This is a genomic window from Jannaschia sp. M317 (assembly GCF_025141175.1).
Taxonomy (GTDB): Bacteria; Pseudomonadota; Alphaproteobacteria; order Rhodobacterales; family Rhodobacteraceae; genus Jannaschia.
Window position 1 is genome coordinate 2281609 of the sequence record NZ_CP081155.1, and the last position, 227198, is coordinate 2508806.

The 227198-nt window shown below is 64.1% G+C and carries 215 protein-coding genes, 2 tRNA genes and 2 pseudogenes (2 of these 219 only partly in view); 126 read left to right on the forward strand and 93 right to left on the reverse strand.

Features of this window, described 5'->3' with window-relative positions; translation table 11 throughout:
* Positions 1-803, reverse strand: the 5' portion of a protein-coding gene (locus K3551_RS11660) for an aminotransferase class III-fold pyridoxal phosphate-dependent enzyme (protein WP_311199729.1). It extends 592 nt beyond the left edge of the window; the window shows 803 of its 1395 coding nt (coding positions 1-803); the start codon lies at positions 801-803; its stop codon lies off the left edge, out of view.
* A 257-nt stretch (positions 804-1060) separates the two neighbouring features.
* Between K3551_RS11660 and K3551_RS11665 the strand changes: the two genes are divergently transcribed.
* From K3551_RS11665 to K3551_RS11675, 3 genes are all read left to right on the forward strand, one after another.
* Positions 1061-2068, forward strand: a complete 1008-nt coding sequence (locus tag K3551_RS11665; protein ID WP_259913363.1) for an ABC transporter substrate-binding protein — start codon at positions 1061-1063, stop codon at positions 2066-2068.
* Between the two features lie 64 nt (positions 2069-2132).
* Complete coding sequence (locus K3551_RS11670) at positions 2133-2936, forward strand: taurine ABC transporter ATP-binding protein (protein ID WP_259913364.1); 804 nt, start codon at positions 2133-2135, stop codon at positions 2934-2936.
* Position 2937: 1 nt separating this feature from the next.
* Positions 2938-4209: an ABC transporter permease gene (locus K3551_RS11675; RefSeq protein ID WP_259913365.1), complete on the forward strand. Its 1272-nt coding sequence runs from the start codon at positions 2938-2940 to the stop codon at positions 4207-4209.
* A 63-nt stretch (positions 4210-4272) separates the two neighbouring features.
* Here the strand turns inward: K3551_RS11675 and K3551_RS11680 are convergent, their stop codons facing one another.
* Together K3551_RS11680 and K3551_RS11685 are read right to left on the reverse strand one after the other, a co-directional pair.
* Positions 4273-5454: a porin family protein gene (locus tag K3551_RS11680; protein WP_259913366.1), complete on the reverse strand. Its 1182-nt coding sequence runs from the start codon at positions 5452-5454 to the stop codon at positions 4273-4275.
* A gap of 29 nt (positions 5455-5483) precedes the next feature.
* Positions 5484-6182: a hypothetical protein gene (locus K3551_RS11685; RefSeq protein WP_259913367.1), complete on the reverse strand. Its 699-nt coding sequence runs from the start codon at positions 6180-6182 to the stop codon at positions 5484-5486.
* 233 nt (positions 6183-6415) lie between these two features.
* On the opposite strand from K3551_RS11685, the gene K3551_RS11690 reads away from it, so the two are divergent.
* Positions 6416-8581 carry an ATP-binding protein gene (locus K3551_RS11690; protein ID WP_259913368.1) on the forward strand — a complete coding sequence of 722 codons (2166 nt, stop codon included), beginning with the start codon at positions 6416-6418 and terminating at the stop codon, positions 8579-8581.
* Positions 8582-8584: 3 nt separating this feature from the next.
* A complete protein-coding gene (locus K3551_RS11695; protein WP_259913369.1) occupies positions 8585-9220 on the forward strand; it encodes a response regulator transcription factor in 636 nt (211 codons plus the stop codon).
* Here K3551_RS11695 and K3551_RS11700 read toward each other — a convergent pair.
* The 3 genes from K3551_RS11700 to cobA are packed head-to-tail and all read right to left on the reverse strand — an operon-like array spanning position 9217 to position 12646.
* On the reverse strand, positions 9217-10443 hold the full coding sequence (locus tag K3551_RS11700) for an MFS transporter (protein WP_259913371.1): 1227 nt from the start codon (positions 10441-10443) through the stop codon (positions 9217-9219). The two genes, K3551_RS11695 and K3551_RS11700, sit on opposite strands and share 4 nt — an antisense overlap.
* A 51-nt stretch (positions 10444-10494) precedes the next feature.
* On the reverse strand, positions 10495-11745 hold the full coding sequence (locus K3551_RS11705) for a cobyrinate a,c-diamide synthase (RefSeq protein ID WP_259913372.1): 1251 nt from the start codon (positions 11743-11745) through the stop codon (positions 10495-10497).
* Positions 11746-11788: 43 nt separating this feature from the next.
* Positions 11789-12646, reverse strand: a complete 858-nt coding sequence (gene cobA / locus K3551_RS11710) for a uroporphyrinogen-III C-methyltransferase (RefSeq protein ID WP_259913373.1) — start codon at positions 12644-12646, stop codon at positions 11789-11791.
* Between the two features lie 96 nt (positions 12647-12742).
* Between cobA and K3551_RS11715 the strand changes: the two genes are divergently transcribed.
* From K3551_RS11715 to K3551_RS11735, 5 genes are all read left to right on the forward strand, one after another.
* Positions 12743-13768 (forward strand): cobalt-precorrin-5B (C(1))-methyltransferase, encoded by a 1026-nt coding sequence (locus tag K3551_RS11715; RefSeq protein ID WP_259913374.1) that lies wholly within the window; start codon positions 12743-12745, stop codon positions 13766-13768.
* On the forward strand, positions 13758-14486 hold the full coding sequence (locus K3551_RS11720) for a precorrin-6A/cobalt-precorrin-6A reductase (RefSeq protein WP_259913375.1): 729 nt from the start codon (positions 13758-13760) through the stop codon (positions 14484-14486). The genes K3551_RS11715 and K3551_RS11720 overlap by 11 nt, the downstream gene beginning before the upstream one ends.
* Positions 14416-15087 (forward strand): DNA-3-methyladenine glycosylase, encoded by a 672-nt coding sequence (locus K3551_RS11725; protein ID WP_259913376.1) that lies wholly within the window; start codon positions 14416-14418, stop codon positions 15085-15087. Before K3551_RS11720 ends, K3551_RS11725 begins: the two co-directional genes overlap by 71 nt.
* 2 nt (positions 15088-15089) lie before the next feature.
* Positions 15090-15740, forward strand: a complete 651-nt coding sequence (locus K3551_RS11730) for an alpha/beta hydrolase (protein ID WP_409197428.1) — start codon at positions 15090-15092, stop codon at positions 15738-15740.
* A 166-nt stretch (positions 15741-15906) separates the two neighbouring features.
* Entirely contained in the window at positions 15907-16512 is a 606-nt protein-coding gene (locus K3551_RS11735) for an HNH endonuclease (RefSeq protein WP_259913378.1), read from the forward strand.
* A gap of 36 nt (positions 16513-16548) precedes the next feature.
* On the opposite strand, the gene K3551_RS11740 is transcribed toward K3551_RS11735, so the two are convergent.
* The 10 genes from K3551_RS11740 to mazG form a co-directional block, all read right to left on the reverse strand.
* A complete protein-coding gene (locus tag K3551_RS11740) occupies positions 16549-16977 on the reverse strand; it encodes a cupin domain-containing protein (protein WP_259913380.1) in 429 nt (142 codons plus the stop codon).
* Positions 16974-17891 carry a DMT family transporter gene (locus tag K3551_RS11745; protein ID WP_259913381.1) on the reverse strand — a complete coding sequence of 306 codons (918 nt, stop codon included), beginning with the start codon at positions 17889-17891 and terminating at the stop codon, positions 16974-16976. The genes K3551_RS11740 and K3551_RS11745 overlap by 4 nt, the downstream gene beginning before the upstream one ends.
* A 76-nt stretch (positions 17892-17967) precedes the next feature.
* Positions 17968-19245 (reverse strand): phosphopyruvate hydratase, encoded by a 1278-nt coding sequence (eno, locus tag K3551_RS11750; RefSeq protein WP_259913382.1) that lies wholly within the window; start codon positions 19243-19245, stop codon positions 17968-17970.
* Between the two features lie 48 nt (positions 19246-19293).
* Positions 19294-20175: a DMT family transporter gene (locus tag K3551_RS11755; protein ID WP_259913383.1), complete on the reverse strand. Its 882-nt coding sequence runs from the start codon at positions 20173-20175 to the stop codon at positions 19294-19296.
* A 240-nt stretch (positions 20176-20415) separates the two neighbouring features.
* Positions 20416-20673 carry a PilZ domain-containing protein gene (locus tag K3551_RS11760; RefSeq protein WP_259913386.1) on the reverse strand — a complete coding sequence of 86 codons (258 nt, stop codon included), beginning with the start codon at positions 20671-20673 and terminating at the stop codon, positions 20416-20418.
* Positions 20674-20774: 101 nt separating this feature from the next.
* Positions 20775-21185, reverse strand: coding sequence for a Fur family transcriptional regulator (locus K3551_RS11765; RefSeq protein ID WP_259913387.1), 411 nt, complete (start codon positions 21183-21185; stop codon positions 20775-20777).
* A 36-nt stretch (positions 21186-21221) separates the two neighbouring features.
* Positions 21222-22610: a YdiU family protein gene (locus tag K3551_RS11770; RefSeq protein ID WP_259913388.1), complete on the reverse strand. Its 1389-nt coding sequence runs from the start codon at positions 22608-22610 to the stop codon at positions 21222-21224.
* An 85-nt stretch (positions 22611-22695) separates the two neighbouring features.
* A complete protein-coding gene (locus tag K3551_RS11775; RefSeq protein ID WP_259913390.1) occupies positions 22696-23628 on the reverse strand; it encodes a nucleoside hydrolase in 933 nt (310 codons plus the stop codon).
* A 309-nt stretch (positions 23629-23937) separates the two neighbouring features.
* Complete coding sequence (locus tag K3551_RS11780) at positions 23938-24945, reverse strand: Fe(3+) ABC transporter substrate-binding protein (protein WP_259913391.1); 1008 nt, start codon at positions 24943-24945, stop codon at positions 23938-23940.
* A 52-nt stretch (positions 24946-24997) separates the two neighbouring features.
* Positions 24998-25816 (reverse strand): nucleoside triphosphate pyrophosphohydrolase, encoded by an 819-nt coding sequence (gene mazG / locus K3551_RS11785; protein WP_259913392.1) that lies wholly within the window; start codon positions 25814-25816, stop codon positions 24998-25000.
* A gap of 57 nt (positions 25817-25873) precedes the next feature.
* Between mazG and K3551_RS11790 the strand changes: the two genes are divergently transcribed.
* Positions 25874-27040 carry a M20 aminoacylase family protein gene (locus tag K3551_RS11790; protein ID WP_259913393.1) on the forward strand — a complete coding sequence of 389 codons (1167 nt, stop codon included), beginning with the start codon at positions 25874-25876 and terminating at the stop codon, positions 27038-27040.
* On the opposite strand, the gene gluQRS is transcribed toward K3551_RS11790, so the two are convergent.
* From gluQRS to gyrA, 4 genes are all read right to left on the reverse strand, one after another.
* On the reverse strand, positions 27037-27876 hold the full coding sequence (gene gluQRS / locus K3551_RS11795; RefSeq protein WP_259913394.1) for a tRNA glutamyl-Q(34) synthetase GluQRS: 840 nt from the start codon (positions 27874-27876) through the stop codon (positions 27037-27039). The two genes, K3551_RS11790 and gluQRS, sit on opposite strands and share 4 nt — an antisense overlap.
* Positions 27873-29222, reverse strand: coding sequence for a methylenetetrahydrofolate--tRNA-(uracil(54)-C(5))-methyltransferase (FADH(2)-oxidizing) TrmFO (gene trmFO, locus K3551_RS11800; RefSeq protein ID WP_259913395.1), 1350 nt, complete (start codon positions 29220-29222; stop codon positions 27873-27875). Before trmFO ends, gluQRS begins: the two co-directional genes overlap by 4 nt.
* A 42-nt stretch (positions 29223-29264) precedes the next feature.
* On the reverse strand, positions 29265-30110 hold the full coding sequence (locus K3551_RS11805; RefSeq protein ID WP_259913396.1) for a LysR family transcriptional regulator: 846 nt from the start codon (positions 30108-30110) through the stop codon (positions 29265-29267).
* 137 nt (positions 30111-30247) lie between these two features.
* Positions 30248-33007 (reverse strand): DNA gyrase subunit A, encoded by a 2760-nt coding sequence (gene gyrA, locus K3551_RS11810; RefSeq protein ID WP_259913397.1) that lies wholly within the window; start codon positions 33005-33007, stop codon positions 30248-30250.
* 201 nt (positions 33008-33208) lie between these two features.
* Here gyrA and K3551_RS11815 point away from each other — a divergent pair, with 201 nt between their 5' ends.
* On the forward strand, positions 33209-33481 hold the full coding sequence (locus K3551_RS11815; RefSeq protein WP_259913399.1) for an usg protein: 273 nt from the start codon (positions 33209-33211) through the stop codon (positions 33479-33481).
* A 56-nt stretch (positions 33482-33537) separates the two neighbouring features.
* On the opposite strand, the gene K3551_RS11820 is transcribed toward K3551_RS11815, so the two are convergent.
* Positions 33538-33999 (reverse strand): disulfide bond formation protein B, encoded by a 462-nt coding sequence (locus K3551_RS11820; protein ID WP_259913400.1) that lies wholly within the window; start codon positions 33997-33999, stop codon positions 33538-33540.
* A complete protein-coding gene (locus K3551_RS11825; RefSeq protein ID WP_259913402.1) occupies positions 33996-34574 on the reverse strand; it encodes a YqaA family protein in 579 nt (192 codons plus the stop codon). Before K3551_RS11825 ends, K3551_RS11820 begins: the two co-directional genes overlap by 4 nt.
* Positions 34575-34646: 72 nt before the next feature.
* Between K3551_RS11825 and K3551_RS11830 the strand changes: the two genes are divergently transcribed.
* Together K3551_RS11830 and K3551_RS11835 are read left to right on the forward strand one after the other, a co-directional pair.
* Positions 34647-35510 (forward strand): neutral zinc metallopeptidase, encoded by an 864-nt coding sequence (locus K3551_RS11830; RefSeq protein WP_259913404.1) that lies wholly within the window; start codon positions 34647-34649, stop codon positions 35508-35510.
* A gap of 61 nt (positions 35511-35571) precedes the next feature.
* Positions 35572-35653: transfer RNA gene (locus K3551_RS11835), tRNA-Leu, on the forward strand.
* An 85-nt stretch (positions 35654-35738) separates the two neighbouring features.
* Here K3551_RS11835 and K3551_RS11840 read toward each other — a convergent pair.
* Positions 35739-36452, reverse strand: coding sequence for a DUF6270 domain-containing protein (locus tag K3551_RS11840; protein WP_259913406.1), 714 nt, complete (start codon positions 36450-36452; stop codon positions 35739-35741).
* 841 nt (positions 36453-37293) lie between these two features.
* On the opposite strand from K3551_RS11840, the gene K3551_RS11845 reads away from it, so the two are divergent.
* The 4 genes from K3551_RS11845 to K3551_RS11860 all read left to right on the forward strand — a co-directional run bounded on the left by K3551_RS11845 (position 37294) and on the right by K3551_RS11860 (position 42329).
* Positions 37294-37434, forward strand: a complete 141-nt coding sequence (locus K3551_RS11845; RefSeq protein ID WP_259913408.1) for a hypothetical protein — start codon at positions 37294-37296, stop codon at positions 37432-37434.
* 3 nt (positions 37435-37437) lie between these two features.
* Positions 37438-40641 (forward strand): Hint domain-containing protein, encoded by a 3204-nt coding sequence (locus K3551_RS11850; protein WP_259913410.1) that lies wholly within the window; start codon positions 37438-37440, stop codon positions 40639-40641.
* Positions 40642-40758: 117 nt separating this feature from the next.
* On the forward strand, positions 40759-41190 hold the full coding sequence (locus K3551_RS11855) for a hypothetical protein (protein ID WP_259913412.1): 432 nt from the start codon (positions 40759-40761) through the stop codon (positions 41188-41190).
* Between the two features lie 65 nt (positions 41191-41255).
* Positions 41256-42329, forward strand: a complete 1074-nt coding sequence (locus K3551_RS11860; protein ID WP_259913413.1) for an ABC transporter ATP-binding protein — start codon at positions 41256-41258, stop codon at positions 42327-42329.
* Positions 42330-42380: 51 nt separating this feature from the next.
* Here the strand turns inward: K3551_RS11860 and K3551_RS11865 are convergent, their stop codons facing one another.
* On the reverse strand, positions 42381-42977 hold the full coding sequence (locus K3551_RS11865) for a DUF882 domain-containing protein (protein ID WP_259913414.1): 597 nt from the start codon (positions 42975-42977) through the stop codon (positions 42381-42383).
* 256 nt (positions 42978-43233) lie between these two features.
* Here K3551_RS11865 and K3551_RS11870 point away from each other — a divergent pair, with 256 nt between their 5' ends.
* The 4 genes from K3551_RS11870 to K3551_RS11885 are packed head-to-tail and all read left to right on the forward strand — an operon-like array spanning position 43234 to position 47431.
* Positions 43234-44829 carry a murein L,D-transpeptidase gene (locus K3551_RS11870; RefSeq protein WP_259913415.1) on the forward strand — a complete coding sequence of 532 codons (1596 nt, stop codon included), beginning with the start codon at positions 43234-43236 and terminating at the stop codon, positions 44827-44829.
* A 34-nt stretch (positions 44830-44863) separates the two neighbouring features.
* Positions 44864-45964, forward strand: a complete 1101-nt coding sequence (gene lpxD / locus K3551_RS11875; protein WP_259913418.1) for a UDP-3-O-(3-hydroxymyristoyl)glucosamine N-acyltransferase — start codon at positions 44864-44866, stop codon at positions 45962-45964.
* Positions 45954-46223, forward strand: coding sequence for an acyl carrier protein (locus tag K3551_RS11880; RefSeq protein ID WP_259913419.1), 270 nt, complete (start codon positions 45954-45956; stop codon positions 46221-46223). The genes lpxD and K3551_RS11880 overlap by 11 nt, the downstream gene beginning before the upstream one ends.
* Positions 46223-47431, forward strand: coding sequence for a beta-ketoacyl synthase (locus K3551_RS11885; RefSeq protein WP_259913420.1), 1209 nt, complete (start codon positions 46223-46225; stop codon positions 47429-47431). Before K3551_RS11880 ends, K3551_RS11885 begins: the two co-directional genes overlap by 1 nt.
* Before the next feature lie 33 nt (positions 47432-47464).
* Here the strand turns inward: K3551_RS11885 and K3551_RS11890 are convergent, their stop codons facing one another.
* On the reverse strand, positions 47465-48136 hold the full coding sequence (locus K3551_RS11890) for an invasion associated locus B family protein (protein ID WP_259913421.1): 672 nt from the start codon (positions 48134-48136) through the stop codon (positions 47465-47467).
* A gap of 431 nt (positions 48137-48567) precedes the next feature.
* Between K3551_RS11890 and K3551_RS11895 the strand changes: the two genes are divergently transcribed.
* Positions 48568-50106 carry a DUF853 domain-containing protein gene (locus K3551_RS11895; RefSeq protein WP_259919591.1) on the forward strand — a complete coding sequence of 513 codons (1539 nt, stop codon included), beginning with the start codon at positions 48568-48570 and terminating at the stop codon, positions 50104-50106.
* Positions 50107-50201: 95 nt separating this feature from the next.
* Positions 50202-50612: a GNAT family N-acetyltransferase gene (locus tag K3551_RS11900; protein ID WP_259913422.1), complete on the forward strand. Its 411-nt coding sequence runs from the start codon at positions 50202-50204 to the stop codon at positions 50610-50612.
* A gap of 109 nt (positions 50613-50721) precedes the next feature.
* Here K3551_RS11900 and guaA read toward each other — a convergent pair whose 3' ends face one another.
* Entirely contained in the window at positions 50722-52296 is a 1575-nt protein-coding gene (guaA, locus tag K3551_RS11905) for a glutamine-hydrolyzing GMP synthase (protein WP_259913424.1), read from the reverse strand.
* A 135-nt stretch (positions 52297-52431) separates the two neighbouring features.
* On the opposite strand from guaA, the gene K3551_RS11910 reads away from it, so the two are divergent.
* Complete coding sequence (locus K3551_RS11910) at positions 52432-53961, forward strand: trimethylamine methyltransferase family protein (RefSeq protein ID WP_259913425.1); 1530 nt, start codon at positions 52432-52434, stop codon at positions 53959-53961.
* 3 nt (positions 53962-53964) lie between these two features.
* Here the strand turns inward: K3551_RS11910 and K3551_RS11915 are convergent, their stop codons facing one another.
* The gene (locus tag K3551_RS11915) at positions 53965-54237 is read right to left on the reverse strand and encodes a DUF6477 family protein (RefSeq protein WP_259913426.1); all 273 of its coding nucleotides are present in this window, start codon (positions 54235-54237) and stop codon (positions 53965-53967) included.
* Between the two features lie 217 nt (positions 54238-54454).
* On the opposite strand from K3551_RS11915, the gene K3551_RS11920 reads away from it, so the two are divergent.
* A complete protein-coding gene (locus tag K3551_RS11920; protein WP_259913427.1) occupies positions 54455-55564 on the forward strand; it encodes a DUF6456 domain-containing protein in 1110 nt (369 codons plus the stop codon).
* Here K3551_RS11920 and K3551_RS11925 read toward each other — a convergent pair.
* The 3 genes from K3551_RS11925 to gltX form a co-directional block, all read right to left on the reverse strand.
* Positions 55561-58191, reverse strand: coding sequence for a peroxidase family protein (locus K3551_RS11925; RefSeq protein ID WP_259913428.1), 2631 nt, complete (start codon positions 58189-58191; stop codon positions 55561-55563). The two genes, K3551_RS11920 and K3551_RS11925, sit on opposite strands and share 4 nt — an antisense overlap.
* Before the next feature lie 329 nt (positions 58192-58520).
* Positions 58521-59816, reverse strand: coding sequence for a citrate synthase (gene gltA / locus K3551_RS11930; protein WP_259913430.1), 1296 nt, complete (start codon positions 59814-59816; stop codon positions 58521-58523).
* An 84-nt stretch (positions 59817-59900) separates the two neighbouring features.
* On the reverse strand, positions 59901-61313 hold the full coding sequence (gene gltX / locus K3551_RS11935; protein ID WP_259913431.1) for a glutamate--tRNA ligase: 1413 nt from the start codon (positions 61311-61313) through the stop codon (positions 59901-59903).
* 114 nt (positions 61314-61427) lie between these two features.
* Between gltX and K3551_RS11940 the strand changes: the two genes are divergently transcribed.
* Positions 61428-63521, forward strand: coding sequence for a ComEC/Rec2 family competence protein (locus K3551_RS11940; protein WP_259913433.1), 2094 nt, complete (start codon positions 61428-61430; stop codon positions 63519-63521).
* Here K3551_RS11940 and lexA read toward each other — a convergent pair.
* The 6 genes from lexA to K3551_RS11970 form a co-directional block, all read right to left on the reverse strand.
* The gene (lexA, locus tag K3551_RS11945; protein ID WP_259913434.1) at positions 63515-64210 is read right to left on the reverse strand and encodes a transcriptional repressor LexA; all 696 of its coding nucleotides are present in this window, start codon (positions 64208-64210) and stop codon (positions 63515-63517) included. The genes K3551_RS11940 and lexA overlap by 7 nt on opposite strands.
* A 128-nt stretch (positions 64211-64338) precedes the next feature.
* On the reverse strand, positions 64339-65514 hold the full coding sequence (locus tag K3551_RS11950) for a molybdopterin molybdotransferase MoeA (RefSeq protein WP_259913435.1): 1176 nt from the start codon (positions 65512-65514) through the stop codon (positions 64339-64341).
* The gene (moaC, locus tag K3551_RS11955) at positions 65511-65990 is read right to left on the reverse strand and encodes a cyclic pyranopterin monophosphate synthase MoaC (RefSeq protein ID WP_259913436.1); all 480 of its coding nucleotides are present in this window, start codon (positions 65988-65990) and stop codon (positions 65511-65513) included. The genes K3551_RS11950 and moaC overlap by 4 nt, the downstream gene beginning before the upstream one ends.
* On the reverse strand, positions 65987-66799 hold the full coding sequence (gene trpC / locus K3551_RS11960) for an indole-3-glycerol phosphate synthase TrpC (protein ID WP_259913437.1): 813 nt from the start codon (positions 66797-66799) through the stop codon (positions 65987-65989). The genes moaC and trpC overlap by 4 nt, the downstream gene beginning before the upstream one ends.
* Positions 66796-67815, reverse strand: a complete 1020-nt coding sequence (gene trpD, locus K3551_RS11965; protein WP_259913438.1) for an anthranilate phosphoribosyltransferase — start codon at positions 67813-67815, stop codon at positions 66796-66798. The genes trpC and trpD overlap by 4 nt, the downstream gene beginning before the upstream one ends.
* Positions 67812-68393 (reverse strand): aminodeoxychorismate/anthranilate synthase component II, encoded by a 582-nt coding sequence (locus tag K3551_RS11970; protein WP_259913440.1) that lies wholly within the window; start codon positions 68391-68393, stop codon positions 67812-67814. The genes trpD and K3551_RS11970 overlap by 4 nt, the downstream gene beginning before the upstream one ends.
* 141 nt (positions 68394-68534) lie before the next feature.
* Between K3551_RS11970 and K3551_RS11975 the strand changes: the two genes are divergently transcribed.
* Positions 68535-70067 carry a divergent polysaccharide deacetylase family protein gene (locus K3551_RS11975; protein ID WP_259913441.1) on the forward strand — a complete coding sequence of 511 codons (1533 nt, stop codon included), beginning with the start codon at positions 68535-68537 and terminating at the stop codon, positions 70065-70067.
* Between the two features lie 90 nt (positions 70068-70157).
* Here the strand turns inward: K3551_RS11975 and K3551_RS11980 are convergent, their stop codons facing one another.
* The 4 genes from K3551_RS11980 to K3551_RS11995 form a co-directional block, all read right to left on the reverse strand.
* Complete coding sequence (locus K3551_RS11980) at positions 70158-70988, reverse strand: arginyltransferase (RefSeq protein WP_259913443.1); 831 nt, start codon at positions 70986-70988, stop codon at positions 70158-70160.
* Between the two features lie 179 nt (positions 70989-71167).
* Positions 71168-71617: an RDD family protein gene (locus K3551_RS11985; RefSeq protein WP_259913445.1), complete on the reverse strand. Its 450-nt coding sequence runs from the start codon at positions 71615-71617 to the stop codon at positions 71168-71170.
* Positions 71618-71716: 99 nt separating this feature from the next.
* A complete protein-coding gene (locus tag K3551_RS11990) occupies positions 71717-72148 on the reverse strand; it encodes a DUF2852 domain-containing protein (protein ID WP_259913448.1) in 432 nt (143 codons plus the stop codon).
* 241 nt (positions 72149-72389) lie between these two features.
* Positions 72390-72830: a hypothetical protein gene (locus K3551_RS11995; RefSeq protein WP_259913450.1), complete on the reverse strand. Its 441-nt coding sequence runs from the start codon at positions 72828-72830 to the stop codon at positions 72390-72392.
* 105 nt (positions 72831-72935) lie between these two features.
* Here K3551_RS11995 and K3551_RS12000 point away from each other — a divergent pair, with 105 nt between their 5' ends.
* The gene (locus tag K3551_RS12000; protein WP_259913452.1) at positions 72936-73682 is read left to right on the forward strand and encodes a helix-turn-helix transcriptional regulator; all 747 of its coding nucleotides are present in this window, start codon (positions 72936-72938) and stop codon (positions 73680-73682) included.
* On the opposite strand, the gene mnmA is transcribed toward K3551_RS12000, so the two are convergent.
* Complete coding sequence (gene mnmA, locus K3551_RS12005) at positions 73679-74818, reverse strand: tRNA 2-thiouridine(34) synthase MnmA (protein WP_259913454.1); 1140 nt, start codon at positions 74816-74818, stop codon at positions 73679-73681. The two genes, K3551_RS12000 and mnmA, sit on opposite strands and share 4 nt — an antisense overlap.
* Positions 74819-74943: 125 nt before the next feature.
* Here mnmA and K3551_RS12010 point away from each other — a divergent pair, with 125 nt between their 5' ends.
* The 5 genes from K3551_RS12010 (at position 74944) to K3551_RS12030 (ending at position 80669) form a co-directional block, all read left to right on the forward strand.
* Positions 74944-75222, forward strand: a complete 279-nt coding sequence (locus tag K3551_RS12010; RefSeq protein ID WP_259913456.1) for a DUF1153 domain-containing protein — start codon at positions 74944-74946, stop codon at positions 75220-75222.
* A 94-nt stretch (positions 75223-75316) separates the two neighbouring features.
* On the forward strand, positions 75317-76030 hold the full coding sequence (gene ctrA, locus K3551_RS12015; RefSeq protein ID WP_259913458.1) for a response regulator transcription factor CtrA: 714 nt from the start codon (positions 75317-75319) through the stop codon (positions 76028-76030).
* An 81-nt stretch (positions 76031-76111) separates the two neighbouring features.
* A complete protein-coding gene (gene ligA, locus K3551_RS12020; protein WP_259913460.1) occupies positions 76112-78355 on the forward strand; it encodes an NAD-dependent DNA ligase LigA in 2244 nt (747 codons plus the stop codon).
* A complete protein-coding gene (gene recG, locus K3551_RS12025) occupies positions 78352-80436 on the forward strand; it encodes an ATP-dependent DNA helicase RecG (RefSeq protein ID WP_259913461.1) in 2085 nt (694 codons plus the stop codon). The genes ligA and recG overlap by 4 nt, the downstream gene beginning before the upstream one ends.
* 107 nt (positions 80437-80543) lie before the next feature.
* A complete protein-coding gene (locus tag K3551_RS12030) occupies positions 80544-80669 on the forward strand; it encodes a hypothetical protein (protein WP_259913462.1) in 126 nt (41 codons plus the stop codon).
* Between the two features lie 364 nt (positions 80670-81033).
* Here the strand turns inward: K3551_RS12030 and K3551_RS12035 are convergent, their stop codons facing one another.
* Positions 81034-81486: an iron-sulfur cluster assembly scaffold protein gene (locus tag K3551_RS12035; RefSeq protein ID WP_259913463.1), complete on the reverse strand. Its 453-nt coding sequence runs from the start codon at positions 81484-81486 to the stop codon at positions 81034-81036.
* Positions 81487-81553: 67 nt separating this feature from the next.
* Here K3551_RS12035 and hisI point away from each other — a divergent pair, with 67 nt between their 5' ends.
* From hisI to eda, 3 genes are all read left to right on the forward strand, one after another.
* Entirely contained in the window at positions 81554-81925 is a 372-nt protein-coding gene (gene hisI / locus K3551_RS12040) for a phosphoribosyl-AMP cyclohydrolase (protein WP_259913464.1), read from the forward strand.
* A gap of 72 nt (positions 81926-81997) precedes the next feature.
* Positions 81998-83800 (forward strand): phosphogluconate dehydratase, encoded by a 1803-nt coding sequence (gene edd, locus K3551_RS12045; RefSeq protein WP_259913466.1) that lies wholly within the window; start codon positions 81998-82000, stop codon positions 83798-83800.
* A 69-nt stretch (positions 83801-83869) separates the two neighbouring features.
* Positions 83870-84502 carry a bifunctional 4-hydroxy-2-oxoglutarate aldolase/2-dehydro-3-deoxy-phosphogluconate aldolase gene (gene eda, locus K3551_RS12050; RefSeq protein WP_259913467.1) on the forward strand — a complete coding sequence of 211 codons (633 nt, stop codon included), beginning with the start codon at positions 83870-83872 and terminating at the stop codon, positions 84500-84502.
* 4 nt (positions 84503-84506) lie between these two features.
* Here eda and K3551_RS12055 read toward each other — a convergent pair whose 3' ends face one another.
* Positions 84507-85310 carry an isocitrate lyase/phosphoenolpyruvate mutase family protein gene (locus K3551_RS12055; protein WP_259913468.1) on the reverse strand — a complete coding sequence of 268 codons (804 nt, stop codon included), beginning with the start codon at positions 85308-85310 and terminating at the stop codon, positions 84507-84509.
* 270 nt (positions 85311-85580) lie between these two features.
* Here K3551_RS12055 and cysS point away from each other — a divergent pair, with 270 nt between their 5' ends.
* The 3 genes from cysS to K3551_RS12070 all read left to right on the forward strand — a co-directional run bounded on the left by cysS (position 85581) and on the right by K3551_RS12070 (position 89371).
* On the forward strand, positions 85581-86936 hold the full coding sequence (gene cysS, locus K3551_RS12060) for a cysteine--tRNA ligase (RefSeq protein WP_259913469.1): 1356 nt from the start codon (positions 85581-85583) through the stop codon (positions 86934-86936).
* Positions 86937-87003: 67 nt separating this feature from the next.
* Complete coding sequence (cimA, locus tag K3551_RS12065) at positions 87004-88599, forward strand: citramalate synthase (RefSeq protein WP_259913471.1); 1596 nt, start codon at positions 87004-87006, stop codon at positions 88597-88599.
* A gap of 4 nt (positions 88600-88603) precedes the next feature.
* Positions 88604-89371, forward strand: a complete 768-nt coding sequence (locus tag K3551_RS12070; protein WP_259913473.1) for a squalene/phytoene synthase family protein — start codon at positions 88604-88606, stop codon at positions 89369-89371.
* Between the two features lie 3 nt (positions 89372-89374).
* On the opposite strand, the gene K3551_RS12075 is transcribed toward K3551_RS12070, so the two are convergent.
* Positions 89375-89869 (reverse strand): flavin reductase family protein, encoded by a 495-nt coding sequence (locus tag K3551_RS12075; RefSeq protein WP_259913474.1) that lies wholly within the window; start codon positions 89867-89869, stop codon positions 89375-89377.
* A gap of 107 nt (positions 89870-89976) precedes the next feature.
* On the opposite strand from K3551_RS12075, the gene speB reads away from it, so the two are divergent.
* Positions 89977-90942, forward strand: coding sequence for an agmatinase (gene speB, locus K3551_RS12080; RefSeq protein ID WP_259913475.1), 966 nt, complete (start codon positions 89977-89979; stop codon positions 90940-90942).
* Between the two features lie 18 nt (positions 90943-90960).
* Here speB and K3551_RS12085 read toward each other — a convergent pair whose 3' ends face one another.
* Positions 90961-91377 (reverse strand): excinuclease ABC subunit B, encoded by a 417-nt coding sequence (locus tag K3551_RS12085; RefSeq protein WP_259913476.1) that lies wholly within the window; start codon positions 91375-91377, stop codon positions 90961-90963.
* 130 nt (positions 91378-91507) lie between these two features.
* Between K3551_RS12085 and lipA the strand changes: the two genes are divergently transcribed.
* Positions 91508-92461: a lipoyl synthase gene (gene lipA, locus K3551_RS12090; RefSeq protein WP_259913477.1), complete on the forward strand. Its 954-nt coding sequence runs from the start codon at positions 91508-91510 to the stop codon at positions 92459-92461.
* Positions 92462-92540: 79 nt separating this feature from the next.
* On the opposite strand, the gene K3551_RS12095 is transcribed toward lipA, so the two are convergent.
* The 7 genes from K3551_RS12095 to miaA all read right to left on the reverse strand — a co-directional run bounded on the left by K3551_RS12095 (position 92541) and on the right by miaA (position 98778).
* Complete coding sequence (locus K3551_RS12095; protein WP_259913478.1) at positions 92541-93746, reverse strand: EAL domain-containing protein; 1206 nt, start codon at positions 93744-93746, stop codon at positions 92541-92543.
* A 111-nt stretch (positions 93747-93857) separates the two neighbouring features.
* A complete protein-coding gene (locus tag K3551_RS12100; protein ID WP_409197429.1) occupies positions 93858-94739 on the reverse strand; it encodes a c-type cytochrome in 882 nt (293 codons plus the stop codon).
* A gap of 11 nt (positions 94740-94750) precedes the next feature.
* A complete protein-coding gene (locus K3551_RS12105; protein ID WP_259913479.1) occupies positions 94751-95221 on the reverse strand; it encodes a cytochrome c in 471 nt (156 codons plus the stop codon).
* A 63-nt stretch (positions 95222-95284) separates the two neighbouring features.
* Positions 95285-95869 (reverse strand): NTP transferase domain-containing protein, encoded by a 585-nt coding sequence (locus K3551_RS12110; protein WP_259913480.1) that lies wholly within the window; start codon positions 95867-95869, stop codon positions 95285-95287.
* Positions 95870-96104: 235 nt separating this feature from the next.
* Positions 96105-96929 (reverse strand): DUF1206 domain-containing protein, encoded by an 825-nt coding sequence (locus tag K3551_RS12115; RefSeq protein ID WP_259913481.1) that lies wholly within the window; start codon positions 96927-96929, stop codon positions 96105-96107.
* A 79-nt stretch (positions 96930-97008) separates the two neighbouring features.
* Positions 97009-97881, reverse strand: coding sequence for an AraC family transcriptional regulator (locus K3551_RS12120; protein WP_259913482.1), 873 nt, complete (start codon positions 97879-97881; stop codon positions 97009-97011).
* 15 nt (positions 97882-97896) lie between these two features.
* Positions 97897-98778: a tRNA (adenosine(37)-N6)-dimethylallyltransferase MiaA gene (gene miaA / locus K3551_RS12125; protein WP_259913483.1), complete on the reverse strand. Its 882-nt coding sequence runs from the start codon at positions 98776-98778 to the stop codon at positions 97897-97899.
* A gap of 102 nt (positions 98779-98880) precedes the next feature.
* Here miaA and pyrH point away from each other — a divergent pair, with 102 nt between their 5' ends.
* From pyrH to K3551_RS12200, 15 genes are all read left to right on the forward strand, one after another.
* Entirely contained in the window at positions 98881-99618 is a 738-nt protein-coding gene (gene pyrH, locus K3551_RS12130) for a UMP kinase (RefSeq protein ID WP_259913485.1), read from the forward strand.
* Positions 99619-99908: 290 nt separating this feature from the next.
* The gene (frr, locus tag K3551_RS12135; protein ID WP_259913486.1) at positions 99909-100463 is read left to right on the forward strand and encodes a ribosome recycling factor; all 555 of its coding nucleotides are present in this window, start codon (positions 99909-99911) and stop codon (positions 100461-100463) included.
* A gap of 69 nt (positions 100464-100532) precedes the next feature.
* Positions 100533-101255, forward strand: coding sequence for a polyprenyl diphosphate synthase (uppS, locus tag K3551_RS12140; protein WP_259913487.1), 723 nt, complete (start codon positions 100533-100535; stop codon positions 101253-101255).
* Positions 101252-102139, forward strand: coding sequence for a phosphatidate cytidylyltransferase (locus K3551_RS12145; RefSeq protein WP_259913488.1), 888 nt, complete (start codon positions 101252-101254; stop codon positions 102137-102139). The genes uppS and K3551_RS12145 overlap by 4 nt, the downstream gene beginning before the upstream one ends.
* Positions 102136-103299, forward strand: a complete 1164-nt coding sequence (gene dxr, locus K3551_RS12150) for a 1-deoxy-D-xylulose-5-phosphate reductoisomerase (protein ID WP_259913489.1) — start codon at positions 102136-102138, stop codon at positions 103297-103299. Before K3551_RS12145 ends, dxr begins: the two co-directional genes overlap by 4 nt.
* Before the next feature lie 18 nt (positions 103300-103317).
* Positions 103318-104652 carry an RIP metalloprotease RseP gene (gene rseP, locus K3551_RS12155; RefSeq protein ID WP_259913490.1) on the forward strand — a complete coding sequence of 445 codons (1335 nt, stop codon included), beginning with the start codon at positions 103318-103320 and terminating at the stop codon, positions 104650-104652.
* Positions 104653-104751: 99 nt separating this feature from the next.
* Positions 104752-104877 (forward strand): hypothetical protein, encoded by a 126-nt coding sequence (locus K3551_RS12160; protein WP_259913491.1) that lies wholly within the window; start codon positions 104752-104754, stop codon positions 104875-104877.
* Between the two features lie 178 nt (positions 104878-105055).
* A complete protein-coding gene (gene bamA / locus K3551_RS12165; protein ID WP_259913492.1) occupies positions 105056-107353 on the forward strand; it encodes an outer membrane protein assembly factor BamA in 2298 nt (765 codons plus the stop codon).
* The gene (locus tag K3551_RS12170) at positions 107353-107958 is read left to right on the forward strand and encodes an OmpH family outer membrane protein (protein ID WP_259913496.1); all 606 of its coding nucleotides are present in this window, start codon (positions 107353-107355) and stop codon (positions 107956-107958) included. Before bamA ends, K3551_RS12170 begins: the two co-directional genes overlap by 1 nt.
* Positions 107959-108053: 95 nt before the next feature.
* Positions 108054-108521 (forward strand): 3-hydroxyacyl-ACP dehydratase FabZ, encoded by a 468-nt coding sequence (fabZ, locus tag K3551_RS12175; protein WP_259913497.1) that lies wholly within the window; start codon positions 108054-108056, stop codon positions 108519-108521.
* Entirely contained in the window at positions 108518-109315 is a 798-nt protein-coding gene (gene lpxA, locus K3551_RS12180; protein WP_259913500.1) for an acyl-ACP--UDP-N-acetylglucosamine O-acyltransferase, read from the forward strand. Before fabZ ends, lpxA begins: the two co-directional genes overlap by 4 nt.
* A complete protein-coding gene (locus K3551_RS12185; RefSeq protein ID WP_259913501.1) occupies positions 109312-110109 on the forward strand; it encodes an LpxI family protein in 798 nt (265 codons plus the stop codon). The genes lpxA and K3551_RS12185 overlap by 4 nt, the downstream gene beginning before the upstream one ends.
* Positions 110109-111254 (forward strand): lipid-A-disaccharide synthase, encoded by a 1146-nt coding sequence (gene lpxB, locus K3551_RS12190; protein ID WP_259913503.1) that lies wholly within the window; start codon positions 110109-110111, stop codon positions 111252-111254. The genes K3551_RS12185 and lpxB overlap by 1 nt, the downstream gene beginning before the upstream one ends.
* Positions 111255-111459: 205 nt before the next feature.
* Positions 111460-111536: transfer RNA gene (locus tag K3551_RS12195), tRNA-Arg, on the forward strand.
* A gap of 150 nt (positions 111537-111686) precedes the next feature.
* On the forward strand, positions 111687-112880 hold the full coding sequence (locus tag K3551_RS12200; RefSeq protein WP_259913504.1) for a DUF932 domain-containing protein: 1194 nt from the start codon (positions 111687-111689) through the stop codon (positions 112878-112880).
* A gap of 171 nt (positions 112881-113051) precedes the next feature.
* On the opposite strand, the gene K3551_RS12205 is transcribed toward K3551_RS12200, so the two are convergent.
* The gene (locus K3551_RS12205) at positions 113052-113798 is read right to left on the reverse strand and encodes a hypothetical protein (protein WP_259913505.1); all 747 of its coding nucleotides are present in this window, start codon (positions 113796-113798) and stop codon (positions 113052-113054) included.
* Between the two features lie 221 nt (positions 113799-114019).
* Here K3551_RS12205 and K3551_RS12210 point away from each other — a divergent pair, with 221 nt between their 5' ends.
* The 3 genes from K3551_RS12210 to K3551_RS12220 all read left to right on the forward strand — a co-directional run bounded on the left by K3551_RS12210 (position 114020) and on the right by K3551_RS12220 (position 118540).
* On the forward strand, positions 114020-116140 hold the full coding sequence (locus K3551_RS12210) for a ParB/RepB/Spo0J family partition protein (RefSeq protein ID WP_259913506.1): 2121 nt from the start codon (positions 114020-114022) through the stop codon (positions 116138-116140).
* A 98-nt stretch (positions 116141-116238) separates the two neighbouring features.
* Complete coding sequence (locus tag K3551_RS12215; RefSeq protein ID WP_259913507.1) at positions 116239-117276, forward strand: toprim domain-containing protein; 1038 nt, start codon at positions 116239-116241, stop codon at positions 117274-117276.
* 328 nt (positions 117277-117604) lie between these two features.
* Positions 117605-118540 (forward strand): DUF2493 domain-containing protein, encoded by a 936-nt coding sequence (locus K3551_RS12220; RefSeq protein ID WP_259913508.1) that lies wholly within the window; start codon positions 117605-117607, stop codon positions 118538-118540.
* Positions 118541-118640: 100 nt separating this feature from the next.
* Here K3551_RS12220 and K3551_RS12225 read toward each other — a convergent pair whose 3' ends face one another.
* A complete protein-coding gene (locus K3551_RS12225) occupies positions 118641-119831 on the reverse strand; it encodes a DUF3800 domain-containing protein (protein ID WP_259913509.1) in 1191 nt (396 codons plus the stop codon).
* 341 nt (positions 119832-120172) lie between these two features.
* Here K3551_RS12225 and K3551_RS12230 point away from each other — a divergent pair, with 341 nt between their 5' ends.
* The 6 genes from K3551_RS12230 (at position 120173) to K3551_RS12250 (ending at position 123302) form a co-directional block, all read left to right on the forward strand.
* Positions 120173-120589, forward strand: coding sequence for a hypothetical protein (locus K3551_RS12230; RefSeq protein WP_259913510.1), 417 nt, complete (start codon positions 120173-120175; stop codon positions 120587-120589).
* A 558-nt stretch (positions 120590-121147) separates the two neighbouring features.
* The gene (locus K3551_RS12235) at positions 121148-121549 is read left to right on the forward strand and encodes a single-stranded DNA-binding protein (RefSeq protein WP_259913511.1); all 402 of its coding nucleotides are present in this window, start codon (positions 121148-121150) and stop codon (positions 121547-121549) included.
* A gap of 261 nt (positions 121550-121810) precedes the next feature.
* Positions 121811-122059, forward strand: a complete 249-nt coding sequence (locus K3551_RS12240) for a helix-turn-helix domain-containing protein (protein ID WP_054540357.1) — start codon at positions 121811-121813, stop codon at positions 122057-122059.
* An 88-nt stretch (positions 122060-122147) separates the two neighbouring features.
* Positions 122148-122429, forward strand: a complete 282-nt coding sequence (locus K3551_RS12245) for a DUF2285 domain-containing protein (RefSeq protein ID WP_259913513.1) — start codon at positions 122148-122150, stop codon at positions 122427-122429.
* Positions 122430-122533: 104 nt separating this feature from the next.
* A complete protein-coding gene (locus K3551_RS20030) occupies positions 122534-122905 on the forward strand; it encodes a transcriptional regulator domain-containing protein (RefSeq protein ID WP_409197375.1) in 372 nt (123 codons plus the stop codon).
* Positions 122796-123302 (forward strand): DUF2285 domain-containing protein, encoded by a 507-nt coding sequence (locus K3551_RS12250; protein ID WP_259913515.1) that lies wholly within the window; start codon positions 122796-122798, stop codon positions 123300-123302. Before K3551_RS20030 ends, K3551_RS12250 begins: the two co-directional genes overlap by 110 nt.
* A gap of 184 nt (positions 123303-123486) precedes the next feature.
* Here K3551_RS12250 and K3551_RS12255 read toward each other — a convergent pair whose 3' ends face one another.
* Genes K3551_RS12255 through K3551_RS12265 form a run of 3 tightly spaced genes read right to left on the reverse strand, consistent with a single transcriptional unit; the run spans position 123487 to position 127175 of the window.
* The gene (locus K3551_RS12255) at positions 123487-123774 is read right to left on the reverse strand and encodes a DCL family protein (protein WP_259913517.1); all 288 of its coding nucleotides are present in this window, start codon (positions 123772-123774) and stop codon (positions 123487-123489) included.
* A gap of 18 nt (positions 123775-123792) precedes the next feature.
* The gene (locus K3551_RS12260; protein WP_259913519.1) at positions 123793-126414 is read right to left on the reverse strand and encodes a DEAD/DEAH box helicase; all 2622 of its coding nucleotides are present in this window, start codon (positions 126412-126414) and stop codon (positions 123793-123795) included.
* The gene (locus K3551_RS12265) at positions 126411-127175 is read right to left on the reverse strand and encodes a DUF1837 domain-containing protein (protein WP_259913521.1); all 765 of its coding nucleotides are present in this window, start codon (positions 127173-127175) and stop codon (positions 126411-126413) included. The genes K3551_RS12260 and K3551_RS12265 overlap by 4 nt, the downstream gene beginning before the upstream one ends.
* Positions 127176-127868: 693 nt before the next feature.
* Between K3551_RS12265 and K3551_RS12270 the strand changes: the two genes are divergently transcribed.
* The 24 genes from K3551_RS12270 (at position 127869) to K3551_RS12385 (ending at position 151887) form a co-directional block, all read left to right on the forward strand.
* Positions 127869-128153: an AlpA family transcriptional regulator gene (locus K3551_RS12270; RefSeq protein WP_259913522.1), complete on the forward strand. Its 285-nt coding sequence runs from the start codon at positions 127869-127871 to the stop codon at positions 128151-128153.
* A 19-nt stretch (positions 128154-128172) separates the two neighbouring features.
* Positions 128173-129261 (forward strand): replication initiator protein A, encoded by a 1089-nt coding sequence (locus K3551_RS12275; protein WP_259913529.1) that lies wholly within the window; start codon positions 128173-128175, stop codon positions 129259-129261.
* Positions 129258-129776 (forward strand): DUF2840 domain-containing protein, encoded by a 519-nt coding sequence (locus tag K3551_RS12280; protein ID WP_259913532.1) that lies wholly within the window; start codon positions 129258-129260, stop codon positions 129774-129776. The genes K3551_RS12275 and K3551_RS12280 overlap by 4 nt, the downstream gene beginning before the upstream one ends.
* On the forward strand, positions 129773-130363 hold the full coding sequence (locus K3551_RS12285; protein ID WP_259913535.1) for a S26 family signal peptidase: 591 nt from the start codon (positions 129773-129775) through the stop codon (positions 130361-130363). Before K3551_RS12280 ends, K3551_RS12285 begins: the two co-directional genes overlap by 4 nt.
* Entirely contained in the window at positions 130347-130682 is a 336-nt protein-coding gene (locus K3551_RS12290; protein ID WP_259913537.1) for a DUF736 domain-containing protein, read from the forward strand. The genes K3551_RS12285 and K3551_RS12290 overlap by 17 nt, the downstream gene beginning before the upstream one ends.
* A 3-nt stretch (positions 130683-130685) precedes the next feature.
* Positions 130686-131429 carry a lytic transglycosylase domain-containing protein gene (locus K3551_RS12295; protein ID WP_259913540.1) on the forward strand — a complete coding sequence of 248 codons (744 nt, stop codon included), beginning with the start codon at positions 130686-130688 and terminating at the stop codon, positions 131427-131429.
* A 691-nt stretch (positions 131430-132120) separates the two neighbouring features.
* Entirely contained in the window at positions 132121-133443 is a 1323-nt protein-coding gene (locus tag K3551_RS12300; protein WP_311199730.1) for a DUF3363 domain-containing protein, read from the forward strand.
* A gap of 16 nt (positions 133444-133459) precedes the next feature.
* Positions 133460-135448, forward strand: a complete 1989-nt coding sequence (locus tag K3551_RS12305; RefSeq protein ID WP_259913544.1) for a conjugal transfer protein TraG — start codon at positions 133460-133462, stop codon at positions 135446-135448.
* A 10-nt stretch (positions 135449-135458) separates the two neighbouring features.
* On the forward strand, positions 135459-135869 hold the full coding sequence (locus K3551_RS12310) for a CopG family transcriptional regulator (protein WP_259913545.1): 411 nt from the start codon (positions 135459-135461) through the stop codon (positions 135867-135869).
* A 160-nt stretch (positions 135870-136029) separates the two neighbouring features.
* The gene (locus K3551_RS12315; protein ID WP_259913547.1) at positions 136030-137331 is read left to right on the forward strand and encodes a DNA cytosine methyltransferase; all 1302 of its coding nucleotides are present in this window, start codon (positions 136030-136032) and stop codon (positions 137329-137331) included.
* A 1-nt stretch (position 137332) separates the two neighbouring features.
* Entirely contained in the window at positions 137333-138925 is a 1593-nt protein-coding gene (locus K3551_RS12320; RefSeq protein WP_259913550.1) for an ATP-binding protein, read from the forward strand.
* Positions 138918-141128 (forward strand): Z1 domain-containing protein, encoded by a 2211-nt coding sequence (locus tag K3551_RS12325; RefSeq protein ID WP_259913552.1) that lies wholly within the window; start codon positions 138918-138920, stop codon positions 141126-141128. The genes K3551_RS12320 and K3551_RS12325 overlap by 8 nt, the downstream gene beginning before the upstream one ends.
* A complete protein-coding gene (locus K3551_RS12330; RefSeq protein WP_259913555.1) occupies positions 141118-142083 on the forward strand; it encodes a PD-(D/E)XK motif protein in 966 nt (321 codons plus the stop codon). Before K3551_RS12325 ends, K3551_RS12330 begins: the two co-directional genes overlap by 11 nt.
* Before the next feature lie 150 nt (positions 142084-142233).
* Positions 142234-143232, forward strand: a complete 999-nt coding sequence (gene trbB, locus K3551_RS12335) for a P-type conjugative transfer ATPase TrbB (protein WP_259913557.1) — start codon at positions 142234-142236, stop codon at positions 143230-143232.
* On the forward strand, positions 143229-143561 hold the full coding sequence (locus K3551_RS12340; RefSeq protein ID WP_259913558.1) for a TrbC/VirB2 family protein: 333 nt from the start codon (positions 143229-143231) through the stop codon (positions 143559-143561). Before trbB ends, K3551_RS12340 begins: the two co-directional genes overlap by 4 nt.
* 66 nt (positions 143562-143627) lie before the next feature.
* Positions 143628-143921: a VirB3 family type IV secretion system protein gene (locus K3551_RS12345; protein WP_259913560.1), complete on the forward strand. Its 294-nt coding sequence runs from the start codon at positions 143628-143630 to the stop codon at positions 143919-143921.
* Between the two features lie 9 nt (positions 143922-143930).
* Positions 143931-146426: a conjugal transfer protein TrbE gene (gene trbE, locus K3551_RS12350; RefSeq protein WP_259913562.1), complete on the forward strand. Its 2496-nt coding sequence runs from the start codon at positions 143931-143933 to the stop codon at positions 146424-146426.
* Positions 146423-147211 (forward strand): P-type conjugative transfer protein TrbJ, encoded by a 789-nt coding sequence (gene trbJ, locus K3551_RS12355; RefSeq protein ID WP_259913564.1) that lies wholly within the window; start codon positions 146423-146425, stop codon positions 147209-147211. Before trbE ends, trbJ begins: the two co-directional genes overlap by 4 nt.
* Before the next feature lie 13 nt (positions 147212-147224).
* The gene (trbK-alt, locus tag K3551_RS12360) at positions 147225-147497 is read left to right on the forward strand and encodes a putative entry exclusion protein TrbK-alt (protein WP_259913565.1); all 273 of its coding nucleotides are present in this window, start codon (positions 147225-147227) and stop codon (positions 147495-147497) included.
* 3 nt (positions 147498-147500) lie between these two features.
* Positions 147501-148850, forward strand: coding sequence for a P-type conjugative transfer protein TrbL (trbL, locus tag K3551_RS12365; protein ID WP_259913567.1), 1350 nt, complete (start codon positions 147501-147503; stop codon positions 148848-148850).
* The gene (trbF, locus tag K3551_RS12370; protein ID WP_259913569.1) at positions 148847-149536 is read left to right on the forward strand and encodes a conjugal transfer protein TrbF; all 690 of its coding nucleotides are present in this window, start codon (positions 148847-148849) and stop codon (positions 149534-149536) included. Before trbL ends, trbF begins: the two co-directional genes overlap by 4 nt.
* Positions 149533-150507: a P-type conjugative transfer protein TrbG gene (trbG, locus tag K3551_RS12375; protein ID WP_259913572.1), complete on the forward strand. Its 975-nt coding sequence runs from the start codon at positions 149533-149535 to the stop codon at positions 150505-150507. Before trbF ends, trbG begins: the two co-directional genes overlap by 4 nt.
* Positions 150504-151640 (forward strand): TrbI/VirB10 family protein, encoded by a 1137-nt coding sequence (locus K3551_RS12380; protein WP_259913575.1) that lies wholly within the window; start codon positions 150504-150506, stop codon positions 151638-151640. The genes trbG and K3551_RS12380 overlap by 4 nt, the downstream gene beginning before the upstream one ends.
* Position 151641: 1 nt before the next feature.
* Positions 151642-151887 carry a DUF2274 domain-containing protein gene (locus K3551_RS12385; RefSeq protein WP_259913578.1) on the forward strand — a complete coding sequence of 82 codons (246 nt, stop codon included), beginning with the start codon at positions 151642-151644 and terminating at the stop codon, positions 151885-151887.
* Positions 151888-152237: 350 nt separating this feature from the next.
* Here K3551_RS12385 and K3551_RS12390 read toward each other — a convergent pair whose 3' ends face one another.
* From K3551_RS12390 to K3551_RS12400, 3 genes are read right to left on the reverse strand one after another with little or no spacing between them, the layout of a single operon-like run.
* A complete protein-coding gene (locus tag K3551_RS12390; RefSeq protein WP_259913580.1) occupies positions 152238-155336 on the reverse strand; it encodes an efflux RND transporter permease subunit in 3099 nt (1032 codons plus the stop codon).
* Positions 155333-156631: an efflux RND transporter periplasmic adaptor subunit gene (locus K3551_RS12395; RefSeq protein WP_259913583.1), complete on the reverse strand. Its 1299-nt coding sequence runs from the start codon at positions 156629-156631 to the stop codon at positions 155333-155335. The genes K3551_RS12390 and K3551_RS12395 overlap by 4 nt, the downstream gene beginning before the upstream one ends.
* 4 nt (positions 156632-156635) lie before the next feature.
* Entirely contained in the window at positions 156636-157133 is a 498-nt protein-coding gene (locus K3551_RS12400) for a cytochrome b (RefSeq protein ID WP_164744785.1), read from the reverse strand.
* Positions 157134-157230: 97 nt separating this feature from the next.
* Between K3551_RS12400 and K3551_RS12405 the strand changes: the two genes are divergently transcribed.
* Together K3551_RS12405 and K3551_RS12410 are read left to right on the forward strand one after the other, a co-directional pair.
* Complete coding sequence (locus K3551_RS12405; RefSeq protein ID WP_259913587.1) at positions 157231-157854, forward strand: TetR/AcrR family transcriptional regulator; 624 nt, start codon at positions 157231-157233, stop codon at positions 157852-157854.
* The gene (locus tag K3551_RS12410; RefSeq protein WP_127562673.1) at positions 157838-158215 is read left to right on the forward strand and encodes a hypothetical protein; all 378 of its coding nucleotides are present in this window, start codon (positions 157838-157840) and stop codon (positions 158213-158215) included. Before K3551_RS12405 ends, K3551_RS12410 begins: the two co-directional genes overlap by 17 nt.
* Here the strand turns inward: K3551_RS12410 and K3551_RS12415 are convergent.
* Positions 158194-158607 (reverse strand): Rrf2 family transcriptional regulator, encoded by a 414-nt coding sequence (locus K3551_RS12415; protein WP_127562672.1) that lies wholly within the window; start codon positions 158605-158607, stop codon positions 158194-158196. The genes K3551_RS12410 and K3551_RS12415 overlap by 22 nt on opposite strands.
* Before the next feature lie 107 nt (positions 158608-158714).
* Between K3551_RS12415 and K3551_RS12420 the strand changes: the two genes are divergently transcribed.
* The 5 genes from K3551_RS12420 to K3551_RS12440 all read left to right on the forward strand — a co-directional run bounded on the left by K3551_RS12420 (position 158715) and on the right by K3551_RS12440 (position 162152).
* Positions 158715-159200, forward strand: coding sequence for a hemerythrin domain-containing protein (locus K3551_RS12420; protein ID WP_259913592.1), 486 nt, complete (start codon positions 158715-158717; stop codon positions 159198-159200).
* Positions 159197-159892, forward strand: a complete 696-nt coding sequence (locus K3551_RS12425; RefSeq protein WP_259913595.1) for a 5-formyltetrahydrofolate cyclo-ligase — start codon at positions 159197-159199, stop codon at positions 159890-159892. The genes K3551_RS12420 and K3551_RS12425 overlap by 4 nt, the downstream gene beginning before the upstream one ends.
* On the forward strand, positions 159889-161094 hold the full coding sequence (locus tag K3551_RS12430) for an NnrS family protein (RefSeq protein WP_259913596.1): 1206 nt from the start codon (positions 159889-159891) through the stop codon (positions 161092-161094). The genes K3551_RS12425 and K3551_RS12430 overlap by 4 nt, the downstream gene beginning before the upstream one ends.
* 11 nt (positions 161095-161105) lie before the next feature.
* A complete protein-coding gene (locus K3551_RS12435) occupies positions 161106-161774 on the forward strand; it encodes an NnrU family protein (protein ID WP_259913598.1) in 669 nt (222 codons plus the stop codon).
* Between the two features lie 81 nt (positions 161775-161855).
* Entirely contained in the window at positions 161856-162152 is a 297-nt protein-coding gene (locus tag K3551_RS12440) for a DUF6455 family protein (protein WP_259913601.1), read from the forward strand.
* 24 nt (positions 162153-162176) lie between these two features.
* Here K3551_RS12440 and K3551_RS12445 read toward each other — a convergent pair whose 3' ends face one another.
* Together K3551_RS12445 and K3551_RS12450 are read right to left on the reverse strand one after the other, a co-directional pair.
* Complete coding sequence (locus tag K3551_RS12445) at positions 162177-162488, reverse strand: carboxymuconolactone decarboxylase family protein (protein WP_259913605.1); 312 nt, start codon at positions 162486-162488, stop codon at positions 162177-162179.
* A gap of 11 nt (positions 162489-162499) precedes the next feature.
* Positions 162500-163198 (reverse strand): cyclic nucleotide-binding domain-containing protein, encoded by a 699-nt coding sequence (locus K3551_RS12450; protein WP_259913615.1) that lies wholly within the window; start codon positions 163196-163198, stop codon positions 162500-162502.
* 255 nt (positions 163199-163453) lie between these two features.
* Here K3551_RS12450 and K3551_RS12455 point away from each other — a divergent pair, with 255 nt between their 5' ends.
* The 11 genes and pseudogenes from K3551_RS12455 to K3551_RS20035 all read left to right on the forward strand — a co-directional run.
* Positions 163454-166177 carry an MFS transporter gene (locus K3551_RS12455; protein ID WP_259913619.1) on the forward strand — a complete coding sequence of 908 codons (2724 nt, stop codon included), beginning with the start codon at positions 163454-163456 and terminating at the stop codon, positions 166175-166177.
* 64 nt (positions 166178-166241) lie between these two features.
* Positions 166242-170000, forward strand: a complete 3759-nt coding sequence (locus tag K3551_RS12460; protein ID WP_259913622.1) for a nitrate reductase subunit alpha — start codon at positions 166242-166244, stop codon at positions 169998-170000.
* The gene (narH, locus tag K3551_RS12465; protein WP_127562662.1) at positions 169997-171523 is read left to right on the forward strand and encodes a nitrate reductase subunit beta; all 1527 of its coding nucleotides are present in this window, start codon (positions 169997-169999) and stop codon (positions 171521-171523) included. The genes K3551_RS12460 and narH overlap by 4 nt, the downstream gene beginning before the upstream one ends.
* Positions 171524-171525: 2 nt before the next feature.
* Positions 171526-172227, forward strand: coding sequence for a nitrate reductase molybdenum cofactor assembly chaperone (gene narJ / locus K3551_RS12470; RefSeq protein WP_127562696.1), 702 nt, complete (start codon positions 171526-171528; stop codon positions 172225-172227).
* A gap of 1 nt (position 172228) precedes the next feature.
* Positions 172229-173014, forward strand: a complete 786-nt coding sequence (gene narI / locus K3551_RS12475) for a respiratory nitrate reductase subunit gamma (protein ID WP_127562661.1) — start codon at positions 172229-172231, stop codon at positions 173012-173014.
* 5 nt (positions 173015-173019) lie between these two features.
* A complete protein-coding gene (locus K3551_RS12480) occupies positions 173020-173814 on the forward strand; it encodes a peptidylprolyl isomerase (RefSeq protein WP_127562695.1) in 795 nt (264 codons plus the stop codon).
* Between the two features lie 20 nt (positions 173815-173834).
* Positions 173835-174404: a hemerythrin domain-containing protein gene (locus K3551_RS12485; RefSeq protein ID WP_127562660.1), complete on the forward strand. Its 570-nt coding sequence runs from the start codon at positions 173835-173837 to the stop codon at positions 174402-174404.
* The gene (locus K3551_RS12490) at positions 174394-175026 is read left to right on the forward strand and encodes a carbonic anhydrase (protein ID WP_259913629.1); all 633 of its coding nucleotides are present in this window, start codon (positions 174394-174396) and stop codon (positions 175024-175026) included. The genes K3551_RS12485 and K3551_RS12490 overlap by 11 nt, the downstream gene beginning before the upstream one ends.
* Positions 175023-176300 (forward strand): gephyrin-like molybdotransferase Glp, encoded by a 1278-nt coding sequence (glp, locus tag K3551_RS12495; protein ID WP_259913636.1) that lies wholly within the window; start codon positions 175023-175025, stop codon positions 176298-176300. Before K3551_RS12490 ends, glp begins: the two co-directional genes overlap by 4 nt.
* A gap of 11 nt (positions 176301-176311) precedes the next feature.
* Positions 176312-176833, forward strand: a complete 522-nt coding sequence (locus K3551_RS12500) for a DUF2478 domain-containing protein (protein WP_127562657.1) — start codon at positions 176312-176314, stop codon at positions 176831-176833.
* A gap of 97 nt (positions 176834-176930) precedes the next feature.
* Positions 176931-177062, forward strand: a pseudogene (locus K3551_RS20035) (IS3 family transposase); the annotation flags it as partial.
* Between the two features lie 230 nt (positions 177063-177292).
* Here the strand turns inward: K3551_RS20035 and K3551_RS12505 are convergent.
* Complete coding sequence (locus K3551_RS12505) at positions 177293-178651, reverse strand: site-specific integrase (RefSeq protein WP_259913639.1); 1359 nt, start codon at positions 178649-178651, stop codon at positions 177293-177295.
* Between the two features lie 235 nt (positions 178652-178886).
* Positions 178887-180011, reverse strand: a complete 1125-nt coding sequence (locus K3551_RS12510) for an aminotransferase class I/II-fold pyridoxal phosphate-dependent enzyme (RefSeq protein WP_259913640.1) — start codon at positions 180009-180011, stop codon at positions 178887-178889.
* 116 nt (positions 180012-180127) lie between these two features.
* Here K3551_RS12510 and xylB point away from each other — a divergent pair, with 116 nt between their 5' ends.
* Positions 180128-181582 carry a xylulokinase gene (gene xylB, locus K3551_RS12515; RefSeq protein WP_259913642.1) on the forward strand — a complete coding sequence of 485 codons (1455 nt, stop codon included), beginning with the start codon at positions 180128-180130 and terminating at the stop codon, positions 181580-181582.
* A 164-nt stretch (positions 181583-181746) separates the two neighbouring features.
* Positions 181747-182508, forward strand: a complete 762-nt coding sequence (locus K3551_RS12520; protein ID WP_259913645.1) for a LuxR family transcriptional regulator — start codon at positions 181747-181749, stop codon at positions 182506-182508.
* A 314-nt stretch (positions 182509-182822) separates the two neighbouring features.
* Here K3551_RS12520 and tsf read toward each other — a convergent pair whose 3' ends face one another.
* The 7 genes from tsf to trkA all read right to left on the reverse strand — a co-directional run bounded on the left by tsf (position 182823) and on the right by trkA (position 190138).
* Positions 182823-183698 carry a translation elongation factor Ts gene (gene tsf / locus K3551_RS12525; RefSeq protein ID WP_259913648.1) on the reverse strand — a complete coding sequence of 292 codons (876 nt, stop codon included), beginning with the start codon at positions 183696-183698 and terminating at the stop codon, positions 182823-182825.
* A 75-nt stretch (positions 183699-183773) separates the two neighbouring features.
* Complete coding sequence (rpsB, locus tag K3551_RS12530) at positions 183774-184571, reverse strand: 30S ribosomal protein S2 (protein ID WP_259913650.1); 798 nt, start codon at positions 184569-184571, stop codon at positions 183774-183776.
* Positions 184572-184802: 231 nt separating this feature from the next.
* A complete protein-coding gene (locus tag K3551_RS12535; RefSeq protein WP_259913652.1) occupies positions 184803-185360 on the reverse strand; it encodes a YSC84-related protein in 558 nt (185 codons plus the stop codon).
* 151 nt (positions 185361-185511) lie between these two features.
* A complete protein-coding gene (gene hflX, locus K3551_RS12540) occupies positions 185512-186810 on the reverse strand; it encodes a GTPase HflX (RefSeq protein WP_259919597.1) in 1299 nt (432 codons plus the stop codon).
* A gap of 19 nt (positions 186811-186829) precedes the next feature.
* A complete protein-coding gene (gene hfq / locus K3551_RS12545) occupies positions 186830-187081 on the reverse strand; it encodes an RNA chaperone Hfq (RefSeq protein ID WP_259913654.1) in 252 nt (83 codons plus the stop codon).
* Between the two features lie 142 nt (positions 187082-187223).
* On the reverse strand, positions 187224-188753 hold the full coding sequence (locus K3551_RS12550; RefSeq protein WP_259913658.1) for a potassium transporter TrkG: 1530 nt from the start codon (positions 188751-188753) through the stop codon (positions 187224-187226).
* A complete protein-coding gene (gene trkA, locus K3551_RS12555) occupies positions 188753-190138 on the reverse strand; it encodes a Trk system potassium transporter TrkA (protein ID WP_259913661.1) in 1386 nt (461 codons plus the stop codon). The genes K3551_RS12550 and trkA overlap by 1 nt, the downstream gene beginning before the upstream one ends.
* Before the next feature lie 166 nt (positions 190139-190304).
* On the opposite strand from trkA, the gene K3551_RS12560 reads away from it, so the two are divergent.
* A complete protein-coding gene (locus K3551_RS12560) occupies positions 190305-190724 on the forward strand; it encodes a hypothetical protein (RefSeq protein ID WP_259913663.1) in 420 nt (139 codons plus the stop codon).
* On the opposite strand, the gene K3551_RS12565 is transcribed toward K3551_RS12560, so the two are convergent.
* The 5 genes from K3551_RS12565 to dusB form a co-directional block, all read right to left on the reverse strand.
* Positions 190721-192121, reverse strand: a complete 1401-nt coding sequence (locus K3551_RS12565; protein WP_259913665.1) for a sigma-54 dependent transcriptional regulator — start codon at positions 192119-192121, stop codon at positions 190721-190723. The genes K3551_RS12560 and K3551_RS12565 overlap by 4 nt on opposite strands.
* Positions 192122-192123: 2 nt before the next feature.
* A complete protein-coding gene (locus K3551_RS12570; protein WP_409197376.1) occupies positions 192124-194346 on the reverse strand; it encodes an ATP-binding protein in 2223 nt (740 codons plus the stop codon).
* A gap of 74 nt (positions 194347-194420) precedes the next feature.
* Positions 194421-195785, reverse strand: coding sequence for a sigma-54 dependent transcriptional regulator (locus tag K3551_RS12575; RefSeq protein WP_259913667.1), 1365 nt, complete (start codon positions 195783-195785; stop codon positions 194421-194423).
* Between the two features lies 1 nt (position 195786).
* Positions 195787-196878, reverse strand: a complete 1092-nt coding sequence (locus tag K3551_RS12580; RefSeq protein ID WP_259913668.1) for a nitrogen regulation protein NR(II) — start codon at positions 196876-196878, stop codon at positions 195787-195789.
* Positions 196875-197798, reverse strand: coding sequence for a tRNA dihydrouridine synthase DusB (gene dusB / locus K3551_RS12585; protein WP_259913670.1), 924 nt, complete (start codon positions 197796-197798; stop codon positions 196875-196877). Before dusB ends, K3551_RS12580 begins: the two co-directional genes overlap by 4 nt.
* Before the next feature lie 305 nt (positions 197799-198103).
* Between dusB and ispF the strand changes: the two are divergent.
* The 3 genes and pseudogenes from ispF to K3551_RS12600 form a co-directional block, all read left to right on the forward strand.
* Positions 198104-198586 (forward strand): annotated as a pseudogene (gene ispF, locus K3551_RS12590) (2-C-methyl-D-erythritol 2,4-cyclodiphosphate synthase); the annotation flags it as partial.
* Positions 198583-199068, forward strand: a complete 486-nt coding sequence (locus K3551_RS12595) for a phosphatidylglycerophosphatase A (RefSeq protein WP_259913674.1) — start codon at positions 198583-198585, stop codon at positions 199066-199068. The pseudogene ispF and the gene K3551_RS12595, both read left to right, overlap by 4 nt.
* Positions 199065-199538 carry a CinA family protein gene (locus K3551_RS12600; RefSeq protein ID WP_259913676.1) on the forward strand — a complete coding sequence of 158 codons (474 nt, stop codon included), beginning with the start codon at positions 199065-199067 and terminating at the stop codon, positions 199536-199538. The genes K3551_RS12595 and K3551_RS12600 overlap by 4 nt, the downstream gene beginning before the upstream one ends.
* Here K3551_RS12600 and K3551_RS12605 read toward each other — a convergent pair.
* Entirely contained in the window at positions 199523-199975 is a 453-nt protein-coding gene (locus K3551_RS12605; protein ID WP_259913678.1) for a type II toxin-antitoxin system RatA family toxin, read from the reverse strand. The genes K3551_RS12600 and K3551_RS12605 overlap by 16 nt on opposite strands.
* Positions 199976-200045: 70 nt before the next feature.
* Here K3551_RS12605 and hpt point away from each other — a divergent pair, with 70 nt between their 5' ends.
* Positions 200046-200582, forward strand: coding sequence for a hypoxanthine phosphoribosyltransferase (gene hpt, locus K3551_RS12610; protein ID WP_259913687.1), 537 nt, complete (start codon positions 200046-200048; stop codon positions 200580-200582).
* Here hpt and K3551_RS12615 read toward each other — a convergent pair.
* From K3551_RS12615 to K3551_RS12640, 6 genes are all read right to left on the reverse strand, one after another.
* Positions 200579-202225: a hypothetical protein gene (locus tag K3551_RS12615; RefSeq protein ID WP_259913689.1), complete on the reverse strand. Its 1647-nt coding sequence runs from the start codon at positions 202223-202225 to the stop codon at positions 200579-200581. The genes hpt and K3551_RS12615 overlap by 4 nt on opposite strands.
* 63 nt (positions 202226-202288) lie before the next feature.
* The gene (locus tag K3551_RS12620) at positions 202289-203407 is read right to left on the reverse strand and encodes an ABC transporter ATP-binding protein (RefSeq protein WP_259913691.1); all 1119 of its coding nucleotides are present in this window, start codon (positions 203405-203407) and stop codon (positions 202289-202291) included.
* Between the two features lie 57 nt (positions 203408-203464).
* The gene (locus tag K3551_RS12625; RefSeq protein ID WP_259913693.1) at positions 203465-205114 is read right to left on the reverse strand and encodes an alpha-glucosidase; all 1650 of its coding nucleotides are present in this window, start codon (positions 205112-205114) and stop codon (positions 203465-203467) included.
* Positions 205115-205123: 9 nt separating this feature from the next.
* A complete protein-coding gene (locus K3551_RS12630) occupies positions 205124-206266 on the reverse strand; it encodes a carbohydrate ABC transporter permease (RefSeq protein ID WP_259913695.1) in 1143 nt (380 codons plus the stop codon).
* The gene (locus K3551_RS12635) at positions 206266-207243 is read right to left on the reverse strand and encodes a carbohydrate ABC transporter permease (RefSeq protein WP_259913697.1); all 978 of its coding nucleotides are present in this window, start codon (positions 207241-207243) and stop codon (positions 206266-206268) included. The genes K3551_RS12630 and K3551_RS12635 overlap by 1 nt, the downstream gene beginning before the upstream one ends.
* 120 nt (positions 207244-207363) lie before the next feature.
* Complete coding sequence (locus K3551_RS12640) at positions 207364-208719, reverse strand: ABC transporter substrate-binding protein (RefSeq protein WP_259913699.1); 1356 nt, start codon at positions 208717-208719, stop codon at positions 207364-207366.
* Positions 208720-209007: 288 nt separating this feature from the next.
* Here K3551_RS12640 and K3551_RS12645 point away from each other — a divergent pair, with 288 nt between their 5' ends.
* From K3551_RS12645 to K3551_RS12690, 10 genes are all read left to right on the forward strand, one after another.
* Positions 209008-210036 (forward strand): substrate-binding domain-containing protein, encoded by a 1029-nt coding sequence (locus K3551_RS12645; RefSeq protein WP_259913700.1) that lies wholly within the window; start codon positions 209008-209010, stop codon positions 210034-210036.
* A gap of 14 nt (positions 210037-210050) precedes the next feature.
* A complete protein-coding gene (locus tag K3551_RS12650) occupies positions 210051-211382 on the forward strand; it encodes a GH1 family beta-glucosidase (RefSeq protein ID WP_259913701.1) in 1332 nt (443 codons plus the stop codon).
* Positions 211383-211385: 3 nt separating this feature from the next.
* Positions 211386-212348: a glucokinase gene (locus K3551_RS12655; protein WP_259913702.1), complete on the forward strand. Its 963-nt coding sequence runs from the start codon at positions 211386-211388 to the stop codon at positions 212346-212348.
* Positions 212349-212409: 61 nt separating this feature from the next.
* On the forward strand, positions 212410-212712 hold the full coding sequence (locus K3551_RS12660) for an STAS domain-containing protein (RefSeq protein WP_259913704.1): 303 nt from the start codon (positions 212410-212412) through the stop codon (positions 212710-212712).
* Positions 212712-213083: a response regulator gene (locus K3551_RS12665; protein WP_259913706.1), complete on the forward strand. Its 372-nt coding sequence runs from the start codon at positions 212712-212714 to the stop codon at positions 213081-213083. The genes K3551_RS12660 and K3551_RS12665 overlap by 1 nt, the downstream gene beginning before the upstream one ends.
* Positions 213083-215236, forward strand: coding sequence for a chemotaxis protein CheA (locus tag K3551_RS12670; protein ID WP_259913708.1), 2154 nt, complete (start codon positions 213083-213085; stop codon positions 215234-215236). Before K3551_RS12665 ends, K3551_RS12670 begins: the two co-directional genes overlap by 1 nt.
* A complete protein-coding gene (locus tag K3551_RS12675) occupies positions 215233-215760 on the forward strand; it encodes a chemotaxis protein CheW (RefSeq protein ID WP_259913710.1) in 528 nt (175 codons plus the stop codon). The genes K3551_RS12670 and K3551_RS12675 overlap by 4 nt, the downstream gene beginning before the upstream one ends.
* Positions 215757-216596 carry a protein-glutamate O-methyltransferase CheR gene (locus K3551_RS12680; protein WP_259913711.1) on the forward strand — a complete coding sequence of 280 codons (840 nt, stop codon included), beginning with the start codon at positions 215757-215759 and terminating at the stop codon, positions 216594-216596. Before K3551_RS12675 ends, K3551_RS12680 begins: the two co-directional genes overlap by 4 nt.
* Entirely contained in the window at positions 216596-216982 is a 387-nt protein-coding gene (locus tag K3551_RS12685) for a response regulator (RefSeq protein ID WP_259913712.1), read from the forward strand. The genes K3551_RS12680 and K3551_RS12685 overlap by 1 nt, the downstream gene beginning before the upstream one ends.
* The gene (locus tag K3551_RS12690) at positions 216979-217326 is read left to right on the forward strand and encodes a hypothetical protein (protein WP_259913715.1); all 348 of its coding nucleotides are present in this window, start codon (positions 216979-216981) and stop codon (positions 217324-217326) included. Before K3551_RS12685 ends, K3551_RS12690 begins: the two co-directional genes overlap by 4 nt.
* A gap of 9 nt (positions 217327-217335) precedes the next feature.
* Here the strand turns inward: K3551_RS12690 and K3551_RS12695 are convergent, their stop codons facing one another.
* The gene (locus K3551_RS12695) at positions 217336-219150 is read right to left on the reverse strand and encodes an ABC transporter ATP-binding protein/permease (protein ID WP_259913717.1); all 1815 of its coding nucleotides are present in this window, start codon (positions 219148-219150) and stop codon (positions 217336-217338) included.
* A 76-nt stretch (positions 219151-219226) separates the two neighbouring features.
* Complete coding sequence (locus K3551_RS12700; RefSeq protein WP_259913726.1) at positions 219227-220927, reverse strand: LysM peptidoglycan-binding domain-containing protein; 1701 nt, start codon at positions 220925-220927, stop codon at positions 219227-219229.
* A 116-nt stretch (positions 220928-221043) separates the two neighbouring features.
* On the opposite strand from K3551_RS12700, the gene K3551_RS12705 reads away from it, so the two are divergent.
* Positions 221044-221580, forward strand: a complete 537-nt coding sequence (locus tag K3551_RS12705; protein WP_259913728.1) for a TIGR00730 family Rossman fold protein — start codon at positions 221044-221046, stop codon at positions 221578-221580.
* On the opposite strand, the gene K3551_RS12710 is transcribed toward K3551_RS12705, so the two are convergent.
* From K3551_RS12710 to K3551_RS12740, 7 genes are all read right to left on the reverse strand, one after another.
* Positions 221577-222035, reverse strand: a complete 459-nt coding sequence (locus K3551_RS12710) for a host attachment family protein (protein ID WP_259913729.1) — start codon at positions 222033-222035, stop codon at positions 221577-221579. The genes K3551_RS12705 and K3551_RS12710 overlap by 4 nt on opposite strands.
* Complete coding sequence (locus tag K3551_RS12715) at positions 222032-222253, reverse strand: hypothetical protein (RefSeq protein WP_259913731.1); 222 nt, start codon at positions 222251-222253, stop codon at positions 222032-222034. Before K3551_RS12715 ends, K3551_RS12710 begins: the two co-directional genes overlap by 4 nt.
* A gap of 123 nt (positions 222254-222376) precedes the next feature.
* Positions 222377-222976 carry a superoxide dismutase gene (locus K3551_RS12720; protein WP_259913733.1) on the reverse strand — a complete coding sequence of 200 codons (600 nt, stop codon included), beginning with the start codon at positions 222974-222976 and terminating at the stop codon, positions 222377-222379.
* A gap of 59 nt (positions 222977-223035) precedes the next feature.
* Positions 223036-223524: a sarcosine oxidase subunit gamma gene (locus K3551_RS12725; protein ID WP_259913735.1), complete on the reverse strand. Its 489-nt coding sequence runs from the start codon at positions 223522-223524 to the stop codon at positions 223036-223038.
* Positions 223517-226480, reverse strand: coding sequence for a sarcosine oxidase subunit alpha family protein (locus K3551_RS12730; protein ID WP_259913737.1), 2964 nt, complete (start codon positions 226478-226480; stop codon positions 223517-223519). The genes K3551_RS12725 and K3551_RS12730 overlap by 8 nt, the downstream gene beginning before the upstream one ends.
* Positions 226477-226785 (reverse strand): sarcosine oxidase subunit delta, encoded by a 309-nt coding sequence (locus K3551_RS12735; RefSeq protein WP_259913741.1) that lies wholly within the window; start codon positions 226783-226785, stop codon positions 226477-226479. The genes K3551_RS12730 and K3551_RS12735 overlap by 4 nt, the downstream gene beginning before the upstream one ends.
* A gap of 379 nt (positions 226786-227164) precedes the next feature.
* Positions 227165-227198, reverse strand: the 3' portion of a protein-coding gene (locus tag K3551_RS12740; protein WP_259913743.1) for a sarcosine oxidase subunit beta family protein. Its footprint extends 1211 nt past the window's final position; the window shows 34 of its 1245 coding nt (coding positions 1212-1245); its start codon lies off the right edge, out of view — the gene reads right to left on this strand; it ends in the stop codon at positions 227165-227167.

A 227198-nucleotide genomic window follows, 5' to 3' on the forward strand; every position in this document is an offset into this window, starting at 1 on the left:
CCGCAGACGACCTCGTCGATGTGCAAGAGCAGGTCGTATTTCTCGACGATCTCGGCCACGCGTTCCCAGTACCCGGCGGGGGGCACGATCACGCCGCCGCCCGCTGTCACCGGCTCCAGGCAGAGGGCGCCGACGGTGTCGGGGCCTTCGCGCAGGATCACCTCCTCGATGGCATCGGCGGCGCGGCGGCCGTATTCTTCACCGGACAGATCGCCCCAGCCCTGATCGCCCTTGCGGTATTCCAGGCAATGGGGGACCGACACGAACCCAGGCGTGAAGGGACCGTATTGCGCGTTCCGCTCCTCCTGGCCGCCTGCTGACAGACAGGCGATGGTGGTGCCGTGATAGTCCCGCTCGCGGTAGAGAATCTTGTATTTCTTGCCGCCGTGGTGACGGGCGGAAATCTGGCGGATCATCTTGAAGGCCTTCTCGTTGGCCTCCGATCCGGAGTTGGCATAGAACACGCGGCTCAGGCCCGGCATCTTGCTGATCAGTTTTTCCGCAAACTGAGAACCGGGGATCGAGCCCGCCGTCTGGGCGAAATAGTTCATCTTGACCAGCTGATCGCGGACGGCGTTGGCGATTTCTTCGCGGCCGTAGCCGACATTCACGGTCCAGACACCACCGGACACGGCGTCCAGGTGTTCCTTGCCGTGCTGATCCCAGACGCGCATGCCGCGGCCTTCGACGATAATGCGAGGATCGTTTGTTTCAAGAGGTTTATGCGGCAGAAGGTGATGCCAGACGTGGGCGCGGTCGGCTTCGACGATGGCGGTCATGTCGTTCGGGGTCAGGGTATCCATGGGCATTCTCCGGGACGGGACGGACACCGCAAGATACGGGCCGTGGCGTCGAAATCATCATGCAATTTTCCAACTCTTTCGAGAGGCCGGATAGGGCCAGAAATACCCTGCGCTTAGGTCCAGCTTGCCGTCACTGTTGTCAGGTGACGCAGGGGGCACCTAGGCTTTGCACGTGCTGACGGACCTGCGAGGGTCCGCTGCTTCCCAGGGGCCAAAGATGCGCCGGGACCTCGATGATACAACCGGGAGAAATCAATATGACACTTAAATCCAAGCTTATGGGCGCTGTCGCCGCCGCCACCATGCTGTCGGGCGCACAGGTTGCCATGGCCGACGGTCACCTGTCTGAAATCACCGTCGCCTATTTCCTTGAGTGGCCGATGCCGATGCTGGCCGCTAAGGCCGCGGGCACCTATGACGAGACGCTGGGCGTCACCGTCAACTGGGTCAGCTTCGAGACCGGCACCGCGATGTCCGCCGCAATGGCATCCGGCGACGTGCAACTGGCTGTGTCCCAAGGCGTTCCGCCCTTCGTGGTGGCCGCCTCTGCCGGGCAGGACCTGCAGGTGATCGACGTGGCCGTGTCCTATTCCGAGAACGACAACTGCGTCGTCAGCTCGGCCCTGGACATCACCAAGGACAATGCGTCCGAACTGGCCGGCAAGAAGGTCGCCGTGCCGCTGGGCACTGCGGCGCACTACGGCTTCCTGCGTCAGATGGGTCACTTCGGCGTCGATCTGGCCTCGCTGGATGTGGTCGACATGGATCCGCCGACCGGCGCGACCGCGCTGGCCCAAGGCGACGTCGATTTTGCCTGCGGCTACGGCGGCGGTCTGAACACCATGAAGGAATCGGGCAACGTCCTGCTGACCGGTGCCGAAAAGGAAGCCCTGGGCATCCTGGTCTTCGACGTCACGTCCGCGCCTGCGCAGTTCGTGGCCGAGAACCCCGACCTGGTGGCCAAGTTCGTCAAGGTCACGGCTGACGCCAATGCCGAATGGGCCGCGAACCCGACCGAAGAGATGCTGCAGGTGATCGCCGACGAATCCGGTCAGGAGCTGGAGGCCGCGCGCGGCAACCTGGCGACCTTCGCCTTCCCGACGATCGAAGAGCAGCTGTCCGAGACCTGGCTGGGCGGCAACGCGGCGACCTTCATGAAGGGCGTGGCCGATGTCTTCGTCGAGGCGGGGTCCATCCCCTCGGCGCTGGACAGCTATTCCGACCTGGTGAACACGCAGCCGCTCGAAGACGCGCAGGGCATGTAATCCACGTTCCTAACAGACACCGCCACGCCCCAGACCCGGGGCGTGGCATCAGGAAGGACCACAAATGACCGGACTATCCATCGAAAGCATCTCGATGCGATTCGATTTGCCCAATGGAAGCCACGTGCAGGCGTTGAAGGACGTGTCGCTGGATCTGGCCAAGGGCGAATTGATGAGCGTGCTTGGCCCCTCGGGCTGCGGCAAGACCACGCTGTTGAATATCGTGGCAGGTTTTCTTGCCCCGACCGAAGGACGGATCGTCCTGAACGGTCACGACGTCAAAGGCCCCGACGCCGAACGTGGCATGGTGTTTCAGCAAGGCGCCCTGTTCGAGTGGATGTCCGTGCGCGAGAACGTCGAATTTGGCCCCCGCATGAAGGGCACCCCGCTGGCCGAACGCCGACAGGATGCCGACCGCCTGCTGGAAATCACCGGCCTGAAGGATTTCAAGGACAAGGCGATCTATGAATTGTCTGGCGGCATGCAACAGCGTGTGGCCCTGGCCCGCTGTCTTGCCAACGACCCCGACGTCATCTTGATGGATGAACCGCTGGGCGCGCTGGACGCGCTGACACGTGAAAAGATGCAGGGCCTCGTGCTCAAGCTCTGGAAAGAGACCGGCAAGACCATCATCCTGATCACCCACTCAGTCGAAGAGGCGCTGCTGCTGGGCGAACGGTTGCTGGTCATGGCCCCGCGCCCCGGTCGCATTCACCGCGAATATCGCCTGCCGTTTGCGGAAATGGGCGTCGAGACGGACCTGCGAGAGGTCAAGAAACACCCCGACTTCGGCACCCGCCGAGAGGAGATCCTGTCAATGATCTGGGAGATGGAAGAAGAAATCATGGGCCGGACGGAGGACGCTTGATATGACCGGACTTCTTATCATCGTCGCCTACGTGGCCATGTTCGTGATCTCCATGGTGGTGGTCAACACGTTGACCGCGAAATCGAAACCCAAGGATTTCACCTCGCTCAAGACCGTCACCTTTGGCGACGAAAGCGCGGTGCGCCCGAACCGTTGGGCGTCAGTTATTTCCGTCGTGGTGCTGTTTTTGATCTGGGGCGCGTTCACCGGCTCGAAACTGTCGCCCATCCATGTGCCGGGTCCGTTCGAGGGGGACACCTCGTTCACCTATACGGCCCAGAATGCCGCCGGCGACACCGATGACGCAACGGTTGCCGTGCGCGTCCACGAAGTTGGCGCCGAGGTCGAGGACCCGGTGCTGGAGCCGGGCGACGGATTTGCCAAGAACGACGTCGACAGGGTCGGGCTTTACCGGTCCAAGATCCTGCGGCTGGACCGCAACGACGAAGGCTCGGGCGAGGACGGGTATCAGATCATCGCGATCAATGGTCAGCCCATTGGCCCCAACGGGTCGGTCGATACCGATGACGGCACGATGACCATGAACGAGCGGGGCGGGTTGAACTTTGTGCCCAACAAGGGCTTCCAGATGCAACCGCTCTACCTGCCGTCGCCCGAACGGGTCGTGCAGGCCCTGGTCGAGGTGGCGCAGGACGGCTATCGCAACTTTACCCTGTGGGAACACCTGGGCTGGTCGCTGTTCCGCGTGCTTGCAGGTTTCGCGGTCGGTGCGCTGATCGGCATTCCGCTTGGCTATGCCATGGGGCTGAGCAACTGGTTCCGGGGCTGGTTCGATCCCATCGTGGAGTTCATGCGCCCGGTGCCGCCGCTGGCCCTGATCCCGCTGGTCATCATCTGGTTCGGCATCAACGAGACCGGCAAGATCGTCCTGCTGTTCCTCGCCGCGCTGTGGATCATGGCGATCGGGGCCCGGGCGGGCGTGTCCGGGGTGAATATCACCAAGGTTCACGCCGCCTATTCGCTGGGCGCGTCCAAGTCGCAAATCCTGCGGCACGTGATCATCCCGAATTCCCTGCCCGAGATTTTCACCGCCGCTCGTGTGGCGATGGGGGTGTGCTGGGGCACCGTGGTTGCCGCCGAACTTGTGGCGGCGAACGTCGGCGCGGGCATGATGATCACCACCGCGTCCAAGTTCCAGCAGACCTATATCGTGGTCATGGGCATCATCCTGATCGGGGTGATCGGCTTTGGCATCGATATCCTGATGCGCAAGGCAGAAAGCTGGCTGGTGCCCTGGAAGGGTCGCAGCTGATCCTTGCCGGGATCTGACCGAAGGGGGCCGCCGTCAGGGCGGCCCCTTTTCATTTGCTCTGCCCTAGAACCTGCGGGTGAAGGTCAGCGCCGCGCGGGTGTTGTCGTAGCGTTGAAGGGGAATGTTGCTGTCCTGGCGTTCGCGCGCCAGTTCCAGCACGGGGGCAAAACCATACAGGTTGATCCGGGCATGGCTGACGCGCAGCGCAAGTGCGTCCCGCCGATCGGATTGGGTGACGGTGAAGAACCCGGTCGGGGCATCGCGGCGAAACCGGCTGCGGGTCACGGTCGCGCCCAGGGACAGGCCGCCCCGAAACGCATGGTCGATCCCCACCGACTGCGTCACGGTCCGGGTAGAGGAGCCGACGCGCACCGCGTTCCGCGCCCCAAGGCCCAGCGCGAATGACAGCCGCGTCGCCGGGCTGAGCGCGTGGACATAGCCCAGCGTCACCCCGCTATCAGTCCCGTCCAACCCCGGAATGTCGCGATACTGCAAGCGGTCCAGATGTACGGAGGCCGCCACCGTGCCTCGCCGTCCCAGCGGGCGCGTCAGGTTGAAGGTCAGACCGGGACCATGGGCCAGCGGCTCCTCGGCTACGAAATGTTGCGAAAACCGCAGCGCGCCTTCGATCCGGGTGGCTCCGCGAATTGTGCGAAAGCCGACCTGGGCGCGCAGGGTTCCGGTATCCTCCAGCGGTCCGCTGCGCGCGGTATAATCGAGGGTGGCCCCACCGAAGACCCCGGTGCGCACCGATAGTGCATGCAGATACAACGCCCCCGTCGACAGACTGGCAGAGCGGCCGGATTCACCGGCCCCTGCGGTTCCCACCTCGACGGGGACACCGTTGATCAGGATGAACCCGGACGAGCCGCGCGCCGGGTTGCTTTCGGGGGCGATCGAAAAGGACAGCGACCGTTCCCAGCCGCTGCGCAAGGGCAGACCGGCCAGCAGTCCCTCGACCGTGCGGCGGGCCTCCGGAGGCAAGGTGCCGCCGCGGGCCTGGGCAAAATGGAAACGGGCGCGTTGACCTTGGCCCAGCCGCAGCAGGACAGAGGCCAGCTCCAACCGGTAGACGCCGGCGTCGGGCGCGTCCGCGACAAGCGCCTCCAACAAGGGGAGCGCGTCGGCAAAGCGGCCCGACTGGGTCAATGCGTTGGCCTGAATCCAGCGCGAATCCTCGGCCTGCGCCTGTGCGGTGGGCGGCTGTAAAAGACAAAGGGCGAGGCCCAGGGCTGCAAGCAGCACCCGGACCCCGCGATGTCGGTCAGATTGGGTCACTTCGTGGCGTGGAACGTGCTTTCGGTGCCCGCGACGGTCGCGGTGGACCCGTCAGGCAGGATGAACGTCCCCGCAGTCGCGCCCGTGATGCTCTGGTTGTCGTTGGTCACGAAACCGTTGAGCACGAGGTTCGAGTCGTTCCCCGCCGTGCCGCCATCAGCCGTCAGCGCGCCAGTCATCGCAATCGTGACGGAGCTGGTCTGAGCGTTGGGGTCAACCGGGCAGGGGACGCCCGCAGGGGCCGCCGCACAGATCGCCGCGCCATCGAAACGCTGGATGCGGTTCAACGCACCCGAAGACGAGGCGTTCAGCGTTCCGTTCCAGGTCGTCGCAGCCCCCTGGACTTCGCCGGCAAAGTTTGTCGCCGTCCCGGTGAACGCCGGGCCCGCCTGGCCATCGGTCCAGTTCGCGGTCAGCGCCAGGTCACCCGTGGCGTGACCCAGCGGCGTGTTGGCCCCATTCATGCTGCCCAGTTGCGCCTGGACGCTGCCGGTGAACGCACCGGTAAAGGTGGCGGGCATGGTGGTCGTGGCCCCCTGGGCCGAAACGGCGTTGAACGCGGCGTTGTGGGCCGCGTTGCTTGAATTCGCACCACCACCTGCGGCACCGCCGCCGCCTTTGTTACTGCTGTTGCATCCGGCCAGGGCGACCGCGCTGGCGAGCAGAACCGTGCTCAGGGCAAATTTGGAAATCATGGAACCATCCCTCTGGTTTTCGGGCAGACGCTGTCTGTCGAACCCTCGCGACGAACGAATAATCACTTCGGTCCGATATCCTTATCCCCGGTTCCGGGGGGGTGACTGGAATGAGACGAATGTTTTCCGATGGATGCACAGGATAGATTGTCTTGACCGCAGGGGCCGCGACGGGTTGATTTGTACAACGGTCGCGGGCGCAGTCTGGTGCGGTTAGGCCCGGAGGAGTGGTTATGGACAGAATGCAGGCGATGCACGCCCGGCGTGCACCGGCCTTGTGGACGATTTGTGCGGCGTTGATCGCACTTTTCGCAACGGCTTTCGTATGTTGGCTGGCCCTGTCCCAACCGTGGCTTGGCCTGGACAAGGCCCATGGGGCCGACGGTCCCGGCATTATGCTGTTGGGAACGGACCCGGCGGGTCGCGCGTCCGAGGTGCCACCCACGCGTCTTCTGGCCGTCGAAGGCGCGGGCAGGCGAATCGCGCTGACGCCGTTCGATGCCATTGATGAGCCGGATGTCCTGCCGTCGCTGGCGGCCATGGACGCCCTTTATGCCAACCAGCAAGCCATCTGGGAGGCGCTGCGCGCGGGTCCTGTGACCCTGGTGACCGAAGACGGTGACTTTGTCGTAGAGGCGGCGCCGACGCGCCCCTTCGGCTCGCTCCCCGCGATTTTCTGGTTGCAGATCCTGGTGGGGGCCGCGCCCCTCGTGCTGGGCGGTTGGGTGCTGAGCCTGCGGCGGAGGGACCTGTCGGCCTGGATGTTCTCGCTGGCCGGATTGGGGCTGGCGTTTTCGGCGATGACGGCGGCCTGGTATTCGACGCGGGATCTGGCCGTTCCCGGAACCGGGTTTTATGTGGCTTCGACCCTGAACCTGTTCGGCTCGCTTCTGTTCGGGGCCTGCATGTCGGCGATGGTGATGATCTATCCCGTTCGCCTGGTGCCGCGTTGGGTTGTCTGGTCGCCGCTGGTCATCTTCGGGCTGTGGTTCCTGGGCTCGCCGCTCTACCTCTGGCCAAGTCGGGCGGAGGGGGCGCACCTGCCGACCGCGCTGGAAATGTTGTGGATCACGGTGGGGTTGCTGGCGCAATTCTGGGCCACCCGCCGCCGTCCCAAGGAACGCGCGATCGTCAAGTGGTTCGGGTCTTCGGTCCTGTTTGGCTGTGGCGGGTTCATTGCATTGATGGCGATCCCCTCGGCGCTCGGCTATCAGCCGACCATCCGGCAGGGACATGCGTTCCTGTTGTTTCTGTTCGTCTATCTGGGTCTGGCCATCGGGGTCGCCCGCTACCGAATGTTCGATTTGGGCGACTGGTCGTTCCGGTTGCTGTTCTATGCGATCGGCGTGGCGGTTCTGTTTGCGGTCGATGCGGCCCTGATCTCTGTCCTCTCTCTCGAGGCGGTGCCGGCGTTCAGCGCAGCTTTGGTTCTGGTGGTCCTGATCTACCTGCCGCTGCGCGATTTTCTGGGCAGGGTCGTTCGGCGCAAGCCAGAGGCCGCAGACCTGAGCGACGCTGTCGGTGGCGTGGCCCTGGCCCCCACGCCCGACATGCGAGAGGCGCGGTTTCGCGCCCTGTTGGAGCGGGCGTTCAACCCGCTCAGCATTGCGCCCGCGCCGTCCGACCCGACCGTGCCGCAATTGGTTGGCGAAGGCGAGGCGCTGGACATGCCAGCGATGCCCGGCATCCCGGCCTTGCGGATGGAATGGACCGGTGGCGGCCGCAAGCTGTTCGCGCCGCGCGACCGGGACCGCGCCGCCCGCATCGTCGAGACGATTGCCAGGCTCGATGATCTGGCACAGGCCCGCGACCGCGCGGTCGAGGAGGAACGCGCGCGCATCGACCGCGACGTGCACGACAACATCGGCGTGCAGCTGTTGGGTGCTCTGCATTCCGTGCAGCCGGACCGAAAGGACGCGATGATCCGTCAGACTCTGGCGGACCTGCGCAACATCGTCGCGAATACCCGCATCGAAGAGGCGTCGCTCCGCGACACCGTGGCCGATCTGCGTGGCGAGATTGGAAATCTCTATGATGCGGCGGGGGTCACGTTGGAATGGTTGGATACCGGCCTGCCGGATGCGGTGATCCCGGCGGCTCTGGTGGCCGCCTTGCGTGCCATCCTGCGCGAAGCAACCGGCAATGCGCTGCGCCATTCGGGGGCGGACCGCGTCTCGGTCAGGATCAGGCACGGGTTGGCGGGCCTGGAGGTTTCGGTGACCGACACGGGCCATGGCATTGCCGATGATGCCGTGCGCGGCAACGGGCTCGACAACCTGGAACAGCGGGCATCGACGCTTGGCGGGGACGTGACTGTCGACAGCGGCACAGGCGGCACACGGGTCCTTGTGCGCCTGCCCTGGAGTCTGGATGAACGGCTTGCCGAGGCAGGAGAATAGAAGATGAAGACCGCCCTCATCATCGAGGACATCACCGAGACGCGCACCTGGCTTTTGGGCCTGGTCGAGGCGGCCTGGCCGGGCTGCGCCGTCCGCAGCGCCGAAACGTTGGCACGGGCACGCGCGCAACTGGCCGAACAGACCTTCGAGTTGGCCTTGATCGATCTGAACCTGCCGGATGGCAACGGCCTTGACCTGCTGCGCGAGGTCAAGCGTGACCGGCCCGAAATGCTCTGCGTCGTGACGACGATCATGGCGGATGATGCCACGGTCGTCTCGGCCCTGTCGGCGGGGGCCGACGGCTATCTTCTCAAGGAAAATCCGGCCGGTGTCCTGACCCGGCAGCTGCGCCAGATCAGCCACGGGGTGCCCGCCCTGTCGCCCGCTATCGCGCGGCGGATCATGGAGCATTTTCGCCGCACTGGACCCGTCGAGGTCGACGCCCGCCTGACCGAGCGCGAGCGGGAGGTCCTGGCCCTGATTGGCCGGGGCCTGCGCACCAGCGAAGTCGCGGCAGAGCTGGGTCTGGCCGAAACGACAGTCGCCGGATACATCAAGGCGATCTACCGCAAGCTGGGCATTTCCAGCCGGGCCGAAGCGGCCTGGCACGCGACCCGCATGGGCCTGCGGGAGGGTTAGGCCCGCCCCGCGCGGCCGCGCAATGCCAGCCAGACCAGCGCCCCGGCGGCCAGCGTCAGAAAGGGCACCATCGCCAGGTTCACCGCCGTCCAGCCGCTGACCGCATCCGCCGCCGACCCCATCAGCCCGCCCGAGCTGAGCGAGGCAATCGTGACCATGCCGAACACCAGAGAGTCGTTGAGACCCTGCACCGTTCCGCGTTCCTGGGCATCATGGTGGGCCGTCAGCATCGTGGTGGCCCCGATGAACCCAAAGTTCCAGCCAAGCCCCAGCAGGATCAGCGCGATATAGAAGTGCGGCAGCGTCACACCGGCCAGCGCCACGATCCCCGCGGCGGCCAGCAGGGCCAGGCCGGTCGCCACGATCCGGGACATCCCGAAGCGGACGATCAGATGGCCGGTGAAGAAGCTGGGCGCATACATGGCGATGACGTGAAAGGTGACGATGTTCGAGGCATCTGGCACCCCAAAGCCGCAGCCGACCACGGCCAGCGGCGTCGAGGTCATCACCAGGTTCATCAAGGCATAGCTGACCATGGCACAGATGATCGCGACCAGAATCGCGGGCGTGCGCAGCAGTTGGGCCCGGCTGCGGCCTGCGGGGGCATCCTTGGCCGGGGCCGCGGGCGTCGGGATATCCAGCAAGAAGAACAGCCACAGGCCGATCAGGTTCAGCAACATCACCGCGCCGTAGGTCCCCAGAAAGGGAATGATCGTCGCGGTCTCGGTTCCGGTCACGACAAAGCGTGCCACAAAGGCGGAGACGAGGCCCCCCGCCATGACGTAGCTGATCGCCTTGGGGCGGTAGGCCTCGCTTGCGGTATCGGTCGCGGCGAAGCGGTAAAAGCCCAGCGTCGACATGAAGATACCGGTCAGATAGGCCCCGGCCAGGAATAGCGCGAAGCTGCCCCAGATCAGCGCCACCATGGACACGCCCGCGCCCAGCGCCCCCGCCAGCGCGCCCAGCACGAAACCGAACCGGCGGCCCCGACGCTGCATCAAGGGGGAAATCCACGGCGCGGTGGTCATCGACCCGAAGACGATCAGGGAAATCGGCAACGTCGCCAGCAAAGGCGAGGGAGCCAGCGTCAGGCCGATCAGACCGGCGACGGTGAAATTGATCGGCAGCTGCGCGCCCAGGATTGCCTGCGCCAGCACAAGCACGAGGACATTGCGCTTGGCGCGGCGGTGGCCGGTGTCGGCATCGGTGCTCACTGTGGTCATGCGGATGGCTTACGCGCGGGGTCGCAATGGGTCCAGTGCGCGATTGTGCCGCTACACTTGTGCGCCTGGGCAGATCAAATGCGCGAAGGATCCCGACGCTGCGCCTTGGCGCAGGCCCATGGGCGGCAGGGCGGTGCCTTGGGCATCGGTCGCCTCGAACAGGGGGACACCATTGGCGTGCAGGGTGCTGGCATAATGGAATTCGTGTCCCTTCCACGTGCCTGCAAAGGGACCACCGTCTGCGGTCAGGTTGCGATACCCGAGGTGCAGCCTGCGCGCGGCAAATGAGGTTTCCAGCTGCAGCAACCCCGCCATCGCATGTCGCGTGCCCTGCGCATCGGTCAAGCCGTCCCCCATCACCATGTAGCCGCCGCATTCGCCGTACACGGCCCGGTTGCGCAGCGAGGTCAGAAAGCGCGCGTTTGCCGCCAGGCGACCGGCGTGAAGTTCCGGGTAGCCGCCCGGCAGGATAACAAGATCCGCATCCGGGGCCGCCTGATCCGCCAAGGGCGAGAAGGTCGTGATTTCGGCCCCCGCCTCCGACCAGCCGCGCACCAGGTGCGGATAGGCAAAGGCAAAGGCCGCGTCGCGCGCAACTGCCAACCGCTGTGCGGGCGGGGCGAAGCGGGGGGCTGCGGCACGGGGCAGGGGCCGGGCCAGCGCCGTCACCGCGTCGAGGTCGATCTGCCGAGCCATGGTGCGTCCGGCGTGGGCCAGGAACGCCTCCAGGTCGGCGCGTTCCTCGGCCTGGACCAGACCGAGATGCCGGGAAGGTGTGGCGAGGGCGCCGTCGCGGGGGATGGCCCCCAGAACAGGCGTCGGACAGACGGCGCGCAGCATCGCTTCGTGCCGGGGCGACCCTGTGCGGTTCAAGATCACTCCGGCCACCTGCACAGCGGGGTCGTGATTGGCAAAACCGGCCACCAGCGGGGCCAGGGATTGCGCCATGCGGGCGGCGTCGACGATCAACACCACAGGCAGGCCCAACTGTCGCGCCAGATCCGCCGTGGCCCCCCGCCCGTCAGGCGGTGCCCCGTCGAAGAGACCCATCGCCCCCTCGATCAACAGCAGGCCCGATCCACAGGCGAGACCCGCGACGGCCTCGGGCGGCATCGCCCAGGCATCCAGGTTCGGGCAGGGCGCGCCGCTGGCGGCCTCGTGAAAGCGGGGATCGATGTAGTCGGGACCGGATTTCGCCCCGCGCACGGCAATCCCCCGGTCGCGCAGCGCGCGCAGCAGGCCCAGCGTCACGGTCGTCTTGCCGCTGCCTGACGACGGAGCGGCGAGGATCAGGCCCGGCATCGGGGACGGGATGCATTTTTGGGAAACAAGGAAGCCAAGGCTGTCAGCCGGCCTCGGCCGGGCGGTCCCGATGCAGGGGGTCGGTGTTGCGCGGGGGAATGCCGCGCGCCATGGCCTGCCAGTCGAGCGCCTGTCGCAGGGTCACGGCCTGCCCGATGCAGATGACGGCGGGCGGCTCCAACCCGGCTGCGGCGATGTCGGCGGCACAGGTGGCCAGCGTCGTCTCGATGGTGCGTTGCTGGACCAGGGTGGCGGTCGTGGTGACGGCCACGGGCTCGGACGGGGACCGGCCAGCGTCGATCAGGCGGGCGGCGATGTCTGCGATATGTTTCATCGCCATGTAGAGGACGATGACCTGGCTGCCACGTGCGATGCCGCCCCAGTCGATGGCGGTCGGGGTCTGGCCGCTGGCATCATGGCCGGTCACGAAGGTGACGGATTGGTTGACGTCGCGGTGGGTGACCGGGATGCCCGCATAGGCCAGGCCGGCAATGCCCGCCGTGATGCCCGGCACGATGCGGATCGGGATGCCGTGCTGCACGAGGGTCTGGGCCTCTTCTCCGCCGCGCCCGAACACAAAGGGGTCGCCCCCCTTGAGCCGTAGGACCCGCTTGCCCGCACGGGCCAGGTCCACCAGATGCAAGGAGATGTCGCGTTGCTTGGCGGAGGGCTTGCCGCCGCGTTTCCCGGCATAGATCTTTTCCGCCTGGGGGGCCCAGTCAAGCAGGCCCTCGCCGACAAGCGCGTCATAGACAATCACGTCCGCCTGGCGCAGCGCGTTCAAACCATGCAGCGTCAGCAGCCCCGGATCACCGGGGCCAGCGCCGCAAAGCCAGACCCAGCCGCGCTGCAGCTCTGGCCAGTCGTGGGGGGGCAGGTCGGGGGCAGTGGTCGTGTCCATACGCCGTCGATACTGCGCCCGGGTGCCGGTGGAAAGGTGGTGCGCGACATGCCGCAGGCCATTGGCGGCATGGAATGTGCATGGCATGGAAGAGGGATGGAGACTGGACGCACGCTTCGCCGGGGCTGGACCACGGGTGCCTGTGCCACCGCCGCGACGCGGGCGGCGGTGACGGGGTTATGGACCGGGGCCGTGCCCGAGGCGGTGACGATTACCTTACCGCGCGGCGAAACACCGACCTTTGCGATTGTCGACGCGCAGCTGGGCGACGGCTGGGCAGAGGCGACCGTGATCAAGGACGCGGGCGACGACCCGGATGTGACCCACGGGGCGTCGATCCGGGTGCGGGTGACGCCATCGTCGGGCGGCGTGGTGTTTCGCGCGGGCGACGGGGTCGGCACCGTAACCAGGCCGGGCCTGCCCATTGCCGTCGGTGAGCCCGCCATCAACCCGGTGCCCCGCGCGATGATGGATGAGGTCGTGGCCGATCTGGCCGCCGATCTGGCGCGGGCACCGGACATAGAAATCACCGTTTCGGTCCCCCATGGGGCAGAGATCGCGGAAAAGACCTGGAACCCCCGGCTGGGGATCACGGGCGGGCTGTCGATCCTGGGCACGACCGGAATCGTGCGTCCGTTCAGTTGTGCCGCCTGGATCGCCTCGATCCATCGGGGGGTGGACGTGGCGCGGGCGGATGGGCTGAGCCATGTGGCGGGTTGCACCGGTGCCACCAGCGAGCGGGTGGTCCAGACGCTGCATCGGATGCCGGATCACGCGATGCTGGACATGGGCGATTTCGCGGGCGGGTTGCTGAAATATCTGGCGCGCCACCCGGTGCCCCGTGTGACCATTGGCGGTGGCGTGGGCAAACTGGCCAAGCTGGCGCAGGGGGCGGTGGACCTGCATTCGGGCCGGTCGCAGACTGATTTCGCAGGTCTGTCGGATTGGGCCGGGCGGGACCTGACCGATTGCAACACCGTGCTGGAGGCGGTGACCCGTGTTCCGGACCTGGCCCAGCGTATCGCCCGCGAGGCGCGGGCCCGCGTGCTGGGCTATATCTCGGCAGAGGTCGACGTGGTGGTGATCGACCGGGCAGGGACCGTGCTGGCCCATGCCCGGTAAGGGTCTGATCCTTGCGGGCACGGCAGAGGCACGGCGGGTGTGCGCGGGCGTCTCGGGATACGATGTGCTGGCTTCGCTGGCGGGCCGGACGGAGCGGCCCCTGCCATTGGCCGTGCCGGTGCGGACCGGGGGGTTTGGTGGCGATGCCGGGTTTCAGGCGGCCCTGCGTCAGATGGCGGCCGTGCTGGACGCGACCCATCCCTTTGCGACCGTCATGTCCGGGCGGGCCGCGCGCATCTGCGCCGAGACGGGCGTGCCCTATCTGCGCCTGACGCGCCCACCTTGGCCGACCGAGGCGGACTGGACCCACCACGCAACCGCGCAGGCCTGCGCCGCCGCCTTGCCACGCGGGGCGCGGGTGTTCCTGTCCATCGGACCGGGTGGGCTTGCGCCGTTTCTGGGGCGCGACCTTCTGATTTGGTGTCGGCGGATCGACCCGGCACCAGATCGCCCCGGCGTGACCTGGGTCGTGGGGCCGCCTGGCCTGGAGATGTCGCAGGAGGCGGCGTCCTTTCGCACCCTGGGCATCACGCATCTGGTCACAAAGAACGCGGGCGGGGCGCGGGCCAAGCTGGACGCGGCGCGCGCGCTCGGGCTAGCGGTGCACGTGATCGACCGACCGCCGCCCCCACCCGGAGACGCGACCCATGACATCGACCGAGCCATTGCCTTTGTCCGGGCGCACGCATCCCCATTGCCGGATCATCGAGACGGATGACGACGTGGCCGAGGGGGCGGCCTGGCTGGCCAGGCTGGACCCGCGATTCGCCCGGGCACTGGATCTGACGGGGCCGCTGCCGCTGCGTCGCCGGGGCGATGGACATGGTGCCTTGCTGGCCGCAATCGTCGGACAGCAGGTGTCTGTCGCGTCTGCGCGGGCGATCCTCGCGCGGTGCGAGGCGGCGGGGCTGGACGATCCGGGCATAGCGGCCCGCGCCACCGAGGAGGAGATGCGCGCCTGTGGCCTGTCCCGACAGAAGGTGCGGTACACGCGGGCCTTGGCCGAGGCGGGGATCGACTATGACGGGTTGCGCCGCGCGTCGACCGACGACGTGGTCGCCTGCCTGACCGCCGTGCCGGGCATCGGGGCCTGGACCGCTGAAATCTATGCCATGTTCAGCCTTGGCCACGCCGACGTCTTTGCCCCCGGCGATCTGGCCCTGCAGGAGGCGGCGCGCATCCTGTTTGACCTGCCGGAACGTCCGAAGGAACGTGCCTTGCGCGACATGGCCGCGGCGTGGTCCCCCTGGCGGGCGGTTGCGGCGCGGCTGCTCTGGGCCTACTACCACCACGCCAAACAGCGGGAGGGCATCGCGTGACCCTGAACTTCGAACGGCGTGGCCCCAAGGGGGCGAAACGGCTGGTGATCTTTCTGCATGGCTACGGGGCCAATGCCGCCGACCTGATCGGTCTGGCCGACCCCTTGATGCCGCATATGCCCGACACTGTTTTCGTCGCGCCTGACGCGCCAGAGGCCAGCGCGGGTGTGCCCGGTGGGTTTCAATGGTTCCCGATCCCCTGGATCGACGGCTCCTCCGAGGAGGAATCGATGGCCGGGATGGATCGCGCCGTCAGCGATCTGACCGCGTTCCTGGACGAGATAATGACCGCCGAAGGCGTCGACGCCGCGCAGACCGTTCTGTTCGGCTTTAGCCAGGGCACGATGATGTCGCTGCATGTTGCCCCGCGCCGGGCCGACGCGTTTGCCGGCGTGGTCGCCTTTTCCGGGCGGATGCTGAAACCCGAAAGCCTTGGCGAAGAGGTGGTGAGCCGTCCTCCAGTCCTGTTGGTGCATGGCGATCAGGATGAGGTCGTGCCGGTCCAGAGCCTGCCCGAAGCTGCCGAGGCCCTGGAAGGGGCCGGTTTCGAGCGTGTCTACGCACATATCCAGAAAGGGACGGGCCACGGCATCGCGCCGGACGGATTGCAGGTCGCGCTGGCCTTCTTGCGGGACGTCTACGGGATCGAATGACCGCGCCCGCAGGTCGGGCATCCTGTCAGAAAACGGTCATCCTGCTGCGCTATCTGCCCCCCAGAAATGGACACTTGTCAGGGAAGGACACCCATATATAGTCCTTCCCGAGAGGGCCGCGCGCCCGAGGGCCGGGCGGGCCGCTCTCCGATCAGGGAAGCGACGTATGACCGCCTTGGCCGATCACAAACACACCGACTTTCGCACCGATTTCACACGGGATTCCGCCGGGTTACGGCATTTTCCGGCGCTGGTTCTGAACGCGGATTACCGCCCGCTCAGCTATTATCCTCTCTCGCTTTGGCCGTGGCAGGATGCGGTCAAGGCCGCCTTTCTGGACCGCGTCGATATCGTCAGCGAATACGAAGAAGTCGTCCGCTCGCCCACCACGACGATCCGTATTCCGTCGGTCGTGGTGCTCAAGGACTATGTGACCCCGCAAAAGAAGGTCGCCTTTACCCGGTTCAACCTGTTCCTGCGGGACGAGTTTTCCTGCCAGTATTGTGGATCAAAGGGCGATCTGACCTTCGACCACGTCGTGCCGCGCGCACGGGGCGGGATAACCAGTTGGGAAAATGTGGTCGCGGCTTGCGGCCGCTGCAACCTGCGCAAAGGATCCAGATCGTTGCGTCAGGTCGGCTTCCATTTGCGCCGCGCACCTCGCCCGCCGTCAGCCAGCGAGTTGATGAACGTCGGCCGGAAATTCCCGCCCAACCACCTGCACGACAGCTGGATGGATTACCTGTATTGGGACGCGGAGCTGGAAGCCTGAGATCGGGCAGGGGGATGCGTTCGGACGCCGGTGCCGTCACCTTGGAATATCGAAGCCGGGCACGGCCAACTCGAACCCCTCGAACTGAAATCCCGGCGAAACGGTGCAACTGACCAGCGACCAGTCACCCGTGGTGCGCGCGGCCTGCCAATGGTGTGGTTCGACGACTGCCTGAAAGGTCAGGCCAGTGCCCAGGGTCACGTCGGTGGCCGGGCCCGCGTCGGTTGCCGCGCGGGACAGGACCAGGGGCGCGCCCGCGTGCCACAGCCAGATTTCGGCGGCGTCGACCCGGTGCCAATGGCTGCCTTGCCCGGCTTCCAGCAGAAAATAGATCGCCGTGCCCGCTGGTCGTTCGCCCGGCGTCGCGCTTGCGGCCCAGGTTTCGCGATACCAGCCGCCTTCGGGATGCGGGGCAAGGTTCAGCGCGGCGATGACCTGCGCGGCGGTCTGAGGCAGGTCGTTCATTGAGGGCGCCTATCCGAAGGTTGGTTGTTCTCGCGCCAAAGGATGTAAAGCCCGGTGGCAATCGTCACCGCGATTCCGGCCATGGCCAAGGGGTTGGGCCAGTCGCCAAAGATCAGAAAACCGATAGTCGCGGCGACCGGAATCTCCAGATACTGCATCGGGGCCAGGGTCGAGGCGGCGGCGTAGCGCAGGCTCCAGGTCATGAGAAGGTGTGCGGTCGTGCCCATGGCGCCAAGGGCCAGCAACATCGGCCACGCGCCGCCCGGATCGCCAAGCGTCAGGACGCCCTCGTTCGGCAGCAGGGCATAGGCCAACAGCATCGCCAGCGTTCCCATCGTCCCGGAGGTTGCCTGCATCGCCAGCGGGTCCGCCTCGTGCGCGATCCGCCGGGTGACCAGCATGAAGATCGCGAAAACCACAGCCACACCAAGCGGATAGAGAACCGGCCACCCAACGGCGGCAAAGCTGGGTTGCATGACCATCAGCGTGCCGATGAACCCCACGCCACAGGCGATCAGTCGCCGCCGTCCGACCTCTTCTCCCAGGATGTAATGGCCCAGAAGCAGCAGGATGAACGGCATGACAAAGGCGATGGCCACGGCATCCGCCAGCGGCAGATAGGTCAAGCCGGTGAACATCAGGTAGATCCCTGCGATCTGCAAGACAGTGCGCAGCCCCGTCAGCTTCCAGCCCAAGGGCGACATGCGAAACGACCGACCCGACAGCACGACCAAGGGCGTCAGAATGACCGCCTGCACGGCAAACCGGATCCAGACCAATTGCAGGACAGGAAAATCATCGCTGAGGATCTTGCCGATCGAGTCGCTGAGCGGGGCCAGCAGACAGAATCCCAGCATCAGCGAAAGACCCAGCGCGGGGCGGTCGATCGGCTGGGCGAGCGGTCGTGCAGTCATGGACGCTTGCCGGGCCTGCGCCCGTCCCTCGTGGACATGGGGGTGGCCAGGCCCTGAAAGGCCCGGCCCCGTCGGATCAGCCGCGCAGGATCGAGCGGCCCGCGTAGATCGCAGTCTCGCCCAGCGCTTCTTCGATGCGGATCAGTTGGTTGTACTTGGCCAGCCGGTCCGACCGCGCCAACGAGCCGGTCTTGATCTGACCGCAGTTGGTCGCCACGGCCAGGTCGGCGATGGTCGCATCCTCGGTCTCGCCCGAGCGGTGGGACATCACGCAGGTCATGCGGTTGCGATGCGCCAGGGACACGGCCTCCAGCGTCTCAGAGAGTGTGCCAATCTGGTTGACCTTGACCAGCAAGGAGTTCGCCGCGCCCTTTTCGATACCCTCGGCCAGACGGACCGGGTTGGTCACGAACAGGTCGTCGCCGACCAGCTGAACCTTGCCGCCCAGCGCTTCGGTCAGGGCGACCCAACCGTCCCAGTCATCCTCGGACATGCCGTCCTCGATCGACAGGATCGGATAGTCACGGACCAATGCGGCGAGGTAGTCGACGTTCTCGTCCGACGACAGGGTTTTGCCTTCTCCGGCAAAGTGATACGCGCCGTCCTTGTAGTATTCCGTCGCCGCGCAATCCAGCGCCAGCATGATATCGTCGCCCGGCGTGTAGCCGGCCTTTTCGATGGACTTCAGCACGAAATCCAGCGCCTCGCGGGTGGACGGCAGTTCGGGTGCAAAGCCGCCTTCATCGCCCAGACCGGTGGACAGGCCCGCCGCCGACAGCTCCCCCTTGAGGGTGTGGAACACCTCGGAGCCCATGCGCACGGCCTCTGCCACGTTCTCGGCCGAGACGGGCATGATCATGAATTCCTGAATGTCGATCGGGTTGTCGGCATGTTCGCCGCCGTTGATGATGTTCATCATCGGAACCGGCAGAACGCGGGCCGAGGTGCCGCCGACATAGCGATAAAGCGGCAGCGCGCTGGCGTCCGCCGCAGCCTTGGCGACGGCCATGGACACGCCCAGGATGGCGTTGGCGCCCAGGCGGCCCTTGTTGTCGGTGCCGTCCAACTCGATCATCGCGCCGTCGATGGCTTCCTGCTCGGTTGCGTCGAAGCCGGCGATGGCGTCCGCGATCTCGCCGTTTACGGCGGCTACGGCTTCCAGAACGCCCTTGCCCTTGTAGCGGGACTTGTCGCCGTCGCGTTTTTCCACCGCCTCATAGGCCCCGGTCGAGGCGCCCGAGGGCACGGCGGCGCGGCCCATGGTGCCGTCTTCAAGGAACACGTCCACTTCGACGGTCGGATTGCCTCGGCTGTCGAGGATCTCGCGGGCGTGGATATCGGTGATGGTGAACATGGAGGTCTCCGGTCCGGAATGCAGTCGCCGTCCGTCTAACCCGGTCACTTACGTTTGGGAACCCGCGTTTCGGGCACGTGCCTCACGCCACAGCGTAAACACGCCTGAGGCGATCACAATGACGACCCCGACCAGGGTCCAACCATCGGGCCGTTCTCCAAAAAACGTGACCGCCATGATCAAAGCGAACAGCATCCGCGTATACCGAAATGAGGAAACGATAGCGATGTCGCCCAACCGCGTCCCTGCCACAATGCACAGGTATCCCGCCATGCCGATGGCAACGCAGGCGGCAAGGATGCCAACCTGTGCCAGATCCGGGGGAATAAAGGGCGTTTTCTGGATCACCTGCACCAGAAAACCCGCCGGCACCAGCGATGCAAAGGCGACGAGTGACAGGGAAACGCCCGAGGTCAGCACAGGGATGCGCCGTGTCGCCAGATCGCGGATTGCCAGCGCGACCATGCCGCCCACGGCCAGAAAGGCGGCGGGTTCGAAACCCGTGCTCCAGGGGCGGAGCATGATCAGAACGCCACCGAACCCGACCAGGATGGCAACCCACCGTCGCCAGCCGACCTGAACCCCGAGAAAAAGCGTCGCGCCCAAAGCCACCATCAGCGGCGTCGCCTGCAACACCGCGGCGGCCAGCGCCAGCGGCACCATGGCGAGCGCCGAGATGAACAGAACCGACCCGACAGCCTCGGCCCCGGTGCGGATCAGGACCTGGGGTTCCAGGAAGCTTGACCGCCAGAGCGGCTGACCCCGCAGGCGCAGCCAGATGGCGAAGGCGAGGGCCCCGCCGAGGCCCAGCATCCAGACGATCTGTGCGGGCGCGAAGGCGCCAGACAACGTCTTGATCAGTGAATCCTCGATGGCGAACAACGCCATCGCCACCGTCATCAGGCCCGCGCCGCGGATCGTTTCGGTCATGTAGACGGCCAATCGCGGGTGGCGTGGCCCGGGCCTGCGGATTTGCGAATTGCGAAGTGGGCCCCGACCGTTCGGGGGGCGACCGGACAGGCGCCCGAACTGGTTGACCAGACCTCGACCCGCTGTGACGTGCCTTTGACCGATTGGTCTGTCATGCGGGGGCGCCGACGCGCCAGGTGTCGAGGCGCGGGTTGCAGAAAAATGTTCGCGTCGGGCGCGCTGTCCGACCGAGTCCGTGGGCTAGAAGCCCCAGCCCAAGCCCGCCAATTCGCTCTGCTCGGATTTGCTCAGCGGTCTGTCGAAGGACAGGCCCAGCCGACCGCCATCGACCCAGCGAACATGCCCGTCGAACGCCCGACGTGCGGTTTGCAACGTGATCCGTGCATCCACTGCCGGTTCGTCTTCTACCGCGACCTTGACCCCGGTGGGCGAAACATCCAGCACGCGCGCCGTTTGCCGTCCCCCGTCGCTGTGGAGCGTGACCGTCAGGTCGGCCATCCTTCGATGTGGGCGATAGAACATGACAATCCTCAATCAGATCCTTCGACCAGTCTAGCGATCCATCCCTTAACATTCGGTTGACGGCGCGACCGAGATCTTCATTTGTGCCTGCGCACGGCAAACAGCTCCAGCCGGTGCCCCTTCAACTCATACCCCAGGCGTTCGGCGATCCTTTCCTGCAGGGCCTCGATTTCGGGGTCGACGAATTCGATGACTTCGCCGGTCTGCACATCGATCAGGTGGTCGTGATGCTCGCGCTCCGCATCCTCCCAACGGGCGCGGCCATCGCCGAATTCGCGCCGTTCCAGAATGCCGGATTCCTCGAACAGGTTCACCGTACGATAAACAGTCGCCAGCGAAATCGAGGCGTCGATTGCCGCGGCGCGCGCGTGGATCGTCTCCACGTCCGGATGGTCGGTCGCGGTTTCGATCACCTGCGCGATGATGCGGCGTGGGGCGGTCAGGCGCAGCCCCTGGGCTTCGCAACGGTCAACAATGGTCTTGGTCATGCCCGCCCCTCTAGCCGCCCGCGCCGCGCAGGTCCATCACGTGCCACAAAAGGTGCGCAACACACGTTCCTGCGCCGTCGCGGGGCTGCGGTAGGGGGCGTTGGCCTCGGTTTCCTGCCAGGGGTCGTCAAGCACCGCGTTCAGCGCATGGAACGGGGCAAAATCGCCCGTGTAAGCCGCGTCGATGGCCTCTTCCACGCGGTGATTGCGGGGGATGATGGCGGGGTTCGCGCGGGTCATGGCGGCGTGATCCGGGTTGGCGGCTTTCCAGCGGAGGAGCCAGTCGTCGAACCGGTCGCGGTTCAACACTTGATCGCGCGCCGTCTCGGGCGCGATGGTCAGTGCGCGGAACGTGTTGGTGAAATCGCCCTGACCCTCTGCCATGATCGCCAACAGCTCCATCGCAAGCTGCATGTCCGGGACGCCGATCTTGGCGGTCATCACCTCGGTCCAGGCGGTCGCATAAAGGTCGCGAAAGCCTTCCAGCACCTCTGTCGCTTCGGCCACAGCCTCGGTCCGTTCCCCCATCAGCGGCAGAAGCGCCGTGGCAAGCTGCGCCAGGTTCCACAGTCCGATGTCGGGCTGGTTCTTCCACGCATAGCGCCCGTGTTGATCGATGGACGAAAAGACCGTGTCGGGGTGATAGGCCTCCAGAAAGGCGCAGGGACCGTAGTCGATGGTTTCGCCGGAAATCGTCATGTTGTCGGTGTTCATCACGCCATGAACGAAACCAAAGCCCATCCACTGCGCGATCAGCCGCGCCTGCGCCTGCATGACGTGCCGCAGCAACCCCATCGGCCCCTCGGCGTCGGGCGCGTGCCGCGCGATGGCGTGGTCGAGAAGGTGCTGCAACGCATCCGCGTCATCGCGGGCGGCAAAGACCTGAAAGGTGCCGACGCGGATATGGCTGGCGGCGATGCGGGTCAGGACGCCGCCGGGCAGGGGGCCTGTTTCGCGCAGGACGGTTTCGCCCGTGCTGGCCACGGCCAGCGCGCGGGTGGTGGGCACGCCCAGCGCGTGCATCGCCTCGCTGACGATATATTCGCGGATCACCGGGCCCAGCGCGGCGCGCCCGTCGCCCCGGCGGGAATAGGGCGTGGGGCCGGATCCCTTTAGCTGCACATCCACCCGCCGATCGCCTGCGACATGTTCCCCCAGAAGGATCGCGCGCCCATCGCCCAATTGCGGTGACCAGCCGCCGAACTGGTGCCCGGCATAAAGCTGCGCCAAGGGCTCGGCCCCGTCCGGCACCTGGTTTCCGGCAAAGACGTCGGCTGCGGCCCTCAGGGCGTCGACGTTCAGCCCCAGCTCTGTCGCGAGGGGCGCGTTGAGGGCGATCAGCTCGGGCGCGGCAACCTTGGTAGGGGCCATCCTGGTGTAGAACCGCGCAGGCAGACGGGCGTAGGAGTTATCAAAGGCGAACATCACGGAACCTCGGGCCAAAGAGGGCGGCGTGAACCCCGCCCTACTGGGTCGTCAGCGTAGGGCGGGGTTCACGCCGCCGCCACGGTCAGAACCGGGCGATCCGGTCGGTCAGTAGGGCAAAGAACCCGTCCGCGTCGACATCGCCGATGAAGAGCGCATTGGCAGGACGGTCCGTGACCCGCCACCAATCGGCAACGGTCATGCCACGGGTCAACGGACTGTCGACCTCGATTTCCACGTTGATCTCGCGCCCGTGGAACAGATCGGGGCGCAACAGCCAGGCGATCACGCAGGGATCGTGCAGCGGGGCCCCGGCGGAGCCGTATTTTTCCATGTCGAAGCGCTCGAAAAAGCCGGTCCAGCCCGCGACGACCTGGCCCACGGGCCCGGCTGCGCGAAACGCGTCGTTGCGCGCCCGGGTGGTCAGGGCCTTGTGCGTCACGTCCAGCGGCAGAACGGTCAACGGCACGCCGCTGGCAAAGACCGTGCGCGCCGCCTCCGGGTCGACGTAGATATTGAATTCGGCGGCGGGCGTGATGTTGCCCACTTGGAAATAGGCCCCACCCATCAGAACGATGCGTTGAATGCGCTCGGCGATGTCGGGGGCGCGGTTCAGCGCCGTGGCAATATTCGTCAGCGGACCCAAAGGGCAGAGCGTGACCGTCCCCGGTGCTTCGCGGCGCAGGGTGTCGATCAGGAAATCGACCGCATGGCCATCTGCCAGCGACATCTGAGGGTCGGGCAGGTCGGCCCCGTCCAACCCGGTCTTGCCGTGCACATGTTCGGCGGTCACCAGATCGCGCGCCACGGGTCGGTCGCAGCCGGCATGGACCGGCAGGTCGGGCCGTCCGGCCAATTCGCAAACCTTGCGTGCATTCAGACTGGTCAGGTCCAGCGGAACGTTGCCCGCAACCGTGGTGAGGCCCAGGACCTCCAGCTCTGGCGAGGCGAGCGCCAGCAGGATGGCCACGGCGTCGTCCTGGCCGGGATCGGTGTCGATGATGATCTTTTGTGTCATGGCTCAGGGAAAGCCCCGCGCGCGCCGAATGTCCAGAGTGTTAGCTACGTCAATCATCGGATGGCTGGTTGCGGGCCAGCGGGTTGATGGGCCGACGGAACCGCTCCGCCATGCTCGGCACCCTCTGACAGGTCACCGTTCGGGGTGCGCGGGGCACCAGTGCGGCGTTGTCATTCCTTGCGGAGCGGTTGGCCGTCAGGGCCCGATCATCTGCACCCCGTGCAGCCCCCAACGACGATTTGCATCGCAGGCGGGGGCGGTCCGTCAGGACAATGACGACCGACCGGCCCCAGGGGCGGGGCCAATGCCTCAGCCGTCGAAATCGACCTCTTCGACCAGCTTCAGCGCCTCTGCCCGGTTCCCGGAAATCGCGGTCAACGGGGTGTCGTCGGGCGTGAAACTCCCCCAGGAGGCGACCAGTTCGGAAGGCTCGGCACCCGGTGCGACGGGGTATTCGTTGACCTGATTGGCATAGATCTTTTGCGCCTCGGGCGAGGAGAGGTATTCCATGAACGCCAGCGCCTCCGCCTCGTTCCTGGCCCCCGCCGTCATCGCCACGCCAGAGACGTTGACATGGGTGCCGGACCCATCCGCAAAAGTCGGAAATTCGATGCGGACCGAATTTGCCCATTCCGCTTGTTCCGGGTCCTGCAACATCGCGCCCATGTAGTAGGTGTTGCCCAACGAAATGTCGCATTCCCCGGCCCAGATCGATTTGACCTGCGCGCGGTCGTTGCCCTCGGGGCTCTTGGCGAGGTTGGACTTGACGCCTTCCAGCCAGGTTTTCGTGTCCTCAGTCCCGTTGTGTTCGATCACAGCCGACACGAGGCCAATGGTATAGTCGTGGGTGCCGGACCGGGTGCAGATACGGCCCGCCCATTTGGGGTCGGCCAGACCTTCGTAGGTCGTCACCTCGCCTTCGGGCACGCGGTCGCGGCTGGCATAGACGATGCGGGCGCGGGTGGTGACGCCGAACCACTGGTTGTCGGCATCGCGCATCGCGGCGGGGATGTTTCCCTGCAAGACGGCGCTGTCGACCGGTTGCAGAACGCCCGCGTCCTTGGCCTCGGTCAGGCGCGAGATGTCGACGGTAAAGATCAGGTCGGCAGGGCTGCGGCGGCCTTCTGCGACCAGCCGCTCGGTGATGCCCTTGTCGATATAGACGACGTTTGCGGTATGGCCCGTGGCCTCTTGAAAGCCGTCGATCAGCGGCTGCATCAGCTCTGGCTGGCGGTAGGAATAGACGTTGACCTCTCCGGCGACCGCAGGCGCGGCGAGGGTCAGGGCCGTGGTGGCAAGAATGGTGGTGCGAAGCATCGAAGCCTCCTTGGTGATGATGGAGACTGTATTTCTGACTCTTTTAGTCGGGTCAATCCCGACTCTTTTTGTCAGGTGATTTTTCCGCCCGTTTGGCCGCATCCCAAAGTGCGTCCATTTCAGTCAGATCAGACTCCGCCGGGCTGCGCCCTTCGGCGGCCAGCGCATCCTCGATTGATCGAAACCGTCGGGTGAACTTTGCATTCGCCGCCCGCAGCGCGCCCTCCGGATCGACCCCCAGGTGGCGGGCCAGGTTGGCCATGACGAACAGCATATCGCCCATCTCCTCCGCTACCTCGGCCTGGGTCAGACGGTCGCGCGCCTCGACCAGCTCGGCTGCTTCTTCGCGCAGCTTGTCCAGAACCATCCCAGTCTCGGGCCAGTCGAACCCGACCCGTGCGGCGCGATTCTGCAACTTTATCGCCCGCAACAACGCGGGCAGGCCCAGCGCCACGCCGTCCAATGTCCGGCCCTGGCGTTCGCGGGCCTTCGCGGCCTCCCAATCGGCAACCTGCTGTTCGGCGCTCTTGTCGCGGCTGTCGTCGCCCCAGATGTGCGGGTGGCGGTCGACCATCTTCTGCGCCACCCTTTCCGCGATCGAATGGAAGTCAAAGCGCCCGTCCTCGGCCCCCATGCGCGCGTGATAGACGACCTGCAGCAGCAGATCGCCCAACTCCCCCTCCAACTCGTCCCAGGCATCCCGTTCGATGGCATCGGCGACTTCATAGGCCTCTTCGATTGTGTAGGGCGCGATGGATGCGAAATCCTGCTCGATGTCCCAGGGACAGCCCGTGTCGGGGTCGCGCAGCCGATCCATGATGGCCAGCAGGCGCGGCAACCCGCCGCCGGGCGTGGTGCAGATGTCGTCCATTGCGCGTCCCTCCGATCTGTCGTCATCTGTCGCCAAGTCAGTGCCAAAGGACAACCCATGCCCGTCATCAATTCCATCGCCGCCCTGGAACCCGAGATGCGCAAATGGCGTCGTTGGCTGCACCGCAACCCGGAGCTGGAATTCGACCTGCCCAAGACCGCTGGATTTGTGGCGGATAAACTGCGGTCCTTTGGTGTGGACGAGATCCACGAGGGGATCGCCCAGACCGGGCTCGTCGCCATCATCGAGGGGCGTGGCAACGGGCCGACCATCGGTCTGCGCGCCGATATGGATGCCCTCCCGATCCAGGAGGAGACGGGGGCGGCCCATGCCTCCGAGACGCCGGGCAAGATGCATGCCTGTGGCCACGACGGGCACACGACGATGTTGCTGGGCGCGGCAAAATACCTGTCGGAGACGCGCAACTTTTCGGGCCGCGTGGCCCTGATCTTCCAACCGGCCGAAGAATTCGGCGGCGGCGGACAGGTCATGGTGCAGGAAGGCATCATGGACCGGTTCGACATCGCCCAAGTCTACGGCATCCACAACGCGCCCAACAGCGAGGCGGGCACAATCCACCTGACCGATGGCGCGTTGCTGGCGGCGGTGGATGAGTTCAATTTTACCATCAAGGGCGTCGGCGGGCACGGGGCGATGCCCCACGATACCAAGGATCCGATCGTCGCGGCCCTTGGGTTGGGACAAGCCCTGCAGACCGTGGTCAGCCGCAATCACCGGGCGACCGACGATCTGGTGCTGTCGGTAACGCAGATCCATTCCGGCAGCGCCAACAACGTCATTCCCGCTGAGGCCAAGCTTAGTGGAACGGTCCGAACCTTTGACCCGGACGTGCGGGCCATGGCCGAACGCCGCATCCGCGCCATCGGCGACGGCATCGCCGCCACCTTCGACGTAGAGGTCGCGCTGTTCTACGACCGTGGGTATCCGCCGACGATCAACGACGCCGAAAAGGCCCGCTTTGCCGCGCAGGTGGCGCGCGACATGTTGGGTGCGGACAAGGTCAATGCAGAGGCCACGCGCGAGATGGGGGCCGAAGATTTCAGCTACATGCTGGAGGCGCGGCCGGGGGCCTATGTGTTCCTGGGAACCGGGCCGGGCGCGGCCTTGCACCACCCGGAGTTCGATTTCAACGATGCCATCGCGCCCATCGGGGCCAGTTTCTTTGCCCGTCTGGTCGAAACCGCGCAGCCCCCCACAGGTTAACCAGGACCGGGCGCACCCGGCTGCGGGGCCGTGCGGCTGATCGCCAGATGCGCGATCAAGGCATCGGCCGTCCAGTCTGCCGCCCGGTAAGAGGCGAGGCTGCGCGCGTCGTCCCGCTTGGCCAGTCGTTTGCCGCCTGCGTCGCGGACCAGATCGTGATGCAGGTAGTCTGGCGTAGGCAACCCCAACATCTGCTGCAACGCCACGTGGATCGGCGTCGCCTCGGCCAGGTCTTCGCCACGGGTCACCAGGTCGATGCCCTGCGCGGCATCGTCCACCACGACGGCCAGATGGTAGGAAGTGCCCATATCGCGCCGCGCGACCACCGGATCGCCTATCTTTGCGCGAAACGCCTGTGCGGTCATCGACTGCGGCCCCCCGTCGGTCCAGACCAGATCCGCCACCGCCGCCCCATCCAGCCGCAAGGCCACGCCTCCCGGTCGGGACCCGTGGCGCGCGGCCCCGCGACATGTCCCCGGATAGACGACCCCGTCCGGTCCCAGCAGCGGCGCGCCTTCCTGCGGGGCGCTGGCCGCTGCCTGGATATCGCGACGATTGCAGGTGCAGGGAAACAGGACGCCCAACGACCACAGCCGGTCCAGTGCAGCCGTATAGGCCCCCATCCGCTCGGATTGGCGCATCACGGGGGCGGGCCAGGTCAGGCCCAGCCAGCGCAGATCCTCATTGATCGCCGCCTCCCATTCAGGGCGCGACCGCTGTTGGTCGATGTCTTCGATTCGCAGCAACATGTCCCCATGCTCCGCCGCCACCAGGGCTGCCCAGGCGTGACCCAGATGCAGCGGCCCGGTGGGCGAGGGCGCGAAGCGGGTGATCATTCGGCGGCGGCGCGTTGCCCCAGCCAGTCCTGCCAATCGGCCTTGGCGCGGTCTGTATACATCTTGTAGCGCACCTGCCGGCCCTTGCGTCCGCCACGCGCATCCACAGGCGGGAACAGCCCGAAGTTCACGTTCATCGGCTGGAAGGTCTTTGCATCCGCCCCGCCGGTGATGTGGGTGACCAAGGCACCCATGGCCGTCGTCTCAGGGACCGGCGGCAGGGCCCGGCCCTGGATCTCGGCGGCGGCCAGACGCCCGGCCAGCAGGCCCATCGCGGCGCTTTCGACGTAACCTTCGACCCCGGTGATCTGCCCGGCAAAGCGGACGTGAGGTCGGGACCGCAGCCGCATCTGATCGTCCAGTAGCGTGGGCGAGTTGATGAAGGTGTTTCGGTGAATGCCGCCCAGCCGCGCAAAACTGGCGTCCTGCAATCCAGGAATCATTGCAAAAACAGACTTCTGCGCGCCGTACTTCATCTTGGTCTGGAAGCCGACGATATTGTACAGCGTCCCCAGCTTATTGTCGCGGCGCAGTTGCACGACGGCATAGGCCTTGGTCTGCGGGTCGTGCGGATTGGTCAGGCCCACCGGCTTCATCGGGCCGAAGCGCAGCGTTTCGCGCCCGCGTTCCGCCATGACCTCGATGGGCAGGCAACCGTCGAAATAGCCAGCCGTCTCGCCCGGCTTGAACTCGGTCTTTTCGGCGGCCAGCAGGGCGTCGATGAAGGCCTCGTACTGGTCCTTTGTCATCGGACAGTTGATATAGGCGGTCCGTTCCTCCTCCGTCTCGCCCTTGTCGTAGCGCGACTGCATCCAGGCCGTGTCCATGTCGATCGTGTCGAAATGGACGATGGGCGCGATGGCGTCGAAAAACGCCAGGCTTTCCTGACCGGCCTCGGCGGCAATGGCCTGCGCCAGACCCGACCCCGTCAAAGGCCCGGTGGCGATGATCCAGGTGCCGTTGTCGGGCAGGGCGGTGACCTCTTCGTCGACCACCTCGACCAGGGGGTGCGCGCGCAAGCGGGCTGTCACCGCCTCGGCAAAGGGGTCGCGGTCCACGGCCAGCGCGCCACCTGCAGGCAGGCGGTGGGCGTCGGCCATTTCCATGATCAACCCGCCGGCGGCACGCATTTCCCAATGCAGCAAGCCCACTGCGTTCTGTTCGCTGTCATCCGACCGGAACGAGTTGGAGCAGACCATTTCCGCCAGCGACCCGGTGCGATGGGCAAAGGTGCCGACCCTGGGGCGCATTTCGTGAATGGTCACGGGCACGCCCAGTTGCGCGGCCTGCCAGGCGGCTTCGGACCCGGCCATGCCGCCGCCCACGATGTGCAATCTGTCTGTCATGCCCCCCACATACGCCGCCCGGCGCGCGGCGAAAAGGGGGCGTCAGGCGACGTTTCGCGCCTCGTGCACGGGCTTGCACAGCCAATCCACCACGGCCCGCAGGTTGGCGTCGCTGTGCCGAGTCTCGTGATAGGTGATCCACAATTCGCCATCGACGCAGTTCTCCGGCAAGTCGGCCAGCACCAGCCCATCGCCGTCCTTCACCATGAAGTCAGGCAAGACGCCCGGCAGGCCGGTCTGGCGGACCAATTGATGCACCAGCGGCATCTCTTCGACCCGATAGCGTGGTTTGGGCAAGGCGTCCGGGTAGATGTCGCGCAAGAGATCGGCATCGGGGTAACGATGCGACAGGCCGACCCAATTGCCATCCAGCACGTGACCCGCGCCGTGATAGACTCGCAGGGCATAGTCCCGGAACTTGCGCGCCTTCAGCCGCCCTCCCTCGGGGCGACCGATCCGGATCTGTATATCCGCTTCGCCAAGGCCCTGGGCAAAGACCTTGTCCGTCAGCGTCAGCAGGATGTTGGGCAAAACCTCCGACAGCTCCATCATGCGCGGAAACATGTAGTGGGAATGAACGGCGGGGGGGGCCGCGATCTCTATCGGGATGTTGCCGGTGACGTCATTGGACTGCAAATTCCCCAACAGCCCACGCAGTTCATGGTCGATCCCCTCTGCCACTTCGGCCAGGCGTTTTGCCGCGTCGGTCGGGACGAACCCCTGACCGCGCTTTTCGAACAGGGGCAGATCCAGTTCCTGACTGATCCGTTCAATCCTGCGAGAGACGGTCGCGACGTTTGTATCAAGGAAACGGGCCGCGGCGGACATGGTGCCATGGCGCTGCATGGCGAGCACGAATTTCAGATCGTCCCAATTGTCCAGATTCATGCCGTCCTCCCAAACGCATTGCCCCGCGATCTTTCAACCTGCGGTAGCAATACACTTCATCTGAGGAATAGCGCATTTGCAAGAATTTCCACCAAGAACCCGATAATTACGGTTAATTATCGGGCGCCTTGGAAAAATCAGCTCTCTTCGGTGGGGGGCTGACCTTCGGGTTCGGGGTCGCCGCTGTCCGCGACGCGGGCCACCGAGACGACCTTTTCGCCCTTGCGGGTGTCGAACACACGAACACCACCCGCCGACCGTGACCGGAACGAGATCCCGTCCACCGGACAACGGATCGACTGACCGGTCGAGGTGGCCAGCATGATCTGGTCGTCCATTTCGACAGGGAAAGCGGCTGCGATCGGGCCGCCACGGGCCGCCTTGTCCTGCGCACCAACGCCCATGCCGCCACGTCCCCGCACGGGGTAATCATGGGACGACGACAATTTGCCGGCGCCGCCTTCGGTGATCGTCAGGATCAGGTCCTCGGCAGCTGACATTTCCGCATACCGCTCGGTCGAGAAGTTGGGATCCGCCGGCGCTTCGTCTTCTTCGCCCTCGGCTTCATCGGTCAGACCGGCCATGGCGCGGCGCATCTTCAGATAGGCGGTGCGTTCCTCCGAGGTGGCGTCGAAATGCCGGATCACGGCCATCGACACGACGGCGTCGTCTTCGCCCAACCGAATACCACGCACACCCGTGGACGAGCGGGAGTTGAACACCCGCACATCCGTCGCAGGGAAGCGGATGGCCCGACCCGAGGCGGTGACCAGCATCACGTCGTCGTCGTTCGACGCGATCCGGGCGTTGATCAGGCGCCAGCCCTCGGTCTCGCCCTCGAACTTCATGGCGATCTTGCCGTTGCGCATGACGTTGGCGAAATCCGACAGGCGGTTGCGCCGCACGGTGCCGTGGTCGGTGGCAAAGACCACCTGCAATTCGTCCCAGTGATCCTCGTCCCGGTCGATGGGCAGGATGGCCGCGATGCCGGTTCCGGTCTGGATGGGCAGCAAGTTGACCAACGCCTTGCCCTTGGCCGTGCGCCCCCCCTGCGGCAGCCGCCAGGTCTTGAGCTTGTAGACCATGCCGTCGGTCGTGAAAAACAGCAGGGGCGTGTGGGTATTGGCCACGAACAGCGTCGTGACGACGTCCTCTTCCTTGGTGGCCATGCCAGCCGTGCCCTTGCCGCCGCGCTTCTGGGCGCGGAATTCAGCCAGAGGCGTGCGCTTGGCGTAGCCGGACGAGGTGATGGTGACGACCATGTCTTCCCGCTCGATCAGGTCCTCGTCTTCCAGATCGCCGGACCAATCGGTGATCTCGGTGCGACGGTCGACCGCGAACAGGCTGCGCACCTCGCGCAGTTCGTCCGAGATGATGGTCAGGATCCGCGCACGTGACCCCAGGATTTCCAGGTAGTCCTTGATCTTGCGTGCCAATTCTTCCAGCTCGTCGGTGACTTCCTTGACGCCCAACTGGGTCAGGCGCTGCAACCGCAGATCCAGGATCGCGCGGGCCTGGGTTTCGGACAGGTTGTAGGTGCCGTCCTCGTTGGGTTTGTGGGTCGGGTCGTCGATCAGTTTGATGTAGGGCAGGATATCGCCCGCGGGCCAGCGCCGCTCCATCAGCTTTGCGCGCGCTTCGGCGGCATCAGCCGAGGCGCGGATGGTGCGCACCACCTCGTCCACATTGCTGACGGCGACGGCCAGACCACACAGGACATGCGACCGTTCCCGCGCCTTGTTCAGCTCATAGGCGGTGCGCCGTGCAATGACATCTTCGCGGAATGCCAGGAAGGCAGTGAGGAAGGCGCGCAGCGTCAGCTGCTCGGGTTTGCCGCCGTTCAATGCCAGCATGTTACAGGCAAAGGACGTCTGCATCGGAGTAAAGCGGAACAGCTGGTTCAGCACGACTTCGGCTGTTGCATCGCGTTTCAGCTCGACGACGACGCGCACGCCGACGCGGTCGGATTCGTCCTGCACGTGCGCAATGCCCTCGATCCGCTTTTCCTTGGCCGCTTCGGCGATCTTTTCGATCATCGAGGCCTTGTTCACCTGATACGGGATCTCGTCGATGACGATGGCGTAGCGGTCCTTGCGGATCTCCTCCACGCGGGTTTTCGCCCGCATGATGACCGAGCCGCGCCCCTCCAGATAGGCTTTGCGGATACCGGTGCGGCCAAGGATGATGCCGCCGGTCGGAAAGTCAGGTCCGGGAATGAATTCAATGAGTTCCTCGGACGACAGGTCCGGATTGTCGATCAACGCAAGGCAGGCGTCGATGACCTCGCCCAGATTGTGCGGCGGAATGTTGGTGGCCATGCCGACCGCGATGCCGCCCGCGCCGTTGACCAGCATGTTCGGAAAGCGCGCGGGCAGGACCGACGGCTCCATATCCTTGCCGTCGTAGTTCGGAACGAAATCGACCGTGTCCTTGTCGATGTCGGCCAGGATATAGGCCGCCGGCTTGTCCATCCGGACCTCGGTATAGCGCATGGCGGCCGCGTTATCGCCATCCATCGAGCCGAAGTTGCCTTGCCCGTCAAGCAACGGAAGAGACATGGAAAAATCCTGCGCCATACGGACCAGCGCCTCGTAGATCGCGCTGTCACCATGGGGGTGGTACTTGCCCATGACGTCGCCCACGGGGCGGGCCGATTTGCGGTAGGATTTGTCGTGCGTGTTGCCCGTCTCGCTCATCGCATAGAGGATGCGACGGTGCACCGGTTTCAACCCGTCGCGCAGGTCGGGGATGGCCCGCGAGATGATCACCGACATGGCGTAGTCGAGGAAGGAGGTCCGCATCTCTTGGATGATGGAGACCTGCGGGCCGTCGTGGTGCATCACCACGCGCGCGGGTTCTTCGTCATCGTTTTCAGGGGTTTGCGGCTCGTCGCTCATCCGAATCTCCGCCCGGGGTGTCCGGGTCTATATCTCGTTGGGGTTTCTTCTATCACCCACTTCATATGGGCTCAACGGCTAGGGCGTCCGGTGGCTGGCAGCCAGGATGAGAGAGTGACAACATACTGTTTTCATTGACTGTTAACCCGGATGTGCCAAGCTGAGCCCCAGGGAGGCGTAGATCTTTGGGAAAGGGGCTTCATGTCACCGCAATCCGAGACCGAGCTGATGCTCAAGGGGTATGGCCTGACCACGGCCGAGATGTTCTATCACATGCCCGACCATCCCCATGTTCTGAATACATTTATCTGGCAGGACTATGACCTGGCACCCGACCACCCGCGGTTGTTCCGGTTCATCGAATACTGGGGCAAGGAAATCGACGGCCCGCTGCATTCAGTCCGGTTCGCCCATCGCAAGATGATCGCGCCGGGGGAATGGCGCAATGTGACCGGGGAATTCACGATCCACTGAAAGTCACGTTCTGGGGGAAGTTCCCGGCCCGAAATTCACGTTTTGGGGGAAAACGATCAGACAGTCCGACGGGCGGCCAGACCCCAGATCACCGCCAGCCCAAAGGACAGGACCGCGTTCCAACCGGCCATCGTCAGGCCCAGTTGCCACACGATGTCATCACACATGATGACCGTGTCGGCGATGTCCGTGGACAATAGATCCGCGCCGGTGAACGCGCCGAGGTCGGCGCCGCCGGTACAACTGGATGGGCCGTCCCACCACGCCTGTTCTACGCCTGCGTGGAACACGCCGATGCCCCCTGTGATCACCGCGGCCAGCGCGGCCAGCGTGGCGGTCACGCGCGGGGCGACACCCGCCAGCGCCAAGGCACCCAGGACGATCGCGGCGGCGTGGGGCCAGCGTTGCCACAGGCACATGGCGCAGGGTGCGTAGCCGATCGCCTGAAACACGAACGCCCCGCCCAGCACGGCGACGTGCCCAAGGGTTGCGGCGATCAGAAGGTGGAACCGGGTCATAGGTAGCGCACTCCCCAAAGGCCGCCGACCAGCAGAACGACGAAGACGGTAAAGACGAGGCCCAGGCGTTTCTCGATGAAGTCGCGGATCGGCGCGCCGAACTTCCACAAGAGCGCGGCCACAATGAAGAATCGAATCCCCCGCGCGATGATCGACGAAACGATGAAGACAGGCAGCGACAGGCCGGTGGTGCCCGACAGGATCGTGATGACCTTGAACGGGAACGGCGTGATCCCTGCGATCAACACGGCCCATGCCCCGTAGTCGTTGTAGCGCTGTGTAAAACCTTCGAAGCTGTCGGCCTTGCCCAGCGCGGTCAGGACCGGCTCGCCCAATGTCTCGAACGCGAGCGCCCCGATGGCATAGCCACCCAGCGCGCCGAGGACCGACGCGACGGTGCAGACGCCCGCGATCAGCCAGGCCCGATGGGGGGCGGCCAGAATCATCGGGATCAGCATGATGTCGGGCGGGATCGGAAAGACCGAGCTTTCGATGAAGCTGACGAAGGCCAGCGCCCAGAGGGCGCGGGGGTGACTCGCCAGATTGAGCGTCCAGTCGTAAAGGGATCGGATCATGTGGTTGCGGTCCCACGGAACCCGGGCCGGGTCAAGGCGGTTTGGCCCCTGCACAACCAAAGGAATATCGTCATGCGTTGGAGAGGTCGCCGCGGCAGCAGCAACATCGAGGATCGTCGCGGACGCGGCGGCGGACGGGCCGGGGCGGGCATGGCCGGCGGTCTGGGGGGCTTTGGCCTGATCGCGGTCCTTCTCATCGGTTGGTTTTTCGGCATCGATGTCTCGCCTTTTCTGGGCGGGCAGGGGCAGGGCCCCACCGTCACCCAGAGCGCGCCGCCCAGCGCCGCCGAGCAGCAGGAGGCGCAGTTCGTATCGGTCGTTCTGGCCGACACCGAAGAGGTCTGGGCCGAGATCTTTCAACGTCAGGTGGACGGGCCCTATCGCCCCGCCACGATGGTGCTGTTTTCCGGCGTGACGCAGTCGCCCTGCGGCGGGGCCTCGGGGGCGACGGGGCCGTTCTACTGCCCGGCGGATCGCAAGGCCTATCTCGATACGGCCTTCTTTACCACCTTGGAGCAACGACTGGGCGCCAAGGGTGATTTCGCCGCCGCCTACGTCGTCGCCCATGAGATCGCACATCATGTCCAGAACGAACTGGGCATCCTAGGGCAGGCCAATCGGTTGCGGGCGCAGGCCAGCCAGGCCGAAAGCAATGCGATTTCGGTTCGTATCGAGCTGCAGGCCGATTGCTATTCGGGGATCTGGGCGCGGTTCGCCGAGGCGCAGTTCGGGTCGATCGAACCCGGCGACCTGCAGGAGGCGGTGAACGCCGCGCGTGAAATCGGCGACGACACGCTGGCGCGCGAGGCGGGGCGCGTGCCGCAGCCCCATACCTTTACCCACGGCACGTCCGAGCAGCGCGCGCGCTGGTTCGTCACGGGGTACGAGAGCGGGGACCTGCGGGCCTGTGACACGTTTTCCGCGACCCGTCTTTGACGGCGTGCCGATTGTCTGATTGACGCTGCGCTGCGCGGGGGATATGCCCCGGCGCAGCGTTGCCCGTGTGGCGGAATTGGTAGACGCAGCGGATTCAAAATCCGCCGCCGCGAGGCTTGCCGGTTCGAGTCCGGCCACGGGTACGCATAAGGTTTCAACGAAATCGGCCGATCGTTCAGGGTGCTTTCTGGCCGGTCGAACGCCTTTTTCGCGGGGCGATCCGCACGGTTATGCAAAGCGGGCCGTCAATTCCGAGATGAAATATTCGTAGGCAGATTCGGTGTAGTGGAACGGAGCCTTGCCCCATTTGTGGTCCGAATCCGATTGCAGTAGCCCCTTGGGATAGCGGATCAGGCACTCGTCTCCGAATTTGTTGGCAAAGCTTTTGTAGGCGTAGTCGAGGAACCGGTTCATCGTTTCCAGTTCGTTGTCCGCATTGACCCGTTCGTTGTCCGTCCGTGCGAAGAATACGCAGTTCACGAGTAATATCGGTTTCGGTCCCTCTTTTTCCAAAGCCTCGTGAAGCAACCGCAGACCACGCCCCCAGAGCTTGTTGTAGCCAGGTGCGCCTCGTAGGAGCGTTTTCACCGACGGCACCTCATGGGCGCGCCGCGCCTTTTGGTACTCCGTAGATCCGGTATGAGCGCTGCCGTCCGCGAACTGCAGTAGGCGAAAACGGTCATCCACGAGATCGACGATGAACGCGCCGGTTGTGTATCCCGCCAGGTTCTTCCAGAAGGCCTTTGTCATGTCCCTGTGAACCATCCGGCGCTGGAAATTCGACCCGATCGCCTCGAGGATGTCCGGCTCCATCCGGGGTGGGCAGGCGAGAGAGGCAAGGCTGGTGCGCGCGGTGTAGTCCTGAACGTCGAAATCGCGGGCGAAGGGATATTCGAATGCATCGCGCGTGGCGCAGCTTCCGAGGATTTGAATAGGGGTCATCGACTGCTCCGGACCTATTTCACCGCAATGAACCGGAGACCAATACCGCGCGCGCGCCCAGGTTGAAAGCGGTTGAAGCGGACAGGATGGCAGGAACCACGTTCGGCAAGGTCCGGCTTCTGATCGTACAGTGCTGGTGCATTCGTCCCGTCATCGTGGTCCACGTCTCAGAATGAAAGTGGTCAGGGACGACTCGGCAGCGCGGAGTTTCCAACACGCCAATGATTCGCGAAATACCGCTTGTCGGTTTCCCAATCGAAGACAATCGCGGTCCGGTTACGTTCCCGCAGGCGAAACACTCAATTTTTAGTCTGGCCGTTTCTTGCCACAATTCACCCTTGCGAGTGGAAACAATCGGCGGCCTCGAAATTTGCCAAGTCATCGGTTTAGATCAGGCAGGGTTGGGAAAACGGGCAGGCTGCGACCAGTTGGATCTGCGACGGGCGCGGCGACTGTTTCCGGGGGTGAGACAAAGGTGGCGTAAACTGCTGCCGGAAAGTGGTAAATGCCCGGGCGCGTTGCCTCATTGCCGCCCTGTTTGGCCTGGGACCCCGGCCAGAAGTCTTTCCCGAATAGGGCCAATGCGCTACAACTTGTCCACGCCCAACTGGGGGCGATGTCTGCTGACCACGGGGGCGGTCGCACAGTTAGGTATCCGTTAGGGTGCTGACGTTATCGTGCGGGCGCACGGCCGTGAAAGGTGCGCGCGTTGGGTCCAGAAGGGCCGTCTCCACGATATCGTCACATTACCGACGATATTTCTGCGCGTCCGTCCATAGATCAGCCGTCATCGTCTTTCATGCGGGAACGATACGTTGGTTCAGGATTCGGAGATGCGCGCATGAAAGTGACGCTGATATTCCATAACACGACCCCGCCCGGTAGCCGCCGGTATGGGGACCTGACCTGCGACTATTCGTTAACAATTTCTGCCGGTTTGCCGCGCGGCGCGCGCGCCACGGCGCGGCATAAGGAGACCTGAGACATGCCTGATAAGACCATAATCGATTTCAACGATCTCGGTGCTGGCACCATTGTCGGCGATCAATACGCCGCGCAGGGTGTGCGCATCTTCTCGGTGACCTCTGCCGGTGGGGACGATCCCGATCAGCCCCCCATGATCTTTGACGCGACACAGGACCCCAACGGGCCGGTCAGCGGCGCGGACTATGATCTGCTCAACAGCGCGGCGGGCGGCATCCTGATCGCATCCGAGGATGGCGATCCCAATGACCCGGACGCCACCGATTGCCCGTCGAAGTTCCTGATCGATTTCATCGACAACAACACGACGGTTCACGCAATCACCGTGATCGACGCCGAGGAAGGCGCCCAGATCAAGGTGTTCGACGTAGACGGCAACGTGGTCGAGACCATCGACGTCGTCACCGGCAATGGCGAGTACAAGACCGTCGAGATCGAGGCCGGTGGCGCCGCGAACATGACGGTGACGTTCAACGGCTCCGGCGCGCTGGACAATCTGTCGTTTACAGTGCCCGACGGCGGCCCGGTCGCCGCGACCGGCGACGGCGTGGTCAACGGCACTGACGGCAATGACGTCATCGATCTGGCCTACACTGATCCGCAGGGCGACAAGATCGACAACGACGATGCCACGGGTGTCGAAGGCACGACCGGCGACGAGGATCTGGTGCTGGCCGGGGACGGCAACGACACCGTCTATGGCGGCAAAGCTGACGACATCATCCGCGGCGAGGGCGGCAACGACCGGCTCTACGGCCAGGAGGGCAACGACGTCATCGAGGGCGGTGCGGGCAACGACACCATCGACGACGCGCCCGGCAGCCTGGGCGAGGGCAACGACACCTTCTCCGGTGGTGACGGCGACGACGACATCTATGGCGGAGCGGGTGACGACGTTCTGAACGGCGACGACGGCAACGACCTGCTGGTGGGTGAGACGGACGACGACTCGCTGACTGGCGGCGACGGCTGCGACGACCTGCGCGGCGGGTCGGGCAACGACACGCTGAACGCGGGCGTCATCGGGCGCCCCGACCTGGGCTATCCGGGTCTGTTCGCGGGCGACGACGATGTCGACAACGACCGCGACGTGGTCGACGGCGGTCAGGGCGATGACCTGATCACCACGGGCGACGATGACGACACCATCTTTGGCGGGTCGGGCAACGACACCATCGACGGCGGCTTTGACCGGGACGAGATCGAGGGTGGATCCGGCAACGACTATGTCGTCGGCGGCGAGGGCTCGGACACGATCGAGGGCAATGATGGCGACGACACCATCTATGGCGGTCTGGATCCGAGTTTCCCCGATGAGCTGAACATCCCCGATAACATCGATCAGGTTCAGGACAACGGCCGCGATGTGATCGACGGCGGCGACGGCAACGACCTGATCTTTGGTCAGGACGATGACGACAGCATCATTGGCGGTGCCGGGAACGACACCATCGACGGCGGCATCGACGAAGACACCATCGATGGCGGCGAGGGTGCCGATTCGATCATTGGCAACGATGGCGATGACAGCCTTATGGGCGGCGCGGGCGACGACACCGTCCGTGGCGGCACCGGCGACGATTTCGTCAGCGGCGGCGACGGCAATGACATGGTCTTTGGCGGCCCCGGCGACGACACGCTGGAAGGTGGCGCGGGTCAGGACAAGCTGGAAGGTTCCGGCGGAGATGACCTGCTGACCGGTGGTAGCGGCGATGACGAGAACTGGGGCGGTGGCGGCAACGACACCATCGTCGACGGCGAAGGCTGTGACGTGTCGGTCGGTGGCGCGGATCGCGACCTGTTCATCTCCATCAGTCCGGGCGATTGTGTCGATGGCAGCGAGACGGGCGACGATTTTGACACGCTGGACCTGACCGGTCTGAATGTGCGCGTCGAATACGACCCCGACAACGCCGAGAACGGGACGATCTTCTTCCTCGATGACGCGGGGGCCGATCACGGCAACGCCAAGTTCATCAATATCGAGAACGTCATCACCGACGGCGGGCCGCGCGACGGCATCGTGTCGGGCACCGACGGCGGTGACCTGATCGATGTGACCTACGACGGCGACCCGGACGGTGATTTTGTCGACAACGACGATGCCATTCTGGACGGCGAAGTCGGTGACGACGACATCATCCAGGCGGGTGACGGCAACGACACGGTTCTTGCCGGCGATGGCAACGACGAGGTCTACGGCGGTGAAGGCGACGATCGGATCCACGGCGAGGCCGGCGACGACCGCATCTTTGGCGAGTTTGGCGACGACACCCTGTCTGGCGACGCGGGCGACGACACGCTTGACGGCAGCAAGGGCAACGATGTCATCGACGGCGGCACCGGGTCCGACATCCTGAACGGCGGCAAGGGCAATGACACCCTGACCGGCGGCGACGGGCCGGACATGATCGACGGCGGCAACGACCGGGATGTTATCGACGGCGCCGACAGCGGCGACATGATCGACGGCGGTTCGGGCGGGGACGATTTCGACATCCTCGACCTGCGCGGTGTGGATTTCGACAAGATCGACTACACCTCGGACGATCAGGAAGACGGCATCATCACCTTCAAGGACGGCACCACCGCCAAGTTCAAGGAGATCGAGCGCGTCATTCCCTGCTTCACCCCCGGCACGTTGATTGCCACGCCGAAAGGTGAGGTCGTCGTCGAAGCGCTGGAGGTTGGCGACCGGGTCATCACCCGCGACAACGGCATCCAGGTGATCCGCTGGGTCGGCCGCCGCGACATGTCCGCGACCGAGCTGACCGTGACCGAGGCCTATTGCCCGGTGATGATCCGCAAAGGGGCCCTGGGCCATGGTCTGCCAGAGCGGGACATGATGGTGTCGCCCCAGCACCGCGTGCTGATCGCCAACGACGAGACCATGCTCTACTTTGACGAGCGGGAGGTTCTGGTCGCGGCCAAGCATCTGGTCGGCCGTCCGGGGATCGAACGGATGGAGGCGCAGGACGTGGCCTATATCCACGTCATGTTCGACAACCACGAGGTCATCCTGTCGGATGGTGCCTGGACCGAAAGCTTCCAGCCGGGTGACAATTCACTGAAAGGTCTGGACCGTGCCCAGCGCGAGGAGATCTTTGCGATCTTCCCGGAACTGCAGGACGAGGCCGGCCTGTCGGGCTATACCGCCGCGCGCCGGATGCTCAAACGCCAGGAGGCGGAGCTGCTGATGCGCTAAGGCGTTCGGCAAGGATGAAAAAACCGGGGGTGCAGGCGACTGCGCCCCCGTTCTCGTTTGAGGCCGCCGGGATATGTGCTAATTGCCGCAAGTGGCATTCACACGCGCGGAGGTCTTATGCGGCGCTGGCATTTCTATGTGATGGGTCTGATCGCCCTGGTCTTTGGCGTGTTGTCCCTGGCCGAATACGTCCTCGTGTCCTACGGACCGCGGCTGGGTTGGTTGCAAGGCTATGGCGAGGCAGAGGTCGCGTGGCTGGCAAACCTGCCCGGTTGGGTGCACGGCGTATGGGGCACGCAGGCCCTGTTGGCCCTGATCGGTGCCCTGTGTCTGTTGGCGCATTTGCGCCCGGCGGTCTGGATGCTGGCATTCTCGTTTCTGGCACTGGTCGTTCTGCACGTCTGGGCGATCTTCCTGGCGGACCCTTCGCTGATGTCGCTGGCGGGTGGCGGATGGGAAGGCTGGGCAACGCTGGGTCTGGTCCTGGCGCTGAGCTTTCTGATCTACCTCTATGCGCGGCAGGAAAAGCGCGTGGGTGAGGTTCTCTGATCGGGTTGTTCGTTGCGGGCACCGCTGTTAGGTCATCCTGACTGTAACACTCGGGTATTCGGCACATGGACGCACGCCTGCGCACCGTAGGGTTGATCCGCGAATTCGGCGGCCGTCGGGTTGTGGACGGCGTCGATCTGTCGGTGGCGGCGGGGCAGGTGACGTGTCTGCTGGGCCCATCCGGGTGCGGCAAATCGACGACATTGCGCATCATCGCGGGCGTGGATCGCCAGGACAGCGGCGAGGTCTGGCTTAACGGAGAGCTGGTGTCCGGCGGCGAGGTGCACGTGCCACCCGAGGCACGGGGTGTGGGCCTCATGTTCCAGGACTTTGCGCTGTTCCCGCATCTGACGGTCGCGCAGAATATCGGCTTTGGCCTGCGCCGGGACGCGGTGTCCGCCGCGCGGGTGGAGGAGCTATTGAAGCGGGTCGATCTGGCCGGCTACGACGAAAAGCATCCGCATCAATTGTCCGGAGGAGAGCAGCAGCGCGTCGCCCTGGCCCGCGCCTTGGCCCCCCGTCCCAAAGTCATGCTGATGGATGAACCCTTTTCTGGCCTCGACAACAGGCTGCGCGACGGCATTCGCGATGCAACCTTGTCGGTTCTCAAAGAGGCGGGAACGGCGGTCTTGCTGGTGACCCACGAGCCGGACGAGGCGATGCGCATGGCCGATGAAATCGCGCTGATGCGGGCGGGGCGGATCGTCCAGAAGGCCGCGCCCTACAACATCTACAACACTCCCGCCGATCCTGCGGCCGCCGCGTTCTTTAGCGATACCAATGTTTTGCAAGGTGTCGTTCACGGGGCCCTGACGGAGACACCCTTCGGTCAGTTCCTGGCCCCCGGATTGCCGGAAGGGACGACCGTCGACATCGTCTTTCGTCCGCAGCATGTGCGCATTGATTTCGACCGCGATGGCCGTGGCCCACGTCCCACCGCCGCAGAGGGTGCGCCCGCGCGGGGCACGGTGCAACGGTCCCGGTTCATGGGCAAGGAAAGCCTGGTAGAATTCCTGATGGCCGATGGGGAAACGAAGGTGACGGCGACGGTGCCTGCCGTTTTCCTGCCCAAGCCCGAAACGGTCATGTGGCTATCGATCCGGCGCGATCGTTGTTTCGTGTTTCCACAACGTCAATAACGGCGAAAGCCGCCCATGGGCGGCCGTTTCCGATAAGCAAAGTTTGGGAGTTTAGCGACCCCAGGTCCGGACAACGCCACAATCAACGTGGGTGAAGTTCGAGCCGGAATAACGTCCGACACCACCCGCCCCGCAAGACGCGGCGGCGCGTGCCACCTGACCAACCGACCGTGACCCAAGCCGCAAATCGGCGGCCTGACCCTTTAGGTGCAGGGAGTTGCGCGCAACGCCGCTGGAGCGGCTGCGCAGCAACGCGTTCGTGGCAGGAGAGCGGTAGCCGGAGAGCAGGAGGAAAGGTTCGTTCGCGTCGACAAGGTTATGGGTGGCGGCAATGATATCGACGGTGCGGTTGTCGATTTGTTTGACCTCATTGCGGCGCCAGTCACGGAAGAAGAAATTGATCTCCCGCAGGGCATCGGGGACATAGTTCCCTTCGACCCAATAGATGGTGTCCATGGATTCGCCGGTCCGGGCGTTGTGCATCTTGATGCGACGGATATCGCCACCCCCGCGCAAGAACCCAGCGGCGTTTGCGTAAGTCGGTGCCGCCACGACGGCGGTGGCTGCGAAAGCGCTCAGAAGTCGACGACGCGTCAACGACACGGTCGCACCTGTCTGTGTCAGATCAGTCACGTTTGCCCCATTCATCCAGTCGGGCCGTCTTCGCGGCCTCAGTGTCTCATCCCCATGTGACATCCGTTCTTTGGCATGACTTTCGCGATTCCGGAAAGCGGGTTCCCGGGTATCTTGGATATGAGCAGAAATCCGCCAAAAAAGGTGCTGTGCCGCGGTGGTCGCAGGCCTGTTGCCAAGATGTCTACAGCCAAGGATTTACGATTTCGTGAATAGACAGCCGGGACCGGTCCGATACCCTGCGTAAAGTTATTATAAATGGACGGGATAGATGATTTTTCCGCGTACACTTTCCGCCCTTGCACTTGGCCTGGCCCTGACGACCGCGCCCATGGCGCTTGCCGCACCGCTGGTGACGCCGTTTCAGCAGGCCGTCGCACAGTCCGCCAGTGAAGATGCCGCCATCGCAGCCTTTTACCGTGCCCGCGATTTCGCTCCGATTTGGATGGGCGAGGCAGAGGGGGCCTTTGGCCCTGAACACCGCCGCGCCGCCTTTCTCTGGGCGTTGGATGCGGCCCCGGATCACGGATTGCCGATGGGGCGCTACGACGCCGCCACGATCCGCGCCGATTTTGCCGCCGCCCGCACCGCCTCTGAGCGGGGTGCGTTGGAAGTGGAGATGACGAAACGGTTCTTGCGTTACGCGCAGGACGTCAGCTCCGGCATTCTTGACCCGAAACGGGTGGATTCCACCATCAAGGTCGACGTGCCGAAACGCGACTGGCTGGACCAGATCACCACCTTCACCGAGGGCGACCCCTATGCCTTTGTCCAGGGGCTTTGGCCGACGTCGCCGGCCTACACCCGGCTGCTGCGGGAAAAGCTGCGGTTGGAGGGAGTGCTTGCGGCCGGTGGCTGGGGCCCCCGCGTCGACAGCGGAAGCCTGAAGCCCGGTGCCGAGGGGCGATCGGTCGTGTCCCTACGCAACCGTTTGATCCGTATGGGGTATCTGCGCCGCTCGGCGGTGTCTGCCTATGATGCGGACATGGAAACGGCGGTTCGTAATTTTCAGATCGACCACGGCTTGACGCCCGACGGCGAGGCCGGGCAATCGACGATCGCGGCCATCAACGTGCCGCTAGAGGACCGTATCGGCCAGATCGTCGTCGGTCTGGAGCGGCAACGCTGGATGAACAAGCCGCTGGAATCGCGCCATATCCTGGTGAACCTGGCCGAACAGCACGCCTATGTGGTCGACGATGGGAAAGTGACGTTTGACACGGTCGTTGTGGTCGGGGCCGACACGCCCGACCGGCGCACGCCGGAGTTCAGCCACACGATGACGCATATGGTCATCAACCCCTATTGGCATGTGCCGCGGTCGATCACCGTGAACGAATACCTGCCCGCGCTGCGGCGGGGTGGTGCGCAGCACCTGGAGGTGTATTCGAGTTCAGGCCGCGTGAACCGCGCCAACGTGAACTTTGGCCGCTATACCGCTGCAAACTTTCCCTTTTCTCTGAAACAGCCGCCGGGGCCGCGCAATGCGCTTGGCCGGGTCAAGTTCATGTTTCCGAACCAATGGAACATCTACCTGCACGACACGCCATCGCGGAACCTGTTCGCGCGCGACCTGAGGACCTTCAGCCATGGCTGCGTTCGCGTCGGGCGCCCGCTGGAGCTGGCCTATCATCTGCTGACACCGCAATCCGCCACGCCGAAGCAGGATTTCGATTCGATCCTGGCCCGTGGCGCGGAGCGGCGCGTGGATCTGGATCAACCTGTCGGCGTTCACCTGGTCTATTGGTCGGCTTGGGTCACACCGCTTGGCCGGGCCAACTATCGCGGGGATCCCTATGGGCGTGACGCGAAGTTGCTGCGCGCCCTGAGCGATGCCGGGGTGGAACTGACGGACCGGCGCAGTTAGATCCCTCGGAGGCATCGACCTCCGAGGGGCTGACATGTTCACGTTGACGGAAATCGCCACTGCGCTTGGTCGCCCGGTTGAAGGCGACGGGTCGCTGACCTTTGTGCGCGCCTCGGAACCTGCGGCGGCCGGTCCAGACGATCTGGCCCTGGCAATGTCGCCTGCCTACGGTCCGGCCTTGACTGAGGGGCAGGCGCGGGGCGCGATCCTTTGGGACGGTGCCGATTGGCGCGCCATGGGATTGCAGGGTGCCGTCATGGTGCCGCGCGCGCGGCTGGCGATGGCCGGAATCACCGCAGCCTTGGACGCGGGGCCGGTGATGACCCCTGGCATCCACCCCACGGCGTTGATCGACCCGTCTGCCGAGGTGGGGCCTGAGGTTTCGGTCGGGCCCTATGCGGTCATCGGCCCGCGCAGCCAGATCGGCGCGCGCGCCCGGATCGGGGCGCAGGTCACGATCGGTGCGGATGTGTCCTTGGGCTGCGATGCCCTGATCCTGCCGCGGGTGGTGATCGGGGACCGGGTCGTGATCGGTGCACGGTTCATCTGCCAGCCCGGCGCAGTGATTGGCGGGGACGGGTTCAGCTTTGTCACGCCCGAGGAATCCGGCGTAGAAAAGGCGCGCAAGACGCTGGGCGACCAGGGCGAGATCACAGAGCAGAGCTGGACGCGGATTCATTCCCTTGGCGCGGTGCGGATCGGCGATGACGTCGAAGTCGGCTCGAACGCGACCATCGACCGGGGCACGGTCGCGGATACCACGGTCGGCCGGGGCACCAAGATCGATAACCTGGTGATGATCGGCCACAACAATCGCATCGGCGAGGATTGCCTGCTCTGTGGGCAGGTGGGCATGGCCGGTGGGACGACGGTGGGCAACCGGGTCGTTCTGGCCGGGCAGGTAGGGGTCAGTGATAACATTTCCATCGGGGATGACGTGGTTGCAGGCGGTGGCACCAAGATCCTGTCAAAGGTGGCGGCGGGCGAAGTCATCCTTGGTTATCCGGCGGTGAAGATGGAGACCAACATGGCGATGTATCGCGCGTTGCGGCGGCTGCCCCGCATGGCAGAACAAGTGGCCGAGCTTCGTAAAACCGTCACGGCTTTGGTGCAGGGCAAGCCCCATGACACATGAAGACATTCGCACCCGCGTGCACGCCATCCTCGCCGAACAGGCCATGATTGACCCTTCGGACGTGACCGATGACGCCAGCCCTGCCGATCTTGGCATCGACAGCATGGGCGTGGTCGAAGCAATCTTTGCCATCGAGGAAGGATTCGACGTGACCGTGCCCTTCAACGCCAATGAGCCGGACAAATCGGATTTCGACATCTCGACCGTCGGGGCCATCGTCACGGCGGTCGCGGGGCTGATCGCCAGTCAGACGCCCTGATGCGGCGCGTGGTCATCACCGGGGCGGGCACGGTCAACGCGCTTGGCACGGATGTTCCCGCGACCCTGGCGGCGATGCGCGAAGGCCGCTGCGCCATCGGAGAGCTGGACATCCGCGACGTTGACCGGCTGGCCATCCGCATCGGCGCGCAGGTGCGTGGGTTTGATCAATCGGCACATTTCAACCGCCAGCAGGTCGCATTGTATGACCGGTATACGCAATTCGCGATTCTGGCCGCGCGCGAGGCGATCGGCCAGGCAGGATTGACCTTTGCGGGCGAATTGGCGGCACGGGCGGGCGTGATCCTGGGCACTTCGGGGGGCGGGTTGAACACCCAGGACGAGAATTATCGCGTCGTCTACGAAGAGGGGAAAAACCGCGTTCATCCCTTTGTGGTGCCCAAGCTCATGAACAATGCGGCGGCGGCGCATCTGTCCATGGAATGGAACCTCAAGGGGCCCAGTTTCACCGTCGCCACCGCCTGCGCCAGCAGCAACCATGCCATCGGGCAGGCGTTCCAGTTCGTGCGATCGGGCATCTCGGACGTGATGGTGACCGGCGGGGCAGAGGCGATGCTGTGTTTCGGCGGGGTCAAGGCGTGGGAAGGGTTGCGCGTGATGTCGCGCGACACCTGCCGTCCGTTCTGCGCCACCCGGTCGGGGATGGTTCAGGGCGAAGGTGCCGGAATTTTCGTGCTGGAAGACTATGAGCACGCGCGCGCCCGCGGGGCCGAGATCCTGGCAGAGGTCGCGGGCGTCGCGATGACATCGGACGCGTCGGACATCGTGATGCCGTCCCGCCAGGGCGCGGAACGCGCGATGATCGGCGCGATGAAGGACGCAGGGCTGAACCCCGAAGACGTGAGCTATATCAACGCCCACGGCACCGGCACGGCCGCCAACGACAAGACGGAATGCGCGGCGGTGGCCCATGTGTTCGACCGGCACGCGGATCGGCTGGCGATTTCTTCGACCAAGTCGATGCATGGCCACTGCATCGGTGCGACCGGCGCGATCGAGCTGTTGGCCTGTATCATGGCGCTGCGCGACGGCGTGATTGCGCCGACAGCGAACTGGCAGGAACTGGACCCGGAATGCGCGCTGGACGTGGTGCCGAACGAGGCCCGCGACGCCAAGGTCGCGGCCTGCCTGTCCAACGCCTTTGCCTTTGGTGGCATGAACGCGGTGCTGGCGCTGCGCGCAGTCTAAGTGTCGCGGCGGGCGCGGGCCCGCCGCGTAAAATCAGTTCTGGTTTGGCACTTCGACGGCGGAGAAGCCGGCGGTGAAGCCGGTCAGCGACATGGTCAGCAGCGCCTCTTGGTCCGGGGCCTGGGCGGGCACGACCGTCAAGGTGGCCTTGGCCCCACGCTTGAGCCGGTTCACATCCTCGGCGCGCAGACCAAGACGCGCATAGCACCCGCCGACATCGCAGAAGGCAAAGGGATAGCGACGGGGCTGACCGCTGTCGATCTGCATGGTCACCTGCGCCGTCAACAGCGTCTGAAGCGGGGTGAGGATGGTGGCACCGGCCACGATCTCTCCGCCATCGGGCAGATCAAAGATGTTGACGTCGGCGGTGGGGTTGCCGTTCTGATCGCTTAGCCGCTGGAACATCTGGCAGGGGTCTTCCTGACCTTCGGGGGCCTCCAGGCAACGGATTTCCCAATCGCCATGTTCTTCCTTGATATAGATACCGGGGGCGGCGTTCGGGGCCGCGACCTCTTCGCCAGTGGACAGGACCTGTGCGGCCAGATCGTCGGTTCCGGTCTCGGCCGGGGTTTCGGCGGCAGGGACCTGATCCGCGGTGTCCGCAGTTTCGGTCGATTGTGCCCATCCGGCAGACGTGGCCAACACGAACGCCAGCGATGCGGCGGTGGCGGTCCGAAGGATCGAGTTGGTCGGCAGGTCGGTCATCGCGTCAGCACTCCGGTCAATGGTTTTGCCTGCTTTAGCACGGTTGAAGGCGGCGTGCAGGGGCGAATTGACGGCGGATACCCGCGTTCGGAGGGGTGGCAAACATCTGCCCAAAAAGCAGAAAAGGGCCCGTGAGAAGGCCCTTTTCAATTGCTTTTTTTCTCTCCCCGTCGGACTGGCCGACTTGATATGTGCGGACCTTATCAACACCCCTCGCGGCGTCAACAGGCTAATTTCGTTCCAATCCCCGTTGATTGCGCAGGAAACGGTTCCGACCGGACCCCGATCCAACGAAAAAGAGCCGCACGGTCCGAAAACCGCGCGGCCAGTCGACAGGGAGGATAACCGCGACGCAGGCTGTGCGCCGCTGGTAGCCAATGATATGACAGCGAAAGGTTAAATTCGCGCTAATGGGGCAGGGCATGGTTGAGATGGACGGGATGATCTTTGTGGGGGGCGGCGGCGCGGATTACGGCACGCCGCAGCACCTGCGCCTGGACTATGCCAACCGGCACGGGCTGATCGCGGGGGCCACGGGGACGGGCAAGACCGTCACCTTGCAGATCCTGGCGCAGGGATTTTCCGACGCGGGCGTCCCTGTGTTTCTGTCCGACGTAAAGGGGGATCTGTCCGGCCTGGCGCGGCCAGGGTCAGCGGATCACAAGTTGCACGGTGCCTTTGCCAGCCGGGCGGACACCATCGGGCTGGACCTGGAATACCGCGCGACACCCGTGACGTTCTGGGACCTGTGGGGAGAGGCGGGGCATCCGGTGCGCACGACGGTCTCTGAGATGGGGCCCCTGCTGCTGGCGCGGCTGATGGATCTGAGCGAGGCGCAGGAAGGTGTTCTGAACATCGCCTTCCGCGTGGCGGATGAGCAGGGCCTGGCGTTGTTGGACCTGAAGGACCTGCAGGCGTTGCTGGTCTGGACCGGTGAGAACCGCAAGGATCTGGGTCTGCGTTACGGCAACATCTCGACTTCATCCGTGGGCGCGATCCAACGGCGGCTGTTGATGTTGGAGGAACAGGGCGGCGAACATCTGTTCGGGGAACCGGCGCTGGCGTTGTCGGATATCATCCGCACGGACCCGGATGGGCGCGGCCGCGTCAACATCCTGGCCGCTGACCGGCTGATGGGCGCGCCCCGGCTTTATGCGACGTTCCTGCTGTGGCTGCTAAGCGAGCTGTTCGAAGAGCTGCCCGAGGTAGGTGATCCGGACAAACCGAAGCTGGTGTTCTTTTTCGACGAGGCGCATTTGCTGTTCGACGGGGCCCCACGGGCCTTGGTCGACAAGGTGGAACAGGTGGCGCGGCTGATCCGGTCCAAGGGGGTCGGTGTCTATTTCGTGACCCAGAACCCCGACGACATCCCCGAGGATGTGCTGGGTCAGCTGGGCAACCGGGTGCAACACGCCTTACGGGCGTTTACGGCCAAGGATCGACGCGCACTGCGACAGGCCGCTGAAAACTATCGCGAGAATCCCCGGTTTGAGATCGAGGACGCCATCCGAGAGGTCGGCGTGGGCGAGGCCGTCACCTCGTTGTTGGAGCGCAAGGGCATTCCCGGCGTGGCCGAACGTACGCTGATCCGGCCCCCCGCGTCGCAGCTGGGGCCGATCACGGACGCCGAGCGGCGGGAGGTCATGGCCGCCTCGCCCGTGGCCGGGCGCTATGAGGCAGAAGTGGACCGCGAGTCGGCGTTCGAAGTCCTGCAGAAACGTGCCGAGGATGCGGCGAAAGCGGCCGAAGCGGCGGAACGCGAAGAAGAGGAGGCCGAAGCCTCCGAGCGGGAATACAAGGCCGGGCGGCGGTACACCGGGGGCCGGGTCAGCCGGTCGACCTCGACCCGGTCGCGTCGGTCCGACAGCGTCGGCACGACGTTCGCCAAATCCATGGCCCGGTCGCTGGGCAACCGCGCGGGCAAGGCGCTGGTACGCGGTGTTCTGGGCGGCTTGTTTCGCGGGCGATGAAGGTCCGGCGGCTTCAGCCCGGGGACGCGGCCCGTGTCTCCCTGATCCATCAGGCGGGGCTGGCCACCGGGCATGCCTCGTTCCGAGAGGTTGCGATGACCACGGCGGAGGTTGCGGGGTCGTTTTCTCTCTGCCTCGTGGCCGAATCCGAGGGTGTTCTGGGCTATGCAGGCGTCGGCGCGACTTCGGCGCGTCCTGTCTATTCCGGGGTGGGCGAAGTCAGCGTCTATGTCGCCCCGGAGGCCGCAGGGCGCGGGGTCGGGCGCGCGCTGTTGACCCGTTTGGTGAGCGAGAGCGAGGAGGCAGGCTGGTGGACCTTGGTGGCGCAGATCTTTCCGGAGAACGCGGGAAGCCTCGCGTTGCACCGAGCCTGCGGTTTTGAGGTGTTGGGGGTGCGCCGCGGCCTGGGCCGGATGGGGCACGGGCCGATGGCTGGGCGCTGGCGCGATGTCGTGATGATGGAGCGGCGCAGCGCCGTGGCCGGGGTCGCAGAGCCGCGCGTTTAGGTCGGGCGGCCAACCCGACCAGTCGTCGGCGCGGAACATGATTGTGGCGCTGTGACGGTCGCCGTTGCGACCATCACCTTGCCGCTGGAATGATTTCGCTTTCGCGAGATCATTCCCACTCGATCGTGCCCGGAGGTTTTGACGTGATGTCGTAGGTCACCCGGTTGATGCCCGGCACCTCGTTGATGATCCGCGTCGCGGTTTCGCCGAGGAATTCATGGCTGAACGGGTAATAATCCGCCGTCATGCCGTCCACCGAGGTCACGGCGCGCAAGGCGCAGGCGTAATCATAGGTGCGTCCGTCGCCCATGACGCCGACGGTGCGAACCGGCAGGATCGCCACGAACGCCTGCCAGATGTCATCGTACAGGCCATGGCGGCGGATCTGGTCGATGTAGACCGCGTCGGCCTTGCGCAGGATGTCGAGCTTGGCGCGCGTGATCTCTCCGGGGCAGCGGATGGCGAGGCCCGGACCAGGAAACGGGTGGCGGCCGATGAAGCTGGGCGGCAGGCCGAGTTCGCGGCCCAGTGCGCGGACTTCGTCCTTGAACAGCTCGCGCAGCGGCTCCACCAGGGTCAGGCCCATCTTTTCGGGCAGGCCGCCCACGTTGTGGTGCGATTTGATCGTGACCGAGGGGCCGCCGGAAAAGCTGACCGATTCGATGACATCGGGGTAAAGCGTCCCCTGCGCCAGGAAACGCGCGCCCTCGATCTGGTCGGCATATTTCTGGAACACGTCGATGAACAGCCGACCGATGATCTTGCGCTTGGTCTCGGGGTCCGACACGCCGTCCAGCTCGCCCAGGAACAGATCCTGTTCTTCGGCATGGATGACGTGCAGGTTCATGTGGTCGCGGAACATGGCCACCACCTCGGAGGCCTCATTCTGGCGCAACAACCCGTGGTCGACGAAAACACAGGTCAGCTGGTCGCCGATCGCTTCGTGAATGAGGGCGGCGGCGACCGACGAATCGACCCCGCCGGACAGCGCGCAGATCACCTTTGCATCGCCCACCTGTTCGCGAATCGCTGCAATCGCCTGTTCGCGGTAGCCGGCCATCGTCCAGTCGCCGTCAAAACCGGCCAACCGTACGAAATTCTCATAAAGCTGCGCCCCCTTGGGGGTGTGGTGCACCTCGGGATGGAACTGCACGGCATAGAAATTGCGCGCCACATCGGCGGTGATCGCAAACGGCGCACCGGGGGAGGTGCCGTAGACCTCGAACCCAGGGGCCAGTTTGGCCACGTGATCGCCATGCGACATCCAGACCTGTTCGCGCCCGGTCGATTCGAGCCCGTCGAACCAGCCATCCAGCAGTGACAGCTTGCTTTCCGGGGTGACATAGGCGCGGCCGAATTCCGCGGTGCCTTCGCCCCGCGTGACCTGCCCGCCCAGCATCTGCTGCATGACCTGCTGGCCGTAGCAGATGCCCAGAACCGGCACGCCCATCTCGAACACCTCGGCGGGGGGGCGGGGGGAGCCGGCGTCGGGCACCGATGCCGGGCCGCCCGACAGGATCACCGCGCGGGGCGCGAAGTCCGTCAGAAAGGCCGGGGTGACCGACTGAAAGGGGTGGATTTCGCAGTAGACATTCAGCTCGCGCAGGCGACGCGCGATGAGCTGGGTGACTTGGCTGCCGAAGTCGATGATCAGCAGGCGCTGATGGTCTGTCGTGTTGTCCATGGGTCAGGCGATTACGCGCAGCGGACCGGGCGCGCAAGCGCCGGAATGTCGTCTTTCGCCCCGCGCCGCCGCATCCGGGCCGGGTTGGCGCGCAGCCGCGCTATACTTGGGGCCAGACAGACAGGGGATAGGGCCATGGCGGAAACGGCACGCAGAAAACGCGGCGGCGGCGGGGCGGCGCGCCGCGCAGAGCGGACATCGACCAAGGTCGAAACCGCGGGCACCATCCTGCGCAACATCCCGAACTTCGAGATCCTCAACGAAGAAGCGCTCGAAATCATCGAGAGCAACGCGGAAACCGTTCTGGCTGAAATTGGCGTGGCCTTCGTCGAGAACCCCAAGGCGCTGAACCTCTGGCGCGAAGCAGGGGCAGAGATCGACGGCGAAACCGTGCGTATCCCGCGCGGTCTGGCGCGCAAGCTCTGTGCCACGGCCCCGTCGACGTTCACCCAGATCGCCCGCAACCCGGATCGCGCGGTCGAAATCGGCGGCAAGAACCTTGTGTTGGCTCCGGTCTATGGCCCGCCTTTCGTGCGGGACGCAGGCGGCCGACGCTATGCCACGATGGCGGATTTCGAGACCTTCGTGAAGCTGGGGCAGATGTCCCCCTGGTTGCACCATTCCGGCGGCACCGTCTGCGAGCCGACGGATATCCCGGTGAACAAGCGGCACCTCGACATGCTGATGGCGCATATGACGTTGTCGGACAAACCGTTCATGGGCTCGGTCACGGAACCCAGCCGCGCCCGCGATTCGATCGAGATGTGCGATATCCTGTTCGGCGGGCTGCAGGATCGCACCGCGATGGTGTCGCTGATCAACATCAACTCTCCGCTGACGTTCGATTCGATCATGATGGGCGCGTTGGAGGAATATGCCGCCGCAAACCAGGCCTGCATCATATCCCCGTTCATCGTGGGGGGCGCCATGGCACCGGTATCGGTCGCGGGCACCTTGACGCAGGTCCTGGCCGAAGTGATGGCGGGCGTAGCCTACAGCCAATTGATCCGGCCCGGTGCGCCGGTGATTTTCGGGGCCTTTGTGACCTCTATCGACATGAACTCCGGCGCGCCCACCTTCGGCACGCCAGAGGCCGCGCAGATCACCTACGGTGCCGGACAGTTGGCGCGGCGCATGGGGCTGCCCTACCGGTCTGCCGGGTCGTTCTGCGGGTCGAAGTTGCCGGACGCCCAGGCCGCCTATGAGACGGCGAATTCGTTGAACGTGGGGTTGCTGGCGGGTGTGAATTTCATGCTGCACGCCTGTGGCTGGCTCGAAGGCGGGCTGGTCGCCGACTTCGAGAAATTCGTGATGGACGCCGATCAGCTGGGCGCGCTGCACAAGCTGGCGCAGGGCGTCGCCTATGACGAAAACGCGCAAGCAATGGACGCCATCCGAGAGGTCGGGCCCGGCGGCCACTACCTGGGCTGTGCCCATACTCAGGCCAATTTCAAGACCGCGTTCTGGCGGTCCAACCTTTTGGACTACAAGCCATTCGAGACCTGGTCCGAAGAAGGGGCCCGCGACACGCGCGCCCTGGCGCGGGTCAAGATGGATGCGATGTTGGCGGCCTACGAAGAACCGCCGATGGACCCCGCCGTGCGCGAGGCCCTCAAGGACTATGTGGATCGGCGCAAGTCAGAGATGCCCGACGCCAACATCTAGGGGTCAGGCCCCGCGAAAGCTGCGCGCTTCGGCCAGCAGTGCGGCCAGAATGTCCACGTGCCGCGCAAAGCTGTAGGTCGTGGCCCGTTCGCGGCGCCGCTTTTCAAGCTCGGCCTCGATTGGCAGCAGCTTTTCAAGCGCCGCGCGGGCCGTTCCGGGAATCGCCACCCGCAGCATGCGCCGCAGGTCACGGCGGCGCTCGTATTGGCCTGTGCCATGGGCTGCCGCCTGAACCAGCAGGCCAGGACGGTTCAGATCATTCAGGGTCTTGGTCATTTCGCACATCAGCGTCGCCTTTCTGGAAACCGTTCGTCACGGGCTTTGATCATGGCGGATGAACCGGGGGCGTTGCGTGAAAGCAGGATGCAGAGAACGGGCGTGTCGCAGTGTTTACGGTTTGGAAACATTTGTGTCGGTTGTGGATAAGATTAACCTCTTGGTAACCAATCAGGGGTGATCTGACGGTGTTTTCCACAGCTCGTCGGAGCCTCTGATGACATCGCCTACCGCCTCGGACCCACCGGTCGCCATGTTCCCCGATTGGGTGCCGGAAGCCGCGCGCACCTATCTGGAACATGCCTGCGGCGGTCGCCCATTGCGGCAGGTGGCGTTGGACCGGGGCTGCGCGGCGTCGACCGTCCTGCGTCAGGTGCGGCGGGTCGAGCAAAGCCGTGACGATCCGCTGGTAGACGATGTCCTGGACCGGCTCGCAGAGGCCGCAGGACTGGGCCAGACTCAAATACACGCGAAGGGACCCCCCGCAATGTCAGCCATGCCTCAGAGCGCCGCCCTCATCGACGATGATACCCTCAATCGCGAAGCGCGCCGCGTGCTGCGCCGCCTTTGCGAGGCCGACAGCTTTCTGGCTGTCGGTCCGGGAATGCCGCAGGCCGTTGTTCTGCGCGACGCGGGCGACACGCCCACGCGCACCGCCACGCTGCCGCGCAATGTCGCGCAGGCCATGGTCCTGAAGGATTGGGTCAGCTGCTACAAGGCGGGCCGCGTCACCCGATACCGGATCACCGACGCCGGGCGCGCCGCGCTGAAGCGGCTGCTGGGAGAGACGCTGCAAAAAAGGGTAGAGGCGCGCGGCATGGCCGAATCGCCCAGCCCCTTCCTGACCCAGCACATGGAGATGGGCGAAAGGGTCATCCCTGGCGATCGGGGGGCCGAGACGCTGCGCGTCAACCTGTCGGAATCGCCATTGGGCATGCTGGCCCGCAAAAAGGACCGGGGCGGCAAACCCTTTCTGTCGATGGAGCTGGTCGTGGCCGGCGAACGACTGCGCGAGGACTTCGAAAAGGCCCAGATGGGGCCGCGCGTGGGCCAGAACTGGGATCGGTTCCTGACGGCGGGGGACCGGGGTCAGATGGGGGCGAGCGATCCGGTCGGCGGCCCGGATGCGGCGCGCAAGCGGGTGTCGGACGCGCTGCGCGCGCTTGGCCCTGGCCTGGGGGATGTCGTTTTGCGCGTCTGCTGCTTCCTCGAAGGGCTGGAGGCCGCGGAAAAGCGCATGGGCTGGTCGGCACGGTCCGGCAAGATCGTCCTGCGCATCGCCTTGCAACGCCTGCAGGCTTACTACGACGGCTTGAACGGCCGCTAGGTCATCAATCGCGCAAGCAGCCGCGCTTCGCGTCCGCGAAGGGCAGGGCGCGCGTCCGGGCCATAGCCTTGGGCGTGCAGCTCCGGGAAGAGGGTCAGGACCTCTGAGCGCGATTCTGCGGCGATTGCCGACATCGCCTGGGGGCCGGGGTGAAAGCTTTCTGACGGGATGCCGCCTGCCAGCACGATCTGGTGGGTATCGAACAGGATGTGGATGTAATCCACGGCGCCGCCTTCGACCTGGGCGATGCCGTCGCGACCCGTCAGCGCGATCGCCGGCACCAGAACATCGGCATCCCCGAACATCACCTCGGCCAAGGCGGATGTCAGGACGATCCGATGCTGGGGCGACACGATCAGGGGCGCGCGGTTGTCCAACGCGCCCGCCTCGATCCTAACCGGCGCAAACCGCCCACGCGCGGGCACCGTCGTGCGGCCGATCCATCGGATCGGTTGCAGGCCGTGGTCCACCGTCAGAACGCGGGCACCGGGGCGCAGCGTCTCGATTGGTCGTTTGCCCAGCGCGGTCACGACCAAGGTACCGGGCGTAAAGCAGGGTGCGACCTCGAAGCATTCGAATCGCGTAACCTGACCGTCGGCCCAGGTGATCACGCCGTCGGTGTCGGATCCGTCGTCAAAGGCGACCTTGGCCCCCTTGCCAAGGGTCAGCCGGTCCAGCCCATTTCCGCCATCCACGCGCAACACACCGCCGCCGTCCAGATGCAAGGCGTCGTCGCTGTTGCCCAGCTCGATCAAGTCGACCTGCGCATCCGGCCCGACCCAGACGATGTCATCCTCGTTGCCGGTCCGCACCGCACCGACCCGTGCCTGACCAGACAGGGTGACCCGGTCGTCGCCGTTGCCGGTGGTCACCGACCCGGCTTCGGCGCGGTCGGTCAGGGTGACACAGTCGTCGTCGCCCCCGGCGTCGAGATCTGCGACCTGCGCGGTTCCGCCAAGGGTCAGATCGTCATCCCCCGCGCCGCCCATCACCATGCCCGACGCACTGCCGGACGTCATGGAAAAGCTGTCGTCGCCGCTGCCCAGATCGACCATGCCGTCGACGTGGCTGCCGCCGATGACCGTGACGTCGTCGTCACCGTGGCCGGCCACGACATCGCCCCGAACATCCTTCGCGGTCAGGTCGAGCGTGTCGTTGCTGTCGGTGCCCTTGATCCCCAGAACCTCGGTCAGGGTGCGGGTTTCCATCAGAAAGGGATCGTCCTGAATGTGGTCCACCATGGAGTTGCGCAGGATCACGTCCTTCATCCCCGAGGCGCGGACCTCGGCCAGGATCGCATCCCCCAGGTCCTCGTTCAGCGTGCCAAAGGTTTCGTCGCCCTGGGCCGTCCGCGTGAATTGGTCAGAGATGATATGCGTGAAAAGCGGCCCCATCATCGTGGCCGCGACCTTGTCCTCGGCCAGGCCACCCACCCACAGATCGACCTGAAAGACGTCGTCATAGACGGCCGCCAGTTCGGCCTGCAGGGCGCTGTCGTTGGTGACGATCGAGAAATCTTGTGGGTCCAGGGTCGCCGGATCGATATCGCCCAACAGCTGCGCGCGGACCGAGACGTAGCTGTCCATTCCGTGGTCCGCACCCCGCATCAGGTTCAACGCCGGAAGAGAGAAACCTGAAACACCGTCAGGGGTTTGCAGGAAGAAGTTCAAGTCGTCTACGACCTTGGTGTCCAGCTCCTCCGCGGCCTGCCCGGCCATGCCGCGCAGATAGGCATCAATGCCCTGCTCGCGGACGAGTTCGGGGTTGAAGAACGCCTCCATCAGGGCCTGATGCCCGCCCTCGGCCTCGCTGCCGTCGTCGTTTACGCGGTCCAACCGAGAGGCGACAATCGTATGACCGAACCGGAACGCGGCGGTCGAGAACTCCAACGCGACCTGACCATCGACGTCGGGGTCGTGGGCCGTGTCCTCGGGCACGGCATTGCCGATCAGGAGGGGCAGCCATTCGCCGTAAGTGATTGCCTGCAGCTCATATTCCACGATCTCGCGGGCCCCTTCGAACAGCTGCTCGTCGTCCCAATCGGGGTGCTCCTCGGCCAGGCGATCGGCCCAGTAATTGTGTTCGCGTGCGAACAAAGTATGCAGCGAAAGAAGGTTTGGGTTCTCGTTCGCACGCACGTCGCCGGCCAGATAGACGGCTTCCTCGCCCTCCATCTCGCCGGCCATGATCATCTGTGGGTTGGTCTGCGGCAGCAGGCCATAAGGCGAGGTCGCATCTTGCGACATGTCCAGGCGCCCCCCCTCGAAGGCGCGCACATCGTCCGTCCGGCCCGTGTTGGATCCGTAGATCATCGAACCGTCGATCTGCCAGGTAATCGCGTTGCCATAGGCGCGCGGTTCATCGTCCCCGGTGCCCTCCATCACGGCAGAGCGGCCCACACCATGGGCAAAGGCGGGGTTGTCCATGACCTCTTGGTCACCTTCGGGTGTGAGGCTCAGATCATGGTCGAGAAACTGGCCCCAAGTGGTGAACAGCGCGCTGACCCCGGACTCCGCCGGGTCGGAGGCGTCCTGATCGAACAGCCGGGACGCAACCTCCATCGGGTCGGCCCCTTGGTAGAGCGCGCCCAAAGCGTCGTCGTACCGCGCCTCGGTCAGGCGGGGCATTTCCTCCAACTTGGCCAAAAACGGGCAACGCCCCCCCCCGGAGGCCACCCCATCTGATGCAGACATCGCAGGCACTCTTTCACCGACACGCCCCCACGCGCAGGGACATCCTATCACATTACGAAAAAGTTAAGGAGAGGTGGCCCGGCGACAGTCTGTTTCCAGTCGCGGCAGAACGTCCGGCCCAGGCCGGTCTTTGGCACGCGCACCGCGTAAATCAGCCATCAATCGGTCACTGCAGTGCCCCGAAGGGAAACCGCCGCACGATACCTGTAACTAAAAAGACCCGGCCAGATGGCCGGGTCTTTGCAATTCATCGCGGTCGCGGATCAGCGGCTTTCGACGTCGACATAGTCGCGCTGCGTCGGCCCGGTATAAAGCTGACGCGGGCGACCGATCTTGAGCGCCGGATCGGACAGCTGTTCCTTCCACTGCGAAATCCAGCCCACGGTCCGCGACAGGGCGAAGATCGGGGTGAACATCGACGTCGGGAAACCCATCGCCTCCAGAATGATGCCAGAGTAGAAATCGACGTTCGGGAACAGCTTCTTGTCGGCGAAATACGGATCGGCAAGCGCCTGCTTTTCCAGCTCTTTCGCAACCTGAAGCGTCGGGTTGTTCTCAACGCCCAGCAGTTCCAGAACTTCGTCTGCGGACTGTTTCATCACGGTCGCACGCGGGTCGAAGTTCTTATAGACCCGGTGCCCGAAGCCCATCAGGCGGAACGGATCGTTCTTGTCCTTGGCGCGGGCGATGTATTCCGGGATGCGATCGACGGTCCCGATTTCCTGCAGCATCTCCAGGCAGGCCTGGTTTGCCCCCCCGTGAGCGGGCCCCCAGAGGCAGGCGATGCCAGCGGCGATACAGGCAAACGGGTTCGCCCCCGAGGACGAGGCCAGACGCACGGTCGAGGTCGAGGCGTTCTGCTCGTGATCGGCGTGCAGGGTAAAGATACGGTCCATGGCACGGGCCAGGATCGGATCGACGTGGTATTCCTGCGCAGGGACAGAAAAGCACATGTTCAGGAAGTTGGACGCGTAATCCAGGTCGTTCTTGGGATAAACGAACGGCTGTCCGACCGAATACTTGTAGGCCATAGCGGCAATCGTCGGCATCTTGGCAATCAGCCGGATGGAGGCGACTTCGCGCTGCCACGGGTCGTTGATATCCGTGGAGTCGTGGTAGAAGGCAGACATCGCCCCGACAACACCGACCATCGTGGCCATCGGGTGCGCATCCCGCCGGAACCCACGGAAGAAGTTATGCATCTGCTCGTGGATCATCGTGTGATTGGTCACACGGCTTTCGAAATCCTCCAGCTCGGCAGCCGACGGCAGATCCCCGTAGAGCAGCAGATAGCAGACCTCCAGATAGTGGGACTTTTCGGCCAGCTGGCCGATCGGATAGCCGCGGTGCAGCAAGACACCCTCGGCGCCGTCGATATAGGTGATCGCTGACTCGCAGGCAGCCGTCGAGGTGAAGCCGGGGTCGTATGTGAACACGCCAGCCTGACCATAAAGCTTACCGATATCGACGACGTCGGGCCCCACGGTCGGCGAATGGATCGGCATGTCGTAGCTTTGTCCGGCGATGTTCAGGGTCGCTGTCTTATCGGTGTCGGCCATGGTCGTCCTTTCGTCGGGTGGCGGCAGGGGAATACCCCGCAGCCCTTTGATATCCTGCGCGTTCTTGCTGCTGTCTTTTTGGATCTAGCTGTCCTGCGCCTCGGGTTCGGTGGCCGCATCTTGGACACGGGCCAGGGTCTCTGCCTGTCCGAGGACGAGCATCATATCGAAAACGCTGGGGGTTGCCGTGCGGCCCGCCAAGGCCGCGCGAAGCGGTGCGGCCAGCTTGCCCAGACCAAGGCCCTTTGCCTCGGCCATGGCACCGACGATGCCCTCCAACGTGTCTCGCGACCAGCTAGCAGTTTGCAGGTGCGGCGTCAATTCTTTCAGTATACCACGGGATACAGTGTCCAGCGCCTTGGCTGCCTTTTCATCCGGTACGATCGGGCGATCAGCCAGCGCAAAACCCGCACGATCAAGCAGTTGCGGCAGGGTTTTGGAGGCCTCCTTGACCAGGGGAACGGCGGCGGCAAGTCGCACCGCATCGGGGGCCGGACGGTCATCGCGCTGCGCAAAGTCCAAGGCGGCGGCGGTCACATCGGCATCCGGCATGGCGCTCAGGTGCTGACCGGAGAGGTTCTCCAACTTCTTGAGGTCCAGGCGGGCAGGGGCCTTGCCGATCCCGTCCAGGTCGAACCATTCCCGCGCCTGCGCATCGTCAAAGAACTCATCGTCCCCATGGCTCCAGCCCAGGCGCGTCAGATAGTTGCGCAGCGCTTCGGCCGGGTAACCCATGCCGGCGTATTCCTCGACGCCCAGTGCGCCATGTCTTTTCGACAACTTTTTGCCGTCCGACCCATGAATCAGGGGGATATGCGCCCAGACCGGTTCGTCCCAACCCATCGCGGCATAGATCTGCGCCTGACGTGCCGCGTTGTTCAGGTGATCGTCGCCGCGGATCACGTGGGTCACGCCCATATCGTGATCATCCACCACGACGGCCAACATATAGGTCGGCGTCCCGTCCGAGCGCAGCAGAACCATGTCGTCCAGCTGGTCGTTGCGGACCGTGACATCGCCCTGAACCCGGTCTCGCACCACCGTCTGGCCGTCGCGCGGCGCCTTCAGCCGGACCACGAAGGGGGCATCGGGGTGGTCGGTTTCAGGCACGTCGCGCCAGGGGCTGAGAAACAGTGTCGAGCGGCCCTCGGCCCGCGCCGCTTCGCGGAAGGCCTCGATCTCTTCCTGAGAGGAGAAACACTTGTAGGCGTGCCCCTTGGCCAGCATCTGATGCGCGACCTCGGCGTGGCGCGGTGCATTCTCGGCCTGGCTGACGGCATCGCCGTCCCAATCCAGCCCCAACCAGGTCAGACCTTCGAAAATGGCCTGCGTTGCCGCTTCGGTCGATCGCGCCCGGTCCGTGTCCTCGATCCGAAGCAGGAATTTCCCGCCCCGACCCCGTGCATAAAGCCAATTGAACAGCGCGGTGCGCGCGCCCCCGATGTGCAGATAGCCGGTGGGCGAAGGGGCGAAACGAGTGACGACAGGGGCGTTCATGCGGGTCTCCGAAGGGATGGGCAGGGTTTGGCAGCACTTGGTTAACCATTTGTAAACCACACGTCGGCCAAGCTTCGGGGCGTTCTATTGGGCAGGAGGTCGAAGAACAAGGTGATGGACCCACCCGTCGCGTCTCCGACGTCGTGGTCGCGCCTGCGCGGGGCCATCGTGCTGGCCTGTCACGGTCTGCGCGGGCGCAGGCTGCTTTGGGGGGCGACCTGTTTCGGCACGGGCGTTGGTGGGTATTTCGCCTTGCCCGTGGAACCAAGCGCACCGCAGATCGGCGCGGTCGGGGTTTGCGTGGTCTTGCTGGTCCTGCTCGGATGGTGGCTCCGGCAGGGGGTGGGCCTCCTTGCCCTGTTTGCCGCCGCGCTGATGGCGGGGCTGTTGGTTGCCGCGCTGCGAACGCAGGTCGTGGCGGGGCCGGTTCTCGAATTCCGATACTATGGCGCGGTCGAGGGGCGGGTGGTTAAACTTGACCGTTCTGCATCTGGCGCGCCGCGCATCACCCTGGATCAGGTTCGCCTGGATGGCTTTGCCCCTGACCGCACCCCGCGACGGGTTCGCCTTTCAATGCACGGCCCGGGTCCGGTCGCGCCAAAACCGGGCGCACGCATGATGACGACCGCGCATCTGTCAGGTCCAAACGGACCGGCAGAACCGGGGGGCTTCGATTTTCAGCGCCACGCCTGGTTCCAGAAACTGGGGGCCATCGGATACAGCCGCCTGCCGTTGTTGCAATCGGGTCCGGCTGACGGCGGTTTGGCTCTGATCATAGACCGCATGCGCGCAGGCATCGGCGCCGGTCTGCGCGAAAGCCTGCCCGGCCAGCGCGGAGAGATCGCAGCCGCCATCACGACAGGCGACCGATCCGGCCTGTCGGCCGAAGTGGTAGAGGCCCTTCGCGTGTCGAATCTGGCGCACTTGCTGGCGATTTCCGGGCTGCATATGGGGCTGTTGGTCGGCTTCGTCTTTTGGGCCACGCGCGGCGGACTGGCGCTTTGGCCCGCCGTTGCCCTGCGTCACCCGACACGGGCCTGGGCGGCGGCGGTGGCCTTGCCCTTTGCGCTGTTCTACCTGTTCCTGTCGGGCGGCAGCGTCGCGACGCAGCGCGCCTTTGTGATGGCTGTGGTCATGCTGGGCGCGATCCTGTTGGGGCGCAAGGCACTGTCGCTCCGCTCCGTCGCCATCGCGGCGTTGATCGTGCTGCTTTGGCGCCCCGAAAGCATCACGGGCCCCGGATTTCAGATGTCATTCGCCGCAACCGGGGCTCTGGTGATTGCCTTCCGCGCGCTGACCCGCCTGCGTCAGAACGATGCCTGGGCCCCGTGGTTCAAGGGATGGCGCGGGGCGATCCTGTCGTTGCTGGTGTCGTCTATCGTGGCGGGCGCGGCGACGGCGCCTTTTGCGGCGTTGCATTTCAATCGGGTGGGACAGTTGGGTGTTCTGGCGAACCTCCTGGCGGTGCCAGCGATGGGCACTCTTGTCATGCCGCTCCTGTTGATCGGACTGATACTTTGGCCCTTGGGCTTGGAAGCGGGACCGTTTTGGTTGGCCGGTCAGGGCATCGCCTGGATCGTCTGGGTGGCAGAATGGATCGCAAGTTTGCCGGGGGCGGTCAGCCATGTTCCCGCGCCACAGGTTGTGGTCTTGCCGCTGCTTGGGCTTTCGATGGCTCTGTTCGGGGCGGCCCGGACCGTTGGGCGGGGGATTGGCCTTGCGCTGTTCGGGCTGGCGCTCGGCCTGTGGGCAACCTCGCCCAGACCCGCGCTGCTTATCTCTTCGGACGGACGGCTCGTCGGGACCATGACCCTGCAGGGCCGTCACCTCAGCCGCGACACCGGCGCGGGTTTCGTTGCCTCTGTCTGGCTCGAGAACGATGGAGATGGGGAGACCCAGGCAGAGGCCGCCACGCGCGCGCCACCCCTGAAAGGCTTGCCCGACATCTGGGCGCTCCGCGGGAAAACAGGTCTCCAGACGGCCTTGGAGGAATGCGCGGAACGCGGCGGCTGGTTGGTCACACCCGTACGCGTCGACGCTGCCGTGCCGGGGTGCCGCATCTTCGAAGAACGCACCCTGCGGAATACAGGAGCCATCGCGCTATACGGGTCAGAAAACGACGGGTATGCCCCGCCGTGGCGTATGGTTACCGCGCGCGAGACCCAAGGGCGACGCCCCTGGGTCCCAGGCCAACCGTCACCTCAATAGCTGCGGATCAACCCGACGAGCCGTCCCTGCACGCGGACCCGGTCTTCGGGGAGCATGCGGGTTTCGTAGGCCGGATTGGCCGCCTCCAGCGCAATCATCCCCTTGGATCTGCGGAAGCGTTTCAACGTGGCCTCGTTGTCATCTACCAGAGCCACGACAATATCGCCGCTGTCCGCCGTATCCTGTTCGCGGATCACGACCACATCGCCGTCATTGATCCCGGCATCGATCATCGAATCGCCCCGGACCTCCAACGCGTAATGGTCACCGCCCCGATCAAGCATCTGGCCGGGAACCGCCACATGGCTGGCCACTTCGCTAATCGCCTCGATCGGAACACCTGCGGCGATCCGGCCCATGACAGCCAGCTCGACCGCGTCGATCTTGACTGCGCGCGCGCCTCCCGGCGCTTTCGGCGTGTCGTCCCGCGACCCGTCCACGACACGCGGCACAAAGCTGGCCCCCTGCATCATGTCCTCTGGCAAGCGGGTAATTTCGATCGCGCGGGCCCGATGGGCCAGCCGTCGAATAAATCCTCGTTCCTCAAGTGCGGTGATCAGGCGGTGGATTCCGGATTTGGACCGCAGGTCCAGCGCATCCTTCATCTCGTCAAAACTCGGCGGCACCCCATCGCGCTGCACGCGCTTGTGGATAAAGGCCAATAGGTCGCGTTGCTTGCGCGTCAGCATGTCCAGGGTCCCCGTGCTCTCGCTAATCTGTTTTTGTTCTAGTTAGGTTCCGGTTTTGTGTCAACAAATGTCACCCGCAAGACCAGAATGCGATCAAATGCTTGCCAGAGGGTTAACGCAGTGCCGGACTAGTCGAGATCAATGGTTTCGACTGGCGCGCCAGCCTCTTTCGGACCGTCATGCGCCGGGCGGATCACCAGCACGTCGCTTTCTGCCAGAACCGTCAGCAGGCTGCTGTCCTGGCGGTCGGACACGTGAACTGCGCCGGTCTCGGTCCGTCGCGCACGCATGTAGTGTTGCCGTGGGCCGTTGGGCCCGATCGGTGCGGCAAGCGGCCTTTGGTGGCGAGGGGGCTGCGTGGGCAGACCTTGCATTGCGGCGATCATCGGCAAGATGAAGACTGTCCCGCAAACCATTGCTGACACGGGATTACCAGGCAGCCCAATGACCGCCATTGTCCCCCGTCGTCCGGCCATGAGAGGCTTTCCCGGACGCATGGCGATCCGGTGAAACGCCATGTCTACCCCCCATTCGCGTAGCGCCGGCGCGACCAGATCGTGATCTCCGACCGAAGCACCGCCAATGGTCACCAGCAAATCCACCTTGGCGACCAGGTCGAGCGTTGCGGCAAGGCTGTCCGCCGTATCGCGTGCGATCGGCAGCAGGCGCACCTGGGCCCCCGCGCGTTCCAGCATTGCAGCCAAGCCGTACCCGTTTGATGCGACGATCTGACCGGGTGCCAAGGACGCTCCGGGCAGGCGCAATTCGTCCCCCGTCATGACAATCGCGACGGTTGGTTTGCGACGGACAGGCACCCGGTCGACGCCCATGGCCGCCAGAAGGGCGATTTGCCGCGCCGATGCCATACCCAGCGGCACCGGCGTATCCCCGATACGAAAATCGCCCCCGGCGGGGCGGATGTTGCGACCGGTGCCGACAGTGGGCAGAACAGAGATTGTATCGCCGTCGCGGTCGCAATCTTCCTGGATCAGAACATGTGTCGCGCCGTTCGGGATGGCCGCACCGGTGAAAATCCGCACCGCCTCACCCGGCTTGACTGGTCGCGCGATGGGACGACCGGCCGCAGCCTCGCCTATGACGACAAAACTGTCTCCGGGCTCCGGCCCGTGCGAGGTGACGGCATAGCCATCCATGGCAGAGGCGGCAAAGGGCGGTTGATCGTGGCGGGCGGGCACAATGTCGGCCAGGACTCGCCCGGCGGCATGCCGCAGGGGGACAGTTTCGGTCGGAAGAAGGGGCGCAAGTTCAAGGAGATGAGCCTGCGCCTCTGCGACGGAGATCATGAGGGGGCATGCCAATCGCCCGACTTGCCACCCGTCTTTTTTAACAGACGGATCGGGCCGATGACCATGTCCTTTTGCGCCGCTTTCAGCATGTCATAGACGGTCAGACAGGCCACGGACACAGCGGTCAGGGCCTCCATCTCCACGCCGGTTTGACCGCTGGTGCCGACCGTCGCCGTCAGGCGCAATCCGGGTAGATCTGGGTCAGGCGTGACCTCGATCGAGACCTTCGACAGGGGCAACGGATGGCACAACGGGATCAGGTCGGATGTGCGTTTGGCGGCCATGATGCCGGCCAGCCGCGCGACGCCAGCGACGTCTCCCTTTTTTGCTGTCCCACCCGTGACAAGCGCCAAGGTCTGAGCGGTCATCGTGACGGAGCCCTCGGCCACGGCCTGACGGTCCGTATGTGCCTTGGCGGAAACATCGACCATATGCGCCGCGCCTGTGGCGTCGAAGTGGGTCAGGTCGGTCATCTGGTCGGCACCAGAGGATTGGCGAGCAGGGCCCGCGTCGCGGTAGCGACGTCATCCTGCCGCATCAGGCTTTCGCCGATCAGGAAGCAGCGTGCGCCGTGCCGGGCCATATCCGACAGATCGTCGGGGGCGAACAGCCCGCTTTCAGAGATCAGCAGCCGGTCTTCGGGGGCGCGGCGTGACAGGTCGCGCGTAACCTGAAGATCGGTGACGAAGGTATTGAGATCACGGTTGTTTATTCCCAATAGTGGGGACTTCAACCTGGCCGCGCGTTCCAACTCGTCCTGGTTGTGGACCTCGATCAGGGCATCCATTCCCCAATCGAAGGCTGCGGCCTCCAACTCGGCCGCCTGTTCGTCCGACACGCTGGCCATGATGATCAGGATACAGTCCGCCCCGAGGCTGCGGCTTTCGGCCACCTGCCACGGATCATACAGGAAATCCTTGCGCAGAACCGGCAGATCCACAGCGGCGCGGGCCGCGATCAGAAAAGCATCGTCGCCTTGAAAAGAGGGGCCATCGGTCAAGACAGACAGGCAGGTCGCGCCACCGTCCTGATAGGCGGTTGCAATGGCAGGCGGGTCAAAGTCTGCGCGGATCAAACCCTTGGATGGGCTGGCTTTCTTTACCTCAGCAATCAGACCGTAACCGGTCGCCGTTGCGCCGCGCAGGGCGTCGGCAAAGGGCCGCACGGGGTCGGCGGCGCGCGCGGCTGCTTCGATTGCGTCCTGCCCACGCTCCGCCTTGCGCACGGCGACGTCCTCCAACTTGTAGGACTTGATCTTCTCCAGGATGGTGGGCGCGTTCATTCCGCTGCCTCCGAGGTGAGTTGCGCGAGGGCCGTCACTTTGCCAAGCGCGGCCCCGGTGTCGATGGAAATAGCCGCTTTTTCAACGCCTTCCGGCAGTGTCTTCACATGCCCCGCAACCACAAGTGCTGCGGCCGAATTCAACAGGACCGCGTCACGGTAGGCCCCGGTCTTGCCATCCAGCAACGCCCGGAAGGCGCGGCCGTTTTCCTCCGGCTCGCCGCCCAGAATCGCCTCGAACGGGTGCGTGGGCAAGCCCGCGTCGTCCGGCGTGATTTTACGCTCGCTCACGTGGCCATCTTCCAAAACGGCCACGGCGGTCGGTCCGGCGATCGAGATCTCGTCGGTACCATCGCTGCCATGAACCAGCCAGGCGGTCTCTGACCCCAAACGTCCCAGCACCTCGGCCATTGGCCGGATCAGGGCGGGCGAAAAAGCCCCGGTCAGCTGACGCTTGACACCTGCAGGGTTGGTAAGGGGGCCCAGAATGTTGAACACCGTCCGCGTGCCCAGTTCCGAGCGCACGGGCATCACATGGCGAGTGGCAGGGTGGTGCATCGGGGCCATCATGAAACAGATGCCAACCTCTTTCAGAGCCTTTTCAGCAACATCCGCACCGACGTTCACGTTGATACCCATCTGGGTCAACACATCAGCAGCCCCAGATAGGGACGACAGGTTCCTGTTGCCGTGCTTGGCCACCGGTACGCCCGCGCCTGCGACCACAAAGGCCGTCGCGGTTGAAATGTTGAGCGTGCCCTTGCCGTCGCCGCCCGTGCCGACGATGTCCATCGCCCCCTCTGGTGCCGTCACGGCGTTGCAGCGTGCGCGCATGGCGGCGGCGGCGGCGGCGATTTCCTCGGTCGTCTCGCCGCGCGTGCGCAGTGCCATCAGCAGGCCCGCGATCTGCACCGGCGTGGCGGCCCCGTCGAAGAAAGCGGCAAAGGCCGCTTCGGCCTCCTGCGGGGTCAAGGGGCGGTCGGGGGCGGCGTTCAGCAGCGCCTTGAGATCGGTCATGCGGCCACCGGCATCAGGTCGAGGAAATTCTTCAACAGCGCATGCCCGTGTTCTGACGCGATGCTTTCGGGGTGGAATTGAACCCCATGAATGGGCAGCTCCTTGTGACGCAGGCCCATGATGGTGCCATCCTCCAGTTCCGCGTTGACGGCCAGGGTGTCCGGCAGGCTTTCCCGTTCCACGATCAGTGAATGATAGCGCGTGGCGTTGAATGCCTCTGGCAGGCCCGAAAAGACCCCGGTGCCGTCGTTAAGCATCCGGCCCATCTTGCCGTGCACGATTTCACCGGCGCGCACGACCTTGCCGCCCAATGCCTGACCAATCGACTGATGCCCCAGGCAAACGCCCAGCAGCGGCGTCCCCGTTTCCAGGCAGGCATGGACCAAAGGCAGGCAGATGCCCGCCTGATCGGGGTCGCAGGGGCCGGGCGACAGCAGGATGCCGTCGGGCCGCAACCCCATCGCGTCCTGCGTGGTCAGCGCGTCGTTTCGCACCACCTTCACCTCGGCACCCAATTCGGCGACGTAGTGAACGAGATTCCAGGTGAAACTGTCGTAATTGTCTATCAGCAGAAGCAAGCCGGTCCCTCCTTGGGGCGCGCCATCGGGGGTGCCAAGCCGGGCACGTCGGGGCTATACATGCCCAAGGGCCGGGGGCAGGGTCAAGATACGGAAGTGCGCATGTTTTCAACATGCGGAGGCGCGGGGGCGTAAGCGGCGATGAACGGACTGGTCAGAGGGCTCTTGTTGGGGGGCGGCAGCGCGCTGGCGTTGTCGGCGGTTCTGCTGGGCACCGTGTCCTTGCTGACGCCATCGCCCGACGTCGGCGGGGGCGTGGCACCTCCGCCCAGCGCTCCGCCTGCACAACCTGTGATAGAGGGGGCCGAGGACAGCGTGCCTCAGCGTCCCGACCCCTTGCCGGACCGGGTTTCCGCGCCCGAAACGGCAGCGGTCGCGCCCACGCCCGAACCTGATGCGCCCGCAGGCAAGGCCGTCGATGCGACCGCCCCGACCGCGGGTGTGCCATTGCCCGCAGGTAGCCAGTTCAATCGCCCGCGCGAAGATCTTGACCCGATCGTACCCGGCACCGACGCGGACATCGCGGTCGTTCAGTCGGGCGTCGTGCCGCCGGGCACCGACGCGCCAGCCACCGCGCCCACGCCCGATACCGCGACCGCAGGCTTGCCGCAGGCCAGCCAGGCAATCGCTAGCGTCGTCGCACCCGAAGCTGGCGAAGCCCCGCTGCGCCCGTCCGAAGTCATCGAATCAGCGCCGCAGACATTCCGCGAGATCGTCCTGACGGACGAGGCACCGGACAACCCGAACGCGCCTGATCCCGTCACCGAAGCCATTCCCGCCCAGACCGAAGAGCCCCCGGAGCCGATTGTCGAGCCCGCCGCGCCGGATGTCACGCTGGTGAAAGACCCCTTGGAGGTCGACCGCGAGGAAGAGGCCCCGGAGGAGCAGGTCGCCCCCACCTTGCCGCGCCGCATCATTCTCGACAGCGCGCGGGAGGTGGACGCCGAAAGCGTGGATGCATCCGCGCCAGAAGAGGCAGCGACACCCACCGACACGCGCGCTCTGCTCGCCCATGCCGCGCCTTTCGAAAACCCGGAGGGCCTGCCGCTGTTCTCGATCATCCTGATCGACGACCCCGACGGCACCATGCCACGCGAGACGCTGCTTGGATTTGATTTCCCCGTCACTTTTGCCGTCGACCCGTCGACCCCCGGCGCCAATGAGGCGGCGGCAACCTACCGCGCGGCAGGCTACGAGGTGCTGATGCTGGCCGATGCGCTGGCGCTGCGCGGGGGCGCGCAGGACGTGGAGATCGCGCTGGCGGGGGCCCAGGCCGAAGTGCCCGAGGCAGTCGGCGTGCTGGACCGCGCAGGCGGCGGCTTTGCGTCCAACCGCTCTGCCTTGGCGGCTCTGCTGCCGCCCCTGGAAGAAGCGGGCATGGGCTTTGTCGCCTACGGCACCGGCCTCAACACGGCGGTGAACACGGCCCTGCGCGAAGGCGTGCCGGCGCAGGCCGTCTACCGCGTGCTGGACGAGGGAAATGAACGCGCCACGGTGATCACACGCTTTCTGGACCGCGCGACCTTTGAGGCGGCCCAGGACGGCAGCGCCATCGTCGTCGGGCGGTCTCGCCCAGAGACGGTGACGGCCTTGTTTTCCTGGGCGCTTGGCCGCCGGTCGGACAGCGTGGCCGTCGCTCCGATCAGCCACCTTCTGCGTGCCGCGGCGGAGTAGACGGACCCGCGCGCCAAGCCCCGCGCAAACGGTCGCGCCGTTGTCTGGCATCCCGGCCAGGGGGCGGGCCGCAATGTGTCAGGGGATCTTCTAGTCCGCAGCAGACGGCAGGGCGATCTGCGCGACCTGTTCCGCGATCGGTTCGACCGACAGGGGATGGATTTCCGCGATGTGATCTTCGGGCGCGCCAATCGGTTGCCACGTGCGGTGCTTGTAGATTTCCAGCGCCTTGAAATGCGCCTTGTATCCCATCTTTGGAGAGCCGGGGACCCAGTACCCAAGATAGATGAACTGTAGGCCCGCCTCGCGCGCGATCTCGATATGATCGAGAATGATATGGGTGCCCAGGCTGTCCTGCGGCACATCCGGGTCGTAGAAGGAATAGACCATCGACAGCCCGTCATCGAGAACGTCCGTCAGGCAGACGGCGCGCAGCTTGGCCTTGCCCCCCTCGGCCAGGGGACGATCGTCCCAGTATTCGATCACGCGCGTTCGGATCGGGGTTTCCTCGATCATCGCGGCGAATTCGAAGATATCCATATCGGCCATACCGCCATCGGCATGCCGTGTTTCCAGGTAGTGCCGGAACAGATCAAACTGCGCTTCTGTGGCCCAGGGCGATGTCACCTCCCGGCGCAGGTGGGTGTTCCGACGCAGCACCTTGCGCTGCGACCGGTTGGCGGAAAAGTCGTCGACCCTGATCCGCGCCGAAAGGCAGGCGTTGCAGTCGGCACAGCTGGGCCGATAGAGCACGTTCTGCGACCTGCGAAAGCCTTGTTTGGAAAGCTTGTCGTTCAGCTCGGACGCGCCGGATCCCTGCAGTGCGGTGAACAACTTCCGTTCGCGCCTGCCGTCCAGATAGGGGCAGCCCTGCGGGGCGGTCACGTAGAACTGTGGCGTCAGAGGCAGGCTGTGGCGCATCGGGGTCGAGCTTCCGTCTTGGGTACATCCGAAGCCTAGAGGCAGCACACCTCAGGTCAACGGATTTCGGCAACAATGGGCAATGGTCTGGGCGTGCTGGTTCGCACAAACGCATCAATCCGGACCAAAAGGCCCGGATTGTCGTAAATATTTCGTTAAGATGTCCCGGAGGCGGACGCTCAGCCCGGGCGGTTGATCGCCGCCGAGCCCAGCAGAAGGTCCGTCAGGCCCTGGCGTTTGTCGGTCACGAACATCGCCGCGATAGAGGCCAGCGCAGGCAGCACGAAAGACATCGACGCATAGTAGCCGATCACATGCAGCGCGGCGGTAAACCCGTCGAAGCGGTCGCCATGCAGGTCGCGCAACTCGATCCCCATCACGCGCATGCCCAGCGTGGCAGAGCGGTTGGACAGGGTGGTCACACGGTAGAGAAAACCGATCACGAGGAACGTCAGCGGCCAAAGGAACCACGCCGCCGATAGCGTCACGATCCCGGCCAGAAAGGTCAGCACGGTGATCAGGGTGACGTCCATCAACCAGGCAATGCCGCGCTTGGTCAGGACGCCGTCATAAAAGGCAGGGTCGTGGTGCGGGTCGGGCAGGGTGTCGGTGCGGTCCAGGAATGTCATGTCCATCTCTAATGTGCTGCGGCGGTGTGTTGGTCGGTCCCCGACGGAATTGTCGGGGACCGGGGGCCTGGGCCAGGGAGGCAGCCCAGGCGGGGAGGATCAGGCCTCGGTCGAGGCGTTCTGGTCGGCGCCGCGCTTGCTGCGCTCTTCCATGAACTGGTCGAACTCTGCCTTGTCCTTGGCCTCACGCAGACGCTGCAGATAGGTTTCGAAGGCTTCCTGCTCATCCTCCAGGCGGCGCAGCATGTCAGCCTTGTAGCTGTCGAATGCGGCGTTGCCAGAGGTCCGCATCCGGCTCATCGAGCCGCGACGGCGGGTATTGCAGGTCATTGCGTTTGAACGGCCGGAAAACATGCGTTTGCTCCAGATCATGTAGGCGAGAAGGGCGAGACCGATGGGCCAGAAGAAGACGAAGCCCAGGATCATCGCGGCGATCCAGGCACCCTTGCCACGGGCGTCGAGCCAACCTTCGGTACGGGAAAGCCAGTTACCGGAGGTCTCGGGGCCGGCGTAGGCGGGGGACGGTGTCATCTTTGTGGTCTCCTGTCGGTTGATGTGAATGCTTTTCACATGAACAGAGATGGGGATGCTCCGAGAGGGTTCAAGTATTTATGTTAAGATTATTCACATGGACGGAGATCGTCTCTCAAAAATCCTCCTAGCACTTTGATATATCGTCTTTTTTAGGAGGCTTCAAAAGCCATACCCCGCTGATATGACCGCGAAAACCGGCCAGATTCCTGCCGGTTTCCACGTCTGATGCGTCCGCCTGTCAGACCGATATCGCATCTGCTACTGCAACCGGGCGTGCGACGGGCCAGGCGATCAGGGCCAGGAAACCGATGTTCGGCACCACGTTCCAGGGCGCGCCCGCCAGCACCGACCCCAGGCTGTCCAGACAGAACCAGGCCAGAAAGCCTGTCAGCACGATCTTGCGGATCGGTTCCGGCGTTGCGCGCAGGGGCGCGCCCGCCAGTTGCCAGGTCGTCACCCCCCAGCCAAAGGTGATCCCGCCCAGGATTGCCAGAACCAGCCGCCCCTCTGGCGTGGTCAACCCCTCGGCCCCGGCAACGGGTGGCGTCATGAGATCGACGAACCAAAGGCTCGGCATGGCGAGGGTTGGGTTCGTCGCCGCAAGAAAGGTCGTGAGGCCGAACCCCATGATGATGGCTGCCGAGATTTTTAGCCCGCGGGCCATGCGGTCGATTGTCATGTCGTTCTCCTAACCTGTGATGCCCGTACCTGGCCGTCTACGCAGGAGCCGGGCAATTCCCTCGCAGGTAAGCGACAGGCTTCCGTCTGCGGGGTAGGGTGGGCCATGACATTCGGATCGGAATTGCGCCGCTGGCGCGCGCACCGCAGGCTCAGCCAGCTTGATCTCGCGTTGGAGGCGCAGGTCTCGCCGCGGCATCTGTCCTTTCTGGAAACCGGGCGCGCACAGCCCAGCCGGACCATGGTCGCCCGCCTCGGGCGGGCGCTGGACGTGCCGCTGGGCGGATTGAACGTGCTGATGACGGCGGCAGGGTTCGCCCCCGCGCATCGCCGCTCCGACCTGTCAGAGGCGCATATGGCCCGCGTCGGCGCCGCGATGGCGCGCATCGTCGATCGCCACGATCCCTGGCCGGGCTTCGTTCTGGATGCGGATTGGCGGCTGGTGCGGGTCAATGCCTGCGCCGGACGGTTGTTTGCGCCCCTCGGTCTGGGCGTGGGGGACAGCCTGCTGGCGGCCTTCACCACCCCCGGATTCGGGGCTGAGGTGATCGAAAACTGGCCAGAAGTCGCCCGCCACTTTGCCACCCGCCTCAGCACCGAAAGCCGGGCTGCCGGCGGGAACGCCCTATTGGATCAAGCGACCCGTGTTCTGTTGTCCGACCCGCAGGTTGGCGCCGACACACCGGAAACGGATGCCCCGATCCTGCCCACGATCTATCGCTTTGGCGGGCTGCGCCTGGCGTTCTTTTCCACTTTCGTCACCTTTCAGGGCGCGCGCGATGTGTCGCTGGCGGACCTGAAGGTAGAGCTGCTTTTCCCTGCCGACGCCGCGACCGAGGCCGCGTTGACCTAGTAGCCGCGCCAGATCCAGCCGCCGCCAAAGACGCGCGTGCCATCCATGTCGTAGAATACGCAGGCCTGACCGGGGCTGACGCCTTCTTCGGGGGTCAGCAATTCGACCTCGGCCAGACCGCCGGGCTTGGGCCGCAGGATCGCTTCGCGCGGGGGGCGGGTGGACCGGACCTTGACGCCGATGTGCCATTCCTCGCGGCTGTCCAGCGGGGCGTCACCCAGCCAGTTGATCTCCCGCAAGGGGACCAGCCGCGTGGCCAGCGCCGATTTCGGCCCGACGACGACCTGCCGTGCCTCCGGGTCCAGCTTTACGACATAAAGCGGCTCGGACAGCCCCCCGATGCCAAGGCCACGGCGTTGCCCAATGGTGTAGTGGATCACGCCGTCGTGCCGCGCCAACGCGCGGCCCTGCATGTCGACGATGGACCCAGGCTCACCCGCGCCAGGGCGCAGCTTTTCGATGACTGCGGCGTAATCGCCGTTGGGCACGAAACAGATATCCTGGCTGTCCGGCTTGTCGGCCACCGGCAGCCCGTATTTCGCCGCCAACGCCCGCGTCGCCGCCTTGTCGGGCAGGTGCCCCAGCGGGAAGCGCAGATAGTCCAGCTGGGCATCGGTGGTGGAGAACAGGAAATAGGATTGGTCGCGCACCGGGTCGGCGGCCATATGCAGTTCGGGCCCGCGCAGGCCCAGCTTTCGCTGGATATAGTGACCGGTGGCCATGCAGTCGGCGTCCAGGTCCTTGGCCGTTTCCAACAGGTCGCGGAACTTCACCCGCTCGTTGCAGCGGATGCAGGGCACCGGCGTCGCGCCGCCCAGATAGGCGTCGGCGAATTCGTCGATCACCGCCTCGCGGAACGTGTTCTCGTAATCCAGCACGTAATGCGGAAAGCCCATGGTCTCGGCCACCCGGCGCGCGTCGTGGATGTCGCGCCCGGCGCAGCAGGCCCCCTTTTTGGCCAGGGCCGCCCCGTGGTCATAAAGCTGGAGCGTCACGCCAACCACGTCATACCCCTCTTCGGCGAGCTGGGCTGCGACCACGGAACTGTCGACGCCACCGGACATGGCGACGACGACACGCGTGTCGGCGGGGGCCTTTGGCAGGCCAAGGGAATTGAGCGTCGTATCGAGTGGCATGGGGTCTCTCCGGCGGAGGTCGGGGCCAGATATAGGAAAATCCGACCTATTCTCAAGACCCGCCTTCACCCTCGATTAACGCCATCCGGGCACAGAAGACCTGCGATGAATATCAGGAGGTCGCGATGTATCTTAGAAAGGGGCCGGGCCCACGGGTGGTTACGTTGCCCGACGGCTCGCAGATGACCCGCGCGGATCTGCCACCTCAGGGCACCACGCGATGGGTCGCGCGGCGCAAGGCGTTGGTGGTCATGGGGGTCGAGTCGGGGCTTATCACGCTCGACGAGGCCATTGAACGTTACGAGCTGTCCCAAGAAGAATACGACAGTTGGGCCACGGCTATTTCAACGCATGGAACGGACGGTCTCAAAACCACTCTGATTCAGCAGTTTCGTCATCAATGATCCGGTTTTTTTTAATGCATCGACAATCAGTAACCCAAAGTTAACTATTTCCGGCAAGGCTTAGTCATACTTTGATGCCTTCCGGGAGATGACCATGAGAATCCTGCTCGTTGAAGACGATCCGACCACTTCCAAAAGCATCGAACTGATGCTGGGCAGCGCGAACCTGAACGTCTACTGCACCGACATGGGCGAAGAAGGGATCGATCTGGCCAAGCTCTATGACTACGATCTGATCCTGTTGGACCTGAACCTGCCGGACATGAATGGGCATGACGTGCTCAAACAATTGCGGCTCAGCCGGATCGAGACGCCTATTCTGATCCTCTCCGGCTCCGACGATACGGAAAACAAGATCCGGGGATTCGGCTTCGGGGCCGATGATTACATGACCAAGCCATTTCATCGCGACGAACTTATCGCCCGGATCCATGCGATCGTCCGTCGGTCCAAGGGGCATTCCCAATCGATCATCCGCACCGGCGACGTCGAGGTGAACCTCGACGCCAAATCGGTCGAGGTCGGCGGCCGCACGGTGCATCTGACAGGCAAGGAATATCAGATGCTGGAGCTTCTGAGCCTGCGCAAGGGCACGACACTGACCAAGGAAATGTTCCTCAACCACCTTTATGGCGGCATGGATGAGCCCGAGTTGAAGATCATCGACGTGTTCATCTGCAAGCTGCGCAAGAAGCTGACAGAGGCCACGGGCGGCCAGAACCACATCGAAACGGTCTGGGGCCGCGGATATGTCCTGCGCGATCCACAGGGGGTTTCTGACGAGGGGCGCGATCTGATCTCTGCCTGATCACGGTTCGGGAATCGCTGGAACGCGCGCGCTCGGCCCCATATCACCGGACCTGTAGGCACCGGGGAGGGATCGGGCGTGATGACTGGCGACGCGAAAGACATCGACGCGATGAACGCAGCCGAGGCCGAAAAGGCGCTGGCCGATCTGGCCCAGCGTCTGGCGCGTGCCAATGCCGCCTATCACGGGGCCGACGCGCCCGAGATCACCGATGCCGACTACGACGCGCTGAAACGCCGTAATACCGCGATCGAGGCACGCTTTCCGTCGCTGAAGCGCAAGGACAGCCCCAGCGATCAGGTTGGTGCCGCGCCCAGCGACGGGTTTGGAAAGATCCCGCACGAGGTGCGGATGCTCTCGCTCGGCAATGCCTTTGACGCAGGCGACGTGCGTGACTTCGATGCCCGTATCCGCCGCTATCTGAACCTGTCCGACGACGCCCCGCTTGCCTATACCGCCGAACCCAAGATCGACGGCCTTTCCCTGTCGATTCGCTATGAAAACGGCCAGTTGATCCATGCCGCAACCCGTGGCGACGGGGCCGTGGGCGAGGATGTCACCGCGAATGTCCGCACCATTGCCCAGGTGCCCGAGACGATCTTGGGCGCGCCCGACCTGCTGGAAGTACGCGGAGAGGTCTATATGTCCCACGCGGATTTCGCCGCGCTGAACGAGCGGCAGATCAAGGCGGGTGACAAGGTTTTCGCCAATCCCCGCAATGCCGCAGCAGGCAGTCTGCGTCAGCTTGACGCGTCCATTACCGCCGCCCGACCGCTGTGCTTTTTTGCCTATGCCTGGGGCAGTCTGTCGGAGCCTTTGGCCGACACACAATCCGGCGCGCTCGACCGGCTGGCTGCGCTGGGGTTCAGCACCAACCCGGTCACCCGTCGCTGCGACGGACCCGACGCATTGCTCGACCGCTACGACGCCATCGCCGCCGCGCGCGCAGAACTGGGTTATGACATCGACGGGGTCGTCTACAAGGTGGACGACCTGGCGCTGCAGGCGCGCCTCGGGTTCCGTTCCACCACGCCACGCTGGGCCATCGCGCACAAATTTCCAGCCGAAACCGCCTGGACCCGTTTGCTTGGCATCGACATCCAGGTCGGTCGAACCGGCGCGCTCAGTCCCGTTGCGCGGCTGCAACCGGTGACTGTGGGGGGCGTCGTGGTGTCCAACGCGACGCTTCACAACGAAGATTACATCGCCGGGCGCGGCTCTGACGGGCAACCGATCCGTGGCGGTGCCGATTTGCGCATCGGCGACCGGGTCGAGGTGTATCGCGCCGGCGATGTCATCCCCAAGATCCGCGATGTCGACCTGTCGGCACGCCCCGACGACGCCATCCCCTACGTCTTCCCAAAGGTTTGCCCGGATTGCGGTAGCGCCGCCCTGCGCGAGCCGGGCGAATCCGTCCGCCGCTGCACCGGCGGTCTGATCTGCCCCGCCCAGAGGGTCGCGCGGCTGAAACACCTGGCGGGCCGCTCTGCGCTCGACATCGACGGTTTGGGCGACAAGGAGGTGGAGCGGTTCCACGACCTAGGCTGGGTCCGCGCGCCCGCCGATATCTACGACCTGCAGGCGCGCCATGGCAGCGGCCTGCAGACGGTCGCCAACCTGGAGGGATGGGGCGAAACCTCTGCCCGCAAGCTGTTTGCGGCGATCGAATCTGCGCGCGCGCAGCCCTTGGCCAAAGTCTTGTTCGCCTTGGGCATTCGGCACCTGGGCGAGGTCGGCGGCCGCGATCTGGCGCGCCATTTCAGCACCTGGGGCGCGCTGGCGCGCACCGTGGATGCCGCAGCCCCCGCCGCCGCCGCCCACCGCGCCGCAGAGGAGGCGGTCGCCGCCGATCGTCTGACCGCCGAGGCCGAGGGGCGCCGCGCCCGTGTCACCGAAACCCGCGCGGCCATCTGGCAGGACACCGACCCTGCCGCCCGCGCCGCCTGGGAAGAAATTACCGGCATCGACGGGATTGGCGCGACGCTGGCCCTCGCGCTCTGCGATGCCATGGCCGCGCCGCAGGAACGCGCGGCCATCGATGCGCTGATCGCGGCGTTGGACATCTCCGCGCCCGAGGCGCCGCTGGCCGAAAGCCCGGTGGCGGGCAAAACCGTCGTCTTCACCGGCAGCCTGGAAAAGATGACCCGCGCCGAGGCCAAGGCGACTGCCGAGGGGTTGGGGGCCAAGGTCTCCGGCTCGGTTTCGGCCAAGACCGACCTGCTGGTGGCCGGGCCAGGTGCCGGGTCCAAGGCAGCCAAGGCAGCGCAGCTAGGGGTCGAGACGATCGACGAAGACGCCTGGCTCGCGTTGATCGGATCGCCGTGACCGGGCGGCCCGAACAGCTGTTTCCCTTGTTCGCGGGGCTGGAGACGCTGCCCGGCGTCGGCCCCAAGACGGCCAAGCTCTTGGCCAATCTGAACGTGGCCACGCCCAAGGACCTTGCGTTCACCTTGCCGGCGTCCGGGGTGGATCGCACGCCCGTCGCCTCGGTCCGCGACGCGATCCTGCCGGGGGTCGTGACGGTGCCCGTGACCGTCGGTCGCCACATCCCCCCCGCCCAGCGGGGGCGTCCGTACCGGGTCGAGGTCGAGGATGCCAAGACCTCGTTTCAGGTCGTCTTTTTCCGTGGCTCTGCGGATCTGCACCAACGACTGCTGCCCACCGGTCAGCGGCGCATTCTGTCCGGCAAGGCGGAGCTTTATGACGGCGTTGCCCAGATGGCGCATCCCGATCACATCCTGACCGAGGGCGAGGCGTTGCCTGCATATGAACCCGTCTACCCGCTGACCGCTGGTGTGACGGGCAAGGTCATGGCCAAGGCGGTGGCCGGCGCGCTTTCGCGGGTTCCGGCGCTGGCGGAATGGATCGATCCCGCCCTGAAGGAGGATCGCGCCTGGCCCGGCTTTGCAGAGGCGCTGGCCGCCGCCCATGCGCCCGTTGGACCCGGCGACCTGGCCAGCGCGCATCCGGCGCGCCAGCGGCTGGCCTACGATGAACTCTTCGCGCATCAACTGACCCTGGCCCTGGCGCGCGCCACGGATCGCGCGCGTCCCGGAAAGACGACCGAGGGCAACGGTCGCCTGCGCCGCGCGGTACTGGCCGCTTTGCCCTATCTCCCCACAGAGGCGCAGAAGCGCAGCATCGAAGAGATTGCCACCGACATGGGCCAGCCACGCCGGATGAACCGGTTGCTGCAGGGGGATGTGGGGTCTGGAAAGACGCTGGTCGCGCTGATGGCGTTGCTGGTCGCGGCCGAGGCGGGCGGGCAGGGCGTGCTCATGGCGCCGACCGAAATCCTCGCCCGGCAACACGCCGAGGGTCTGCGTCCCCTGGCCGAGGCGGCGGGCGTCGTGCTGGAAATCCTGACCGGCCGCGACAAGGGGCGCGAGCGCGAGGCAAAGCTGGCGGCCTTGGCGCGGGGTGACATCCAGATCCTTGTCGGCACCCACGCGGTGTTCCAGCGCGACGTGGTTTTTGCCGACCTCCGGCTGGCGGTCATCGACGAACAGCATCGGTTTGGCGTGCGTCAACGCATGTTGCTGGGCGAAAAGAATGCGGCGACGGACGTTCTGGTCATGACCGCGACGCCGATCCCACGGTCGCTGGCCTTGACGCAATACGGGGACATGGATCTCAGCGTGCTGGACGAGAAACCGCCCGGGCGCACGCCGGTGCAGACGGCGACGGTGCCGGTTACACGCATGGATGACGTAATTGCCAAACTGCGCACCGCGGTCAACGAGGGGCGGCAGGCCTATTGGGTCTGCCCGCTGGTCGAGGAATCGGAGGTCGCGGATCTGACCTCGGCCGAAGAACGGTTCCGCAGTCTGCGGGCCGCGCTGGGCGAAGGCGTCGTCGGGCTGGTCCACGGCCAGATGCCCGCGGCGGACAAGGACGCGGCGATGGCGCGGTTCGTCGCCGGGGATACCGCCGTTCTGGTCGCGACCACGGTGATCGAGGTCGGCGTGAACGTCCCCAACGCCTCGATCATGGTGATCGAACGGGCGGAAACGTTCGGTCTGGCACAGCTGCACCAGCTACGGGGCAGGGTGGGGCGCGGGGCGACCGCCTCCACCTGTCTGCTGATGTTCAAGCCGCCCCTGGGCGAGACGGCCGAGGCACGGCTGCGTATCCTGCGCGAAAGCGAGGACGGCTTTCGCATCTCGGAAGAAGACCTGCGCCTGCGGGGGGCCGGTGATGTGATCGGCACGGCGCAGTCGGGCCTGCCCCGGTTCCGTGTGGCCGACCTGGAACGCCAGGCGGCCTTGATGGAGGTCGCCAGCACGGACGCCCGCGCCTTGCTGTCCCACGATCCGACCTTGCAGGGGCCGCGCGGTCAGGCGGCCCGGCTGCTGCTGTGGCTGACCGAACAGGATCGGGCGCTCCGCCTTTTGTCGGTCGGCTAAAAGAACAAAACCCTTTTTGTTCCCCTATGTTCTCATAAAGTTCTTTACAGGCCGTTTCCAGTATGAGAACAAAGGTGCAACAAGAGCAGCAAGAAGAGGTATCTGAAATGGCCCGCAAGATCCGCAAGACCATCCGCCGCGTAGAGCGGGAGCCTTTGACAGATATTCTTGGCGGCGTTTGGCTGGTCACCTTGATGCTCAGCCTGCTGCACCTTCCTGCTTTGATCGCCTGATCGCGATCCCAGTCGTTTCTGCCCGCGTCCCGTTCGCCTGTCTTGCTCCGGTCTCCCCTTACCGGTTCAGGACGCGCCGCCCGGATTGCCCCCCGAGCTGCGCCGCCCAAGGTTTCTGACACCTTCGGCCACTGCCCGAGCGTACGGAAGACGCACCTTACCCGCCGCCTCCCTCACCGGAGTGCGGCGGTTTTTTTTGAGGCAAATGCCTGTATCTCAACGCATCGAGAGGGTGTGTCACAGGCGTTCATGAGCGGTAATTGGCACCTAACAGCCATTCCAAGCCCGCCATCGCGGGGGGCACCCGTCAATACCCCCGAAGAGGCCGCAAATCAAAGAGATGTCAGCGCAGAAAGCCGCGCCTCTAGGGCGCGCACCGCGTCTGGTCGCCTGCTTGATCCAGCGCCTCGACCGTCGCATCCAAGGCAAGCAGGATCGACGCATGCCGATTGCGGAAATCCCGCGCAGGGGTCAGCACCTCCAACCCGTCGAAGGGGCTGTCCGGCACCGGACCCCCGCCGAGCATCGCGCGCAACTGGTCGCGCCCGCGCCGCACATCCCCAGCGGTCAGCCCCAGCATGACACGCCCGCTCACCGAGGCAGAGGCCTGCCCCAGGGCGCAGGCCTTCACATCCTGAGCATAGCGCGCGATCCGCCCATCCTCGACATCCAGCGACACCGTCACCGTCGATCCGCACAATGGCGATCGTTTGCGCACGCTGGCATGCGGCGCCGCGATCGGATCGGTGGCGGGCATGTCGGCGGCAAGTTCCAGAATACGGCCCGAGTAGAGCTTGATCAGGTCGGCATCGGGCATCGGCTTCCTTTCACGGTCTGCCCGGCTTAGGTAGCCCCTCGACCCCGCGATGCAAAGGTACCTGGCCATGACTTTCGACCCCGCAACGCTCCGCTACGATGATCGGGGGCTGATTCCCTGCATTGCCCAGGACGCCGACAGCGGCGAGGTGCTGATGATGGCCTGGATGAATGCCGACGCGGTGACCCGGACGCTCGACACCGGACGCGTCACGTATTGGTCCCGGTCGCGGCAGGCATTCTGGGTGAAGGGGGAATCGTCGGGCCATGTTCAGGCGCTGGTGGACCTGCGCGTGGACTGTGACCGGGATTGCCTGCTGGCCGTGGTCAATCAGACCGGCCCGGCCTGCCACACCAATCGACGCGTCTGTTTCTATACCTCTGTCCGCGATGGCACCGAGGTAGAGCTGATGGACCCTGAAACATCGGCGGAAAGCTGAGAACGCGCCTGTCCGGGACTTGCACTGTTAGCGCTAACAGTGCAATTATCCGGCAACCGCAGGAGGACCGTCATGCCGCTCGATAGCCGAATCGACGAGATCACTGAAACCATTCGCGAACGGTCCCGCCCGACGCGGGATGCCTATCTGGCCCGCATGCGCGCCCAGGCGCAGGAAGGGCCGCGCCGGGCGCATCTGGAATGCGGCAATCAGGCCCATGCCTATGCCGCCATGGGCGCGCAAAAGGACGACCTGTTGGCCGACCGCGTCCCCAACATCGGGATCGTGACCGCCTACAACGACATGCTCAGCGCGCATCAGCCGTTCAAGGATTACCCCGACCGCATCAAGGCCGCCGCCCGCGCGGCCGGCGCCACCGCGCAGTTGGCCGGGGGGGTGCCCGCGATGTGCGACGGCGTCACTCAGGGCCAGGTCGGGATGGAGCTGTCGCTGTTTTCGCGCGACGTGATCGCCTTGGCCGCAGGCGTGGCGCTTAGCCACAACACATTCGATTCGGCGCTCTATCTGGGCATCTGCGACAAGATCGTGCCTGGTCTGGTGATCGCCGCCGCGACCTTCGGCTACCTGCCAGGCATTTTCGTCCCCGCTGGTCCGATGACCTCCGGCCTGCCGAACGAAGAGAAATCCCAGGTCCGCCGCGATTATGCCGAGGGCAAGATCGACCGTGCCGGTCTGATGAAGGCTGAAATGGCCAGCTATCATGGCCCGGGCACCTGTACCTTTTACGGGACGGCCAATTCCAACCAGATGCTGATGGAATTCATGGGGCTGCACCTGCCCGGTGCGTCCTTCATCAATCCGGGCACGCCGCTGCGCGACGCGCTGACCGAGATGGCGGCGCAGCGCGCGACCGAGATCACGGCGCTTGGCAATGCCTATACGCCGGTCTGCGACGTGCTGGACGAAAAGGCCTATGTGAACGGCCTCGTGGGCCTGATGGCGACCGGTGGTTCGACCAACCTCGTGCTGCACCTGATTGCCATGGCCCGGGCGTCCGGGGTGCAGCTGACCTGCGCCGATTTCGACGCTATTTCCGAGGCGACGCCGCTGATGGCGCGCGTTTATCCGAACGGCTTGGCCGACGTGAACCATTTTCACGCGGCGGGCGGGCTGCCGTTCATGATCGGGCATCTGCTGGACGCGGGCCTGCTGCACGAAGACGTCTCGACCGTCGCCGGGCAGGGGCTGTCGGCCTATGCGCAGGAACCCAAGCTGACCGAGGGGCGCGTGACCTGGGAACCGGGCCCCCGCGACAGCCTGAATGACAAGATCCTCAAGACGCCGCAGGACGCCTTCGCCAAGACCGGCGGGCTGAAGCAGGTGCATGGGAACCTGGGCCTCGGCGTCATGAAAATCAGTGCCGTAGCCCCCGAACTTCATGTGGTCGAAGCCCCCGCGCGCGTCTTTCACACCCAAGACGCGGTGAAGGAAGCGTTCCGCGCGGGCGAGCTGAACCGCGACTGCGTCGTCGTCGTCCGTTTCCAGGGCCCGCGCGCCAATGGGATGCCGGAATTGCACGGCCTGACCCCGGTTCTGACGGTTCTGCTGCAACGCGGACACAAGGTCGCGCTGGTCACCGATGGGCGCATGTCCGGCGCCTCTGGCAAGGTGCCTGCCGCCATTCATGTGGCGCCCGAGGCGCTGGATGGCGGGCTGATCGCGCGGGTGCAGGACGGCGACATGATCCGCGTTGCCGCCGCCGAAGGTGTGCTGGAATGCCTCGCCGACCTCAGCGATCGCAGCCCCGCCGCGCCGGACCTCAGCGGCAACAGCCACGGCATCGGACGCGAGTTGTTTGATGTGTTCCGGGCCAATGCCGGACGCTCCGATCAGGGCGCGGGCGTGGTGGTCTGACCAAAGCTGGCAATCTGGCCCCATATGGGCCAGAACGCCCCCAACGATGACTTGCAAAGGCCCCAGAACATGACCCCCCAGGACCAGTCCAAAGCCGCCCTTGACCTCGCCGGACGCGCGCCGGTCATTCCCGTCCTCGTCCTCAACGACGTGGCCCACGCCGCCCCCCTGGCCGAGGCGCTGGTCGCTGGCGGCTTGCCCGCGTTGGAGGTGACGTTGCGCACGCCCGCCGCGCTGGATTGCATCCGGGCCATGGCCCAGGTGCCCGGCGGCATCGTTGGCGCGGGCACCTTGCTGACCCCCGAAGACGTGCGCGCGGCCAAGGCGGCGGGTGCGACCTTCGGTGTCTCGCCAGGTGCGACCGACACCCTGCTACAGGCCTGTATCGACGAAGACCTGCCGCTTTTGCCCGGTGCCGCGACCGCGACCGAGGCGATGATTCTGCTGGAAAAGGGCTTCACCATGCAGAAGTTCTTTCCAGCCGAGGCGTCGGGCGGCGCCCCCGCGCTCAAGGGGATCGGTGCCCCCCTGCCTCAGATCACCTTTTGCCCCACCGGCGGCGTCAGCATGAAAAACAAGGACAGCTATCTGTCTCTGCCGAACGTCATCTGCGTCGGCGGCAGCTGGGTCGCGCCGCAGGACAAGATGGACGCAGGCGATTGGGCCGGGATCGAAACCCTCGCCCGCGAGGCGCGCGCGTAACCCCTCAGACGCCGTAGGTCGCCAGGAGGTCATCGACCTCCTGCGCGCCGATCCCGCCCAGGCTGTGGAAATCGCCTGCGCCGAACATCTCGATCGCCGCATCGCGGATGACCCTGTGCGTCGCCCGCGCCAAGGCAGATCCAAGCGAGATGCGCGCCACCCCGGCTGCCGCGAAATCCGCGCGGACGGATTGCGTCCAGGGCCCCGCCGCCAGCGCATTGACGGGGGCGGACACGGCCTCGGTAATGGCCCGCAAATCCGCCATGCCGCCGGGCATCGGACAATAGAGAACATCCGCGCCCACCGCCTCAAAGGCCTCCAACCGCCTGATGGCTTCGTCGATGTCATACAGACCGTGCATCACCCCATCGGCCCGCGCGCAGAACACGAAATCCGCGGGCAGATCCCGCGCCGCTTCGACCGAGGCCTGCATCCTCTCGACCGCGTGGTCAAAGCCGTAGGCCGTGAAATCGGGGGCCACGTCCTCAAAACAACAGCCCGCCAGCCCGGTTTCCGCCGCCAGCCGGATCGTCTCGGCGCAGATCTCGGGCGCGGCTCCGTAACCGTCCTCCAGGTCCGCCGAAACGGGCAGGGGCACCGCGTCGACCAGTTCGCGCGCATGAAACAGCGCCTCTTCGCGCCCGACGCGCCCGCCATCGGGCAAGCCGCGGGTAAAGGCATAGCCCGCCGAGGACGTCGCAATCGCCTGCGCCCCCAAGGCACCCAGCATCTTGGCCGACCCGATGTCCCAGGCATTCGCAAGGATGAAGGGATCGCCGGGACGGTGAAGGTCGCGGAACGAGGTCATGGGGTCATCTCCTTGACGGGCGGGCGGCGCGCGCCACACGCCGGAGCATGCGCCCTGCCGGTCAGAGTGCAAGGCGAATATGCGTGATCGGCGCCGCACACCGGCCATCGCGGTTGCGACAGGGGGGCGTGCGTGCTAGCGGGCGGACATGGATCGCGTGACCTGCATTATCTGCATCTGACGCGCCCGCCGCACCACGGCGGGCCGACGGTGGCCTGCACTCCCGCGCCCGGCCCCACACCCCCGCCCGACGAACCAGGAGACGCCCGGATGGACCGGCCACAGATGCGCCTGCGCAATTCCATGACCCGCAAGACCGGGGCCTTCGCCCCGCTCGACCCCGCGAATGTGCGGCTCTATCTCTGCGGGCCGACGGTCTATGACCGCGCGCATCTGGGCAATGCGCGCAATGTGATCCTGTTCGATCTACTGTTCCGGCTTTTGCGCCACGACTATGGGGACGCTCACGTCACTTACGTGCGCAACTTCACCGACGTCGATGACAAGATCAACGCGCGGGCGGCGGCCACTGGGCGGCCCATCGGGGACATCACCGACGAGACGATCGGCTGGTATCATGCCGATATGGATGCGCTGGGCAACCTGCGCCCCACCCATGAGCCCCGCGCGACGGCCTACATCGCCCAGATGGTGACCATGATCGAGGGCTTGATCGACGCGGGCCACGCCTATGCGGCGGACGGCCACGTCCTTTTCTCGGTCGCCAGTTTCCCCGACTACGGCACCCTCTCGGGTCGGTCGGTGGATGACATGATCGCGGGGGCCCGGGTCGAGGTGGCACCCTATAAAAGGGACCCGATGGATTTCGTGCTGTGGAAACCCTCGGACGCGGAAACGCCGGACTGGGACAGCCCATGGGGCCGGGGGCGCCCCGGTTGGCATATCGAATGCTCTGCCATGGCCAAGGAACTGCTCGGCCCCAGCTTCGACATCCACGGCGGCGGCAACGACCTGATGTTTCCGCACCACGAAAACGAGCGCGCGCAAAGCTGCTGCGCCGACCCGGACGCGGGCTTTGCACAGGTCTGGCTCCACAACGAGATGCTACTGGTCGAGGGCAGGAAGATGTCCAAGTCGCTGGGCAATTTCTTCACCGTGCGCGACCTGCTGGATCGCGGCGTGCCGGGCGAGGTCATCCGTTTCGTGTTCCTGTCGACCCACTATTCGAAGCCGATGGACTGGACCGAGGAAAAGGCCCGCGAGGCGGAGGCGACGTTGCGAAAATGGCGCGCGCTGGCGGCACCGGGCGGCACGCCCGATCCGGCGGTCTTGTCGTCCCTGCGCGACGATCTGAACGCCCCCGGTGCCATCGCAGAGCTGCACCGCCTGGCCAAGACGGGCGACGGCGCGATGCTTGCAGCCTCGGCCGCCGTGCTGGGGCTTTTGACGCCAGAGTTGGGGCAATGGTCCGAGACGGGGGACGACGCGCTGGTCGAGGCCGTCCTTGCCGCGCGGCTGGATGCGCGCGCGGGCAAGGATTGGGCCCGAGCCGATGCGCTGCGCGACGGTCTGCTGGCGGCGGGTGTCGTCGTGACCGACGGCAAGGGCAAAGGGTGGGAGGCCGGAACAGGCTTCGATCCCGCCAAATTGGAGGGGCTGCTGTGATCACAAAGACGTCCGACCTGGATCACCCCTGGGTCACCCGCTCGGAATACCAAGGGGTCCACCCCTCATGACCGAACGGCTGTACCTCTACGACACCACCCTGCGCGACGGGCAACAGACCCAGGGCGTGCAATTCTCGGCCTCCGAAAAGGTCGAGATCGCGACCCTGCTCGATGGCCTCGGCCTCGACTATATCGAGGGCGGCTGGCCCGGCGCGAACCCCACCGACAGCGAGTTCTTCGACGCCGCCCCCAAGACCCGCGCGACCCTCACCGCCTTTGGCATGACCAAGCGCGCGGGTCGTTCGGCGGAAAACGACGACGTGCTGGCCGCCGTCGCCAACGCGGGCACGCCCGCCGTCTGTCTGGTCGGAAAAACCCATCCGTTTCATGTGGATACCGCGCTGGGCATCACCCTGGACGAGAACCTTGAAAACATCCGCGCCTCGATCGCGCATCTGGTTTCAATGGGCCGAGAGGCCTTGTTCGACGCAGAGCATTTCTTCGACGGCCACGCCTCCGACCCGGCCTATGCCCGCGCTTGTTGCCAGACCGCCCTGGAGGCGGGGGCGCGCTGGGTCGTCTTGTGCGACACCAACGGCGGCACAATGCCAGGCCAGATCGCCGAGGTCATCGCGGGCCTCGACCTGCCGGGCGAAAAACTGGGCATCCACACCCACAACGACACCGAACAGGCGGTCGCCGGATCCCTGGCCGCGGTCGACGCGGGCGTGCGCCAAATTCAAGGCACGCTCAATGGGTTAGGCGAACGCTGCGGCAATGCGAACCTGACGTCCCTGATCCCTACGTTGCTGTTGAAAGACCCCTACGCAACCCGGTTCGAGACCGGTGTTTCCAGGGACAAACTGCCCGGCCTGCTCAAGGTATCCCGCCGCCTGGACGACATCCTGAACCGCGTCCCCCGGCGCGAGGCGGCCTATGTCGGGGCCTCGGCCTTTGCCCACAAGGCGGGCCTGCACGCCAGCGCGATCCTGAAGGATCCGACCACCTATGAACACGTGCCGCCCGCCTCGGTCGGCAACGCCCGCATCGTGCCGATGTCCAATCAGGCTGGCCTGTCGAACCTGCGCCGCCGCCTTGCCGAAGCAGGCCTGCCTGGCGACGACACCGCCGCCCTGCGCCGCATCCTGGAACGCGTCAAGCTGCGCGAGGACGAGGGGTATGCCTATGACGGTGCCCAGGCCAGTTTCGAGTTGATCGCGCGCGAAGAGCTGGGCCTGCTGCCCAACTTCTTCGAGGTCAAACGCTACCGGGTCACGGTCGAGCGGCGGAAGAACAAATACGACAAGATGGTTTCCCTGTCCGAGGCGGTCGTAGTGCTAAAGGTCGACGGAGAAAAGAAACTTTCCGTGTCGGAATCGCTGGATCAGACGGGATCAGACCGTGGTCCCGTCAACGCCCTGTCCAAGGCCCTGTTCAAGGACCTGGGCAGCTATCAGGACAAGATCGACGACATCCGCCTAACCGATTACCGCGTGCGCATCATGCAGGGCGGGACCGAAGCGGTCACCCGCGTCATCATCGACCATGAAGACGGGACCGGGCGTCGCTGGTCCACCGTCGGCGTCTCGCCCAACATCGTCGACGCCAGTTTCGAGGCGCTGCTGGACGCGGTGCGCTGGAAACTGTGCCAGGATCTGTGACGTCATGAGCGATGATCTGACCGCCTGCGCCGGCATCGTGCAGCGGGGCGACCCTGACCGATTTGCCGCTGTGATGGCGGCGCCCGTGGACCTGCGCCGGATGCTGCTGCCGCTTTATGCGTTCAACGTCGAGGTGGCGCGCGCGCCCTGGGTCACGCAAGAGCCGTTGATCGCAGAGATGCGGCTGCAATGGTGGCGCGACGCGCTGGAGCAGATCGGCACGGGCGGCCCCGTCCGGCGGCACGAGGTGGTGACCCCGCTGGCCGACATTCTGGACGCAGAGGCGGTTCACGCGCTGGATGGTCTGATCGAGGCGCGCCGGGCCGACATCGACAAGGGTGCGCCCGAGGGACGGGACGCATTGGTGCAATACCTGGACGAGACGGCTGGCACGCTGCTTTGGACTGCGGCCCGCCTGGCGGGTAGCCAGACCGAGGATGCGGTGCGCGCGGCGGGCCGGGCTCAGGGCGTCGTCGGGTTCCTGCGGGCGGTGCCGGACCTGCTGGCAAAAGGGCATCACGCCCTGCCGCATGGGGACCCGGTCGAGGAGATTCGGGTCCTGGCCGAAACAGGACAACAGGCATTGCGGCAGGCCCGCGCCTCAGGATTTGATCGGGCCGCGCGACCTGTGCTGGCGGTTTTGGCGGGGGCGTCAAACGTGCTGGCGCGCGTGGCGCGCGCGCCCGAGGCGGCCTTGGATCAACCAGTCGATCCCGCACCGTTCCGCGTGGCGGCACGCCGGGCCGCGATTGTCACGTTTGGGCGGATCTGAGGTTCAGGCCGGCGCCGCGCGCAGATAGCTGCGCATTCCATAGATCAGGGGCGTGCCGTCCTCGGCCACGCGCACGGCGCGCACGGCCCCGATGATGACGTGGTGCGTGCCGATCAGATCGACCGCCTGCACCTCGCAATCGAAGCCCGCCAACCCCCGCAGCAGCGGCGCGCCCGTGACGAGGGTGTCGAAATCCACGCCTTCGAACCGCTCGGCCCCATCCACGCCTGTGCGGCCTGCGAAACGGTCGGCGAGCGACTGCTGCCCGGCTTCCAACACATTGGTCGCAAAACAGCCGTTGGTCAGAATCGGCTTGGCCGCCGAAGCGGATCGGTTGACGCAGACCACCAAGGTCGGTGCGTCGCCGTCCGCGCTGACGCTTGTCATGGCCGAGACGGTGACGCCCGCGCGGCCACCCGGCCCATCGGTCGTGACCACGCTGACGGTCGCGGCGGCGCGGCTCATGGCCTGGATGAAATCTTGGCGGAGGTTTTCCATGTCCCGGGACATAGCCGAACCGGAGGCAGTGTCGAGAGACAAGGGGGCTTTCCCTTGTCCACACCGCGTGGCTACCTGCGCGGGACTTTTCCAGATCGGAGGCGGCAATGGCCCTGCAGGACGCGCGCAATCAGGTGGACATGGGTTTCACGCGGACAGATTCCCGCGGCCTGGCGTTCGAGAACGCGTTCGGTGGCGCGACCTCGGCGTTTCGGCGGCGCTACACCAAGGATCTGACGGGATTTGACCTGGCAATCACCGGCGTGCCCTTTGACCAGGCGGTGACCCACCGACCGGGCACCCGGTTCGGCCCCCGCGCCATCCGCGAGGCCAGCACGCTGCAACCTTTCGATCCGCCGTATTACTGGGACTATTCGCCGCTGGATGAATTTGCGGTGGCAGACTACGGCGATTGCGGGTTCGACTATGCCAAGGTGGCGGAATTCCCGGCCACGTTGAAAAACCACGTCGCGGGGATCCTGGACCAGGGCGTGGGGTGTCTGGCCATGGGCGGCGATCACTACGTCAGCTTTCCGATCCTGCAGGCCCACGCAGACAAGCATGGACCGCTCAGCCTGATCCAGTTCGACGCCCATTCCGATACCTGGCCTGACGACGACATGAGCCGAATCGATCACGGCACCATGTTCTACAAGGCCGTGAAAACCGGGATCGTGGATCCCGAAACTTCGGTTCAGATCGGCATCCGCACGGTGAACCCGGATACGCTGGGCGTGACCACGATCGACGCCCGCGCCGTGCACGAGGCCGCGCCGGGGGCCGTGGCGCGCCGCATCAAGGAGGTTGTGGGCGACCGCAAATGCTATGTCACCTTCGACATCGACTGTCTGGACCCGGCCTTTGCGCCTGGGACCGGCACACCGGTCTGGGGTGGTCTGTCGTCTGGGCAGGCGGCGGCGATTCTGCGGGATCTGGCGGGGATCAACATGGTTGGCGGCGACGTGGTCGAAGTTTCGCCGCCCTATGACACCACTGGGGCGACGGCAATTGCGGGCGCTCATGTCCTGATGGAGTTGATGTGCCTTTGGGGGTGGACGCGCCGCAAGGCGTGACACCCATTCACGGGGCGATCAGACCAGTCCTGCCTGCGGGCAGGCGCGGAAAAGCGCGACTTCGGGCGCTGCGTCGGTCAGGTCGATTGGCACCACCAGATCGCCCAAGGCCACCAGCGCGCGCCCGCCACCTTCGATGCCGGACAGAACATTCCCGAAGCCTCGGTCCGTAACGGTCAGACGCGGCCCGGTGATCCGGTGCCGCGTGGTGGAAATCGTGAGGTCCACGCCGTCAAAGCGGATCGCCAGAAAAGGCGCGGGCGGCCATCCCTCGGCGCGGTCCAGGTGTAGCGCGTAGACCCCGCTGGCCGGTTCGAAGGTCACGGTCGTGACAATCCCCTTGTCGTCGTGTTGCAGGGTGCAGATCGGCGTCGCAGTGAACGTCCAGGCGAAGGCTTGGGCAGGCAGCAGCAGAAAGATCAGATATCGAAGCATGCCCCTGAGGTAGCGCGCGGGCGGGATCGGGCCAATCCCGTGCAATGCATGGCGGGGTTGCGACCCTGGGCCACTGGCGCGGCGGCGGGGAATGCCCTACATCAAGGCGACTGACGAGCGGAGGAAGCCCATGCGCGACCTGAAGATTCCAGAGCAACGCCACCCCGAAAAGGCCCGTCGCCCGGACAATCCCCAACCGAAAAAACCAAGCTGGATCCGGGTCAAGGCACCGGTCGGCAAGGGCTATACCGATACGCGCAACATCATGCGCGAGCACAAGCTGACCACCGTCTGCGAAGAGGCGGGATGCCCTAACGTCGGCGAATGCTGGTCCCAGGGTCATGCCACGATGATGATCATGGGCGAGGTCTGCACCCGCGCCTGCACCTTCTGCAACATCGCGACCGGCAAGCCGCCCGAAGCCCTGGATGTGTTCGAGCCTGGTCGTGTGGCGGATGCGGTGCAAAAGCTGGGGCTGAAGCACGTGGTCATCACCTCGGTCGACCGCGACGATGTAGAAGACGGCGGGGCCGAGCATTTTGCCCAGACCATTCGCGCCATTCGCAAACGGTCGCCCGAAACCACGATCGAAATCCTGACGCCCGATTTCATCCGCTGCGCCCCCGAAGCGTTGGAAGTCGTGGTCGCGGCCAAGCCCGATGTGTTCAACCACAACCTGGAAACCGTCCCCGGCCTCTACCCAGAGGTGCGGCCCGGTGCGCGATATTTTCATTCGCTGCGGCTGTTGCAGCGTGTGAAGGAACTGGACCCCGCGATGTTCACGAAGTCCGGCATCATGGTCGGTCTGGGCGAGGACCGGCAGGCCGTTATTCAGGTCATGGAAGACATGCGCGCCGCCGACATCGATTTCCTGACCATCGGTCAATACCTGCAGCCAACGCCCAAGCATCACGCGGTCGACCGGTTCGTGACCCCCGAAGAATTCGCGAGCTATGAGAAGGCGGCGTTCGGCAAAGGCTTCCTGATGGTGTCCGCGTCTCCTCTGACCCGGTCAAGCTATCACGCGGGCGATGATTTCGCACGGTTGCGCGCGGCCCGTCTGAAAAAGCTGGGCGGGATCTAGCGCCCGGTTGCGGTGGTATGGCTGACCCCGCCGAGACCCTGTGCGCGGGCCATTCGTGGCCCGCGATTACCCGTTCCGGCTAGGGGATCTTGACCCAGGGCGCGGCCTTTTTGATGGGACCGGGCCGGGCCAAAAGCCAGCCTTGCGCATAGGACACCCCCAGTTTTTCAAGGGCGTGCCATTCACCGGCACGTTCCACCCCCTCTGCGACGACCTTGGCCCCGGTTTCTTTGCCGAAACGAACCAAGGCAGAGGCCAGCGCGCGGCGGGCCGGGTCGGTGTCGATGTCGCGCACAAGCGCCATGTCGAGTTTCAAGACGTCCGGGCGCAGGCGCAGGATCTGTTGCAACCCCGAATAGCCCGAGCCGACGTCGTCAATCGCCACCCAGGTGCCACAGGCGACGATGGCACCGACTGCGCGACGTAACTGCGCGACATCTGTTGCGGTCTGGTGTTCGGTGATTTCCAGGGTCAGCCGGTCAGGTTCATTGGCGCGCAACAACGGCAAAAGCGCACCGCTGGCCACCGTATCCGGGGCCGCGTTGATCGCCAGGCGGGTTCCCCGCGGCAGATCGGTCAGACCCTTCAGAGCCACCTTGGTCACGGCCAGTTCCAATTCGATCTGCAACCCCGCGATCCGCGCATCCTCGAACCAGACATCGGGCGTGCGATAGGGATCGGTGCGGAACCGGCAGAGAGCTTCGAACCCCGAAAGTCCGCCGTCAGACACGCGGTAGATCGGCTGATAGACCACCTCAAACGCCTTGCTGCGCAGCATTTCCTGCGTGCGTTTCCGTGCGAGGTCGACGTCGGATTCACGGGCCAGTTTCAAATGGATCTGTTGTCGCGCAATGTCGGCGAACATCTCCATCACTTTCAGGTCGCGGTCGTTGAGGCCTGGATTGGGCACCGGTGACAGCGTGCAGAACATGCCATAAACACTGCCGTCCGGTCGGTAGATCGGCAGGCTGGCGTGGCTGCCGATGGGCACCTCTGTCGTGATCGGCATGTCACGGGCCAGAGGGAGCTGCCGCGTGTCCGGAATCAGGTTCGGCAATTCGCCTGACAACACGTGACGGCAATATACCTCATCCAGGGTGCGGGCGTCGCCTGGCTTGAGCAGATCCTCCAACCCCGGGGCGCTGACGTTGCGAAAAACGGTTCTTTCGCCCACAAATTCCGACAGATAGGCAATCGGCATGCCAAGATGTTCGCGCACAGCGTCCAGGGCGCGGTCGATAATTATGTCGTCATCGGATCGACCGGTGGGGTCCGCGTCGAGCATTGTAATCTTTTCCTGAAGCATCGCCGCCTCCAAAAGGTCCGTGCCTCGGGGTTAGCGGTGAAACGCTAATGATCCGCCAAGATATTCCCTCAAATACGCGACACAGGCGAACTATGGGCGCGGCGGCAAGGCCTTGAGATAGGCGGCAATTGCGGCCCGGTCGGCGTCGGTCAGGCGCGCCATGTTGGCGACCACCGCCGTCATGTGTCCCCCGACGCTGTCGAAATCAGGGGTGAACCCGTCGCGGAGATAGGCCGCGATATCCGCCTCGGACCAGTCGAGCGTTGCGGGCGTCAGCCCCGGTACACGGCCCCGGCCCGACGGATCCGGTGCCCCGGCCATCCAGCGGTCACGGTCCAACCCGCCCAGCGCGTCCCGCGGCGTGTGGCATTCTGCACAATGGGCCAGGGCTTCGACCAGGTAGCGACCCCGCGCCACCTGAGGCCCGGTTTCCGCGCGGGTGAAATCGTCCGGAACATAGAGCCGTTTCCAGACGCCCACACCCCGCCGGAGGTTGAACGGAAAAGCCAGGTCATGCGGCAGGCTTTCGGCCCCAGATGGCGGCAGGGTCGCCCAAAAGGCCCAGAGGTCGGCGATGTCCTGCGGATCCGCCAAGGTGTAGGCGGCATAGGGGAAGGCAGGGAAATAATGGCTGCCGTCAGGTGAAACGCCGCGCTGCACGGCGCTGGCGAACTGCGCCAGGGTCCAGTCGCCGATACCGTGGTCCGGATCGGGCGAGACATTCGGCGCGCGGAATGTCCCGAAGGGCGAGGCAAAGCTCTGACCGCCGGACAGAAGCAGCGCGTCCTCCGCGTCCGGGGCCACGTGGCATGACGCACAGCCAGCCGCCCAGAACACAGGTTCCCCCCGCGCGGCGTCACCGGTCAGACCGGCGGTCGCCTCAGGGGGCAGGGGGATGGCGCGGGTCAGCCAAAGGCCGGCCACCGTGACGAGCACGGCGATCAGGCTGATGACGATCAGACCCGCGCGCAACACCGGCTGGCTCAGTTCGCGCTGGCGCGATAGTCGTCGTGGCACGACCCGCATGTCCGGCCCACGGCACCAACCCCACCGCGCAGGGCGTCCAGCCCGTCACCGGCCACGGCCTGCAGCTGTTGGGTCGCCTCGGCGAATCCATCGATTTCCGCCTGGAAACCCGCGCGGTCTGTCCAGATTGCCGGCAGGGCGCGGGTGCCCTCTACGTCATCGGTGGATGTGCCTGCTGGCCACATCGTTTCGTGGTCGATCATGCCCAATGCGGCAAGGTTGTCTGCCGCCGTCTGCGCGGCATCGGCGTCATAATCGACGTTGCCGCGCGCCATGCCACCGACAACACCCATGTTCAGGGAATAGAGGTTCATCATCCCGTGGCGCGCGGCGATTTCCGGCGGCAGTTTGGCATGGCCTGCGGCGTATCCGGCAGCACCGATGGACAGGATCGTGGCGGCGAGGAGGGCGGTGGTCTTGGTTTGCATGTCAGGCTCCGACTTTGCAGCGAGGGTCGCCTGATGGTGCGGCGTCGGGTGCCCTGGGTCAAATCACGTTCTGCGGTCGGCGTGCCATTTTGCCCAATCGGCTGGCGTATCCAGATCGCGAACCGCTCGGTCACCGGGCAGGGCCACCAACTCGGCCTTGTGCCTTGCCAGTATGTCCCGCGCCCCGGTGTCGCCTGTCAGGGCCTGCAGTTCGGGAAACAGCTCGCGATGCAGGACGATCGGGTGGCCGGGCGTGCCGTCCTGCGCGGTTGCGCGCAGAGCGGGCGCGGTACTGGTGCGCCAGGCCTGGGCGACGGCGTCAAGTTCCTCTGCGCCGATGCCGGGCAGATCGGCCAGTTGGATCATCAACGCATCGGATCGGCAGGCCGCCGCCCCCGCACGGATCGACGCAGACAGCGCCAGATCCTGCACGTCGAGCAGCCGCGCGGGCGTATCCCCCAACCAGGCACGGCGGGACCGGTCGGCGGCGGGCAGGGCCACCAGCACCTCGTCACTGACGGCGCAGGCGGCGCGGGTCGCGCGCAGGATCAGGGGGGTGCCGTCGATTTCCTCCAAAAGCTTGTCGCGCCCGGCCATACGGCTGGACGCTCCGGCGGCGAGGATCAGAATGGCGGGTGTTTGACGCATGGGGTGCTGCATAGCCGGGCCATCGCGCAGGGCCAATGGCCGAAACCCGTCCGCAGAACTAGCGGAGGGGGAGGGGCCACGCCAGGCGCGGCCCCGGGGGAAACCGCAGATCGCGGGTGGGAGGCCCGGCAATCCACAAGAACGCGTCCCGGATCAGGCCGGAACATCCTGCCCGACCGCACATGCCGGACAGCGAGGAGTTTTGCCCGAAAACGTTTAAATTAAGGTTAACGGGTCAGCTGGCGGCGTCGATCAGGGCCGAAAGCGGCTTTAGCGCGCCGTGCGCGACCTTTGGAATGATCCGATAGGCGGCGTTCACAAAGCAAAAGAACGCGAAGCCCAGCAGCCCCAGGCAGAGCAGGATCACCAGGAAATTGCCGAATGGCTGCGACTTGAGCCAGTCAAACACCGAATCCAGTCCCCCGGCTTCCTGACTGTTGCCGCTGAATGCCGCGGCCAGCAGCAGCCCGCCGATCACCAGGATCATCACCGCCTGTGCCAGAACCCCGGCCCGCAGCGCCCAGTCCCATTTGCGCGTGAACGGGTTGCCCATCAGCGTGTCGCGATAGGACCGTTTCCACGCCTTGATCCCATAATAGACCCCCGCCCCCAAAGTGCACAGCGCAGCGAAACCGACCATCAGGGGCCCGCCGGGCCAGGACAGAACCGCGCCGATCATCTCGGGGATGCCGCCGCCGCCGCTGTTGCGGCCCAGCGCGATGATCATGGCCAAGACCCCCAAAGCACCGTGCAGGGTTCCGGTCACCAGCATCCCCAGTCTGGACACGACGCCCTTTGCCTCGGTGCCGTAATCCTCCAGATCCTTGACCGCGTCGATGACCCGCCACAGGGCATAGGCCAGCAGGCCAAGACCGATCAGCCACAGAATGACGACACCCCAGGTGCTTTGAGACAAGGTCTCCATCGTCGAAGACGTGCCCTCCGCCTCGCGACCGCGCCAGATCGCCCAGAGAGACAGGCCCGCAACCGCCAGATAGGTCACACCGCGCCCTGCATATCCGGCACGCATGACGGGGATGGACCAGGAATAGTCAGACATTGGGAAGCGCTCCTTCGGGATGGGTGAAGGGGGAACGCGCAAAGGGGGGGCGCGGGTTCCGCGCCGGGGCGTGGTGCCGTCAGGAGGCGGCGGCGCGGCCTTCGCGGCGGCGGAACTCCGACGGGGTCAGACCGGTGGCATTGCCAAAGGCGCGCGTGAAGTACGCGGGCGAGGAAAACCCGAGTCCCGCCGATATGCTGGCCGCGCTGTCATGGGTGTCCGCCAAGCGGCGGCGCGCCTCATGCATCAGCCGCGCCGTCAGATAGCGCGAGGCGGTCATGCCGCAGCTGTCGCGCAGGGTCCGTGTCAGATGTGTCGGCGTGACGTCCAGCGCCTCTCCGATGGTTTCGAGGTTGGCTCCGGTGCCCAATTGCCGCTCCACCTCTTTGGCAAATCGTTCGGCCAGGCGGGCGGGCGCGGGCAGGGGTGTGTCGGGGGTTGCCCTGCCTTCCCGCTCGATCAGGGCCGACAACAGGATGACACGGGCCAGGGCGGCCCGCCCGGACGGCGGATCCGTCAGGTCGCCCGCCTGGGCCAGCCGATCCAGAAGGCCCGCGATCTCGCCCTGCTTTGCGACCTCGGACAGGCGCAGGCGTCGGGGACGGTCGGGCAGGGGCGCTTCGAACAGTTCGGGCAGGCGGGCCAGGGTGCCTTCGGTCATCGCGCCAGGTTCCAGCGCAAAAGGCGTGCCGGGTGGCAGCACGATACAGGTCGCGGGACCAAAGCCGCGGGTGCGGGCGTTGATCGTCACACGTCCCTGGCCGCGCGCGATCCAGATCAGGACGGGCAATGTGTCGGCATGGGGTTCTTCGCGGCGCCACCGACCGGACCGGGCCAGCGGAGTCACCATCTCCTGCCGCATGCCGCGCAGACGCTCGGCCTCGGTCAGGGTGCGCGCTTCGAATAGTCGGATTCGCGACATGGCCACACCATTGGCGAAGGCCGCCGCCATGTCAAAACCTGACCGTCAGAGGCGCGTTGCAGCCAAGCGGTGCCAGGTTTTCATGCGGTTGCGGAACCAAGTGCGTTGACGTTTGGCATATTGGCGGCTGGCAAGGATGGCGCGGGCCCGGGCCTCGGGCAGGGTGATCTCCGACTTCAGGTGGGCGATCAATTCCGGCGCGCCTATGGCCTGTGCCGCATTCAGGCGCGCGTCCCAACGCGGCAGGACGGCGCGCGCCTCATCCAGCGCACCGGCGTCCAGCATCATGTCGAACCGGCGTTCGATCCGTGGATCAAGCCAGTCTTTCGGGGCGTCGATCACCAGCGGAATGGCCTGGTCCAGCGGCACCAATGGCGGCGGCGTGTCCGCCTGCCAGGCGCGGATCGACCGGCCCGTCGCGCGGGCCACTTCCCAGGCGCGCATGACACGCATGGGGTTCGCGGTGTCGATGTCGTCGCGCACGTCCGGGTCCAGTTCGGCCACCAGCGCAGGCAGACCGTCCGCCTGCAGCCGCGCCGTGGCCTCGGCCCGGATTTCGGGTGGTGTGGCGGGGATGTCCGCCAACCCTTCGGTCAGCGCGCGGAAGTAGAGGCCGGTGCCCCCCACGACGATGGGACGGGGCCCCGCAGGCAAGGCGGCCACGTCGCGCAGCCAGTCGCCCACGGAATAGGCCGCTTCGAACGGGACATGGCCATAGAGTACATGGGGTGCCTGGTCCAGATCCGCCTGCGGGGGGCGGGCGGTCAGAAGGGACCAATCCGCGAACACCTGAAGCGCGTCCGCGTTCACGATCCGCCCGCCATGGCGACGGGCGATTTCCAAAGCCAGCGCCGATTTGCCGCTGGCCGTTGGTCCGGCAATCAAAACCGGGCGATCAGAGGCCAAACCGTCTATCGTTTCCAACATCTTAGGGTCCCATCCTAGACCTGCAAAAAGGCCATCACGCCCCGGTTGCCTGCCCCCGCCTAATCTGCGACACACGCCTCGGCAACAGCGAGAGGGCACACCATGCAGGATCAACCGGCAAAGGAGCACGCCCCCGTATTGAAGCGCGTCATGCTGAAAATCAGCGGCGAGGCGCTGATGGGGCCGCAAGGCTTTGGCCTGCATCCCCCGACCGTCGAACGCATCGCCCGTGAGGTGCAGTCCGTGCATTCCATGGGGGTCGAGGTCTGCATGGTGATCGGGGGCGGCAACATCTTTCGCGGGCTGCAAGGATCCGCGCAGGGGATGGAGCGGACGACGGCTGACTACATGGGCATGCTGGCCACGGTGATGAACGCGCTGGGCATGCAGGGCGCGCTGGAAAGCCTGGGCCTGCATACCCGCGTCATCTCGGCCATTCCGATGGACCAGGTCTGCGAGCCCTACATCCGCCGCCGCGCCGTGCGTCACCTCGAAAAGAAGCGGATCGTGATTTTTGCCGCCGGGACCGGGAACCCGTATTTCACGACCGACACCGCCGCGACGCTGCGTGCATCCGAAATGTCGTGTCAGGCCATCTTCAAGGGGACCAAGGTTGATGGCGTCTACGACAAGGACCCGATCAAGTACCCGGACGCGAAACGCTATGAGACGGTGACCTACGACGAGGTTCTATCGAAGCATCTGGGCGTTATGGACGCCTCGGCCATCGCGCTGGCGCGGGAAAACCGGCTGCCGATCATCGTGTTCTCGCTGGATGCGCCGGGCGGGTTCCGATCGATTCTTGCGGGCGAGGGGACGTCGACCCGCGTCGAAGGCTGAGCGGATTTGACACTTTCTTAACGTTAATGCGCCACTTTGGGGACACGTCGTCGTGGCCCGATAGGGGGTCTTTAACGCGTGAGGTGTCTGCCGTGCCCAACGAAGAAAGCGACCCGCTGGCCCTGATCGGCCTTGGATGCGCCGTCATCCTTTTGCTGTCGACCTCGGCCAACCTTCTGCTGTCCTATCTTTGATCCGGCCGGTTGTAGCCCCCGGGTTGCACACCGCAGAGACTTTCCCCGCCGCACCCAAGGGGCTATAGCACCGCAAAGCCCACCGGGAGAGACAAGATGGCCGACGACTTCGAGCTTGATACCGACGACATGGAACGCCGCATGGATGGCACCATGGCAAACCTGCGGACCGAATTCGGATCGCTGCGTACCGGCCGTGCCTCTGCCTCCATGCTGGAGCCGGTGATGGTGGACGCCTATGGGTCGCCCACTCCGATCAACCAGGTCGGGACCGTCAACGTCCCAGAGCCGCGGATGGTCACGGTCAATGTCTGGGACAAGGGTCTGGTCGGCAAGGTCGAAAAGGCCATCCGGGAATCGGGCCTGGGCATCAACCCGCAGCTCAACGGCACGATCATCATGTTGCCCATCCCCGAGCTGAACGAGGAACGTCGCCGCGAACTGGGCAAGGTCGCCGGCCACTACGCCGAAGGCGCCCGCGTTGCGGTCCGCAACATCCGCCGCGATGGCATGGACCAGATCAAGAAGGGCGACCCGCCCGAGGACGAGCGCAAGATGTGGGAGCAGGAGGTCCAGGAGATGACCGACCGCTACATCAAAAAAGTCGATGCCGCGCTGGAGGCCAAGCAAGAAGAAATCATGCAGGTCTGAGCGCCTTTGCGGGCCTTGCAAGGGGCCCGCGCACGCCATGACCCCGCTGATGACCAAGAGGATCGAGAGATGAGCAGCCGCAGCCCAGAGACCGGCCCGCGCCATGTCGCGATCATCATGGACGGCAACGGCCGTTGGGCGCAGCAACGCGGCCGCCCCCGCCTGCTCGGGCACCGTGCCGGGGCCCGCCGCGTCCGCGAAGTCATCGAAGCCTGCCCCGACAACAATGTTGAATACGTCACCGTATTCGCCTTTTCGACAGAGAACTGGAAACGGACCCAGACCGAAGTTGCGGGCCTGATGTCCTTGTTTCGACGTTATATCGAAAGCGAGGCGCAGACCCTGTTGAAACAGGGGACGCGCGTGCGGTTCATCGGGGACCGGCTGCGGCTGGATGCCAAGTTGCAGAAGCTGATGAACTGGATCGAGGCGCTGACGGCGCACAACACCCGCTGCAACCTGACAATCGCGCTGAACTACGGGGGCCGGGACGAGGTGGCGCGGGCGACGAAACGGTTGGCGCGGGATGTGGCCGATGGTCGGCTCGACCCCGATGACATTACCGACGAGACGCTGCCGCGCTATCTGGACACCCATGTCCTGCCCGATCCGGATCTCGTCATCCGCACCTCGGGCGAAGCGCGGATCTCGAACTTCCTCCTGTGGCAATCGGCCTATGCGGAATATGAATTCGTCGATACGCTCTGGCCCGATTTCACCCGCGCCAAATTCGAAGAAGTGCTGAGCCGGTATGGCGGGCGCGACCGTCGGTTCGGCGGGGTAAAACCATGAACCACCCCGAAGAAGAGCAGAACGCGACGCCCCTTCTACCGGAGGAGGAACCGCCGCTATTCGATTTCGACATGGATCCGCCAAGCGAGCCGGTGACGGACAGCCGGTTTCAGGATCTGGCCCCGCGCCTGATCACCGCCGTCTTGCTGCTGCTGGTCGGGGGCGTGGCAATCTGGTTGGGCGGCATCTGGTTCACGGCGCTGATCTCGCTTTGCGTGGGTGTCATGTTGTGGGAACTGTCTACGATGGTGCGCACGGGACCAAAGCGCGCGCGGCTGATGGCCTGCGTGGGCGGCGGTGCGCTGTTCCTGACGCAGTTCCTGCCGGTCGGTTTTGCCCTGCCGCTTCTGATGCTTGTGCCGATGACGGCGATCGCCTTCATTCGGCATCACCGCCGCCTGATGGTCGGTTTTTCCGCGGCGATTGTTCTTGCAGGGTTGTCGCTGACCGAACACCTGACGCAGTTCGGTTTCGTCTGGATGATCTGGCTTATCCTGGTTGTGGTCGCCTCTGACGTGATGGGCTATTTCGCCGGGCGCATTCTGGGCGGGCCGAAATTCTGGCCCCGCGTCAGTCCCAAAAAGACCTGGTCCGGCACCATCGCGGGTTGGGTCGGGGCCGGTCTGATCGGCTGGATCTGGGTGATCTGGCAAGATGCCGGATGGGAAACCGTCGGCATTTCCGTCGCGCTGGCGATGATGGCGCAGATGGGCGACATCGCGGAATCCGCGGTCAAGCGGAAGATGGGCGTCAAGGACAGCTCCAACCTGTTGCCGGGCCATGGCGGCCTGTTCGACCGGTTCGACGCGATGCTGGGCGCTGCGCTGATGCTGTTGGTGATCGAGTCGCTGTCGGAATTCCCGCCGGTTCCGGGCATCGGATGAGACGTGTTTCCGTTTTCGGCGCGACCGGGTCCATCGGTCAGAATACGCTCGATTTGATTGCGCGGGCCCCCGATGACTATGACGTGGTTGCGCTGACGGGGGCGGGGAACGTTTCCCGATTGGCGAGGGATGCCAAACGGTTGCACGCTGACGTTGCGGTAACGGCGCGCGTCGATCTGCTGGATGATCTGAAGGCCGCGCTGGCAGGCTCCGGGATCGAGGCCGCGGCCGGCGATGCGGCCTTGTTGGAGGCGGCGGACCGACCGACCGACTGGGTGATGTCCGCCATCGTCGGCGCCGCCGGGTTGAAACCCGGTTTGCGGGCCCTGCGCCACGGTGGCACGCTGGCCCTGGCCAACAAGGAATCGCTGGTCTGCGCGGGCCCGTTGCTGCTGTCGGAGGCACGCCGGTACGGGGCCACCATCCTGCCGGTGGACAGCGAACATTCGGCCGTCTTTCAGGCGCTGGTCGGCGAAGACCCTGCTGCGGTCGAAAAGATCATCATTACCGGATCGGGCGGAGGACTGCGCGACTGGCCATTGGACCGGTTGACGCAAGCCACACCCGAAGATGCGGGCAGCCACCCCAATTGGGATATGGGCCAGCGGATCACCATCGACAGCGCGTCGATGTTCAACAAGGCGATGGAGCTGATTGAAACCAAAGAGTTCTTTGGCACCCCTCCGGGCGGCATCGACACCGTGATTCATCCCCAAAGCCTGATGCATGCGCTGGTGCAGTTCCGCGACGGCGCGCTGATGGCGCATCTGGGCGCGCCCGATATGCGCCATGCGATCGGCTACGCGCTACACTGGCCCGACCGGCGGGACCTGCCGGTGGACCGGCTGGACCTGACGACGATCGGGCAGCTCGATTTCCACGCACCCGATCCGGCGCGCTATCCGGCGCTCGCGCTCGCGCGGGCTGTCATGGCGGGGGGCGGATTGCGGGGGGCTGCGTTCAACGCGGCCAAGGAATACGCGCTCGACCTTTTCATCGCGCGCGAGATCCGGTTCACCGACATGGCGATCCACGTTGCCGAGACGCTGGAAACAATGGAAGCGCGCGGATGCCTTGATGCTGCCGCCTTGACCCTCGATATGGTGTTGGACACCGACCGAGAGGCGCGGGCGCTTACGCGCGCCGCTGCCTCCGCCTGAGCAGGAGCCCTCGACCCCATGGACGCAAGCCTCATCCCGCAATTCGGTGGACTGATCTGGACGCTGTTGGCCTTTGTCGTCGCGCTGTCGGTGATCGTCGCGATCCACGAATACGGGCATTACATCGTCGGACGCTGGTGCGGCATCAAGGCGGATGTCTTTTCCATTGGCTTCGGCCCGATTTTGGCGAGCCGCGTGGATAAACATGGCACACGCTGGCAGTTGGCGGCGCTGCCGCTGGGCGGCTACGTGAAGTTCCGGGGCGACGCCAATGCCGCCTCGGTCGGTGATGACGGCACCTTGTCAGAGATGACCGACGAGGAACGGGCCCAGACCATGACGGGGGCATCGCTTTGGCGGCGCGCGGCAACCGTGGCGGCAGGGCCGGTGTTCAACTTCATCCTGTCGATCCTCGTTTTTGCCGCCTTCGTCGGCATCGCAGGGCAGGCTGTCGAAGATCCGATTGTAGGCAAGATCAAGGAACTGCCTGCCGAGGTTCAGACCTTGGACGAGGGTGACAGGATCCTGTCGATCAACGGCACCGCCGTTGCGACCCTGCCGGATCTGACCAGCGCGGGCCGAGCCCTGACCGAGGCGGAAACAGCCACCTATGAGGTGGAGCGGGACGGCGTTCGCACCACGATTGAGGCCGCACTGCCCATGCCTGCGCGCATCGAGGTCGTGCAGCCCCGGTCCGCCGCGTGGGATATCGGGCTGGAGGCGGGCGACGTCATCCGCCGGGTCGATGGCACGCCGATCCATTCCTTCGGGGCGCTTCAGGCAATTGTGGCCGAAACCCAAGGCACGCCTTTGACCCTGGATGTCTGGCGCGCTGGCGAGATGCTGGAATTCACCCTGGTTCCCCGCAGCATGGATTTGCCGACGCCCGAAGGCGGCTTCGAGCAGCGCTGGCTGATCGGCATTACCGGCGGGTTGATGTTCGATCCCATGACCGAGCGCGCGGGGCCGATCAATGCGCTGTCCTATGGTGTCGATCAGACGATCTATATCGTCCGGCAGTCATTGTCGGCCCTGTCACACATCGTCACCGGTCAGATCAGCACCTGTAATTTGTCTGGTCCCATCGGCATTGCCGAAGTTTCGGGTGCCGCCGCAAGCCAGGGTTTCGATCAGTTCATCTGGTTCATTGCCGTCCTGTCAACCGCCGTGGGCCTGTTGAACCTGTTCCCGATCCCGGTCCTGGATGGCGGGCACCTTGTGTTTTTCGCCTACGAGGCCGTTTCCGGCACGCCGCCGTCCGATCGCGCGGTGCGGGTTCTGATGTCGGTGGGGGTGGCTTTGATGGGCGCGCTGATGATGTTCGCTTTGTTCAACGATATTTTTTGCCCCTGACCCGTACCCGGCGAATGGGTCCGGAATCGCCCCAGAGCTGCCCCATTCCTGCCGCAAACCGACGGCAGTTAAGGAGGACCAGCTTCCAGGGGAGTTTCCATGCATCAGGTAAGAAACGGATATCGCGGGCTTTCCATCTTCATGGGCCTGAACATCGACCGCTTCCTTTCGGTCTTTGCGATTCTACTGGCCGTCGTTCTGGCCGGCTGGGTTCAGTCGTTCTGACCCTCTGGCAACAGGTCCAGTTTGCAAGCAAAAGGCCGCCTTTCGGGCGGCCTCTGCGCTTTGACAAGCCCACCCCCCTCGGCTAGGGATTTGGCCAAGAAGATTGCAAGTGGGGCGGATGATTATGGACGAACGCGACGGGGCCAAGGGCTTGGCCGGTCGGGGGACGAAACCCCGCATGTTTGGACGTCTTCGCCTGACGGGAACCGCGTTGATGGGCGCGCTGCTGATCGCGGGCGCAGCCGAGGCACAGAGTTTCCGGTTCAGCACCTTCGAGGTGCAGGGAAACCAGCGTATCGAAACGGCCTCCATCCTTGCCAACCTCGGCGTCACCCCGGGCCAGCCCGTCAGCGCGGCGGCCATCAATGACGGGTTTCAGCGGCTTCAGGCCTCTGGCCTGTTCGAGCGGGTCGAGGTCATTCCACAAGGTGGCAAGTTGTTGGTCATCGTCGAGGAATATCCGACCATCAACCGCATCAGTTTCGAGGGGAACAAGCGGCTGGATGACGAGGCGCTTGAGGTCATTGTAAACAGCACACCGCGCCGCACCTACGCCCCTGCGCAGGCCGAACGCGATGCTGCGGCCATCGCCGAGGCCTATGCCCAGTCGGGTCGCCTGGCCGCGACCGTCACGCCCAAGATCATCGAGCGTAGCAACAACCGTGTCGACCTGGTTTTTGAGGTCGCCGAGGGCCGCGTGTCAGAGGTGGAGCGTCTGAGCTTTACCGGTAACCGGGCGTTTTCGGATCGGCGTCTGCGCCGGGTGCTGGAAACCTCGCAGGCCGGGATTTTCCGCCGCCTGATCCAGTCCGACACCTTCATCGCCGATCGTATCGCATTCGATGAGCAGCTGTTGCGCGATTTCTACCTGTCGCGCGGCTATGCAGATTTTCAGATCCTGTCGTCCACGCCGGAACTCGCGCCATCACGCGACGCTTTCTTTGTCACCTTTCAGGTGCAGGAGGGTCAGCAGTTCCGCTTTGGCGAGGTGTCGGCTGTTTCATCCTTGGGCGATGTCGATCCCGCCCTTTACCAGTCCGAAATCCGTGTCCGGTCCGGCGATGTTTTCTCGCCGCAGGCATTGGAACGCACAATCGAGCGGCTGGAATTGCTGGCCACACGCGAAGGGCTCAGCTTTATCCGCGTGGTCCCGCAAATTCGCCGCAATGACGCGGATCTGACGCTGGACGTTGATTTCGTGATCGAACGCGGCCCGCGTCAGTTCGTGGAGCGCATCGATATCGAAGGCAACGCAACGACGCTCGACCGCGTCATTCGGCGGCAGTTCAACACGGTCGAAGGCGACCCGTTCAACCCCCGCGAGATTCGTGCCGCAGCCGAACGTATCCGAAGGCTTGGCTATTTCTCCGAGGCCGAAGTGACGGCCCGCGAAGGCACGGCGTCGGATCGCGTCATCGTCGATGTGGACGTCGAGGAAGAACCGACCGGTTCGCTGGGCTTCGGCCTGAACTACTCGGTCGAACGCGGTGCCGGTGTTTCTGTCACCTTCGCAGAAACGAACTTCCTCGGACGGGGTCAGATCGTCGACCTGCGGCTTGATACCGGGTCCGAGGACACCAGTTCCGGCCTGACCTTTGTCGAGCCGTTCTTTCTGAACCGCGACCTGGAACTGTCGTTGGGCGTCTCATATCAAGAGACGTCCGAAGACACGCAGACCTTCGATACGCGCACCATCGGGTTCCGCACCGGGATCGAATTCCCGATCAGTGAGTTCGGGCGGCTGGAGCTGTTCTACAGCATATCCGACGACAAGTTGACGCCTCGGAATGTTGCGAACCTGTCGCAGATCCTGCTGAATGATCGCGGCAGCAACACGACATCTTCGGTGGGCTACAGCTATAGCTACAACACCATCGGGCGCGGGCTGGATCCGACGCGAGGGGTGCGGCTTCGCTTTGGTCAGCAGTTCGCAGGCGTGGGCGGCGATACGGAATTCGTGCGCACGACCTTCCTTGCGCAGGGCCAGCGGACCGTCAGCAACGAAGAAGTCACCTTGAGCGCGGCGCTTGAGGGCGGCATCCTGACCTCGCTTGGGGGGACCAACTCGCTTGTCGCGAACCGTTTCCGCAACCGACAGTCCATCATTCGCGGCTTTGAATCCGGTGGGATCGGTCCGCGCGACCTGAACGCCGACAACGACTCGCTGGGCGGCAACCGCTATATCGCGGCGCGGTTCGAGGCGCAGTTCCCCATCGGCATCTTGCCCGACGAATACGGCATCTCTGGTGCTGCGTTCCTTGACGTGGGGTCCGTCTGGGGGCTGGACGACGCCAATGGCGGCACCGCCGGGGCGAACCCGGTGGATGACGGCTTTTTCCTGAACTCCGCGGTGGGCGTCGGCCTTTTGTGGGACACGCAGATCGGACCGCTGCGGTTCAACTTTACCCGCGCGATCAACAAGCGGACCTATGATCGCGAACAGAACTTCGACCTGACGATCCAGACGCGGTTCTGATGCGCGCAGCCCTTCTGGCCTGTGTCGTGGCGCTGTGCTGTGCCACGTCCCTTTCGGCGCAATCCGGGGGGCAGGTCCTGACGACTGGCGTGCCGCAGTCCGCGGTCGTGGTTCTTGATCGCGATGCGCTGTTCGTCGGCAGCCTGTTTGGCCAACGCGTCGCACGCGACATCGAGGCGGAATCGCGCGCCCTGGCGGCCGAGAACCGGCAGATCGAACAAGACCTGGAACAAGAGGAACGCGCCCTGACCGAGCAGCGCGAGGGGATGGTGACGGACGAATTTCGGCCGCTTGCAACCGCCTTCGACAATCGGGTCGTGGACATCCGCCGCACTCAGGACGCCAAGGCGCGGGCCATTCAGCAGCAATCGGAACGCGCGCAGGCGCTGTTCTTTGAACAGGCAAATCCCGTTCTTGTGCAATTGGCGCAAGAAACGGGGGCGCTGGTGATCCTGGACCGGCGCAACGTGATTGCCTCGGCGGACCAAGTGGATATCACGCTTTTGGCGCGGGACCGGATCGATGCCGCCCTGGGCGAGGGAGAGGGGCTGTCAGGCCCCGCACCGACGCAACGCCCCGACGCCCCCATACCGGCAGGCGACTGATACAGCAGGCCACCGACAGCTGTCAGGGACAGGCCGCTTGCACCGGTCGCCGCTCGCGCGGTAAGTCCGGCGGGATGTGACGTAAGGGGACTGACATGACGGACGACGCGATCCAGACCGAAGCCGATATTCACCTGATCCAGCGGATCATCCCGCACCGCTATCCGTTCCTTCTGGTGGATAAAGTTCGCGACATCGTGCCGAATGCGTCGGCCACGGGGATCAAGAACGTCACCTTTAACGAGCCGCATTTCCAGGGCCATTTTCCGGGTGCCCCCATCATGCCCGGCGTCACCATCATCGAGGCGATGGCCCAGACCGCCGCCGTGATGGTCGGGGTCAGCAACGATCTGGCCGACAAGGATTTCCTCGTCTATTTCATGGGTATCGACGCGGCCAAGTTCCGCCGCAAGGTGGTGCCTGGCGATGTTCTGGAACTGCGCGTTACCGTGACGCGGGGCAAGCCCGGCGGCAAGGTCTGGCGTTTCCACGGCGAGGCGACGGTCGAGGGTGAGATGGCCGCAGAGGCCGACTTTACCGCCATGATGGACATGCCAAAGTGAGCATCGACCCCGCCGCCCGCATCCATCCGTCTGCGATCATCGAACCCGGCGCCACCATCGGGGCCGGGGCCTCGGTCGGGCCGTTTACGATCATCGGTCCCGAAGTCACGCTGGGCGCGGGGGTCGAGGTCAAATCCCATTGCGTCGTGACCGGCTGGACGGACGTCGGCGAGGGGACGGTGATCTTTCCGTTTTCGTCCATTGGCGAGGTACCGCAAGATCTGAAGTTCGCGGGCGAACGCACCCGCCTGCGCATTGGCAAACGCAACCGCATCCGCGAACACGTGACGATGAATACCGGTACGGAACAAGGTGGCAGCGAAACGGTCGTGGGGGATGACGGGCTTTTCATGGCCGGTTGTCATATCGCCCATGATTGCCGGATCGGAGACCGCGTGATCGTGGTCAACAGCTCTGCCGTGGCCGGACATTGCCAGATCGAGGACGACGTGATCGTCGGCGGGCTTTCGGGTATTCACCAATGGGTGCGGATCGGGCGCGGCGCGATCATCGGCGCGTTGTCGATGGTAACGAACGATGTTGTCCCCTACGGCCTTGTCGCCGGACCGCGCGCCGAACTGGACGGGCTGAACCTGGTCGGGCTGAAACGCAAGGGCGTGGCGCGGGCGGACATTCAGGCGCTGCGCGTGGCGCTGCTGACGCTCAAGCAGGGGGAGGGCACCTTTCTGGAGCGGGCCCACCGCCTGGGCGAAGAAACCCAAAGCGACTACGTTCAACGCATGGTCGCCTTTATCACCGGGGCCTCTGATCGGTCCTTTCTGGTTCCCAAATGACCACTGCGCTGATCGCCGGGCAGGGGGCGTTGCCTGCGATCGTGGCCCGGGCGTTGGATCAGGCCGGGGCCGACTGGGTCGCGCACCATCTGGACGGCTTCGCGCCCGATGACGTGCCGCAGGCGGTGCCGTTTCGGATCGAACACCTCGGCTCTCTGATCCAGACGCTGGTCGGGGGCGGTGTCACACGGGTCTGTTTCGCGGGCGCGATTGCGCGTCCACCGATTGATCCCTCGGCGCTGGACGCGGCCACCCTACCGTTGGTTCCGCGTTTGATGCAGGCGATACAGGCAGGCGACGACGGGGCGCTGCGCGCGGTCGTCGCCCTGTTCGAAGAGGCCGGCATGTCCGTCGTGGGCGCCGCTGACCTGGCCCCCGCCTTGCTGGATCTGCCAGAGGTCGGCACACCTTCGCGCCTTGATCAGACAGACATCGCGCGCGCGGCCCAGGTACACGGCGCGCTTGCCTCGGTCGATGTGGGGCAGGGCTGTGTCGTCGCCGCTGGTCAGGTTCTGGCGGTCGAGACGTTGCCGGGCACCGATTGGATGCTCGATACCCTGGCCGCAGGGTTTCCGGCACGTCCTGACGGAGGTGTGTTTTTCAAGGCGTCCAAGCCGGGCCAGGATCGCCGCGTCGACCTGCCTGCGATCGGCCCCGCCACGGTACGGCGCGCGGCGGCGGCAGGGTTGTCGGGGCTGGCGCTGGAACGGGGTGGCGTCATGGTGCTGGACCCTGCGGGCGTGGCGCAGGCTCTTGCCGACACGGGCCTGTTCCTGACGGCCTGGGACCGCTGATGCGCGTCTTCCTCATCGCCGGAGAGCCGTCCGGCGACAAGCTGGGCGCGGCGCTGATGCGCGGGTTACGCGGCCTTGTCCCAGAGGTCGAATTCCATGGCGTCGGGGGGCCGGACATGACCGCCGCGGGCCTCAGCAGCTTGTTTCCCATGTCAGATCTATCGGTCATGGGCCTGGCCGAGGTGCTGCCGCGCCTGCGTCACCTGTTCCGTCGGCGCGACGAGGCGGTGTCCGAGATCGCGCGCCTGGCCCCGGACGTGTTGATCACCATCGACAGCCCGGATTTCTGCCTGCGCGTCGCGGCCAAGGCCAAGCGGGCGCGTCCGGACCTGCGCACCGTTCATTACGTCGCGCCTTCGGTCTGGGCGTGGCGTCCGGCGCGGGCCGACAAGATGGCGCGCAGTATCGACCACGTCCTGGCCCTGTTGCCGTTCGAGCCGCCCTATATGCGCGCCGCCGGGATGACCTGCGATTTCGTAGGTCACCCGGTCGTCGCAGAACAATTGGCGACCCCCACCGACGCGGGCCGTTTTCGTGATCGCCATGATATCACCGGTCCGCTGGCGCTGGTCCTTCCGGGGTCGCGCCGGGGAGAGGTGGATCGCCTGGCCCCGATCTTTGGCGCGGCCTTGGCCAAGATGCCGAAAGATGCGCGCGTAGTGGTTCCAGCCGTGCCACATCTGGCGGACACGGTTCGATCGGCGGTCAGGACCTGGCCCGGCCAGCCGTTGGTCGTCACCGACCCGGCCGAGAAGCGCGCCGCCTTTGCCGCAGCCACGGCCGCGCTCGCCGCCTCTGGCACCGTCAGTCTGGAGCTGGCGGCCAACGGCGTGCCGATGGTCATCGCCTACGACATGAACTGGTTTTCCCGTCAGGTGATCGCGCGCATGCTCAAGGTCGACACCGTGACCCTTGTGAACCTGGTCAGCGAAACCCGCGCCGTGCCGGAGTTCCTGGGCGAGGCCTGCAAACCGGAAACCGTCGGCCGCGCCTTTGCCAACCTGTTGCTGGTCCCGTCCGAGAGGCACCGCCAGCAGGAGGCGTTGGACCGGACCATGGACCGGTTGGGACGGGGCGGCGAGGCGCCGGGATTACGCGCAGCGCGGTCGGTCCTGGCCGTGCTTGGAAAATCACCGGCGGAATGACTTGCGGGCCTCGGGGTTCCCGGCTATCCCGGCGCTCAGGCACCCATAGCTCAGCTGGATAGAGCGCTGCCCTCCGAAGGCTGATGTCAAGGGTCCGTTGTGTGAAGATGAGTGAAAATAAACGTTTCAGATCAGTGGTTTGCGGGGCTGCCGATCTTTGCTTTAATCCCGCGGAAAATTGAAGTAAGCACTGCGTAAGCAGTTTGCACCCATAGCTCAGCTGGATAGAGTGTCGCCCTCCGAAGGCGAAGGTCGTAGGTTCGAATCCTACTGGGTGCGCCACTTCCCCCCAAATCTCGCGTTTTTCTGCCCTGCGACGGTGCCGCTGGCCCCTGCTTTTCGACGTCTTGAGAGTCAGAGGCGGGCAGGGAGGGTCGTGACGGGTTGAAGGCTGGAGGAGAGGCCTCCAGCGCCCGTCGCGGAGGTTTTCCCATGAATACCGAGATTATCGATGCCGGGCGTGACATCAGCGGCGGCTACAAGGTGGATGTGTCGCGCGGCACGAATGTGGACCGCGTGTCGTCCGAATGGTTCTCGCGGCCGGATGACGAGCGGTTCCTGTCGCTCGACGATCTCTTCGTCTCCGTCAAGGGCCGGGCGGAGCGGAGCCGGACGCGGACGGTTGAAAGTGCCGCGATCCGGGTCGAGGCGCATCGCGACAACCCGGAGACGCTGGGGCTGGTCCTGCCCGGTGCGGATGAACCCATCGCACCGACGCATTGGTCCTTTGGCCAGATCTCGAGCCTCGTCGGTGCGCCCGCCGCCTATCTGCGGCAGCTGCCGGCGCCGCTGGCGGGCATCAACCTGCAATACGGACTAACGAACCACCGGGCCGAGCAAATCAAGACAATGGAGGTCGCGAACGGTCGCACCGAACTGCGCGCCGTGACAGGCCCCGACTATGGCCGCATCTACGACCACGAACTGGTCTCCGCCGTGCAGCGCATCGCGGGCAACGGCACCGGCGACACGCGCTGGAAGGTGCCGGGTGTGCTCGACTGGTCGACCGGCATCTACAACCCGCGCGTGGACGTGACGAAGGAGACGACGACGCTCTACGCCTCGGACCGCGACGTGTTCCTGTTCCTCGTCGACGACCTCAACCCGATCGAGGCAGGGCTGCTGCCCGACGGCTCGCCCGACCTCTATTTCCGGGGATTCTACTGCTGGAATTCCGAGGTGGGGGCCAAGACGCTCGGCATCGCCAGCTTCTACCTGCGCGCGGTTTGCCAGAACCGCAACCTCTGGGGCGTCGAGGACTTCCAGGAGATCACAATCCGGCACTCGAAATACGCCGCCTCCCGCTTTGCCCACGAGGCCGCCCCGGCGCTCAGCCGTTTCGCCGAGTCCTCGCCCGCGCCCTTCATCGATGGCATCCGTGCCGCGCGCGAGAAGATCGTCGCGCGGTCGGACGAGGACCGTAGGGATTTCCTGCGCAAGCGCGGATTTTCGAAAGCGGAGACGGGGCGGATCGTCGAGACGGTTCTGGCAGAGGAAGGCCGCCCGCCCGAGAGCGTCTTCGACTTCGTACAGGGGATTACGGCCGTCGCCCGTTCCAAGCCGCAGCAGGATGCGCGGCTGGTTATGGAGGGGAAGGCAAAGGCGTTGTTGGAAAGGGTGGTATAGTTAGTCTTATCGGGTGACGACCAGTTCAGGTCGTCACTCAGCCCCGACAAACGACTCAGCCCAAATGAACGCCCGCCGGGCGCCCCCATCACACATCGTATTTCCAAGGAGTCATCTATCAATTTCCTGAGTCAAAACGATGATCATTGCTGACACTCCTGCGCCTAGGTTTCATTCGGCAGCATTGCCACTGAGATCCTGCTGCCTAATGAGGTCGGCTGCGATGATTTTCGCGTCGATATCTGAGCCCAGAGCTTTTACAGCTGTCTTGGCGTCCTTCGCAAACGTTAGGTCAGTGACGATTTTTTCGTTGCGCAGGCGAACAGCCGGGTATGTGTCGCGATACTTCTGATCGGTTTTGCCATCCCGGTGGACCAAGATGTGACGAGCGTCGAGATATGGCATCGCGGCGTCCAAGAGCGCATTGTCGACGTTCAACCCTAGCCGACGGCTGGCCTTCCTGATCAATTCGCGCGTATTTCTTTCATTCTCCAGCTTTCTGAATATCTCGCCGGAGATGTGACTGACAACTTGATCCCAAGTGCCATAGGAGAGAATGTCTCGTGCTTGGATCTCGATCTTCACGTCGCCGACAAATTGAGCCGGATTAATTCCCTTTATGGCTGCTTTCGTCATGACCTCTGAGATGTATTCAGAAAAGTCTTCAAACAGATCTTTGATATAGGCGGCGGCCACGGTGCTCTTGAGGTGGTTACCGGTAGTGTTTCGGGATGCTCGTGTATTCGGCCTCCCCGCCAAAACTGGGTGAGATTCAGCAGTCGCACTCAAAGCAACCGCGATGTTCTCGTCCGAGTTCGGCCCATTAAGGTATGATTTCACCAACAAGTCACACAGTTCAATGTCGCTGTCATAGTATCCAATCCGTTGGATAAATCTCTGAAAAGCTTTTGTTTTCATGGCAAACCTTACCGCTTAAATTTGCTCGCACTATAGCGAAATCGATCGCAGGAACTACACCCGAAACGGGTGCCCATGGACGAAATTCCCCATGAAGCAAAAGTCATTCCATGGTGTTGCCACCGGGATCGCCCATAGAGTGAGAGGTGGGTCGGGTTTTCCGTGACGGGTTTGGAGGTCGGGAGAGAGGCTCCCGGCTGGCCCGTCGCGGAGATATCCCGATGACCAAGCAACAGAAGATCACCCTCAGCGCCTCGCGCGACATTCCCTTCAACAAGCTGATGCTCAGCCAGTCGAACGTGCGCCACGTCAAGGCCGGCGTGTCGATCGAGGAACTGGCCGAGGACATCGCGCGGCGGACGCTGCTCAGCTCCATCACCGTGCGACCGGTGCTGGACGACAGCGGCGCCGAGACCGGCATATACACGATCCCCGCTGGCGGGCGGCGGTTCCGGGCGCTGGAACTGCTCGTGAAGCAGAAGCGCATGAACAAGACAGCACTTGTGCCCTGCATCGTGCGCACCGACGGGCTCGCCGAGGAGGACAGCCTCGCCGAGAACGTCCAACGCGCACCGCTGCATCCGCTCGACCAGTTCCGCGCCTTCCAGGCGATGCGCGAGAAAGGCCGCACCGAGGAGGAGATCGCGGCGGCCTTCTTCGTCTCGGCCAGCGTGGTCAAGCAGCGGCTGAAGCTCGCCGCCGTCGCGCCCTCGCTGCTCGACGCCTATGCCGAGGAGGAAATGACGCTCGACCAGCTGATGGCCTTCACCGTCAACCCCGATCACGCGCGGCAGGAACAGGTCTGGGACGCGCTGCAACGGCACTATTCGCGGCAGCCCTACGAGATCCGCCGCATGCTGACTGTGGGCGCGGTGCGGGCCTCGGAAAAGCGGGCGCAGTTCGTCGGGCTCGACGATTACGTCGAGGCCGGGGGTGAAATCCTGCGCGACCTGTTCCAGCAGGATGACGGCGGCTGGTTGCAGGACGCCAGCCTGCTTGACGTGATGGTGCGCGAGAAACTGGCCGAAGAGGCCGAGGCGGTCCGCGCCGAGGGCTGGAAGTGGGTCGAGGTCGATACCGAATTCCCCTATGGCCACACCTTCGGGATGCGCCGGGTCCATGGCGAGGCGGTACCGATGAGCGACGAGGAGGAGGCCCGCTACCAGGCGCTGAAGACCGAATACGATGCGCTCGAGGCCGAGCATGCGGAGGCCGACGAGTTGCCCGACGACGTCGATACCCGATTGGGCGAGATCGAGGAGGCGATGGAGGCACTCGAGGCGCGTCCGATCCAGTATGAGGCCGACGACCTCGCGCTGGCCGGGGCCTTCGTCAGCATCGACAGCTCCGGGCGGCTGCGCGTCGAGCGGGGCTACGTGCGGCCCGAGGATGAGCCTGTGGAAGAGGTGGAGGACTCCGGCGAGACCGCACCGGAAGCGGCACCGGTCGAGAACACCGACGACACCATCACGTCCAGCACGGACGAGGAGGAAGAGGATGACGGCCTGAAACCGCTCTCCGACCGTCTCGTCATGGAACTGACAGCCCATCGCACCCTGGCATTGCGCAATGCGCTGGCCCAGGACCCGCAGGTCGCCTTCCTCGCGGCGCTGCACGCGATGGTCCTGCGGCTCTTCTACCGCTACGCCGTCGACAGCTGCGTCGAGATCGAACCGCGCAACGCCGCCTTCGGATCGCAGGTGCCGGGCCTCGGCGACACGGCCTACGCACAGGCCATCGATCAGCGCCACGAGACCTGGGCACGCAACTTGCCGAAGGCGCCCGAGGGCCTCTGGGAGGCGTTGACCGAGTTCGACAGCTGCAGCCGCGAGACACTGTTCGCCCACTGCGTCGCGATGAGCGTGAATGCCGTCCACGACCCCTACCAGCGCCGCCCGCGCGCCATTGCGCATGCGGATGTGCTGGCCGGGACCGTCGGGCTCGACATGGCCAAGGCGGGCTGGACGGCCACGGGTGACAGCTACCTCGGCCGCGTGACCAAGGCGCGCATCCTGGAGGCCGTGTGCGAGGCGAAAGGCGAAGACGCCGCTGACCGGATCGCGGGGCTGAAGAAGGCCGAAATGGTGACCGCCGCCGAGGACCTGCTCGTCGGTACCGGCTGGCTGCCGGACCCGCTGCGCACGCCGCCGCTGCCGGAAGAGGACGCACCGGAGATCGAGCTGATCGACAACACCGATGGAGGGCCTTCGGACGACGATCCCGACAGCGGCGAAGCGCAATCGGCGGAAGACGGCGGCGAACCGGCTGTCGGAGATTCTGACCCCTCGGGCGAAGATGATCCCGTTGCCGGTGACGCCTTCGTCCGGACCGCCGCTGAGTGACCTTCGAGCAGCACGGGACCTTCCACCCAGGTTCCTAACACAGGGGCCCGTCAGTCATGGCGGGCCCCTGATTTCATCCAAGCCTGATGGAGGTTGCCATGACAAGTTCTGCAGCTGAGCTCTCATGCCAACTTGCCAAGAACGCCGAGGCTGTGTGCCGATACTATCTGTCGAATGGACGGAAGCGGGGTCACTACTGGCTGGTGGGCGACGTTCAGAACACCCCGGGCCGATCCATGTTCGTCCGACTGTCCGGGCCAGCCTCCGGCATTCGAGCCGCCGGAAAATGGACTGATGCGGCCACGGGACAGCATGGCGACTTGCTCGATGTCATCCGCGAAAGCCGCGGCTTGGTCGACTTCAAGGATGTTGCCGATGAGGCCCGACGCTTCTTGAGCCTGCCCTTACCTGATCCACCCCGACAGCATTCTCCACATTCACAGCCACCAGCTGCCACCGGTTCCCAGGAAGCGGCGCGACGCCTGTTCGCAATGGCCGTGCCCATCCGTGGAACTCCGGTGGAAACCTATCTCCGCGGACGCGGCATCGGATCGGCCGACCAAATGCCAAGCCTGCGGTTCCATCCCGCCTGCTACTATCGGCCCGAGGGTGGCGGGTCGGTTGCGCGGCTTCCGGCCATGCTGGCCGCCATCACCGATCTCGAGGGCCGCCTGACCGGGACCCACCGCACCTGGCTGCGCACCGACGGAAGCGCCAAGGCCGATATCGACACACCGCGGCGCGCGATGGGGGCTTTGCTCGGGAACGGGGTGCGGTTCGGTGCGCCTAGTGACGTGCTCGTCGCGGGTGAGGGGATCGAGACGGTTCTTTCCGTGCGCTTGGCCTTGCCCGAAATGCCGGCCCTCGCGGCGCTGTCATCGGGGCACCTGGCCGCCATCCAGTTTCCCGCTGGCTTGCGGCGGCTCTACGTGTTGCGCGACCGTGATCCCGCAGGCGCGGCGGCGAGGGATCGACTTGAGGCATGCGCAACCGCGGCCGGGATCGAGACGCTGACCCTCACGCCGCGACTGGGCGACTTCAACGATGATCTGCGCGGCTATGGGCTGGCGGCCTTGCAAGCGCGGTTGCGGCTTCATCTCCAAGCCGAGGACACCGCGCGGTTCGTGCCGGTGTGACAGGGCGGCAATCCTGCTGGCGCTGCACAGCTCACTGTATCGCTTTCGGACGGGTATGCCGCGTAGGTCCCGACCACGGGACAGGCCTGCGCGCACGGCCTTCTCAGAGGGCAGGGGGCCCACAAGCGGCACGGCCCGGCAATGGCCGCGCTCCGGCTATTTTCCGCCGCGCCCAATGGGGCGCTTTGCATCGCGAGGCAAAATAGCCGGGCTTGGCCATCAAGGCCCTCGCGAAGGGCTCGGGCTGCCCGACCGTCCCGCCCGTGGGCGCGTTCCTGCCACGAAGGCCGCGTGTGGCGCGCGGCTCCCCCGAGGAAGGAACCCGCAGATGACCCTCGATCCCGAAACCGATGCCCACGAGCCGCATCACAGCACGTCCTCGACCGCCCATGTCCTGACCGAACTCCAGCTCTACGGTTGGCGCCCCTACGAGGATGAACCCGATCCGCGCCCCTTGCCCGAGGGCAGCCAGATCGCCGGGGCCGTCGCCGATATCATCGACGCCCTTGTCGCGACGTTTGGTGACACGCGGCTCGAACCCGACCTCGACGAACTGCTCTGGGGCGCAGTCAACCTCTTCCATCGCGCGCTGGCGCGGGCTGAGCGGCAGCTCGACGACAACGAACAGGCGCAGCGCCGCCTGCAGCGGGAACAGGATGGTTCCGAGGTCAAATCCCTCGAACTCGAACGCCTCGTGGCCGAGGGGCAGAGCATGGTCGAACGGCGCACAGCGCTGGAACTCTTCCGTGACCTCGCCGCCGAAGGCTTCGAACATCACCTCGGCAAGCCCTGGCACCCCCGGACCGGCTCGCGCGTCAGCCATCGCAACCTGACCGCCGCGATGATCGATAGCAGGGATTTCATCGCCGCCCGTCGCCGGGCCGAGACGCAACTGCTTCTGCCCGAAGGTCCCAAGGTGGCCGTGACCGGCGGGGCGGATTTCAACGATCACCGGTTGATCTGGGCGCGGCTGGACCGCGTCCATGCCAAGCACCCGGATATGGTGCTGCTGCACGGCGGTTCACCCAAGGGCGCGGAGCTCATCGCATCCCGCTGGGCCGATCACCACAAGGTGCCCCAGGTCGCCTTCCGGCCCGACTGGACCAAGCACGGCCGCTCGGCCCCGTTCAAGCGCAACGACGCGATGCTGGATGTCCTGCCAATTGGGGTGCTGGTTTTTCCCGGCACCGGGATCCAGGAGAACCTCGCAGACAAGGCACGCAAGCTGGGTATCCCCGTGGTGAAGCATGAAGGCGGCGCGTGAGAGCCGCCTTTTGCTCGATAGTTGCATCCTGGTACTATCGCGTCAAATCGGACATTCACGCGCATAGCAACAGACATCCGGGCCAAGCTCTTGAAAACTCTTAGGTCTGATCTTCTCCTGTGAGCTTTAATGGGGGACGCTGGTACGGCATCAACCCGTCCTCTTCGTAGGCAGCGATCATTCGGCGGCGGTGTTGTTCGTTGTCCGCGATCATCTTCTGAGCTACCTGCTCCATCTCAGGAGTCAGTTCCGTCGCCATTATCTGACGATATTGCTCCTCCACCTGCTGACCGACTCCATCGAAAGAAAAGTCGCTGTGGTACCCCTTCTTGAAAACATAGTTCAGAAGCCGCCCCGATGCGGGCGGGAGACGCTTTCCAGAGAGATGCTGCCGAAACAACCATAAGATCAGATCGGCGACCTGGATTCCGGCGCTGTTGTCCGAAGCGGAAACCTCAAAGGTAGACCCCGCCACCTTCTGAAACACAATGGTTTCGCCCGGTCGATGGATGGGCTCATCGGAAGCGTTAGAGAACATCTCATGCCACTCAGCGAGCGACCCCTCGAACTGAGACTGTCGGTCATGGACAATTTTCTTTAAGGGCCGATGCCAACGTTTCGAGAAACCCTCCAGGCCATCGAGAAGGTTTGCGAAAGCAACCATGTTAGGCATGTGGCCATTCTTGGCCTGTCGTCCCGCAATGAAGATGTCGAGTGCCTCTGGATGATCGCGAGACCATGATAGCGTCTCGGTTACGACTTCACGTGAGCGCGCATCTGCCAAAGTCGGCACCTGCGCCAAAAGAGCTTCGCAGATACCGGGAATCTTCTGGCGGGCAGACTTTTCGTTCCGCGCCATTAGCATATCCCAGAAGTCGCGAGCAATCTGCTCAGTGATCAAGGTCGCAACCTTGAAGCAAAGGATCATCTTCAAAGGTTTAATGTTATATGCAGACCACGAAGCAGCCGGATTCTCTCCTGAATCGAAGAAAATATCGTAGACCTTGGTTGCCAGTAGGTATCGCTTCTCTACACGAGAAACAAAAAAGCGGGCATCGATCTTCTTAAGTAGGCTCAAGATGTCGCCCGCTGCGTTCTCGACTGGCCCCATTCCCACCACGGAGGCATGCAGGGCCGGGACGCCCGCTCGGATGGAAATCGACTGGAGCGTCTTTCCATGCAGAACGTCGAAATTTGTCTTTGTGATCAATGCACCGGTGAAAAAGTCAGGCTGATCCGGGTCAAAAATGTTTTTGCCGGTGTTGCCGGTTTCATCCACGTAGGCGAACATTTTCTGGGTCCCAGTTGCGTCTTAGAAAGATATGGCTCCTTTGTTGATGCCAGGCAACGTGAACGGGACCGCATGTGAATCTGCAGTTGAGACGCGGGCCCGCTTTCGACCTTGTCCTTGGAGTCATTCGCGTCTGCCGCGAACGGCGGCGAAGTCGGCAGTCCCGTCTTTTGATGGATCTTGCGCGAAGGTCCGCTGTCATGCTTCTCCCGGCTTGGGAAAACTGTGATCTTGAGGCATAGTCCATCCAGCAGAACCGGCGAAGCAGCATAGTCGCAGGCGGTGCGCACATTCGGGCAGCCTGTCGTGAACCCTTCAATCACCGACTAATGGAGGCGTCCATGTCGCTTGTTCTTCTTGCCATCTCACTGTCCATAGCTCTTGGCGTGCTTGCCTTCCGCTTTGCGGTCTTCGCACTGCCGGTCATGGCCGGGATCGCCGCGTTCCTCCAGGTTCATGAGGGCGGTTCCGGTTTCGGCCTTTCTGTCCTCGCCGGGCTGGCGGGGGCCGCGGCGTCCGTCGCATTCGTAATCGCCATTCTTGGTTTCGCTCGAAACCCCTTCCTGCGGCTCGGTGCGCTCGGCCTCTTTGCGGTTCCCGCCGCCGTGGCGGGCTACGCGCTGGCCCATGGCGTCGCGAAACATGCGCTGGAGCCGGGTGTCATGCTAACGCTTCTCTGCGGCGGCTGCGGCGCGGTCGTGGCGGTTGCGGCGATGATCAATCTCAATGCTTTGGGGCAGGGGCTTCTCGACTCGTAGACCTTTGTTGCCGTCGAACCTTGTCGCTTCGTCGCAGGGGCGGTTCTGACCTGTGCTGCAACGGTCCTTGGGTGCTCGAGGGCCGGGGCCCAGAAACATCCCACTCTCGTGGCAGGGCCTCTGACCCGTCGAACCCTTGCATCAGGTGATGCTGCGAACGGTGCCGGATGCGCTTGGGTCTGCCCCCGGTCTCTGGACTTCGGATACGGGCAGTGGTGGCAGGTATCGGGGTATGTGAGAGGTTCATCGCCTTTGGATGCGCGATCTGGTGTCTGTGTTTGCCCCGAACTGGAATGATGGTCTTGCACGAGGTCTCCGCACCCGCTTCCCCGAGCAGACCTGTCCCTCCTCCTGATTGATCCCCTAAGCCCGTCCGTCCGAGGCCGGCAACCCCGCGCGGCTGGACCCGTGTTGGCGTGTGCCACGCCTGCCCGCGCCACCGTCCCGCCTCGGGGGTCAAGCGGACGCCCGGGGGCGTCCGTGCAAGCCACGTCCAGCGGTCTTTGACGGGCCTCATCGGAGGGACGGTCCCTCCGGATGAAGCAACGGAGACATACCATGCAGAACATCGTCATCCTCGCCGGCAACATCGGTCAGACCCCCGAGACCCGCACCACCCAGGGCGGCACCTCGATCACCTCCTTCACCCTTGCCACCTCCCGCCCGCGCTATTCCGAAGGCCGGGTCGTCCGCGACGAGAACGGCTACCGCGTCCAGGACACCGAATGGCACCGCATCACCTGCTTCAACGGCCTCGGCAAGACGGTCCAGCAGTATTGCGAGAAGGGGATGAAGCTCCTGGTTCGCGGCCGCATCCACTACACCAAGTGGACCGATGCCGCTGGGGTGGACCGCTACGGCTGCGAGATCATCGCCGAGACGGTCGACTTCCTGACCAAGGCCAAGCAGGCCGAGGACGAGGATCCCACCTTCATCGACGATGAGGACGACCAGTCCTGACACACCAACGAAACCCGGCGGCGCGAGCCGCCGGGTTTCTCCGATGGCCCTGTCCGACCCGGATCACATTTCGTATCATTCGGCGACATCCCGCCGCGCGCAGCGGCCGGATAGGCAGTGAGTCGCGCCTCGGTCGGCTCCCACGCGATCCGGCGCCCGCAACGGCAGCTGACCGCGATGATCACTGGCAAGCCCCGGGAAATGCGACTAAAATAGTCGTAGTTCTGGCATGTGTGAATGGCCGGGTGGGAGGTGATCATCATGATCACCGCCCGACAATCACGGGCCGCGCGCGCATTGCTGGGATGGACGCAGCAGGAGCTAGCCGATAAGGCCCTGGTATCACTGACCGCACTGAAGAGGCTCGAATCCGAGAAGGATCTTCGTGTCTATGAGTCGACCGAGGATCAGGTGCGCCGGGTGTTCGAGGATGCAGGCATCACCTTTCTGCGTTCGGATAAGGGTGAAGGCGTCTTGATCGACTTGAACAAGGCGGAAAAGGCCAAGTGATCGTAGCCGGTTGACGTGGGTTTCGGTGGCGCGCCTGTACCAAAAGGCAACTTCGGGAGGGGGGTCGTTTCTGCGATCCTGTAGGGACATGGCACAGGGCGAGACGACATTTCTGGATGCGCCACCGGACAGCGACACGCTGACCGAGTATGACCGATCACACATGGTCCTATACCTCCGCCTGTTCGATGCTGCCGAGGAAGGTGCTGATTGGCGGGAAGTAGTCGAAGTCCTGTTCGGCCTTGATCCGAAAGCGGAACCCCAGCGCTGCAGGGGCGTCTATGATAGTCACCTTGCCCGAGCGCGCTGGATGACCGAACACGGCTATCGTGAACTGCTCAAGAGCGGTGGTGACGGCCCGAACGGCTGACTCACGCCGAAACCCGCCGATACCGGCTGGGCCAGACTCCTGAAAATCAATCAATACGTGTATAGTTTCCAGCGTTTCAAAAATGTTGGCGAACGGGATTTGTCATGCCGTCGGATCGGTCCGGCTGGCGTTCCACGGCCGATTACGACTACGTCGAGCGCCTTGGCGCATCTGATCTGGCATGGGAATGGCTGCGCCGAAACAAGCACTACGCAAGAGACTACGCGACCCTTTCCAAGGCCGCACCGGACGACGCGTCTCTGAGGCAAGCGCTCCTCGACAAATGGGGGTTACGATTTCGCGGCAGATCCAAAGCTCCCAGCTCCAAAAGCCTGCGCGCTCTGGGAACCCCAGATCGATCCCTCGGTGGTCCTGCTGCAAAAGGTCCCGGAGGTCCTGGACGACGCGGCCTCACCGACGATCCTGCCCACAGGGACAACCAGACGCGCCCAAGACGGCCTCCACCATCTTCTTGATGCCGGTGAACAACGCCGTCTCCAGATTCTTCAATCAGACCCTGACACCAATCGGCTGGTGGCGATCGTGCCGCTCGATCAGGATGGTTTCGCCCGTCTCGATGCCATCTACAGGTTGCTCGCACAGCTGCACGGCAGAAAGGTGCCTGTCGACAAACGCCTCACCCGCCAAAAGCGACTGCGTGCCAAACGCATGTTGCAGGCCTATGATGGGCGCTCGGCCGGAGCGTCGCAGCGCGAGATAGCCGAAGTGGTCTTTCGGCTATCCCGGGTCAGCCGGGACGAGTGGCAAAGCGCGCCAGAGCGCTTCGCGGTTATGGCCTTGCTGCGCGACGCGCGAAAGATGGTTGACGGGGGGTATCGTGCGCTGCTGCGCTCGAGGCGCGTGCATCGATGAAAACCCTAGCTTTGGGTATGTAGTTTACCGCAATACCAAGCCAAAACGTATCGCATTAGCGCCTGCGAAACTGACCCCGTTCTCACTTCTCCCTCGCCAAATTGCGCAGCGGGGCAACCTGCGTGTCGGCGTCGCAGGCAACGGTAAGCTAAGCGTTTGGCTTATGGCAGCTGTGTGTCGATGATCAATAACACGCCCGAAAGGAAAACTTTTCTGTCGTTCCATCGACGCGGTTAACCCAGAAGCAGCGCGTTCCGTAGTCCGCCGTTCTCACACTGAAGCTTTCAATTCCCGCGCCGATCTTTTCGGCGGCTTCGGGGTGCATATGCACGAGATGCGTGAGTATTGCGGCGTCTTCATCGGTTACCTTATCGCCTAGATCATATTTGTAGAGCATATCCTTAAGAAAGTCGTTTGCGTCCCCTTTCCTCGAGAATGAGAGCGGTCCGATTCTTACTGGCTTTGCGGGCATAATCACTTCCTTGCTACTCTATTCGCTGAGTTCCTGGCCCGCTTCCGGATCACTAAGGCCCGATACCTGTAGCGCTTCCCTGACGATAAGGTTGGGCAGGTCCATCCCGGCGAAATTCGGGCCGTGCTCATTAATCCAGGCCAGGCAGCCTTCCTTGTCCAGATCGTCGCGCGCAATCTTCTCGTACAAGGCCACCGCAGACATGCGGGAAAGCCCCAGCTCCATCAATGAAAGAAGCGTGGTGCTGGAGACGCCAAACTCAAGCGCTATCCCGATATCAAAGTCTTCATCAATCAGGTCCTCGCGGTCCGCTTCAGTCAAGAACAGACGGAGGACATCCATGTAGGCGGAAATATACTTCGGTGCTTTGAATCTTGCTGTCTCTTCCACCATGCTCATCGTTTCGCGAATGAGCACCGGGAGCCTGAACGATCTGTTGTTTCGCTGCTGATACTCTATACGCTTCCTGATAATTGCGGCCAGAGACAATCCTTTAAGCCACTCGACAACCACGAGCGCATGCAGGGGAATGAGGCCGTCGGGCAGGAATACAGGATACAGATTCTCGTTAATCCGCCGCATGACGGTGACGTACCGGTCATAGGCATCGACGCTTTCCGAGGGCGCGAGCAGCAAATTTTCGATATTTCCTTCGTACTTTCGAAAAGTCTCCAGCAAACGCTGCAGTCCCACCGCGCTAACGCCTGGGTGCCGGACTAGAATATCCTGCGTGATACTGATCAGAGCTGAGATGCCTTCGAGGCTCTTGTCGAGTTTCTGGAGCCTATCTGGAGAATGACGCTTGGCAAATGCGGCATCGGAAAGCGTACCAAGACGAATATAAGTATTCAGGAGGTAAGCCCCGACCTGTTCGTATTCCTCGCCTTGCGTCAGATCGGCAAGGGATTCGATGTTTCTGTTCTCAAGATACGCCGCCAGTTCATCGGCGGAAGATATAACGACGTCGGTTTCTCTCTTAATCGGATATCGCGAGCGCTTCGGCACCCCGACCGGCCATGCTTTGTCATCATTTGGATCAATACAGATGATATTTCCCTGGAATTCGTTCCCCCAGCGACCGGCCCTTCCAGCAAGATTCCAGAAGTCGTGCGGCTCCATTGGGTTCCCACGGCCCTTCCGGGGACCGCGCACAACGATGGTTCTGCAGGAGAGATTTACCCCCTCAATCAACGTCGAGGTACAGGTCAGAAATCTTATCTTGCCGTTGCGGAAGAGCCTTTCAATCTCGGTGCGGATGAGAGACGGCATGTTCCCATAGTGAAATGCGACACCACGTTCGACCAATGGCGCGAGCTGATAGTTGCGGTGGACCCCTTTGCGGGCCAGATCGGCCAGGTCCAGCAATTCCTGATCATCCGCTTTTTCTGAGCCTTCCAACTGGCTGATAAGAAGCGCGACGTCCTCCGCTTCAGCCGCACCGTTGCAATATACCAGCGTGCCGCTGCGACCGCCCGCCGCCGCGGCGATGAATGCCAGTCTCTTTTTCAGGCCCGCAGGCTTGTTCGACAGTTTGAGAGTGCCGAGTGGTATGGTTGAATCGCCCCAGACGAGGTCCAACGACCACTCCTTCGGCTTCCGGGGCACTTGCTCGGCCAGGATCACGTTCTGCAGAACGGTCGGCATATCGGTATCGACCGACGATTTCGGCATATCGTCCGGCGCATCCTCAAGGAGTTCTCCGGGATTTTGTGTAGAAGGACTTACAAACACGACCTTCATCACCAGGTTCTGCCGTGATGCCCGCTCGATTGCATCCTGAAGTATCACACCGCGTTGATTATCTCCGATCTTGTGCGCTTCATCAACAATGAGCAGGTCTACACTGAAATTCTCCCCAAGAAGATTGGCGAGGAGATGCAAACGCTCCTGTGTGAATACGAAGACAGCTTTCTTGTCTCCTGTCGTGGAAGAGAAGTATACTTCCGTCAGCGGCAGCGACGTGATCTCGATGCCGGTATCCGACTGGCATAGCTCCTTCAGACTGAGTTCAATCTCACTCACCAAAGCGCGGGTTGGGGCCAGGTAAACGGCGATCTTTGTCTTGCTCGTGCGAACGTGATCGAGCAGCCACTGCAAAACGAGGTAAGTTTTTCCGGACGCGGTTGGCGCGGACGCTGAAAGCCAGCCCGCGCCGGATGAGGCGCCCGCCCATAGTTCTCTCTGAAAATCGTTGACGCCTATCCATTTTCCGCTCGATTCAAGGAGTATCGAGTCCTCGAAACGTCTTCTGTTGGCTTCAAGGCGCATCGACACGCCCAGTCTGCCCTCAAGATCGGGAGCGATCCGGTTTCGCCGTATTGCCAGCTCGACGGACCTGCGGTTGGACAGCTTTTCGAGGAGGACAGCCCCCGCATCCCGCACTTCCGGCGAAGTTTCGAGTGTGACGGCAGCGGTTGCGATCCGCAGCGCCGCCTCCTGATGCGCTCGTTCGGTTGATCTGGCCAAAAGGCTTCCGGCCAAAAGAAGCTGCTGCCAGTCAAAGCTCTTCTTCGGGTCGGCGGATTCATTGATTGCGTCCAAATTTGTTATCTCGGTCGCCACTGTGATCTGAGCCAACCTGATGATATCAACACGAAGCGCCTCACCTGTCAGCCAATCAAAGAGTTCGGTATCTTTCATTTTTCGATACCCAGCGCCTTAAGGAACGATGCGCGAAACCCATCCGCCGAAGGCACTGGCACGCAGAAAAATTGAATGTCGAACTTGTCGAGCTTCTCCACCGATATTCTCTTCTTTACATTCTTCACCCATTTTTCCATTTCGTCATTCGCCGCCTTCAGGATGTCCTCCCCGATGCCCTTTGCATCATCTTTCGGATAGAAATCCGCATCGAAGGCGATAAGCGCGATCCCGCAATATTCGACCCTGTTCGATAGCGGTGAGGTTCGGTCGAAATACTTCCGGAATGCGGCCGTAAGTTCCGGATCACTGAGATCGGCTTTGTCGCTGAGGAGCACGAGGTCCCGCTCGCGATCGGCGCCTTCGTGGTCCGTCTCCACGAGGAAAGGTGCAAGTGACGCAAGGCAATCTCTTATGGCCGCTGTAGGGTCGCCATACACCTTTGACTCGCCCCAGAAAAGTTTGAGAAGGCCGTCTTCGTTTACAGAAGCATAGACGCCGTCCGCGCCATGGTAGTGCATGTGAGAGTCGGTCTTCAGGTCCATCTTGCAGAGCACCTGAGGCATTTTGAGAAAGCGCTCAGCGAGCAAGAAGAGGAGCATCTCGCCGCCCTCTCCGGTATTGGCAAGGTCCGTAAAGGTGCCGATTGCCTCGTGTTGCAGAGCCGCGACCGCACTTCCGGACTTGAATCTTGCGTCCCGCGCTCGCGCGTCATCCAGCCGCGATTTCGGGACGGCATAATCGATAATCGAGTTGCGCATGAATTCTGCAAGACGCTCCGGCTTAACGCGTCCGTTCCCGTCCACAGTCAGGCAATGACAGTGAAGACGGGCCACGCAGTCTTTCAATAGCACGTCCCGTTGAACAAGCTGGAGATGAACGCCCAACTCTTCCGGATCGCCCGAAACTATCTTGACCAGATCGTCTGGAAGCACTTGCGGCAGTGGCTGTCTCCTGTCGTTTGAGGCCGGTTGTGCCGGAACCTCATGCTGCTCGGATAGAGAGTATCATGTGTTATTCCTTTGGTTTAGGTTTTTTCTTCGCGTCGCGGTGAGCGTACTTAAATGGAATACCTGCATTGACCTGATGTCAGGAATTTCACCGCGGCCCAAACCCAATATACAGGTGCTGACCTACGACTTGACCGGCCAGCCCGCTTCGCGGTCTTTCGGTTGGACGTGTCGAACTGCTGCATTCAGGCCGACCCGACGGCGCCTGCAACTACAAACCTTCGTCACATTTATCTGAGGACAGTCGGCACAAGTCCGGCTTCTGTCCAAGTCAATTACTACACCGCTCCTCCCAGCATTTCTGCCATTTTCTTGAGCACACCGTTTGCTGTGCGATTTCCGCACCCCCATCTTCGCACTCCATCCCACCCGTCGCACTTCGCCATCGTGGCCCCAATCAGCCGCCACTGTCCGGCGGCCTCACGGACCCCACGGAGGCTTTCCATGCGACCCGATCACGCTCCCCTGCCGCCGCGCTATTTGCGCACCAAGGAGGCCGCGCAGTTTCTCAGCCTGTCGGCGCGTACGCTCGAAAAGCACCGCACCTATGGCACCGGTCCGGCCTATCACAAGCTCGGCGGTCGCGTCGTGTATTCAATTGATGACCTCGAAGCCTGGGTCCAGCGCGGTGCCGTCACCTCGACATCCGACCCGCGCGGGGGCCGCGTGCTGCCTGCCAAACGCCATGTGCTGACCGCGAGCCCGCCTGCGGGCCGGGCCTTCCGCTGATCCGGTCGAGGCGTCCAAGATGTCCCGCATTGCGTCAGAACGTGGCCAGCTCGATCTGTTTCACGCCCTACCGGGCGAGTTCGCCGTGCGGGACGCGCAGGACCTCATGTCCTATCCGTTCTTTTCCTTGTCCAAGAGCCATCGCACCCGACCCATCGAGTTCGCAGCGGGCGGTGTCGAAATCCGCGTCGAGGCCGTGGCCGATCATGGGATGGCCACGATCTGGGACGCCGATATCCTGATCTGGGCGGCCAGTCAGATCGTCGAGGCGCGCGACGCCGGGCTTCGCACATCGCGGCTCATGGCGGCGACGCCTTACCAAATTCTCACCTTCATCGGTCGGGGCACTTCGGCCCGCGATTATCATCGGTTGAAGGCCGCGCTGGACCGGTTGCAATCGACGACGGTCTGTACCTCGATCCGCCAGCCCACCGAAGGACGTCGCCACCGGTTCTCCTGGATTAACGAGTGGCAAGAGCGGACCGACGCCAGCGGACGCCCCGACGGGATCGAGTTGATCGTGCCGGACTGGTTCTACCGGGCGGTCCTCGATGACGCGCTGATCCTCACCATCGACCGCGCGTACTTCGCCCTGACGGGTGGCCTCGATCGCTGGCTCTATCGCCTCGTGCGCAAGCATGGTGGCCGCCAAAGGGCAGGGTGGCGGTTCGAGTTCCGACATCTCCACGTCAAATCCGGCAGCCTGTCACCCTTCAAACGTTTTGCCTTCGAGCTGCGGGACATCATCCGCCGCCAGCCATTGCCGGGCTATCGCCTGGCGCTCGAGATCGAGGCGCGGGGGCGGCGACTGCTCGCATTCGAGCCCTGTGGACAAGCTGTGGATGGGCTCGTGCTATCGGGAACCCCCGGTATCGTGCCATCGGGAACCGGACCCTCGTGCTATCGGGAACCCGAACCGGGTCCATCCTTTTCAAAAGACGGCAGAATTCGCGGCCTTAACTTTGAGTCTAACAAAGAATCTAACTCTTGTTGCGCGCAGCTCGCTGGGGGCAAGTCCGCGGGCGCACGCTTTCAGCCCCTCAAAACCGGCCCATGCGAGGACGTGCCTGAGCTGCCTCTCGGCGTGCCGAGGGGGGCGAAGACATGAGCCCGGTCCGCTCCCAACCGCGCCAGTTTGATGCGCAAACAGATGGACGCGATCCTGACCTAACCTTTGTCGAACTGACGTGGAAGGAAGGCCGGGTCGAGCAGTGGATTCGGTTCGGTGATCCGGTCTGCGAAGAACGCCTTGATCCTCACCGCCGCCGCTTCGGCTTCGCGCCGGGTGCCATCTTCGGGGTCAATCGCTGGGCGGCAAACACCTATGGCACAGTGTTGTCGCGCTTCGACATCCTGCGGGATGCAAGGCCCGGAACCCCGATGCAAACGCTGCCTTATCTGCGGCCCGGAGGGAACTTGCTGCTCTCCACCCATGGCTGGCCCAAGGTCGAGCGTGTGTTGCAGACCGTCGACGCCATCGAGGCGCTCGGTATCGATCCGGCAGATGCCTCGCCGGACTACTGGCGACACCTGCACAATCGCCTGGCCACCGCGCAACCGGCCCATCTCTATACGCCCTTGCAGCACCGGGCCTGGCTCAAGCGGCGGAGCCTCTGGCTATGAATGCGCGGCGCATCATCGTCTGGGCGACAGCTCTGTCGGTCACCCTGACCGTCCTTCCCGCTGTCGCGGCATGGTCGCCCCGACTGCTGTGGAATGCCAGCGCAAGTGTCCCGATCGGGCTCTACCGCCTGCATCCCGCCGATCAAATTGCCATCGGTGATCTGGTGGCCGTTCAGCCGCCACTGGCGCTAGCGGATTTCCTTGAAACGCGGGCCTACCTGCCGCGCGGCATCCCGTTGCTCAAGCATGTCATGGCGCTTGAGGGCGCGTTGGTTTGCCGCTCGGGCGACAGGATCACCATCAACAATCGCCATCTTGGCCGTGCCCATGCGCAGGACCGCAACGGCCGCGATTTGCCCATCTGGGAGGGCTGCCACCGGCTCGGCGCTCGCGAAGTCTTCCTCATGAATCCGGATGCGCCCGACAGTCTGGACGGGCGATATTTCGGGCTTTTGCCACGCACCGCGATTACCGCCCGGCTAACGCCGCTTTGGATCGTATCCGACGGTGCCATCGCAGGGTCGGCGCATCCGGATCCCACACCGCACAACAACAGAAAGGAGGCCTTCCATGCCCCAGATCGGTGAATTCACCCGCACGAAATCCGGCTTTGCCGGGTATGTCCGAACACTGACGCTCGACCTCGAGATGTCGCTGACCAAGGCCGAGGCGACCGAGGCCGAGAACGGCCCGGATTACCGCCTCTTCCATGGCGATGGGGACCTCGCCCGCGAAATCGGGGCCGCCTGGGCGCGCACCGGGGAGAAGGCTGGGGAATATTTCTCGGTTCTGATCGACGACCCGATGCTGGCGCAGCCGATCCGCGCCAACCTCTTTTGCAACGGTGAAAGTTCGGTTTGGTCGCTGCAATGGACCCGTCCGCCGAAGCGCAACGGGGCGGCGTGAGCGATGACACTGATCTTCCGCAAACGCAGCAGGGGGATCGCGGTCGAGCGACCCCGCATCGTGCAAATCTGCGCCGTCTTCCTTCTTTCCGGCCTTGCCGCGACGGGGCCAGTCAGCGGTCAGGCTCTCGCCGAAGCACCGACCGTCCTACGCGATCCGATGCGCGATCCTCATGCGGTTGCAATCGCCGAAGCCTCTGCGCGCTTCGCGATCCCGGAGCACTGGATCCGTGCCGTGATACAGGCCGAAAGCGCGGGCGATCCGCGCGCGGTCAGCCATGCCGGGGCCATGGGGTTGATGCAGGTCATGCCCGGAACATGGGCCGCCCTGCGGCAGGACCACGGTCTCGGCGCTGATCCCTTCGGGCCGCGCGATAACATCCTCGCGGGCACGGCCTATCTGCGCGCCATGCTCGATCGCTATGGCACCGTTGGCGGCATGCTCGCCGCCTACAATGCCGGGCCGGGGCGGTACGACGCATACCTCTCGGAGGGCCGTCCGCTGCCCGCCGAAACCCGCGCCTATGTCGCGATGCTGGCCCCGCGCCTCGACGGCACGGCCCCGCTCCCGAACCGCGCATCCGTCGCCGATTGGCGCGAGGCGGCGCTGTTCACCGACAGATCGGCGGAGCATCCACAACAAAATGGCGGCAGCCCGGATGCAGATCGAACGGCGGGCGACACGGATCCAGTCGACCCCAATCCCGGCATTTTCGTTGTCCGGCCCGGCCCGGAGACACGGCCATGAGTGTGATCGCGGTTTTGCGGGCTCTGGCGGGCCGTGTCGCAGAGGCGGCGGAAGGGCGTGCTCGGACAACGGGCGGGAAGGGAGATGGGCAAGATAAAAGGGCATGCCACGAATGCCGCAAGTCCCTGACAGGACTGGCGTTTTCGCGTGCATGGCGGTCGGTCGTGTGCAGGTTTCCGGGGTTTTTCCTGCGATTTCAATGCTCCGGTATGCACAGTGGCTTTCCGAGCAGCGGGAGGGTCTTCGCATGACCGAATCCGAACACGATTTCCGCATCAGGCCCGGAAAGCCCCGCAGCACGCGTGCCCCGCGTCCGAAAGCCTTCGTCGACCAGGTGCTGAGGGCGGCCAACAAAGCAGGTCACGTTTCGACGCGGCCAAGCGGCAAGCAGCGAAGCCATTCCAACTTCGGGCGCGGGCAAAGCCGATTTGGCAGATCGCGGCTTTTTTCGTCATCGCGCCGGGTCATGGTTGCTGCTCGCATTGCCCGTCACAAGGGCCGAGCCTATCGCGCGGCTCCGCTATCGACACATCTCGCCTATCTGCGTCGCGACGGGGTCAGCCGGGACGGGGAGAAGGGCCTGCTCTTCGATGCCGAAACCGACGGTCTGGACGGATCGGACTTCGCGGCTCGATGTGAGGATGATCGGCACCATTTCCGTTTCATCATCTCGCCCGAGGATGCCGCAGAGATGGAGGACCTGCGCGGCTTTACCCGCGATCTCGCGCGCGGGATGGAGGCCGATCTCGGAACGCGTCTGGATTGGGTCGCCGTTGATCACTGGAACACCGACAACCCCCATGTGCATCTGATCGTGCGCGGCGTGGATGATCGTGGCGGCGATCTCGTCATCGCGCGCGACTACATCAGCAGTGGGCTGCGGTCCCGTGCCGAGGATCTGGTCGCGCTGGAACTCGGACCTAAGCCGGAGCATGAAGTCCAGCATGCGCTGGAACGGGAGTTGACGGCCGAGCGCTGGACGCGCCTCGACCGGGAGTTGCGCTATCATGCCGACGATCTCGGATTGCTGGATCTGCGCCCCTCCGCGACCGGTCCCAAAGACCCGCAAATCCGGCGGTTGATGGTCGGCCGCCTTCAGCATCTTCGGAAACTCGGTCTGGCCTCGGAAGGCCGCCCCGGCGAATGGATGCTGGGGCTCGAGGCGGAACGCACGCTCCGCGATCTGGGCGAACGCGGTGACATCATCAAAACGATGCACCGCGCCTTCGCCGAGCGGGGGCAGGACCGCGGCTTCTCGGACTTCGCCATCGACGGAGGTGGAGCTGGGGACCCGATCATCGGACGACTGGTCGAGACCGGATTGCATGACGAGCAGTCCGGCACCGCCTATGCCGTGATCGACGGCACGGACGGACGCGCGCATCATGTCCGGTTTCGGGGCCTCGACGCGTTCGACCACGCGCCCGCGCCGGGCGGCATCGTCGAGGTGCGGCGCTTCGGCGGTCCGGACGATCCGCGTCCAACGCTTGTCCTGGCCAACCGCTCCGATCTCGACTTGCAAAGCCAGGTCACCGCACCGGGCGCGACCTGGCTCGATCACAGGTTGGTCGAACGTTCCCGCATGCCGCTTGCAATGGGCGGGTTCGGGGCAGAGGTGCGGGAGGCGATCGATGCCCGCGCCGAGCATCTGGCGGACGCGGGGCTGGGCCAAAGACAGGGACCGCGGATCATCCTCCAGCGCAATCTTCTTACCACCCTGCGGCGTCGCGAACTTGACGCTACGGGCCAGAGGCTCGAGGCCGAAACAGGCCTGTCACATCGCACCGCAAAGTCCGGCGAGCATGTGACCGGCACCTACACCCGCCAGTTGCGCCTGTCCTCCGGCCGGTACGCGATAATCGAAGGCATCGGCCCGGACGGCGGGCGCAGTTTCCAACTCGTCCCCTGGTCCCGCGAAATCGAACCCCGCCTTGGCCAGCACATCACCGGCATCGCGCGCAGCGGGGGCGGCATCGACTGGACACTCGGGCGCAAGCGCGGGCTCGGCATCTGACGAAAGGACCTTGACTATGACCGCCACGAAAATCCTCTGGGGCCAGATCCTCGCCGTCTTCCTGATCGTCCTCACCACGACCTGGGGCGCGACGCAATGGGTCGCCTGGCGGCTGGGATTTCAGGCGCAGCTCGGCAGCCCATGGTTCGAAGCCTTCGGCATGCCGATCTACCCGCCGCCCGCCTTCTTCTGGTGGTGGTATTTCTACGACGCCTATGCGCGCACGGTCTTCTGGGAGGGCGGCGCGATCGCGGCCTCGGGCGGGTTCATCTCCATCGCCGTTGCCATCACCATGTCCGTGATCCGGGCGCGCGAGGCCGCCGATGTCGACACCTATGGCTCGGCCCGCTGGGCGAAGAGGGCCGAGGTGGAAGCCGCCGGGCTGCTCGGCTCCGATGGCGTCGTGCTGGGCAAGCTGGATCACGACTACCTCCGCCATGACGGGCCGGAGCATGTGCTCTGCTTCGCGCCAACCCGGTCGGGCAAGGGGGTTGGCCTTGTCGTCCCCTCGCTTCTGACCTGGCCGGGCTCCGCCATCGTCCATGACATCAAGGGCGAGAACTGGGACCTGACGGCCGGGTTCCGCGCGCGCCATGGCCGGGTGCTGCGCTTCGATCCGACCAGCATGACCTCGGCCGCCTACAACCCGCTGCTCGAAGTCCGTCGGGGTGAGTGGGAGGTGCGCGACGTCCAGAACGTGGCCGATGTGCTGGTCGATCCCGAAGGCTCTCTGGAGAAACGCAACCATTGGGAAAAGACCTCGCACTCGCTGCTGGTCGGCGCGATCCTGCATGTGCTCTACGCCGAACGAGACAAGACCCTCGCAGGCGTCGCCGCCTTCCTGTCCGACCCGCGCCGCCCGATCGAGCAGACCCTCGAGGCCATGATGGCAGCGTGCCACCTGGGAGAAGCCGGCCCGCATCCTGTCATCGCCTCCACGGCGCGGGAGCTTCTGAACAAGTCCGACAACGAACGCTCGGGCGTTCTGTCGACGGCCATGTCCTTCCTCGGCCTCTACCGCGACCCCGTCGTCGCACATGTGACAAGGCGTTGCGACTGGCGGATCGACGACCTGATCGGGGCGGAGCAACCGACGACCCTCTACCTCGTGGTGCCGCCCTCAGACATCTCCCGCACCAAGCCGCTGATCCGGCTTGTGCTGAACCAGATCGGCCGCCGCCTGACCGAAGACTTGAAAGACACGCGCCGCCGCCATCGTGTGCTGATGATGCTCGATGAATTCCCGGCGCTCGGTCGGCTCGACTTCTTCGAAAGTGCGCTGGCCTTCATGGCGGGCTACGGGATCAAGAGCTTCCTGATCGCGCAATCCCTCAACCAGATCGAGAAGGCCTATGGCCAGAACAACGCGATCCTCGACAACTGCCATGTCCGCGTGAGCTTCGCCACCAACGACGAACGGACTGCCAAGCGCGTGTCGGATGCCCTCGGCACGGCGACGGAGATGAAGGCGATGCGCAACTACGCCGGGCACCGTCTGGCGCCCTGGTTGGGCCACCTCATGGTGTCCCGCTCCGAAACTGCGCGCCAGCTCCTGACGCCGGGCGAGATCATGCAGCTGCCGCCCGACGACGAGATCGTCATGGTCGCGGGGGCGCCGCCGATCCGCGCGAAGAAGGCGCGGTATTTTGAGGACAGGCGGTTTGTCGATCGTGTGGTTGCGCCGCCAGAACCGGAGCAAGGCATGCCGATGATGCAGGATGATCCATGGTCATCGCTTCCGACCATCGAAGCCGATACTCCGGCGGGCGCATCCGCGACGTCGACCAACGCCGATGACACGAACGCCGGCCTTCGCCGGGAGCCGGACTTGCCCGAGCATGTGGCTGCATCCCGGGAAACGCCGAAGGAACCCGCGCGCGAATTCGAGATGATGCTCGATGATGATCCGGAGGAGGCCGCGCGGCAAAGGCAAGCCCTGCGCAAGCAGATGGGACAGGTGGCCCGTCAGGCCTCGATGGACCGCAATGACGGTATCGATCTTTGAGGACTGACCCATGCGCGACCGTCTCCACCTCTCCCTGCCAGCCGAGTTGATCGGGCGGATCAACGACATCGCTGACCGGAAACGGGTGACCCGCTCCGCTATCGTGGAGGCAGCGGTCGAATCCTTTCTGTCCCCCGATCATGCCGACATGCAGGAGGCCGCCCTGACGCGCCGCCTCGACCGCCTCTCACGGCATGTCGCCCGTCTCGAACGCGATCAGCGGATCACAACCGAGACCCTCGCCCTCTTCGTCCGCTTCTGGCTCACCATCACCCCGCCGGTCGCGCCGGAGCAGCAGGCCGCGGCACAGGCCAAAGGGCGCGAACGGTTTGATGGGTTTGTGGAGACACTGGGCAAGCGGGTGCAGAAGGGGCGTTGGTTCACGGATGAGATCCCGGGTGATGAGAAGGAAAACCGGTAGTCACAAAGAAAATTATGGCCTCCAGTTCAAATTGGCAGGTTTTGCGTTGACGTTGTCGAGAGCGTCTATATCGTGTGTCAGACTAACGCTTGGCCCTTCAAGGACACTGCCAACGCCCAACCGAAACGCTTAGATCACGAGCCCAATAGCCTTGGCACAGATGAAATTCATCGATCTTTTCGCCGGTCTGGGCGGATTTCATCAGGCGCTGAGCGCGTCGGGCGGGGAGTGCGTGTTCGCCTCGGAGATCAACGGCGATTTGGCCGCTTTGTACGAGAAGAACTACGGCACAAAGCCCCACGGCGATATCCGAAGCGTCGATATTCCCTCGATCCCAGATCATGATGTCCTGTGCGCAGGCTTTCCCTGCCAGCCGTTTTCCAAGGCTGGCGAGCAGAAAGGCCTGCAATGCCCCCAATGGGGCGACCTCATCGATTACGTGATCGACATTTTACGTGTGAAGGAGCCGCGCTTTTTCATCATCGAAAATGTGCCAAACCTTGTCCGCCATGACGGCGGCAGGACGTGGCAAAATATCTGTACCCGGCTACGCGCGCTCGACTATGATGTCGATTTTGCGCGCTTGTCCCCGCACATGTTCGGCGTGCCGCAAAAGCGCGAGCGGGCCTTCATCATTGGCGACCGCGAAGGGCTTGGCGGCTTTTCCTGGCCGATGCCGGAAGACGGGGCACAACTATCTATTGCATCCGTCTTGGACGAAGACCCGGATGATGCTCTTCATTTGAGCCCAAACCATGTCCATTATCTGTCGATCTGGCAGGAATTCGTGGCGGCTTTCCCGAAGAATACGGAACTTCCGTCATTCCCTATCTGGGCAATGGAATTTGGCGCAGACTATCCCCTTGATGGCCTCACCCCGTATGAGCGCGGATATCGACGGCTGGGCCGCCATAAAGGCGCGTTCGGGCAATCCTTGAAAGGTTTGTCGCCCGAAGAAACTGAAGCTGCGCTTCCAGGGTATGCGCGCACTAAGCTGGAGCGATTTCCGGCATGGAAGATAGATTTCATCGAAAAGAACCGCGCCTTCTATGCTGGGCACAAATCAATCATTGATCCTTGGATTGACCAGATAAAATCCTTCCCGCCGAGCTTCCAAAAGCTGGAATGGAACACGAAAGGCGGCGTGCGAGATATCTGGAAACATGTCATCCAATTCCGGGCGAGCGGCATTCGCATCAAAAAGGCCGATACTGCCCCCTCACTCATTGCTATGACAACAAGTCAGGTTCCCATCATTGGATGGGAGCGGCGCTATATGACGCCACGCGAGTGCAGCCGCCTGCAAAGTCTTGAACTCACCCATTTGCCGAGCACCAAGAACGGTGCCTACAAAGCCTTTGGCAATGCCGTTAATGTTGAAGTTGTGAAGCGCATCTTCGCCGCCCTTGTCACCAGAGAAGATGCAGCGGAGTCCGCACAGCGGGCCGTTGCCGCAGAGTAATATGAGCCGATTGAACACGGTCAATATCCGGCCCGGTGTAAACGTCCTTTCGGTGCTCCCGCACCTTAACTATAAGGCGTGGTACGCCTTGGCCGAGTTCGTTGATAACTCGATCCAGAGCAGTATCTCGCGCCGAAAGGACTTGGAGGCCGCCTCGGGCGGTTCCTACGTTCTGCGGGTCGATATCACCTTCGATGCGGACGACAGCCGGATCGTGATTTTCGACAACGCTGCCGGAATTGCCTCATCCGACTATCAGCGCGCCTTCCGGCCTGCCGAAATCCCGCCCGATGCAACGGGCCTGTCCGAGTTCGGCATGGGGATGAAGAGCGCGGCATGCTGGTTCGCGCCGAAATGGAGCGTCCGCTCCAGCGCGCTTGGCGAAAGAGACGAGCGCACTGTCTTCTTCGATATCGAACGCATCGTCCATGACAGCATCGAAGAGTTAAATGTCGTCACTTCGGTTGCGTCCGAGGACAAGCACTATACGGAAATCCGGCTGGAGGACATTCGTCGCTTTCCGAAAGGCCGGACCATCGGCAAGATCAAGGAGCATTTGGCCAGCATCTATCGCATCTTCCTGCGCTCCGGCGCGCTGGAGCTCTGCGTTGACGGTGAGCGACTGACATTTGAGGAACCCAAAATACTGGTAGCACCCTATTTTGAGGAACCATACAAGCCGACCGGCCCAAAAATCTCTTGGCGTCGGGAAATTGACATTGATCTTGGCCCAGGCAAATCAGCGACTGGATTTGTTGCGATCCGTGAAAAGGCAGATACTCGGCTTGCTGGACTCGCATTATTTCGACGGCAGCGACTTGTATTCGGCAGCGCTGATGAACCGTACCGACCGCCAGATATCTTCAAACGATCCAATAGCTATGAGTCACAGAGAGTATTTGGGGAGATACACCTCAAGGGATTCAATGTCTCACACACCAAGGACGGAGTCCAATGGGGCGAGGCAGAAGACGAATTCCTTAAGAAACTGCACAAAATCCTTAGATCAGACGACCTGCCCATTATACGACAAACGAATAACTATCGCGCATTGGACGATGCTCGAAACGCGCGTAAGGTTGCCCGCAGTGCAGCGCCCGCCGTGGCCAAGCAGTTCGATCACAGAGCCTTGATTGCATCGCAACCGGCGTTTCCCAGCGTTGTATCACCGAGCCCTGAGCCATCGCCGGACGAGAACCTTCCCGATGTTGGGGAGCAACTCGACGCGGTTGCGGAAGGGGAGCGCGATGATTTTCAGTTTGAGTTTTTGTTCCGGGGGACGCCTTGGATCGTGAAGCTCGAATTGTCCTATGCCGACCGGGAAAGCGATTGGCTTTCCATCCAGAGCAGACCAGCCATCACGGACCCTGATCCGCGTGAAGTGCTGATCCGCGTGGCCATGCTGCATCCATTTATGGCGCAGTTTCCCAATCTCGACTCGGAGGGCTTCGCGGCAGTCCTGAATATTGCTGCCACCATGGCGCTGTCAGAAGTCATCGCCACGGAGCTTGCCTCGCATCACCCCAAAGCAATCCGGCAATACACCAATGAAATCCTCAAGAACCTTGTGACGAGGGCTGTCCCCGATGAGTGACGAAGGCATTATCCAGATTCACGAGCGCCAGACGTCCGGCAAGTGGAACCCGGCGCAAGGTCCGGCCCTGACGCGCCTTCTTCAGTCAAACACATCGCTTTCCGAGACTGAGAAGACCCGGCTTGTGTCGGAAACCTTATCGATCATGCGCCAATGCGCTGATCCAAAGAATCCGGGGGATCACAACACCGGGCTGATCATCGGCTATGTTCAGAGCGGCAAGACGCTCTCTTTTACCAGCTTGTCCGCGCTCGCTCACGACAATGACTACCAGATTGTCCTGCTTCTTGCTGGAACGACCAATAACCTGGTCGAGCAATCCTTCGAGCGTCTCAGGAAGGACTTGGAGGTCGAAAAGAACCGGAACTGGAAGCTGTTTTCGACCAGAGACAAAGGCTTCCAGGGTGCCGAGGTCGAACGGGTCAAGAGCGAGCTCGCGAAATGGCGCAAAGGGAGCACCCGCTCGCGCACCGTGCTGATCGTTTCCATGAAGGAGCATCGCCATCTCAATCATCTGGCCACGTTGCTCGCCGGGGTTGATCTGACGAACGTGCCCACGCTTATCATCGATGATGAAGGCGACCAGGCGGGGATGAACACCAAAGCCCTGCAACAGGAAGAAAGCACGACCTACGCGCGGATCACCGCGTTGCGCTCTCTCTTCCCGCATCACAGCTATCTTCTCTACACCGCCACGCCGCAAGCGCCGCTTCTGATCAGCCGCATCGACACACTCTCGCCGGACTTCGGCGCAGTGCTGACTCCCGGCGACGCCTATGTCGGCGGCAAAGAGTTCTTTGTGGACGGGCCGGACAAATACATCGAACTCATCCCGCAAACCGATGTGCCGGACCGGGACGATCCGCCCGCGAGCCCACCTGCCAGCATGCTGGAGGCCTTGAAAGACTTCTTCGTCGGCGTGGCCATTGGCCTGCGTGAAGAAGATGACCAGGGCGGCGGCAATCGCTCCATGATGATCCACCCGGCCATCCCCAAGGCGGATCATCTCATGTTTGCGAGATGGGCGCGGAACACGCGCGATGAATGGGCGGCCATTTTGGACGACCCGGATCATCACGGCCATGACGACTTGCTGGCGGGTTTTCGCGCTGCCTTCGAGCGGTTGAGCGAGACCTACGCCGTCAACTACGGCTTTGATCAGATCGAGGCGCTGCTCTTCGATGCTGTGTCGGAAACCGCCATCGCCGAGCTCAACACGCGCGAGAAGACCAAGATACCCTCCATCGATTGGAAGGGTGACTATAGCTGGATACTTGTCGGCGGGATTGGCCTAGACCGTGGCTTTACCGTGGAAGGCCTGACGGTCTCCTACATGCCAAGGTCCATCGGGATCGGAAACGCCGACAATATACAGCAGCGCGCGCGCTTCTTCGGCTACAAGAAGCGCTATCTTGGCCTCTGCCGCATCTATCTCACGACAGAAAACATCGAAGCTTTCCAAGACTATGTGTCCCACGAGGAATCAGTTCGCTCATCGATTTCCAAGCACATCAAGGATGGTGGCGGCCTGAAAGACTGGCGGCGCACCTGGTTCCTCAGCCAGAGGCTGCAACCGACACGGCGCTCTGTCATCTTGCTCGACATGTACCAGTCGCGGGGGCGTGAAGGGTGGATTTACCCCGACTATCCCTATGAGGATACCGGCTTCGTCGCCGACAACCGCGAAGCGGTGAACCAATTGCTCGGCGCGTTCGACTTCTGGGAATACAAGCAAGACGGCTGGAACCAGCAGCAGACCATTCCGGCGTTCAGCGACGACATATCGCTCAGCGAGATAATCCCCTTCATCGGGCAAATACGCTACAAGAACCCCAGCGATAGCTTGCAACACTCAGCCATCATGGTTGGCCTCGAAAAGCTGGCCAGCGAAGACCCTGAGATGCGGTGCAGCGTCTTTGCCTTTTCCGGCCCTTGGTCGGGCGTGGAAGCGCGCCGTAGTCTCGATACCAAAGACCCGCCCAAGATCAGAAACCTCTTTCAGGGTAGCAACGCGCGCACCAACTATCCCGGTGCGCGCCAAATCCGGGCCGATGATACGATCACCTTCCAGATACATCGCTACCACCTAGAGAACGCCGCCAAGAACCGCGTGCTCCTGGAAGACTTGCCCGTGCTCGCCGTGCACATTCCCGAGCATCTGGCAGAGCGTGTTTGGGTGGAACGAGAGGACGATGCTGTTTGAGGCGTATCAGGAGCTTGCCCGCCGGTTCCCGGATGCTTGCCAGCATCTCTTCGGGAGCAAGATCGATAGTGCCCAAGGGCTTTGGCTTTCACTGGATGCGCAAGGGCAGCCTTATTTGCTCTTCGAGATGGCCGAGGATGATGGCCAGCCTGATCTGAAGCTAAAATCCGTCGAGGTTCGCTTCGCGTGCCCCTGCGATATTCAGCTTCAGGATGGAAGCGCTCTTTCCGGCATCTACACGCTGGTTTCTCTTGCCAATGACGATCCCGACATTATCCGCGTCTTCCTTCGCCTCTTGGAAGAAGCGTTCCTGGTTCCCGGCGCGGATCACTCAGCAGCAGCGGTACGGGACCAAATCCTGTCGATTGCAGACCTCTTCACGCGGCTGAACGATGATCTGAAAGACGTGGTTGGCCTCTGGGGTGAGTTGCACATCATCCGCACCGCTCAAGATGTGGGCGCAGCAGCAAGGGCGTGGTCATCGTCCGCCCGTGCCCGGTACGACTTCATGACCGAACGCTTTGCGCTGGAGGTGAAGACGACTCTGAAGTCTCTCCGGCAGCATCGCTTTTCGCTTGAGCAGCTTCGCCCCAATGCGGACATCCGGGTCTATGTCGCTTCTATCTTGCTGACCGAGTTGCCCGGGGGCGAAGCGGCGTGCGAGTTAATCGATGAAATCTACGCTGCGATGGACGATCCTAACAGCCGCGCCAGTTTCTTGCGCCAGTGTCTGCGCAAAGGCGGCGCGGATGTCTATGGATCAGAGTTGCGACTGAGCACATTGCCAGACGGCGCATCCATCGCGATCTTTGACGCTGGCACTTTGCCTGTACCATCCGTTGACGGCGCGGACCCAATCTCCAACGTGCGCTTTGACCTTCAACTTGAAGGGACGGAGATGCTCGCGTCGGATGACCGACGGAGCGTCTTGAGTTTTTCAACTCTCGACAACTGATAACTCGGTTTCAACTTACCCTTTCCCCTGTCTTTGCACGCCACAGCCCTACGCCCCTTGAAGACCTGTTGAGCGCAGCCGGTTTCCGGTTTTCTTGATGGACCCGATCCAGGGCCGCCCGTTGGGGGCCACTCACGGAACGGGGACAACATGGCAGAGGCAACTCGGAAACCGGAAGCGATGGCCCGCGGGGCGCGGATGCTGCGCACGGCGCTCGGGCCCGCCATCGCCGGGTTTCTGGAGGACCCAATGATTGTCGAGGTCATGCTCAATCCCGACGGGCGGCTCTGGATCGACCGGCTCTCCGAAGGATTGTCCGATACCGGAGCCACGCTGTCACCCGCCGATGGCGAGCGGATCGTACGGCTCGTCGCCCACCATGTCGGGGCCGAGGTCCATGCCGCGCGCCCGCGCGTTTCGGCCGAACTGCCCGAGACCGGCGAGCGCTTCGAGGGACTCCTCCCGCCCGTGGTTACCGCGCCCTGTTTCGCGATCCGCAAGCCTGCCGTCGCGGTCTTCACTTTGGACGACTACGTCGCTTCCGGGATCATGACAGAGGTCCAGGCGGAGCTTTTGCGCGAGGGCGTTGCCGCGCGGGCCAATATCCTTGTGGCGGGCGGCACCTCGACCGGCAAGACGACGCTGACCAATGCGCTCCTGGCCGAGGTTGCCGGGACATCGGACCGCGTGGTGATCATCGAGGACACGCGTGAGCTGCAATGCACAACGCCTAACCTCGTCGCCCTGCGCACCAAGGACGGGGTCGCCTCGCTCTCCGATCTCGTCCGCTCCTCGCTCCGCCTGCGCCCCGACCGCATTCCCATCGGCGAGGTGCGCGGGGCCGAGGCGCTGGACCTGTTGAAGGCCTGGGGCACCGGTCATCCGGGCGGGATCGGCACCATCCATGCGGGCTCGGCCCTGGGGGCCCTGCGCCGGATGGAGCAGCTCATCCAGGAGGCCGTAGTCACCGTGCCGCGGGCCCTCATCGCCGAAACCATCGATCTCATCGCCGTCCTCTCCGGGCGCGGGCCCAACCGCCACCTCGCCGAACTCGCCCGCGTCGAGGGGCTGGGACGCAATGGCGACTACCGCATCACCCCGGCGGCGCTGCCGACCGGGATGGAAACTGACACAGGAGACCCTTCATGACACGATCCCTTCACCCGCTGCGTGCGCAGGCCGCCCACGCCGTCACCTACGCCACCGTCACCCTGATGCTGGCCGGGCCCGCCCGGGCCGCGGGCTCCTCCATGCCCTGGGAAGCGCCGCTGCAATCGATCCTCGAGTCGATCGAGGGGCCGGTCGCCAAGATTATCGCCGTGATCATCATCATCGTCACCGGCCTCACGCTGGCCTTCGGTGATACCTCCGGGGGCTTCCGGCGCCTGATCCAGATCGTCTTCGGCATCTCCATCGCTTTCGCGGCGAGTTCCTTCTTTCTGAGCTTCTTCAGCTTCGGCGGCGGGGCGCTGATCTGATGGTGGCGACCGGTTCACCGCAGGGGAACGCGGCTTTCCAGTGGAAAGCCGCGAGGGAGGAACGCCATGAGCGGTAGCGAATGGCCAGCCTTTGAACAGCTGGCCGACGTGCCGGGCTTCACTGTTCCGGTCCACCGGGCGCTGACCGAGCAGATCCTTCTCGCCGGGGCGCCGCGGGCCTTCGCGATCCTGAACGGCACGCTGGCCGGGGCCATCGGACTAGGTCTGCAGCTCTGGGTCGCTGGGATCGTCATCGGTCTCCTGGGCCACCTGGTGGCGGTCTGGGCCGCGCGACGGGATCCGCTCTTCGTCGAGGTCGGACGCCGGCATCTGCGTCTGCCCGGTCATCTCGAGGTGTGAGGCAGAACCATGATGAACCTCGCGGAATATCGCCGGAAAGGGACGCGGCTCGCGGATTACCTGCCCTGGGCGGCGCTGGTGGCCCCCGGCGTGGTGTTGAACAAGGATGGCAGCCTGCAGCGTTCCGCCCGGTTCCGCGGCCCCGATCTCGACAGCGCGGTCGCGGCGGAGCTCGTGGCCGTCGCGGGGCGCATCAACAACGCCTTTCGCCGCCTCGGTTCCGGCTGGGCGATCTTCGTCGAAGCGCAGCGCGTGGCAGCGGCTGACTATCCCGACAGCCGCTTTCCCGATCCGGCCTCGGCGCTGCTCGATGCCGAGCGTCGCGCGGGGTTTGCCGAGCAGGGGGCGCATTTCCAGTCGGAGTATCTCCTGACCTTCCTCTACCTGCCGCCCGCAGAGGAGGCCGCGCGGGCCGAGACCTGGCTCTACGAAGGCCGCGACAAGACCGGCATCGATGCGGGCGAGGTGCTGCGTGGCTTCATCGATCGCACCGACCGTGTGCTGGCGCTCTTCGACGGCATCATGCCCGAATGCCGCTGGATGGGTGACAGCGAAACGCTGACGTATCTCCATTCCACCATCTCGACGCAGGCCCACCGCGTCCGCGTGCCGGAAACCCCGGCCTATCTCGACGCGCTTCTGGCCGATCAGCCGCTCACCGGCGGGCTCGAGCCCCGGCTGGGAGACGCCCATCTGCGTGTCCTGACCCTCTCGGGCTTCCCGACCGCCACCACGCCGGGGATCCTCGACGACCTCAACCGGCTGGCGTTTCCCTATCGCTGGGCGACCCGCGCCATCCTGATGGACAAGATGGAGGCCGCGCGGATGGTCGCGCGTATCCGCCGCCAATGGTTCGCCAAGCGCAAATCCATCGCTGCGATCCTGAAGGAGGTGATGACCAACGAGCAATCGGCGCTGGTCGACACCGACGCGGCCAACAAGGCCGCCGATGCCAACATGGCCCTGCAGGAGCTCGGCGCCGATATCGCGGGCGAGGCCTATGTCACGGCGACGCTCATCGTCTGGGACGAAGACCCGCGCCGCGCCGACGAGAAACTGCGCTTGGTCGAGAAGGTGGTGCAGGGCAGGGACTTCACTGCCATGGTCGAGACGGTCAATGCGGTCGATGCCTGGCTCGGCTCGCTGCCGGGGCAGGCTTATGCCAATGTCCGCCAGCCGCCGATCTCCACCCTGAACCTCGCCCATATGATCCCGCTTTCGGCTGTCTGGGCCGGGGAAGAGCGGGATGCGCATTTCGACGGCCCGCCGCTGCTCTACGGCAAGACCGAGGGCGCGACGCCCTTCCGCCTCTCGCTCCATGTGGGCGATGTCGGACACACGCTGGTCGTGGGACCCACCGGGGCCGGCAAATCCGTGCTGCTCGCGCTCATGGCGCTGCAGTTCCGCCGCTACCCGGGCGCACAGGTCTTCGCCTTCGACTTTGGGGGCTCAATCCGCGCCGCCACCCTCGCCATGGGCGGCGATTGGCATGATCTGGGCGGCGAATTGACCGAAGGCGCGGAAACCACGGTCTTCCTCCAGCCGCTGGCGCGCATCGACGATCCCACCGAGCGGAGTTGGGCCGCAGGCTGGATCGGTGCCATCCTCGCCCGCGAGGGCATCGCGATCACGCCCGAGGTGAAGGAGCATCTCTGGTCCGCCCTGACCTCGCTGGCCTCCGCCCCGGTCGGCGAGCGCACGATCACCGGTCTCGCGGTCCTTCTGCAATCTTCCGACCTGAAACAGGCCCTGCGCCCCTATTGCCTGGGCGGTGCCCATGGGCGCCTACTTGATGCCGAGACCGAAGCGCTTGGCGCGGCCTCGGTCCAGGCCTTCGAGATCGAGGGGCTGGTCGGCACCGCCGCGGCCCCCGCGGTCCTCTCCTATCTCTTCCACCGCATCGGCGACCGGCTCGACGGGCGGCCGACGCTCCTGATCATCGACGAGGGCTGGCTCGCGCTCGATGACGAGGGCTTCGCGGGCCAACTCCGCGAATGGCTGAAGACCCTGCGCAAGAAGAACGCCTCGGTGATCTTCGCGACCCAGTCGCTCTCGGACATTAACGCCTCCGCGATCGCGCCCGCGATCATCGAAAGCTGCCCGACCCGGCTGCTCCTCCCCAACGAACGGGCCATCGAGCCCCAGATCACCGCGATCTACCGCCGTTTCGGTCTCAATGACCGGCAGATCGAGATCCTCGGCCGCGCCACACCCAAGCGCGACTACTATTGCCAGTCGCGGCGCGGCAACCGGCTCTTCGAGCTGGGCCTGTCCGAAGTGGGCCTCGCGCTCTGCGCAGCCTCGTCCAAGTCCGACCAGGCGCTGATCTCTGACATCCTCGCGGAACACGGCCGCGATGGGTTTCTCGCCGGCTGGCTCGAGGCCCGCGGGGTCGGCTGGGCCGCAGACCTCATCCCCGAGCTCACCAATCTCGCACCGGAACCAGAGGTGCCGGACGCCCCGATCCCCCAAGCCCCCGAACCAGCAGAGGAGACCATCCCATGACCCATACCGCTCATCGGTTGACCAAGCTCGCCAGCGCCTCCGCGCTTGCCCTGACGCTCGCCGCCCCCATCGGGCTTGCACCGATCTTCGCCACGCCAGCCCACGCATTCTTCTTCGGCGGGGGCGGACGCATCGTCTACGACCCGCGCAATCACGCCGAGAACATCCTCTCCGCCGCCCGGGCGCTGGAGCAGATCAACAACCAGATCACCCAGCTGCAGAACGAGGCGCAGATGCTGATGAACCAGGCGCGCAACCTTGCGAGCCTGCCCTATTCCTCGCTGCAGGCGCTGCAGCAGAATGTCGACCGGACGCGGCAACTCCTGTCCCAGGCGCAGAACATCGCCTTCGATGTCGCCCAGATCGACCAGGTCTTCCAGCAGGACTATGCAAACATCCCCATGGCGGCACCCGAGGCGCAGCTTCTGGCCGATGCGCGCTCCCGCTGGGAAAACACCGTCGGCGGGCTGCAGGACGCGCTCCGCGTCCAGGCCGGCGTCGTCGGCAATCTCGACGGCCAGCGCGCCGAGCTCTCCGCCCTTGTCGGCGAAAGCCAATCCGCCGTCGGCGCCTTGCAGGCGACCCAGGCGGGGAACCAGCTCCTGGCGCTGCAATCCCAGCAGATCGCCGATCTGATCGCCGTCGTCGCCGCCAATGGCCGCGCAACCGCGCTGGTCGAGGCCGAGCGGTCCGCGGCAGCCGAACAGGGCCGCGTCCAGCGCGAGCGTTTCCTCACCCCGGGCGGGGGCTACCAGCCCGGCAACGCCCAGATGTTCAACAACTGAAGAGGGCAGGCCCATGGAGGGATCGGTCCTCGTGCGCATCGCGGCCATCGTCTTCGTCGCCATCGCGATCACCGCGGCGGTGGTGGAGATGAGCCGCGACGAGGAAGGGCAGGCAGTGCGTCCGGCGTCTTCCTTCATGCCGGAGGCCGATCCATTGCGGACCGAACAACGGCGCTGCCAGGAACTGGGTGAGGCCGCCGCCTCCGATCCCGACTGTCTCGCCGTCTGGGCCGAAACCCGCGACCGCTTTCTCGGGCGCGACCGCGACCGGACCGGGGGCGAGTGAGCCATGGGCGGCACCGGCGTCATCGACACCTTCCTCGGGGTCTTCACCTCCTATATCGACAGCGGCTTCGGGTTGCTGGGGGGCGAGGTCGCCTTCATCGCCAGCACGCTCATCGTGATCGATGTGACGCTGGCCGCGCTCTTCTGGGCCTGGGGCGCCGATGACGACATCATCGCCCGCCTTGTGAAAAAGACCCTCTACGTCGGAGTCTTCGCCTTCCTGATCTCCAACTGGAACAGCCTCGCGGCTATCGTCTTCGACAGTTTCGCGGGGCTGGGGCTGCTCGCCTCCGGCACCGGCTTTTCGCCCGCCGATCTCCTGCGCCCCGGACGGGTGGCGCAGACCGGCCTCGATGCCGGCCGACCGCTCCTGGAATCCACGGCCGATCTCATGGGCTTCGTCGCCTTCTTCGAGAACTTCATCCAGATCGCCTGCCTGCTTTTCGCCTGGGCGCTGGTGCTCTTGGCCTTCTTCCTCCTCGCGGTGCAGCTCTTCGTGACGCTCATCGAGTTCAAGCTGACGACGCTCGCGGGCTTCGTGCTGATCCCTTTCGGCCTTTTCGGCAAGACCGCCTTCATGGCCGAGCGTGTGCTGGGCAATGTCGTTTCCTCCGGCATCAAGGTGCTGGTGCTGGCGGTGATCATCGGGATCGGCTCGACGCTCTTCGGCCAGTTCACCGCCGGGTTCGGGGGCGTGGCACCCACCATCGACGAGGCCATGGCGATCGTGCTGGCCGCGCTCTCGCTCCTCGGTCTCGGCATCTTCGGCCCGGGCATCGCCACGGGCCTTGTCTCCGGCGGCCCGCAACTGGGCGCGGGGGCCGCCGTCGGCACCGGGCTTGCCGTGGGCGGCGCTGCGGTCGCGGCGGGTGGCGGGGCCCTACTCGGCGCCCGCGGAGCCGGGGCGCTCGCTTCGGGCGGGGCAGCTGCCACGCGCGGTGCCGCTGCGGCCACGGGCGCGGCATCCACCGCCTACAGACTCGGATCGATGGGACAGACCGGCGCTGCTGGGGTCGCTTCCGGTCTCGGTGGCGTGGCCCGGGCCGCGGGATCCGCGGCTGCATCGCCCCTGCGCCGCGCTGCCGCCTCGGCTTCTGAAGCGGTCAAGGCAAGCCATGCCGCCGGTGCCCGCGCGGGTTTCGCCGCCACCGGCGGCGCGTCCTCGCTTGGTAGCGTGGCAGGCGCGTCGGCCGCCATGGTCGCTCCGGCTGGCAGCCCACCGGCCTGGGCGCGCTCCATGCGCCGCAGCCAAGCCATGAGCCATGGCGTTTCCGCCGCCACACATGCGCTGCGCGCCGGGGACAGCCCCGGCTCTGGCGCCTCCGTTTCCCTATCCGAAAGCGACCGCCCATGAGCCTCTTCAAACGCGCCGCCGCCCATTATGGCAAGACCCCGGAACCCGAGACCCCTTACCAAAAGGCCGCCCAGGTCTGGGACGAGCGCATCGGTGCGGCCCGGGTGCAGGCGAAGAACTGGCGCCTCATGGCCTTCGGCTGCCTGATCCTCGCGGGCGGCTTCGCTTCCGCGCTGGTTTGGCAATCGGCGCGCGGCACCGTCGTGCCCTACGTCGTCGAGATCGATCGCCACGGCGAGGCCCGCGCCGTCGAGGCGGCAAGTGCCGGGTATCGCCCGAGCGATCCTCAGATCGCCTGGCATCTCGCCCGCTTCATCGAGGAAGTCCGGGGCCTGCCCGCCGATCCCATCGTCGTGCGGCAGAACTGGCTTCGCGCCTATGAGTTCACCACCGACCGCGGTGCGCTCGCGCTGAACGATCACGCCCGCGCCAATGATCCCTTCACGCGGGTCGGCGAGGACCAGGTCTCGGTCGAGGTCTCGAGCGTCATCCGTGCCTCGCCCGACAGTTTTCGGGTCGCCTGGTCCGAGCGTCACTACGAGAATGGCCAGCTCGTTCGCACCGAGCGCTGGACCGCGATTCTGACCATCGTGATCGACCCGCCTCGCACGGCGGACCGTCTGCGCGCCAACCCCCTCGGAATCTATGTGAACGCGATCAACTGGTCGCGGGAGATGAGCCAATGACCCGACCGATCCTGCCCACCGTTCTTCTGGCCTCCACGCTCCTCGCAGGCTGCGCCAGCGACCGCCCGCCTGACTTCACCTATGACGAGGCGGTGCCGCCCTTGCCGTCACCCCCCGTGAGCGCACCCGACGACCGCCCGCGCCCGCTCCATGTCCCGCCCGCCTGGACCCCAAGCCGGGGCGGGGCGGTAGCCGCCACACCCGTTGCGCAGGTCGGCAATGCCAATGCCGCCGCGCGCGTCGAGCCGCGGCAGGCGGGGTATTTCAACGCGATCCAGATCTACCCCTGGTCCGAAGGCGCGCTCTACCAAGTCTACGCCGCCCCGGGCCAGATCACGACCATCGCGCTTGAGCCCGGTGAACGCCTGGCTGGCACCGGCCCGATCGCGGCAGGCGACACCGCGCGCTGGATCATCGGCGACACCGAAAGCGGCGCGGGTCGCGACACCCGCGTCCTCGTCCTCGTGAAACCCACGCGGCCAGATATTCGCACGAACCTCGTGATCTCGACCGACCGGCGGACCTATCTGATCGAACTCAACGCGAGCGAAGAGACCTGGATGCCCGCCATCTCCTGGTCTTATCCGCGCGCGCCCGACGCCCCACGCGTCGCGCCGGCCACGCCGCGCATCCCGCCCGCGCATGCCCGCAACCACCGCTACGGGTTACAGGGCGACAGCCCGCCCTGGCGGCCGGTCTCGGTCTTCGATGACGGACGCCGGGTCTATGTCGTTTTCCCGCGCGGCATCGCCCAGGGCGAAATGCCGCCGCTCTTCGTGCTCGGCGCCGATGGCGAGCTCGAGATCGTCAACTCCCGCATCCACGGCAATGTGCTGATCGTCGACAGGCTCTTCGGTGCTGCCGAGCTGCGCTTGGGGCGCGGTCCCCGGCAGGAGGTGGTGCGGATTGTGCGGATCGAGCCCCAGACCGAAACGACAGCGGTGCGGCAGGGTGCGGAGCGGGGGACATGAGCGAGACTTCGACCGATCCTGCTGCCGCCATGCGCCTGCGTGCCGATCCGCCGCGCGTGACGCGGATTTCGCGCAAGGTGATCATCGGCCTGGCCATTATCGTGGGGCTCGGGATTGGTGCTGCCCTGATCTACGGCCTGCAACGCCCGGATCGGACGGCGGCCCCGGAAGAGCTGATCACCACGGACCGGCGCCAGCCCGCCGATGGTCTCCGCGATCTGCCGGGCAGTTATGATGCGATCCCGCGGCTCGGGCCGCCCCTGCCGGGTGACCTCGGCGGCGGCATCCTCGACGCCCAGCAACGCGGTCAGCCAGTCGCAGCCCCGAGCCTCACGCCGCCCACCATGGACCCAGCGGAACAGCAGCGGCTTGCGGAACTGGAAGCGGCCCGGGTCAGTGATCTCTTCTTCCAGACGCGCCCCGGGGCGCCTGCCTCCACCGGGTTCCAGATGCCGCCTCCGGCACCGGGGGGCGGGTTGGCCGCCACCCCGGAAACCGATCCACGTCAGGCCTTTCTGACGGCACCGCCCGACCGCCGAACGGTCGCGCCCGACCGCGTGCAGCCGCCAGCGTCTCCTTACCTACTGCAGGCCGGTTCGGTCATCCCGGCGGCGCTGATCACCGGCATCCGATCCGACCTTCCAGGCCAGATCACCGCACAGGTCACCCAGAATGTCTATGACAGCCCAACCGGCAGCCTGCTCCTGATCCCGCAGGGCACCCGCCTGATCGGCGCCTATGACGACAGCGTCACCGTCGGCCAGCGTCGCGTGCTCCTGGTCTGGACGCGGCTGATCTTTCCCGATGGACGATCCCTTGTTCTCGAACGCCAGCCCGGGGCCGATGCGGCGGGCTATGCCGGTCTTGAGGACCGCGTCGACAATCACTGGGCCAGCATCCTGCGCGCGGCGGGGCTTTCAACCTTGGTGGCCGTCGGCGCGGAACTCTCCCTGGACGAGGAGGACCGCCTCGCCCGTGCCCTCCGTGACGGGGCCTTGGATACGATCAATGAGGCCGGCCAGCGCATCGTTCAACGCCAGCTCGAGGTCCCGCCGACACTCACCATCCGCCCGGGCTTCCCCGTCCGTGTGATCGTCACGCGCGATCTCGTCTTCGTGCCATTCGGAGGCTGACATGACCAAGCTGAAACTCGGTCCGATTCCGGACGACAAGCCTGTGAAACTCACCGTGGAACTGCCCGCAGAACTGCATCGCGATCTCATCGCCTATGGCGAGATCCTCGGCCGGGAAGCCGGACAGGGGCCGGTAGAGCCGATCAAGCTGATTGCCCCCATGCTTGAACGTTTCATCGCGACGGACCGCGGATTTGCCAATGCTCGGCGTTCGCTCTCCAAGAACGGAAGTAGCAAAGCACAGTAATTGATCAGAGGCTCCACGTTTCCAACAGGACCAAGACGGCGCGCCGGCATGACGGGAACATCAGTCTGGGGATCACTTTGAATAATCTTTATTTACTTTTAATGACTTAAGTCAGGGCGTGTACAAAATATGTTCATTGTTAGATCGCACTCTGTCATGGTGCGTCGCGTAATTTCCAGCCAAGTGTGTTCAGTTACAGGCTATTTGGGATCGCGATCCGCACAAATTGTCCAGCTTGCAACCAGACGAAACTCGCCAGAAAATTGAAGCGGAATGAACGTCCGCTTGATAATTTGCTTCGGTCTCCGCCAGTTCCAAATCTTCTTGTTTCTTGAGGAGGCGCGACGGTGTCAGCGACCCTCTGGAACGGCAAGATGGCCCTGTTTCCTTGGCCGCACGTCCTCGAGTGCTGCATAGAACGCAGGCAACACCAACAGGATCAGAACCGTTGCGGCGAGCAGGCCGAAGACCACGGAAATCACCAGTGGCTTGAGCGTCTGGGCCTGGGTCGAGGTCTCCAGCAGCAGTGGCGCCATGCCCATGATCGTGGTTGAAACCGAGACGAAGATCGGGCGGAACCGCGACCGCACAGCCTCGCCTACGGCCAGCGCGGCGGACAGTCCCTCGGCGCGACGTGCGTTGATGACGCCGACCAAGAGGATCGCGTTGTTCACCACGATGCCCGCGAGCGAGGCCGCCCCCACCAGAGACGGCATGGAAATGTTGTAGCCCATCAGGACATGGCCCCAGATCACGCCCAGAAATGCCAGCGGGATGGTGATCATCACAATCAACGGCTCGACGTAGCTGCGGAACTGGAAGCTGAGCACGAGGTAGATGCCCACCAGCCCGATGAGGAACCCGCGCAGGATCGAGGCGACGGTTTTCGCGGAATTCGCGGCCTGTCCGCCGATCTCGAAGCCAAGGCCGGGGGTGGAGGCTGCCAGATCGGGCAGGAAGCCCTCGGCCAGCCGTGCGGTAATCGCGTCGGCATTGCCGATGCGGCCGTCCACATCGGCCGAAACGGTCAGGGTGCGCAGACCATTGCGGCGTGTGATCGTGCCCCAGCCGCGCGCCTCGTCAATGGTGGCGATGCTGGAGAGCGGCACGGTGTCGCCACCGGGCAGGGCGACTTCGAAAAGGCTCAGGTCGGCGCGGGTGGTGCGGTCCTCATCGGCCAGCCGCACCTCAAGATCCCATGCCAGATCACCGCGCCGGATTTCCGCAAGCTGCGTGCCGAGGAAAGCCGCGCGAAGTTGGCTTGCCACATCCGTTGCGGTCAGCCCCAGCGCCTCGGCCCCCCGCGACAGGCTCAGCCGCAATTCGGGCGCGCCGGGGCGCAGGTCGAGGATCGCGTTGCGCACACCGGCATAGGTCTCGAGTTCGGCCAGCGTGGCGCGGCCCGCGGCCTCGAGCGCGGCGAGGTCGGGGTGGGTCAGGCGCAACTCGACCGCGATGCCTTGCGGGCCGATGCCCGGCTCGGTCAGGATCAGTGAGTTCACGCCGGGCAGGGCGCCGATTTCTTCGCGCCAGAGTGTGACGATCTCGTCCAGCGTGCTGTTACGCGTCTCGGCGCCCAGAAGGTCCACCGCGACGGTGGCGACATGGGCGCCGGTTTCGCCCGCCGACAGGTTACGGCCCAGACGGGTGATGCGGCGAATAACCAGCGGTTGCGCCTCGGGCTGTTCGGGTGTCAGACGGGCGTTCACGCGGTCAAGCGCGGCCTCGACCTGTGCGACTGCCTGGGTCGTGCGCGCCAGCGGGATGCCGGCAGGCAGCATCAGCCGCGCCTCGAGCACGTCGCCGTCGATCTCGGGCATGGCTTCGCGCTTGACCATGCCGCCACCGAGCGCACCGACGGTCAGGATCAAGGCACCGATGGCCAGCCCTGCGACCAGCCAGCGCGCCTTGATCGCGGTATCGGCCAGACCGCCGACCCCTTCGCGAAAAGCGTCAAAGCCCGCGTCGAAGCCTTTGCGGAAGCGGGAGGGGGCAGTGTCCTTCATCCCGCCTTTCAGGTGGTGGGGCAGGATGAAAAAAGCCTCGATCAGCGAGGCGGCAAGGGCTGCCAGCAGGACCACCGGCAGGACTTCGAGCACGGCCCCCAACTCGCCCGCGAGGAAGGCCAGAGGCAGGAACACGGCAAGCGTCGTCAGGAAGGACGAGATGACACCGGGGGTGACGGCGGCGACGCCGGCGGCCACGTTTTCGACCGTCGCGTCCTTGGCGGCGTGTACAGCGATGGAATCCGCGATCACGATGGAATCGTCCATCACGATCCCGATCGCCATCAAGAGCGCCACCAACGTCATCATGTTCAGGCTGAGCCCGGTCAGCGCCATCCAGACAAAGGCCCCCGCAAAGGCCACGGGCAGGCCCATCGCGGCCCATATCGCGAAACCGGGGCGGAAAAACATGCTCATCACCACGACGACGAGCACTAGCCCGATCACCCCGTTCTGCACCAGCATCACAAGACGGTCGCGGATGATCGATGTCACGTCTTGCACCACTTCGACGGTGATGGCGCCCGGCAGTCGGGCGGTTTCCGCGTCAACCAAGGCCGCGACGCCGTCCAGCACGCGCAGCGCGTCGGCATCGAGCGCCTTGGCCACGTCAAACACGAGCGCGGGCACCCCGTCGACAAAGGCGCGGTCCTGTGGCGGCTCGAAGCGTTCCTCGATCACCGCCACGTCGCCCAGCGTCAGCGTCGCGCCGTTCGGCAGCACCAGCACGGGGATCATGGCCAGCGCCGTTGCCGTGTCGCGTTCGGCGGTGAAACGCAGGGTCAGGTCCGCGCCTGCCCCTTCGAGCGTGCCTGCGGGCAGGTCGATGTTCTGCGCGGCGATGGCGGCGGCCAATGTGGCAGGTGTCAGGCCGTGGCTGTCGAGCACGGCGCGCGGCGCGGTGATGGACAGCGTCCGGGCGCCGAGGCCCCCGCGCGTCACGCGAGCAACACCCGGCAGGGCGGTCAGGCGGTCCGACAAGGCGTCCGCATAAAGGTCCAGTTCGCCCAGCGGCAGATCTCCCGAGATAGCCACCGAGGTGACCGGATCGGAGCGGTGCAACTCGCGCACCACCGCAGGATCGGCACGGTCAGGAAAGCTGTCGATGGCCGAAACCTCGGTGCGCAGAGAATTCACGAAACGCAGCGCGTCATTGCCCGGCGCCATGGTCGCCACGGCGCGGGCGCGGCCGGTTTGCGCGGTGCAGGTGAAGGTCTCCAGCCCCTCGACACCCTGCACCCCGTCCCACAGCGGCGCGCAGATCGCGCCTTCGACATCCTCGGCGGCAGCGCCCCGGTAGGGCACGGTGATCTCGGCCTCGACAGCGCGGAAATCCGGGAAGGTTTCGCGCAAGAGACCCGGCGCGGCAAAGGCCCCGGCGGCGAGGAACAGCAAAAGCAGCAGGTTGCCCGCCGTCGGGTGACCGGTGAACCAGCGGATCATTGCGGAGCCTCGACCGGGGTCAGGGTCATGCCGGGAATGGCCGGGGCGATGTCGTCGATCACCACGCGGTCGCCGGGGGCGAGCCCATCGGTGATGATGACCGAGCCGTCTTGTGCAAAACCGGCGGTGACGGGCCGCAACTCCAGCCTGTTATCGGCGCTTGCGATACGCACCATGCCCCCATGCAGTGCCGCTTCGGGGATTGCGATGAGGCCTGACATAGAAGCGCCCGAAAAGGCAATCTGCACCTGCATGTTGGGCACCAGCGGCAGGCGCCGGGGCGGGTCCGCGCCCTCATAGGGGTCGTCAACCCTGACGACGACCGGCACGGTGCGCGCACGGGCATCCAGCGCGCCTTCGATCCGGACAACGCGGGCGGTCCAGATTTGGGTCGGGTCCGACAGCGGGCTGAGCGTCACCTCGATTTGCGTGGCTGGCAGGTCGCGCATCATGTCGGCAAGGGTGATGCCTTCAGGCGCATCTCCCAGCAGGCGGCGAAAGCTGCCGATTGGCAGATGGGCCACGACTTCGGCCGCTGCGATCCCGTCGGCACGGATCACCACCTGACCGGGGCTGACGGTCTGAAACAGCTCCGCATTTACCTCGGTCACACGCATGCCGAACGGCGTCGTCAGGGTTGTGCGGTCGAGCGCGCGGCGCGCGCGGTCGATGGCGGCCTCGCTGCGCGCGACCTGTGCCGCGATCCGTGCCTCGCGGGACGGGATAAGAGCCATCGCATTTTCGAGTTCCGCGACCGTGCGGCGGGCCAGAAGCGTGGCACGCTCGGCCTCATCGACGCGCGATTGCGGGGCCGTACCCTGTTGGGCCAGGGTCCGCGTGCGAGCCAGTTCGGCCTCGGCCAGCGCCAATCTCGCGCGTTCCAGATCGAGGATGCGGCCCGTGTTTTCCGCCTCGGCGGTCAGCTGCGCGCTTTCGGCGTCCAGCGCTGCAAGGTCGGCCTGCGACTGCGCCAACGCGAGCTCGTAGTCGGCAGGGTCGATCCGCAGCACCTCGGTTCCCGCCGGGATCAGGCGGCCGGGTTCCAGGTTGAAGTGGCGCCAGATCACTTCGCCTTGCACTTCGGCCACGGCGACCCAGGTGTCGGCCGCTCGCAGGTTGCCCCACGCCGTGGCGGTCGGGCGTAGGTCTGCTGCCGCGACCGTCATCACGCGGACCGGCAGGGCGGGTCCGCTGCCCTCGATCTGGGCCGGTCCGGGTGCCGACGAGATCATCCAGACCGCCGCGGCAATGCCGAGCGCGATAGGCGGCAGGGCGAGGAGAGGGGCGAGTCTCATGGGATCAGCATTGCGCCCGGCGCATCCGCGCCAGCGTGCCGTCGCGCAGCACGAACTGGTGGTAGAGCGCGCCGACGACATGCAGCGCGATCAGCGCCAGCAGGGCAATCTTCAAAACGTTGTGGCCTTGCGCCGCGGTCTCGACCCCGCCAAACCACGCGACCGAGCCGCTGAGCGGCATCAGGATCATCAGCGCGTATAGGCCGACATGGGTGAGCTTGGCGAGGATGCCCTGCAGTTTGTTGGCCTCGATCGCCGGAGGCACGCCGCGCTGGGCGCGCAGCGTCAGCCGCCACAGCGCGAAGATCACCACCAGCGCGCCGCCCGCCACATGGGCCAGCACGAGCGGGTCGAACCCCGCCTCCAGCCCGTCGGTGACGCGATCCCAAGCGGCCGACATCGCGTCCTTGAAAAGGTATTGCTGCGCAATCAGCGCGAAGACGAGCCAGTGCAGCGCGATCTGCAGGCGGGAATAGCCGGTCGGGGCGGTTGTGGCGGGCATGGCGGGGGTCCTTTCGGTCTGGGCGCGCGACTCGGGATAGAGGTTGCAGTTGCCAGTAGTATATGTTAGTGAGTTATAACTAACAAGAGGGGGCTGCATGTCCGTTCGTCAGAGCGCGGAAGAGCGAAAGACACAGATCGTGGCCGAGGTGCTGCGACTGGCCGACGAGATCGGACCCGACCGGCTCAGCACCACGGATGTCGCGCGCGCCATCGGTCTCAGTCAGCCGGCGATCTTCCGACATTTTCCCACCAAGGGCGCGCTCTGGTTGGCGGTGGCCGAGGATATCGCGAACCGGCTTCAAGGCTCGTGGGCCGCAGCCGAGGCCGGGGCCGCCGGGCCACACGCGCGCTTGAGGGCGCTCATCGGTGCGCAGCTCTCAGCCATATCCGAGACGCCCGCTCTGCCGTCGATCCTGTTCTCGCGCGAGTTGCAGGTGGACAATCAAGCCCTGCGCGACGTGTTCCGGGGGCTTCTGGGCGCGTTTCAGAGCCGCCTTGTTGCCGTGATCCGTGATCTTCAGGCCGCGGGCGACATGAAGCGCGACGTTAGCCCGGAGGATGTCGCCATCCTGCTGACATCGCTGGTGCAGGGTGTCGCCATCCGCTGGACGCTCGGCGCGCGGGGCTTTTCGCTCCCGCAAGAGGGGTTGCGATTGTTCGACGTGCAGTTGGTGCTGCTGAACGCTGAGGAGGACGTTCTCGATGAGAAAAAAAGATAAATTGCTTCGCATCACGGGTGGAGTTGCGATTGCCTTCGGCCTTTTGACGGTTGTTTCGGGCGGCACCACGCTGCTTGGTGCGCTCGAGATGGGGGCGGTCGTCCTGTTCGTCTTGTGGTTCAACACACTGGCTGGACTTGCCTATGTCGTCGCGGGCCTGGGCCTGTGGCAGGGGCGGCGATGGGCCTATCCTCTGTCTCTCGCGATCTTCGCCGCAACGCTGTTGGTCTTCGCGGCGTTCGGTTTGCATGTGGCGCAGGGTGGAGCTTTCGAGATGCGCACCGTTTTCGCCATGGCCCTGCGCAGCACGGTATGGGGCGGCATCGCGCTGGTGGCGCGTCAGGTGCTTTCCGGGCGGTAGACGCAATCGGCAAGGGTGCTGCGGTTGAGATCGGCCACGAAGGCCGCCTCGGCATGGGCCAGCCGCGCCTTCAACCGGCAGTGCGGGGTCAGGGTGCAAGTGTTGGTGTCGGAGGCAAAGCACTCCACCAGCGCCTGATCGGCCTCGAGCACCGCCACCACATCGCCCAAACGGATGTCCTTGGGCGCGCGGGCCAGCATCGCGCCGCCCCCGCCGCCGCGCCGGGTCTCTAGAAGACCTGCCGCGGCAAGCGCCGAAATCACCTTTGCCAGATGGTTGCGCGAGATACGGAACTCGGCGGCAAGGTCGGCGGCTGTGAAGGCGCGATCGGGGGTGCCCGCCATGCGCATCAGCACGCGTAGCCCGTAATCTGTGAAGGACGTGAGGCGCATGGTCGCGCTCCTGATTTGGTATTTACAATGCGTATTACTGTGGTCTAATCGGTAAATCAAATGCCAATTCATCTTGTTCCGACGATTCACCACAGAAGGAACGTGCCATGCACGACGATGCCACCGCCGCAGTGCCGCAGGAAACCGGCGCTTTGATCGACCACATCCTGACCAATTATCACGAGATGCACCGGGCGGACCTCGCCTCGCTCGTACCCTTGGCCGAGCGCGTCGAACAGGTTCACGCCGATGATCCAGACGCCCCAAAGGGTCTTGCCCGTGCCCTGGCCACGCTTGCCCACGAGATGGACGATCATATGACCAAGGAAGAGACGATCCTGTTCCCTGCCATGCGCGCGGGCGGCGGTGCGGGCATCGAACACCCCATTGCGGTCATGCGCGCCGACCATGACGATCACGCTGAGACCATCGCGCTGGTCCGCAAGCTGACGGGCGACCTGACGCCACCGAAGCATGCTTGTGGCTCGTTGCGGTCGCTTTATGGCGGCACGGCGACGTTGCTTGACGAACTCGCCGCGCACATCGCGCTGGAGAACGACGTGCTCTTTCCCCGGTTCGAGCCGGCAAGATGACCAAGGGCGGGACATATGCATCGCCGCCTTGCATGGCCGGAGAGGTCGATCCCGCGTATTTCGACCCGCTTGGCGTTGATCCCGGGCAGGCGCGCGATGTGGCGCGCTGGCGCCGGGCGGAACGGACAACTTTGGCCGGGCTGAGGGAGGGCCTGGGCCAGGCTGGGCGGGCGCAGGTCTCAGGCAGGATCGCGGGGCATCTGGGGAGGGTGCTGGGCGACCGCGGGGTGGCGCCCGGATGCGTCTTTTCCGGCTACTGGCCGATCAAGGGGGAACCCGACCTGCGCCCGGCCTTGGCCGATCTGCACCGCGCGGGCGTCACCGTCGCCTTGCCAGTGGTCGAGACGCGCGCCGCGCCACTGGTGTTTCGCCGCTGGACACCCGAGACCAAGCTGGTGCGCGGCGACTGGAACATGCCCGTTCCCTCGCCCGATGCCGATATGCTGGTGCCCGATTTCGCGCTCGCGCCCTGCCTGGGGTGGACCGACGACTGTTATCGGTTGGGCTGGGGTGGGGGCTATTTCGATCGGACGCTGGCCGCGCTGACACCACGCCCCATCACCATCGGCATCGCGCTGAACGCCGCCCGCCTGCCGATGATCTTTCCGCAACCCCATGACATCCCGCTCGACCTGATCCTGACCGAGGACGGCGTCGCGGCAACAAGGCCGGACTCAAGGACACACAGATGACCACCACAACCGAACAGATGCGCGCCTGGACCGGACCCGCGATCCTGACCTTCGGGTTCCGCCCGTTCTTCTTCGGCGCGGCGGTCTGGGCAGCGCTGGCGATGGCACTTTGGGTGCCGATGCTGTCGGGGCACCTGACGTTGCCCACCGCTTTCGACCACGTGTCATGGCACGCGCATGAATTCCTGTTCGGTTATCTGGGCGCCGTCGTCGCGGGGTTCCTACTGACTGCGGTGCCAAACTGGACGGGGCGCTTGCCGATCGTTGGCTGGCGTCTCGGGATGCTCGCGGGCCTGTGGCTCTTGGGCCGTCTGGCCGTCGCCGTCTCGGGTGGCTTGCCGCCCGCGCTGGTGGCGGCGTTGGATCTCGCGTTTCCGGTTTTTTTTGCGCTGCTGATCGCGCGGGAGATCGTGGCGGGCAAGAACTGGCGTAACCTGATCGTGCTGGCGATGCTGGGGGGCTTCATCATCGGCAATGCACTTTTCCACTGGGAGGCGGCACAGGGCGAGTATGCCGCGCAAGGTTACGGCCTGCGGCTGGGCCTCGGGGCGGGCATCATGATGATCGCCGTCATCGGCGGCCGCATAGTGCCGTCCTTCACCCGCAACTGGCTGGTGAAACGGCGCAGCGCCGTCCTGCCCGTGGCGCCGATGCAGTCCTTCGACAAGGTGGCGCTCGCGGCTCTTCTAGTGGCGCTTTTGCTGTGGGTTGCGCTGCCTCTCAGGACGCTGACCGGGCTGGCCCTTGCGCTGGCAGGCGTGTTGCATGCCCTGCGATTGGCCCGTTGGGCCGGGCACCGGACCTTTGTCGAACCGCTGGTGACTGTGCTGCACGCGGCCTATGCCTTCGTGCCGTTGGGGGCCTTGGCACTGGCCGCGGAAATCTTGGCTCCGGGGTCCTTCGGGATGGCGGGTGCGCAGCATTTCTGGATGGCAGGCGCGATCGGGTTGATGACGCTGGCTGTGATGACTCGCGCGACGCTGGGCCATACCGGTCAGAACCTGAGTGCGGGGGCGGGTACGGTCGCGATCTATCTGGCCCTGATCCTGTCCGTCTTTGCGCGGGTCGCGGGCGGCGTATTCCCCGAGTTCTCCGGCCCGTTGCACACGGTGGCCGGGCTGTCGTGGATCGTCGCCTTCGGGGGCTTTGCCGTCGTCTATGGTGCGCTTTTGCTGCGCCTGCCCGCCGCCAAGCGGGTCTGAGGCGCGCATCGATGGGATGGTTCGAGTTCGCCTTGGCCTATGTCGTGTTCTTCTTGTCGCATTCCTTGCCCGTGCGACCGCCACTGCGGCCTTGGCTTCAGGCGCGGCTTGGAGCATCCGGTTTCACACTGGCCTATTCCGCCCTGTCGTTCGCGGTGCTGGCTTGGTTGATCTGGGCGGCAGGCAGCGCACCGCATGTGGCCCTGTGGGACTGGGCGCCATGGCAGGCCCATGTCCCACTGGTGGTCATGGGGCCGGTCTGCCTGATCCTTGCGTTGTCCATCGGCCGGCCCAACCCGTTTTCCTTCGGGGGTTCGCGCAACGACCAGTTCGACCCGGCCCGGCCCGGCATCGTCCGGTTGTCGCGTCACCCGCTGCTGCTGGCGCTGACGCTTTGGGCGGCGGCCCATGTCGTGCCCAACGGAGACTTGGCCCATGTGATCCTGTTCGGAACCTTCGCCGCCTTCGCGCTCCTCGGCGGTCGCCTGTTCGACCGGCGCAAGCGCCGCGAAATGGGGCCAGAGTGGCAGCGGATGCGTGATCGGGTGTTGGACGGGCCGTTCCTCTGCCTGCCTGTCTCGTGGCAACGTCTCGCGACCCGAATTGCGATTGGAATTGGCCTTTATGTTGCGTTGCTGTGGCTCCACCCATGGCTTTTCGGCGTCGACCCACTTGCATGAAGTTGTCCGCTACGCTGCGGAACGAGGCGACAAGCGATGCCGACTATGGTATTAATTCAAAGACAAACTTGGAGGCGCGTCGTGCTGAAATTGGACAGCGATACTCTCACCATTGAAGCCTTCGAAAAAAGAATGCGGTTGCGTCGGCGCATGTTTGCAAAAAGCGGAGTGAGCTTGGCGGCTTTGCACGCAGCGCAGGATTTGGAAAGCGTCGCGCGACACAGTGTCGAAACCTGCGTTTCCTGCAATGCGGACGAGATTTGCGGACGTTGGCTCGACAAGACCGCAGACGGTGGCAAGCCGCCGGGGTTTTGCCCCAACCATCGCCTTATCGAATACCTGCAAAAGGAAGAGCGGTTGCGTCCCAAGGCCCGGTGACAGTCCGCCCAGCCGAACGGAGTTCTAATCCTCGATATCTTCGATCCAGGTCTTCGCGGCGACGGCACGAGGCAGGCCAAGCGGGCCGATGGCCAGCATCGCGACCTGCATAATCGCCTCAGCCTCGATCCCGTCCGCCTTGGCCCTGCGGGTATGCGAGTGGACAGCGCCTTCGGATCCCGCGCCAATTGCCAGCGCGAGTTTGACGAGGCGCTTCTCGCGGTCCGTCAGCGGGCCGCAATCGGCGGTCGCCTTGCCCAAGGCGGCGTAGGCTTTCCAGACACTGGGATATTCCTCGGCGAGATCTCCGGCGGCGCCAGGCATGGATTTTGTCATCTGTCAGTCCCTCAGGTTGAAAAGTCATCAATCAGTGGATTTGGTTTCGCAAAGCGCTCAAGGTCCGCCTGATTGTCGATGGAGATGCGGGTGCCGGTCACGGTCACGCCATAGGGCTGCAGCCCCTTGAAGGCGCGGCTGAGATTTTCAGGGGTCATGCCCAGCACAGAGGCCAGGCGCCGCTTCTCGAAATCCAGCTCGAACGCAGCCCGGCCGCCGGCGTGCCGTTGTTGCCTGAGCAAGTAGTTCGCGAGCCGCTCGAGCGAGGTTCTGAGTTTCAGATCCTTCTGCGCCTTGATGACAGAGCGATAGCACTGCGCCAGTTCCGTGACGATCGCACGGGCAAAGTTGCTGTCGGCGTCGAAGATCGCGCGAACGTCCTGACTTGGGATCAGCGCGATCCTGCTTTTCTCGAGCGTGCGGGCCGACATCAGGTAGGGCGCATCCTTGATGGTCGCGGCAAGAATGAAGGTCGAGATCGGGCGGACAGTCGCCATGCTGGTATCCCGCCCATTCCAGGCCGAAAACAGATCCACCGAACCCGAAATGACGATATGAAGAAAATCGCTCGGTTCTCCTTCAGTGATCAATTCGATCTGCGCAGGGAAATTCTGCACATAGGCGCCACGCATCAAGGACGTGAAATTATCATCCGCCATCTGCGCAAAGAGATCGAGTTTTCGAATATCCCGGTATTCTGAATCGGGCATTTCGTCCCCCCCTGACTTTGCGCGCTTAACAATTGTCAGCAAATCAATTGATAAATGTCAACCCACCAGTTGACCTTCGCCGCTTTAACCTTGATCTGCCACCGCGCACTGGATGACATATTTCTGTAAGCCATTTATTTCGCTAGTATTTTCCAAATTTTGTGATCTAGATCAAGTCACGAGCGTCGTTGTGGCGTCAGGTCTGGCACTGATCCCCACGCAGGGGTGAAAGACCTATTTTGCCGGAGACCCGCCATGCAGACCGTTGCAACAGCCTCACGCGCCGATCAGACACGCGCCCTGAGCTTGAGCACGATCGCCTTTACCGCTTGTTTCGCGGTCTGGACGATCTTTTCCATCATCGGTGTCGCCATCAAGGCCGAGCTTGGACTGAATGACACCCAGTTCGGCCTGCTGGTCGCGACACCGATCCTGACCGGATCGGTCACCCGCCTATTTCTCGGCGTCTGGACCGAGAAATACGGCGGACGGCTGGTGTTCTCCAGCCAGATGATCCTGACCGCGCTTGCGACCTGGGCGCTGACACTGGCGGACAGCTACATCATGTACCTGATCGCGGCGCTCGGCATCGGCCTCGCGGGTGGGTCGTTCATCATCGGCGTGGCCTATGTCAGCCGGTGGTATGACGCTGGCCACCAGGGCACGGCGCTCGGTATCTTCGGCGCGGGCAATGTCGGCGCAGCGGTGACCAAGTTCGTAGCCCCCTTCGTCATGGTCGCCTACGGCTGGCATGGCGTGGCCTATGTCTGGGCGGCGGGGCTGGCCATCATCGGCGTGCTGTTCTTCCTTCTGGCCAAGGACGACCCCGAACTGGTTGAGCGTCGCAAGACGGGCGCCAAGGCCCCGTCGCTCGCCCAACAGTTCGCACCGCTCAAGAACCTGCAGGTCTGGCGGTTCTCACTCTACTATTTCTTCGTGTTCGGCGCCTTCGTAGCCCTCGCGCTGTGGATGCCGCACTACCTGATCGACGTCTACGGCATCGACGTTCGCTTCGCGGGCATGGCAGCGGCCTCGTTCAGCCTCTCAGCATCTCTGTTCCGGGCCTATGGTGGCGTGCTGTCGGACAAGTTCGGCGCGCGCCGGGTCATGTACTGGACCTTCGGCTTTTCCCTGCTGTTCCTGTTCATGCTGAGCTACCCGCCGACGGACTACGTCATTCAGGGCAAGGACGGTGCCATCGCCTTCTCGACCCAGATGGGTCTGTGGCCCTTCATAGTGACGCTGTTCGGCTTGGGTTTCTTCATGAGCCTCGGCAAGGCAGCTGTCTTCAAGCACATCCCGGTTTATTACCCGGGCCATGTGGGCGCGGTTGGCGGGCTTGTCGGCATGATTGGGGGACTTGGCGGCTTCGTCCTTCCCATTGCCTTCGGTGCGCTGCTGGACCTGACGGGCATCTATACATCGTGTTTCGCGCTGCTCTTCGGACTGGTCGCCATCGCGCTGAGCTGGATGCACCTGTCGGTCCGGGCGATGGAGCGTGCGGCGCATGGCGAAGTGCTCGACCAGCTGCCGCAGCTGCCCGAGATGCAGGACATCCACCATCCCGAACGCACCGCCATGCCGCGCGTGCTGGAAGATTGGCGGCCCGAGGACGCGCAATTCTGGGCCGAAAAGGGCCGCGCCGTCGCACGCCGGAACCTCTGGATTTCAATCCCGGCGCTTCTGCTGGCCTTCTCGGTCTGGATGGTGTGGTCGGTGGTCGTGGCCCGTCTGCCCGCTATTGGGTTCGACTTCACCCCGGGACAGCTTTTCTGGCTGGCGGCCTTGCCCGGCCTTTCGGGCGCCACGCTCCGTATCTTCTACAGCTTCATGGTGCCGATCTTCGGCGGGCGGCTGTGGACGACGCTGTCGACCGCCTCGCTGCTGCTGCCCGCGATGGGCATCGGCTATGCGGTGCAAAACCCCGAGACGCCCTACCTGATCTTCCTCGTCCTGGCCCTTCTGTGCGGGTTCGGCGGCGGCAACTTCGCCTCGTCGATGGCCAATATCGGCTACTTCTTCCCGAAGGCCGAAAAGGGCAACGCGCTGGCGCTGAACGCGGGTCTTGGGAACCTCGGCGTCTCAGTCATGCAGTTCCTCGTGCCCATCGTCATCACGGCGGGCGTGTTCGGAGCGATCGGCGGTGAACCGGTGACGCTGTCGGACGGCGGACAACTTTGGATGCAGAACGCAGGCTTTGTCTGGGTGCCCTTCATCCTTGCGGCGACCATCGCGGCCTGGCTGGGCATGAACGACATCGCCGATGCGCGTGCGAGCTTCGCCGATCAAGCGGTGATCTTCGGACGCAAGCAGAACTGGTTGATGTGCATTCTCTACACCGGCACCTTCGGCAGCTTCATCGGGTATTCAGCCGGCTTCCCGCTGCTGACGCGGCTGGCCTTCCCGGATGTGAACGCGCTCAACTACGTGTTCCTTGGGCCGCTGGTCGGTGCGCTCAGCCGCGCCGGAACCGGCTGGATCTCGGACAAGTTCGGCGGTGGTCGCGTGACCTTCTGGACCTTCGCGCTGATGATCGTGGCCACCTTCGGCGTGATCACTTTCCTCGGACTTGGATCGTTCATCGGCTTCTTCGCCTGCTTCATGGCGTTGTTCTTCCTGACCGGTGTCGGCAATGCCTCCACCTTCCAGATGATCCCGGTCATCATGGGACGTGAAATTCCGCGCCTGATGCCGCAATTGGGCGTCGAGGAACGCAAGCGGCAGATCGCCATGGAATCCGGCGCAATCGTCGCCTTCACCTCGGCCATCGCAGCCTACGGCGCCTTCTTCATCCCCAAAGCCTACGGCACATCCATCGCGATGACCGGGTCGGCCGTGGGGGCGCTCTGGGCCTTCCTGATCTTCTACGTGATCTGCGTCGTCATCACCTGGGCCGTCTACACGCGCCCCGGCGGCCTTCTCCACGACATCGAGCGTGGTCGCACACCGCGGGGAACCGCGGCCCAGCCCGCTGAATGATCCAATTGAATTCCCGGGCGGCGCAGTTCGCCGCCCGCACCCAGACACCCGAAAGGACAGCCCAATGAGCCATCTGCTCGACAAACTGAACTTCTTCCAGAGCAAGGAACTGGAGCAATTCTCGGACGGTTGGGGTCAGACCACCCGCGAGAACCGCGACTGGGAGGACACCTACCGGAACCGCTGGCGGCACGACAAGATCGTCCGCTCGACCCACGGGGTGAACTGCACCGGGTCGTGTTCGTGGAAGATCTACGTCAAGTCCGGGATCGTCACCTGGGAAACCCAGCAGACCGACTATCCGCGCACGCGCGCTGGCCTGCCCAACCACGAACCGCGCGGCTGCGCGCGGGGAGCGTCCTACAGCTGGTATCTCTATTCCGCCAACCGCGTGAAGAATCCGTTGATCCGGGGCGCCCTGATGCGCGCCTGGCGCAAGATGCGCGAGACCATGACGCCGGTGGCCGCCTGGACCGCGATCCAGAACGATCCCGCCCTGCGCAACGCGATCAACAAGACCCGCGGCAAGGGCGGCTTCGTGCGGGCAAGCTGGGACGAAGCGACCGAGATCATCGCCGCTGCCAACGCCTACACGGCCAAGACCTACGGGCCCGACCGTGTCTTCGGTTTCTCGCCGATCCCGGCCATGTCGATGGTCAGCTATGCCGCGGGCTCGCGCTATCTGTCCCTTCTGGGCGGCACCTGCATGTCGTTCTACGACTGGTATTGCGACCTGCCGCCGGCCTCGCCGCAGACCTGGGGCGAGCAGACAGATGTGCCGGAATCGGCCGACTGGTACAATGCCGGGTTCCTGATGCTCTGGGGCTCGAACGTGCCGCAGACCCGCACGCCCGACGCCCATTTCTACACCGAGGTGCGCTATCGCGGCACCAAGTCCGCCGTGGTCAGCCCCGACTATTCCGAGGCCGCCAAGTTCGGCGACATCTGGCTGAATCCGCAGGCCGGCACCGACGCGGCGCTGGCGATGGCCATGGGCCATGTGATCCTGCGCGAATTCCACCTCGACCGGCAGGCCGCGTATTTCGAGGACTACGCCCGCAAGTACACGGACATGCCGATGCTGGTGCGGCTGGATGAAAAGGACGGGCACCTCGTGCCGGGCCGCATGCTGCGCGCCGACGATTTCGACGGCAATCTGGGCGAGTCGAACAATCCAGACTGGAAGACCGTCGCCTATGACGAGGCGTCGGGCCAGATCGTGGCGCCTAACGGGTCCATCGGGTTCCGCTGGGGCGAAGAGGGCAAGTGGAATCTCGAAGAGCAGGCGAAAGGGGCAGAGGCCAAGCTGCGCCTGAGCCAGATTCTCGATGGCGACCACGACGAGGTCGTGGGCGTCGATTTCCCCTATTTCGGGGGCGCCGCAACGGGCGATTTCGTCAAGTGCGACCACCCCGAAGTGCTGACCCGGAATATTCCGGCGCGCCGCGTGAAACTGGCCGACGGCAACGAGGTTCTAGTTACCACCGTGTTCGACCTGTTCTGCGCCAATTACGGTCTCGACCGAGGCCTTGGCGGTGACTGGGTGTCCAAGGACTTCAACGACGACAGCCCCTACACCCCGGCCTGGGCCGAAAAGATCACCGGCGTGGCTGCCGAGAAGATTATCGCGGTCGCGCGGGAATTCGCGGGCAACGCCGAAAAGACCCATGGCAAGTCCATGGTCATCCTCGGGGCCGGTCTGAACCACTGGTACCACATGGACATGAACTATCGCGGCATCATCAACATGCTGGTGATGTGCGGCTGCATCGGCCAGGAGGGCGGCGGCTGGTCGCATTACGTGGGGCAGGAAAAGCTGCGCCCGCAGACCGGCTGGCAGCCGCTGGCCTTCGCGCTGGACTGGAACCGTCCGCCGCGGCACATGAACTCGACATCCTGCTGGTATGCCCATACCGACCAGTGGCGCTACGAGACCCTCCGGGCGGGCGAAATCCTGTCGCCCACGGCGCCCGAGGGCGATTGGGACATTTCCCTGATAGACTACAACATCCGGGCCGAGCGCATGGGCTGGCTGCCGTCCGCCCCGCAGTTGAAAACCAACCCGCTGGAGGTCTCGAAAGCTGCCAAGAAGGTGGGCAAGGAGATCAAGGACTACGTCGCCGAACAGCTGAAATCCGGCGATCTGGAAATGTCCTGCCAGGATCCGGACGCGCCGGAAAACTGGCCGCGCAACCTGTTCGTCTGGCGGTCGAACCTGCTCGGGTCTTCGGGCAAAGGACACGAGTATTTCCTCAAGCACCTGCTCGGTACCGATCACGGCGTGATGGGCAAGGACCTGGGCGAGGAAGGCGGCGTGATGCCGAAGGAGGCCGTCTGGCATGACGAGGCGCCGAAGGGCAAGCTCGACCTGCTGGTCTGCATCGACTTCCGCATGTCCACGACGGCGGTCTATTCCGACATCGTCCTGCCGACCGCCAGCTGGTACGAAAAGGACGACCTTAACACCTCAGACATGCACCCGTTCATCCACCCGCTTCAGGCGGCGGTGGACCCGGCCTACGAGTCGAAGTCGGACTGGGAGATCTTCAAGTCGATCGCCCGCAAGTTCTCGGAAGTGGCACCCGAGGTTCTGGGTGTCGAAACCGATATCGTCCAGCTTCCGCTGCTGCACGACACCCCCGGCGAACTGGCGCAGGCCCATGTGAAGGACTGGAAGAAGGGCGAATGTGACCTGATCCCGGGCAAGACCGCGCCGAACTATATCGCGGTCGAGCGGGATTATCCCAACCTCTACAAGAAGTTCACCTCGGTCGGTCCGCTGCTGGAGAAACTCGGAAACGGCGGCAAGGGGATCACATGGGACACCAAGGTCGAGGTCGGCCATCTGCGCGACCTCAATGGCGTGGTGCAGGACGAGGGTGTCTCGAAGGGGCACGCGAAACTCGAAACGGCTATCGACGCGGCCGAGATGATCCTGATGCTGGCGCCCGAGACCAACGGCGAAGTGGCCGTGAAGGCGTGGGAGGAGTTGGAAAAACCCACCGGTCGCCACCATGCCCACCTGGCCGAGGGCGCGCACCATACCAAGATCCGCTTCCGCGATATCGCGGCGCAACCGCGCAAGATTATCTCGTCGCCCACCTGGTCGGGGATCGAGAGCGAGGAGGTCTGCTACAACGCGGGATACACCAACGTCCACGAGTTGATCCCGTGGCGCACCCTGACGGGCCGCCAGCAGCTTTATCAGGATCATGAATGGATGCGCGCCTTCGGCGAGGGTTTCGTCAGCTACCGTCCGCCGGTCGACCTCAAGACCATCACCGCGGCCGTCAACAACGACGCGGCCGAGGGCAGCCCGCATGTGGTGCTGAACTTCATCACGCCGCACCAGAAATGGGGCATCCATTCCACCTATACCGACAACCTGCTGATGCTGACGCTGAACAGGGGCGGACCGGTGGTCTGGATGTCCGAAGTGGACGCGCAGAAGGCCGGGCTGGTCGATAACGACTGGGTCGAGGCCTACAACACCAACGGCGCGCTGACCGCGCGGGTGGTGGTGTCCCAGCGGATCAAGCAGGGCACGCTGTTCATGTATCACGCTCAGGAAAAGATCGTGAACACCCCCGGCTCGGAAAAGACCGGCAATCGCGGCGGCATCCACAACTCGGTGACCCGCGCAACGCTGAAACCCACGCACATGATCGGCGGCTATGCGCAGCTGTCCTACGGCTTCAACTACTACGGCACCGTGGGCAGCAACCGCGACGAGTTCGTGATCGTGCGGAAAATGAAGAAGATCGACTGGCTCGACAAACCCACAAGCCGGTCCGCAACCCAGAACGTGGAGGCAGCGGAATGAGAGTTCGTGCGCAAATCGGCAAGGTCCTGAACCTCGACAAATGCATCGGGTGTCACACCTGCTCGGTTACCTGCAAGAATGTGTGGACGACGCGCGAAGGCGTTGAGTACGCGTGGTTCAACAACGTCGAGACCAAGCCCGGCACCGGCTATCCGACCGACTGGGAAAACCAGAAGCGATGGAACGGCGGCTGGGCACGCTCGGCCAGCGGCAAGCTGCATCCCAAGCAGGGATCGAAGTGGCGGATCCTGGCGAACATCTTCGCCAACCCGTCGATGCCCGAGATCGACGACTACTATGAGCCGTTCGATTTCGACTACGACCACCTGAAATCGGCGCCCGACATGAACGCCTTTCCCACCGCACGCCCCCGATCGAAGATCACCGGCGAGCGGATGGAGAAGATCGAGAAGGGTCCGAACTGGGAGGAAATCCTCGGCGGTGAGTTTTCGAAGCGGTCGGCCGACTACAACTTCGAGAACGTGCAGAAGGAGATCTATGGAGAGTACGAAAATACCTTCATGATGTACCTGCCGCGGCTCTGCGAGCATTGCCTCAACCCTACCTGCTCGGCCTCCTGCCCCTCGGGTGCCATCTACAAGCGCGAGGAGGACGGCATCGTCCTGATCGACCAGGAGAAATGTCGCGGCTGGCGGATGTGCATCTCGGGCTGCCCCTACAAGAAGGTCTATTACAACTGGGATACCGGCAAATCCGAGAAATGCACCTTCTGCTATCCGCGGATTGAGTCCGGCCAGCCGACGGTTTGCTCGGAAACCTGCGTCGGCCGTATCCGCTATCTGGGCGTGATCCTTTATGACGCCGACAAGATCGAGGCGGCGGCCAGCGCCGAACGCGAGACCGATCTCTACGGCGCGCAACTGGATGTGTTTCTCGATCCGAACGACCCCGAGGTGATCGCCGCCGCCCGCCGCGACGGTGTGCCCGAGGACTGGATCGAGGCCGCAAAGGTCAGCCCGGTCTGGAAGATGGCGATGGACTGGAAGGTCGCCTTCCCGCTGCACCCCGAATACCGGACGCTGCCGATGGTCTGGTACATCCCGCCGCTCAGCCCGATCCAGAACGCCGCTCAGGCCGGACAGATCGCGATGAGCGACCAGATGCCCGACGTGCGGTCTCTGCGCATCCCCGTCAAATACCTCGCCAACATGCTGACGGCGGGGGACGAGGAGCCCATCGTGCACGCCCTCGAACGCATGTCCGCGATGCGGCTCTATATGCGGGCGCTCAGCGTGGATGGCGTGCGGGACGAGGCGATCGCCGCCCGTGTCGGTATGTCGGGCCGGGTGATCGAGGACATGTACAAGATCATGGCCATCGCCGATTACGAGGACCGCTTCGCGATCCCCACGGCGCACCGCGAGCAAAACGAGCATGGCGCCGACATCCGCGGCGGCTGCGGCTTTACCGATGGCAACGGCTGTTCCACCGGCGAGGCCGGCAAGACCACCTTGTTCGGCGGCAAGAAAAAGAAATTCGCCCTTCCGCAGGAGACCTTCTGATGATGGACCGCACACTCAAGGCCCTGTCGCTGATCCTGAGCTATCCCTCGCGGGAGCTTCAGGAGGCCATGCCCGAAATCGGGGGCGTCATCGCAGCCGATCCCCGCATCGCCGCCGACACACGGGCTGCGCTGCGCAGGTTGGCCGATGGCTTCGCAAAGGCCGACCTCTACGACCTGCAGGAAAGCTATGTGATGCTCTTTGACCGGTCGCGGACGCTGTCGCTCAATCTCTTCGAGCATGTTCATGGCGAAAGCCGTGACCGGGGCGGCGCGATGGTAAGCCTGATCGAGACCTACCGGGAGGGCGGGTTCGAGCCCGCCACCTCGGAACTGCCGGACCACCTGCCGGTGCTGCTGGAATTCCTGTCGACGCGTCCCTTCGCAGAAGTGCAGGAAACTCTGGCGGACGCGGCGCATATCCTTGATGCTCTCGCGGTCCGGCTTGTCCGGCGCGACAGCGGATATGCCGCCGCGTTCGCCGCTCTTTCCCAGCTCGCCGACACGCAGGCCGACGCCGAAGCGGTGGCCGACATGCTGGCCCAGCCGGATGATGACCCGACCGACCTCGCGGCGCTTGATGCCGTCTGGGAGGAAACCGAGGTAACATTCGGCCCCGATCCAAACGCCGGTTGTCCGCAAGTCCGCGACATGCTCGCGGCGATGGACAAACCCGCACCGAAACCCCTGAACAGGAGCGCATGATATGTTTGGCGACTTCGACATCAACTTCGTCATCTTCGGGGTCATGCCCTATGTCGCGCTGACGATCTTCCTCGTGGGGTCGATCGTGCGCTATGAACGGGACCCCTTCACCTGGAAAAGTTCCTCGAGCCAGCTTTTGCGCCGCAAGCAGCTGATCTGGGGCTCGATCCTGTTTCACGTCGGTATCCTGACCGTGTTCTTTGGTCACCTCGTCGGCCTGTTTACGCCGGTCTGGGTTCTGGATGCGATCGGCATTCCCTATGCGCTCAAGCAGTGGATGGCGGTCATCATCGGCGGCCCGGCGGGCATCGCGGCCCTCATCGGATCGACCATGCTGATCCATCGCCGCCTGAGCGACCCACGCATTCGCGTCACCTCCACTACGCCGGACATCCTCATCATGGTGCTGATCTGGCTGCAGCTGGCCATCGGCCTTCTGACGATCACCCAGACGCTTCAGCACATGGACGGGTCGGAAATGGTCCGCTTCATGACCTGGTCGCAGAGCGTGGTCAGCTGGAACATCAACGCCTGGGTCACGGTGGTTGACGTGCACTGGCTCTACAAGCTGCACATCTTCCTCGGCCTGATCATCACGGCGCTGTTTCCCTTCACGCGGCTGGTGCACATCTGGTCGGGCTTTGCCGCTCCGTTCCGCTACCTGCTGACGCGGCCCGGCTACCAGATCGTGCGCTCGCGTCGGCATCGCCCGCTCGAAGACCGCCGCCGCGCCTATGACAAGGTGCAAGCCAAGCGCGGTCCCACCTCCACGACGCCAGCGGAGTGAGCCAGATGAACGTGGCCCTGTTTCCCGATGTCGTCGTGAACAATGAGACCATCCCCTCGGCGGCAATCGCCGCCGAGGCCCAGAACCACACTGGCCCGAAGGACAAGCCGGGCATCGCCTGGCGCAAGGCGGCGCAGGCGCTGGCCATCCGCGCACTGCTGTTGCAAGAGGCGAAGCGCCGGGGGTTGACGCCCGACCCGCTGGAACTGGCGCCAAGCCGCTTCGAGACCGAAGACGAAGCCCTGATCCGTGCCCTTCTGGATGAAGCGCTGGAAATCGAGCCGATTGCCGAGGACGCGGTCCGTGCGGAATGGCAAAAGGACCCCGACCGTTACCGATCCGCGCCGCTCTGGGATGTCTCGCATATCCTGTGTGCCTGCGATCCGCGCGACGACGCCGAACGCGCCATGGCCGAGGCGCGGGCCCTTGCCCTGCTGGCGCGGCTTGATGGCGACGCCAAAGGGTTCGCCGCCGCTGCCCGTGAAAGCGACTGCGGCTCCAAGGCTTCGGCTGGGCATCTGGGCCAGCTTGGCCCGGGCGACACCGTGCCCGAGTTCGAAGCGGCGTTGCGCACCCTGGCCGAGGGCGGCATCAGCCCCACACCCGTTCTCTCTCGGCACGGCTGGCACATCATCCGCCTGAACGCCACAGCACCAGGTCAGGTTCTGCCCTATGAGACCGTCCGCCCCAGAATCGCGCAGGCGCTGGAAAAGGCGGCCTGGGCGCGGGCATCACGGGACTTCGTCGAATCTCTGGCCCAAGGCGCACAGATCACCGGCGCAAGCCTTGCGCCGATCTGAACCACGCGAAAGGACGTGTCATGCAACCGTCAGAGCCATTGCTGCGTGGGAGCGGTGATAAACCGACAAGCCCGAGCCTGCTTGCAAATCCTCTGGATTTCATCAGTGAAGACCACCTGCGCGAACGTCAGATTTGCGCAGTGATCGACAGGCTGGCATCGGCGGACGCTCTCGATCGCCAGGCAGCGACAACGGTGCTGCGCTTTCTGAACGAGGAATTGAACGTCCACCTGCGCGACGAGATGGAAGATCTGTTCCCGCTTCTTGCCCGGCGCTGCACGGAGGAGGATGCGATCGAGGGTGCGATCGACCGGATTAGGGCTGATCAGGATGAGGCGATGCGTCTGTTGCCTGACGTGCGTGCGATGCTGGCTGGTTGCCTCGACAGGGGGGCCGATCTGACCGCCAAGGAGCGCGCCGTGTTGTCCAGGTTTGCGGGGCACGTGCGCCGCCACCTCGTTGCCGAAAACGCGATCCTCCTGCCGATTGCCCGCGCCCGGCTGACTCGGGCCGATCTGCAGACCCTGTCGAAACACATGCGAACGCGGCGCGGGCTGCCAGATTCCCCGGAGACGACCGATGCTGAATGATCTTCTGGCGCGCAACGTGGCTTGGTCGCAACAACGTCACGCCGAGGAACCCGACTATTTCACCCGCCTTGCCGCGCTTCAGGCGCCCGAGTTCTTCTGGATCGGCTGTTCGGACAGTCGGGTTCCGGCCAACGTGGTCGCGGGGCTCGATCCGGGCGAGGTCTTCGTCCATCGCAACGTCGCCAACATCGTTCATTCCTCGGACATGAACCTGCTCTCGGCGCTGGAGTTCGCGGTCGATGCGTTGCATGTGCGCGAGATCATCGTTTGCGGCCACTATGGCTGCGGCGGGGTCAAGGCCGCGACCGAGGATCTGCCCCATGGTCTGGCCGATCACTGGCTCGAGCCGATTCGGCGTCTGGCTCGCGCTTACGCGGTCGATCTGGGGCGCGAACCCGATCTCGAAAGACAACGTGACCGACTGGCCGAACTGAACGTCGTCGAAGGGGTTCGGCGTGTCTGCGAAACGCCGATCCTTCAGAGGGCATGGCGTCGCGGAGCCGATGTCCGCGTGCACGGCCTGATCTACGGGCTCAAGGACGGGCGCCTGCGAGATCTCGATTGCAGCATTGGGCCCGGGCACTTCCAGGCTGCCCAATCCACACAGGAGGCAGCACAATGACCATCCATCAAGCCATCGCGTCACCGGGCTGCGGCTGTGACAGTCAGGACATGCTTCACGCGCTGATCAGCATCGACGAGGCGCTTACCCGGATTGCGGCGCACACTGCACCGGTCGGTCGGACCGAGGCCGTGTCGCTCGACCGCGCCTTTGGCCGCATTCTCGCCCAGCCGGTCCGGTCCCGATCCATGGCACCGGCTTTCGATAATGCGGCGATGGATGGCTATGCGATCGCGACATCGGCCCTGACTGGCCCCGGACCCTGGGTGCTGCCGGTCGTTGCGCGCGTGCCTGCCGGACAGGCGGTGACGACACCGGTTGCCGGAGCCGTGGCGGCCCGGATCTTCACGGGCGCGCCAATCCCAAGTGGCGCGGACGCTGTCGTGATGCAGGAGGATGTACAGCGTGACGGGGACGTCATTCATCTGTCGCGCCGACCTGAACCGGGTTTGAACATTCGCCGTGCGGGCAGTGACATGGCCAGCGGCGCAACCGTCCTCGACAAGGGGCAGAGGCTCGGCCCGAGGGAGATCGCCGCCTGCGCTGCCGCCGGCGCGGGCATCCTGCGCGTTCGGCGCAGGATGCGCGTGGCACTGCTGGTCACCGGTGACGAGGTTCGGCGCGCCGGAAGCGCCCGCGAGGCCGCCCAGATCTGGGACGTCAACACGCCGATGCTGACGGCAAGCCTTGCCTGTGCGGGCGTTGAAATCGTGGCCTCTGCCCATGGTGCTGACAGTCTTGCAGGTCTTGTCCGTCAATTGGGCGACATGGCGTCGCAGGCCGATCTGGTCATCACCACGGGCGGTATCTCGGTGGGCGAGGAAGACCATGTGAAGCCGGCCGTCATGGCATTGGGCGGCGAAACTCTGTTCAGCGGCGTCGCGATCAAACCCGGCAAGCCGGTGTCGGTCGGGCGCATCGGCAAGGCGCACTGGCTTGGATTGCCTGGCAACCCGGTATCGGCCTTCGTCACATGGCAGGTCTTCGGACTGGCGCTGATCCGTGCCCTGAGCGGCGAGGGACACATCCCAACCCGGCGCCATGTCGTGACCGCAAGCCCAATCCGCCGCAAGCCCGGGCGCTGCGAACTCCGACCTGCCACGCTGGCCGGTTTCGATGCCCATGGTCGCGAAATCGTCTGTTTCGAGGATGCCACACATTCGGCCCGTGTCGGGCTGCTCTCACGAGCAGACGGGCTGATGCTTCTGCCCGCCGATGCCGAATGTCTGCCAGCCGGTGTGCTGGTCGAATTCCAGCCGTTCTGCCAATCCTGAGGAGTCCAGATATGAAACTTGCCTACACGATGGCGCCGGGCCGCGGCGATACCGACCTGGTTCTTGAACGGCTGGCAACCGACCTCGCGGCTCGCGGTCTCAGATGTTGCGGCACTGTCCAGATCAACAGCGAGCGCTGTGATGCCGGCCCCTGCGACATGGACGTGCGAGTGTTGCCCGATGGTGCCATTCTGCGCATCAGTCAGGACCTCGGCCCGCAGGCGCGGGGGTGTCGCCTCGACCCAACCGCGCTGGAAACGGCGGTCGGGTTGGTCGCGGCCGATCTCTCATCCGGGGCGGACCTCCTGATCGTCAACAAGTTCGGCAAACACGAGGCCGAGGGACGAGGGTTCCGCAACGTGATCGCCGAGGCGATCGCGATGGACGTTCCCGTTCTGGTTGGTCTCAATGCGCTCAACCGACCGGCTTTCGAGACCTTCGCGGAAGGGCTGGCAATCCAGCTGCCGCCCGAACCCGAAGCACTGATGGCGTGGGTAGATGAGGTGACCGCGCCGGCCCACGAACTGGTCTGATTTTGGCTGATCGTCGGGATCTTTTATTCGTCTTTCTGAGGTGAAAAGGCCCCCGTCTACACCGGACAATCAGGCATAACCATGGAGGTTTAGGCATATGCCCAAGCACGTGCTTATGTCTGACTATGAGATCATCACTGATGGCGGCCGTCGGCGCCGCTGGAAGGCTCCGGAGAAGCTGCTGATCGTCGAGGAAACCTTGGAGGATTGGGCCGAAGCGGCCGCGATTTAAAGCGGTTGAGCAGGTTGCATGTACGGATCGTGTGCACAGGATGTCTCGACTTCTCGTTTTGTCGTCGCCAAGCTTGAAACAGCACGGTTGGCCCCATTACACGACGTGGCGGCCGCTTCTACGCCACAAGCCGCGGGACCACGCTCTCGACCAAGCGCAGAAATCGTGAGTTGCAAGCCCCCGCAACCAACGGGGGTTGCGCTGTGTTCGGTTTCCTTTGCGCAGTATCAACGACCCGAGTCACGATACTCTAGCAGCCTTGGCTTTGGCGCCGGCCTCGACTCGATCAGCATGTACTCGATCGCGGACCGTCGTGACTCTCGATCAAGCGTGTAGGTGTTTCGTCTGAACTCGACACCTTCCAGCAAGGCTTTCAGATACCCTGCGACCGTATCCGCCGCCATGATCAGCGTCGAATCGAGCGTGTGCACGTAACGGCTTGTGACGGAACCTTTTGCGTGGCCGATCAGGGCAGCGATCGTGATCTCGGTGAAGCCGAGGTCATTGGCGATGCTGGCAAAGCTGTGTCGCAGGACATGCGGGGTCACATCCCAAAGCGGCGTGTCGGTCAGGAGCTTCTTCCAGCTTTGAGGGAAGTTGCCCACGGCATTGTCGATGCCCTGCCCGGGAAAGACGTAGGTGCCCGTTCGCATTGATCGCTTGCTTTCCAGGTACTCGATCACCGGAAGCCCGATCGGACGCACAGATGCGCCTTCCTTGCTGTCGATCAGGCGCAGGCAACTCCCTTCGATGTCGACCTCGCTCCATCTGAGATTGATGATCTCGCCGCGTCGGCAGCCGGTTGCGGCGAGGATCCAGAGGATCTCGGCATGTAGGCGATAGTGGTCGCTCTTCTGCGCCTGTCGCAGAAGGCCGCCCAGGATCCGGTATTCCGCCTCGCTCAGCCGACGATCCCGCACCTGGTACTTCGGCTTGCGCAAGCCGTGGGTCGGGTTGTGGTCGATCACACCGGCTTCCACCGCGTAGGAGAATATCCCGCCAAGAAGTCCCATCGTCCGAATGGCCGTTCCGCGCCCCCCGCGGACGATAGCCTTGCCGCGCAGCTTCTCGGTTTTCATCACGACGCGGGTCTTGCCCGCAATGATGTCCTTCATGAGGTTGTTCATGTCCGGCTTGGTGATGTCGCGGACGCGGCGGGTGCCGAGCAGGGGGATGATGTGCCGACGGATGCGGCCCACATCGATCTCGATCGTTGAGGCTCTCTTGGGGCGGCCACCTTTGCCCATGATCAGGCCGGCCTCCATATCCTCGATGTACTGCTCGCAGAGCTGCTTGACCGTCAGCGCCCTCCGGTCCTCCTCGCGTTCCTCGGCCGGATCGTTGCCTCGGGCGACGTTCCCGAGCAGGGCCTTCGCCTCCCGCCGCGCCATCTCGGGCGTCCAGATTCCGTGCCGGCCGATCGTATAGCGGCGGCATCGTCCCCGCGCGCGGTACTGGACGATGTAGCTGCGCTTGCCGGAGGGGTAGACGCGGAGTCCGAAGCCGGTCACCTCGTCATCCCAGACCGCCGTACCTTTGGGTCCCGGCTTGACCGCTTCGACAAATCGCTTCGTGAGCTTCGGCATGCTCAAGACCCTCGTTTTTGCGTCCGGATTCACGCAAGCACCACGCAACCACGCGGCCGGAAACCAAGGCGTATACTCGGATAGAGTTTTCGGCGCGGCGCTTGGCCGTGTCTATAATTTTTCAATGATTATAGTGCTCTAGCGGGCTCTATCGTGCGTTTAGGAAAGCCCATTAGACCCGCTCCGAAGGCAGAGGTCTCAGGTTCGAATCCTGATGGGTGCGCCACTTCCTCGATCATCCGCGTTTCGTCGCCAGAAAGTCCGAGATAAGGGGCAACCCTTCGATCAGGTCTTCGGTCCGGTTGGCAAAGCCTATGCGCAACGTCCCTTCGGCCCCCATGACCGCCCCAGGTGTCAGCAGCACGCCGGTGTCGGCCAGAAGGTCGCGGCACAGCGTCTCTGACCCGATTTCCAGATCATAGGACAGCAGGGCCGTGGTCCCGGCCTTGGGCGCGACCCAGGTGATCCCGGGCTCCGCCGCGACCCAGTCGGCCAGTATCGCAAGGTTCCGGCGCGTGATGTCGCGGCTGCGTGTCAGAACGCGGTCAGCGTGTTCCAGCGCCAGTGTTGCAAAGTGGTCGTCCAGCATCCCGACCGATATCGTCGAATAGTCGCGGTGGTGAGACACCGCCTCCAACACGTCGGGCGGGGCGGTGATCCAGCCCAGGCGCAGGCCCGCCAGCGAAAACGCCTTGGACATGCCCGCGGTGGCCACCGCGCGCGGTGACAGGTCGGCGACCGACGGGCTGTGCCCATCGCCCAGCTGCGCCGTGCCGCGATAGACCTCATCGGCCAACACGGTCGCACCCACTTCGTCGGCCATCGATATGATCGCTTCCTGCATGTCGTGTGGCATGAGGCTGCCGGTCGGGTTGTTTGGATTGGTAAAGGCCAGCACGCGGGTGTCATCGCGCAATAGCGCGCGCAAGGCGTCAAGATCGGGCAGATAGCCGTCCTCGGGCCGCAGGGTCAGCCGGTCGACGCGGGCCCCCAGGCTTTCGGGGATGGACACGTGTTGCTGATAGGTCGGCACCAGGCTGACCACGTGATCGCCCGCGCCCACCAAGGCGCGCCAGGCCAGGTCGTTTGCCCCGATGGTCCCGTGACAGACAATCACCGACTCCGGGTCGCGATCGGCATAGAGCGCGGCAATCGCCCGGCGCAGACGCTCCGACCCCTCGATGGCGCCGTAGCTGAGCGGCACCTGCATCAGGTCGGCCAGCGGGGCATCGTTGCGCCCGGTCAACGTCAGCAATTCCTCCAACGTCATGGCGGCGACGCAGGTTTCGGCCAGGTTCAGGCGACAACGCGTTTCATACGCGTTCATCCAGATTTCAACGCCGAAGGGCTCGATATGCATGAGGTCGGTCCTTTTATTTTGGCGCGCGAATAAATTGGTGGATTCGCGTGCGGAATTAGCTTTAGCGTTGTAGCGGGGCGAAGGAAGAGGCGCTCTGTGTGCACAGGGAGGAATGCATGTATCTGGGGCTCGATCTGGGAACCTCTGGCCTGAAGGCCATTCTGGTGGACGAAACGCAACGCGTCGTCGCCACGGCAGAGCAGGGGTATCCCAACCCGCATCCGCACACTGGCTGGTCCGAACAGGACCCAGATGACTGGATCCGCGCCTGCGAGGCGGTTCTGGACAGCATTGCCGCAGAGGCACCCCAAGACTTGGCCGACCTGCGCGGTATCGGTCTGTCGGGGCACATGCACGGGGCCACGCTGATCGGGGCCGATGATACGGTGTTGCGGCCTTGCATGCTGTGGAACGATACCCGCGCCGCACAGGAGGCAGCCTGGATGGATGCCCAACCGGGCGTGCGCGCGGCGACGGGCAACATCGTGTTTCCCGGCTTTACGGCACCGAAACTCCTCTGGCTGGAAAATCATGAACCGGAGGTGTTCGAGAAAGTTGCCAAGGTCCTGCTTCCCAAGGACTATCTGCGCCTTTGGCTGACCGGCGGGCATATGGGTGACATGTCCGACAGCGCGGGCACCGCCTGGCTGGACGTGGGCGCGCGTGATTGGTCCGATGGGGTGCTGGCCACCGGCCACATGCGCCGGGACCAGATGCCCGACCTGTGCGAGGGGGCCGAAGCCAGTGGCGACCTGCGCGACAGCCTGCGGCAGCGTTGGGGCATCCGCGCGCCGGTGGTGGTCGCAGGTGGGGCTGGCGACAACGCGGCGGCGGCTTGTGGGGCAGGGTGCTTTGCCGAGGGGCAGGGCTTCGTTTCGTTGGGAACCTCGGGCGTTTTGCTGTCCGCCAAGGACAGCTTTGCCCCGGATCCGGCGACGGCGGTGCACACATTCTGCCACGCGGTGCCAGGTCGCTGGTATCAGATGGGCGTGATCCTTGCCGCAACGGATTGTCTGAACTGGTTATCGCGGATCACGGGTCAGGGTGCGGCGGATCTGGCCGCCACCTTGCCGGACCGGGCCGAGGGGCCTGGGTCACTTTTGTTCCTGCCATATCTGTCGGGTGAACGGACGCCGCACAATGACGCGGGCGTGCGGGGGGCGTTTCTGGGACTGGACGTCGCCCATGGCCCCGCCGAGATGACCCAGGCCGTCGTCGAAGGCGTGGGATTTGCCCTGCGCGATTGTCTGGAGGCGCTGCGCGGAACCGGAACCGAACTGACGTCGATCCTGGCGACCGGTGGTGGTGCACGTTCCCGGCATTGGCTGGAGGTTCTGGCGACCCTGCTGGGACAACCGCTGGCATTGCCAGCGGGAGGAGAATTCGGCGCGGCACTGGGGGCTGCTCGCCTGGGGATGACCGCGGCGGGTGCCGCTACGTCCGAAGTCATGACGCCACCGGTGATTGCGGAAACCGTCGATCCGCGCGCCGATCTGGCCGAGGCCTATGACAGAGCCTGGCGGCGATATCGTACGGCGTACCCGGCGGTTCGGGCGGCGACGACGCCATAGCGCCAAGGGGAATAGCGTTGGTTGGCTGGCAGACGGCCAGCCACGATATGCTGTCTATAAGTGGTATAATCTTAGTTATGTAATAAAAGGACGGCTCGACAGACGGCCTTGGCGCATCTACTCCTTTGTTATTGAGCTAAGATATCTCACTAACGCTGGAACGCATGACATTGACAGATGTCCCGACCTATCTGCTGACCATCACAAGGATGACCAGCCTCGAAGATCTCTGGGCCTCTCACGAGGCGCGCATGGCCAGCTATGGATTTGATCGTGTGTTCTATGCAGCGACCAGGTTCCGGACGGATCGTGGTATGGGCGATATGAAGGATGCGTTGATCCTGACCAACTATCCGCCCGAGTTCACTGGACCTTACCTGGATGGCGGCCTGTTTCGTGACGCGCCCATGGTTCGCTGGGCCATGGTGAACACAGGCACCCGAAGCTGGCGCGAGATTGCCGAGGATTATCGCGCCGATCGGCTGACGCCTGGTGAACGACGTGTTTGCGAATTCAATGCCTTGCACGGTGTTGTGGCTGGATACGGTATCAGCTTTCCACGAACCTCCGCGCGCAGCGGCCATGGGATCGGCCTGGCCTCGACAAACCTGGATCAGGACGCGATTGATGCGATCTGGACAGAGCATGGCGCAGAGATCGAGCTGATCAACAACGTCACCCATCTGGCGCTTATGTCCCTGCCCTATGGCGCTCACGGACATAGGTTGACGGCCCGGCAGCGCGAAGTCCTGGAATTGGTCGCGGATGGAAAGACGGTGCAGGACGTGGCGACCGTCCTGGGACGAAACCCGGCCACGGTCGAGAAACACCTGCGCCTCGCACGCGAGGCACTGGACGTGGAAACGACGGCTCAGGCGATTCTGAAAGCCAGCGTTCAGAACCAGTTCCATCGGTACACGGCCTGAACCGACTGCTGGATTATTCCGAAAGGTAAGGAAAACCTCACTAGCCTGACCCAGGGTCAGGTGTCAGGTTATCCGTGTCTTGTGAGTGATGGCAATTGCGCCATGGACTAGATGGGGCCCAGGGATGACCGGCGCATTTGCGGCCCCTAGGTCCACAGTCGATGAGGTTCGGCACTGCGCGGTGTCTCGGGGAATTTGCCCCGGGACCCGGGCGATCAAGACCCACCCTCTCTCATCCCCAGAGCGGGCTTGAACGTAAAGCGGCACCGTGGGCCTGCCACGGTGCCGCTCTTTTCTTCAACGCTGCGGGCGATTTAGCCTTTGACGGCTTTCGCAACTTCGGCGGCAAAGTCTTCCTTGACCACTTCGATACCTTCGCCAACTTCCAGGCGAACGAACCCGGTGATTTCGACGCCGGCTTCTTCGGCGGCCTTCGCAACCGTCAGATCGGGGTTGATAACGAACGCCTGGTTCAGAAGCGTCACTTCGGACATGTACTTCTTCATGCGGCCTTCGATCATCTTTTCGATCACGGCTTCGGGCTTGCCCGATTCACGTGCGATGTCGATCTGGACCTGACGCTCTTTCTCGACGACAGCCGCGTCGAGGTCATCCTCGGACAGCGATGCCGGGTTCACAGCGGCGACATGCATCGCAACCTGCTTGCCGAAGGCTTCGTTGTCGCCGGTCAAAGCAACCAGAACGCCGATCTTGCCCATGCCGGGCGCGGTGGCGTTGTGAACGTAAGTCACGACAGAGGTTCCCGACAGCTTGGCCATGCGACGCAGGGACATGTTCTCGCCGATGGTGGCGATCTTGTCGGTGATGATGGCCGCAACGGATTTGCCGCCGATTTCGGCGTCAGCCAGACCGCCAAGGTCCGGAACGTTCAGAGCGGTCTGCGCGATGCTCGCGACCATGCCCTGGAACTCCGCGTTCTTGCCGACGAAATCGGTCTCGGAGTTCACCTCGACTGCAACCGCGGTGTTACCTTCAACGGCGACGGCCACCAGGCCCTCGGCGGCGGTGCGGCCCGACTTCTTGGCGGCCTTTGCCAGGCCTTTGGTGCGCAGCCAGTCGATGGCGGCTTCCATGTCGCCGTCGTTCTCGGTCAGCGCCTTCTTGGCGTCCATCATGCCTGCGCCGGTGGTGCCGCGCAGTTCTTTCACCATGCTCGCGGTGATCGCCATGATCTCTCTCCTTCGAATGGGAATGTCGGGCGCAGCTAAATTAACTGCGCCCTGTAACCGGTTGATGACGCGGGCTTACGCCTCTGCGACGGTCTCTTCTGCGGGCAGCTCGACGGCTTCGCCCGGATCGACGTCTTCCTCGACGCCGTCTTCCATGGCGCCGATGTCGACACCGGCCGCACCCAGCTGTGCGGTCATGCCGTCCAGCGCCGCACGGGACACCAGATCACAATACAGCGCGATGGCGCGGGCCGCATCGTCGTTGCCGGGGATGACGTAGTCGACACCCTCGGGCGAGCAGTTGGTGTCCACGACAGCCACAACCGGGATACCCAGCTTCTTGGCTTCGGCGATGGCCAGGTCTTCCTTGTTGACGTCGATGACGAACAACAGATCGGGCAGGCCGCCCATTTCGCGGATGCCGCCCAGCGAAGCCTGCAGCTTCTGCTGGTCGCGCTCCATGCCCAGACGCTCTTTCTTGGTCAGACCTTCGAAGCCCTGCTCCATCGCCTCGTCGATCGTCTTCAGACGCTGGATCGAGTTGGAAACCGTCTTCCAGTTGGTGAGCGTGCCGCCCAGCCAACGGTGGTTCATGTAGTACTGCGCGCAACGCTCGGCGGCATCGGCCACCGGCTTTTGAGCCTGACGCTTGGTGCCGACGAACAGAACGCGGCCACCCTTGGCGACGGTGTCGCGAACAGCTTGCAGCGCCTGGTCCAGCAGCGGGACGGTCTGCGTCAGATCCATGATGTGGATCCCGTTCTTGGCACCGTAGATGTACGGGCCCATACGGGGGTTCCAACGCTGGGTCTGGTGACCAAAGTGAACGCCGGCCTCAAGCAGCTGACGCAGGGAGAAATCAGGCAGAGCCATGTCTCGATCCTTTCCGGTTTAAACCTTGGCGGGGGATCAGAGGCATCGCCTCAACCGGTGGACCGTCCGGGGATGTCTCCCCCAGGGGCCCGCCCCTGCCTGTGAAGTGTCGCCCCATTAACGGAGCCGCCGTGAACCCGCAAGTGGAAACGGGCGCGTGTTTCCGCTGGCTCGGAATGCCGCGTGGGGATGGCATCGGGCCAGGGGGGCAGAGCCCCCTGCCCGGCTGGGTCAGGGAATGATCCGGTTATATTTCTGCCCCTCGATCGTGGCCCCGGCCAGCAGGCCCGCCTGCCCGAAGATCACCGCGACAACAGGGGTCAGAAGCGAGGTCGTATCCGTCGTCAGCGCACGTGAACTGGACGAAAATGCGTATTCCAGATCCGCCCCCGCGACCCACCCCTGCGAGGCGCGGAAGTTGTTCAGCGCCGCGGGTGTCATGAAGAACAGCGCATGTGCGTATTGCTGGGCCCCGATCTGCAGGCCGACCGACGCGTTGGTCGTGGAATAGTAATCAACGGTCACGTTATCGATGCGCAATGCCCCGCGCCCGAACCCGCCGCCGATGCCCAGGCCCGCTTCGGTGACCAGTGGCATCATCAGGATACCCGCGGCCTTGCCGGCCAATGTCTGGGTCTCCGGCAGGGTGTCGTACATGAAGTTGAAGGCGGCATCGACGCGGGCGTCGATCTTGTCGGCACCCGGGCTGCCGATCCCATTGCCACAAGCAGCGAGCGCCAGCGGCGCGGTGGCGGCCGCGAGAAAGCGGCGGCGCGAATATGCGATCATGTGATATGTCCTGTCCAAAATCTGCTCTGCCGGAATCTCACGCCCCGATCTGGCGCAATCATATGCCAGCGCCGCCCACCTGTCACCCTTGCAGGCACGCGGAACGTCGCCGATGGCGCGGTCGTGCCAGAAATCAGGTTCCGGCCAGACCTCAACCCAGCAGCTTGGCTTCCTCCGGGAAGCTGCGGGCAAAACGGGCGGCTTGCTTTGCGGTCCAGCGCAGCGACAGCGCGGTGCCCTCTTCGCCTGGTTCCTCGGATTGCACGGTGCCTTCTTCGTGCAGCCAGGCACGGGCGCGCCCCGCCGCAAAGGGCAACACCAGGGTCAGCTCGGCCATGCTTTCGGCCAACTCGGTGCCGATCCGCTCCAGCAGGGCGTCGAGTCCCGCCCCGGTCAGGGCCGATCCCAGGTAAACATCGTCACGACGGGCCGCGATGTTGGCAGCAGCCTCCGCTCCTTCGGCATCCAGAGCGTCGGATTTGTTCCACATTTCCACGCGTTGAACCGACTTGTCGACGCCCAGCGCCTCCAGAATGGTTTCGACATCCTGGGCCTGCGCCTTGGTCTCCGGGTGAGAGATGTCGCGCACGTGGACGATCAGATCAGCGTCCAGCACTTCTTCCAGCGTGGCACGGAACGCCGCAACCAGCTGTGTCGGCAGATCCGAGATGAAGCCCACGGTGTCCGACAGGATCACATCCAGTGTGTTGTTGCCGACAACGGCCAATTCCACCGCCCGCATGGTCGGGTCCAGAGTGGCGAAAAGCATGTCCTTGGCCAACACCTCTGCGCCCGTCAACCGATTGAAAAGCGTCGATTTCCCTGCGTTGGTATAACCGACCAGGGCCACCACGGGATAGGGCACCTTGGCGCGGGCGGCTCGGTGCAGCTCCCGCGTTTTGACGACTTTTTCCAACTGACGGCGCAGCTTGATCATCTGTTCGTCGATCGCCCGGCGGTCCGCCTCGATCTGGGTTTCACCAGGGCCGCCGACGAAACCCAATCCGCCCCGCTGCCGTTCCAGGTGGGTCCAGGCGCGGACGAGGCGGGTGCGTTGATAGGACAGGGCCGCCAGCTCGACCTGCAACACACCCTCGCGGGTTGCGGCGCGGTCGGCAAAGATTTCCAGGATCAGGCCGGTCCGGTCCAGAAGCTTTACCTTCCAGGCCTTTTCCAGATTGCGCTGCTGCACAGGACTAAGGGAGCCGTCCAACAGGATCAGGTCGATTTCCTCCGCCTCGATCCGCGCGCGCAGTTCTTCGACCTTGCCCGATCCGAACAGCATGCCGGGATGCGGCTTGGGCAGGCGAACGACGGTGCCCCCCACGACGTCCAGCCCCGGCAGCGCATGCGCAAGCGAGATCGCCTCTTCCACGGCGAGTTTCGGATCGCGGCCCGTTCGGTCGGCGCCACGTTGATCGGGATGCAGGACCAGCGCGCGCGTCGGCAGCGCCTCGGTCGAATGCGTGTCAGTCGGCGTCGCCAGAACTGTCCTCGCCAGAATAAAGGTTGATGGGTTGCGCGGGCATCACGGTCGAAATCGCATGCTTGTAGACAAGCTGCGACTGACCATCGCGGCGCAGCAGCACGCAAAAGTTGTCGAACCAGGTGATCACGCCCTGAAGCTTCACGCCGTTGATCAGAAAGACCGTGACCGGCACCTTCGTCTTGCGGACGTGATTGAGAAACGCGTCCTGCAGGTTCTGCTTGTCGGATGCCATCGGCTCGTCCCCCGTCGTGCGTCACCCTTGTTCGGGTGCGTCGTTTTCACCGTTGCGACAGTTATGCGGCGATGTTCTGCAAAGTTCCAGTCCCAGAAACAGGGATTCTGCGCTCCAAGTCCCTGAATCGACGCGCAGAGGCCTATCCGCGCCAGAAATCAGGGTTGAACAGCGCGATAAGAGCCAGCGCTTCGAGCCGGCCCAGCACCATCGCCGAAGCCCAGATCAGCTTTGCCGCGTCCCCGATACTGCCGATACCGCGCGCGGGGCCGGTGCCCAGGGCGATGTCGGCCAGCGGCCCTGTGGTGGTCAACGCGGCAATGGCCAGCGTCATTGCGTCACTGAAATTCAAGCCAGCAGCTGACAGCGCCAGCGTGACGGCGGCGATGGTGATCGCGAACAACATGAAGAAGATCCACGCCGCCTCGACCCCCCGCATGGGGATACGCGCCCGAACCCCCTGCCCGCCTTCGACGCCATGAGGGTGAACCAGCAGATGCATTTCCCGCCGCCCATGTTCATAGAGCGCGTAAATCCGCAGCAGCTTTACCCCGCCTGCCGTCGTCGCCACCCCCCCGCCGAACAGGGCCAGGCCAAGCAACATGACAATCGGTGTATCCAGACCGGACCAGCCGCGCGCCGTTGCCCAATCCGCGCTTTCCCAACCGGTCGTCGTCAGGAACGACAGCACGGTGAAGGCCGTCCCCCAGAACGCCCGGAGCGCCTCGGTAAAGGTCGCGCCTGCGTCGACCTCCAGGGCTGCGGTCCAGTGACGCAATAGCAGCAAGACCGAAGCCGTGAGAACGATCATGCCTGCAATGCGCAATTCCCGGTCCTGAGACAGGCGCACGACCTGATCGCGCTGAAATTCGAAGGTAAAGGTCTGACGACTGACCGCAAAGATCAGAAAGGCCATGATCGCGACCTCTCCGGGGAGGCCCGCAGCGGATCCGCTGACCCCGCCGCCTGCCGTGATCCCAGACGTCGAAAGCGTCGACATAGCGTGAATCGCGGCCCGTGTCGGCGTTTCGCCCAAGACCCAGAGAATGGTCCAGAGCAGCAACGTCAGCCCTGAATAGATCGGCCAAAGCATGTTGAAATAGCGGGCCAGCCGATGTTCGGGATCTGCCGATTGCGCCTGCGCCGACAGCCGTGCGCCTTGGCCGAACCGCGCGCTGTAGGTTACCTCGAACCCACCCAGGCGCAGCGGGGCCAGGATCGCGACCGCAGCCACGATGGCCATCAATCCGCCCTGCCACGCCACCAAGGCGCGCCACAGATGCACCGTCTCCGACAGGCGGTCCGGCGCGAACAGACTGCCGCCGGTGGTGGTGATCGCGGCGACCATTTCCACGTAGGCATTGACCAGCCGCGTGTTCGCCACCGCCTCGGTCAATGGGATCGCTGCCATCGCAGGCAGCAGCAGCAGCGCGCCGGGCAAGGCAACAAGGTGACTGCGGGTGATGTTGGATGATTGCCGTCGTGACGTGGCCAGGGCGACAGCTGCGCTCAACGCCAACAGGATCGTGCCCCAGTAAAAGAACACGCGCGCCTCGCCATGGACGTCGCGGTACAAGGCGTGCAGCGCCGGCACATACATCGACGCCGACAACACCAGTGCCAGGCGCACCAAAAGCGGCAGCCGGGTGACGCTGCGCGCCTCTTCGGCCATCAGAAGAAGTCCACCTGCACCTGCAACAGCCGCTCCACCTCTGGCACATCCGCCGACAGCGCGAAGATCGCCACGCTGTCCCCCTCTTCGATCAGGCTTTCGCCGCTGGGTTTGACCACCTTGCCGTCCGCCTTGCGGATCGCGCCAATCAACGCGCCTTCGGGGAAATTCACGTCCCGCAACCGGCGCCCGGCCAAGGGAGATGTGGACATCACCTGCGCCTCGATCACCTCTGCCTCGGCGTCGCCGACGGAATAGACATTGCGCACACGCCCGTGACGCACATGGCGCAGGATAGAAGACACGGTCGTCTGTCGCGGGTTCACATAGGCATCAATATTCAGCGGTCCCATCAAAGGCACCAACGTGGGGTCGTTGATCAGGGCAATGGTCTTGGAGCAGCCCGCCGCCTTGGCGCGCACCGCAGCCAGAAGGTTGGTTTTGTCGTCGTCGGTTACGGTCAGGACGGCATCCGCGCGTTCGATGTTTGCTTCGCGCAGCAGTTCGATATCGAGCCCGTCGCCAGACAAAACGATCGTCCGTTCCAACGACTCGGCGGCATGTTCGGCGCAGCTCCGGTTCCGTTCGATCATCTTGGCGCGGATGCGTTCGGGGGCCGCTTCCAACGCGCGGGCCACGGTCAGACCGACGTTGCCGCCTCCGATGATCACGACACGTTCCTGCTTCTTGGTCTTCTTGCCGAAAATCTCCTGGGTACGGCCCAGGTCCTCGGTATGGCAGAGCACATAGATCTGGTCATCCGCCTGCAGCTGATCCCCCGGTTCCGGGGCGAACAACGTGCCAGACGCGGCCCGACGCACGCCCACCACAACGGCCCGCAAGGTGCTGAACAATTCGCTGAGCTGGCGCAGCGGCGTGTCGAGAACCGGGCAGTCGGCGTCCAGCTTCAGCCCGATCAGATGGGTCAAGCCATCCATGAATTCTTCGACGTCGAAGGCCTCGGGCGCGCGCAGGCGGCGCAACGCGGCGGACGCGACCTCCCGCTCGGGGCTGATGACGACGTCGATGGGTAGGTGGTCGCGGCGATACAGATCTGACCGGATGGCCGACAGATAGCTCTGCGCCCGCAGGCGCGCGATCTTGCGTGGAACGGTAAAGACCGAGTGGGCGACCTGACAGGTCACCATGTTGACCTCATCGCTGTGGGTCGCGGCGATCAACATGTCGGCGTCTTCGGCGCCCGCGCGTTCCAGAACGTTCGGATAGCTGGCGAACCCGGTAATCCCCTGCACGTCCAGCGTGTCAGTGGCCCGGTTCACGAGGCTTGGATTGTTGTCGACGACGGTGACGTCGTTGCGCTCGCCCGCCAGATGGCGGGCAATCTGCCAACCGACCTGACCCGCTCCGCAGATGATGACCTTCACGGTGATGTCCCCGGTCGATGCTCTGAATGATCTGGATATGCGGCGCTGCGGCGCGGGTCAACGCAGGAGCGGCCGCGCCTATTCAAGACACCTCAAAAGCAGCCAGGGCAACGTCTGACGTCAGGCGCGCCTTGCATGCTGTCCCAACTTCCCTAGGCTCTTGTTCATGCGTGTCATTCTTTCCGTTTTGTTGCTGGCGGCCTGCACCGTTCCGGGCCAATCGGTCTGGCTGCGCCCCGGCACCCCCACACAGACGGCCGACATCGACCTTGCCACCTGCACGCGCGAGGCCCAGACCGCCCTGCCCGAAAGAATCCGGATCGCAACAGCCCCCCGCGTCACAATTGGCGCAAGCCTATGCGAAGGACCGCTGTGCATCGGTGTCAACGACGCACCGGAAATCTTCGACTACGATGCCAACGCCGGGCACCGCGCGCGGGCTGTCGCGGCCTGCATGGGGGCGAAAGGCTATGGCTTGACGCAACTGCCTCGATGTCCACAGGGGCTGACCGTGCCTGTGCAGAACCAGCCCTTCGATATCCGTGGGTTTTGCGTCGCGCAGGGTCGCATCGCCGCGCCCCGCTAGGTGTTTTCGTCCACCCGTGCAACGCGCGCGCCACCCCGCGCCGACGTCACGACGCCAAGTGATTTGAGCTTTCGGTGAAGGGCGGACCGTTCCATCCCCACGAAACTTGCGGTGCGGCTGATGTTGCCGCCAAATCGGTTGATCTGGGTCATCAGGTACTGTCTCTCGAACAGTTCGCGCGCATCGCGCAATGGCAGGCTTGCAAGGCTGCCGGACAGAGTCATCTCTCCTCCGTCACCGCCTCCGTCGGTCGGGCTGGGCAATTCGGACGGTTCGATCGCCCCGGTTCCATCGCCCAGGATCAAGACGCGTTCGATCACATTGCGCAATTGTCTGACATTTCCCGGCCAACGCATCGTCTGCAACAGGGCGCGCGTCTCTTCGCTCAACTCGCGCAGCGGCAGGCCCTGCGCCTTGTTGAGCGACCGGATGAAATGATCCGCCAGCACCGGAATGTCGTCCCGGCGATCCTCTAGCGATGGGACCGGGATCGGCACGACGTTGAGACGGTGAAACAACTCTTCGCGGAACCGACCGGCGCGGATCTCCGATTCCAGGTCCCGGTTGGTGGATGAAATGACCCGTAAGTCTACACGCACCTTTTCTTGGCCACCAACCCGTTGAAAAGACTGTTCTACCAGAACACGCAGGATCTTGGACTGAGTGCCCAGGGGCATGTCCGCGACCTCATCGAAATAGATCACACCCTCGTGCGCCTGCTCCAGCAGGCCGGGTTCCACCCCTTTTTCGAGGCTTTCACGCCCGAACAGAACCGACTCCATCCGTTCCGGCTCGATATTCGCGGACGATACGGTCACGAACGGACCTGATGCGCGGTTCGAATTGGCGTGAATGTACCGTGCGGCGACTTCCTTGCCCGATCCCGCAGGCCCCGTCAGCATCACGCGACCGTTGGAATTCATCACCTTGCGCAATTGGCCCAACAGACCCTTGAAGGCCCCGCTTTGCCCGATCATCTCGGCGGAGGAGGCATCTTTCCGCCGCAACTCGCTGTTTTCATGGCGCAAACGCGATGCTTCCATCGCGCGGGACACCACCACCATCAATTGGTCGATGTTGAACGGCTTCTCGATGTAGTCGTAGGCACCCTGTTTGATTGCGGCGACCGCAATCTCGATGTTGCCATGGCCCGAGATTATGATGATCGGGATGTCCGGGTTGTCGCGACGGACGGATTTCAGGATGTCGATCCCGTCCATGTCACTGTCTTTCAACCAGATATCCAGGATCATCAGGCTGGGCGGCTCTTCATCGATGGCGGCCATGCACTCATCGGCTGTCCCCGCGGTCCGGCAGGAATACCCCTCGTCCTCCAGGATGTCGGAAATCAGGCCGCGAATGTCAGCCTCGTCGTCGGTAATCAGGATGTCGCCCATTCTTAGCCCTCCTCACTCAGTGGCAGGCGGATCAATGCTTCCGCCCCCTTATGTCCATTTGCAGCGGCTGGCGCGTCGCGCAGCTCCAGCGTGCCGCCATGCTCTTCGATGATCTTCTTGACGATCGGCAGGCCCAGACCGGTGCCCTTGTCCCGGGTGGTCACATAGGGCTCAAAAAGCCGCGCGCGATCCGCAGGCAGGCCGATTCCCGTGTCGGCGATGCGAATTTCAACGGCACCATCCCCGATCGTCAGTTCGACCGAGACAATCTTGTCAAAATCATTCTCGTGTTCTGCCCTGGTTTCAATGGCTTCGCCAGCGTTCTTGACAAGATTGGTGAAGGCCTGCCCGATCATGGTGGCGTCAATGTCGGCAAAAGCCGCCTCGTCCGGGATCGACGCTTGCAAGGCAATCGGCTCCAGCGCGGCCTTCTGAAGGGTCACCGTATCGCGCAGGACCCGCGCCAGGTCGGTGCGCCGCCGCTCCGGCTCCGGCATGCGGGCAAATTTGCTGAACTCATCAACGATACGTCGCAAGTCATTGGTTTGACGAACAATCACGTCGGTCAATTCGCCAAGTTTCAGGGCGCTTTCTTCGGGGAGTTCGCGACCGAACCGACGCTTCAACCGCTCTGCGGACAATTGGATCGGCGTCAGGGGGTTCTTGATCTCATGCGCAATCCGCCGCGCCACGTCGCCCCAGGCGGCCATGCGCTGCGCGCTGACCAATTCGGTCACATCATCGAACGCTACCACATAGCCTTCGGGGGCACCATCAACGCCGCTTCGCGTGGCAATGCGCACCAGCAGGCTTTCGAGGGATCCGCTGCGCATCAGCCGGACCTCTTCTTGCACGGTGCCGGAATGCGCGTCTTTCAACTTGTTGAACAAAGAGGCGAATTCCGGGACGAACTGATGCAGCTCCAACCCGTATTGATTTGCCTCGTCCAGATGCAGCAGCCGCTTGGCCGAGCGGTTGGCAAAGTCGACCCGGCCATTGGCATCGAGGCCAATCACGCCGGCAGTGACCGATCCGAGAACGCTGTCGAACAGCCGGCGACGCCGTTCCGTCTGCATGTTGGTTTCGACCAAGGCGTCCCGTTGCCCCTTAAGCTGGCGGGTCATCTGGTTGAAAATGCGCCCCAACATGGCGATTTCATCGTCCCCCGCCTCTTCGGTGACGCGCACGTCCAGATCGCCATGACCGACACGCTGCGCCGCGCCAGCCAGTTGACCGACGGGCCGCGACAGCCGCTCTGCGATCCACAGCCCGGCCCAGGTTGCAGCCAGGATCAGGATGACGGCGAAACCGAGATAAAGCAGCCCAAACTCGAACAGCATCCGCCCTCGGTCCTGTTCAAGCTGTTGATAAAGCTGGGCGGTTTCCTGGGTTTCATCCAACAGCCGAAGAATGTCGCCGTCGACCTCTCGGGTGACGTACAAGAACCGATCCGTATAGGCGGTCAGTTGAAGAAGGGCGCGGAACTCATTGATTTCCTTGTCTTCGAATAAGACGACAGACCCGGTTTTGGCCTGCTCCAACTGGGCCCGGGCCGGAAGTTCGAAATCGAAGAGGTAGCTGCGATCCCCTCGGGCCCGGATTTCCCCCGTGCCGTCAATCACAAACGCTTCTTCCAAACCGCGTTGGACCAACTCCTGCCCTTGGCTGAGCACCTGGCGCATATCGCCGTCGGTCATGAAGAAACTCGCGCGCTTGGCGACGTTCAGGTATCCGGCCAAGGCGCGCGCATCCTGGGTCAGGGCGTCGCGATGTTCCTGCGCATAAGCCTGCGCGGCAGAAACGGAGTTGCCGAGCGCATTTCGGACACGGTCCGAAAACCAACCCTCCAACCCGATGTTGATTGTAATCATTGCAAAAACAGCGACCAGAATCGTTGGAACCAGGGCCATGCCGGTGAAAATGCCGGTCAGGCGCAGGTGCAATTGCGACCCCGCCGACCGAGCGCGCCGCGCCGCGACCATTGTCGTGACACGCCGCGCAACAAGGGCGGCCACAAGCAAGATATAGACGAGATCGGTCAGAAGGACGCCGCGCAGCAACGTCTGACTGATCCCCGGCCCCCGGACGCCCAATGCTAGGAAGGTGATCCCTACCAGAACGGGCCCCAGTGCGACAAGCACGAGGGTCAGCCAGGTATTCGCCTGCCGACGGCCGCTCCAGAGAAAGGTTCGGAGCAGCGTTTCTGAGGACGCTGGAAGCCGCAAGATCGCCTCATTTCAATGTCTTACCACCCGTTGTTCCGCCGGGTTGTTCCCGATCTGCAACGTGTGTGGCCAATCTACATCAACTTGCGGCGGCGTGTCACGAGGATATCGAGGTCGGTGATCTTCTTACGCAGGGTATTTCGGTTGATCCCCAGCAGGTCCGCGCATTTCGCCTGGTTCCCACCGGTCGCGTCCAGCGCGATTTCGATCAACGGGCCTTCGACTTCTCGCAGAACCCGCTGATACAGGCCCGGCGGCGGCAGCTGCCCACCCTGCAGGTCAAAATAGCGGCGCAGGTGTTTATCAACGGCATCAGACAGATCGTCGGTCGCCGCCATTGCGCGCGGACCCGCGGCCGTCGGTGTGCCACCGACCACCAGTTCAACCTCCTGTCGTGTGATTTCCTCGGCCGGGCTGGTCGCAACCAGACGGCGCACCGTGTTTTCCAGTTGCCTGACATTTCCGGGCCAGGGATGAGCTCGGATCAGGGCCAATGCATCGTCGCTGAACCGGCGCAGGGAGCCGCCCTCCCGCTCGGCGCGCGTCAGAAAGTGCGCGGCAAGCAAGGGAATGTCGTCGACCCGTTCGCGGAGCGCAGGCACGTCCAGTTGTGCCCCTGCCAAGCGATAATAGAGGTCAGACCGAAAACCTTCGTCCAGTCGCGACGACAGGTCCCGTTGCGAGGTGGCCATGATGCGCGGGCCGGACCCGTCGAATGCATCCAACATGCGGACGACGCGGGCCTGCGCCTCTGCGTCCAGGTCCCCGACCTCGTCGAACAGCAGGGATCCCCCCTTGGCCCGCGCCAACAGATCCGCCGGACCGTCAAAGCCTGCCAGCTCGGACCCGGTTGCGGTCACGAACGGTAAGGTCCGCCGGTCCGAAAAGTCATGAATTGCCTTCGCGATCAGCGACTTGCCGGTGCCGCTTTCACCGGTAATCATGACCGGCAGATCGGTGTTCATCACCCGGGCAACCAGCCGATAAAGCGCCTGCATCCGGGGCGTGCGACCGACCAGCGGCAGGTCGTCCGTTTCCGCCTCTGGCTTTGTGCCGACATGCGCGGCAGCCTGTGGTTTATGTTCCAACGCACGCGATGCGCGCTTCATCAGGTCGGGCAGGTCAAACGGTTTGGGCAGGTAGTCATAGGCCTCGGCCTCGGTCGCCTGAATGGCCGTCATGATCGTGTTCTGTGCAGAAATGACGATCACCGGCAGACCAGGCCGCTCTGCCCCGATCCGGGGCAGCATCTCCAGACCATTGCCATCGGGCATGATCACGTCCGAGATCACCAGATCGCCCTTGCCCTCCTGCACCCAGCGCATCAGCGTCATCAAGCTGGAGGTGGCGTGAACCTTGCAACCCGCACGCGTCAGGGCTTGCGTCAGAACGGTGCGGATCGTGCGATCATCGTCAGCGACAAGGATGGTGCCGTCCATGTTATGTCCTTAATTCAGTGTCTTGCAGGGGTTTCTTGTTCGAATCTTCGCGCGGCGCGAGCGGCAGGGAAATCCGGAAGACGGTGCGCCCCGGAATGCTGTCGACAGAAATCCAGCCGTTGTGTTCGTGGATGATCTTGGACACCAGTGCCAAGCCAAGGCCGGTACCGTTTTCCCGCCCGGACACGAAGGGTTCGAAGAGGTTGTTGATCATTTCCTCGGGAACGCCCGGGCCATCGTCGATGATCTCGACCTGTAGGGGAACCGCCCCGCCGGAGCCGTCAGGCCGCCGAACCCGCAGCGAAAGCTCATAGAACGTGCGGATGGTGATCTTGCCGCCCTGCGCGCCGACCTGGGCCGCATTCTTCAGCAAGTTCAGGAACACTTGCTGCAATTGGTCGGTATCGGCCCAAGTGTGAGGCAGCGAAGGATCGTAGGCCTCTTCGATGGTCATATGGGCCGCGAACCCGACCATGGCAGAGCGGCGCGCGCGATCGAGGACGTCGTGAAGATTGACCGCCTTGCGTTGCGGCGGGCGCAGGTTGCCGAATTGTTCAACCTGCTCCAGCAGCTTCACGATGCGCCGGCTTTCGGCGACGATCAACTCCGTCAGCTCCCGGTCTTCGCCGCTCAGGTTCATGCTGAGCAGTTGGGCCGCTCCGGTGATTCCGGCCAAGGGGTTCTTGATTTCATGGGCCAGCATCTCGGCCATCCCGATGGCCGACCGTGCCGCCGAGCGAGAGCTGCGGCCGCGATCGACACGGCCCGCGATGTCCTGCGGGCTGAACAATATCAAGACGCCACCGCCCAACGGTGAAATATGCACGTCGCACCGCAAATCCGGTGCCGGGCCGATGCGAACCGACGTTTCGTGCAGCGTCAGCGGCGCGTCGTTGCGACGGACGCGGCCCGTGGCAGCCCCGAGATCGCCGTCAATTTCCACCAACTCCGGCAAGGCCTTGCCGACCAATGCCTTGGCCGACCGGTTGAGGAACCCTTCTGCGGGGCCATTGGCTGCGGTTATCACATCCTCGGGTGACAGCAGCAGCGCGGGCAGAGCCAGCGATTGCCAGACGGTTTCGGACATTGTCATGCCGCGGCCTCCAGGACTGGGCGCAAGGCAAGGTCGAGCAGGTTGCGCACGTCGTCCGGCGGCGCGGTCAGAACCTGCCGGCGCAGCCCGGGCACTGTGCCCGCGCGGTCCATGTACCACCCAAGATGTTTGCGCGCCGCGCGGGCGCCCAGTGGCCCGTAGAAATCGAGCATCGCGTCATAATGGCCGCGTACCATCGCGATCAACGCCTCGCCTTCGGGGACGACCGGTGCCGGGCCGTATCCCAGGTCCGCCGCAACCTCGGCACAGATCCAGGGGCACCCCTGAATGCCACGCCCGATCATGACGCCCGCCGCACCAGAGGCGCGCAGCGCTGCACGAGCGTCCGCGCTGTCCAGAATGTCGCCATTGACCAGGACGGGAACTGCCACCGCCTCGACGATTTCCTGCACGGCGGCCCAATCGGCGTGGCCCTTGTAGAACTGACACCGCGTGCGACCGTGGATCGTCAACATCCGAATGCCCGCCGCCTCGGCCCGCCGCGCCAAAGCAGCCGTGTTCAGGCTGTCGTCGTCCCAGCCGAGCCGGGTCTTCAGGGTCACAGGCACGTCGACCGCGCCGACCACGGCTTCGATCAGGCGCATGGCGTGGTCGTGGTCGCGCAGCAGCGCGGACCCGGATGCACCGCCCACGACCTTCTTGGCCGGGCACCCCATGTTGATGTCGACGATCCGGGCGCCCTGCCCCGCCAGAACCCTGGCGGCCTCGGCCATCCAGTAGGCCTCGCGCCCGGCGATCTGTACCGAGGTGCCGTCCAACTCCGCCCCCAGTTCCGCGCGATCGCGGACAGAGGGTTTGGCCTGGACCATCTCTCGGCTGGCGACCATTTCGGACACGACGAGCCCCGCGCCGAAGGATTGCACCAGAGTGCGCATGGGTAGATCGGTGATCCCTGCCATGGGCGCGAGTGCGACAGGCGATGTCAGGCCAAGGGCCTGCAACCTGGGATCAAGTGACGATGCGGTCTTTTCAGGCACGTGCTGAAACCCTGTGCGATTAGATTTAAGGCGTATCCTGCGGCCCCATGGAAAGCAGGCGCAGCGGTGAATGTCTGTGCCTGCGCTATGCCATTTGCACATTTTTTATGCATTTTGCCAGCGCAATGCCCGTCCTGTTGTCAGAACAAAGACCGAGGTCTAGGACAGCACCAAAGGGTCGACAGCGCGTTTGTCGACCGGTTCGATGCATCAAGCAAGGGGGATCCATCGTGGATTTCAGAGTAGGCAACGGCTTTGACGTGCATCGGTTCGGACCCGGCGATCACGTGATGCTTTGTGGTGTCCGTGTGCCTCATGGGCGTGGATTACAGGGGCATTCCGACGCGGATGTCGGGCTGCACACCATTGCCGATGCGATTTACGGTGCCTTGGCCGAGGGCGACATCGGCCGCCACTTCCCGCCAAGCGATCCACAATGGAAAGGTGCCGAGTCGGGACAATTCCTGCGCCACGCGGCCGACCTGGCGCGGGCGCGGGGATTCGCCTTTGGCAATATCGACTGCACGCTGATTTGCGAGGTGCCGAAAATCGGCCCACACGCTGACACCATGCGCGCCCGCATCGCCGAATTGGCGAAGGTGTCGATCGACCGCGTGTCGGTCAAGGCGACCACGACGGAGCGCCTGGGCTTTGCCGGACGCGGCGAGGGCATTGCGTGCCAGGCCACCGTGGCCCTGGTGTCCGCATGAACCGCGCGGCGCATCTGGTGGCCACTGTTCTGGGCTCCGGCAATTTGAAACCGGCGTCGGGCACCTGGGGAACCTTGGCTGCGCTGCCGCTGGGATGGGTGGTGATGCAGGCAGGGCCACTGGTGTTCACGCTGGCCACCATCGCCGCGCTGCCCCTCGGGTTGTGGGCGACGCGCGTGGTTGTGGCCGACAGCGGGGATCACGACCCGTCAAAGGTGGTCATAGACGAACTGCTGGGCGTCTGGATTGCACTGTTACCGATTGCCTGGGGGGCCGCGTCTGCAGGTGTCACGGCAGAGCGGCTCTGGCCCGGTTGGATCGCCGCATTCCTGCTGTTCCGTCTGTTCGACATCTGGAAACCCGGTCCCGTCGGATGGATGGATCGGCGCGGCGACGCCTGGGGCGTAATGCTGGACGATGCGGTTGCCGGGGTCTTTGCGGCGGTTGGCGTGATCGCCTTGGCCGGATTGGCCCATCTATGACCGCGGCGCAGGTTCAGGCGGCGGCCCTCGCCCGGGGCGTGACCCTGGCCACCGCCGAAAGCTGCACCGGCGGGTTGGTGGCGGCGGCCTTGACGGACCTGCCGGGGTCTTCGGCGGTCTATCACTGGGGCGTGGTGACCTATTCGAACGCGGCCAAGATGGACCTGCTGGGGGTGCGGTCAGACACGCTCGACGCGGTCGGGGCCGTGTCTGAACAGGTCGCATCCGAGATGGCTGCGGGCGCGCGGACGCGGTCCGGCTGTGACATCGCCGTCTCGGTCACCGGAATCGCGGGGCCCGGCGGGTCGGATTTCAAACCCGAAGGGCGCGTCTGTTTCGGTCTGGCAACGGCGTCAGGTGTTCGTACCGAGACCGTTGAATTCGGTGCCCTGGGACGGACACAGGTCAGGCAGGCCGCACGCGATCACGCGCTTGGCCTTCTGTTGGCTGGCTGTCAGACGGCCCCGTAAAGCGCCTTGGCCCGCTTTTCGAAGGCCGCGACGACGCGCTGCATGGCTTCGTTGAAAACAACGCCCACGACGCGGCCGATCAACGCGTTGCGAAACTCGAAATCGACCCAGAAATGCACGCGACAGCCGCCATTTGGCAGCGTCTCGAACCGCCACTCGCTTTCGAGATGGCGAAACGGCCCGTCCAGGTATTCCGTCTCGATCCGCTTTTCACCGGGCCAGAGCGTCACCTTGGAGCCGAACTTCTCCCGGAACACCTTGAAGGAAATGACGAGGTCGGCCAGCACCACCTCTCCTTCGGGGCCGCCGGTGCGCGATCTGATGCGCGCGGCGGCAGTCCAGGGCAGGAATTGCGGGTAGGAGGCGACGTCGGCCACCAGATCGTACATCTGGTCTGGGCTGTATGGCAGGTCGCGTGTCTCTGTGTGTCGCGGCATGGGGGCCTCTTGGTCGGCGGGAAGTCCCGTGTTAACGCCCCTCATGCCGGAATGGTTCAGGGGAGTCGATATGACCGAGACTTATGTGATCGATCAGATGATCTCTGCCAAGGCCATCGCGGCCCGGATCGAGGCCCTGGCCCGACAGATCGAGGCGCGCTTTGACGGCACCGACAAGCTGGTTGTGGTGGGGTTGCTGCGCGGGTCGTTCGTGTTCATCGCCGATCTAGTGCGCGAACTGGATCTGCCGGTTGAAGTCGATTTCCTGGAGGCCTCCAGCTACGGCGACGGCATGGAAAGTTCCCGCGAGGTCCGCATCCTGAAGGATCTGCGCGGCGAAATCGGGGGCCGCGACGTCCTGGTGGTCGAGGATATCGTCGACACCGGCTTTACCCTGCACCACGTCATCGGCCTGCTGAAATCGCGGGCACCGGCCCGGCTGGAAACCATTGCCCTGCTGGATAAACCCGCCCGGCGGGAAGTCGATGTCAAAGCCAGCTGGACCGGCTTTGAAATCCCAGACGAGTTCGTCGTCGGCTATGGCATCGACTACGCCCAGCGGAACCGCAACCTGCCGTTCATCGGCAAGGTGCGGATGACCGGCTAGAGGTTCATCCGCGCCTCGCGCAGTTCGCGCAGTTCCTTTTCAGACAGCACGACGACGGGTTTGCCGGTGTAGTCGACCTGCGGCGTGGCCCCCAGTTGGCGGAAGAAGCTGATCAGCAGGGCCGAGGTCACGGCCACCCCAGCCACTGCCTTGAAGACAGAGGGCATCGTTGCCTGCAGCGTCGCGTGGTAGATGTCCGGCGTCAGCGTCGTGATCGCAACGTCCAGCATCGGCAGCAGGACCAGACAGGCCGCCAGCAGGATCACCGCCTTGAACAATCCGCCCAGCACGCTGCGCGGGGCGACGATGCGGCGCGGCAGCAGGAAGGGCACAGCCAGAAGCGCACCAGACAGCCCATAAGCATAGAGCGCGTGCATCGGATCCTGACCGTAGGACAGCTTGGCCGCCTGGGACCACCGTTCTGCCTGGATCATCTGGAACAGCAGGTAGCCAGTCCACAAGAGCCCCGCGCCCAGCAACCGCATCACCAACCAGTCGGCCACGATGTAAAGTTTCATCGCCGCGCCGATGGACGGCAGCTTCGGCTCCGGCAGCTTGGCCTTGGCGCGGTCCTTGACGGGCTTCGCGACCTCGGGGACGTCGGCGCCGTAGGTGCTGGCGGAATAGGGGCGCAACTCGTCGGCGTCGTGACCGTCCACGGTTGGCAGGCGGCGGATCAGCAGGATCGTGGTGACGATCAGCGACAGGTTCGCGACGGTTCCGATAAGCTGGGCCGTCATCCCCGCCGGGAGACGCAAGAGCGCGTTCTGGAACGCAGCCGCGTGGAGGTTCAGCAGCGTCGGATCGCTGAACTGGCTTGCCGCCTTGAAGATCGGAAACAGCACAAAGGTCAATGGCGCGATAGCCGCGAGAGCGGACAGGTAGAGCCCGATCAGAACAAAATGATACCACCGGGTCGGACGCGCCAGAAACCGCGGCATCATGCGCACTAGCAGCAGGCTGAGGCCGCCGAGGATGCCGAGAATGGCCGCGACCTGGATCACATTGATGGCACCGAGGGTTGTCGCCATGAAATGCAGCTCGGCATCGCGGGCGAGGATCAGCAGGATCCCGGCAGCGGTTGTCGCGATGGCCACGCCCGACAGCGCGACGAGCGCGCGATGCACACTGAGCAATGTCGATTGCTCCGCAGGACCCGAAGCGGCCTTGCGCGAGGGCGTCGCCTGCTTGGCAGGTGCCGAGGAGCGATGGCGCAGACCGATGAGCAGGGCCATCACAACCCCCTGCACCCCGGCGAAATGATACCACTGGACGTTGAATGCCGTGAACGCATCATCCATCGCGCCCGTGGACGACGCAGTCGGATCGAGACGGCCCAGAATCTCCACCGTAGGCAACAGGGTTGCATGGATCAGCCAGGCCTGGAGCAGGATCGGAGCGAACCAGATCACGTCCCGCCAGCCGGACGGACGGCGCAGCCCGCGCGGCAGCCACCACGGCACCAGAAGGATCACGCCCAACAGGATCGCGAAGGGGCCGACCGAGGGCAGTTCCAGCCCCGAGGCATCGACCCCTTCGGACGCCAGCAACCCCGGTCCGATGGCGCAGAAGATCCCGAACAGGATCAGGACCGCCCCATAGAGCCGCAGGAAGAGAGCGTGGAGAAACTGGAGAACGGGCATGACGGACCTCGGGAACAGATTTGGCGTCAACCTGTCCCCTCAATCCGGCCAAAGCATGACCGATTATCTATATCTGAGAGACTGTCCGTTTCTGAACAGGTGGACTTTGGCCGGATCAGCGGTCAGTTTGATGGTCTGTCCGCGCAGGTTCGGCTGGATACCCGGCAGCTTCGCGATGACCGCATTGTCGTCCGCCTGCGCCCGCTTGAAATACAGCAGGGTGACTTCGCCCAAGCGTTCTTCGACCTCGACCTCACCGCCGAACGCGTAGTTCTCGCCGTCGGTCTGGATCGTGTCTTCGGGGCGAATGCCGATGTTGACCGTGGCCCCCATGTCGTCGGCCGTTGTGGGCACCGTCGACGTCACCGTGCCACCGCCGTCGCGGGTGCGGATGGTGGTCGTCTCGCCGGTGCCGACCACCTCACCTTGCAACAGGTTCATGGCGGGCGAGCCGATGAAGCGGGCGACGAATTCGCTTTGCGGGGTCTGATACAATTCCAGAGGGGTGCCGACCTGGGCGATGGAATACTTGTGACCGTTGTCCTTCAGCGCATCCAGAACCACGATCCGCGAGGCCAGCGTCATCGCCTCCACCTGGTCGTGGGTCACGTAGATCATGGTGCTGTCGGGCATCTGTTCCTTCAACTGGGCGATCTCGATCCGGGTGGCGACCCGCAGGGCGGCGTCCAGGTTCGAGAGCGGCTCATCGAAGAGATAGACCTTCGGGTCGCGCACGATGGCGCGGCCGATGGCCACACGCTGACGTTGCCCGCCGGACAGGGCCTTGGGCAGGCGATCCAGATATTCGGTCAGCTGCAGTTTCTTGGCCGCCGCGTCGACGGCGGCGTCGATGTCCGCCTTGGGCATCTTGGCGATGTTCAGCGCAAACGCCATGTTCTCGCGCACGGTCATATGGGGGTAGAGCGCGTAGCTCTGGAACACCATGGCGATCCCCCTCTCGGAGGGGGGAACGTCGTTCACGACCTCGCCGTCGATTTCCAGCGTCCCGCCAGAGATCTTTTCCAGTCCGGCAATCATCCGCAGCAGCGTGGATTTCCCACACCCGGACGGACCGACAAAGACGATCAATTCGCCCGTCTTGATGTCCAGATCAATGTCCTTGAGCACTTCGACGCTGCCGCCATAGACCTTGGCCACATCGGTAAGTTTCAGGTTCGCCATGGTCGTCCCTCCCGTTTCGTTGTCGCGCCGCCGCGCAGGGGCGCGGCGGCGCCTGTGTCAGGCGTGCTTGAGCAGCGTGTATTGCCAGGGGCCAAGTGCCAGCCCACCTGCCCCGGTGCGGCGGCCCGGATCGGTGCCGCCAATATCTTCAACAAAGGTCCAGTCGCCCTCGGGCACATGAACGCTGGCCATGCCGCCGCCCAGGTTGAAGGCACAGAACCACCGTTCGCCGTTATGCGCGCGTTCGAACGTCAGCAGATCGCCGTCGGCGTGCAGACCGTCCTGAGACCCCAGGCGCAGTGCCTCTGACCCGGTGCGCAGCGCGATGACCCGGCGGTAGTGATGCAACAGGGCATCCGGCCGCGCCTCCTGGCTGGCGACGGAATTGCCCAGATGTTCATGGGCCACCGGTAGCCAGGGCTTTACCTCGGAAAAGCCGCCGTGCTCGTCCTGCGCCTCCCAGACCATGGGTGTGCGGCAGCCATCGCGGCCCTTGTACTCGGGCCAGAATTCGATGCCGTAGGGATCCTGCAGGTCCTCATAGGCCACGCGCGCCTCGTTCAGGCCCAATTCCTCGCCCTGATACAGGCAGACCGAGCCGCGCAGCACCTGCAGCAGCGTCGCGTAGCATTTCGCACCCTGCTCATCCAGGTCCCAGCGGGACACGTGGCGGGTGACATCGTGGTTCGACAGCGCCCAGCAGGCCCAGCCGTCCGGGGCCTGGGTTTCCAGCTTGTCGAACACCTCGGCCACGCGCCCGGCGGTCAGCAGGTCACCAGCCAGGAAATCGAAGGCATAGCACATCTGCACGCCTTCCTTGTCCTTGGTGTACTGCCCCAGCAGGTCCATCCCCAACTGCGCATCGCCCACCTCGCCCACGGCACAGGCGCCGTATTCATCCAGCAGCGTGCGGAAGCGTTTCAGAAACTCCAGGTTTTCCGGCTGGTTCTTGGAATACAGGTGTTCCTGGTGGTTGTATGGGTTCACCGCAGGCGCGATCTTGGCATTGCGCCGCTCGGGCGGCAGGGCCGGATTGTCGCGCAGATCCTTGTCGGCGAAATAGAAGTTGATCGTGTCCAGACGGAAGCCGTCGACGCCACGCTCCAGCCAGAACCGGGTCACGTCCAGAAGGGCATCCTGCACATCCATGTTGTGAAAGTTCAGGTCCGGTTGGGACGTCAGAAAGTTGTGCAGGTAGTACTGCAGACGGCGCCCGTCCCAATGCCAGGCAGTGCCGCCAAAGATGGACAGCCAGTTGTTGGGCGGCGTGCCGTCGGGCTTGGGGTCGGCCCAGACGTACCAATCCGCCTTGTCGTTGGTGCGGTTGGCGCGGCTTTCCTGGAACCAGGGATGCGCGTCCGAGGAATGCGAAAGGACCAGATCGATCATCACCCGCACGCCGTGGCGGTGGGCGGTTTCGACCATTCTGTCGAAATCCTCCAGCGTGCCGAACATGGGGTCGACATCGCGATAATCGCTGACGTCGTAGCCGAAGTCCTTCATCGGAGAGGTGAAGAACGGGCTGATCCAGATGGCGTCCACGCCCAGCGAGGCGACATAGGGCAGCCGATCGGTGATCCCGTTCAGGTCGCCGATGCCGTCGCCGGTCGTGTCTTGATATGACCGGGGATAGATCTGGTAGATGACGCCCCCGCGCCACCAATCGGGATTGGCGGCGAGGGGCAGCGTTGCAGCGGTGGCAGTCATGCAGGTGTCCTATTTCACAGAGCCGGCCAGAAGGCCGCGCACGAGGTAGCGTTGCATCGTGAAGAACACGATCAGCGGAACCGCGATAGAGACGAAGGCGGCAGCTGCCAAGATGCCCCAGTCCCCCCCGCGCGACCCCAACAGATCATCGGCGATCTTCACGGTCATCACCCAGCTTTCGCTGTTTGACGGAAGAAAGACTTTCGCAACCAGCAGATCGTTCCACGTCCAAAGGAACTGAAAGATCGCGAAACTGGCAAGTGCCGGGAAACTGAGCGGCAGGACGATCTTGGTGAACACCATGAAGTCGGTCGCACCATCGACCTTTGCGCTTTCGATGATGTCACGCGGCAGGCCAACCATGTAGTTTCGCAGCAGATAAATCGCGAGCGGTAGCCCGAAACCGGTATGGGCGAACCATATCCCGTAAAAGCTTTGGCCGATGCCGATCTGATTATGGAACTTCAACATCGGAACCAGGGCCAGTTGAAGCGGCACGACCAGCAGGCCCACGATGATCGCGATGATGGTCCCTCGGAACGGGAAATCCATCCAGGCCAGCGCATAGGCCGCGAAAGCCGCGATCAGGATCGGGATGATCGTCGCCGGGATCGTCACCGTCAGCGTGTTGATAAACGCCACGTCCATGCCGTTGGAAAACAGGATGGATTCATAGTTGCCGGTCGAGAAACTGGGCGGCACCTCGGTCCCGAAGTAGAGCGTGGGATTGCGGCTCGGGGCCGTGTCCCCTGGATCCAGATAGCGGTAATCGCCATTGGCCTCGACCGTCAGGGTGCGGCCGCGGACCAGCTCTCCGGTGACGCCGGGTTCAAAGGCCGTCGGTTCCGCGCGGCGGCCACCAAAGGCGGTGATCTCGCCCGCGCCTTCGTCGCCGAAGACGTTGCCTTCCAGCAGCCAGCCTTCGGGCGTCTGAACGAAGTCGCCCTCGGCCCCCACGGCAAAATTCTGTTCCGTCCCAAAGGGCGCGTTCCACCAGCCGGAACTGGAAATCGCATCCCGGTCCCGGAACGACGACACCAACAGGCCCACCGTCGGGATCAGCCAGAGAACAACCAGGAAGATCACCGACAGGTTGGTGACCAGCGACAGCGAGCTTTTGGCGCCCGCGATTCCGTCGTCAGAAGCGGCCATCAGCGGACCTCCTTACGGGCTTGCACGATATTCCAGATCATCACCGGCAGGACGATCAACATGATGACAAAGGCCACCGCCGTTGCGCGTCCGTCGTCGCGGAACATGTATTCCATCATGTAGCTTGGCAGGATCTGCGTGCCGAAGTTGCCGCCGGTCATCGTGTAGACGATGTCAAAGACCTTCAGCACAAGGATGGTGATCGTCGTCCAGACCACGACGATCGTCCCCATGATCTGCGGGATCTTGATCTTGAAGAAGATCTGCACCGGGCTGGCCCCGTCGATGATCGCCGCCTCGATGGTTTCCTCGGGGATACCGCGTAGCGCCGCAGACAGGATGACCATCGCGAACCCGGTCTGGATCCAGACCAGGATCACCATCAGGAAAAAGTTGTTCCAGAATCCGACCTGCAGCGGGTCAATGGGGGACATGCCGATGGTGTCGCGGATCGCGTTGATGATCCCGATTTCCGGGTCGACGGCATAGACGAACTTCCAGATCAGCGATGCGCCCACAAAGCTGATCGCCATCGGCATGAAGATCAGCGACTTGGCGATATTGCCCCAGGACAGACGGTCCGTCAGCTGGGCAACCAGCAACCCAAGGAAGGTTGCGGCGGCGGGCACGAAAAGGACCCAGAGAAAATTGTTGAACAGCGCGGTGCGAAACTCCGTATCGCCGAACAGGGCACCGTAGTTTCCGAGCCCGATGAAATCGGTGCCCGCGCGGTTGAAAAGCGACCGGTAGAAGCTGCCGAATACAGGATAGACAAGATACAGCGTCAGCGCGGCCAAAGCAGGCAGAAGAAACAGCCAGGGCCGGATCTGATTGGCGCGGTTGATGTTGCGGCCCGCGTTTGGCCCCTTGGGTGGAAACAGAACCTTGTCGAGGACGAGGTTCGACGTCCAGAAATAGCCGATACATCCGCCGACGCCGATGATGACGGTCAGAATGCCCTGCAAAAGCGGAGACATGGCCGGTCCTCCCATGTTCGGGTGAAAAACGTCTCTGGGCCAGTCTCCCCACCGGGCCCGGACCTTTGGCGATCCGCCCCCCGCGTGCAGGGGGCGGATCCTGTCATGGAACCCGAAGGATCAGTTCAGGGCGTCCCAACGCTCCTGGATGGACTTGGCGACGTCAGCGGCGTCCGTGCCGGTGACATAGTCGACCATGCCGGTCCAGAAGGCACCGGCCCCGATTTCGCCCGGCATCAGGTCAGACGCGTCAAAGCGGAACGTGGTCGCATCGGCCAGGATCTGACCCTGGGCACGCAGGCTGTCGCTCTCGTAGGCGTCCAGGTTGACGCCCGCGTGGGCCGTCAGGAAACCGCCCTGGGCCATCCACAGCTCATGCGCCAGCGGCAGCTTGAGGAATTCGATCAGCGCGTTCGCGCCCTCGGAGGGGTTGGTGATCGAGAACAGCGTACCGGCACCCAGCACCGGCTTGCCCAGATCCTTGTCGGCATAGGCGGGGAAGTAGAAGAAATCCGCGTCCTCGCCCATCTGCGTACCTTCGGGGAAGAAGGCCGGGATGAACGATGCCTGACGATGCATGTAGCAGGTGGGCGGAATTTCGAACAGACCGGTGGGGCTGTCGCGGAAATCGGTGTTGGCCACCGCCTGCGCGCCGCCGTCCACATAGTCGTCGTTGCGTGCGAAGGCCCCGAACTCTTCGATGGCGGCGATGACCTTGGGGTCGTCGAACTTCATCTCGTTGGAAACCCAGGCGTCGTAGTCAGCCGGCGACTGCGTGCGCAGCATCATGTCCTCGACCCAGTCGGTCGCGGGCCAGCCGGTTGCCGCACCCGATCCCAGACCGATGCACCAGGGCGTTGCGCCGTCGGCGACAATCTGGTCGGTCAGCGCCTTGAGCTCTTCCATCGACTCGGGGATGTCGTAGCCAGCTTCGTCGAAGGCAGCAGGCGAATACCAGACCAGCGATTTCAGATCGACACGGTAGAACATGCCGAACAGCTGATCATTGCCGTCCGCATCCGCATAGGTGCCCAGGTCGACCCAGGACTGACCCGCGGCAAAGTTCTCGGCAACCCAGTCGGCCGTCCCATCGGGCAGCGGCGACAAGAGCCCCTGCGACGCCATGTCGGCGGCCAGACCCGGCTGCGGGAACACGGCAAGGTTCGGCGCGGACCCGGCGCGCGTCGAGATGACGATGTCCTGCTCGAAGCTGTCGGAGCCGGAGTAATTGACCTCTGCCCCGGTGGCATCGGCAAAGAAGGCCATGATGATGTCGAACTTGGCCTTTTCGTCGCCAGTCCAGGGGCCGGTCACGGTGACCGACTCACCCGTCAGATCGGTGGCCTCGGCGAAGGCGTTGTAGCTGTCCCAGTCGAAGGGACCTTCACCCGGTGCGAATGCGGCGGTGTGGCCATCGGCATAGGCTGCACCGGCAAAGAGCACCGCAATGGCGGTGCTGCTGGCAAGTTTCTTCATATTTCCTCCCTAGCGGACCCTCGTCCGCGTCTTCTGTCATGCCGGTTCGACCCGGCCTCTCCCGTCCGGTCAGGAAGTTTTCCAAACCGCTTTGACACCTTCACCAATCTGCCTTGTGGTGGCAAAAGTCAACTGTGGTCGTTCGGCGCAAACTAGGTTTTCATACGGTTTTTTCAGTTGCAACTGATCGCTGGTTCGGGGCAACCCAAGGGGGAAAGATGCCATTGGAGGGGCGTTTTTCAAAACGATTTGGGTACAGCCCGCAAGGCACCTAAGGGGAGAAGACACGTGAACCTCAAGGAATTTTCCGAGTTGCTGGGCCTGTCGCCCACCACGGTCAGCCGTGCGCTCGGCGGCTATCCGGAGGTCAAGGAAGAGACACGGCGCAAGGTCGCCGTTGCCGCGCGTGAACACAACTACCGACCGAATCGCCGCGCCGCCTCACTTGCGACAGGGCGCGCGATGGCAATCGGCCACGTGATTCCGACCGCGCTGAACCATGAGATGGTGAACCCGGTGTTTGCGGATTTCTTGGCCGGTGCAGGCGAGATCTACGCGGCCGCGAACTACGATCTGATCCTGTCGGTCGTGGCCGACGGGGATGAGCTGCGAGCCTATCGGCAGATGGCCTCGACCGGCAGTGTGGATGGCATCATCGTTCATGGCCCCCGCGTCGAGGAACGCCGTATCGACCTGCTGCGCGATATCGGTCTGCCGTTCGTGGTGCATGGCCGCGCGCCGGTCGAGCCGACCGATTATAACTTTGTGGACGTGGACAACGTGCGTTCGTTCCGTCGGGCAACCGATCTTCTGCTCGACCTCGGGCACCGGCGCATCGCCCTGCTCAATGGTCACGAAGTCATGGATTTCGCGCGCCGCCGTCGCGACGGGTATGTGTCTGCCCTGACGGCCCGGGGGGTGCAGATGCGGCCGGACCTGATGTTCCAAGGCGAGATGTCCGAGCAGAACGGCTTCCGCGCGGCTCAGTCGATGTTGGTCGGGCCGGAACCACCGACGGCCTTCATCGTCTCGTCTCTGATCATGGCGATGGGCGTTCAACGGGCCGCCCATGATATCGGACTGACGATCGGGCGCGACGTGTCGGTTGTCACCCATGACGACATGCTTGGATATCTTGGCAATGGTGAGGATATTCCGATCTTTACCGCCACCCGTTCCTCCGTGCGTGCGGCCGGCCGCCGGTGCGCCGAAATCCTGCTGGATCGTATCGCCCACCCCGGTGCCGCGCCGGTTCAGGAGGTATGGGAAAGCGACCTGATAATGGGGGCCTCTACGGGGCCCGCACCGCCCTCCTGACATCTGGACCTCTTATGACCAAACATCGTGACGCCTTCACCGTCAGCCGCTCGGATTTTCCCGAAGGGTTTCTTTTTGCCACCGCGACCTCGGCCTATCAGATCGAGGGGCATCAGTTCGGCGGTGCCGGGCCAACCCATTGGGACAGTTTCGCGCGGCAGCCCGGCAAGGTCTACAAGGGGCAGACCGGCGCGCTGGCCTGTGATCATTACCACCGTTGGGAAGGGGACCTGGATCTGATCCGGGATGCAGGTCTGGACGCGTATCGGTTCTCGACCTCCTGGGCGCGGGTGATGCCGGACGGCAAGACCCTGAACCCCGAGGGGATGGATTTCTACGACCGACTGGTCGACGGCATGCTGGAACGCGGCATCAAGCCGATGGCCACGCTGTATCATTGGGAACTGCCGCAGGCCCTGGCCGACAAGGGCGGCTGGACATCCCGCGAGATACCGCAGCGGTTCGCCGATTACAGCCACAAGATCGCCGCGCGCCTTGGGGATCGGTTGTGGTCGACGGCCCCCGTGAACGAGCCGTGGTGCGTCGCCTGGCTGTCGCACTACGAAGGATACCATGCGCCGGGCCTGGCCGACCTGCGGTCCGCCGCGCGGGCCATGCATCACGTCGCCCTGGCCCATGGCTTGTCGGTCGAGGCCCTGCGGGACGAAGGTGTTCAGAACGTCGGCGCCGCCTGCAACATGGAATACGCCCTGCCCGCCACCGACCGCGACGCGGACGTCGAGGCGGCCCAGCTCTATGACGGGATCTACAACCGCTGGTTCGTCGGCGCGATGATGAAGGGGGCCTACCCCGAAGACGTCCTGGAAGGGTTGTCCCCCCACATGCCCGAGGGGTGGCAGGACGATATGGCGCTGATTTCGCAGCCACTCGATTGGATGGGGATCAACTATTACACTTGCAAGCGGATGATCCGATCCAAGGGCGACTGGCCCGCCTATGGCACCGTCGACGGCCCCCTGCCCAAGACCGACATGGGGTGGGAAATCTGCCCCGAAGGCTTTGACTGGCTGCTGCGCCGCACCGCCGAGGAATACACCGGTGATCTGCCGCTTTATGTCACCGAAAACGGCATGGCGAACGCAGAACCGGCGGATCTGTCGGATCATGCCCGCATCGATTACATCGACCGGCACCTGGAAATGGCGCGCGACATGGTGCGCGACGGCGTCCCGCTCAGGGGGTACACGATCTGGTCGCTGCTGGATAATTACGAATGGACATTGGGTTATGACAAGCGGTTCGGGCTGGTGCATATCGACTTCGACAGCCTCGACCGCACGCCCAAAGCCAGCTATCACGCGCTCGCCCGGGCGCTGGAAAGGTAAGCCATGACCGATCCCCTTTACATGTTGGCCGATGTCGGTGGCACGAACACACGCGTGGCGCTTAGCCATGGCGGGACCGTTCTGCCGGACACCATCCGCCGGTATCGCAACCGCGACTTCGCCAACCTGGCCCCCGTGTTGCGACAGTTTCGCACCGACCAAGGCGGCCCCAGCCCCGAAGGGGCCTGCGTCTGTGTCGCGGGACCGGTGGCCAATGGCGTCGGAGAGCTGACCAACCTCGACTGGTCCATCGACGCCACCCGCCTGGCCGAGGCGACGGGGGCCACGACCTGCGCCATTCTCAACGACCTGCAGGCCCAGGGACACGCGATCGGGCGCTTGTCCGACGATGCGTGCCAGGTCGTGATGGAAACGCCAGAGGGGGCCCAGGGCGCGCGCCTGGTAATCGGTGTCGGCACCGGATTTAATGCGGCCCCCGTGCACGACACGGCGGGCGGACGCTTTGTCCCCCCCTGCGAGGCCGGGCACGCGAACCTGCCCATCAACTCCGAAGCGGAGCTGCGGCTTTGCAATTTCGTCTCGACCGCGCATGGGTTTCCGGCGGTCGAAGACGTCCTGTCGGGGCGTGGCCTGGAACAGGTCTATCGCTGGTTGTCGCACGAAGCCGGTAGCAGCGACGAATTCCTTGCCGCCGAGATCATGGCCCGCATCGACAGCGATCCGCGTGCACGCGCCGCCGTGCAACAGTTCATCCGCATGATGGGGACGGTTGCGGGGAACCTGGCGCTGATCCATCTGCCGCTGGGGGGTGTCTATCTTGTCGGCGGCGTCGCGCGCGCCATGGCCCCCTACATGTCCGAAATGGGCTTTGCCGAGGCATTCCGGTCCAAGGGTCGTTTTTCCGGCTTCATGGGGAATTTCGGCGTCTCGCTGGTGGTCGACGATTACGCGGCGCTGACCGGCTGCGCGTCTTACCTGTCGGAGCAGAAAGCCCTGACCGGGTAACCGTTTGTTAGGGACCATTCAGCTAGGGGTGCGGAAACGTCCCCCTAGTCGGAGTGTCCCGGTGTCAGCCCCCCAAGAAGCCGAACCCCTCGTCCTGCGTCTGCCGGCGCGCCTCGACATTTCCGAGGCCGCCGCCCTCAGACGTTGGTATCTGGACATCACCGGCGATGCGATCCTGGACGCCTCTGGCGTGGACGTTCTGACGACCCCCTGCCTTCAGGTGATGATGTCGGGGCGCGATCACCTTGCCAAAACCGGTCACAGCCTGCGCATCACCGGGGCCTCCGCCGCCTTCATGGGCTGTCTGTCCACCCTGGGCGTCGCGGCAGGGCGTTTGACCAACCAGAGCGGGGGACCTGCCTGATGCATGTCCTCGCGATCGACGATAGCCGTACAATTCGTGATATGGTCCGTTTCACGCTAGAGCGGGAGGGCATCGAGACGTCGATGGCCGAAGACGGCGTCCACGGTATCGAAGTGCTGGAAGCCATGGACAAGAAACCGGACGCGATCCTGACGGACGTGAACATGCCGCGCCTGGACGGGTTCGGCTTCATCGAGAAGATCCGCAAAAACGACGCTTTCGCCGGAATCCCGATCCTGATCCTGACGACCGAAAGCGCGCGCGAGCTGAAACAGCGCGCCCGTGCCGCAGGCGCAACCGGTTGGATCGTAAAGCCATTCGACCCCGCTCGCCTTGTCGTCGCGTTGCGCACCGTCACCGGATTACGCTGATGGCTGACCCGATGGAGGAAATCCGCGCGACTTTCTTCGAGGAATGCAGCGAGCTTCTGGAACAGCTGGAGGCCGGGTTGCTCGCCCTTGAGGCTGGCGATCAGGACAACGACACAATCGATTCAGTCTTTCGGGCCGTGCATTCGATCAAGGGCGGCGCGGGGGCCTTCGACCTGGGCGATCTGGTCGGCTTTGCCCATTGCTTCGAGACGGTGCTGGATGGGCTGCGCGGCAACCGTCTTGCACCAACGCCAGATGTCGTCGCCGTTCTCTTGCGGTCGAGTGACCGGCTCGGCGACCTGGTCGCCAATGCGCGCGACGGCAAGACGGACCCCGCGGCGATGCCAGAGGATCTGGCCGCACTGGCAGACAGCCTGACAAACACGGATGAACAGGTGGGCTGGGATGACAGCTCGGATCTGGATTTTTCTCCGGTTCCGATAGACATTGATCCAGTGGCCGAGACCACTCAGACTCTGGCCGCACCAGACCAGTCTCGTCAGGTGTCAGATGCGCCCGCGCGCGTCGCTTTCAGCGGCCACTGGCGTCTCACTTTTGACCCGCTGCCCGACCTGCTCGAAAGCGGCAACGAACCGCTCTATCTGTTCCGTGCGCTGCAGGTGCTGGGAAGGATCCGCACAGAGGTCGATGAATCCGACCTTCCCCCGCTGGAGGATCTTGATCCCAAAGTTCTGCGTCTTGTCTGGACGGTCCATCTGATCCCGACGGCCGACGACCTGACCGAGACCGAAATCGCCAGCGTCTTCGAATTTGCTGACGACCTTTGCGTCTTGACCATCACGGCAGAGGATAGCCCCGTAGCAGGACAATCTGTCACCGACCGACCGGCAAAAACACCCCCCCCAGCGACAGCCTTGACCCAGCCCGAAAGCCTGGGCGCGCGCGGCAAGGAGAAATCCGCCCGGTCCAGCCTTTCCAGCACGATCCGCGTCGATCTGGACCGGATCGACCGGCTCGTAAACCTTGTGGGGGAATTGGTCATTAGCCAATCAATGCTGGCGCAAAGCATCGGTCGCGACGCCATGAACAGCAGCTCTGCCTCGGCGTCCGGACTGGATGAATTGCAGCAGTTGACGCGCGATATTCAGGACAGCGTCATGGCCATACGCGCGCAACCCGTGCGTTCGCTGTTCCAACGTATGACCCGGATCGTCCGCGAAGCGGCGCAGCTGACCGAAAAGAACGTGCGCATGATTACCGACGGCGAGACGACGGAGATCGACAAGACAGTGGTGGAACGCCTGGCCGATCCATTGACCCATATGATCCGCAACGCCATCGACCATGGGCTGGAATCGCCCGAAGCCCGTGCCGCAGCGGGCAAACCCCCAACCGGGACGGTCCATCTGCGGGCTCGTCAGCAATCGGATCGGGTCATCATCGAGGTCGGCGACGATGGACGCGGGATTGACCGTGCCAAGGTTCTGAAACGGGCGCTCGAACGCAATCTTGTCCCTGCCGACAGGCATCTTGATCCCTACGAGATCGACAGGCTGCTTTTTCTGCCCGGATTTTCCACAAACGAAGAGGTCTCCGCGCTGTCGGGTCGCGGCGTCGGCATGGACGTCGTGCATCGCGCGATCCGTGACCTGAACGGCACCATAGCGATATCTTCGACCGAAGGCGTCGGCTGCACCATCTCGATCAGCCTGCCTCTGACCCTTGCGATCCTGGACGGGATGATCGTGCGCACGGCGCGTCAACGCATGGTCATCCCGTTGTCTGCAATCATAGAAACCCAGACCGTGACTGCCGCGCGGATCGAACCGATGGGGGCCGGTCAACTTGTGGTGAAACTTCAGGACCGCTTCGTGCCCTTGATTGACCTGGCAGAAGGAATGGGGTTTTCGACCGACCGTGACAGCGCAGAGGTCGACGACGACAGTGCGCTGCTGTTTGTACAGCCCGAAGATATGGGACCATTCGCCCTGCGCGTGGACGCGATCGAGGCGCAGCGCCAAGTCGTCATCAAGGGTCTGGGCGACAGCTTCGGGCGAATCCCGTGTGTTTCGGCGGCGACGATCCTGGGCGACGGACAGGTCGCCCTCATCGTCGATCCGGGCGGCCTTATGCCAAGCGGGAGCCGTCCGCCCCACTCGGACCGCTTTCATCAGGAGGTGCGCATGCAATGACCGAACTTGCCCAGGAAACAAGTCAGGGCAGTGCCCCCGCCCGGATCGCCGACCAGACCAAGGATCCCATCGCGACCAGTGCGGAACTACTGACGTTTCAGTGCGGGGGGCGTGGTTATGCCGTCGATATTATGACCGTCCGCGAAATCCGCAGTTGGAGCCAGCCAACCCCCCTGCCCCATGCTCCGCCCTACATGCTGGGAATGGTCAATTTGCGCGGCTCGGTCCTGCCGGTGATGGATCTGGCACAAAGATTGGGTCAGGCACCGACGTCCGAAAGCGCCCGAAACGTGATCATCGTGATACAGCAGGGAAGTCGGGTGCATGGGCTCCTGGTGGATGCGGTGTCCGACATCGTGCACCCGTCCGTGGATCAGCTGCAGGATGTACCGCGCGTCGGTGTCGAAGCCACAGATGCAATGGCAGAGAAGCTTTTTGTCGTCGATGACGATATGATCCAGGTCTTGTCGGTCGACAACCTTCTACCTCTCCGGCCCGGCATGTCGGAGGATCTGCCGAGATGAGATCGCTGAGCGATGGCGAATTTCGCAGAATATCGGCCATCGCCAGGGAAGAAGCAGGTTTATACTTGCCGGCTGGAAAACGCGCGTTTGTCGCCTCTCGCTTGCAACGGCGGTTACGCGCAACGGGGATCGCCAGTTTCGCGACCTACGTTGACCATCTTGATGAATGCTCTGCCGCCGCCGAAGAGGAGCGCGCGAACCTTGTATCGGCGCTCACCACGAACGTGACCGGGATCTTTCGAGAACCGCATCACTTCGAACACCTCGCCCAGATCATGAGGCACCCGACCGAACGCGCCGACACAAGCTGCTGGCCGGTCCGTATCTGGTGCGCGGGCTGTTCTTCGGGGGAAGAGGCGCTGTCGATCGCGGCCACGGCCATGGCTGTACGGGGGACCGACTGGGCATCGACGGTTCGCATTCTGGCCACGGATATCGACAAGGATGTGCTCCGGCAGGCGACCAAAGACGGGGAGGATCCGCACATGTGCGACAAGCTGCGGTCGGGGGCGCGGATCCATGCACCAAAAGGGCGAATGCTGAGTGGCATGACCGTTCCGGGTCTGCGGCAGGCAATTACCTATATGTCCCATAACCTGTTGACGCCTCTGCCTGTTCAGAAACCGTTCGACGTTATCTTCTGTCGGAACGTGACGATCTATTTTCGGGCCGATGTTCAGAAACGTGTGCACGGTCTGCTACTGGACCGGCTCCGCGTCGGTGGTCTTTTGCTGGTGGGCCATTCGGAAAGGCTCGCGACAGAGGGCACGGGAATGCGGTTGATTGGTCAGACAGCCTATCGCAAGGATCAGGTGACCGTCGGAGGCGTCGTCTGATGGGTCTGAAGGATATGTTGAAGGTGCTGGTCGTCGATGACATGTCCACCAGCCGGGGCATCATCCTCCAGGCGCTGGATGGTCTGGGCATCCATCACGTCGAATACGCAGGTGACGGCAAGGCCGCGATGCTGCAGGCGCGCACGAACCGGCCACATCTTGTCATTTCAGACCTTTACATGCCGGGGGTGAATGGTCTGCAACTGCTGCAGCATCTGCGACGTGATCCTGCAACGCGACGGACCGGCTTCATTCTGACCACAGGGCGCAGCGAAAGGAAGGTCCTGGAAACCGGACGGTGCCTTGGGATGAACAATTTTCTCGCCAAACCATTCACCCCGGCGCAGTTGAAAATGGCCATCGAAGCCGTGGTCGGCCGACTTTGAGCGGCCCCGTCGATCCGATTTTTGCCCAAAGCGTCGGGGCGGAATGCCGAGCCGCGGCGGATCATCTGTGGTCGCTTCAGCAGGACCTGAGCGGTCTGCTGGATGGTGCCGTCGATCGTGACGCGCTTGTATCCCGGCTGCAGGTGATTGACGCGTTGCACCAGACGATGACCGATCTCTCGGCCCTCATGGCGGCCTTGGCAACGTCTCAGCAGCCAACCGTCTGGACCGATGCCCTGGGGGTCGTCCGACAGTCCACCTTGCGTGGACGGCTGGAACAGGACGGAAAACCAATGCCGGACACCGCCGCAGGGTCGCCAGACGACGATATCGACCTCTGGTAGCGCGGGGGTCTAAGCGGCCTCTTCCTCTGCCTGCTGGCGGTGCCACATGCTGGCATAGCGTCCGTGCAGGGCCAGCAAGTCGTCATGCGTACCCTCCTCGACGATGTGGCCCTTTTCCAGGACGACGATCCGATCCGCATCCACGACTGTCGACAGTCGGTGCGCGATGGTGATGACGGACCGTCCCTTTGACATCGCCCGCAGCTCCCCTTGAATTTCCTGCTCCGTTTCCGTGTCCAAAGCAGAGGTCGCTTCGTCGAGGAGCAGGATTGGAGGGTTTTTCAAAAGGGTGCGCGCTATGCCCACCCGCTGCTTTTCGCCCCCCGACAATTTCAACCCACGTTCGCCCACCGTCGTGTCAAAGCCGTCGGGCAGGCCACGAATGAACCCGTCGATCTTGGCCGCGCGCGCGGCCTCCTCGATTTCTGCATGGGTTGCTTCGGGGCGACCATAGGCGATGTTGTAGCGCAGCGTGTCGTTGAACAGAACAGTGTCCTGCGGCACCACCCCGATGCGCGCGTGCAGGCTTTCTTGCGTGACATCCCGCACGTCCTGTCCGTCGATCAAAACGGACCCTTGGTTCACATCGTAAAACCGGAACAACAATCGACCGATCGTTGATTTGCCCGAACCCGAGGGCCCCACGACCGCAACCGTCTCGCCCGCCTCTACGGACAGCGATACGCCCTGCAGGATCGGCCGTTCAGCATCGTATCCAAACCAGATGTCGCGGAATTCGATCTTGCCGCCAGTGACGTTCAACGCCCCTGCCTTCGGCTTGTCCTGCACTTCGGAAGGCTGTTCCAACAATCCGAACATCTCGCCCATATCCACCAGCGCCTGGCGTATTTCGCGATAAACGGTTCCAAGGAAGTTCAGCGGCATGGTGATCTGCACCATGTAGGCGTTGACCATGACGAAATCGCCGACGGTCAGATCCCCGGCCTGAACGCCGCGCGCGGCAAGGACCATGACCCCGACCAACCCCGCCGTGATCAGAACGGATTGGCCAAAATTCAGGAAAGCCAACGAATAAGACGTCTTCAACGCGGCCTGTTCATACAGCTCCATCGCGCCGTCATACCGCTCCGCCTCGCGGCGTTCGGCGCCGAAGTATTTCACGGTCTCGAAATTCAGCAGGCTATCGATGGCTTTCTGGTTCGCATCCGTATCCTGGTCGTTCATCTGCTTGCGAATACGAACCCGCCATTCTGTCACCTTGAACGTAAAGGCGACGTAGGCGGCGATCGTTGTCAGGACGATGATCAGATACCAAACGTCAAAGACAAAAAACAAAATGATGGAGATCAGCAGAAGCTCCAGCACGAGGGGCCCGATCGAGAATAGCAGGAATCGCAGCAGGAAATCGACACCCTTGACGCCGCGTTCGATGATCCGGCTCAACCCTCCGGTCTTGCGCGTGATGTGATAGCGCATCGACAGGCGGTGCATGTGGGTGAACGTTTCGGAGGCAAGCTGTCGCAGCGCCCGTTGCCCGACACGGGCAAAGATCACGTCGCGCAGCTGCTGAAACCCGATGTTGAGCGCGCGCGCCATGCCATAGGCGACCGTCAGGCCCACGGCCCCGACGCCCATGGTCCAGGCCGCCGTCGGCACATCGCCTGACAAACCGTCAACCGCAGCCTTGTAAAAGAACGGCGTGGTCACCGCGATGATCTTGGCCACCACCAACATGAACAGCGCACCGACCACGCGACGCTTCACCCAAGGTTGGCCATCAGGCCAGAGATAGGGCGCCACCCGGCGGATGATTTCAAGGCCGTTGGTCGGTGCCTCGGTCGTGGTCAAAGTCGTTCGGCGCATCCGGCCCCCGCCTGGCAGTGTCGCCGGACCTTATGATCTGCCCTTCGGGATGGAAACCCGCAACGGGGAAACCACTCTAGTTTCCGGTGCTTGAATCGCCATCCGCAGGCAGGGCAAAGACCTGTCCCGGATAGATCAGGTCGGGGTCGCGGATCAGACTGCGGTTGGCTTCGAAGATCTGCACGTATTGGACGCCATTGCCAAAATACCCCTCCGAGATCGCCCAGAGCGTATAGCCCGGCTGGACCGTGATCGCGGTCAGCCCGTCCCGCCGGGCCTGTCGCGCGATGTCGGGCGCGGTCCGTTGAAACGGCGTCTCGACCCGGCTGATGACGGTGCCGTCGATGCCAAGTTCATCAATCCGCAGGGTATACACACCGCTATCGACATTGGGCAGCGGCGAAGACCAGGCCCCGCCTTCGCCCACGCGCACGGTCTGAACCGGACGATTGTCCAGATAGATCCTCAGTTCCGCATCGCCAGAGCCGCGCCCCGTCAGTTGCACGTCCCCCGCCGCGTCATACGAAATGGCATCAATGCCCAGATCCTCGATCACCTCTGGCTGGGCGGCGGGTGGATCGCTGATCACGGTGACACCACCTGGCCCCACACGGAACAGCCGTGGCGGCACAGGCGCGGAGGCCACCTGAACAGCCGCCGCAGCGGGCGCCGGCGGCGCTATGGTTTCAGGCACCGCGGGGGGTGAAAGCGTCGTTGCCACATCCGCTGGTTCTGCGGGACCCGGTGCGGAAATCGCAGGGGCCACCGGGGGGCGCGTTGCGGCTGTGACCAAGGGTTCCGCCGGTGTCTCGACGTTGACGCCTTCGATGGGTTGTGGCTTGCCCGCGTCAGGCACCTCGGCAGGCTCGACGACAGGTTCGTTCGCGGCCGCGACGGTCGCGACGGGGGTCTCTGTGTCGGATGTCGGCGCGGTTGCCGCCAGCGCCGCAGGCTGAATGGGGGTCGTCGATTCCACCGGATCGGCTTCGACGATGATCTGGCCTTCGACCGCAATTTCCTCGGCGGCGGAGGGCGCCTCCTGCAATCGCTCAACCACGCCTGCATCTGCCTGCGCAATCACCACATTCGCCGTTCTTTCCGGGTCGGTTTGGGCGACGACAACGTCTGCAGGTACGGCGTCTTGAGGGGGTTCCACAACGTCGACGGAGGTGACCAGATCCCCTTCGGGTTCCGCGATGGAAGAGTCATCGCCCCCATCGGTCACCGGGGTCGCATCCGCGACCGAGCGGGTCGTGACCTCCGGGATGTCGGCCACCTCTGGCGCGGCTGGAAAGACGGGCGCGACGATAATGCTCTCGGCTGCGCGGGTGATCGTACCCTCGGCGTCCTCGGATTCGACCGTCAGGACCCGCGCCAGATCGGCGGTCGGAATGTCGAACAAGGCGACGAAATTCCCCTGCCCGTCGGTCTGGGACATCGCCACCTGTTCTCCATCCAGCAGCAGCGTCATCTTGGACGCCGCAGGCCCGGTTCCCGCAACGATCGCGGCCCCGGCGGCATCGACGCGCACCACGTCCAGCGTCGGCAAGGGGCCAGCCAAGGGCGCCGTGGGTACGTCAGGCGTTGCGACTGCGACCGGTGCGGGCACAGGCGCGGGTGTGGGTGTCGAGGTGGCCTCCGCCAACGGGACGTTTTCCGCGGCCCCCCCGTCGATTGAGGGTTCCGGCTCACCCTGCTGGCGCAGCATATAGCCGCCAACGCCCACTGCTACCACGCCAGCGGCCAAGAGCCCGCCCCAGACGGCATTCGTCGTCATACCAAACATCCCCATGCTGCCCGGTTGCACGGGCGTCGGAGAACTCTATCAATGGCAATCAGGCGGGTCAAAACCACAAGACCGTGTGGACCGTCGAAATACAAAGGACAGCACCCATGACCAAATCGATCTGCGTCTATTGCGGCTCCCGCGATGGGACCATGCCCATCTTTGCCGAGGCCGCAGAGGCGCTGGGCGCAGGCATCGCCAATCGGGGTTGGCGGCTGGTTTACGGGGCCGGTGACGTGGGGCTGATGGGTCGCGTCGCGCGCGCGGTGCAGGCCGGTGGCGGCGACACATTTGGCGTTATCCCGACGCACCTGCTGGACTGGGAGGTCGGCAAGACCGATCTGACGCGCTTTGTCGTGACCGAGACGATGCACGAGCGCAAGAAAGTCATGTTCATGAATGCCGATGCGGTCGTGGTTCTGCCGGGTGGGGCGGGGACGCTGGATGAATTCTTCGAAGTGCTGACCTGGCGCCAGCTGGGGCTGCACGAAAAGCCGATCATCCTGCTTAACATCGGCGGATGCTGGGACGACTTGCTGGCCGCACTGAACGGTATCGTCGCACGCGGCTTTGCCGATGCGACCCTGCTGGATTTCGTGCAGACGGCCCCGGATGTCGGGACCGCCCTACAGTTGCTGGCCTAGGCCGCGTCACGCAGCGCCCCGGTCACGATCTCTTCGATTTCGTGCACGGGGTGGTTGGTCAGGGTCTTGTCGACCGTCCCGATCAACTTGTCGCGGACCTCCTTGTGCATCTCGTCGCGGACAACGCCCAAGACCTGGGGTGAGGCAACGATCACCAGCTTCTCGAACTTGCCCGCATGCGCCATCTTGTACAGCTTGTCTGCCAGGTCGGCTGCAAAGCGTTCCTTTTGCAGCTCGTGAAAATCCGTGTCCTCGTAGGCGGAAACCCCGGATCCCGCGCTTTCCTGAACGCGGCCGCGTCGGTTTGCGGCCTGTTCGCGGGCCGGAGGGTTTTCCTCCTCGTCCTTGCGGATCAAGTCGAAGTTCGGGTTTTCGGCGTCGGTGCGATTGATCAGAAACAGGGCCTTTTCGCTGTCGGAAACGACGACCAGGGTGTTGTGCGGAATACCGGTCATGACAAATCCTCCCGGCTTGGTTCCTGTTCGGTCGATTTGGTCACGCGGGTCACACCTGCAACGCCCTGCCGGGTTGCGCGCTTCAGCGCATCCTCGGTCCCGACGTCCCGAGCGACCTGGCCGCCGTTGCGGCCTTGATGATCCGGGGTTTCGGGCATGTCTTCGATGAATTGGTCCGTTTCGCGGGTGCCATCGGTGGAGCGGTGTCTCTCAGCCATGTTGGTCCTCCTTCAGTTGCTTGGATGGACAACGCGCCGCCCCGTCCCTGCGTTCCGAGAAAACGAAAAACGACCTGCCGGGCACCCCCGGCAGGCCGTTGAATTCGCTGAATAACGTATGATTTACATGCGCGAGGCGACGTTTTCCCAGTTCACCAGGTTGTCGAGGAAGTTGGTCAGATAGGCAGGCCGCTTGTTGCGGAAATCGATGTAGTAGGAATGTTCCCACACGTCGCAGCCCAACAAGGCCGTCTGACCAAAGCAGACCGGGTTCACGCCGTTTTCGGTCTTGGTCACCTTGAGACCGCCATCGGTGTCCTTGACCAGCCAAGCCCAGCCAGATCCGAACTGACCCGCACCCGCAGCAGAGAACTGCGATTTGAACTCATCGACAGAGCCGAAGCTGTCGACGATCGCTTTTTCCAGCTCACCGGGCATGGCGTAGGTGCCGGGCCCCATCATTTCCCAGAACTGGTTGTGGTTCCAGAGCTGGCTGATGTTGTTGAAAATTCCGTTTTGCGCCACCGAACCGGCATCATAGGTGCCGGTGATGATCTCTTCGAGGGACTTGCCCTCCCACTCGGTGCCCGCGATCAGCTTGTTGCCGTTGTCGACATAGGCCTTGTGGTGCAGGTCGTGGTGATATTCCAGCGTCTCTTTGGACATGCCCTTTGCGGCCAGCGCGTCGTGAGCATAGGGAAGATCGGGAAGGTCGAATGCCATGGGGGCCCCCTGGGTTTACGTAGTGTGCAGCCGGTAACTGAGCGCCCGCAACGCTGCCGTCAAGCGGCGGCGTTCCGAAGAAGCCCTTCAACATAGACCGCGACCGACCGGAAACAGACGAGACGCCAGCCATCGTCCTGTCGCCAAAGTGCGGCGGGAACCTGGGCCAGCCGGGTGCGTCGCACCTCAGACGGGGCAAGCGCGGCGAAATCCACAGGGGCCAGTTTGGACAAGATCACCTGCGCGCCCTCGCCCTTCAGGTCAAACGCTTGCCGCGCGTCACTTACCACGGCGGCGGTTGCGAAACCCGGTCCGAACGCCGACTGCAATGCGTCGGAGATCGCCGGCGCGTCGTCGTAATCACAGGTCAACATCAACTCGTCAGGGGACATCCACAAAAGGCCGCGCCCTTCGCCCCACACCGCCATGCGTCGCGATGGCAGATCCAGCCCTGTGACCTGCGCGACCGGGCCGCGCAGCGTGTCGAAGCCGCCGCGGATCGTGATCATACCGACGGGCGGCAAGACGGAGACGGTCACGTCAGACATTCTGCTTCTCCCCCTTCGGGTCGAAGAAGACAGGCGAGACGATCCGCGCCTCGACCGGATCCTGTCCGATCCGCGTGAACCGCAGAACATCGCCCATCCGATCTGGCCCGCCCGCAACCAGCCCCATCGCAATGCCGCGCCTTAACGTTGGCGAGTAATAGGTTGATGTTACGCGACCTTCGGTATTTCGTTGACCATTTTCGTTGCTGCCTTCCGCAATCGCATAGGCCCCATCTTCCAGAACCGAACCGTCGAGCGTTTCCAGGCCGACCAGCTTCCAGCGATCCGGTTTGTGAAACGCGGACCGCATCTGGCCCCGCCTGCCAAGGTAGTCATCCTTCTTCCCGGAAATCGCCCAGTCGAGCCCGAGATCCTGCGGAATGACCGTTCCGTCCGTCTCATCCCCGATCATGATAAATCCCTTTTCGGCACGCAGCACATGCAGCGCCTCGGTGCCGTAGGGCATCATCCCGTGGGCCTGACCCGCCTGCCACAGCACATCCCAAAGCGCACGCCCCTGACTTGCCGGAACAGAAATCTCGTAGGACAATTCCCCTGAAAAACTAATGCGATACATACGGACGTTAAAGCCACCAAGCACGCCATCCGCCCAAGCCATGAACGGCAGCGCATCAGCGGAGACATCCATGCCGCCCAAGCTCTCCAGCACCGCCCTTGCCTTTGGTCCGACGACCGCGATCTGGGCGAATTGCTCGGTCAGATTGACGGTATGCACCTGCCAGTCCCACCATTCGCATTGCAGCCAGTCTTCCATCCAGCCATGGATGCGATCCGCCCCGCCCGTTGTGGTGTGGCAAAGCCAGGTCTGTTCGTCGATGCGCGCCACCACACCATCGTCGATCAGAAAGCCATTTTCGTCGCACATCAACCCGTAGCGACAGCGCCCCGGCTTCAAGGTGGACATCATGTTTGTGTAAAGCATGTCGAGGAACCGCCCCGCGTCCGGCCCTCGAACCAGGATCTTTCCCAAGGTAGACGCGTCAAGGATACCAACGGCTTGGCGCGTGACGTTCACTTCGCGTTGGACCGCTTCGGCATGGCTTTCGCTGGTCTTGGGATAGCAATACGGCCGCCGCCAATGGCCCACCGGTTCCCAATAGGCCCCCTGCGCGTCGTGCCAGTCATGGATCGGTGTGCGGCGCAGGGGCTGGAACAAGTCACCCCTTGCCTCGCCGGCCAGGGCACCGATGGTGACCGGTGTGTAAGGCGGGCGGAAGGTCGTGGTGCCGACGTCCGGAATTGCCGTATCGAGCCGTGACGCAAGAACCGCCAAACCGTTGATGTTGCTGAGCTTACCCTGATCGGTTGCCATGCCGAGCGTGGTATAGCGCTTGGCATGTTCAACGCTCTCAAAGCCTTCCTGCGCGGCGAGACGCACGTCCGAGACTTTCACATCGTTCTGATAATCCAACCACATCCTTGCGCGCAGCTTGACCCCGGCCCCCTGAGGCATGACCCAGACCGGCTCTATCGGGGCCTCTTGCCTAAGGTCCGTGGTCGGTGGTGCCAACCCAACGGATGCCGCCGCGTCGTCCAGGATGTCCGCCGTGGTCAACGCGCCAGAGGCGGCACCCACGGCCTGCACGAAACCGTTGCCCGTGCCATCGGTCGGTGGGTGGTTCCGGTCGGGACGGAACATCGCCCGCTCTGCGTCCCAGAACAGTTTGCCCCCGCAATGAGACCAGAGATGCACAACCGGAGACCAACCGCCCGACATCGCCACGCAGTCGCAGGCGATTTCCTGCAGGACGGACCCTTCGCCCGCCTGCAAGCAAACCTTGACCCCGGTGACACGCCCATCTCCCATGACGCCCGCAATACCGCGACCCATGTGAACATTGACGCCCAAAGCCCTGACTTCGCTGATCAACGGGGATTCCGCCTTGGTACGTGCGTCCAGAATTGCAGGCACCTGAAGGCCCGCTTCGACCAGAGTCTTTGCGGTGCGATAGGCGTCGTCGTTGTTGGTGACGATCACGGTCCGATCCCCAAGCGACACGCCGTAGTTCGCTACATAGTCGCGGAGCGCCCCGGCCAGCAGAACACCCGGCACATCGTTGCCCGCAAAACTCAGCGGGCGTTCGATTGCACCCGTGGCCGTGATGACCCGCCCGGTGCGGATGCGCCAGACACGTTCACGCGGGCCAGAACCTTCGCCCAGGATTTCGTTGCACAGGACATAGCCGTGATCGTAAACGCCGGATCCCTCGCAGTGGGACACCAGCGTTACGTTGGTCATGTTTTCAAGATGTTGAAGGGTGTTCTTTATCCAATCCTCGGCCGGAAGCCCGTCGATGACCGCCCCGTCAACCGGCGTACGCCCCCCCCAATGGCGCGCGCGTTCCACCAGGATCACCCGTTCCCCGGCCTGTGCCGCCCCCAAGGCGGCCGTCAGCCCGGCAATGCCGCCGCCCACGACCAGCGTGTCGCAGAACGCATAGGTGAACTCGTACCGGTCTGCATCGGGCGCGACGGGCGCAGGTCCAAGGCCCGCCGCCTTGCGGATCACCGGCTCGAACAGGTGTTTCCACAAAGGACGCGGATGCATGAAGGTCTTGTAATAAAACCCTGCTGGCAGAAAGCGGGAGCCGAGATCATTCAGCCGACCGACGTCAAACCCCAGCGATGGCCAGGCGTTCTGACTGCGGGCGACCAGACCGGAGGTCAGGGGCTGCTCGGTCGCGCGTTGGTTGGGTGTCAGGTGGCCGCCCTTGCCAATCGTCATCAACGCGTTCGGCTCTTCGGGTCCGGCGGCGACGACGGACCGAGGCCGGTGATACTTGAAGCTACGCCCCATCACCAAATGCCCGTTGGCCAGCAGCGCAGAAGCGAGGGTATCGCCCTCGTATCCGCGCAGGCTGCGCCCGTCGAAGGTGAAATTCACTGGGCGGGTCCGGTCGATCAGCCGTCCGCCCGTTGCCAGACGCGTGCTCATGCGCCCTTCCTTTCGCGGATGCGCGCCAGGATTTCGGCCGGGGGCTCGGTTGTCTGGGCGCTGTAGGTTCCGAAAACTTCCAGCGTGGCGGTGTCACGTGCCGCCAGGAACCATTTGCCGCAGCCGTAGGCATGCCGCCAACGTTCGAAATGGACGCCTTTGGCGTTGTCGCGCAGGAACAGGTATTCCTCGAACTCTGCGTCCGACGACGCCGGGCCAAAGCGTTTCAGATGCGCTTCACCGCCCGGTGCCAGCTCGGTCTCTTCCACCGTCAGGCCGCAGTTGGGGCAAGTCAGGCTCAGCATGGAACACCCCCAAAGGGGCGCGCATCAGCGTTGGTCGATCCGGACGTCAGGCACACCGAAGCCGAAATCAACCTGTCCGCTGAGCAGAGAGAAGGCAATGAACCCGGCCGCGACAAGGGTGCCGCCGAGCAGGAAATTGAGACCGCGTGTGCGTCTCCGAGGGGGGAGTGGATTTGCCATGGCAGTTGGCTCGAATAATTTGCGTTCGCTTTACCAACTATACACGACTTGGCAGAGTTCCATCCCCTGAAACTGGGTATCCGCACACAAACACTCACGATCTCGCGCTTTTGCGCGCCTATGCAGGTCAAAAGCTGCCCATTTCGCACCCTTTGCCGCGCTGGCACCCGTGCCGCCCGATTTTGCCGCAGATTTTGCATCAGTGGGCCACCCCCGCCGCTACGCTTTCGTCG

Bases quoted from the DNA above. Each gene is read 5' to 3' on its own strand.
- K3551_RS11665 (WP_259913363.1), top strand. From the start codon at position 1,061: ATGACACTTAAATCCAAGCTTATGGGCGCTGTCGCCGCCGCCACCATG.
- K3551_RS11670 (WP_259913364.1), top strand. From the start codon at position 2,133: ATGACCGGACTATCCATCGAAAGCATCTCGATGCGATTCGATTTGCCC.
- K3551_RS11675 (WP_259913365.1), top strand. From the start codon at position 2,938: ATGACCGGACTTCTTATCATCGTCGCCTACGTGGCCATGTTCGTGATC.
- K3551_RS11685 (WP_259913367.1), bottom strand. From the start codon at position 6,182: ATGATTTCCAAATTTGCCCTGAGCACGGTTCTGCTCGCCAGCGCGGTC.
- K3551_RS11690 (WP_259913368.1), top strand. From the start codon at position 6,416: ATGGACAGAATGCAGGCGATGCACGCCCGGCGTGCACCGGCCTTGTGG.
- K3551_RS11695 (WP_259913369.1), top strand. From the start codon at position 8,585: ATGAAGACCGCCCTCATCATCGAGGACATCACCGAGACGCGCACCTGG.
- K3551_RS11700 (WP_259913371.1), bottom strand. From the start codon at position 10,443: ATGACCACAGTGAGCACCGATGCCGACACCGGCCACCGCCGCGCCAAG.
- K3551_RS11705 (WP_259913372.1), bottom strand. From the start codon at position 11,745: ATGCCGGGCCTGATCCTCGCCGCTCCGTCGTCAGGCAGCGGCAAGACG.
- cobA (WP_259913373.1), bottom strand. From the start codon at position 12,646: ATGGACACGACCACTGCCCCCGACCTGCCCCCCCACGACTGGCCAGAG.
- K3551_RS11715 (WP_259913374.1), top strand. From the start codon at position 12,743: ATGGAGACTGGACGCACGCTTCGCCGGGGCTGGACCACGGGTGCCTGT.
- K3551_RS11720 (WP_259913375.1), top strand. From the start codon at position 13,758: ATGCCCGGTAAGGGTCTGATCCTTGCGGGCACGGCAGAGGCACGGCGG.
- K3551_RS11725 (WP_259913376.1), top strand. From the start codon at position 14,416: ATGACATCGACCGAGCCATTGCCTTTGTCCGGGCGCACGCATCCCCAT.
- K3551_RS11735 (WP_259913378.1), top strand. From the start codon at position 15,907: ATGACCGCCTTGGCCGATCACAAACACACCGACTTTCGCACCGATTTC.
- K3551_RS11740 (WP_259913380.1), bottom strand. From the start codon at position 16,977: ATGAACGACCTGCCTCAGACCGCCGCGCAGGTCATCGCCGCGCTGAAC.
- K3551_RS11745 (WP_259913381.1), bottom strand. From the start codon at position 17,891: ATGACTGCACGACCGCTCGCCCAGCCGATCGACCGCCCCGCGCTGGGT.
- eno (WP_259913382.1), bottom strand. From the start codon at position 19,245: ATGTTCACCATCACCGATATCCACGCCCGCGAGATCCTCGACAGCCGA.
- K3551_RS11755 (WP_259913383.1), bottom strand. From the start codon at position 20,175: ATGACCGAAACGATCCGCGGCGCGGGCCTGATGACGGTGGCGATGGCG.
- K3551_RS11760 (WP_259913386.1), bottom strand. From the start codon at position 20,673: ATGGCCGACCTGACGGTCACGCTCCACAGCGACGGGGGACGGCAAACG.
- K3551_RS11765 (WP_259913387.1), bottom strand. From the start codon at position 21,185: ATGACCAAGACCATTGTTGACCGTTGCGAAGCCCAGGGGCTGCGCCTG.
- K3551_RS11770 (WP_259913388.1), bottom strand. From the start codon at position 22,610: ATGTTCGCCTTTGATAACTCCTACGCCCGTCTGCCTGCGCGGTTCTAC.
- K3551_RS11775 (WP_259913390.1), bottom strand. From the start codon at position 23,628: ATGACACAAAAGATCATCATCGACACCGATCCCGGCCAGGACGACGCC.
- K3551_RS11780 (WP_259913391.1), bottom strand. From the start codon at position 24,945: ATGCTTCGCACCACCATTCTTGCCACCACGGCCCTGACCCTCGCCGCG.
- mazG (WP_259913392.1), bottom strand. From the start codon at position 25,816: ATGGACGACATCTGCACCACGCCCGGCGGCGGGTTGCCGCGCCTGCTG.
- K3551_RS11790 (WP_259913393.1), top strand. From the start codon at position 25,874: ATGCCCGTCATCAATTCCATCGCCGCCCTGGAACCCGAGATGCGCAAA.
- gluQRS (WP_259913394.1), bottom strand. From the start codon at position 27,876: ATGATCACCCGCTTCGCGCCCTCGCCCACCGGGCCGCTGCATCTGGGT.
- trmFO (WP_259913395.1), bottom strand. From the start codon at position 29,222: ATGACAGACAGATTGCACATCGTGGGCGGCGGCATGGCCGGGTCCGAA.
- K3551_RS11805 (WP_259913396.1), bottom strand. From the start codon at position 30,110: ATGAATCTGGACAATTGGGACGATCTGAAATTCGTGCTCGCCATGCAG.
- gyrA (WP_259913397.1), bottom strand. From the start codon at position 33,007: ATGAGCGACGAGCCGCAAACCCCTGAAAACGATGACGAAGAACCCGCG.
- K3551_RS11815 (WP_259913399.1), top strand. From the start codon at position 33,209: ATGTCACCGCAATCCGAGACCGAGCTGATGCTCAAGGGGTATGGCCTG.
- K3551_RS11820 (WP_259913400.1), bottom strand. From the start codon at position 33,999: ATGACCCGGTTCCACCTTCTGATCGCCGCAACCCTTGGGCACGTCGCC.
- K3551_RS11825 (WP_259913402.1), bottom strand. From the start codon at position 34,574: ATGATCCGATCCCTTTACGACTGGACGCTCAATCTGGCGAGTCACCCC.
- K3551_RS11830 (WP_259913404.1), top strand. From the start codon at position 34,647: ATGCGTTGGAGAGGTCGCCGCGGCAGCAGCAACATCGAGGATCGTCGC.
- K3551_RS11840 (WP_259913406.1), bottom strand. From the start codon at position 36,452: ATGACCCCTATTCAAATCCTCGGAAGCTGCGCCACGCGCGATGCATTC.
- K3551_RS11845 (WP_259913408.1), top strand. From the start codon at position 37,294: ATGAAAGTGACGCTGATATTCCATAACACGACCCCGCCCGGTAGCCGC.
- K3551_RS11850 (WP_259913410.1), top strand. From the start codon at position 37,438: ATGCCTGATAAGACCATAATCGATTTCAACGATCTCGGTGCTGGCACC.
- K3551_RS11855 (WP_259913412.1), top strand. From the start codon at position 40,759: ATGCGGCGCTGGCATTTCTATGTGATGGGTCTGATCGCCCTGGTCTTT.
- K3551_RS11860 (WP_259913413.1), top strand. From the start codon at position 41,256: ATGGACGCACGCCTGCGCACCGTAGGGTTGATCCGCGAATTCGGCGGC.
- K3551_RS11865 (WP_259913414.1), bottom strand. From the start codon at position 42,977: ATGAATGGGGCAAACGTGACTGATCTGACACAGACAGGTGCGACCGTG.
- K3551_RS11870 (WP_259913415.1), top strand. From the start codon at position 43,234: ATGATTTTTCCGCGTACACTTTCCGCCCTTGCACTTGGCCTGGCCCTG.
- lpxD (WP_259913418.1), top strand. From the start codon at position 44,864: ATGTTCACGTTGACGGAAATCGCCACTGCGCTTGGTCGCCCGGTTGAA.
- K3551_RS11880 (WP_259913419.1), top strand. From the start codon at position 45,954: ATGACACATGAAGACATTCGCACCCGCGTGCACGCCATCCTCGCCGAA.
- K3551_RS11885 (WP_259913420.1), top strand. From the start codon at position 46,223: ATGCGGCGCGTGGTCATCACCGGGGCGGGCACGGTCAACGCGCTTGGC.
- K3551_RS11890 (WP_259913421.1), bottom strand. From the start codon at position 48,136: ATGACCGACCTGCCGACCAACTCGATCCTTCGGACCGCCACCGCCGCA.
- K3551_RS11895 (WP_259919591.1), top strand. From the start codon at position 48,568: ATGGACGGGATGATCTTTGTGGGGGGCGGCGGCGCGGATTACGGCACG.
- K3551_RS11900 (WP_259913422.1), top strand. From the start codon at position 50,202: ATGACCACGGCGGAGGTTGCGGGGTCGTTTTCTCTCTGCCTCGTGGCC.
- guaA (WP_259913424.1), bottom strand. From the start codon at position 52,296: ATGGACAACACGACAGACCATCAGCGCCTGCTGATCATCGACTTCGGC.
- K3551_RS11910 (WP_259913425.1), top strand. From the start codon at position 52,432: ATGGCGGAAACGGCACGCAGAAAACGCGGCGGCGGCGGGGCGGCGCGC.
- K3551_RS11915 (WP_259913426.1), bottom strand. From the start codon at position 54,237: ATGACCAAGACCCTGAATGATCTGAACCGTCCTGGCCTGCTGGTTCAG.
- K3551_RS11920 (WP_259913427.1), top strand. From the start codon at position 54,455: ATGACATCGCCTACCGCCTCGGACCCACCGGTCGCCATGTTCCCCGAT.
- K3551_RS11925 (WP_259913428.1), bottom strand. From the start codon at position 58,191: ATGCCCCGCCTGACCGAGGCGCGGTACGACGACGCTTTGGGCGCGCTC.
- gltA (WP_259913430.1), bottom strand. From the start codon at position 59,816: ATGGCCGACACCGATAAGACAGCGACCCTGAACATCGCCGGACAAAGC.
- gltX (WP_259913431.1), bottom strand. From the start codon at position 61,313: ATGAACGCCCCTGTCGTCACTCGTTTCGCCCCTTCGCCCACCGGCTAT.
- K3551_RS11940 (WP_259913433.1), top strand. From the start codon at position 61,428: ATGGACCCACCCGTCGCGTCTCCGACGTCGTGGTCGCGCCTGCGCGGG.
- lexA (WP_259913434.1), bottom strand. From the start codon at position 64,210: ATGCTGACGCGCAAGCAACGCGACCTATTGGCCTTTATCCACAAGCGC.
- K3551_RS11950 (WP_259913435.1), bottom strand. From the start codon at position 65,514: ATGATCTCCGTCGCAGAGGCGCAGGCTCATCTCCTTGAACTTGCGCCC.
- moaC (WP_259913436.1), bottom strand. From the start codon at position 65,990: ATGACCGACCTGACCCACTTCGACGCCACAGGCGCGGCGCATATGGTC.
- trpC (WP_259913437.1), bottom strand. From the start codon at position 66,799: ATGAACGCGCCCACCATCCTGGAGAAGATCAAGTCCTACAAGTTGGAG.
- trpD (WP_259913438.1), bottom strand. From the start codon at position 67,815: ATGACCGATCTCAAGGCGCTGCTGAACGCCGCCCCCGACCGCCCCTTG.
- K3551_RS11975 (WP_259913441.1), top strand. From the start codon at position 68,535: ATGAACGGACTGGTCAGAGGGCTCTTGTTGGGGGGCGGCAGCGCGCTG.
- K3551_RS11980 (WP_259913443.1), bottom strand. From the start codon at position 70,988: ATGCGCCACAGCCTGCCTCTGACGCCACAGTTCTACGTGACCGCCCCG.
- K3551_RS11985 (WP_259913445.1), bottom strand. From the start codon at position 71,617: ATGACATTCCTGGACCGCACCGACACCCTGCCCGACCCGCACCACGAC.
- K3551_RS11990 (WP_259913448.1), bottom strand. From the start codon at position 72,148: ATGACACCGTCCCCCGCCTACGCCGGCCCCGAGACCTCCGGTAACTGG.
- K3551_RS11995 (WP_259913450.1), bottom strand. From the start codon at position 72,830: ATGACAATCGACCGCATGGCCCGCGGGCTAAAAATCTCGGCAGCCATC.
- K3551_RS12000 (WP_259913452.1), top strand. From the start codon at position 72,936: ATGACATTCGGATCGGAATTGCGCCGCTGGCGCGCGCACCGCAGGCTC.
- mnmA (WP_259913454.1), bottom strand. From the start codon at position 74,818: ATGCCACTCGATACGACGCTCAATTCCCTTGGCCTGCCAAAGGCCCCC.
- K3551_RS12010 (WP_259913456.1), top strand. From the start codon at position 74,944: ATGTATCTTAGAAAGGGGCCGGGCCCACGGGTGGTTACGTTGCCCGAC.
- ctrA (WP_259913458.1), top strand. From the start codon at position 75,317: ATGAGAATCCTGCTCGTTGAAGACGATCCGACCACTTCCAAAAGCATC.
- ligA (WP_259913460.1), top strand. From the start codon at position 76,112: ATGACTGGCGACGCGAAAGACATCGACGCGATGAACGCAGCCGAGGCC.
- K3551_RS12030 (WP_259913462.1), top strand. From the start codon at position 80,544: ATGGCCCGCAAGATCCGCAAGACCATCCGCCGCGTAGAGCGGGAGCCT.
- K3551_RS12035 (WP_259913463.1), bottom strand. From the start codon at position 81,486: ATGCCCGATGCCGACCTGATCAAGCTCTACTCGGGCCGTATTCTGGAA.
- hisI (WP_259913464.1), top strand. From the start codon at position 81,554: ATGACTTTCGACCCCGCAACGCTCCGCTACGATGATCGGGGGCTGATT.
- edd (WP_259913466.1), top strand. From the start codon at position 81,998: ATGCCGCTCGATAGCCGAATCGACGAGATCACTGAAACCATTCGCGAA.
- eda (WP_259913467.1), top strand. From the start codon at position 83,870: ATGACCCCCCAGGACCAGTCCAAAGCCGCCCTTGACCTCGCCGGACGC.
- K3551_RS12055 (WP_259913468.1), bottom strand. From the start codon at position 85,310: ATGACCTCGTTCCGCGACCTTCACCGTCCCGGCGATCCCTTCATCCTT.
- cysS (WP_259913469.1), top strand. From the start codon at position 85,581: ATGGACCGGCCACAGATGCGCCTGCGCAATTCCATGACCCGCAAGACC.
- cimA (WP_259913471.1), top strand. From the start codon at position 87,004: ATGACCGAACGGCTGTACCTCTACGACACCACCCTGCGCGACGGGCAA.
- K3551_RS12070 (WP_259913473.1), top strand. From the start codon at position 88,604: ATGAGCGATGATCTGACCGCCTGCGCCGGCATCGTGCAGCGGGGCGAC.
- K3551_RS12075 (WP_259913474.1), bottom strand. From the start codon at position 89,869: ATGGAAAACCTCCGCCAAGATTTCATCCAGGCCATGAGCCGCGCCGCC.
- speB (WP_259913475.1), top strand. From the start codon at position 89,977: ATGGCCCTGCAGGACGCGCGCAATCAGGTGGACATGGGTTTCACGCGG.
- K3551_RS12085 (WP_259913476.1), bottom strand. From the start codon at position 91,377: ATGCTTCGATATCTGATCTTTCTGCTGCTGCCTGCCCAAGCCTTCGCC.
- lipA (WP_259913477.1), top strand. From the start codon at position 91,508: ATGCGCGACCTGAAGATTCCAGAGCAACGCCACCCCGAAAAGGCCCGT.
- K3551_RS12095 (WP_259913478.1), bottom strand. From the start codon at position 93,746: ATGCTCGACGCGGACCCCACCGGTCGATCCGATGACGACATAATTATC.
- K3551_RS12105 (WP_259913479.1), bottom strand. From the start codon at position 95,221: ATGCAAACCAAGACCACCGCCCTCCTCGCCGCCACGATCCTGTCCATC.
- K3551_RS12110 (WP_259913480.1), bottom strand. From the start codon at position 95,869: ATGCGTCAAACACCCGCCATTCTGATCCTCGCCGCCGGAGCGTCCAGC.
- K3551_RS12115 (WP_259913481.1), bottom strand. From the start codon at position 96,929: ATGTCTGACTATTCCTGGTCCATCCCCGTCATGCGTGCCGGATATGCA.
- K3551_RS12120 (WP_259913482.1), bottom strand. From the start codon at position 97,881: ATGGCGGCGGCCTTCGCCAATGGTGTGGCCATGTCGCGAATCCGACTA.
- miaA (WP_259913483.1), bottom strand. From the start codon at position 98,778: ATGTTGGAAACGATAGACGGTTTGGCCTCTGATCGCCCGGTTTTGATT.
- pyrH (WP_259913485.1), top strand. From the start codon at position 98,881: ATGCAGGATCAACCGGCAAAGGAGCACGCCCCCGTATTGAAGCGCGTC.
- frr (WP_259913486.1), top strand. From the start codon at position 99,909: ATGGCCGACGACTTCGAGCTTGATACCGACGACATGGAACGCCGCATG.
- uppS (WP_259913487.1), top strand. From the start codon at position 100,533: ATGAGCAGCCGCAGCCCAGAGACCGGCCCGCGCCATGTCGCGATCATC.
- K3551_RS12145 (WP_259913488.1), top strand. From the start codon at position 101,252: ATGAACCACCCCGAAGAAGAGCAGAACGCGACGCCCCTTCTACCGGAG.
- dxr (WP_259913489.1), top strand. From the start codon at position 102,136: ATGAGACGTGTTTCCGTTTTCGGCGCGACCGGGTCCATCGGTCAGAAT.
- rseP (WP_259913490.1), top strand. From the start codon at position 103,318: ATGGACGCAAGCCTCATCCCGCAATTCGGTGGACTGATCTGGACGCTG.
- K3551_RS12160 (WP_259913491.1), top strand. From the start codon at position 104,752: ATGCATCAGGTAAGAAACGGATATCGCGGGCTTTCCATCTTCATGGGC.
- bamA (WP_259913492.1), top strand. From the start codon at position 105,056: ATGTTTGGACGTCTTCGCCTGACGGGAACCGCGTTGATGGGCGCGCTG.
- K3551_RS12170 (WP_259913496.1), top strand. From the start codon at position 107,353: ATGCGCGCAGCCCTTCTGGCCTGTGTCGTGGCGCTGTGCTGTGCCACG.
- fabZ (WP_259913497.1), top strand. From the start codon at position 108,054: ATGACGGACGACGCGATCCAGACCGAAGCCGATATTCACCTGATCCAG.
- K3551_RS12185 (WP_259913501.1), top strand. From the start codon at position 109,312: ATGACCACTGCGCTGATCGCCGGGCAGGGGGCGTTGCCTGCGATCGTG.
- lpxB (WP_259913503.1), top strand. From the start codon at position 110,109: ATGCGCGTCTTCCTCATCGCCGGAGAGCCGTCCGGCGACAAGCTGGGC.
- K3551_RS12200 (WP_259913504.1), top strand. From the start codon at position 111,687: ATGAATACCGAGATTATCGATGCCGGGCGTGACATCAGCGGCGGCTAC.
- K3551_RS12205 (WP_259913505.1), bottom strand. From the start codon at position 113,798: ATGAAAACAAAAGCTTTTCAGAGATTTATCCAACGGATTGGATACTAT.
- K3551_RS12210 (WP_259913506.1), top strand. From the start codon at position 114,020: ATGACCAAGCAACAGAAGATCACCCTCAGCGCCTCGCGCGACATTCCC.
- K3551_RS12215 (WP_259913507.1), top strand. From the start codon at position 116,239: ATGACAAGTTCTGCAGCTGAGCTCTCATGCCAACTTGCCAAGAACGCC.
- K3551_RS12220 (WP_259913508.1), top strand. From the start codon at position 117,605: ATGACCCTCGATCCCGAAACCGATGCCCACGAGCCGCATCACAGCACG.
- K3551_RS12225 (WP_259913509.1), bottom strand. From the start codon at position 119,831: ATGTTCGCCTACGTGGATGAAACCGGCAACACCGGCAAAAACATTTTT.
- K3551_RS12230 (WP_259913510.1), top strand. From the start codon at position 120,173: ATGTCGCTTGTTCTTCTTGCCATCTCACTGTCCATAGCTCTTGGCGTG.
- K3551_RS12235 (WP_259913511.1), top strand. From the start codon at position 121,148: ATGCAGAACATCGTCATCCTCGCCGGCAACATCGGTCAGACCCCCGAG.
- K3551_RS12240 (WP_054540357.1), top strand. From the start codon at position 121,811: ATGATCACCGCCCGACAATCACGGGCCGCGCGCGCATTGCTGGGATGG.
- K3551_RS12245 (WP_259913513.1), top strand. From the start codon at position 122,148: ATGGCACAGGGCGAGACGACATTTCTGGATGCGCCACCGGACAGCGAC.
- K3551_RS20030 (WP_409197375.1), top strand. From the start codon at position 122,534: ATGCCGTCGGATCGGTCCGGCTGGCGTTCCACGGCCGATTACGACTAC.
- K3551_RS12255 (WP_259913517.1), bottom strand. From the start codon at position 123,774: ATGCCCGCAAAGCCAGTAAGAATCGGACCGCTCTCATTCTCGAGGAAA.
- K3551_RS12260 (WP_259913519.1), bottom strand. From the start codon at position 126,414: ATGAAAGATACCGAACTCTTTGATTGGCTGACAGGTGAGGCGCTTCGT.
- K3551_RS12265 (WP_259913521.1), bottom strand. From the start codon at position 127,175: ATGCGCAACTCGATTATCGATTATGCCGTCCCGAAATCGCGGCTGGAT.
- K3551_RS12270 (WP_259913522.1), top strand. From the start codon at position 127,869: ATGCGACCCGATCACGCTCCCCTGCCGCCGCGCTATTTGCGCACCAAG.
- K3551_RS12275 (WP_259913529.1), top strand. From the start codon at position 128,173: ATGTCCCGCATTGCGTCAGAACGTGGCCAGCTCGATCTGTTTCACGCC.
- K3551_RS12280 (WP_259913532.1), top strand. From the start codon at position 129,258: ATGAGCCCGGTCCGCTCCCAACCGCGCCAGTTTGATGCGCAAACAGAT.
- K3551_RS12285 (WP_259913535.1), top strand. From the start codon at position 129,773: ATGAATGCGCGGCGCATCATCGTCTGGGCGACAGCTCTGTCGGTCACC.
- K3551_RS12290 (WP_259913537.1), top strand. From the start codon at position 130,347: ATGCCCCAGATCGGTGAATTCACCCGCACGAAATCCGGCTTTGCCGGG.
- K3551_RS12295 (WP_259913540.1), top strand. From the start codon at position 130,686: ATGACACTGATCTTCCGCAAACGCAGCAGGGGGATCGCGGTCGAGCGA.
- K3551_RS12300 (WP_311199730.1), top strand. From the start codon at position 132,121: ATGGAGGACCTGCGCGGCTTTACCCGCGATCTCGCGCGCGGGATGGAG.
- K3551_RS12305 (WP_259913544.1), top strand. From the start codon at position 133,460: ATGACCGCCACGAAAATCCTCTGGGGCCAGATCCTCGCCGTCTTCCTG.
- K3551_RS12310 (WP_259913545.1), top strand. From the start codon at position 135,459: ATGCGCGACCGTCTCCACCTCTCCCTGCCAGCCGAGTTGATCGGGCGG.
- K3551_RS12315 (WP_259913547.1), top strand. From the start codon at position 136,030: ATGAAATTCATCGATCTTTTCGCCGGTCTGGGCGGATTTCATCAGGCG.
- K3551_RS12320 (WP_259913550.1), top strand. From the start codon at position 137,333: ATGAGCCGATTGAACACGGTCAATATCCGGCCCGGTGTAAACGTCCTT.
- K3551_RS12325 (WP_259913552.1), top strand. From the start codon at position 138,918: ATGAGTGACGAAGGCATTATCCAGATTCACGAGCGCCAGACGTCCGGC.
- K3551_RS12330 (WP_259913555.1), top strand. From the start codon at position 141,118: ATGCTGTTTGAGGCGTATCAGGAGCTTGCCCGCCGGTTCCCGGATGCT.
- trbB (WP_259913557.1), top strand. From the start codon at position 142,234: ATGGCAGAGGCAACTCGGAAACCGGAAGCGATGGCCCGCGGGGCGCGG.
- K3551_RS12340 (WP_259913558.1), top strand. From the start codon at position 143,229: ATGACACGATCCCTTCACCCGCTGCGTGCGCAGGCCGCCCACGCCGTC.
- K3551_RS12345 (WP_259913560.1), top strand. From the start codon at position 143,628: ATGAGCGGTAGCGAATGGCCAGCCTTTGAACAGCTGGCCGACGTGCCG.
- trbE (WP_259913562.1), top strand. From the start codon at position 143,931: ATGATGAACCTCGCGGAATATCGCCGGAAAGGGACGCGGCTCGCGGAT.
- trbJ (WP_259913564.1), top strand. From the start codon at position 146,423: ATGACCCATACCGCTCATCGGTTGACCAAGCTCGCCAGCGCCTCCGCG.
- trbK-alt (WP_259913565.1), top strand. From the start codon at position 147,225: ATGGAGGGATCGGTCCTCGTGCGCATCGCGGCCATCGTCTTCGTCGCC.
- trbL (WP_259913567.1), top strand. From the start codon at position 147,501: ATGGGCGGCACCGGCGTCATCGACACCTTCCTCGGGGTCTTCACCTCC.
- trbF (WP_259913569.1), top strand. From the start codon at position 148,847: ATGAGCCTCTTCAAACGCGCCGCCGCCCATTATGGCAAGACCCCGGAA.
- trbG (WP_259913572.1), top strand. From the start codon at position 149,533: ATGACCCGACCGATCCTGCCCACCGTTCTTCTGGCCTCCACGCTCCTC.
- K3551_RS12380 (WP_259913575.1), top strand. From the start codon at position 150,504: ATGAGCGAGACTTCGACCGATCCTGCTGCCGCCATGCGCCTGCGTGCC.
- K3551_RS12385 (WP_259913578.1), top strand. From the start codon at position 151,642: ATGACCAAGCTGAAACTCGGTCCGATTCCGGACGACAAGCCTGTGAAA.
- K3551_RS12390 (WP_259913580.1), bottom strand. From the start codon at position 155,336: ATGATCCGCTGGTTCACCGGTCACCCGACGGCGGGCAACCTGCTGCTT.
- K3551_RS12395 (WP_259913583.1), bottom strand. From the start codon at position 156,631: ATGAGACTCGCCCCTCTCCTCGCCCTGCCGCCTATCGCGCTCGGCATT.
- K3551_RS12400 (WP_164744785.1), bottom strand. From the start codon at position 157,133: ATGCCCGCCACAACCGCCCCGACCGGCTATTCCCGCCTGCAGATCGCG.
- K3551_RS12405 (WP_259913587.1), top strand. From the start codon at position 157,231: ATGTCCGTTCGTCAGAGCGCGGAAGAGCGAAAGACACAGATCGTGGCC.
- K3551_RS12410 (WP_127562673.1), top strand. From the start codon at position 157,838: ATGAGAAAAAAAGATAAATTGCTTCGCATCACGGGTGGAGTTGCGATT.
- K3551_RS12415 (WP_127562672.1), bottom strand. From the start codon at position 158,607: ATGCGCCTCACGTCCTTCACAGATTACGGGCTACGCGTGCTGATGCGC.
- K3551_RS12420 (WP_259913592.1), top strand. From the start codon at position 158,715: ATGCACGACGATGCCACCGCCGCAGTGCCGCAGGAAACCGGCGCTTTG.
- K3551_RS12425 (WP_259913595.1), top strand. From the start codon at position 159,197: ATGACCAAGGGCGGGACATATGCATCGCCGCCTTGCATGGCCGGAGAG.
- K3551_RS12430 (WP_259913596.1), top strand. From the start codon at position 159,889: ATGACCACCACAACCGAACAGATGCGCGCCTGGACCGGACCCGCGATC.
- K3551_RS12435 (WP_259913598.1), top strand. From the start codon at position 161,106: ATGGGATGGTTCGAGTTCGCCTTGGCCTATGTCGTGTTCTTCTTGTCG.
- K3551_RS12445 (WP_259913605.1), bottom strand. From the start codon at position 162,488: ATGACAAAATCCATGCCTGGCGCCGCCGGAGATCTCGCCGAGGAATAT.
- K3551_RS12450 (WP_259913615.1), bottom strand. From the start codon at position 163,198: ATGCCCGATTCAGAATACCGGGATATTCGAAAACTCGATCTCTTTGCG.
- K3551_RS12455 (WP_259913619.1), top strand. From the start codon at position 163,454: ATGCAGACCGTTGCAACAGCCTCACGCGCCGATCAGACACGCGCCCTG.
- K3551_RS12460 (WP_259913622.1), top strand. From the start codon at position 166,242: ATGAGCCATCTGCTCGACAAACTGAACTTCTTCCAGAGCAAGGAACTG.
- narH (WP_127562662.1), top strand. From the start codon at position 169,997: ATGAGAGTTCGTGCGCAAATCGGCAAGGTCCTGAACCTCGACAAATGC.
- narJ (WP_127562696.1), top strand. From the start codon at position 171,526: ATGGACCGCACACTCAAGGCCCTGTCGCTGATCCTGAGCTATCCCTCG.
- narI (WP_127562661.1), top strand. From the start codon at position 172,229: ATGTTTGGCGACTTCGACATCAACTTCGTCATCTTCGGGGTCATGCCC.
- K3551_RS12480 (WP_127562695.1), top strand. From the start codon at position 173,020: ATGAACGTGGCCCTGTTTCCCGATGTCGTCGTGAACAATGAGACCATC.
- K3551_RS12485 (WP_127562660.1), top strand. From the start codon at position 173,835: ATGCAACCGTCAGAGCCATTGCTGCGTGGGAGCGGTGATAAACCGACA.
- K3551_RS12490 (WP_259913629.1), top strand. From the start codon at position 174,394: ATGCTGAATGATCTTCTGGCGCGCAACGTGGCTTGGTCGCAACAACGT.
- glp (WP_259913636.1), top strand. From the start codon at position 175,023: ATGACCATCCATCAAGCCATCGCGTCACCGGGCTGCGGCTGTGACAGT.
- K3551_RS12500 (WP_127562657.1), top strand. From the start codon at position 176,312: ATGAAACTTGCCTACACGATGGCGCCGGGCCGCGGCGATACCGACCTG.
- K3551_RS12505 (WP_259913639.1), bottom strand. From the start codon at position 178,651: ATGCCGAAGCTCACGAAGCGATTTGTCGAAGCGGTCAAGCCGGGACCC.
- K3551_RS12510 (WP_259913640.1), bottom strand. From the start codon at position 180,011: ATGCATATCGAGCCCTTCGGCGTTGAAATCTGGATGAACGCGTATGAA.
- xylB (WP_259913642.1), top strand. From the start codon at position 180,128: ATGTATCTGGGGCTCGATCTGGGAACCTCTGGCCTGAAGGCCATTCTG.
- K3551_RS12520 (WP_259913645.1), top strand. From the start codon at position 181,747: ATGACATTGACAGATGTCCCGACCTATCTGCTGACCATCACAAGGATG.
- tsf (WP_259913648.1), bottom strand. From the start codon at position 183,698: ATGGCGATCACCGCGAGCATGGTGAAAGAACTGCGCGGCACCACCGGC.
- rpsB (WP_259913650.1), bottom strand. From the start codon at position 184,571: ATGGCTCTGCCTGATTTCTCCCTGCGTCAGCTGCTTGAGGCCGGCGTT.
- K3551_RS12535 (WP_259913652.1), bottom strand. From the start codon at position 185,360: ATGATCGCATATTCGCGCCGCCGCTTTCTCGCGGCCGCCACCGCGCCG.
- hfq (WP_259913654.1), bottom strand. From the start codon at position 187,081: ATGGCATCCGACAAGCAGAACCTGCAGGACGCGTTTCTCAATCACGTC.
- K3551_RS12550 (WP_259913658.1), bottom strand. From the start codon at position 188,753: ATGGCCGAAGAGGCGCGCAGCGTCACCCGGCTGCCGCTTTTGGTGCGC.
- K3551_RS12560 (WP_259913663.1), top strand. From the start codon at position 190,305: ATGCGTGTCATTCTTTCCGTTTTGTTGCTGGCGGCCTGCACCGTTCCG.
- K3551_RS12565 (WP_259913665.1), bottom strand. From the start codon at position 192,121: ATGGGCGACATCCTGATTACCGACGACGAGGCTGACATTCGCGGCCTG.
- K3551_RS12575 (WP_259913667.1), bottom strand. From the start codon at position 195,785: ATGGACGGCACCATCCTTGTCGCTGACGATGATCGCACGATCCGCACC.
- K3551_RS12580 (WP_259913668.1), bottom strand. From the start codon at position 196,878: ATGACAATGTCCGAAACCGTCTGGCAATCGCTGGCTCTGCCCGCGCTG.
- dusB (WP_259913670.1), bottom strand. From the start codon at position 197,798: ATGGCAGGGATCACCGATCTACCCATGCGCACTCTGGTGCAATCCTTC.
- K3551_RS12595 (WP_259913674.1), top strand. From the start codon at position 198,583: ATGAACCGCGCGGCGCATCTGGTGGCCACTGTTCTGGGCTCCGGCAAT.
- K3551_RS12600 (WP_259913676.1), top strand. From the start codon at position 199,065: ATGACCGCGGCGCAGGTTCAGGCGGCGGCCCTCGCCCGGGGCGTGACC.
- K3551_RS12605 (WP_259913678.1), bottom strand. From the start codon at position 199,975: ATGCCGCGACACACAGAGACACGCGACCTGCCATACAGCCCAGACCAG.
- hpt (WP_259913687.1), top strand. From the start codon at position 200,046: ATGACCGAGACTTATGTGATCGATCAGATGATCTCTGCCAAGGCCATC.
- K3551_RS12615 (WP_259913689.1), bottom strand. From the start codon at position 202,225: ATGCCCGTTCTCCAGTTTCTCCACGCTCTCTTCCTGCGGCTCTATGGG.
- K3551_RS12620 (WP_259913691.1), bottom strand. From the start codon at position 203,407: ATGGCGAACCTGAAACTTACCGATGTGGCCAAGGTCTATGGCGGCAGC.
- K3551_RS12625 (WP_259913693.1), bottom strand. From the start codon at position 205,114: ATGACTGCCACCGCTGCAACGCTGCCCCTCGCCGCCAATCCCGATTGG.
- K3551_RS12630 (WP_259913695.1), bottom strand. From the start codon at position 206,266: ATGGCCGCTTCTGACGACGGAATCGCGGGCGCCAAAAGCTCGCTGTCG.
- K3551_RS12635 (WP_259913697.1), bottom strand. From the start codon at position 207,243: ATGTCTCCGCTTTTGCAGGGCATTCTGACCGTCATCATCGGCGTCGGC.
- K3551_RS12640 (WP_259913699.1), bottom strand. From the start codon at position 208,719: ATGAAGAAACTTGCCAGCAGCACCGCCATTGCGGTGCTCTTTGCCGGT.
- K3551_RS12650 (WP_259913701.1), top strand. From the start codon at position 210,051: ATGACCAAACATCGTGACGCCTTCACCGTCAGCCGCTCGGATTTTCCC.
- K3551_RS12655 (WP_259913702.1), top strand. From the start codon at position 211,386: ATGACCGATCCCCTTTACATGTTGGCCGATGTCGGTGGCACGAACACA.
- K3551_RS12665 (WP_259913706.1), top strand. From the start codon at position 212,712: ATGCATGTCCTCGCGATCGACGATAGCCGTACAATTCGTGATATGGTC.
- K3551_RS12670 (WP_259913708.1), top strand. From the start codon at position 213,083: ATGGCTGACCCGATGGAGGAAATCCGCGCGACTTTCTTCGAGGAATGC.
- K3551_RS12675 (WP_259913710.1), top strand. From the start codon at position 215,233: ATGACCGAACTTGCCCAGGAAACAAGTCAGGGCAGTGCCCCCGCCCGG.
- K3551_RS12680 (WP_259913711.1), top strand. From the start codon at position 215,757: ATGAGATCGCTGAGCGATGGCGAATTTCGCAGAATATCGGCCATCGCC.
- K3551_RS12685 (WP_259913712.1), top strand. From the start codon at position 216,596: ATGGGTCTGAAGGATATGTTGAAGGTGCTGGTCGTCGATGACATGTCC.
- K3551_RS12695 (WP_259913717.1), bottom strand. From the start codon at position 219,150: ATGCGCCGAACGACTTTGACCACGACCGAGGCACCGACCAACGGCCTT.
- K3551_RS12700 (WP_259913726.1), bottom strand. From the start codon at position 220,927: ATGACGACGAATGCCGTCTGGGGCGGGCTCTTGGCCGCTGGCGTGGTA.
- K3551_RS12705 (WP_259913728.1), top strand. From the start codon at position 221,044: ATGACCAAATCGATCTGCGTCTATTGCGGCTCCCGCGATGGGACCATG.
- K3551_RS12710 (WP_259913729.1), bottom strand. From the start codon at position 222,035: ATGACCGGTATTCCGCACAACACCCTGGTCGTCGTTTCCGACAGCGAA.
- K3551_RS12715 (WP_259913731.1), bottom strand. From the start codon at position 222,253: ATGGCTGAGAGACACCGCTCCACCGATGGCACCCGCGAAACGGACCAA.
- K3551_RS12720 (WP_259913733.1), bottom strand. From the start codon at position 222,976: ATGGCATTCGACCTTCCCGATCTTCCCTATGCTCACGACGCGCTGGCC.
- K3551_RS12725 (WP_259913735.1), bottom strand. From the start codon at position 223,524: ATGTCTGACGTGACCGTCTCCGTCTTGCCGCCCGTCGGTATGATCACG.
- K3551_RS12730 (WP_259913737.1), bottom strand. From the start codon at position 226,480: ATGAGCACGCGTCTGGCAACGGGCGGACGGCTGATCGACCGGACCCGC.
- K3551_RS12735 (WP_259913741.1), bottom strand. From the start codon at position 226,785: ATGCTGAGCCTGACTTGCCCCAACTGCGGCCTGACGGTGGAAGAGACC.